Here is a 230,686-nt window from a genome sequence, read left to right as displayed (position 1 = left end):
CAACGTCTTTTTCAGCTGTTTTACTGTCTTCAGCATGCGCTTGGACTGAAGCTGTTGACGCTAAAATTGCAATAATTGCTGTCGATAATGTATTTTTTTTAAACATGTTATCTGTCTTCCCCAAATCATTTTTATTATTTATGGAAAGCAGACCTTGACCACTCAATGTTGCAACTAACTCCGTATCCTCAAGTAAAAGTTTAATGGCTTGTTCAATAGAATAATTGCCAGTTAACTTATTTGCCGTTATATCACTTACTTTATCAAGTGAGAAAATGAGCGTTAAGTCGGCTTGCTCTGCAAATTGAGTGAGCGATAGATCTGCTCTTTGCTGAGGAATATTGAACGAATAGGTATTACTTAATTCAGCACTTTGAACATATGGAGCACACGCTAAAGCGAGTGTTGCTGCTATGCTAGCTGAGTTAAATTTTCGTTGTTCAATAACCTCAACAGTAAGTTTTTCACTTACAAATATTAAAGACGATTGAACAAGTTTTTTCCGCCAGTGCATCGGTAACCTTTTGTTATTTTTAGTGCGTTAATGTAGCCAAACTTAAAATCATTCTGACAAAACTATATTATATTTACTAGTTAATAATCTATGTGCTGGATATAGATGATGAAAGCTAAATTATGGTCTGGTAATAAAAATAGGGCTATATAAACGAGTATATACTTGGTTAAATTTACACGTGTCAAACCACCCTGTTGTCAATTAATAGCTTACTAACCATAAACTTAATTATTAGTAGTCATGTTGATAATTCATATAAAGTCAGCTGTGAACAACAATATACTCTCATGAAAACATAGGTAGATAATCATAATGTGAGGTGATTTCTGCACGTAAACAATAATTAGTTAGATATACCTAAGCGGGGCTTGCCTTTCATCACATCCTGTATATACTACCAGTAATACTGTGTAAATTTACAGGCTAAAGCTATGATAGATTCAACTACCGAATTACGCCCACTGACTAAACGACAGCAACAGATTTATGATTTAATCAAAGCAAAGATTCAAGATACAGGCATGCCACCTACACGTGCTGAAATCGCTAATTTTTTTGGTTTCAAATCAGCTAATGCCGCCGAAGAACACTTAAAAGCTTTAGCAAAAAAAGGCTACATTGAAATGCTTGCAGGCACTTCTCGTGGCATTCGCTTGGTTGAAGAAATGCTTGAAGCAGAAGGTTTACCACTGATAGGGCGAGTTGCCGCCGGTGAACCTATTTTGGCGCAAGAGCATATTGAAGAACATTATAAAATGGATGGTAATTTATTCCATCCTGCTGCCGATTATCTCTTGCGTGTAAATGGCGAAAGCATGAAAGATATCGGTATTCTAGACGGCGACTTACTTGCTGTGCATCAAACTACTGAAGTACAGAATGGTCAAGTTGTTGTTGCCCGTGTTGAAAATGATGTCACCGTAAAACGTTTCAAACGTGAAGGAAATGTTGTCTATTTGCATGCAGAAAATGAAGACTTCTCTCCTATTAAAGTCGACTTAGCTAATCAAGAGTTTAATATTGAGGGTATCGCCGTCGGTATTATTCGAAGTGGACGTTGGATGTAATCCATCATAGCCACTGTTACAGCATTCGTCATATTTATTACCTAATTACTGCGTAATAAATATGGCGTTTTTATTTATCTTCAATATTTTCCTTTCTAAATTTCCACGTGATTTTCTGTAATTCTTAAATCCCTTTATTAGATTTAATCAAAGCTAGTCCCAGTAGAGCTCACACTCTCTTTAGAGCTATTACTCCATTGAATTAAATGGCTTTTTTATAATTCCTCAGTTATAAAATGTTTGACCTAGATCAATTTTTAGCGTAATTCTATAAATAGTAACGCATACAAAACGAACATAAAAAGAATAAAAAGACGTCTGTTTGCTAATCCTGTCACACTAGTTCACTAGTACTATGACTGATTACTCTTTTACGTCGATAATTAACTTGATCTCTAAATTATGTATATTCGTCATGAACCGTTCTATATAGCGCAACCGTGGCTAAACCGAGCTCTTGTTAGTTGATAAAAATAATAATAACAACAACAGATATTCAGTTCAGTGAGTTATGAAGTACATTGCTGCACATCTGTTCTCTATCATTGAAAAGAGGAGATGCCGTGTGGGGAAACATAAGCTAATTTGGCTAGTGTTGGTCAGCCTATTTGCCAATTCAGCCTGGGCAGAGACGCAGTTAAACCTAACTAAAGGGGTTACTGCCGTTAGTAGAGACGTATATGATTTACATATGCTAGTGCTCTATATTTGTACTGCTATCGGTATTTTAGTTTTTGGCGCTATGTTTTGGTCGATTGCTTTTCACAGAAAATCTAAAGGTGCAAAGCCTGCTGATTTTCATGAAAGTACTAAAGTAGAAATTTTATGGACAGCAATACCCATTGTTATTTTAATCGCCATGGCAGTGCCTGCTACACAAACACTGATAGCGATGGAAGACAATGAGAACTCTGATGTTACGATTCAAATCACGGGCTCGCAATGGAAATGGCATTACAAATACTTTGACCAAGATATTGAATATTATTCTGTGCTTTCCACCCCTCGCGAGCAATACCAAAACCAACAAGAAACTAGCGCCATCAAAGGTAAAAACTATTTACTTGAGGTTGATAAGCCGCTTGTTATTCCTGCTAATAAAAAAGTTAGATTTTTAATAACATCTGATGATGTTATCCATTCATGGTGGGTGCCTGCTTTTGCCGTTAAACAGGATGCTAATCCAGGATTCATCAATGAAGCCTGGACTAGAGTCGAAGAACCCGGTGTCTATCGCGGTCAATGTGCCGAGTTATGCGGAAAAGATCATGGCTTTATGCCCATAGTTGTTGAGGTAAAATCAGCTGAAGATTATGACATTTGGCTCAATGAACAACAACAACGTATCGCCGCTGCAGCAAGTGCCGAACAAGACTCATTAAACGCTTCTGTATCAAAAGAAGAACTTATGCAATTAGGTGAAACAACTTACACAGCCTACTGCTCAGCTTGTCATCAACCAACCGGTTTAGGTTTGCCGCCGGCCTTCCCTGCATTAAAAGGTAGCCCTATAGCTACAACGGGTACGATAGAAGAGCACCTCAATATTGTCTTTAACGGTAAAGCGGGCACAGGTATGCAAGCCTATGGCAAACAATTGAGTTTAAAAGAGATAGCCGCAGTCGTCACTTATGAGCGAAATGCTTGGGGCAATGATACTGGTGATATCGTGCAAGCCTCTGATGTAAAGTCTGCTGTTGATAACACATCACAAGATGCTAAAGGAGTCGTCACAATTGAAACTAACGTTGAAGATGCGGTAGAGACAATGACTGAAGAAGCACCCGTTGAGGATTTAGCTAAAGTGTATAGCCAAGATGAATTAATGGCTATGGGCGAAAAAGTTTATATGACAGCTTGTGTTGCTTGTCATCAACCAACAGGTGCAGGATTACCTCCAGCATTTCCTGCGCTTAAAGGCAGTTTGATTGCAATGGGGGATATCGCTATTCATTTAGATATGGTGCTTAACGGTAGTAAGAAAAATCCTGCCATGGCTGCTTTTGGTAGTCAATTAACCAAAACCGAAATAGCCGCTGTTGTGACTTATGAGCGTAATGCTTGGGGAAATAATACCGGTGATTTAGTACAACCTGCAGCTGTTGATGCTGCTAGTGCGAAGTAGGGGGATATAAAATGACCACAGACGTTATAGAACAAGATTCGCACGACGAACATTATGGTGACCATAAAATGACAGGCATAAAACGCTGGCTTTATACCACTAACCATAAGGACATCGGCACCCTGTATTTATGGTTTGCTTTTATTATGTTTTTAACTGGTGGCGCTTTAGCTATGGTGATCCGCGCTGAGTTATTTCAGCCAGGTCTGCAAATAGTTGAGCCGGACTTTTTTAACCAATTAACAACTGTCCACGGGTTAGTTATGGTGTTTGGTGCCATTATGCCTGCATTTACTGGCTTCGCTAACTGGATGCTTCCTATGATGTTAGGTGCCCCAGATATGGCGCTACCTCGTATGAATAACTGGAGCTTTTGGATTCTTCCCTTTGCCTTTGCTATTTTACTTGGCTCTTTCTTTATGGAAAGTGGCGCGCCTAATTTTGGTTGGACCTTCTACGCACCATTATCAACGACCTACTCTAATGGCAGTACTGCTTTCTTCGTTTTTGCTGTTCATATCATGGGGATTTCTTCCATCATGGGGGCGATTAATATCGTTGTCACCATAATGAATATGCGCGCTCCTGGCATGACATATATGAAAATGCCTTTATTTGTTTGGACCTTTTTTATCACGGCCTATTTATTGATTGCCGTCATGCCTGTGCTCGCAGGTGTAGTGACCATGTTACTTACCGATACTTATTTTGGTACCAGTTTCTTTGATGCTGCTGGTGGTGGCGACCCAGTTATGTTCCAGCATATTTTTTGGTTCTTTGGTCACCCTGAGGTTTATATCATGATTTTGCCAGCCTTTGGCATTGTCTCTACCACTATTCCGGCGTTCTCACGTAAACGACTATTTGGTTATAGCTCAATGGTTTATGCCACATCGTCCATTGCTTTGTTGTCATTTATCGTATGGGCACATCACATGTTCACCACCGGTATGCCGCTATTTGGTGAGTTATTCTTTATGTATTGCACTATGCTAATTGCCGTACCTACTGGGGTGAAAGTATTTAACTGGGTCGCTACTATGTGGCGCGGTTCATTAACTTTTGAAACACCAATGCTGTTTTCAATCGCCTTTGTTATTTTATTCACCATCGGTGGTTTCTCAGGATTGATGTTGGCGATGACACCGGTCGACTTCCAATATCACGACACCTATTTTGTTGTCGCTCACTTTCATTATGTGTTGGTTACTGGCTCATTATTCTCTCTCTATGCAGGTGCTTATTTCTGGCTACCAAAATGGACCGGTCACATGTACAACGATACGTTGAGCAAGTGGCACTTTTGGTGTTCATTAATCTCTGTGAACTTACTGTTTTTCCCTATGCACTTTTTAGGTTTAGCAGGCATGCCTCGCAGAATTCCAGATTATGCACTGCAGTTTGCTGACTTTAATAAGTGGGTCAGCATTGGTGGTTTTGCATTTGGTTTATCGCAACTTATTTTCTTAGCGGTGGTAATAAAATGTATTCGCGGCGGCGAGAAAGCACCAGCAAAACCTTGGGATGGAGCAATCGGTTTAGAGTGGACGGTAGCAAGCCCTGCCCCATATCATACCTTTAGTACACCACCATCGCAGCAAGACATTGATAATGCTGACCAACACGAGCACTAACTTGTATGAGCACTGATGATGACAAAGCCAACATAAATACCCGTACAGGTATTAGTAATAACAATAAAACAGTAAGAAAATTACTGCTTGTCGTTGTTGCTATGTTTGGCTTTGGTTTTGCTCTGGTACCTTTATATGATGTGTTTTGTGATATTACTGGCCTAAATGGTAAAACAAATGATACTGCGGCGACTTATGAAGCTGGCGGCATAGATAAACTACGTACCGTTAAGGTGCAGTTTATCACCCGAAATGCTAAAGGTATTCCATGGGAATTTGAGCCGGTCATTAATGAAATTAGTGTCCACCCCGGTGAAATGAAATTAGTCTCATTTTATGCAAAAAACAATGCTTCTCATGACATTATCGGTCAAGCAGTACCGTCAGTGTCACCGGGTTTGGCAGCCAACTATTTTCATAAAATTGAATGTTTTTGCTTTACTCAACAACCGCTAGCTGCGGGAAAAGATGTTGAGATGAGTTTGCAGTTTTATGTCGATTTAGAACTGCCTGCAGATATAAATACTTTAACTTTATCTTATACCTTGTATGACATAACCGAGAAATCGTCATAGGGTTCTACTCGAAAAAAGGGATAGAAAATGACTAACAAAGAATACGAAAGTTATTACGTACCCAGCCAAAGCCACTGGCCAATTGTCGGCGCAATAGCACTATTTATGATTGCCTTTGGTGCGGCTAACTACGTCACCGACTTAGCAAATGAAAAAAGTGGTTACGGTGGATATTTGCTTTTGGCTGGTATTGCACTTGTGGTCTATATGCTTGTGGGTTGGTTTAGTGATGTAATTAGTGAGTCGCTAACGGGTAAGTACTCGCATCAGATGGATAATTCATTCCGCCAAGGCATGAGTTGGTTTATCTTTTCTGAAGTGATGTTCTTTGCCGCTTTTTTTGGCGCTTTACTCTATTTACGAGTATTTTCTGTGCCTTGGTTAGGCGGTGCAGGTAACAACGTATCAACAGGCGCCGTACTTTGGCCTGACTTTGTTGCCCAATGGCCTTTATTAACAACCCCCGACGGCACTACTACCACAGCCATGGGTTGGTATGGTCTCCCCTTAATTAATACCGTTTTATTATTAACGTCTTCAATTACCGCTCACTTTGCTCATAGTGCATTAATTAAAAATAATCGTGGACCACTTAAAGCATGGCTTGGTCTAACGATAGTACTTGGCTTAGCGTTTATGTTCTTTCAAGTAGAAGAATACGCGCATGGTTACTCTGAAGAAATGCGACTATTTCTAGATAGTGGCGTCTATGGTAATACTTTTTATTTACTGACTGGCTTTCACGGCATGCATGTTACTTTGGGTTGTATCATGTTGATAGTCATGTGGTTTAGAGTATTAAAAGGTCATTTCACCCCAGAAAATCATTTTGCCTTTCAAGCGGCAAGTTGGTATTGGCATTTTGTCGATGTTGTTTGGGTCATGCTTTTTGTTTTTGTCTATATTTTATAAGGCCTTATTTTTGCAGACTATCAATAAGCGGAAAAAAATATTTACCCAATCATTGATAAGAAGTGCCCTTTGGTTAGGGCTAACGATTATAGTGTTTGCTGGTTTAGTTAAATTATCTTTTTGGCAGTATAACCGCGGCTTCGAGAAAGAAAAACGTGCTATCCGTATTACCCAACTTAATCAGCAATCACCATTAACCCTAAGTGAAATAGTCAAATTATCGCAGGATAAGCAATTTACCGGTAAAGAAAGTATTAATGATTTTCCGGTCACTATTACAGGTCAATTTAATGATGATTTTGTATTTTTACTCGATAATCAGGTCGAAAATAACTCTTTAGGTTACCGTGTATTTCAAGTTGTTCAAACGCCGACTAATTCCGTATTAATCAATTTAGGTTGGGTACAAGGCTCAATTGATCGAAGCATACTTCCTGATGTTACTCCTCTAAATGGACAGCATAATTTTCGTGGTCATGTACGTATTATTGAGCAAGGAATAATGCTTACAGCACAAGATTTTACTCAGCCAAGTTGGCCATTGCGGGTACAACAAATTGAACTCGATAAATTTTCTGCGCTAATATCTCCGTTAATAGATAAGCCACTACTCCCATTTGTTATCTATGTAGACCCAGAAGACAACCTTGGTTATAAAAAAAATTGGCACCCTATGGTGATGCCCGCCGAAAAACATTTCGGCTACGCCTTTCAATGGGCTGCTTTAGCTACTGCGTGGTTGATATTAATGATTTGCTTGCGGATTAAAACACAAAAATCTGCTCGTGTTTCTTCCAAAAATGCACCTGATGCTTTACAGAATATTTAAGCGAAAACATTAACAATAATAATAGAAAAATAAGGCGTTAACATATGGCTAGGTCAATAAATACAGATGATTCAAGTAATAGCAGTACTTTAACCAGTACCAATAAATTAGACCATACTTCCAACCACGCCTCACAAAAGAGAAGTCGTCGTAGTTTACTCTTGTTAATTACGGTATTTATATTGCCAATATTATTAGCCAAATTAGCCTTAGACAATCAGTGGCTAAACCTAGGCGTAACAAATCAAGGTAAGTTATTAGCGCAGCCATTGACACTAAAAGAGTTGGGTATAGATGAGTCAGAACTTGCCAAACAATGGCTTATTATTTACCGACTACCTAATACATGTCCTGAGATGTGCTTACATAGCATTGAGACTGTACATAATAGCTATGTCGCCCTAGGAAAAGATATGCCGAGGGTGTCTGCAGTGTTACTCAAGGGGAACATTTTTTCTGCCCAGGAAAGCAAACAACTGGCCAAGAGTCAGTGGAAAATACTTGCTTTAACCCCACAAATGAACAATTTACTGCATGGGCCACAAGTACTTATCGCCGATCCTTTAGGTAACGTTATTCTAAGACATCAACTACCCGAACAAGAACAACTTCAACCGGCTTTTGGTAAAGCTATTGTCGCCGATATGAAGAAACTATTGAAATATTCTAAGGTGGGTTAACTCAATGACAGAACACAGTAAAAACACACAGACACTGCGACGTTTAGTGCTGACTAGTTTACTGTTAGCCGTTGTTGTTATTGGCTTAGGTGCTTATACACGTTTAACTCATGCGGGTCTCGGCTGTCCTGATTGGCCAACATGTTATGGTTTAATCGATGTACCTGAAACGAGTATACAAATCGCTGCTGCTGAGCAAGCTTTTCCTGAACGACCTGTTGAACCAGCTAAAGCATGGAATGAGATGATTCATCGCTACTTCGCTGGCAGTCTTGGTTTGCTTATCGCTGTAATAGCGATTTTTTCAATAAAATTACGCTTTTCAAAAAGCTCAAAAGTTAGATATCCGATATTTCTACCGCTATGTATTTTATGTATTGTTACCTTCCAAGCGGCATTAGGTATGTGGACAGTAACACTGAAATTAATGCCAATAGTGGTAATGGGACATTTACTCGGCGGTTTTACCACGCTTTGTTTACTATTCTTATTATATTTACGCATTAATGCTAGAAGCAAAAAAACTCAGGGAGAAAATTTAACTGAGTCACAACTTAAAAAGTACAGTGGCTATGCGTTAATCGGCATTATTATTTTAACTGCACAAATTGCCTTAGGCGGTTGGACCTCCTCAAATTATGCAGCAATGAGCTGTGTAGAGTTACCAATTTGTCAGGGTGATTGGCTATCCGATTTAAGTTTTGAGCAGTCCTTTGATTTGATTCCCCCAAAGCAAGAGAGCTATGAATTTGGACACTTGGCACATAATGAAAGAGTCACTATTCATGTTAGCCATCGTTTTGGTGCCATCATTACCGGCGTATTTCTCGCTTGGTTAGCCATCACTATTTATCTCAAAACCAAAACGCCATCTATAAAGAGTACTGCCACTATTTTATTAAGCTTATTAATCATTCAAATAAGTTTAGGGGTTAGCAATATCTGGTTTTCGTTACCACTTAAAGTGGCTGTCGCGCATAACTTAGTTGCCGCCTGTTTAATGCTGAGTTTAATTACTTTAGCTTATAAATTAAGACAAAATTCCAAGGAGTCTCTATGAGTAAAGTAATTAATAAAACCATAACACCTATGCCATCGGTGATTAATACCGGACACCATCACTTTTCCATTAGTAACATATTTGCTAATTGGCGTGCTTATTACGACATTACCAAACCTAAAGTTGTTGCCTTATTGGTACTAACGGCATTGGTTGGCATGAGTTTATCTGTTCCTGGGGCCTTACCGTGGCAACGGCTAATACCTGCGATGCTTGGTATCGGATTATTATCTTCTGCGGCAGCCGCTATAAACCATATTGTCGATGAAAAAATTGATACTGTTATGGGTAGAACCCATAACAGACCTCTGCCTGCAGGTAAAATTAGTGTTACCAATGCCATTGTATTTGCCACCAGCATAGCCTTGCTCGGCTTTATTATTCTTTATGCTTTAGTGAATCCACTGACTGCTTTTTTAACCTTAGCTGGCTTGGTTGGCTATAGTTTTGTTTATACCATGTATTTAAAGCGTGCTACGCCACAAAATATCACTATCGGCGGTTTAGCTGGTGCTATCCCGCCATTATTGGGTTGGACAGCTATGACCAATGAAGTGGTACCTAACGCTTTGTTATTAGTTTTAATTATTTTCACTTGGACACCACCACACTTCTGGGCATTAGCTATTCACCGTAAAAATGATTATGCCAAAGTAAATATTCCTATGTTACCGGTAACCCACGGTGTGAGTTTCACTAAAACACAAATACTGCTCTATACCGTCTTACTCTTTGTAGTTTGTTTATTACCTTATTTAGTTGGCATGAGTAATTGGTTGTATTTAATCGGGGCGTGTAGTTTGAATTTGATCTTTTTTGGCTATGCTTGGCAGCTCAAGTTTAATGCAAAAGAAGGAACCGCTATGGCAACATTTAAATTTTCCATCATTCATTTAATGTTACTTTTCATTATTTTACTGCTCGATCATTATTGGCTACCAATGGGCTAGATTTGACAATCAAGTCTCAGCATCACCAACGACTTAATATCTGTAACGTCTAACAATGGCATTAAACATAGGATTTCGATGAATAAACATATTTATACTATTATTGCTTTACTCTCAATCTGTGCCGGCGCGGCTGGTTTTTATCTTATTAATAAAACAAAGCAACTATCTCTACCTGAATATGCTTTGCATTATCAGCAGGCTCGGCCAATATCAGCCTTTACCTTAACGGATGAGTTAGGACAGCCTTTTAATAATGCGCAGTTACAAGACAAATGGTCACTGGTTTTTTTCGGTTATACCTCTTGTCCTGATGTATGCCCAACCACCCTACAAAACCTCAATTTCATTTATGAGGACTTAACTAACATTGCCAGCAATAGCCAAGTGTTATTAGTTTCTGTTGATCCCAAAAGAGACAGTAGAGAAAAGCTTGAGCAATACATTGGATATTTTAACCCTAACTTTAAAGCACTTCGCGCAGAGCACGATGTACTTTTCCCCTTTTCTCGAAATTTAGGCTTGATGTACGCCATCACTAGTAAAGAGGCAAGTAAAGGCGAAGTTGAAGTACCCGCAGGAGATGAAGACTATTGGGTTGATCACAGCGCTTCACTAGTCTTAATCAATCCCGCAGGGAAGATAGCGGCAATATTTAGGCCTGAGCAAGCTGTAGGTGAAGTACCTAGTATTGATAATGAGAAGTTATTAAGCGACTATCAAAAAATAGTCGCGCTCTATAAATAATTTAGGATAAAGCGTTTACTTTTTTATAAATGGTACCAGCTGCCATCATCTTTTAAGATAAACCATGGCTTAGAATACCAATAATAGCGACCTGGCTTACTAATGCTTGCAGCCGTGCAGTTAGCTCGAACTCTCCCAATTGGCAGGTCTTTGCTAAAATTTATACTGAAACTTTTATCATCATTCCACGTGATTTTTTGCTTACCTAAACCTGAAATATAGCAATTGAGGGCTGATTTATAAAAGTCCCCCGTTTCAATAACAAAATTAATGCTTTTAGCTTCTTTGTGTTTAAAGATTGTTTCAGCTTGTTCACCCTCTAAACGAATATTAAACGCCAATGAATTTAACTTATCACGTAAACCAGAAATTTTGTCATAAGGCTTTGAAGCAGGAAAACGGGGCACGCTGGTTAAGTCTGTCGACAAATCAATCGCGCCTGATTGTTGAGAAAAAGCAACAAAGTCATTTTCTTTAGCCCATGCTTGTATCGCTACATCATATTCACCATAAGGATAAGCATAATATCGCCAGCTTTGGCCGGTATTTTCTTTAATCACCGCTTCAGCTTTTAATAATAGTTCTGTTTGTTTACTCAGCCATTGTGTTTGCGTTAACCCCTCAGTAATTCGCGCCATAGAATCATGTTCATAACCATGGTTAGCAATAATCACACCTTCATCTGAAAGCGCTTTGAGCTGGATCCATGATAAATAATGGGAAGCATCATTTTTTTCGTTACGAGCGATAATGCCTGGATTGACATAAATGGTATACGGAAATGCGAACTTATCTAAGATGGGCTTAGCTTGCGTTAACACATCAATATAAGCATCATCAAAGGTAATAGCGACACTTTTATCGGGTAAAGCTTGTTGGTTTTTAATGCCTTCAATTAACTCAGATAAAGGCACCACTTTAAAATTATTATCTTTAAGATATTGTAAGTGCACTTCAAATTGCTTTGGGGAAATACTGGTGCTTGCTGGGGTGCTATCGCTAACATGATGGTACTGTAAAACTACTGCTGCATGACTGCTGAGCGCAACGCTCAATAATAATGAAACTGAAACTAGTGTCCGCAACATATACTTCATGGTATATACCTATAAAAATCAGATGAGATAAAATAACGTTTTTTACTTTAAAGCACTAGAACTTTAGGCGTTATTTTGGATTAAAACTAGCCGTACGATCAACTTAAGCACCTATTTTATCTGTCTTCTCGTTGATCCTATCAAATATTACTATACCACTGTACGGCTTAGTTGATACCGCCGCAATAAGACAGCTTGAATATGCATAATCGTTGAGTGGCATTAGCATTGGCGCCATACTCATCGCTACAAAAGAAAGTGCTTGATATCATTTTTTATCATCAAGTTCTTTCGGGGTAGGCTTTAAGTTTGGAATACTCGTACTACCCATCGCTTGACAGACAACACCAACAGCTACACAAAAAAAGGTAGTTGCGCCAAGCGCGGCTTTAATATCGGCTTCAACATCATTGCCATAAATAATTGTTACCACTGCGCCAATAGCAGCCAAGCCAAAACTTCCTTTTGCGATGATTGACGATATTTTCTGCCATAATCGCTTTGGTGGATGTGCTACCGGAAGGTGATGCGCAGGAGTTTCTTTCGACATAAGGTAATTGGCTTAATGAGGTAACAGTAGAGGAATACTAACATGCCAAGAGGTATCAAGCTTGATGCCGGTCAACTATTAATTCATCGTCTGTATGTGTTGTGTAATCAAGTGTTACTTAGTGTTACTCACAGTGAAATACTCAATGATCTTAGCGAACATAATGCCACACGCCAAACCTGCAACATTCGCAGCCATATCAAGCCATTCGCCATACCGATTAACATAAGGCTGAATCAATTCAATAGCACCACTAAAGCCAGCAAAGCCTAACGTAATCCATAACCAGTATTTAGGTTTTCGTAATGCTACTGGGAACATTAATGCGCCATAAGAGATGAAATGATGCGTTTTATCACTACCCGGGACTTGAGGTAAATATTCAGCAGGCCATAAAGACAAAGTAGCGATAGCAGTAAGTAAGAAAACAGTTAAGTGAAGCCAATATTGTTTTATAAAATCAGTTATTAAGATCATTTAATGGGAATTTTTTTCGGTTGGACGTTTATTAGCGGGTCGAGTTCGATAAAGAATATTTAACCAACGATTGGCAAAAATACCCAGATATCCCCATGCGGCCAATAAGCAAGCGATAGCCAGTGTTATGATGCCAACAATTTGCCAAAGGTGGTGATAAAAGTATCCCAACGCAACAAAGAGTAAACCAATAACAAAAAGGCCAAGTCCACGTAAAAACAGCGTTAAACTGTATTGTGGATTTTGGCCTATTTTTTCTAATATTTTATTCATACAAACTAAATTTTAGTAATACGAATGGTCACCGCGTTCATGCTCTGTAGCATCTTTAACGCCTTTAATTTCGCCAGCCATTAATTCAATTAATTGCTTTTCAATACCATCTTTTACCGTAACATCAATTTGTGCACAGCCATTACAGCCACCACCAAATTGCAATACAGCATAACCATCGTCGGTAATTTCGACTAAAGTACACTCGCCGCCATGACCTGCTAACTGAGGGTTAACTTCTGCTTGTAAGAAATAATGCACGCGTTCAAATAGTGGAGCATCATCAGCAACTTTACGTAATTTAGCGTTTGGCGCTTTCAAAGTAAGCTGTGAGCCCATTTGATCCGTGGTAAAATCAATTTCTGCGTCTTCTAAAAAACCTTTGCTGTCAGCATCAACCATCGCTGAAAAACCTTCAAATGGCAGTTGAATATCATCGGCTTCAACCGCGTCAGGTGGACAATATGAAACGCCACATTCAGCTTTCGCTGTGCCAGGATTTACAACAAAAACTCGAATATGGGTACCTTCAGCTTGTTGCGAAAGTAATTTAATAAAATGCTGTTGAGCATTTTCTGAAATAGTGATCATGGTGTTAGCTCTCTTTCTCTCGGATACTTTTATTACTTTAAAATTACTTTAAAGTAATCAGTTGAAAAAATACCTGACTGTTTTACTCAAGTATGACCATTTTACGCTGCTATTTAGTTATGTGCTAATGATTTTTACGCTTTTGTTTGATACTTTATATAAGTCAAATACCGAGGTCATCTAGATGTTACTTTTACGAATTCTGATTTTATCCATTACGCTGCTCTGTTCTAACTGTATTATTGCCATGCCCGCGCAAGATTACTTACCGGCAGGTAGCAAATTTAATAGCAAAATATCCTTACCAAGTAGCAACTTAGGATTTGAAATTGGCCAACGCCATGTTAGACATGATCAACTAAAAAGCTATTTTTATCAGTTGGCGAAGGACTCTGAGCGGGTAAATATTACCTCTATGGGAAAAACATCTCAGCAACGAGAACAGTTACTCGTTACCATTTCTAGCTCTGAAAACTTAGCAAATCTATCGAGTATTCTCAGTGAACGTAACCTGTTTTCTCAAAAGAAAGGTCAGCTAGATAATCAAAAATCCGACAAAGCCCCCTTAGTTATTTGGTTAGGTTATAGCGTGCACGGTGATGAAATAAGTGGTGCGAATGCAGCCATGATAGTTGCTTATTATTTAGCAGCCAGTACCGATGCAAAGTTGGTTGAATTACTTGCCAATACTGTGATCGTATTAGAGCCTAGTATTAACCCTGACGGAATGGATAGGTTTGTTAATTGGGTTAGTACTTATCGCAATTCTACTGACAATAGCGATGCCAACCATATAGAACACCATCAAGGCTGGGTTACAGGGCGAACCAATCATTTCTGGTTTGACTTGAACCGCGACTGGTTATTACTCTCTCAACAAGAAAGCCAACATCGATTAGAATATTTCCACCAATACCAACCCCACGTTGTTGGTGATTTTCATGAAATGGGTCATAACAGCAGTTATTTTTTTCAGCCTGGCATCCAGAGTCGTACCCACCCACTGACACCGAAAAGAAATGTTGAACTTACTACCACGCTAGCAAAATTTCATGCTTCAGCATTAGATAAACAAAAACGTCTTTATTATAGCGAAGAGAATTTCGATGATTTTTACTACGGTAAGGGCTCAACCTATCCTGATATTAATGGCAGCATAGGTATATTGTTCGAGCAAGCTAGTGCTAGAGGAATGCAGCAAGAAACAATCAATGGCTTACTGACGTTAGAGTTTAGTATAGAAAACCATGTGACCACCTCCCTCTCTACCATCAATGGTGCTTGGGAAAATAGAAAGCAATTAAAGCAATACCGCAGTGAGTTTTATCAACAAAGTAATAAACTAGCAAAAAAAGAAGATTTTACCGGCTATTTACTGCACGAAGGTAGCGATAAATTTCGCCTCAATACTTTGTTGTCAAAACTCGCGCAGCATAAAATTAAGGTTTATCCGCTGATCGCTGACTTTGAATTTGAAGATACTGAATACCAGAAAGATAACAGTTATTACGTACCTCTTGCACAACCTCAGTTTCGACTAATTCAAGCTTTGTTTAATCAACAAACTAACTTTAAAGATAATACTTTTTATGATGTTTCGGGTTGGACAATGCCGTTAGCTATGAATATTGAATCTATCCCAGTAAACCGTACTCGTAGACTAAAGTTGGCGAAACAAGCGTGGGCCATGCCTTCAACGACCAAACCAAACAATAAAAGCATATCAGCGTACGGCTACATTTTTGAATGGCATCACTTTTTAGCGCCTAAGTTACTCAATAAGCTTCTAAATAATAATATCAAAGCAAAAGTAGCAACTAAGCCTTTCACAAGTTTAATCAATGGTGAAACCAAGCAGTTTGAAGCGGGTAGCATAGTGATTCCTGCTGGCATTCAACAGATCGAAAATTGGCAAGAGACATTAATTTCCGCCAGTAATAGTGCTGGTATTAAGTTGAGCAGTATTAGTACCGGTTTGACCATGAAAGGGGTTGATATTGGTAGCAGTTCATTAAAGCCAATTAGTAAGGCTAAAACACTTTTATTAGGGGGTGCTGGCATATCTCAATACGAAGCAGGTGAAGTCCGCTTCTATCTCGATGAAACACTTAATATCCCACTATCTATTATCGACCATAATCAGTTAAGACAAGTCGACTTATCGAGCTATAGCCATATCATTCTCGTTGATGGTGATTACCAGCACGTTACTGATGATACTGCGAAAAAAATCAAAGCATGGGTTAAACAAGGCGGGGTGATAATCAGTCAAAAGCGTGCGTCTCTTTGGTTAGCCAAACAAGAAATATTACGTGCTAGGTTTGTTACTAAAGAACAGATAAATCAATTGTTTGATGATGAAAAACTCAACTATCAAGATAAAGAAAGCCTCGCTAGTCGTAAACGCATTGCGGGCGCTATTTTCCAAGTACAGTTAGATACTAGCCATCCGCTCGCTTATGGCTATCAACAAAGCTTATTGCCTTTATTCCGTAATAGTAATTTGATAATGGAACATCCCCAACAGCCATTTATAACCTTAGCAAAATATACGCCAGCACCTTTACTCAGTGGTTATACTGACAAAAACTTGGTTAATCGATTAGCACATAATGCCGCGATTGTTGCTCACAATGTCGGCAAAGGCCGAGTAATAGCAACAACAGAGGTACTAGCATTTAGAGGTTATTGGCATGGGAGTGCAAAATTACTCGCTAACAGTTTATTTTTTAGTAAAGCTTTTTCTGCGCCATATAAATAATTTGATAAAAGATTAACTAATCACGGGTCCATTATTCTTCGCATTAGGCACTGTTAAACAAACCGTTACTAAGGTAACGGTTTCAACGCCAGCTTGTTTTAACAGTTTGCTTATCTCACTGACTGTGGTGCCAGTTGTGACCACATCATCAACAATCAAAACATGTTTTATATGGCTTCCTAACTTTCTTTGTAAAGCAAAGGCGTTGGCTAAATTTTTTCGTCGTTGACTGCCCGTTTTTCCCATTTGGCTATCATTGTTTTTTACTCTCAGCACTAAGTTGGCGTCATAGGGTAATGATAATGTCTCGGCAAAAGTCTTTGCAATGAGATGCGCTTGGTTATAACCACGAACCTGCCATTTCTTAATATGTAGAGGTACTGCTAGCACTAAATTAATGGGGGTAATGGTTTGATTCATTATCATTGCTTGCCACTGAGCACAAAGTAATACACTAAATAAACTTGCTAACTCGAAACGCCCTAAGTATTTCATTTGAGCTAACCATTTATTAAAGGGGTAAATATAAGGTGATAACGCAAATAACTGTTCAAAGTGAATATTGGGTAACGCACGGTGAACCGCAGGCCAACGTAGTAAATTACCTGCGATTAGACTTTGATTGAAATAGGGCAAATCATTTACACAGGACTGACAGAGTAGTGCTTGTGATAACGAATAACCAAGTAGATAGCTATCACTGACGTTTGCGCCGCACAAATCACAGCAGCTTATACTCTTGAGTGTATCGATGTAATACCGCTTAAATATATTTGAATCTAGCTTCCATGCCATATTGCTTACCTTTTGCCTTATGATATAAACTAATACCATGATAATTATAGTGCAGTAATAAGCATGGCAAAAAGCTTAACATTTTCCACATTTCCTCCTAATAACACACTAAAAAAAAATGTAATTCCTATTGTTCTTCTTCATGGTTGGGGGTTAAATTCAGGTGTTTGGCAGCCACTGTTAGAGTTATTCCATAGAAACGATGAGAGTATCTATCAGCTCATAACCATTGATCTACCAGGCTTTGGTATCAATAGCGCTGTTGATATAAAACCTTACTCTTTAGCAAATATTTGCCATCATATCGAACAAGTAATTGACCAACCGGCTATTTACCTTGGTTGGTCATTAGGCGGCTTAATAGCGACGGAAATGTCACTTAAGTACCCAGAAAAAGTATTAGCATCAATTACTGTTGCCAGTAGCCCATATTTTGTCGAACAACCGACAGATAACTGGCCAGGTATAAAAGAAAATGTATTAGAGAGCTTTCATAAACAATTAGCACAAGATACTGCGAAAACAATTAGTGGTTTTTTAAAGATTCAAGCAATGGGCAGCCCTCATATCCGACAAGACTTAAAACTAATTACCCAGTTAGTTATGGCACATACTCTCCCTAGTCAGCAAACTTTAGCTGACTCACTCGCGTTATTAAGTAACAGTGATTTTCGCCTACATTTATCAAAAATCAAACAACCACTTCTACGGTTATACGGACATAACGATAGCTTAGTGCCCAAAGAAGTAATGGAAAAAATCAGTTATTTAGCACCAAATAGTGACCAACACTTATTTGCTGATGCTTCTCATGCACCATTTATTTCTCACCTTGATGATTTTTATCAGGTATTAGTCGTTTGGCTTGATTCACACTTTAACTAACAGCATAAAGGATAGTTACCCTCTCTAGGGTAATTTCACCTTTACTTTTTCGTTGTTTAGATTAATAATTAACCAATGTAGCTTATTGACAATAAAGGCTTACCTGTGGAAATACCATCTGCAATGAATTCAGGTTTACAAGGTTTACAAAATGCGAGAGCAACAGGTGATCAAGCTGCTGAGGATATTGTCGCCAGTACTACTTTGAGTAATGAAACACAAAAGAATCCTGCTAATAACGGTGAGGTTAATACTGAGCTAAGCAATCCAAGTCGCAATAATGAATTGCCTGATTTAAACCAAGCGATAGTCAATTTGAAAGTGGCTGAGTATCAAACTAAAGCTTCAACAGAAGTGATTAAAAGTGCTGATGATTCACTAGGCACCCTCCTTGATGTAACCGCCTAAGCTTACTTAGCAATTAATTTTACTTATGAATATAACCCCGCATACAGCAAACTTACCCTTAGCCACCGTAGTCAATCCGCCTACGGAAGGCTTGCGTCGAGAGAATCATCAACGAGAAATTATCACCAAAGTTGCTGCTACCAATCCATCCGCTGCTGATAAAGGTGTCGCTTCAGATAAAGATCGAGCTCGTACACCTGCTCAAGCAAACGAACAAGTCGATTTTGCTAATTTAAGAAAGCAAGCAGAGCATGCTGCCAGTTCTATTTCTGAGCAAGAAAATCAACAAGACAATCAACAAGATGATCAACAAGGTAAGTCTCAGCAAGACGAGCAGAATTCTAAGCAAAACCAAGAAGACCAACATTCGAGCACTAACAGCAGCACTTCAGAGAACGATAGAGCTGAAACAAACAGTAACCAAGTGCGTGCTGACGAAAAAATTATTACTCAGTTGCAACAAAGAGATAAAGAAGTCAGATCGCATGAGTTAGCTCACGCAACGGCAGGCGGTGCTGCCACAGGCTCACCTTCATATACTTTTGAAATAGGGCCTGACGGGAAAAAATATGTAACGGATGGGGAAGTTGCAGTAGATTTAAGTAACGTAGCAGGTGACCCACAAGCCACTATAGTTAAGATGCAAAAAATACACGCTGCAGCAATGGCACCAACGAATCCATCAGCACAAGATACTCGAGTAGCAGCTAGCGCAGCACAAAATATTCTCGCGGCACAATCAGAGTTATTAGCACTCAAAGGTAATGAAGCAACTCAATCAGATTCAGCAGATAAAAGTCTGAATACACAGATAAATGCTACTTCAGCTTATGAAAACAATCATGATAAAAGAAATGAATTTGATGCATTAATTAATCAAACATTATCCGCACAAGATGCTGTAATCTCTGACTCATCGAATCAAAAGCTAGCCTCAAATCTAGGTGTAAAGTCTGTACAGACAAGTGACGTTCAACAGCGAGCACAACGAATTGAAAGCTTTTACTTCACTGTCAGTCAAGGTTATGAAAAACCTGATAACTTTCAATTCAAAATAACAGCATAACTAGAATTAAGCTGTTTCTGCCTCTTCACGATATCTTTGCTGGTACACATCGCGAGCGTGATTAAGTTCACTAATTGCATGTGCTTTAGTATACGGACGTAGGATAACTAATATTTTAAGTACCCCCTGGTAGAATACTGAATCATTCACTTCATTCACTATGGTCTGAGTTTGATGAAAACTAACCCAAAAGGTATTAATCAGACGTAAAATACTGACAATATCAGCCAACTCATCATCATTAAAGTCAATATAATCAGCAGCTCTTAATGAAATAAGAAGTTGACTAACGCGTTCTGAAATGGACTGTTGCACTTCAACATATTTTTCTCGCAAAATCGGATTTTTATCCAATAGCACAGGTAGATTGCTATAGAAGAAACGAAATTTCATTGTCGTTTGAAAAACAGAATCCATATACAAAATAAGTGAATCTAATGGTTTTACTTCTGAAGAGACCTTTGGCAAAGTCTCTAATAGCAAGCTACGTGCGTACTCTTCGTAAATAGATAAAATAATGTCTTCTTTATTACGGAAATGATAATACAGATTACCAGGGCTAATGGCTAAGTGAGCAGCGATATGGTTAGTGGTAACATTACGCTCTCCTTGCTCATTAAATAATTCAATACTGGCTTGGATTATTTTATCTCGGGTTTTCATGTAGCTACTTCTTAATTTGATTTGATTAAAACTAGCTCAATAATACTATCAAAATTCAGTATATATAAAGCGTTTTGAGTAAATACTTTAGGTTTATTTGCTTTTTTTTGTGATTATTTATTCAATTTTGTTGATTATCGATGACTTAGCAGAAAAATTGAAAACATAAATACTTGTCAGTACGTTACTTATCCCATTACAATGACACCTAACAACCGTTAAAAAATACAATAAATAATTATGATAAGAGCTATATATCCGGGTACTTTTGATCCAGTAACTAATGGCCATAGTGACCTAATTGTTCGTGCCAGTAAGTTATTTAGTGAGGTAATTATTGGTGTAGCTTCAAGCCCCAGTAAACAGCCTCGTTTTGATTTAGAACAACGAGTTGCCATGCTTGAGCAGGTTACCCAGGACCTAACAAATGTAACTGTTGTTGGCTTTAGTGGTTTATTAGTTGATTTTGCTAAGCAATATCAAGCTAAGGTACTTATTCGTGGCTTACGAGCCGTCTCTGACTTTGAGTATGAATTTCAACTGGCCAACATGAATCGTCGCTTATCCTCAGAACTTGAGAGTGTATTTCTAACACCAGCAGAAGAGAATTCATTTATTTCTTCAACCTTGGTAAAAGAAGTCGCCCTTCACAAAGGTGACGTTGGCCAATTTGTTCACCCTGTAGTAAAAGCGGCGCTCGATAAAATCTAACGATTAATCCTGTTGACAGCTAGGACAAAAAACAGAGCTACGATTAGACTGTCTAATTTCTTGTAATTTTGTTTTGCAAGTCACACAGGCTTCTCCTGCTCGGCCATATACCATAAGTGATTGAGCAAAATAACCAGGTCGACCATCGGCTTGGGTAAAATCCTTAAGCGTAGTGCCGCCCTGTGCAATCGCAGCACTCAACACTTTTTTTATAATAGTCGTTAAACTGTTCATCCGGTGTTCATCAATATCTTTTGCTTTCGCTGTCGGTAAAATTCCCGCTTGAAACAGTGCTTCATTAGCATAAATATTACCGACTCCTACCACGACATGGTTATTCATTAAAAAAGTCTTGATAGGTACTTTGCGATTTTTTGCTTTACTAAACAAATAACCCTCAGCAAAGTCATCACTTAATGGCTCTGGCCCGAGTTTCGCTAATAAGCCGAGTTCATCTTCATCATTAGCTAGCCATAACACTGCACCAAAACGGCGAGGGTCATTCAGTCGCAAGCTTTTGCCATGCTTAAAAACTAGATCAAAGTGGTCATGTTTCGCTACAGGAGTATCTTGTTCAATTACTCTAATGGTACCGGACATGCCTAAATGCAATAATAAAGTCCCCGTTGAAAAACGCAATAATAGATATTTTGCACGTCGCTCAACCTTGAGCACAGGTAAACCAACAACAGAACAGACTTCATCTGGAATAGGCCATCGTAAGCGCTTATTACGAATAATGACCTCACTGACCTCCTGAGCTATAACATGAGGGCTTATACCTAAGCGGCACACTTCTACTTCGGGTAATTCTGGCATAATCTCTCCTCGTGAATATAATTGTAGGCGTTATCTAGTGAATCTAATCTTTACAAACTAACAGGTAATAGTTGTTGGGCTAAGGTTGCAGGTAGTGCTAACCAGACATTATCTCGTTGCTGATAAACTAATAATTGATCGTCTAATGGGTATAATATAAAAGTTCTTACCTGTGATTCACCAGCTAAAGCAATTTTTACTGCAACACCTTGAGCACTATCAATCATAATTTCAGCTGCCTGTACTAAGCCACTACTCTGTTGCCATGCAAACATCATCTGCTCAATCTGCTGTTCCGATTTTTCCAGCGTTATACCCTTAGCGGTTAATTGCCAACTACGACCCACGCGTTCTAATAACACACGTTGGCTTTCTGAAAAATCAATCGCTAACGTTAAAATAACACCATGCTGTGGCAAAATTAATCGCTCACCATTGTGAGCACTCTCTTCATTAGGAAAGAGCTTATCGTTAGTCGCATTGATTAATAAAATTATAGTCATAACTGAAAAAATAATGACATTGTTCCAGCCGGTCCGAGATAATTTCATACAAATTATTCCAATAAATCTAGTAAATATATCATACTGAAGTCTTCACTGAATAGCGTGAATAACTACTGCACAACTCAAAGATATATACTTAATGCTATTTTTCAGGCATAAAAAAACCCGGTAAAACCGGGTTTTTTATAAAAACAAAAATTAATTACTTAATTTTAGCTTCTTTATAGATTACGTGCTTACGAATGGTTGGATCAAACTTTTTGATTTCCATTTTTTCAGGCATAGTCTTTTTATTCTTATCTGTAGTATAAAAATGACCAGTACCAGCACTAGAAACTAAACGAATTTTATCGCGCATAATAATTTCCTTAAAATAAAGTTATTAAACTTTTTCGCCACGGGCACGGATGTCAGTTAATACAACATCAATACCTTTTTTATCGATAATACGCATTCCTTTCGGAGTTAAACGTAATTTAACGAAACGATTTTCACTCTCAACCCAAAAACGGTGAGATTGAAGGTTAGGTAAAAAACGACGACGAGTCGCGTTTCTTGCGTGAGAACGGTTGTTTCCAACCATTGGCACTTTGCCTGTTACTTGGCAAATTTTAGACATGTGAGTACTCCAATATTAATTTCAGCTCGAGCTATTTGTTCCCCAAGACCGTCGTCTCGGGATCCTGAAAAAGGTGGCATATTATAGAGAAACTGAATAACGAATACTAGTCTTAATAAAAAAATACTAAAAAAACAGTATTTATCAAATTTTTTCATATAGTTAAGTAGGCAATACAAAGATGAAACTCACTTGAATTGTGAGCTTTCGACTAAATCTTGTCTCTTTCAAGTGTAAAAATCCAACAAAAGTTAAACAATCAACCGATTCCAGATTGTAGTAATTTCTTCAATTGTTCGTTTTGTTCTTTATTACACAATTCATCAATCAGAATACGCAATATATGTGATTTAGCTAAATCTGAACCTTCAGATAAGCCTTGTAACTGTTCTATTGCTTCTTCACTTAGCGTAAATGTTGCTCGCCTAAAAGGTTTAACAACTCTAGCTCTAACACCTGCTTTGACTTCTACCGCCTGCTGATGTTCTATTTCAGTCATTTCAACATAACGCCTAGCTTCGCTAATCGCTTGTTTAAGGCTCAGCTTATGACTCGCCTGTTCATTATTTGTTAATTCACTAACAATTTTAGGCGTACCTTTCGCGTAGTTTTCAGCATCCGAAATAAATTCATCAATGGTGAATTTTTTCTTTTTTTCTTTGCTATCCTTGCCTTTCTTTAAATCAGTTAAACTCATGTAAATTATCCGGTTCCATCGCCAATAATTCTTCGGCAATAGTCATCATCTCATGGGCAGCTTTACCTGTAGGGTCTATTTCAATAACAGAAGAGCCCTGCTCTTCACTATCATCATAAATATTTCGATTATAGGTTATAGCATCTAAAACATTAATACCATAGGATCTGCATACCTCTTTTGCCTCAAGTATCCTACCCATCTGGTTTGGTAATGCAGGACATTGAGTTATCACAAAAGAAGCCATCATTTTCGGATTCACCATTTTGCAAGTACTGAGCATGTCTTCCATATGGGGCACTGTTTTTAAATCTCGTCTTTTGGGTCTTAAGGGAATAATTACATGGTCAGCAACTGACATAGCAGCGCGCAAAGCGAGGTTATCTTGGCCACCACAATCAACAATAACATAATCATAGTGTTGTACTAGACTCAGTAAATCATTACGAATTTTTCCATACAATTGAATACAGTTAATTGCGGGTAGTGATGGGTCACTATTTCTTGCTTGGATCCAATCAGAAGTTGTTCTTTGGGGATCGCAATCAACCATTAGGACAATTGCTTTTTTATTTCCGGCGAAATATACTGCGAGATTCTGTGCCAAACAACTCTTACCACTGCCACCTTTTTCACCACCCACTAAAATCATCATACCCTTTTATCCTTTACTACTATCAAATTAACATGCTGCAGTATTATAACTGCAATCTACGGCTTACAAAGTTAAGTGCAGCTCAATCTCAATGAACTATTATTTCACTTTATATACGTACAAGTTCTGTTGGTAACACTAGTCATTGCTATCTAATGTCAACGCAACTTCATACCAACCATTTTCTTGCTTAATACATCGCAACACCTTGCCATAAAGTTTTTGACTGTTAGTACTAGCAGATTTAAACTCGATTGTGACGGGGGTTTGCAAAGGTAAAAACTGATCACAATCAATCTTTAATCCGCCACGAGAGAAATCAAGACAAGCTATTTTCTTACTCCGCTCTTTACCTTGTCCATCTAACCAAATAATATCAACTAACTCTTTTTCCATATCTAAACGGAATGATTGGCGACGATCCATCTCATCACTACTCTCTGTCATCAGATAACCCTTATTTTTCTTAGTTATTACTTTTAATATTATTAACTTACTCTATTAACAATAATTGCCTTTAAGCTTTTTAGCAACTTCTCTACCTGTTTTTATACTTATCAGAAAAAATTATACAAGTTCTCCATGCTCAGCAAATGAATAACATTGATTACCTGCCACAATAATATGGTCCAATACTCGTACATCAATCAATTGTAGCGCTTGAATTAGTTTGTCTGTTATTTGCTTGTCGGCAAGACTGGCCTCAGCAACACCAGAAGGATGATTGTGGGTTAAAATGACTGCTGCCGCATGATGATTTAGGGCTTGTTCTACCACAACTCGAGGGTAAACCGACACTAATGCACAATATTTATTGAGAACACTATGAAAGTGCTGCATACAAAGACTTTCTAATAGATCAGGAAAAATAGTTTTTTTGCATAAATAAGATGAGAATATGCGATTAAGTTCTCAACATTAATGTTAATATATGCAAGTCAATAATGAAGCATACTTGGATTAGAGTAACTCGGTTATATAGAGTCATTAACAATACTCAATTTAAAGATCACTTTGTGCCATTAGTTAGCTTTTCCATCGCAATCAGTTGTGTATGGAATAGGCGATTAATTGGCATCAAGGATATTTATTATTACCAGATGCTGACCGATTTACATCGACTTTTCAACACATTGTTCTCGCTTTGCTGCAAGCTAGTTATTTTCTTCGCTCTAGCGCATTCCCAAGTATCTACGGGGTACATTTTATCCCAAGCAGTCATTAGTTGGCGTTGTGTTTTACTCATGGTATATCGCTTGTAAGCACCATCCATGTATAGGTACGTGCGAGCTATTCTGCCTCTAGCACTGACGGGCGGTTCAGCTTTACGGTTATCTATCTTCATGGCACAACTACCAAAGTCACTTGTAGCACTAGGTAGCATAGTGAAGTTGTAATTACTTCTAAGCGCGTTCACAGCACCTATAGCAGGATAAAGGTTAAACATGTCAGCTTGCATATAGCGATATTCAGTGTTTACTTTCTCAGCACACTTACGGCCTTTAAATGCTTTACCTTGACTACTGATGCATTGCTTATCTCCATCACGCCACTCGCTAAAAGTACGACCGAAATTCTCAGCTGGCACAACATGTTCCCACTCGATCTTTTTAGCGCGCTTAACATACTTAGTTGTAGTGAAGCCTGAAGGTGGCGTTACATTTTTCTTAGCGTCAAAAGTAGCACCGCAATAAAGTGTTGTTCGGTGATTGTTGTAAACCTGCTTTTCTAAGATCTTCTTAGCTTTGCTAAATGATTGTACCTCTTGGTTGGCTGCTAAAGCTGGTGTGGTGATCAAAGTTGCTATTAATAAGCTTATTATTGTTTTCATTATCGTACTTTAGACTGAATTATTGAGTGAATATGCCAGTAATTGCGAACTAGTACAATGCATTAACTTGTTGTCTGCTAATAAAGAAGTGTTAATAGCTCCACAGAGCCACTCTGACAGAAAGGATGGAGGTTCTATACATACATGAAGGGGTGCTGTTAGTGGCATCTCGTTAAGCCAACTTGGCTAGTATCTATTGTCAACTTGTGCGCTAAACGGAATAAAAGTAGTCAAAATATCAACTGTCAGCTTTCTGATCATACAGCGGACATCAATTTATAAGTTCTATGGCACTAAGGGGCACAAAGCGCCGTATAGTATATTTTCATTTTTAAGTAAAAAATCCTCTGTTCCGAAAAATAGTTAAACCACGCCAGTAATGGTTTTAGTTTCTACTCTCGTATTCTCTTGGTGGTTAACTTCTTTTCTAAATTTTCTATTGAACAATGTTGCCATAATTGAGTATTCTATATTTCAGGAACAGGTTTTAACTTATTGTTGAATGTTATTTTCATAAGAAACAAAGAACGTACCTTTAGCTAGCGGACCTTGTCTGTTTTCAAAGCGGTGGGGTGTAGACGCCTTAAATTTTATTGCCTGCCCAGCTTTTACCTCAATTTTTTTAGAAGAAAGAAAAAGGGTCAATTCTCCTTGTTCAACCCATATGTATTTCACGGTATCAGATACAGGATTTGCAGAGAATGATGTTTTACCATGACTAGTAAAATAAAATTGATAAAAATCCGCAGGAGAAGAGTTAGATCTAGTCGTTAGTTGATGACAAACAAATACACTACCTTTCTTACTCACAATATTATCTTGTGATGGCATTAATATTTTTATGTCATTTAACCCCGTCGGCGCTTTAACAAAATCTTCAAGGCTAATACTCATCGCATTGGCCAGTTTAGCTAGTATCACAATAGTCGGGCTTTTTTGTCCGCTTTCTATTTGAGCGATCATTGATCGGCTAACACCTGAACGATCAGCTAGGCATTGTAAGCTTTCGTTATTTGCCAGCCTAAAACTTCGAATAAATGAACCAATATAATCAAAATTCATACAGCATCCTCTATAGTGGATTTTAATCACTATAGGGTATTAATCTGAAAATATAAAGCCTAACATGCCTCCATCTTAAATTTATCGTGAATTAGACAGTAAAGTGAAAAATTGTGTAGTAGACATAAAAGATGAGAGCTCTGATATAAATTTTACTATTTTGGCGCTATTCAAATAAGTTGGTTGTAAGTTTACAATTTTTTCGCAATCTATAGAACAAACTTAATTAAGGAAATTAATATGAAATTACTAGAAAATAAATGTGGAATGATTGTTGGTGCAACGTCTGGTATCGGCAGAGCCGCAGCCTTACTTTTCGCTAAAGAAGGAGCAAAAATTGCTGTTATTGGAAGAAGAACTGATCTCTTAAAATCTTTATGTGCAGAAATAACACAGGCAGGTGGACACATCATTATGATTACCGCTGATGTCACTAAAGCAGAGGATGTCGTCCGTATGGTTCGTGAAACTGTATCTGCCTTTGGCAACCTTGATTTTGCCTTTAACAATGCAGGGACAATAGGAAACTTTGTTTCTATGTTAGACCAATCGGAGCAAGACTGGGATAACACCATTGATACCAACCTTAAATCTGTGTGGATGTCTATTCGTGAACAGGCTAAAGCGATGAAAGATAATGGCGGTGCTATTGTCAATACTTCTTCTTGGTTAGCTATTGGTGCTTTAGTTGGCTCTACATCTTATTCAGCCAGTAAAGCGGGGATAGATGGATTATTACGTCCAGCAGCACTAGAACTCGCTGATATGGGGATACGTATCAATAATATAAATCCAGGAGGTGTAGATACAGAGATGACCCGTGAAGCTTTTCAACATGATGAAGCTACTCTGGATGCCTTTGGAAAATCACACCCAATAGGTCGGATGGGCTCACCAAAAGAAATTGCCGATTTAGCTGCGTTTCTTCTATCTGATAGATCTTCAAACATCACAGGCCAAGCTATTGTAATTGATGGTGGTTATGCTATTCCAGGCCAGAGATTTTAAGATTTGTAGTGGTTAAATGCATCAGAGTAAGTTCGCTATTAAATACAATCAATTATTCAATATTCAGTTAATCTTCAGCGGGAAAGTACATGAGAAATAAACTATTAACGTCAGCTTTAGTTATGATATTTAGTTGGCAGGTAACTTCAGTTAATGCTGAAAAAACACTATGGTCACAGCCTATTTTCGATCAGCCTGAGTCTGCATTACTAAATTCAATGAGCAATGAAATCCTCATTAGTAATATCAATGGTGGTGCCTTAGAGCTTAATGGAAAAGGATACATTAGTCGTGTATCTACTTCAGGGGAGCTACTACAAAAACATTGGGTAAAAGAACTCGATGCGCCAAAAGGAATGGGGCTATTTGGCCAAAAGCTTTATATTGCTGATATGCAAAAATTACATGTAGTTGATACAACGACAGGAAAGATTATCACTAGCTACTTTGCAGGCAACAGCAAAATGCTTAATGATGTAAGCATTGATGAGGGAGGTAATGTTTATGTATCAGACATACTTGGGGGTTCTATCTATCGATTAAAGGGAGGTAAGTTTGAAAAGTGGTTTAGCACACCATTGATAGAACATCCAAACGGATTATTAGTGGATAAAGGGAGCCTTTATGTGGCCAATTGGGGCCAGGGGTTACATGAAGATTTTAGCACTGATGAGCTAGGAAAAATTTATCGTTTGTCACTATTAAACCCATATTCTCAAATTGAAGTAATAAGTGGTGCACTAGGAAACTTGGACGGTCTAGTGAGTCATAAGGGGCAATTTATAGTCAATGATTGGGTAAGTGGAAATGTATTTCGTATTCATAATGGTCAATCAGAGCTGTTATTCAACGCAGGTAAAGGTGTAGCAGATATAGGTATATATCAAGGTGAATTATTATTACCTATGATGTTCGATAATCGCATAGATAGCTACAAGTTGGACTAAACGATAAACATGTTTAGTCACAAAACTCAACTTTGGTTGAATTTTGTGACGGACCATATTCTATCAACCTTAACATATCCCTTTAAATCTATCGTGAATTAGGAACAAAAATGACAAATCGTGTAGTAGCAATTACCGGTGGAAGCTCTGGTATTGGCTTAGCTATCTCAGAACTTTTTTTAAAAAACGGTTACAAAGTAGCTATTTTTTCTCAGTCTTTAAAGAGAATGAAAAGATTTAAACAGAAATCACCTAATAATATATTTATATTTTCTGGAGATGTCAGTGTAAATGAGGACTTAGAAAAATTTTATTTACGTTGTAATGAATTATGGGGAGGAATTGATACTGTTATCGCCAATGCGGGAATCGCATTACCTGAAAATGTTACAGACGTAACTGAGGATAGCTTTAATAAGAGTATTGATATTAACTTTAAGGGAGTGTTTTTTACTGTTCAAAAATCAGTAGCATATCTTAATAATAGATCTTCTATTATTTTGCTTTCATCTATTCAAGCACAGCGCGGGGCTGGTATCTGGTCGGTATACGGAGCAACTAAAGCCGCTGTACGTTCGTTAACTCGTTCTTTTGCACAAGAACTAGCCGGAAAAGGTATTAGAGTTAATAGCCTATCTCCTGGTGTAATTGATACGCCTATTTTGGAAAAGTTCGGCTTTGACGAAGGTAACCTAACCGAAATGCTTACGCAAGTCTCTGTGAAGACTCCACTGGGTCGCATTGGTAAACCTAACGAAATAGCAGAGTCTGCGTTATTTTTAGCCTCAGGTGCGGCTTCATTTATTACTGGGGCTGACTTACAAGTCGATGGCGGTTTAGCACAAATTTAAATAAGGGATTAAACATGCAATTTCTAGAAAATATATGTGGAATGATTGTTGGCGATTATGCTACTTCAGAGCAGCGAGGATAAAGAGTAATGAAAGTTAATCGAATGGTTACGGTGAAAAATGCTTTAATTTTAGTGGGGATATTAGTCACGTCTTCTTTGTTGATGATAACTAATGTAGCAGTAAGCAAACCAGTAACTGTTTCTCCAAAATCTGAGCGAATAACATTATCCCAAGGTATTCGTTATCCTAATGGCATTACACATGACAAAAATGGTGCGTTATATATCGGCTCCGTCGTTAGCGGTAATATTCTAAAAAAAATGGAAAATGGTAAACAAGAAATTATTTTTAAAGAAACAGACGATGTCTTCGCCGGTACCAGCTTACGTTATGACCCACTGACTGATATTCTTTGGGTTGCTTCTCCAGATTTTTTAGGTGTTACAGATGAGGAGGGTAATGTGACACGCCGTCCTCATCGCATAGCGGCTATCGATCTGTCTAGCCGCCAATTAATCAAAATTTGGTTAATACCGGACGGAGGATTTGGTAATGATATAGCCTTAGACGCTACGGGTGGTATCTATGTCACTGATAGCATTAAAGATCGCGTATATCACTTAAGTTCTAAGTCATCTGAATTTAGGGTACTATTGGAAAGTAAGCTCTTCACACCTGGACGTCTAGGACCTGCGGGAATTGCAGTACTCCCAAACGATGATTTAATTATTGGTTTGTACTCCGATGGAGGCTTAGTACAAGTTACTCAGAGCAAGAATGGTAGTTCGCCTGAAATACATCGGTTAAAATTAAAACGGCCTCTTGAGAACCCTGATGGTTTACATTCCTTGCCAGACGGTCGCCTACTCGTACTTGAGGGGGCTTCTAAGAGTGGCGACGGTAGACTGAGCCTAATTGATTTAAATACACAGCCCCCTTATTCAGTGAAAACTCTAGTTAATGACATTGAATCACCGTTAAATCTAACGCTAAAAGGGAATAAGCTCTTTATAACCGAAAGTCGATTGCGTCATATTTTGTTAAATGACGCTAAGATGGCTGTGCCACAAGAGTTTTTCCTTAGAAAAATAGATATTAATAGCAAAGTTTATGAAGGCATTTATGTAGAATAGATAATGAATACAAAGTAAGCTTCACATTATGTAAAGGTTGTCATGAAATGTTTTATAGCTTCTATCTCACTTTGGGGGCGATAGCGCCATAGAGTATATATGCTAATGTCAGCTATCCTTGAAGATAGCTGACATAAAAGTGGAGTTTTTTACTCTAATTATTTAGACCGCTTTGTGGTAGCTAGTGAAGTTAGATGAATGAACACTGGTAGTTTTCCCTCACCAAAAGCTAACGTCAAAAAAGTGCCTTCGAGACATTATCCTAAAAATTTTATCAATACTTTTTCTAATACGTTATCATCTATCTTTTAATAAAATGTAACCTTACAAGGTAGCTAGCCTTGCACGGTAAACATAATAAGCTGTTAGGCGATAAGTATGGATGCAGAGTTAATCGAAAGCTTTCTTAAAAATAATCCGAAAGCCCGAAGAGCAAAAGAAGGGGTTATTATAGATACAGATAATGGATTCCTTCACTTGAGGGGGGCTATTAAAACAAGTGATTATGAAGGGCTAGGTGAAGACGCTACATTTTTTGCGCCCTTTTGTTCAGTAGCAGATATTAAGAAAATAAACTCTCCTAAAACAGCCTCAGACTTCTTATTACAGTTACGGGCAGAATCAATTGTAGACAACCCAAGGCTTAACCGAGTCTTTTTAGCTAGAAAAGGCAATAAGACAAATTGGTCACTTGAAAAGTATTATTTAGATCGTAAGCGCGAAGAAACGTATCTTTCTAATTTATCAAAAGGTAACTACGAAAAGCTTAAAAGTATTCCTTCCGGTAGCGTATATCTTGACGGCGCAAATGCAATTTGTACAAAAACTAAAGCTGGGAACATTATTGCAATATCAGAACCCTTAGAATATTTCCTTTATTTTATGAATATATTTTTCTATGGAGAAGACTTTGGAATAAAGGATGAAGATACTCAGGCATCTTTTAGAATAGCTCAAAGAATAATGGCTGGTCATGAATCTTTTGATTTTGATATAGATCCTAGAGGAACTCTACCTGAACATATTCATGGATGGATGAAATCTATTACTGACTTACAATACCAATTTATATTAGGCCATGAGTACTCTCATCACTTGCTTGGTCATGTCAAAGATTCTAACTTACGCACTGATTCACTTTCTTCCTTTATGGCAATGCATGAAGGAAAACATACGATTCAACACTACAAATACTCTCATAAACTTGAATATGATGCTGATTGGTATTCAATAAAAAATATAAAAGGTAACTCAAAATTTAAGGATGATTTATCAAAGGCCGCTTTCTTAACACTAATGTACCTAGAGACTAGTAGAATTGTTCTCGATTATACAAACCCAAGGCGAACTAATCAGGTTAGTTCTCATCCTGATCCTTCTAGCAGGATTTATAAAATACGAAAAAAACTAAATAACAAATATGGTTTTAGCAAAGACCAACTAGAAAATAATTTAGGTTATTTGAAAGACTACACAGAACAGTTTATTTCTAAATATTTAGTTTTTAACTTTGATAGTTTTGAGGAATATGGTTCACATTATTTACCAAGTTATAAAACTAGATTATTAAATGATAGGGTTGATTACTAGTCGCCTAAGAAACTGCTTAAACGGACAAAAAACAGTTGGCTTTTGCTCGTTCCTCGCTAATTTCAGCCAACAATTTTATTGCCGCTTAGCAAGGCGTTATCAATACATAATCTAATCCGAAACGTTGTTTGGCGCTTGTTAGCTAATGTCTCCAATGTGGTAAAAGTGATCCTTAGCCTTTAACCGATGAATGGTGAAAAATAGTTCATCGTTAATGACTTCTTGGTGCGCATTGCGGACATTACAGCTAAAAATATTGCCATACATTTTCTGATGAATTAACTAGTAGTGTAAACGATGTAATTTCCTTTCTATGGAAGTCTGTATGATTTTTCATGGTGTGTTACTAAGACGTCTTAGTAACACACCATTTATTATAATAAATACCCTATAAAGTCACTTAACCACCTGAATTTATGATGTTTTGTTTGCTTTGTGCTTAAGGCGTGTTACTGAGACGTCTTAGTAACACGCCTTAATACACATGTGATTTAACATTACTAGTTTCTAATGCTTTGAAAATATGGGATATTAATGTAAATTAAATGTTATTTATGGTGCGTGTGTTACTAAGACGTATACATAATAAGCTGTTAGATATGTCAGGGAGACTTCGGTGTCATTTCCAAAGTATACAAAAAGTAATCTAATCGGTGATAATGGGGTCAACATTGTTTCTCGCTTAGTAAATAATCAGTTTCAATGGATATTTAGAGTCAATCATAATGAACATGACTTTGGCATTGATGGATACATTGACATCGTTACTGATGATGGCGGAGTTACTGGACAAACTTTGGCGGTTCAGATTAAAACTGGTGAGTCCTTTTTCTCTAGAGAAGAATCTGACGGTTACGTTTTTAGAGGTGAAAATAAACACCTAAACTATTACATCAACAGTTCTTGTCCTGTGCTAATTATCCTATGTCACCCGAAAACAGAAGAATGTTATTGGACTGCTTTTGATCCGAATATCATTGATGGCACATCAAATGGCTGGAAAATGGTCATAAAAAAATCCCAATCATTACGCATTAATCAAAAAGAAAGTTTATTAGCTTTAGTCGGCGACCCTATTGATGCAACAGAAGAATTGAAAGCACAATGGGAACTCAATAAGAGCATTAAGGAAGCAAGCTTTGTTTATTATGTTATTGCTAGAGAAGATATTGAACATAATGAATTTCAATTTTTAATCGATTTTTTCAAAAGGCTCCAACTAAATGATGATATGTGTAAAAAATCACAGGGTCACGTTGAATTAATGATCCACGGCTATGACCATTTAGATACCGAGCTTTGGGAAATTCCTGAGGTTAGAGAATGGTTAAAACAAGTTGAACCTAAAATAAAGTATTGGTTCTATTTTATTAAAACAGAAATGCCGTGTTATTGGCTTCAAGTGATGATGATGGCAGCTTGTGACGCAAAATGGATAAATCGTCCTTACCCTTATAAAGTAAAAAATCTTGGACAGGTTACTTTTGATACTGAGAAGTTCACACCTTTTATGGATAGAAACTTTTGCTGGTTGGATGAAATGACTGACAGAATGAACATGACGATTGATGATCGCAAACGGATTGCTAATGAAGTGGAAATAGCATTGAGGCTTAAAGCTTGACATATCTAACAAGGCAATTAAACGGAAAATTAACAGTTGGCTGTTTTCCGCTTCGCTACAAACTTTAGCCAACTATTAATTTCCGCTTATTACGGCGTTATATTTATATCGAAGAATGGAGTCTTTAATAATGTTTCCCAAATGTTTTAACTGTTCAAATAATATACCTTTGAGTTGGTTTCTTGGTGCCTTTATGTGGACGAAACATCGATGTGTTGCATGTGGTGAACTACATGAATTTACTAATTCACGTAGACTTTATAGTGGTCTAGTTGGTGCTGGAGTTGTACTTATTCCATCCTTACTTGACGGGATTATTTCATCTCAAGGAGTACGTTTTTTACTCATTGGCTTAATACTATTTCTCGTATTATCAATTATTCCAGGACAGCATCGATTAATCCCAAACAAAAGTGTTGATGTAAAATAAATATAACAAGTCGTTAAAGCAGGACAAATAACAGTTGGCTTTTGCTCCTTCGTCGCTTATTTTAGCCAACAATATTTTGCCTCTTAACGAGGCGTTATAAGGAACGGAAGCCTTGCGTAAAACTCTAGGTTTATTGCTCGTAATCAATTTAACTTCTTTTTCCTCATTAAGTGAGGAGGTTGCTGATTGCTCTTTGCCTTTAGGTAATAGAACACTACCATCTGATAATGACATTATAGGTGTTTGGCATCATCAATTATCAATTATCAAGTGAGAAGTCTAAGAAGTCGAAAGCTTGTAACTTTAAAGCAGATCATTCATATTCTTGCTATGTGTCTGAACTCTTTCCTATTGAAAAGACTAATTACTTTTCAAAACATGATTATTATATCGCAAGTGGTAACTGGAGCATCGATAAGAGTACCTTTGTTATTTGGGCTCCTTTCACATTCGTTTCCTTTTCGGAAAATTCATTTCAAATTCAAAACAAAGAAGGATTCACAGAAATATTTTTTAAAAATAATACTTGTGTAAGTTCCTTATAACAAGGCAATCAAACGGACACGTACAGTTGGCTCGGTTCCGCTTCGCTTCACATTTTAGCCAACAATTACTTAGCCGCTTATTGTGGCGTTATCGATATAAAATCTAATCTAAACGTATCAATTCAAGCTCCTGCATAATGTCGGCTTTGTGGCAATAGTGACGCTTAAAGAAACCCTCTCAAACATCGTAGTTTTTAGCACCAATAAATATTGGTACTAATGTTCCCTTGGTGGCATTAGTTAACCTTAGATAATATTCAAAGCGCATTATCATTTAGCTTATTTTCATTTGATTTCGTATTGATATCATATCTTTTATTGCTATTATTTTTCCTAAAAAATTATAACTTTTATCTCTAGCTGCTTGGTGTTTTTCTTTTAAAATCAGATTGATTTCAGGAAATTGGTTTGATAAACGGATATATTCTTCTGACTCCCCGATAGCAGACAACATACCTACTTTGTATTCTTTCAATATATTTTCAAGTTTGTATAAAGAAGGCTGTTCGATTTTTACATAATGTGCTTTCTCAATTGAATTTATTGATGAAAATTCAGCTTTATCAAAAGTACTACTTGGAATATAAATTGCCTTTTGAGAATATTTATCTCCAACCTTAATTAGAATGCCTAAATGAATTAATTTCAAAATCTGTCTATATATATATTTTCTAGTCTCTTTTGAACACTTAGGATTAATAGAGCGCTTTAAATATTCATCTCTGATGCTTATTATTGCAAACCCATTAGATAAATTTTCTTTTATTAACATTAACAATAAAGAATCTATTTTTATTTTTTTATATTTCATCATTTTTACCACATAAAACAAATTGCTCCGTTAACAGAGCAATTTTAGGTTTTTTCTTTGTGACAATCAAGCTCTGTTATCGGAGCAATAGATGTTATGAATATTATTGGTAGAAATGTAAAAGCCGCTCGAGAGAAAAATGAGTGGACTCAAGAACAATTAGCTGCAAAATGTAATTTGCTGGGATGGAATATTAGCCGTAGCACTTTGGCAAAAATAGAATCAAGAGTTAGGAGGATAACCGATATTGAAGTGAAAACTTTATCGTTAGCTTTGAATACAGGCATTGAACTTTTATTTAAGGACTAACTATCGATGTAAAAATATTTAATTGAAAGTGAAATCTAATATAGCAAAAATAGAATTTAAACTAACGTTTAAACTGTGTAACAACAATTTCATTATTCAACTGGTTTTCTTGTAGCTCATAGACTCTATAAGCTAACTTCGACAGTTGTGCTTCTAATAACTTCCTAGCTTTAATAGCATTATCACGTTCAAGGCGATACTTCTCTTTCAATTTTCTCTCTCTTATCAGTGCTGCTTTTAACCCATCCATTTCAGATAGTGGTGTTCCAACATCCAAACCTGTCACAATCGACTTATCACGATTTAGATTGTATTCATCTATCAATGGTTTCGCCTGAGCCAAAAACTTAGGGAATTTATGAATATAGCTATTACCTAGCTTCGCCTCGTTATTAACCTTGTTTAGTGTGAGTTTGCCGGTAGCTTTTACATAACGCGGCTGCCCTTTAAGTAAACGTTCTAGTGCCTCATTTAAACGTGATTCAGTAAGGATTAAGCTTCTAGTCATGTAGCACCTCAACTTTGTCTCTAAATTGCTCAAACTCCACTTGATGCAATTTCAATGTGTTTTCAATGTAGAGTATTTTTTCTTTGTAACCCGCTAAAATACGTGTGTAAACAATATCATCCATACGCTTAATATCACGAAATGCCTTTATTAATCGGTTTCGTTGCTTCGCCATAATCTTTGCCATTTTCTGTGTAATTACTTGATGGTCACAGGGCTTACTTTCAGCAACAAAAGACTCAATAGCACAAAGGCGTTCACAGTCTGTATTTGTACAATATCCACCTGTTGGCAAAATAACGATAGATAGTGAATTGTTTTTGACTAAAGTGCTGATTTCATCTCGACTCATGATAATTTTTTCACCACGTGCAAGCGCGTCCTCTTTCTCGCTTTTTATAAGCTCACCAGCACCGCCAGATAGGGTTATACTCTGATTATAAATATCATCAAATGCATCAATCGCAAGTTCTTGAAGCTCATTTTCAACCATAAAAAATAGACTTTCATCCATCAATATACCCTCCATTTGTGCAACTTCTGCATAATTTGCATACCATCCTGACATATTGATATTTTTATGCTTATATTGGTATTTTAATGTTTGAAGGTTGCCAAGCTTGTTTCGTACCATAAATACAGCAAAAGACCGTCGTAGATCGTGTAAAGATAGCTTAGGTAATTTTCCTCCAACTTTAAGTTGGTTGTCCCAACTCGGATTTAGAAGGTTAAATTCTCGAATATCCTCTTCTTCAACTACAAGATTAACACTTGCTAACGTCAAGCCTTTATCAGATGAAATATTATAATTTTGGAGTACTTTATTATAAGTACGCAACCTCATATCAACGCTAATGAAAGACGATTCAAGCACTTTAAGACTAACTTGGTATTTATCTTGAGTAAGTAGATTATTATCTAAGGCTGATACTAAGGTAATCCCATGGATATCTCTTGCATACTGTGTCATATCAAACGCCAACTCTAGAGCCTTTTTCGCTAATGGGTGTGAAACCCAACTTGCCGTAATAGGTACACCTTCATTGCCTTTGGAGGTTTTACCTTGTAATACAGGTACGCCCTTAATTAATTGATAACTAAAAGAATTCATCGAAAGTAATTCGGATTTTCTTGCACCTGAAAATAAGCCTACAGCTATTAAACAGTCAATTAATATGTTATTCACCCACTTTCCACTAAGCTTAACCTCAAAGTTAGTGATGGTATGACTGATCTTTTTGGCTCTTCTTCTAAATCGTTTTCCAAATAATCTTTCTTCATGCTCACTAAATCTATCAACACCAAGGCGAATCAGCTCGCTAGATCTATAATTATCTCGTAATTTAATCGCATGCGTCATAGCATTAGAAATATCATAACGCTGTGGATAATAGGTATCTATTGTCTTTATCACCCTCTCCAAGAGTTGCGCATGAATAGATGGAGGCAGTGCGATATGCTGTTTTTCTTCCCATTCACTTGCGAGATTGTTAAAGTCTTTATGTTCAACATATCGATCGACTAATCCTGCTTCATAAAGTGCATTCACAGTATTTGCAGTAATTGAAAGCGTTGCTTTTGAATACTTTCCTCTTAAGCCATCTGTAACATCTCTCCATTCTTTGCCATTTGATAATAATTCAAAGTTGGACTGCCCCCATGCTTTACATAATCGATGAAGTACAGTCACCCACCTCTCAATCTGACTCACAGCAACATGGTTCGCGTTATTGCTAATTTTTTTATAATTTAAAAGAGCATAAGTGTAACTCTGGACATTACTTCGATGCTGTGCAGGAATTGCCATGAAATGTACCAATTTAGTATTTTCCTTTTGAGCAGTAAAATCCCAAAATTGATCATATACTCTCGAGACACCACTCCCCTTACTATCAAAGGAAATGTGTGGGTTATCTTTCAAGTAAAATGCTACATTATTATTCACGTTAGACATTAAAAACCTCTAAGGCGTCTGTTAACCCTCGGAGATTAATAAATAAAGGGTGCGGTCCATTAGACTCAAACCTAGTCTCTGCTTTTTCATATGAGTCAGGTGCTTTTTCTTTTAATCGTGCCAGAGTACGGTTAAGTATTTCTTCTATTTCATATAACTTTGATTTTGGTATAGAATTCTGAGAAGGAATTATTTTCATATCAAATACTTGTTCACGAAATGACAACATTATCCAAATATCAAGTTCCGATGCTATAAGAACATGATTATCGCAATCAAAGCAGGATAAAAAACTGGTGCATTTTATTTCGTTTTTAGGGACGTCAATATCAAGGTTTTTAATTTTTCTTTTAACTTGCAACATCACATTTTCATCTCCCATACAACGTACACCACTTGGTGTAATGGTACTTGCTGTCATCTTATTACGCTTTAACCTTTCTCTATAATCATAATCAAACAAAATATCTGAATTTAAAATTTTAGCCTTTTTGATTGCCTCATCAACCTTCATTCCTTTAGCTATATTGAATTGAGCTTGCATGGAAACAGTTAAGCTACGGTCATGGTCACTCTTAACTCCTGCAGAGTAAGACGCTTTTACTACGTCTATTGTGTTATTCAATCCTTGTGATACAAGGTACATACTTTCGGTTGTGCGCATTAAAACATCAGACTTGGTCTTACGAAATCGCGTAGCGTTAAGGTAAACAGGTAAAAGTTTACCTATTAAATTATTGATTGCACCTGACTCTGATTTTTTATGTGTAAAATCGCAAAGCTTTAAGTTAGTATCAATATAATACAAAAAGGGCATATCATCGACATTATCTATACCTAGGAAGCTATACACGATTTTAGAAGCTTCTAGCCACTCTTCTATAAGAACCTTTGTGTACTTTGAAAACCCTAAGCTATTATCCACTTCCTTATTTCTCGCGCGTGCTTTCATACTTTTAAAAATATATTTTCCCGTACCTATACTTTTGAAAGCTACATCTCTTCGCTTCATGCTTTGTATTACTTCTGCATTCATACCTGTCATCATGAAAAATAAATGGAGTGCACAGCGAGACGTCTGATTGAATAAAACGATGCGTTTTAACTCATCAATCCCTAGTAATGACTTTTCACGAGCTAATACAGAAGGCTGCATAGCTAGCTTAAACGCTCGTTTTTTAGCGCCTAGAGTCTGCCCATCCCATCTATTAGTCTCTGCCATTTTTCTTAAAAGATTTTCATCAAAAAACGGATGTACAATAGGAAGCGTATTTCCTTTTATATGCGCAATAAGAGCTTTATAACCTCGAATTAGTATCTTAGAGATAGGTTTTAGTTCAGTTTCAATATGAAACGCTATTTGATTTCCACTAGGCTCATTCCTTGTCACCGATGTTAGCTTTAAAGCGTGTTGTGTTCGCCCCATTAATTTAAGAAAGTAAACCAATGCACTTCGAACCTTGCTAGCGTTACTTGGTGTTACCCCTTCAAGCTTTAACTTGTTGAAATGCTTGATGCAACCATTCATTGAGTCATTGTTAAATGGAATAAGATTCGTTTTATATTCATCAAGATATTTAAAATAAGTTACGATGCCCGTACGTAGATTTTGAAAGGCTGTACTATCACATAAACTACCAGAATGGGGCATTAACCTATAAAGCTCTCGAACTACACTTTCTCGATGGGCTTTCACTAGATTGTTAGAATCTTTAAAATAATTTTTTCCCCTACCGCTACAGATAAGGGTTGGAACGCCACGATACTTAAGGCGCTTCATATGAAACCTACAGCCCTCTCGATTGGTGAGTACCATATTTTCAATAGATAAAGGTTCCACTTTAGCGTGGTTTTGAGTTCTCACGACTTTAGAAACTTTACGTTTACGCCCAACCAAATTAAAGTTCCTCTGCTAAAGTTTGCACTATATTTTTAATATCATCAAAAACACCGAGATAGTCTAATGCATCCTCATAGATTTCATCAGCGTTTGGGACATCTTCCGCTATTTTCAAATATTCTAAAGTGGTCTTGTAATTTTCATGACCAAGTAAAGATGAAACAATTGATAATGCCTCATCGCAAGACATTTTTTGTAATAATATTCTAAACATATTAACAGCGAAAGTAGATCGTAAGTTGTGGATAGAGCCAACCATATTATGTGTCAATTTTCCACTTTTGTTAACCGTATTACGGACTTCAACCCAACGTCCTGTAAAATCAGAAGGTCGGCTCATAAGCGGCACACCATTTAGAGAAATAAAAAGGTACTTCTTATCAGGATTAATTGCATCGTCACCTTCGAATACAGCTTCATTACCCAATTCAATTTGCTTCGCGCAGTACGCTTTAAATTTTGCTAAACGTTTTTTATAACGTTCTGATTGCGTATACTCATAAAGTTGATTCATGAGCACTGATGGAATTACTGTTTGACGCGACTTATTTCCAACTCCTTTTGTTTTAGTCAATGAGCCATATTGACCTCCAATACCAATACGGAGCACAGGTTTAACAAATTGTTCTTTACCATCGCGTATTACTGATTGAGGTTTTACAATTTGATCTAAATGTAAACTTGCCATTTCTTCCCTACGCATACCAGTGTAACGACAAATCATAAACCCGAGACAATATTCATTTGCAATTGACTGCATTTTCATTTCACTGTGTACGTTCCTAATGACTCGTTTAGTCTTAGTCAGTATATTTTGAACAAGTAACCACTCCTGGTCTAAAAATGGCTTTAAATCTCTACGATAGCAGTTTAAAGCGATACCTTCATTGCGAGAAGATTTAGAGAAATTAAGACGTAGGTCTGTCGTGTGAATATCTTTTCTCATATAAGCATTCATGTTCGCTCCACCAGCTTTGAAATGTAGGGTAACAACTTCATGCTCAAATGGTGGATTGTTAAATTGAAAACCTTGGCGCAGATGAAACTTATAAAAATTAACTACACCTGACATATAGGCTTTAGCCGTTGATCTAGCCATACGGTCAGATTCATCTTCTTGATTAAGAACTAGATCTTTTAATGATTCACGATATTGGTAGGTGAGCTTGTCTATCTTACGTTTCGGGAAAGAGTTCCACTGTGGCCGAGGTTCGTCATACAGCTCATTAAACGTATCTTCATCATATTCATCATCCCAAGCTTCTTGATGTGCAATGATGAAAGTAAAATAATGTCCTAATGCCCGAGATAATTGTCCTGATTCCAACTTGAAATTATCTAAATGATGTGAGAGTAGAAATTTATTAACACAACCTAAAGGTTCAATACTTATTAGTTCACCTTTATTGTCATACCCAACCAGATTAAGTAGTGTCACTTTCTTAATCACAGTTCCTTTTTCATTACCTTTATTAGTTATTTGAATCTCACCATTGCTATCAACAGAGCAAAGTGGCCGTTTATAGGTATAAGGACTTATAGTTGATAGTTCAACCTTAAATTTAACCATTATGAAAACACACTTTATTGATAAATTAGCTCGTATTTAATGATAACTAATATTCTCAACTTTTAAAGTTGATTTTTATTTATTCTTATATTTTATGCACTAGTACACTGCTGCGGCATTAAGGGTACCAAAAAATAATCGCTCAAATGTTAATACCCGATGCTGATTATCTAAAAAAAGCACAGCAAATATTTCTCGAGTTTCTAAGCGCAACTCACTGAGTAAGTAATCACGTGTCGCTTGTGAAGAAGTTAATGAACAATCTATGTCTTTAATATTCTCTGCTAAATAACGTTTAGACATTTCTAAACAGGCTTGTAATTGCACATACTTTGCCATTCCGAGTCCATGCCTTGCACAGAAATCTTCTTGGCTTGCCGCAAATATTGCACCAAGACTACCGAAGCTCTTCAATAGTTGCCTAGCAAGATCAACCACATTGCAACCTCTAACTCCTGTGCGAAGAAATATAGCCAACAACTCAGCATCACTTAAGCTTGATGAACCTAAACTGACTAGTTTCTCTCGTGGCCTTTCCATTTCAGGCCAATTTTTTAAGGCGTTTTGATTTAAAGGCGATTCATTTAACGCTGATTCCTTGAACCTTGATTCTTTTAACATAAGTGCATCCTTGCTTTACATTTTTGTATTTATTCTCACTTGTAAATCTTGATTATTTAACAACTCTTATTTCTAACTAAAGGCAATAAATGTTATCTTATTAACCATATTGTTTACTTTAATATTAGCAGCTTATGCAAATTCTTCAGGACAAAAAAATAGTACTGGGTATTACAGGTGGTATCGCTGCCTACAAAACACCAGAATTAGTGCGTCGACTTAAAGATCATGGTGCGGATATACGCGTGGTTATGACCGAAGGTGCTAAAGCCTTTATTACGCCATTAACGCTTCAAGCAGTGTCGGGCAACCATGTTTCTGATAGCTTATTAGATAGCCAAGCCGAACTCGCCATGGGCCATATTGAGTTGGCTAAATGGGCTGATTTAATTATTATCGCTCCAGCCACTGCGGATATTATTGCTCGTATTACCGCAGGTATGGCTAATGATTTACTCTCAACATTATGCTTAGCAACCAGTGCGCCAATTGCTATTGCCCCGGCAATGAATCAGCAAATGTGGCATGCCAAAGCAACACAAGTTAACATCAGCACATTAAAGCAGTGGGGATTCCATCTTTGGGGCCCTGGTGCTGGCGAACAGGCTTGTGGTGATATAGGTTTAGGCCGCATGTTAGATGTTAATGAATTAGTTACTCTTAGCAGCGATTTTTTTGTCGACAAGTATTTGCAAGACCAACATTGGGTGATTACCGCTGGACCAACACGTGAGGCGATAGATCCGGTGCGTTATATATCGAATCATAGCTCAGGAAAAATGGGCTATGCCATTGCTCATGCCGCATTACGTGCTGGCGCTCAGGTGACGTTAATTTCTGGTCCCGTAAATATACCTGCTCCCGCAGGTTGTGAGCTGATCCAAGTGACTAGTGCCGAACAAATGCATCAACAAGCGCTAATTTATGTTCCGCAAGCTACTACCTTTGTCGCCTGCGCAGCAGTAGCTGATTATCGAGTTGCTGATATTGCCGATGAGAAAATCAAAAAAGATAGCGAACACATGCAAATTTCGCTCATCAAGAACCATGATATTGTTGCTGATGTAGCAAATTTAGCCAATAAACCTTTTATCGTTGGCTTTGCGGCAGAAACACAAAACGTTGAACACTATGCACGCGGCAAACTAATGCGTAAAAACTTAGATTTAATCGCTGCGAATGATGTTGCTAAAGCAGGACAAGGTTTTAATAGTGATGATAATGCTTTAACCCTCTATAGTGCTATTGATAAAATTGAAATTCCTCTAGCTAATAAGCAGATCGTTGCTAAACAGCTAGTTTCATTAATCAATCAACATTATTTAGCCAAAAACGCCAAGAAATAAGGTAATTAAATTTACCTTTAGAACAAGTTGATACATAAGCTTGATGGATAGAACAATCACAGTAGAGAATATTTTTATATGGTCGCCACACAAAATAAGAACCTGAAGCCAAACCGTAAACACCAAATATTAGAATCCTTAGCGTTAATGTTACAAAACTGTCCTGGGCAGCGTATCACTACCGCAAAGTTAGCTGCTGAAGTTGGTTTTTCAGAAGCGGCTCTGTATCGTCATTTCCCATCAAAAGCACGTATGTTTGAAGGCTTAATCGACTTTATCGAAGAGTCTATTTTTTCACGAATCAATTTGATTCTTGCGGACCATAAAGAAGCGTTAGTACGTTGCCATCACATATTGCATGTTTTAGTCGTTTTTGCTGAGCGCAACCCTGGAATGTGCCGAATATTAGCAGGTGATGCACTAATGGGAGAGAATGAGCGGTTACGCGGCAGAGTTCATCAGTTTTTTGAAAAACTAGAGTCTCAATTTAAGCAAGTATTAAGAGAACGAAAACTACGTGAAGGTAAAACATTTACCATTAATGAAGCAGCTTTAGCTAGCCTATTAGTCTCGTTCGCTGAAGGTAAAATCAGTCAATACGTTCGATCCGGCTACAGTAAAAAGCCAAGTACTGACTTTAATGAGCAATGGCAATTTTTAATGGCCAACAAGTAATAATACCAATTTGATTAAATTTATTCCCTACTCAGAGATACATTAGCGAGCTTAGAACAAGAAAAATTTGTTGAACATAGTTATTCTATATTCAATTAATTTTACGCCGTTATCAGTTTGCTAATGAGCTTCCAAAGGACGAGTTTAAAAAGGCTTATATGTTGCGTTATTGGTTTTGACAAGGACGCTGCATGGATGCAGTTTATTAGAGAATGCAGGAGCATATTCTCCTGAATTACCATTATCTTCAATCAATGCCTTACTTTTCAGCCTTTTAATTCTCGCTGAGTGGGAAATAACTTAATCAACTTGGTATAACACTGTCATCAGCTAACGATCGGCAGCGATCATTTACAAAGTGCCTCCAATTGAACTAGCTCAAACACTCTGACATATGCATCTTGATTAGTAACAGGTATATACTGTTGATAGTAACAAAAACTACAATTTCTTGAGGAAACCTATGAGTACTCTCTCACAGTTAAAACCTGCCAGCTTATGGCAATTATTTGAAAAAATTTGCAGTATTCCACACCCGTCTAAACATGAGCAAAAGATATCCTTGTGGATCCAAGATTGGGCGAAAGAACTGGGCCTAGCCATTAAAGAAGATGCTGTTGGCAATTTATTTATTAAAAAACCAGCAACCGCTGGCATGGAAGACCGTAAGGGCATTATTTTACAAGCACATATGGATATGGTGCCACAGAAAAACAATGACACTGACCATGACTTTATAACCGACCCAATTAAACCTTATGTCATTGGTTCTGGGGATTGGGTAACGGCTGAAGGAACGACATTAGGTGCAGATAATGGTGTTGGCTTAGCCTCCGCATTAGCAATTTTAGCCAGTGATGATATTCCACATGGACCGTTAGAAGTACTAGTAACTATTGATGAAGAAGCCGGAATGACTGGCGCTTTTGGCCTAGAAGCTGGCTGGCTTGATGGTGATATCTTAATCAACACCGATTCAGAACAAGAAGGTGAGGTTTACATGGGCTGTGCTGGTGGTATTGATGGTAATGCTACTTTCGCACTAACATTAGAAGATGTTCCTAGTAATTACCAAGCTTTTAACTTATCTATCTCTGGCCTAAAAGGTGGGCATTCTGGTGTCGATATTCATACTGGGCGTGCAAACGCTAACAAGTTATTAGTACGATTTTTATTAAGTGCTAGCATTGATTTTGATATCAGCCTTACTGAGCTAAATGGTGGCAGTTTACGTAATGCTATCCCTAGAGAAGCTAATGCTAGTTTTGTTGTTGCAAAAGATAAAGTCGAGGCGTTAAAGGTCGCCTTAGCAGATTACCTCTCAACTATTAGTGCTAATTTAGGTGCAATTGAAACTGATATCGATATGTTATTAATTTCACCTGAAGACTTTGAGCACTGTTGGACAAAAGCCACACAAGCTTCAATTCTACGTGCGCTGAATGCTTGTCCTAATGGCGTCATTCGAATGAGTGATGATATTGAAGGCATTGTAGAAACATCACTAAACCTAGGCGTAATTCATACTCGTGGCAGCAAGCTTAATGCCATGGTATTAATACGCAGCTTGCATGACGATGGCCGCTTGGAAACTCAACGAATGGTGCAATCTGTTTTTGAACTTGCCGGTGCTAATGTTGTTTTCTCAGGCGCTTATCCTGGTTGGAAACCTAATACAGATTCAGCCATCATGCAGACTGTTAGAGATACATACGAAAGCATATTTAATAAAGTGCCTGCGGTAATGGTAATTCATGCAGGCTTAGAATGTGGCTTATTCAAAACAGCGTATCCACATTGGGATATGGTTTCTATTGGACCAACGATTAAGTTCCCCCATTCGCCAGACGAAAAAATTGAAATTGCGACTGTTGAGCAATATTGGCAATTATTAGTGGCTGTATTAGCTAATATCCCAAAAAAATAAAATACCACTAAATTAGAAACTTTTAGTTTAGGCTATCAGTTTCTAATGTTGAGGCGACCCTCTTATTTTCTAGTTAATTTGGCTTAACGAAGCAATTTACGGGCTCTTTTTAGCACTATATTTTACTTAGCATTAATCAATAACTCTCACAAAAATACTGTTACTGTTCTCCCCATATCAAAATATCATTCCAAGCGTGCTAGTACAGCTCTAATATCCTCATTTCGCTTCATTAAGCATATTAAAATAATTTTTTGATACCTTTATGTATTTCAAAAAAATACTGCCCTATAAGCTCATTTAGAATGATTTTACTATTTCAACATGGAGTAACTACGTAGTAAGAAGTAGCAAGTATTCGGCCGATACTATGCTCCTAATAATGCTGCTTTAAATTGAATAAATTTTAAGACTTAAAGATCAACAATTCTAAGCGTTATTAACGGTACAGAAGTTAATAAGAAGTATTACCCTATTATCCTTTAGCACCCTATACTAACTATTCACAACTATGCTTTGTTATTAAAATTATTTCCGTTAGAATGGATTAATCACTCCTTAGGATACTTGTTATGATTCAGCCAGAAAAAATAATAATAGCTGACGATCATCCCTTATTTAGACAAGCTTTATTAGGGACATTAAAAGCTAAGCTAACTTATACGGTGTGGCTTGAAGCGCAAACAATTGAAGAGCTTGAGCAACAACTTACTAACAATAATGATAGTGACTTGCTGTTACTAGATTTAAATATTCCTGGCGCCCATGGCTTTAATACCCTAATCCATGTACGTAATCATTTTCCTCAAATTCCTGTTGTTATCGTATCCGCTCATGAAGATCATGACACCATAAGCAAAGCAATGTCTTATGGTGCTGCTGGTTTTGTACCAAAATCAACGCCTGTTGATGACATTTATTCAGCTATTGTTGCGGTGTTATCAGGAGATACCTGGTTACCTGCTTCTTTTGAGCAAAAACAAAGAGATAATAGTGATGGGGACATTGCTGAACGTGTTGCCAGTTTAACTCAGCAGCAATATCGTATATTAATGATGTTCGCTCAAGGCATGTTAAACAAACAAATTGCTTATGATTTAAATGTATCTGAGGCAACAATTAAAGCACATGCTACCGCTATTTTTAGAAAATTAGACGTTCGTAATCGCACGCAAGCCGTTATTGCGATCGCCCAACTTAGTTTAACTGAAACTGGGTTTAAACAGGGTTAATAGATTTAATAGATTTACGTAATTTATTTCATAAGAGTTACTCTTACAAATATTATAATTTAGATATAAAAAAAGCACGACAATGACAACTCATTGACGTGCTTTTTTATTGAATTTTTCTGTTAAATGAAAGCAAATGCATCTGCATACATATGCTCTAACAATGCGCCATGCTCAACGAAGTCACTACGAATAGCACCGACCATATCAAAACGCCCTGCTAAATAAATATCATAGGGTTCAAAACCGACAATATCATGCATAGCGGCTTGATGAACTAAGCCTGTTTTGCCTTGCCAAGGATTTTCGTTACTCTCTTTAATATTCTCAATAACTGGAATAAAATTGGCATGAGGAAGTTTGGCAATAGTAGCAATAGTTTTTTCAAGCTCATACACAGCGCTTTCTTCACGTAATCCCCAATAAACCATGATGTGACGCTGCGACTTTTGCTCTGCTAAATACTCAAACATCGATTTGATATAAGAAAATCCAGTACCACCCGCAAGTAGTAATAACGGTCGTTCACTCTCAGTGCGTAATTGCGCATGACCTAAAGGAATTTCAATTGTTACCTTCTCACCACTCGCATGGCTAGCCTTAATACACTCAATCACCTGCATAGGATAACTATCGGCAGCAAAAGCACCTATTTGCAATTCAATTAACTCACTATTTGGTGAGCTAGCAATTGAAAACGGACGTTTATCCTCATCACTCATAATAAAGTTCAAATATTGACCAGCAATAAAATCAATCTTTTCATCAGGTTTTAATAGTACTTTATACACATGAGGCGTTAACGATGATAACGACTGTATTTGACAACTAACTGTTTTCATTTTTTAACCTTTTCTACTTTATTGGTGATTTCTCGTCAGCAAACTAATTTATTGTGCCAAGAGGTAATAAGCTAAAATTGCTAGTGTAATTAATTATATACCTGTTACCAAACAAAATGCAGGATTTCAGTGATATTTGAGATAGCTCGATCACTCTAAAACTGTATTTTGATGATGACAGGTATCATCAGCAATCTTTATATTAGAGCTATAAAATATCTAATTCATCCCAAAGTTCATCAACTTGGTTTTTTATTTCCTGCGTCATCTCAATGGGTTCGCCCCACTCACGATTTGTTTCACCAGGCCATTTGTTGGTTGCATCCATGCCCATTTTAGAACCTAAACCAGACACAGGTGATGCAAAATCAAGATAATCAATTGGGGTGTTTTCTATCAAAACAGTATCACGACTCGGATCCATGCGTGTGGTCATTGCCCATATCACATCTTCCCAGTCTCTGGCATTTATATCATCGTCACATACTATCACAAACTTGGTGTACATGAATTGTCGTAAAAACGACCATACGCCCATCATTACGCGCTTGGCATGACCCGCATATTGCTTTTTAATCGTCACGACAGCTAGACGATAAGAGCAACCTTCTGGCGGTAAATAGAAGTCTTGAATTTCAGGAAATTGCTTTTGTAGAATAGGAACAAATACTTCATTAAGGGCAACACCTAAAATTGCTGGTTCATCAGGCGGTCTGCCGGTATAGGTGCTGTGATAAATAGCATCCTTTCGCATAGTGATATGAGTTACTGTCATAACAGGAAAGTTATCTACTTCATTGTAATAACCAGTATGATCACCATAAGGTCCCTCTGGTGCCATTTCTTCAGGATCTAAATACCCTTCCAAAATAATCTCTGCTGTGGCAGGAACTTCTAAGTCATTACTTATTGATTTAGCCACTTCAGTTTTGGCTCCACGTAATAAACCCGCAAAAGCATATTCAGAAAGCGTATCTGGTACCGGTGTTACTGCGCCTAAAATAGTGGCAGGATCTGCACCTAAAGCAACGGAAACAGGGTATTTTTCACCTGGATTTTCTTTTTTAAATTCTTGAAAATCAAGGGCACCGCCACGATGTGATAACCAACGCATAATGACTTTATTTTTACTAAGCACTTGTTGACGATAAATACCGAGATTTTGGCGCTCTTTATGTGGACCTCTCGTAACAGTCAGTCCCCAAGTTATTAGCGGCGCTACATCGCCAGGCCAACAACTTTGTATCGGCATTTTGGTCAAATCGACGTCATCACCTGAAAGCACAATTTGCTGACATAACGGTTTTTTAATCACTTTCACCGGCATATTCAATACTTGCTTATACACAGGTATTTTACCTAAAGCATCACGAAAACCTTTTGGTGGTTCAGGCTCTTTTAACATAGCTAATAACTTGCCAACATCACGTAAAGCACCAACATCCTTTTGCCCCATAGCTAAAGCAACTCTGTCAGGGGTACCAAAAAGGTTGGTTAGGACTGGCATATCGTATGGTTCGCCACTTTCACTGACTGCATTTTCAAAAAGTAATGCCGGTCCTTTTGCTCTCAGTGTTCTGTCACTGATCTCTGTCATTGCTAAATGAGTAGATATAGGCTGAGTAATTCGTTTAAGTTGGCCTATTTTTTCAAGCTGACTAATAAAGTCTCTTAAATCACTATATTTCATGTAAGTTACCAATTGGAGGTAAGATTAAATAAAAAAACCAGTCATTAGACTGGTTTTCATCAATTAAAGTTATGCAATTAATGTCGCGATTATTTACGCTTCATTGAATCAAAAAACTCATCATTGGTTTTGGTCATTGCAAGTTTGTCGATTAGGAATTCAATCGCACCTATTTCATCCATTTCATGAACGATTTTACGTAAGATCCACATTTTTTGTAATTCATCTGGCTTAGTAATAAGCTCTTCACGACGTGTACCACTACGATTAATGTTAATAGCTGGGAAAACACGCTTTTCAGAAATTTTACGAGACAGGTGTAATTCCATATTACCTGTACCTTTAAATTCTTCGTAGATAACTTCATCCATTTTAGAACCAGTTTCTACAAGTGCTGTTGCGATAATAGTTAAACTACCACCTTCTTCAATGTTACGTGCAGCACCAAAGAAACGCTTTGGACGATGCAGAGCATTAGCATCAACACCACCAGTCAAGATTTTACCTGACGATGGGATTACCGTGTTATAAGCACGTGCTAAACGGGTAATTGAATCAAGTAAAATAACTACGTCTTTTTTGTGTTCAACTAAACGTTTTGCTTTTTCGATTACCATTTCAGCCACTTGTACATGACGACTTGCTGGTTCATCGAACGTTGAAGCAATAACTTCACCTTTCACAAGGCGTTGCATTTCTGTAACTTCTTCTGGACGTTCATCGATCAACAATACCATTAACTCTGCGTCAGGATTATTGTGCGCAATACTTTGAGCAATGTTTTGTAATAATAAAGTTTTACCGGCTTTTGGTGGCGCAACGATTAAACCACGTTGCCCTTTACCAATTGGTGAGGCTAAATCTAAAATACGTGCGGTAATATCTTCTGTTGAACCATTACCACGCGCCAATGAAAAACGATCGGTTGGATGAATAGGCGTTAAGTTTTCAAATAAAATCTTATTACGTGTGTTTTCAGGTCGGTCAAAGTTAACTTCAGTCACTTTTAATAGGGCAAAGTAACGTTCACCTTTTTTAGGAGAGCGAATTTTACCTTGGATGGTGTCACCCGTTCGCATACTAAAACGACGAATTTGGCTTGGTGATACATAAATATCATCAGGGCCAGCTAAGTATGAGGAATCTGCCGAGCGTAAGAAACCAAAACCATCTTGTAAAATCTCTAAAACACCGCCGCCGAAAATATCATTATCGCCTTCCGCATGTGCTTTTAAAATAGCAAAAATTATGTCTTGTTTACGTGTTCTAGCAAGGTTTTCAAGCTTCATTGTCGCAGCAAGGTCAACCAATTCATTAATGGATTTTTCTTTCAGTTCGGTAAGGTTCATAGGGGGTTTCTTAAACAATTTTAAGGGATGGTGCCTTGGGGATTGCCGACACTAGTGTGTTTTCAATATTTTTTATAATGAGAATAGAGATAAAGCGATGTTATTTTGTACTCAGGTGGTAAATTTAGCACTAAAATTTGATTAGGTAAAGCCAGAATAAAAATGTAAGTAAATATTTTATCTGCGAAAACAAAAAGCCTGATAACTTAGTTATCAGTTATCAGGCTTTTATTTATACATTTACAAGTTTTTATCTAAAAACTCTTTTAATTGAGTTTTCGATAGTGCGCCCACTTTAGTGTCAGCAATTTCACCATCTTTAAAAAGTAATAATGTTGGAATACCACGTACACCATATTTAGGTGGTGTCGCTGAGTTTTGATCTATGTTTAATTTACCAACAGTCACTTTGCCATCGTATTCTGTGGCAATATCATCAAGTACTGGGGCAATCATTTTACAAGGACCACACCATTCAGCCCAAAAATCAACTAATACTAAACCCGATGCTTTTAATACATCTGCTTCAAAACTATCATCAGTTAGCTGAACAATTTTATCGCTCATCATATTCTCCGTTTGTTATGGCGAAAACGCCTTTGTGGTAATTATACCGTGATTCACTGCTTTTCCAATACTGTTTTATGTAACATTGGTATTAATTAAGCAGTAATACCCATTCTAATAAGTTAGTTTCCAGCGCAGAGCTATGTCAGGGAAGTTAGAACAAATAAAGTTTGTGTAGATCTAATTATTCTAAATCAAACAAACACATGCCGTTATCTTCAATCAAAGCCTTGCCTCTAAGCCTTTTAATTCTCACTGAGTGTGAAATAACTTAATAGACTTGGTATAAATCTAATTAATTATTTATTAAGCAACTATTTTGCTAACAAAACTGTTAAGCTAGCGCCATGAAAAAAACACACTTAACTGAAACTAAATTCGCTGACCTAAATCTTGCTCCGCAAGTAGTGACCGGATTAGAAGCCATGGGCTTCGATTATTGTACGTCTATTCAGGCGAAATCTTTACCCGTTCTTTTGCAAGGCACTGATTTAGCTGGCCAAGCACAAACTGGTGAAGGTAAAACCATTGCCTTTTTAGCCGCTACTTTTCATCATTTGCTTCAAAAAGAAGCTCCTACTCATAATCAACCACGTGCCTTGATCATGGCTCCTACACGTGAATTAGCAATACAAATTCACCGTGATGCAACTGAAATGGCGAAAAGTACCGGATTACGCCTTGGTGTTGTATATGGGGGCGAAGGTTATGAAAGTCAACGTTTAGAACTAGAAGCTGGTGTTGATATTCTTATCGGTACTTGTGGTCGTTTAATTGATTACATGAAGCAAGGTATTTACAACTTAAAAAATATCGAAGTTATTGTACTTGACGAAGCTGACAGAATGTTTGATTTAGGTTTTATTAAAGATATACGTTATATGTTTGATAAAATGCCTCCTGCAACAGAACGTTTAAGCATGTTGTTCTCTGCAACTTTATCATTCCGTGTTAAAGAGCTTGCCTTTGACCACATGAACGATCCAACCAGCGTAGAAGTAGAACCAGAGCAAAAAACAAATAGCCGTATCAGTGAAGAACTATTTTATCCATCAAACGAAGATAAAATGACTTTACTACAAACACTAATTGAAGAAGATTGGCCAGAAAAGGCAATTGTCTTTGCAAATACTAAACATGTTTGTGAAAAGGTTTTTGATCATCTAAATGCCGATAAAATTCGTGTTGGTTTGTTAACTGGCGATGTGCCACAAAAGAAACGTCTAAAAATATTAGAAGAATTTACTGATGGTACAGTAGATATTCTTGTGGCAACTGATGTTGCTGCACGTGGTTTACACATTCCTAGCGTAACGCATGTTTTTAACTATGATTTACCTGATGACTGCCAAGATTATGTTCACCGTATAGGTCGTACAGGTCGTGCTGGTGAAACTGGTCATGCGATAAGCTTAGCTTGTGAACAATATGTTTTTAATTTACCAGAAATTGAAACCTATATTGGCCATGATCTACCAGTAACAAAGTATGACCATGATGCTTTATTGACTGACCTTCCAAGACCTAAACCTCGTCAACGCCGCCCTAGAACAGGCGCTAACAGACAAGGCGGTCGTGCAAGCCCTAGACAAGGAAACCGTGGTAGTACTCCTAATCGCGGCACTCGTAGCTAACTAGTTAGCTGCACCCTTGGATAAAGTACATTGACTGATATTTTGAGCCAAAATCAAGCCTTACCAAAGACAATACCACAGTATGATGAAAGTCATTATGCTGTGGTCGATTTAGGCTCTAATAGTTTCCACCTCCTTATTACCCAATTAATAACATCACCAACGGGTAAGTCTATAAAAACCGTTAACAAAGTTAAGCAAAAAGTTCGCTTGGCGGCAGGTTTAACTAGTCATAACCTACTCACTGATGAAGCTATAACACGCGGCCTTGATTGCCTTAAAAACTTTGCTTTATACCTCAACAGTATTCCGGTAAATAATACTCTTATTGTCGCAACAGCGGCATTACGCATTGCTAAGAATAATCAGGTGTTTTTTGATGCCGCTAAGAAAATCTTACCCAAAGAAATAAAGTTACTCAGTGGGGAGCAAGAAGCCAAAACAATTTATGCTGGTGTCGCCCATACCTCTATATCAAATATCCAGCAATCTGCTACTAAGCAATTAGTACTCGACATTGGCGGTGCTAGTACCGAGATTATCGTTGGTTTAGGTTGTACTGCGAAAAAAGTGGTTAGTTTAGATATTGGTTGCGTTAGTTTTATTGGCAAGTACTTTACGAATGATCTGCTAAATAAAGAAAACTTCAATCAATGTATTGCTGGTGCTGCAGATATTATTAACACAGTGAAAGCAGAGTTTATTCAACTGGGTTGGCAATCTGCGGTTGGAAGCTCTGGTACTATGCAAGCCATGGCTGAGATACTGATTCAACGTCAGCAAACACCAATTATCACCTTAGAGTTTCTTTATGAAATTCAGCAAACTCTGATCAAGTGTAAAACTATAGATAGTATTGAGATAGCAGGACTAAGAGCTGATCGAAAAGCGATATTAGCTAGCGGTTTAAGCATTTTAATCGCTTTGTTTCAATGTCTGCATATTGAAGCATTATGCCTTTCAAGTGGTGCACTGCGTGAAGGTTTACTCTTTGAATTAGTCCCTGATGCTAAAATTATCTAACAGTAACCCCCTATTACCTTTCGTTATTTCTTTTTATTCACCTTTACTTATCAGCGTTACCTTTAATGAGTGAAGCTCTGAAATACCACAGTGCAATTGGTATTTCAATAACACTGTAACTTAACAAGGTAAACCAAAACCAGTTTAATTCAAACTGTAAGAAATTAAATTCAGCGCCTGTTCCCCAATATTTATTTGCCACAATAAGCACTGCTAAACCAGAGGTTACACAGTCAAATATCGCCACCTTATTACTATTTTTACCTGCTAATTTGGGATACACCCAGACATAAGCAATAACGATAATCACTGCGTTTAGTAGTATTATGCTCCATTCAGCTGACATTAACGCCCTCTTCTGTTGATAATGAAGTAACCCCAGCTTTACAAGCAGCTAAGAGTTCATTGCTAAAGTTTTTATCATCTAAAGCTCTAGATAGAGCCAAGCCGCCAATCATCAATACTGCGCTTTGCAGTGCTTTTTCACGACTGACGGTTAAAGATTGAGCTTGCGCTATAAAAGCTTTCAGCGTCTTGGTATAAGTTTCTTTAACTTGTTTATTTTGTTGGTTAATATCTGAAACCAAAAAAGCTAATGGACATGCTTGTTCATAGTTATTATCTCTATGTTCAGTACTTAAATAGTATTTAGCAAAATCTTTCATATTCTGCGGACAATTTTCAGGTTTACGTTTCGAAGCAACTTTTGCGCCTTTACTTATCGCTTGTGCGTACAAGTCACTTTTCGAATTAAAGTGACTATAAAATGCGCCTCTGGTGAGTTCAGCATTTTTCATCACTTGATTGATCGATATTTTTTCAAAACCATAATGTGTAAAAAGCATTGCAGCACTTTTTAAGATTCTATCTTTTGATTGCTCTTTATGAGTTTCATGCCACGCCATCGAAAGCCTCACTTACCTATTTAATCATAAAAACAGTATTTCATACTTTTAAAATATGTTCTTGAACATATTGTCAATATAGTTAGATTATTAACTAATAGTGTCAATTAGATAATTAAAAGGAAATATATATGACAGTAGATCCAGTACATATTTACGGACCTCGCTTTTCAAATTTTGTTCGTTCCGTCATGCTCGTATGCGAAGAAAAAGAAATTGCTTATACTGTTGGCTTTGAAGTTGATGGTAGCAATATTGCTTTTAAAGGTGAACAGCATCTAAAGTGGCATCCTTTTGGCAAAATACCTGTGTTACTAGAAGGTAAGTTAGCGTTACCTGAAACAGCCAGTATTTGTCGTTACCTTGATGAAGATAAGCAATTACAACCACACCAAAATAGCCAAGTACATGCACAACACGATGCACTTTGCGCGCTTATTTCGATAGACATAGATAAAATATTAGTACGGGATTACTTATTAGAATTTGCTTTTCCCAAAGGAGAAAATAATAGTATCCGCTTTGACGTCGTGAAAGAAGTACAGCCAAAGGCAGCTGCCATTTTTGCTATCATTGAACAAGTGTTACAACAAGAGACAGCGTTAACGTCTAAGGACTTTACTATCGCAGATGCCTTATTAGCACCAATGTTGCATTATATTTCATGCTTACCTACTGGCTTTGATCTGATAACGGACTATCCCAAAGTAGAGCAATATTTAGCTAATGTAATGGCAAGACCATCGTGTCAAAAAGTATTAACCGCTAAGGAATTTTAACGATAAATAATACCTATCGGACTCATTGAGTAATTCAACTGGTATAACCTAAGTATGTGAAAAGGTGAGTTCAAAATTTGCCCATAAAAAAGCGCGATTAAATCGCGCTTTTTTATTCTATTCTTGCGATATAATAAATCGACTAACTACCGATTATTTATCGTGTAAAGTACTTAAGCGTCTTCTTTCAACCAACGCGCAACTTGCTTAGCAAAATAAGTCAAAATTCCATCGGCTCCAGCACGTTTAAATGCTAATAATCCTTCCATTACACATGGTTTCTCAGCTAACCAACCATTTTGTATTGCCGCCATATGCATGGCATATTCACCGCTGACTTGATAAGCGTAGGTCGGTACTTGAAAAGTATCCTTAACACGACGCACTATATCTAAATAAGGCATGCCTGGCTTAACCATGACCATGTCGGCACCTTCAGCGATATCTTGGGCAACTTCATGCATAGCTTCATTACTATTTGCAGGATCCATTTGATAAGTATGCTTATTACCACCTTTAATATTACCAGAAGACCCGACAGCATCACGAAATGGCCCATAGTAATTAGAAGCGTACTTCGCAGAGTAGGCTAATATTTTAGTATTAACAAAGCCATTTTCTTCTAATCCTTCTCTGATAGCACCGACACGTCCATCCATCATATCTGAAGGTGCCACAATATCGGCTCCTGCTTCAGCATGTGATAAAGCCTGCTTTACCAAAATATCTTTAGTGACTTCGTTAACAACATAGCCTGTTTTCCCTGCTTTGTTATCATCACTCTCACTTAAAATACCGTCTTGACCATGTGTGGTAAACGGGTCAAGAGCAACATCAGTGATCACAGCAAGCTGTGGGAATTTAGCTTTAAGTGCACGTACTGCACGTTGCGCTAATCCATCAGGGTTATAAGCTTCTTCCGCCATAAGCGACTTTTTATCACTTGGTGTCACAGGGAAAAGTGCAATAGCCGGAATACCTAAATCAACCAATTCCTGTGCTTCTTCCAAAAGCAGATCAATACTTTTACGTTCGACACCAGGCATTGAAGCTATCGCTTCTCGCTGATTATCGCCTTCAAGCACAAAAACTGGGTATATTAAATCATTGACCGTTAACTGAGATTCAGCCATTAAACGACGAGTATGATCGTCAACGCGCATCCGGCGCATGCGACGAGCAGGATATTGACCAAATGCTGAATTACCATTGTGGGACATAAAAATTCCTAATTATTCTGTGAAAATGTGTTGTTTGGTTTGATTTCGGCCATTGTGCTTAGCTTGATATAAAGCGTTGTCGGCACCTGAAAATATTTGCTCGGGACCAATATCAACTTGTTGTTGATATGTTGAGATACCACAACTGATTGTCAGTGGAATTTCGACATCTCTAAATTGAAAAGCTTGAGCATCTACCTGTACGCGTAATTGTTCAGCAAAGAGTAACGCCCCTTCAGCATCAGTATTAGGTAAGATTAAGCAGAACTCTTCTCCACCGTAACGAAATGCTCTATCAGTACTTCGCTTCAAACTTTTTTTTATATGGCTGGCCAACCAAATTAGGCACTGATCACCCGCTAGGTGCCCATGAGTATCGTTAACTGCTTTGAAAAGGTCGACATCAATTAGCACTAAACTTAACGCGGTAAGATTACGACGGCTACGACGGTATTCAGCTACTATTTTTTGATCATAAAATCGACGATTATGTAAGCCCGTTAGTTCATCTAAAACATTTTTACGTTCAAGTTCTTGATTAGCACTTTCCAACTCTTGCAAAGCTATATTCAGTTCTAATGTACGCTCCTGCACTCTTTCTTCTAGCAGGTCTTGACTGTCTTGTTGCTCATTAGCCAAGGTTTTCATTGTTTGCTCAGCGATGGTAACATTGCTTTTTGCAAGCTTAAGCTGTTGTAACATTTTTAGGTATTTTCTTCGGTAATGTCGATTCAAATATAAACCTAACAAGAGGGTAATTAAACTCCCTAAGAAAATTCCCATGCCAAAACATAGGTGCTCGGCATTTTGTTCAGTCATAGCACTACTTGCAGGCGAATATGTCATCAGCAAAGAAGTAAAACCTGCTATTTCTGCTCTAACCAATGACTTCATTTATATCATTTCTTTCTTTGATGGAAAATCAAATACCTTTGCGGCATTACGGCTAGTTTGCCAAGCTATCTCTTCTTGGTCAAGACCTGTAATACTGGCAATTTCTTTGACTATAAATGGTAAGTAACACGGCTCATTACGGCTACTTTTAGGTTTTGGTCGAATTGTTCGAGGTGTTAGATACGGAGCATCAGTCTCAATGAGTAATCGATTTAAAGGAATTAGACTTACAATATCCCGTAAACTTTGACCTCTACGCTCATCACATAACCAACCTGTGATACCTATATACATATCCGCGGCTATACACTGAGTGAGCTCAGATTTTGTGCCAGTAAAACAATGCGCAACCATAGCCGGAACTTTAGAAAAATAGGGTGATAACGTAGTAATCCATGGTTCAAAAGCATCTCTTTGATGTAAAAATAGTGGCATTTGCAGTTCTGAAGCTAAAGCAACTTGTTCACTAAATACTTTTTGCTGTTGTGCTGGTGCTGAAAAATTTCGATTGAAATCTAAACCACACTCACCAATGGCCTTAACTTGCTCTTGTTTCGCTAATAACTTGAGTTGCTCTAAGTAGTCAGCAGTCACATGATCAGCATCATGGGGATGCACACCTGCAGTGCTAAATAAAAAGTCAGGGAAACTTGTTTGATAATGCTGACACAAAGCTAACGCTTTCTGGCTTTCTGCAACACTAGTACCGGTAATCAACAAACCATCTAATTGAGCCTTTTGAGCTCGTCGAATAACATCTTCGCGATCTTTCTCAAAGCGTTTATTGGTTAAGTTAACGCCTATATCTATCAAAGTGCTTTTATTCAAATTAATCTCGATCTATTTAAGCCTTTTTACTTTAATACGTTTATTAGTATTTTCTTTTTGCAAAAACACAGAGGTAATCGCCCCTTTGGTTAACACCACGCGTTGGCCTGTTTTTAGACTAAGTTTATAGCTATCTTTTTGTTGCCACTTTTGACCATTCTCAAAGGTAATTTTCCATTGCCCGTAAGGTGTTTTACTTAATTTACTAATCGTTAGGGTAATAGAATTTATTTCGTTATCTAATTCTTCAGTTGTTTTTTTCACCTGTCCTTTAGAAAAAGCATCAACTTGTTCGGCGGTCAAGTCAGTTATTTCTGGTTCCACAATTACAGCACTGCGTTTACTTGTCAGTTGGTCAAAACAAGTAAGTCTTTCAGTATCTTGAGTTATTTTTACACAATCTTGAACTCGATCCGCAAGGTTTTCTTCTTTAGCTAACACTGTCGGAGATAATAATAAGCTAGTAATCACGGTAAAATATGTGAGTTTTATACTCTTTGTCATTTGTCATTTTCCTTTATATTATTCGATTCGTCTTCATCTTCTTCTTTATGATAAAACGAAGCAATAATAATACCGACTTCAAATAAAATCAGCATTGGCACGGCCAACATAGTTTGTGAAATAATATCAGGTGGTGTCAATAACATACCAATGACAAATGCACCTACTACAACATAAGGTCGCTTTTCTCTTAAGCTATCAGGTGTCGTCATACCTGTCCAACACATTAAGATAATGGCAATAGGAATTTCAAATGCGGCACCAAAAGCAAAAAACAGTTTTAAGATGAAATCTAGATAACTACTGATATCAGTCGCAATAACAACGCCTTCTGGTGCTACTGAAGTAAAAAAGGCAAATACTACCGGAAATACAAGAAAATAGGCAAAGGCAATACCACTATAAAACAGCAACGTTGAACCGAACATTAACGGGGCAATCATGCGCTTTTCATTACTGTACAAACCAGGCGCAACAAATGACCACACTTGATATAAGACAAATGGCATAGCAATAAATAGGGATAAAACCAAAGTTAACTTAAAAGGTGCAAAAAATGGTGACGCGACATCGGTCGCTATCATTTGTGACCCTTCTGGCATGGTCGCTAATAATGGCTGAGCCACGTATTGATATATATCTTGTGCGAAATAAACTAAGCAACAAAAAACTATCAATACTCCAAGAATTGATCGCAATAAACGATTACGTAGTTCTAAAAGATGATCAAAAAGGCTGGCGACTGGTGTTGAGGAAGTACTCATGGCTGAAGTTTATCACTTTCTGGATTAACTAGCTTATCTGGTTTTTTTACATTTTCTATCGGAGCACTTGAAATTTTTGGCTCTTCACTATCTTGAACCATCTCCGGCTCTACTTTAGCTTGCGGAGCTGAAGCTAAGGAAGAAGCTATCATTGATTCTAGTGGTTGTCTGTCGACCTTTTTGAAAGGCTCAGCCACAGAGTCGGCTGCTTCTTGCAACGATTTCAATGACGCAGCAACCTCAGGACTTAAATTTTCTAAGTTACTTTCTTCTGCTTTTTTTAAATTTGCATGTAATTCGTGTATGCGTAATTCTTCTGTAAGCTCAGATTTAACAGTATCACTAAATTTTCGAGCACCAGATATCCAGCCACGAAGAGTACGAATTGCAACCGGTAAGCGTTCAGGGCCTAAAATAACTAAGCCCATAATTGCTATGAGGATTAATTCCCAAAAGCCAACGTCAAACATACATTAAGCCTGATCTGATTCTTTAGTCTTACTTTCTGTTGTTTTGACCACTTCTTCTGTAGTGCTCTTTGAGCTATCAGCTAAAGTATCTGATGTTTTTTCTGCACTATTTTTTTGTTCTTTATCTTCACCGATAGCACTTTTAAAACCTTTAATCGCTGAACCTAAATCACCACCTATATTACGTAGTTTTTTAGTTCCAAATAATAACACTACAATCACAGCAACAATAACTAGTTGCCAAATTCCGATTCCACCCATAATAATTAACTCCTGATATTTGATGCTCGCATGACGAACCTATATGTTAGCCCATGCTTTATGTACCAACATTATATACCTAAATAATGCAGGGAAACGAGCAAAAGCAGTAAATGAATTGGTAAATTATGAGCTAAAACAATATTTATACCATGGGTAAACATCTCCCAATCAAATTACAGCGATCCAAAAAGGCGACTAAGAAGTCGCCTTTTGTTTGAGGTGCTTTAATTATCGACAATAAAATTCGTAATTATTGCTTACTAAAACTTATATGACGTATTAACAAAGAAGGTACGGCCAACAACATCGTAGATATTTGGCACTGTATTCATATCATTACCATCTGGTACTTCTTCAGGTTCAGTATCAAATAAATTTTTAATACCACCTGTTACTTGCCACGCATCATTAATATGATAAGCCGCTGAAACGTTATGATAAATCACATCATCAGTAGTGTAGCCATCGCCGTCCATACCTTGAATATAGTTAGCTGTATAAAGTAAATTTACGTCTTCTGTTAAATCGGCGCTAACGGTTAAATTAGATTTTAGCTGTGAGTACCCCCCCATATTGCCGCCAATAGTACCTTCATAGCTAATACCGTCTTCTTCAAATTCAAGTAAATAAGTCGTATCAAACATGACTTTGAACATGCCAGCAGTGTAGCTAACATTCCAATCAATACCTGAAGTATTCTGCTGACCAATATTGGTTAACGTAGAGGTCATTTCCGATAAGTCTCCACCCGGTGTAATTCCGATAGTATCACAAGCAACGAGATCATCTCCGAAACACTTATTCATTTCATTTTGCACGTTCACACGGCTAATAGCGTTAGTAATATCAAACTGCCAATAATCCATAGTAGTAGATAGGCCTTCAGTAATTTCCCACACAACACCCGCAGTAAATGATTCACTTTCTTCCGGCTTTAAATCCGCATCACTGGTGTAATTTACTAAGATTTGTGAATCTTGTTCGTTGTCCCAAGGGTCAGTTAAATAATCAAAAGAACCTGAGTTACCACCGTATAGCTCACTCACACTTGGTGCTCTAAAGCCCGTTGCAGCCACCGCTCTAAACATTAAACCATCAGTAATACTGTAAGTTGCACCTAACTTCCAAGTAGCTGCACCACCAAAGGTTGAATAGTTATCATAACGAGTCGCGGCTTCTACCGTGAAAGAGTCGGTTACTGGTACAGATATTTCACCATAGATAGACTGTACAGAATAATTACCTTCTGTGGGATCTTGCTGTGCCGCGGTACTTTCACCAGCCTGAGTAATTAAATCAGGTGTGTAATATCCACTTTCAAAACGACTTTCAACTCCAACGGCATAACCTATATCGTGCTCATTAACGCCACTATAACCTGCGGCTAAAATGAATTGTTCATTGCCACCTTCATTTTGCTCGGTGTACATAACGCCTTCACTGGCTAAGAAGTCGTTACTCATGGGATCACCGCTGAACCAATCGTCTTGATGATTGTAGATACTTTTTTCCATGTTCCCTGCGTGAATCGAGTTACCAACACTATCTTTTGAGTCATTACGACCATAAGTTGCCGACATATCCCACTGTGAATCATTACTTAAGTAACCAGTCAAACCAACAGAAGCACGATAGGTATCTGTTTCTTGACCGTAAATACGTGGACCGGCATCTGTCATGCGACGTCTATATTCTAGTTCTTCTGGCAGAACGCCATTTTCATCTTTGAATTGATCGGTATAGTTATCATCTAACAAACTTGTATCTAAGTCGATTGAAGCTGGTTGCGGTGCCATTTGTTGATTTGACTCACGGCGGGTATACATAAATTCAACGCTTAATTCAGTATCATCCGCTATTTCAGAGTTAAAGTTAGTGAATAAGCTTAATAATTCATTGGGTGTTTGTGCATAACTATCGTCGGTATAATCGTAAGACTCTTCACGTGGAACAAAGCCACCTTCACCATCTGGTACCATTCCGCCTAAAGAACCTCCTGGTACAAATGAAGATTCACCTGCAGGGACAAAATCACGATCCGATTGGATAATTTCACCACGGTTTGAATATTGGGCGCCAACAACTAAGTTACCACCAGCAAAGTCACGACCATGTAAAAGACTAAAACCCCCACTTTCGCCATCACCTTTGTCGGTAATACTGCCATCAGCAGTTATTTCAGTGCCTTGAAAGTCTTTCTTAGTGATGATGTTAACAACACCAGCAATGGCATCTGAGCCATAAACTGCTGAAGCACCGTCTTTCAAGATTTCAATGGTCTGAATCATTGAAACAGGGATAGTATTTAAATCTACTGAAGAGTCAGCACCAGTACTTGATGCAACCATACGTCGACCATTTAATAGCACTAACGTACGTTGCACTCCCATACCACGTAAGTTAACAGTTGCCGAACCACCTGAACCGTTATTAGACGTTGAACCTAAGCTCATACCTGCAGCAGCGGGTTGCATTGATAATATTTCTTGTACTGAGGTGAAACCACTCTTGGTGATAAAGTCTGAAGATATTACCGTTACTGGGCTGGCGCTTTCAATATCGGTTCTGTTAATGCGAGAGCCTGTTACGGCAATACGCTCTACTTCTTCAGCGCCTTCTTCGGCAACTGCTTGTACTGAGGTCACTGATGTTGCGGCAAGGGCAATCATCACTGCTCGATTTACTATATTCTTTCTGGCTGTTCTTAGGCTCATTACTTCTACCTTTTTATCGTTAGTTTGTTGGTAACTGATGTTTATCAATTGCCATCAATACTGCTGGATTTAATAGAAGAAGTTCGTTTTCAAGTGTTGTAACTTAGTTAAACCTGTAACGATGTGGTTACTTTTGCATACAAACATGTGACCAACTGTAAGTGAATTGGCTGTTTTATCGTCAGATGAGGTGAATGATTTTGCAGACATAAAAAAACCGACATAAAGTCGGTTTATTTAAACAATATATATTACTGAACGTTAATCAAAAACCATGGTGTTTTTAAGTTTAGATAAAGCATTTTTTTCTAACTGCCTTACACGTTCGGCTGATATTTGGTATTTATTAGCTAGCTCTTGTAACGTTGTTTTATCTTCGGTTAACCAGCGCGTCTTTATAATATCTTGACTACGTTCATCAAGCGTTACTAATGCTGTTGATAAACGTTTATTCGCATGGTTGTCCCAATTATCATTTTCAACTTCAACCGCTAAATCTGATTGTTTGTCTTGAAGGTATTGAGCAGGTGAAAAGCTACTGGAGCCAAGATTATCATCATCATCTTTTGATAATTCAAATGCTTGATCATGGCTACTCATACGAGATTCCATTTCCATAACATCTTTCGTTGTTACACCAAGGTTTTCCGCTACCGTATTTACTTCTTCAGTGCTGAACCAGCCTAAACGTTTTTTATTTTTACGTAGATTAAAAAATAACTTACGCTGCGCTTTGGTGGTAGCAACTTTTACAATGCGCCAATTTTTAAGCACAAATTCATGAATTTCTGCTTTGATCCAATGCACAGCAAAAGAAACTAAACGTACGCCTACTTCAGGATTAAAACGTTTAACGGCTTTCATTAAACCCACGTTGCCTTCTTGCACTAAATCGGCATGTGGTAAACCATAACCAGAATAGCCTTTAGCAACATGAATAACAAAACGTAAGTGCGACATAATTAGCTCTTGCGCCGCTTGTAAATCATTTTCATTGTAGAGGCGAGTAGCCAAATCATGCTCTTTCTCCGCAGTTAGCATAGGAATGCTGTACGCAGATTGCATGTATGCTTCGATACTACCACTCTTTGGTAAGGTAAGTTGCATTGCTTCACTCATAAAAAACCCTCTCCTTCTCTCTTTAATTCGCCCGCGATAATAACATATATCGACACTATTTGCGATAGCGGGGACATGAACATTAGCTTAATAGATAGGGTGGCACAAGGCGATCTTTCAAATTTATTGTGAATTAAATGTGACGATTTGTAAGCTTAATGAATTATCAAGAATAAACAGTTGGTTATACATGTTAAATTTCGAGAAGAAAGTTCAGGAATATTGTGTAATTTCACAGTTAAGTACACCAATAAAGCTAACTATTCCCTTAAAAATGGGTGTAAAACCAAGTGATATTATTCTGTACTCTCTTTTAGATGAGTCTTAAATGGCTTTAATCTGCATTAGGTTCTATCGCTTTAATATGCTGGCTTACCGAGATATAACTTCCAACTAAGGCAAGCACAATGGCAAAGCCAATCAACATTAGTGCTTCACTGCCGGATAATCCCTGCAATTGAAAGTTACTTTGATAAAGCTCACTTAAGTCACTAATAGCATAACCTAAATACCAAGCCAGAAGAGTCACAGCGATACAAGAAAGTATGCCGCCAAAAATACCGTACCAAATACCTGAATACAAAAACGGTCTCTGGATAAAGCTATCTGTCGCGCCAACCAATTTCATAATAGCGATAGCATCTTTTTCATTTAAAATAGCTAATCGAATGGTATTGCCCACAATAAGTACCACAGATAAACATAATAACAAGGCTACACCGAGTACAATATCTTCAAGTAAACGGGCCATCGCTTCTAATCGCGTTAACCATTCTAAATCAAGTTTTCCTTGTTCAACTTCTCGTTCTTTGCTCAATTTTGCCAACAAAGCATTAGCCGCTTGTGCTTGGCTAGCTCTTTGCGTTGGTGTTACCAATAACGTTGCTGGCAATGGGTTTTTATCAAGATATTCAAGTGACTGACCAAAACCAGATAAAATTTTAAATTCTTTCAATGCTTGTTTAGCTGAGATGTAGCGCACCTCTGCTACATCATTATAAAGACTAATGCGCTTTATTAAATTTTGTGCACTCTTCTCACTGGTTGATAATTTTAAAAATAAAGTGATTTGCGAGGCACTATCCCACTGCTCACTTACTTGTTCGGCGTTCTTAACAAAAAGATGCAAGGTTGCTGGCAATGCTAGACTGATACCTAAAACAAAAATTGTCATCGCTGTGGTAAAAGGCGTTCGCCATAGATTACCTAAACTACCTACCGCTTGCTGAAAATGTCGAATAGGTAGCGTTAAAAGCCGAGCCAATAAACTTGAACGCGCTTTTAAACCGCTACTATGAATATTGCTCATCAGACGTCCCCTGTGCTTGTAGGCCATCAACAATACCATCATTAATCATGGTGCCCTCTTTCAACGTCAGTGTTCGGTATTTCATACGCGCAATTAAACCTAGATCATGAGTAGCAATAAGTACGGTTACACCAGCGGCATTAAATTCTTCAAATAAACGAATAATATCTAACGATAATTTGGGATCTAAATTTCCGGTAGGCTCATCGGCAAGAAGAATAGGCGGCTTATTAACAATCGCACGAGCAATACCAACACGTTGTTGTTCACCACCCGAGAGCATATGAGGATAACACTTCAACTTAGCGCTTAAATGCACTTTCTCTAATGCAGTCGCCACACGCTTTTTAATTTCACTGTGACTAACACCCTCAATAATTAGCGGTAAGGCAACATTATCAAAAACAGTACGATCTTTAAGTAAGTTATGACTTTGAAAGATCATCCCGATACCGCGGCGTACATAAGGCACTTGCTTATATTGAATATCGGAAAGTTCGGTGTGATTTACTTGGATACTACCAGAGCTGGGTTTTTCCATTAATGAGATTAATTTTAATAAGGTACTTTTACCTGCTCCTGAATGGCCAGTTAAAAATGCCATTTCACCGCTTTCTAGGCTAAAACTCACTTGTTTTAATGCTAGAAAACCGCCTGGATAGGTTTTATTTACCTTATTGAAATTAATCATATTACTTTAATACTTTGTACGAATAAGTGGGCTAACTTAGCACAATTAGCCTGTGATACCAATCGGACTAATTGATTGTCCACTTAGTAGGGGGTTAAAAGGCTAGAGGCAAGACATTGGTTGAAGAAAATGGTTATTTAGAAGAATACTGTCCTGTGCTCAGAACGACTGAGTTATTAATGATTACGGCGCATCTTTTATTAAGGCAAAACCATTAATAAAAAGATGCTGCAACAAGTAGGGCTTACAAAAAACGTCCCAAACGAGACGCTTAGAAGCGGAGTAAAAATTTATTCATAGCTACTTACTAAAAAGCGCGTCAATGAAATCATCACTATTAAAAGGTCTTAAATCATCGATACCTTCACCGACACCTAAATATCGAATAGGAATACTATGCTTATCTGCAACAGCAAAAATAACACCACCTTTAGCGGTACCATCTAATTTAGTAATAGTTAAACCTGTTAAACCAACCGCTTCGTCGAACAATTTGGTCTGACTTAAAGCATTTTGACCTGTGCCAGCATCAAGCGTTAGCATCACCTCATGAGGCGCATTAACATCTAACTTTTTCATTACCCGCACAACTTTTTTCAATTCTTCCATCAAGTGAGCTTTGTTTTGCAAACGTCCAGCAGTATCCGCAATGATAATATCAACTTTACGTGCTTTTGCCGCACTGATTGCATCAAAAATAACCGAAGCACTATCAGCACCGGTATGCTGAGCAATAACAGGAATATTATTGCGCTCACCCCACACTTGTAATTGCTCTACAGCCGCGGCTCTAAAAGTATCGCCCGCCGCTAGCATTACTGATTTACCTTGCGCTTGAAATTGCTTAGCTAGTTTACCAATAGTTGTGGTTTTACCGACACCGTTAACACCGACCATCAAGATAACAAAAGGTCCATCGTCTTCAGGGATAACTAACGGCTGACTAACATCTTCAATAACTTTCTTTAATTCTATTTTAAGCAAGTCATACAAAGCAGACGCGTCTTTTAACTGCTTGCGATTAGCACTTTGTGTTAATGACTCTATAATTTTCATTGTAGTTTCAACACCAACATCCGCTAAGAGCAAATGAGTTTCTAACTCTTCAAATAAGTCATCGTCAATTTGTTTGCCGCGAAACAAATCAATTAAGCCGCCACCTAAATTTTGTCTGGTTTTACTTAAGCCTTGTTTTAAGCGGGCAAAGAAACCAAGCTTACTTTCAGCTTTTTCATCAACAATTTCTTCAACTTTAGGTTCAGAGTCTGCAGCTGTATCGGCTTGTGTTTTCGATACATCTTCAAGGGTTTCCTCTACAGCCTCAACATCATCGATTGATTCAACCTGCTGCTCAACAGCTTCCATTTCAGCTAATAATTTAGCTTCAGGTAGCTCTTCACTAGTCAATTCTGTTTCAACAACCTGAGCATTTTCTTCGCTTACTGAATCTTCCGTTACGGAGTCAACAGTTACCGCTGCAATCGCTACTGCTTCTGTAGTCTCAGCTGCAGAGTCCTCGAGCACATTAACATCATCGTTAACAACGTCGGCAGTAGCTTCTTGCTCTACTGCGTGTTCTGTTATTGATTTTTCTGCTTCATTGACAACTGACTCAACCATTTTCTCATCAAGTTGTTCAACCGATTCAGCGACAGAGAGAGCTTCATTGTTATTTTCTTCAGTGCTCGGTTGCTTTTCTTTTTTGCCAAAGCCTAACCAAGACAACATACCTTTTTTCTTCGACACGTTTTGCTACCTAAATATATTTCAGTATGAATTTGTTTGGTCGTTATACCAAACAAAGATAAATATGTTTGGTATAACGACCAAACAAGGATAAAATTGGCGCTATATTAGCACTTAATAGCAAAATTGTCAGTGATATGAATCAAGCAAAAAAACAACTAAGTAAAAAGCTCCTTTCTGGGAGAGGACAGGGTAAGTCTGCCGGTAAAATCCGTATTATTGCCGGTAAATACAAAGGTAGAAAATTACCGGTATTAATGGCAGAGGGATTACGCCCAACAACCGATAGAGTTAAAGAGACTGTATTTAATTGGCTCATGCCCTATATTGCTCAAGCCAATTGCTTAGACTGTTTTGCTGGCTCTGGTAGTTTAGGTTTTGAAGCGTTATCTCGTGGTGCCGATGAAGTAACCTTGGTGGAATTAAATAGAGCCGCAGCGAACCAATTACTTGAGAATAAAGACTTACTCAAGGCTGATAACATTAATGTTATTAATGATAATGCGCTTGTTTTTCTTAAAAAAGATCCTCTTAAAGTAGGGTTAACCGCAAAGTCAGACAAACCCTTTGATTTAGTTTTTCTCGATCCTCCTTTTAGAAAACAATTGGTCGAACAAACCGCACAATTACTAAATCACTTTGGTTTGGCCGATCAGGCACTCATTTATGTAGAGATGGAAGCAGATAGCACACAAGTTATCCCAGCTAACTGGCAATTAATTAAAGAGAAAATTTCTGGCCAAGTTGTTTATCAACTGTATCAATATCAGGGATAATTTCATGCTGTGTATTTTAGGAGACCATTAATATGTTTATTGATTATCTCGACACGCCATTGGGCTTGTTTGAATTTATGGCAACCGAGCAAGGTATTTGCCAAGCCATATTTTGTGGTGACCAAAGTTATGATGATAAAAAAGGTGAACGCAAAGCCAATGACATCACTGCTCTTTGTAAACAGCAATTAATAGAATACTTTGCCGGCCAGCGTCATATTTTTACCGTACCATTAGACCCTCAAGGTACTGAATTTCAACAATCCGTATGGGGTTGTTTAGCAAAGATTCCATTTGGTACTGTGAAATCCTACGGCGAAATAGCCAAGATGCTCGATAAACCAAAAGCCTCACAGGCTGTTGGTGGCGCTAATGGTAGAAATCCCATTACGTTGATTGTACCTTGTCATCGCGTTATTGGTGGTGATGGTTCATTAACAGGTTATGCTGGTGGTATTGAGCGTAAATTATGGTTATTAAATCATGAAGGGGTTGAGGTAAAGCAAACCAATAACAATGCCAAGTTAGATATCAAGAATGTTATTAATAAGCGACAAGCAAAAACACAATTCCTACGCTAAGGCTTTGCGAATTATCTACACAACGCCAACATTGAAAAAAAAAGGAGTACCTATAGGTACTCCTTTTTATCTATCAAAATTAGCAATTAGTTTTTCGGCACTAATTTTAAGTCATGAAAATCAAAACTAAAGTCAGTCGCCCTTGATACTGCTTTCATGGTGGCGTAATTAATTCCACCATCTTCATTTAAATTAAAGTTAACAAATGCATCAGCCTTAAGCGTTTTATCATGCCAGCGAACAATAAAGGTATTATGTTGGTAGTGCTCTAAGGTGCCCTTTAATTCTGGGGTGTTACCAAATTGCATATGTAGCTTATTATTTTTAAATGTTATATGAATTTCGCCATACCAATCATCAACATAAGTCTGCGCATATTCACGTAATACTAATGAATGTGCTGAGTTTTTATGAACTGAATCTGCCGCTTTTGCTAGGCGCTTTTGTTCTTTAGCAGTCTTCGTTGTCTGTTTTGTATGATAATAAGCAATCCAATCTTTTTTAGGTAATTCAAGGTACTCATTTAAAATTTGATGATAAATTGCATTAACAGCGAAGCTCGACTGTTGATTAGTTAGAATCACCATAGCAAGCTCTTCTTCTGGCACCAAGACCACTTTAGAGACCATACCTAAAATACCACCACCGTGATGAAGTAGCTTCACCCCATGATAATCTTTCATAAACCAGCCTAAGCCATAAGCAGCAAAGTGCGTTTTATCTTGTTGAGTTGCTTCTGCTGTAACGGGCAATATAGTACGCGCTTGCCACATAAAGCGACTTTGTTCAGCTGAAAATAGACGAGGTGACTTTTCATCCTGTTTGATAGCATAAGCACCTTTATTTAACTGAGTCTGTAACCACAAGCTCATATCATTAGCGCTAGATGCTACTGAAGCTGCTGCACCAAATCTTTCTATAAAGTTGCCACCTACAACATTTAATTTTCCTTTAAGTGGCACATGCGCTCTGGCAACATTTTTATTACTTTCATCAATCAGTGAAAAAGCTGCACGAGTATTTTTCATACCAAGCGGAGTAAAAATACTCGCTTGCACCACCTCATTCCAAGTTTGTCCCGTAATACGAGCAATCACCTCTCCACCAACAATATAGAGCAAATTATCGTAAGCAAATTCACTACGAAAGCTTGAGGCTTCAGGTAAATATTTTATCCCTTTAATAACATCAGCATTAGTTAACGTAGTATGTGGCCAAATCATTAGATCACCTGCACCTTTACCTAAGCCAGAATTATGAGCTAGCAAGTCGGTAATGGTAAATTCACGGGTAACATAGGCATCAGGCATTTGAAATTCAGGAATAATATCAATAACCTTCGTTTGCCAAGTCAACTTGCCTTCATCCACTAGGTTGGCCAACAAAGCAGCGGTCATTGCTTTAGTATTTGAAGCAATACCAAATAGTGTGTCAGAGGTAACTTGAGCTGATTTACCATGCTCAACAACACCAAAACCTTTGCTCATTACCACCTTATTATCTTTGATGATAGCTACAGCTGCGCCGGGCACTTGAAAGGTACTCATGGCTTGAGTGATAGCTTGTTCAATCTTAATGTTTTTATCAACAACACTGCTTGCTTGAACTGGAGTAATTACAGACAAGATCAAGGTGACGGCAAACAATGCACAACTGATTAACTTCATATTCGCTTCCTGTATTAAGGGGATTATTTTATTTGAGCGTTAGGCTAGGCTTTGAATTCATTTAGCGACTATCAACGACTAAATAATCTCTATGCCTAAATTAGATAAACCTTCAGATAGGCTCATCTGCTTAGCTAGCTTACAAGTACGCTTATCGGCCGCAGCAAATTTAAGGAAATCGAACAGCTCATTTTGCGTGTCCTTTTCCCATTGCATGAGTGGATGTTCATCCATTTGCTCGGTAGTGATCGTGAGTTCTTCATCGGCGGACTCTTCAACTTCTTCAAGTAAAAGCAGCTCGACATAATAACTGACACTGTTATGGGATAGGCGACTGATGCTTTGGATATCGTCAATATCAATTTCCGATATTTTTTGTTTCTTCGATGGCTTAACTTGCATTAATTGCCACAAAGCCGAAAACGCCATACACGCATCAAGAGCAGGAAATACACCAAAGGAATCAAAGGCTTCAGGATCTGGGGTTTCAGCTTCTAATTTGAGTAATTGCGCCTCGCTATTAATTTTTACCGTACTACTGTTATCAAGCCATTGCCAAATAATATCGAGTTGATTACGTAATACTTTAGCATTACCGAAATCAGCGGCTTCACTAAACATTTGGTAATTGGGTAACATACGCTCAAGTAACGCTGCAGAGAAAGCAATTTGATGCCAATGACTTAACTTGGCAAAAGGAAGATGAATGGTCACTTAGATATATACTCAGTTGAGATAATTAGCTGGATTATACCCAAGCCTATTCAAAATGCGAATAAGCTTGGTTTTATCAAGGCTGTATTGTATACCCAAACTACCTGAAGATGTAGGTTTCAGCTGGAATTAGAAATGCCTTTAGGCAAGGCATTGATTGAAGAGAATAGTTATTCTATTGTCGAAATCAATAACGCAGCATAAAGCGTTTCTAAACCAGCCCTGCGGGGACGTGTGGGCAACCATGCTCTTCGTTGCCTCCTTTTTTAAGAGAATAACCCTTAATAAAAAGAGGCGCCTTGATCATGAATCGCTCAAGCATCCTGAAACACGCATCTTCAAGTGGTTTGGGTATATAGATATCGAAACAACTAACTGGTTAATTGCTTTTGAGCATACTCAAATTTCAATCGATATTCGGTCAACTTATGCTCCAACTCACTTGTTTGATCGTTAAACTGAGCCTTTTGCTCACCGTTATCACTGATTAACTGATGATTCTCATCGCGTAAGAATTTAATAGTTTCTCGCACCTTATTATTTTCTATTTCTTGTTTATCACGATTCTTATTAAAGCGTTGCAAGATATTTTCTTGCCCTTCTTGAGCAACCTTCACTTGCTCATTAAGTACTGTCACTTCTTGCTGATATAATTTTATATCATTTTGTTCAGTTGCTAATTTATGACTAAGTTGCTCGTTAGTTTTTTCTAATTCTATAATGTTTTGCTGCGCTGATGCTTGTAATTGTCTCGTTTGTTCAGCGCCCTCATGAATTGCTTTTATCTCATCAAGGTGTTGCTGTTTCACTTGTTCAGCGCCCTCATGAATTGCTTTTATCTCATCAAGGTGTTGCTGTTTTACTTGTTCAGCGCCCTCATGAATTGCTTTTATCTCATCAAGGTGGCGCTGTTTTACTTGTTCAGCGCCCTCATGAATTGCTTTTATCTCATCAAGGTGGCGCTGTTTTACTTGTTCCGCACCTTCATTAACTGCTTTTTTCTCATCAAGGTGTTGTTGTTTAATTTTTTCTGAACCTTCATTGATAGACTTTATTTCATCAAGAAGTTTTTGTTTATCAATGGCTGCTTGCTTAGTTAGCTTAATAATTTGTGCTTGAAAGTCTTGGCTTTTTTGTTCAGTTTGTTTATTTTTATCTTGCTCTGTATCAATTGATTTTTGTTGTGCTGATAACTGTTGTTGTAATTCAGCTTTGCCGTTTTGTTCCTGTTGAGCTTGTTCTGCTAACTGAGATATCTTCTGCTCTAAGTCTTTTACTTTACTGTCACTACTTTGCATTGCTTCCGCTTGCATACGAGAACTATCATCCTCGAGTTTCCGAAGTTTCTCTGTTAACACATCAATTTGTTGTTTGGCCGTCGCTTCAGTTTGGTTTTTAATCGTTATTACCGCTTCGCTTTGCTGCTTTTCATTTAACTGTAGTTTTTCAGTTAACGCATCAATTTTTTGTTTGGCTGTCGCTTCGGTTTGGTTTTTAATTGTTGTTAGTGCCTCACTGTGCTGCTTTTCATTTAACTGTAGTTTTTCAGTTAACGCATCAATTTTTTGTTTGGCTGTCGCTTCGGCTTGGTTTTTAACTGTTGTTAGTGCTTCGTTGTGTTGCTTTTCGTTCAGCTGAATTTTTTCTTTAGCAACAGTAAGCTGTGACATTAAACTTTGCTCTTGCTCAGTTAATACCATAATGCGGCCATTTAAACCGTCAATTTCTTGATTTTTATCATTAAGTGTTTGTTCTGTTTCCAGTAATTTTTCATCTAACTTATTATTACTGCTTTGCTTTTTATCTTGTTGCTGTGTTTTTTGCTGTTTTAAGTTAACAATTTCTTTTTCCAAAGATTCTATGGTCTCACTGTAATTAATAGTATTTTGAGTGAGTTCTACCTGGAAATTTTGCTTATTAGTTGCCTCATCAGCCTCTTTTTCAGCTAATGCTTGTTTAAGCTGGGTAACTTCTTTGAGTTGTGACTGTTGTTTTTCAGTAAAGTTTTTTTGTAATGATTGTTCTTTTTCTGATAGATATTGGTTTTGTTGATCAGTATTTTTACTCGTTTCCGTCTTAATTGCAGATGCTATTAAGTGAGTTAATTTATCTTCCACTTGAATGTAAATGTCACTAGCCAAACTTTGAATTTGTTCTTCGACATCCTTAGAAAATTTACTTTTATCGACCATATTATTCTCATTATTATAAATCGCTACTGCTTCTAAATTATCACAGCTGCATCTGCACAGGAATATGAAAAGTAATTTTTTTTAACAAAAAAGCAACAAAAAAGGGGCAAAAGCCCCTTTTAATATAATTTATAATTTTTTACGGTCAAAACGACAGGTGAATTAACTCTCTGCAACGCCTTCTTTTACTTCTTCTTTAGCTAGTGGTGCAATTTGGATGTTTGAAATTTGAGCCTTACCCGTTAGGTTTCGCAGTTGAACTAAACGATTCATTTGCCCTAAAGAACCTAACATCGCATAAATTGGCACAAATAAGCCACGTTTATGAAAATCTAAAACCTTATCATCGGCTAATGCTTTCACTTTATCTTCATTAACAGTAAAAATACCGGTAAGTTTTTTCTTTTCGCCACTACTCAAATCAATGTTCAATTCAAGCTCTTGTAATAAATCATTTTCTTCAAGTTCTTTAATAAAGTTTTCAGTCATTTTTTCATTTTCATATAAACGACCTAGTGAGTTTTGCACATTAGCTAATAACTCTGATTCTTTGCCGTCTGCTTCAAATAATGCAAGCTCTTTATCTTCAGCCACTAAAGCGCTATCAATATCAACACAAGCAGTTAAGGTATTTTCTTTGTCAGGATCTAAACCTAAAGCAAATGGTGCCATACCAATACTTTGTGGTAATGATAAACCACTCCATTTATCATCTTTATAATATAAGTTCTCACCTGCTTCTAAACCTAACATCGCAACACTTCGGTAACGTGGTGATTCAGGATTTTTAACTAATAACACAGGAAAACTTGCTGATGCTTGCGCATATTCAGCAGCGGTTAATGAAACAATGTGCTGACCAGCAGCATGTGCAAGATCGCGCTTGCTAGCAAGTTTAAGATTTTGGTGTTGTTCTTTTCTAACAGGGACGAAATTAGCCATGACTTTATCTCTTGTAAATGCTTTTATGGAGCATATTTTTTAATATTATAATTGAATTGCAATAACTAGAATGAATTACTGCGTTGTTATAAGTTATGGAGACACTTCATTAGCTTTCAATGCTAAACTGCACATTATTTTCTAAATGATACAAAAAATACGAAGATGGCTATGAAGGTATTTGCTTTAATCACTGCATTATTATTCTCTGTTAGTGCGTTAGCTATGCCTAAAATAACAGTAAAACATCAACGTAATGCCCTAGGTTTTGCGCAAGTTCAAGTAAGCAACGACACGATGGAAAATTTAATTTGTCATGTTGCCATTGATGGTAATAAAGTCTTGTTTCGTCTCCAAGCAATGGGATATTCAAGATGGTTTACCGCGACAGATATCCGTTATAACCATACTAACTTCAGTGTTTGGTGTGATTATTTGAGATTACATCCTAAATACCAAAAAAAGTAAAATTCTAAACATCAGTGTTAAAAGAAGCTATTTCCATCGGTAAAGTGATGAAAGTCATTGTTCAATAGCCCAAGCTTTAACGAAAAATTTCTTGTACACTAGCGCCGTTTTTAATCATATCTACGGACGCTTTATGTTGCATACGCTTTCTCAACTTCGCTCTGGCGAACTCGCCGGCATTAGCCAATTAAAATTATCTGAAAATCTAAACACATTCCCATTAGAAATTTTAACGTTAGCAGACAGCTTAGAAATCCTAGATTTATCTAATAATGCCTTATCATCACTACCTGATGAGTTAGCACAATTGACAAAATTAAAGATTATTTTCGCTTCACAGAATCAATTTGAACACTTGCCAGAAGTCTTAGGACAGTTACCAAACCTTGAGATGGTTGGCTTTAAATCGAACCAAATAAAACAAGTGGCGGAGCATTCATTACCTGCTCAATTACGTTGGTTAATTTTAACGGATAACTTAATTGAAACATTACCAAATAGTTTAGGTGAGCGACCAAGGTTACAAAAATTAGCCTTGGCGGGTAACCAATTAACGCATTTACCGCAAACATTAGCGCAAGCCCATAATTTGGAACTCGTACGTATTTCTGCAAATAAACTAACAGAATGCCCTGAACAATTATTGAACCTGCCGAATTTGGCCTGGTTTGCCTTTGCTGGTAACCCTTTTACCGCAGTTGAGCCTACAACTCACAGTGAGTCTTACACCAAAGTTAAGTCCGTTCCTGAACTATCATCAACAAGCTACACCTTAGAAAATGTATTAGGTCAGGGTGCCTCGGGTGTTATTTCAAAGGCACACTGGAATAGCCCGCAATCACAATTTCCTGAAGATATTGCAGTAAAAGTATTTAAAGGTGAAATTACCAGTGATGGTTACCCACAAGATGAATTACAAGCTTGTTTGCAAGTAGGCTATCACCCAAATTTAGTAGAATCATTAGCGCAAGTGAATGAAGACAACTATCTTGCGTTAATCATGACGCTGATCCCTGAAAATTATCAAAACCTAGGTTTACCTCCTTGCTTTAACAGCTGCACCCGAGATACCTTTTCACAGGGTTTCAGTTTACCTATTACGCTTATTAGTAACATTGTTAGTCAGATGCAAGATGTGTTCGCACACTTGCATAAAAATCAAGTATGTCATGGTGATTTATACGCGCATAACACTTTATTTGATAGCCAAGGTAATATCATTTTCGGCGATTTTGGTGCTGCCACTAGCTATCAAATGCTAACGCCTGCACAACAAGAGAAAGTTAAAAATATTGAGAGCAAGGCGTTAAACCATTTTATCGATGACTTACTGAGTATTTGTGCTGAGCAAGATAAAACAACTAAAGCATTCGACACGCTAAAAGCGCATATAAGTGCTTAATAGCTGATTTACTTCATAACTAATTGCTGCAAGCTGAAACAAGGAAGTTACTATGCGTTTAACAGGAAAACTCATTAGATGGAACACCGATAAAGCCTTTGGTTTTATAACACCAAATGGCGGTGGTGATACTATTTTTATACACAAAACGGCTTTGAAAAACCGAAATAGAACACCCAAAATCAACGATATTATTAGCTTCTCAGTAATACAAGATAACCAGGGGAGATATTGCGCAGATCAGGCGACATTTTCTGGTGAAAAATCACCTAAGAAAAAATTCAAAAACGTAAGTACATTCTCGATTTATCTATCCCTAATATTCACTACTTTGGTAGCCGTTGCTTATTTTCTTGGTTACTTGCCCCAGAAAATATTACTGGTTTACTTAGGCGTTAGTCTTATGACTTTTATAGCCTATGCCCTTGATAAGTCAAAAGCACAGCGGGGAAAATGGCGCACACAAGAAAGCACTTTGCACTTATTAGCACTACTTGGCGGTTGGCCTGGCGCTGCTCTTGCACAACAATTGCTTAGACATAAATCTAAAAAGAAGGAGTTTAGGGTAACCTTTTGGTTTACCGTAGTTATTAATACCGCAACGCTAGTTTGGTTGATGACGGCTCAAGGGAGGCCATTTTTAAGTTATTTTTCTTAGCCCTGTCAGTGACCTAATAATCACCAATCATTATTTATTTAAAGTTATACCAATTCGATTAAATTTATTCCCACCTCCGAGCTATGTCAGAAGAGCTATAACAAATAAAATTTGTGCTGATATAGTCATTCGATATCTAATAAATTTGTGCAGTTATTGCTGTTCTGACAAGCTCCCAAGGGCGAGTACCTAATAAAAAGTAAAGGCTTACATACAGTGTTATTGATTTTGATAAGGACGCTGCATGGATGCAGCTTATTAGAGAATGCAGGAGCATATTCTCCTGAATAACCATTCTCTTCAATCAATGCCTAGTCTCTAAGCCTTTTAATTCTCGCTGAGTGGGAAATAACTTAATGGACTTGGTATTAGATCTATCAACTTCATTTGCACTTTGAAAGATCTCCTCCCACATAGCATCACGCTTACAAAATCTGACATTTTTCAACACAAACATGACATTTTTTAAAAACTAATGCCATAGATAGAAGGTCAGTCCATCAATAGAATAATTCCAAGTTTATTAAAAAACCAAAAAATGAAGGAAATATTCAATGGTACCAACCAATAGAACACTTATTGCCTCTGCAATAATAGCGACAAGTCTATTAGCTGCATGTGGCGACTCTAGCTCAAAGAGTAATGTAACAACAGATAAAGCTGTTACCACGCCAGTTAACTCATTCAAGACTGTAGCATGTAAGAGTATGCTGCCTTCCGCTAAAGTAGCCCTTTTGACTGAGGGTGCGAGTTGTGGCTATCTGACCGTGCCAGAAAAACATGCTCTATATGGTCAGACCGCTTCAGATAAAAAGATTGAAATAGCAGTACTCAAGCTAGCTTCTACTTCAACAAATAAACAAGCCGACCCTGTTGTTTATCTTCAAGGTGGCCCTGGAGGCAGTGCCAGTTCAAGTATTGCTCAAGTGATAAAGACAGCTACTTTTATCAATGACAGAGACGTATATTTAGTCGACCAACGCGGTACTGGTTATTCAAAGCCCGCACTACTTTGCACTGAGTTTGATGAAGCAGGTACACCTGACCAAGTACAGGCGTGTAAAGCAAGATTAGAAAATTCTGGAGTGGATTTAAATGCTTATCATAGCGTACATAATGCCATGGACATTATTCAGCTCAGAACCGCATTAAAAATATCACAATGGAATTTGTACGGTATTTCTTATGGCACACGATTAGCCACAACTATCATGCGAGAAAAATAGCGAAGGCATTCGCAGTGTCATCTTAGATGGTATGTTTCCGATAGAAGTTAACGGTATCTCTGATACGCCATGGGCGAACTATGAATCACTGAATCAAATAATTAAAAACTGTGAGAATACCGACGATTGCCCTCCTGAAGAAGTAAAAGCGGTTATCGAAGATATTATTGCCCGTATGCATAATGAAGGCATGGTAAAAGAGAGTCGAGAATTTATCCAAACCTTGCTTAACATGTCCTCTGAATCAGTTATCCTTGACTACTTGTTAGCGGTTAATAAAGATATCAGTAAGTATGCATCTGCCTTAGATACAATCACTGAAGAGCAGAATGAAGGTGATGAACAAGGCGAGGAAGAGCTTTTTTATAATGCGATGGGATTATCTACTGTTTGTGCAGAAGAATATCCATTTCTTAATATAACCGCTTTAGTTGATGATAATAGTCAAGGTTGGTCGGCAAGTACCCAACTAGCGGTGAATGGCATGTTTCATATGGGCTTTGATGCCGCATCTTGTAAAGCTTGGGATGTAGCCTCAGCAAATGATATTGAGACACAAGCCGTTACCAGTGATCTTCCTGTATTAATTCTCAATGGTCTGCAGGATCCGCAGACACCTGCTGCTTGGGGAACGTTAGTCGCGAAAAACATGCCTAATGCACAAAGTGTGACTAACCCACAAGGCGGTCATGGGCAATTGTTTTCAGGCTTAAGTTGTTTTGACACTATGGCCGCTAATTTTTTAGCTAATCCAAATAAAACGCTTGAGACTAGTTGTGTTTCAGATATTGCGGAACTAAGTTACGAAGCCAGTGATCAAGAAGAATCTGCGAACTTTACTTTTAAAGGTGATGATAGCAGTGCAGATACCGTTTACATGAATGGAGTTATCGGCTCAGACACCTTAAAAGTCATGCAAAAACTGTTTAGCGATTATCCTCAGGTCAAAACTATTGTCATGCAAAATGTACCTGGTTCTATGGATGATGAGATTAATTTGTTAGCATCAACGGAACTAAGAAATCACGGTATTAACACACATATTCCTGCTGACGGCATGGTAGCCTCAGGCGGTACCGATATGTTTTTAGCTGGTGTTAAACGTACCGTTGAAGCTGGAGCTAGATTAGGGGTTCATTCGTGGAGTGACGGCAGTGGTACGGCTGCTCTTGATTACCCAAGAGATCATCAAGAGCATGTTAAATACCTAGATTATTATAGAGTCATGGGAATTCCTGCTGACTTTTATTGGTATACCCTTGAGGCTGCATCTGCTGAAAATATACATTGGATGACAACACAAGAAATTACTCAATACGGCATATTAGCAGAGTAAGTATTATCTCTTATCGGGCTATTTTATCGCACTTATATAGCAATAAAATAGCCGTTTAAGTTGACTCTATAACCCTGGATGAGGCGAGTAGTAAGGAAAGCCAAAGTGATTTAGTTTGTTTTTTGAAATCGTGAGTATCAATTACTCAATGTATTTTCAATCTGCAGAGCAACGAAAAGGTCAACAAGCACATTGAGATAAAGAGAGAAATGGCTAACTGTCCTTGCAACTTACACAATGGACGCTTCTAGTATACTAGCGCCTGCTTCGTTTCAATATTTTTAAACCATGAATACATAGGTTTTGTTCCGGCGTTATCTAGATTAGGAGCTTGGCGCATGGTATTTAAATCTTCTACGCTGATAGTTCGCATTTCTACACTAAAGCGTGTCTCACTAGACGTATTTGGTACACTGGCATGTAACTGTGCACTAGCAAAATTTAAAACGTCACCTGGCTGTATTATCAACTTTACGACTCCATCCTCGTTAACTTTTTCAATTGGTGATGGGGCACTGGGATAGTCGAAAATACGCTCCCTTTGCGCTTCATTTCGTTTTTCTAACAAGGTATCAAAACACCACGTTGCGGTTGTATTAGCTAGTGGTTTTCCCCAATAATCCGGATAGATAGCAATAGTACGTTCAGTTGTTAAATCAAAAATAGGGGCCCACCAGTTTTGTTGGCAATTAATATTGCTACCCCAAGTATCTCTATGATAACCAATCGCAGCACGGTCTGCCCCTTTGTGTTGTTCTGCGAACGGTACAACTCTCAACGGGAAATGGTCGTAATAGCAAACCTTTGGGTCTATACCGCATTCATTGAGTACGTGAAAAAATAACTGCCGTGCTTTTTCACTGCATCGAAATTGGGTCTGTGCAGCACCCGTTGCTTTTAAAAAATCTTGCTTATTCAGTTGATGCTGGGCATGAGTTGGATCTAATTCGCCCAAGTGTTCCTTTAATAAAGCTTTTGTGAATTCAATTAGCTCAATCATGGATTCACGTTGGGTATAAACTAATAAATGGCCAGTAAATAGCAATTCAGCTCTTTCTTGATCATCGATTGGATGATTTAGGTGTATAACTTTCATACGATCTTTCCCAAAATTTTTTTGACTAAACCAGCCCATTTTCAATTTTTTATAAAATATCTACAAATGTTAACTCATGAAAAAGATATTCCAATAAATTCATCTACTAAAGCCAATTTATGTAGCGACAATAAAGTTTGTCCATAGCAGGCATTTTTTCCCTTAAAGTTTGTCCACAATTCAAATTTAGGAAATATGAATCTGTATATATTTAGCACTTATTGCTAAGCCCTGTTAATGTAATAATTAACTTTTTTTATATAGAAAATAGGCTACTAACCTCTTCAAGAAACAATACGATATTAACTTATAACCCTATTGGCAGACTTAATACATTAACTTCTGGAGGCAATACAAAGAAGTTTATCTATGATAGGAATGCACTTATTGTAGAATATAGTGGCAATTAATAATTAATCGATTTATTCACGGTCAAGGGGTTGATAACCCACTAATATCCTATAACGGTAGCAGCGTCAGTTCAACTAATCGCCAGTTTTTACACAGTAACCATCAAGGTTCAATTATAAATTAATAAAGAAAAATTAGCAGTGACACAAAAGATCGGGACTCCTATACTTTACTGTGATTAAAAAAAGCAATAAATAGCAGGCCCCCCACTTAAACAAAGGGGTCAGGTAAACTTAAAGTGACAGGTTTTCGTTGTGTCAAAAGTTATTTGAATCCAAAGCCTCGCTAGTCGGGGCTTTTTGTTGGCTCCGAATTGAATTCAATCACATGATAGGATTCTTGCGTGAAATCAAACTTATATTTATTAGATAATAGTCTATTTATATTTAAACTTATTAGTATGTTAGTCTTTAACTCTAAGGGATTACTTCGCTCCATGGATTGGCACTATTTTATGATTATTTCCAATCAGTAATTTCAAGTCGTAATTAACTATATTTACAAATAAATAGCGACAGCTACTCATTTGGATCAGAACAATGAAATTTTAAAATTGATCTTCTTTATTACAACTTGAATCAAAGTCTCGTTAGTTGGACTGTATACAGCAAAAAAATAACTGTATTTTTATACAGGTGCGCTATAATAATTTATGTAGCCGCATAATGAAAAATAATAAAAAGGAAAATATTGTGGCAATTAATCACGTAATCATTCACGAAGTAAAACGAGATGAAGATGGTGGTCGAGTTGATGAAAATTTGCGTGCAGAAAGAAATAATGCAGCAGGACTTGCTGGATCTTTAACAGATGATTTGATCTCACTTTTTACACATTCAACTTTAAACATAGGAGAGTTTGCTGTTGACGGTGATTGTGAGTTAATTCCGCCATTTGAACAAACTCTTCAAGCTCATTATGAACACTTAACTTGTGATGACTTTGTGGCGATGACGCAAAACATGGCAAGACGTTACGCTAGAGTTATGCGTAGACCAAATCTTCAATCTGTTAAAGGTGGCCTGTTAGTTTTTTATGAGTATGAAAATCGAGGTAAAGCTTGGCTAGCTTTAGCTGTTTTGCAAAGAGCTGATGGTTACAATACCTCTGCTGACCTTGATTTAGAACCTTCTCAAATTATTGACATTAATAAGCTTCATTTGGGGGCAGCAATTAATTTGACTGATTGGGAAGAGAATTTATCAACTAGATATATTAAATTTAAAACAGGTCTTGCTGCTGAAGTTCGTGACTATTTTGAAGAATATATTGGTTGTCAAAGAGATAAGCAAGCGGCAATTTTAGAAACTAAAAATCTTAAAAAAGCTGTTCAAGATTACGCTCAAAATTCACTTAATTTAAGCGAAGACAATACACAGCAAAAAATCGACGATGCTCATGGCTTTATTAAAGAGAAACAAAAATCTGGTGAGGAAGTAAAGCTTTCCGATGTGGCTAATAGAGTATTTCCCGAAAGTCCTGATGACTTTTTAGATGTAGCCAGAAATACTTATGACGTAGGTGAAGAAATTGCTATTAGTAATGCTGAACTAAAAAAATACCTGAGGATTTCCGGTAAATCTGGCGGTGTATCGATAAGCTTTGATAGGAACTTGTTGGGTAGTCAGGTTATTTATAGTGGCGATGGAAAACTTACATTCAACGAAATACCTGCGGCATTAGAAACTGAGATCACCGAAGAGTTAAACAACAGAAGACAAAATAACTAATGGATCTACAAACCCTTAATACATATAGCGATATAAGAAAAGTGATGGAAGCTTGTGAATATTCACAAGGCCATCTTGTGTCTGGGTTTGTAGAGTTAACAAAAGAAAACATAGATAAGCTAGCAGAACTTGTTGGTTGTGAGTTGTGCTCAGCAGGAATTGAACTGTATAGCGATGGAGATTTAAAAGTTCATAAGGAGCTACCAGCTTTTCAATTTGAAGACAAATTTGTCAATTTCAAAGTGAAGGTTGAACTCGTTACTTTAAAAATACACGATCAATACTTTATTGGTGACAACTGGGGCAAGTTGCTATCTTATTCAAACTACGTTTTAAATCCTGTCGAGTTTGTATTTGTTGCTAACGAAATGACTGTTCATAGTGAGCTAACACGGTCTGAAAAATTTACTCGTTATAAAAATGCAGCTAAAGTTTGCCAATTGATTAAGCAAGTGGCGAATGACGTAACAGCATCAGAAGATTACCTTATTATTTTTGGTCAAAGCTTATCCGTTAATTTTGCTATTGATGAGACTGCACTAACTCATGATATTGACCCTGAATCATTGGAAGAACTACTTTCAAGAGATCCGCATAAAGAGGCAAAAACAGGACTAGTTAGAGAAGCGCTAGTCACCTTTTTGAAAAATATAGATAAGGCCAAAAGGTTTACTTATTTATTGACTCACTTTAATGCTTTTGCAACTCAGCTTCTTGCAAGTTACGAGCAATATGTTAACAACTACTCTTTTGACAAAGTAAGGCGTGAGCATCAAGAAAAGAAAACAGAATATATATGCAAAATTAATAAAGTATTCGATGATGTAGCTACTAAAACATTTGCTATCCCAGCAGGTGTTTGGCTTGCTGCAAGCAAGATAGAAGAAGGTGGTTTCGGGTCATTAATATTTTATAAAAATATAGTTTTTGTATTAATAGTCTTTGTTTTAGCCGTTATCGTTTGTCTCAATTTACTAGGGCAATTTAGTAGTTTATCTGCAATTAAGAATGAATACACACCACTATTCGAGAGGCTAAAAAAAGAAAAAGGTATTGATGAGGCTGAAGTCACCATATACCTTAATGATTTAAAAGATAGAGACGGTATCGTTTGGTGGAAACTATCCGCTTCAATGTTTGTAGCAATTATTATGTTTATAATTGTTATAGCTTTAGTTTGTGGTGCAACGAGTTAAGGTTCATCTTTAACTTTGCTCTCAAGGTTAGCGAAATTGTTTTGTTATCTTTGCCACCAAGGTTTAATTAGTTGATTCTTTCAAAAGTGTTTTTACTAGATCTTCTGACTTAATCGCAGAGTCTTCTATGGCTTTAATGAACTTTCTTTGCTGTAACAACATCATCAAATTTATCACTAGGATTTGTTTTAGATTTTAAACATACGTTATAGTCCGCCATTTCAATTTCAACTCAAATGTTTTTTAATAAATGGAAATGCAGATAATAATATTGACAGCAATGCAAAGGACCAAGCAAACGGAGGGGCATCCCACCATAAAGTCTTCAACGATTCTTCCCAAAAATTAAGCCATGATATTTTTGAACTCATAATAACTTCTAAATTAGATGGCGAGCATACCGATTGACAGAAAGTATCAAAATGATAGCCTCCAGTATCATCTACGCCCTTTTCAAAGGCTGCTTTAATCGCAGCTGCATCAAATTTCAGGTCTTCTATATAATGTTTTGCTAAATTATCGAATAGCGGTATAAAACAAAGTAGCGAAAATACATTTCCTAACACTGATTGTAAAAACTTAGGTACCATCTTTAAAAATGGTAAAAAATCACCAACAGCTACAAACAAAAGCAACAAATTTAAAGCTGCAAAAATCATGTATATTTTGACTTCAAGAGAACCAAAAAAAGTAACAATAAATGCTATGGTAATAAAGTGAAGTGTAAAATCTATTTTTGAACCGAACATTGCTTATTTCTTACCAAGTTAGGCATTTTTCTAAATGATTATTATGTGGGTGAACATTAAAAACATAAGTGAAATGCTCAAACTTATCTTGATGTGGAAAAACAAGTTGATTCAACACTATTTCCATTGCGTTTTTACTTTGGCGCTTGGCACTAACAAATACTTCTCTACTAACCGCTGTTCTAATTGCCGAACCATCATCAGTTACTAAAATCGCTAAATCAGTGTGCTGCTTAATCATCTATATTCCTTAATTAAAGTGCTGTTCTGCTTTTTCTAAAGCATCTTTTGCATCTGTAGTAATAAACCGAGAAGTTACTTTCATTTCAGAACTCCTAATCCTATTCCGTTCTTGTTTAGCTAATTCTGGGTCTTCAAATGAATCTCTTACACAAACTCGGCCATCTGGTTCACAACGATATCCGTACCACCAAAGCATACTTTATTCCTCAGTTAATAATTTCGTAAATTGCTTCACTGTATAAATACATTTGTTATTGTTCTTGTAAAAATTAACAGCACCATTTTTACTAAATTCAACCTCAGAAAAGCCTTTTAAATAAGCTAGAAGCTTGAGCTCCTTTATCGTTGGATTTTTAATAGAGACTACTCCTTCTTAAAGTTAATTCGTTTATCTATATTATTGCGCCAGCTAATTTAGGTAACTGTCGAATCATCAAGATAACCTTTGTTCAACGGGTGACAAGTTTCTATTAGAAGATATGTGTACTTTTACAAAGAAGTGTTTATTTAAAACAAAAGTATTGTTTTATGAAGAAGCAGTCCTTTGCAAATGTACCTATTTAGTCCTATTTGCATTATCCGAGGATATATTTACCAAAAGTAGTCAATGTTGCACCTACTGCTAACCAAACAAAAATCCAAGCCTTTTCTTTAGTTAGAGGTTTGTTTTCATTAATTGTTTTGTCCCATTCAAATAATGCCAATGCACCTTTTGGAGTTATGGAGAATTCATTCTTTGAATTAATAAAACCGTCACCATCAATAAAAATCAACTCTTCATTTTGAAGGTTTTTTAATAAGGGAATGATTTTTAAATCAATATCGCCTTCAAAATATGGCTGCTCCCCCTTTGCAACCAAGCTTAGTAACTCAAAGTAATTCTTTAACATTTTTTATTCCTTGTTTAGCCCATTTTTAGGGCTGCTAATTAACTGTTCGCCAAAATCAGGCAATACAATACCTGAGAATGATTTATCAAAAGCTTTTTGAATGCGATCAAAGTTCACATCAATGTACTCTAAAGTCATTTCGGGATCAGAATACCCCAATATGCCTTGAATGATCTCTAGATCTATATCTAAATTATCTAGCCATGTCGCTAATGATCTACGGCCAGAATGTGTTGAACCACCAAATAAACCTGAGTTCTTAAATATATTACTAATAAGGTTCTGCATTGAACTACACACTTCTGTTGTTAGTTCGTTGCCGTCCTTGTCTTTATATCTCTTAGTTTGGAAGTTTAAAGATTTCCACGTTTTCCCTCTACGAGTAGGGAATACAGGCTTGTCTTTATTCAAGCCCCTATATTCAGTGTTCCCAGCACACCAAGCGTTACCCTCAACCATTTCATCTATCCACGCTTCAAGTGCTGCTCTGTGCGTTTTGGCTAATATAAAAGCTATTCGTGATTTATTGGTTTTCGTATGTTTTTCTGGAATAGTAAAGGTGCTTTTAAGCTCTCCATTAGAGTACAGTAAATCACTAACTTTAAGCTTTATCGCCTCAGTGATACGACAAGCAGAGCCAAAAAGCATCCAAATAATCGCTACATTACGCGTACCAAGGCTTCCTCTCGATGCTTGCCACAAGATGTTTTTAAACTGCTTTTTTGTTGGCACTTGTGCCTTACCTTTTCCAGTAACTTGCGGCCTAATCAATCTGTTTGTAGGTCTGCGTCTAACCAATTTAATAATTACTTATATGCCATATTCCAATACAATAAACTTAACTGTTATTAGATCCAGCGTCAACTTGAAATGGTGACACATTCCAATGTAGTTATCTTTTAGTGGTATTAAAAACTCAAACCCTTTAAAAATGGGCTTTCATTGGAATGTTCTGTTTTACTGCTATGCTATAAAAAACAACAAAAGGACTAGTGATGAATTTCTATCAACGCGCCAACCTAACATTTGGCCTTGCTGTGATTATTGGGTTTGAATTCACTGTTACTAACAGCTCTCTTATCACCCCTAGTGGATTAGAACTTGATTGGCAGGCGTGTATTTGGATTGTTTTTCAATTTATGTTCCGAGCTAAAATAACAATTGACGATCATTCTTTTTTTGCTGATAAAAACATAGCAAATTTTAAAGACAAGCGAATGTTAGTAGATTTTCTATTATTCTCAGGGGCAAATTTATTCTTTGTTTTGGCCGCTGTCACAAGCCTTAACCCACCAGTCAGTTATTGTGCATTTCTATTAGCTTTGTTTTTTGCAACTATTTGGGCTTATTTTCATTCTAGAAAGCAAACTGATGAAATCTATCCAGTTTGGCAATGGATAGGTATTAATATTGTATATGCGATTTTTCTCTTATGGCGACTTTATGGAGATATTGATCTTATTTTACCTTCAATAGCGCTGTGGATGGCCATGTTTATATTTCTCTTTCTGGATTTCTGGGTGTCAAAAACATCAGAGCGAATGCCTAATGGAGCATCAAAACCTTTGAATTGCCCTCACTGTAAAAAATCCTTTTGAGGTACAATTTAGATTATGCAGACGGCAGAAAGCTGACATTTAAACGCATTCCATACAGCAGTATTTTATACGGCTTTTTTGTGCCAAGTTATAAGGGAATTTTTACCAGTGATATTTGGAAAAAAAATACGATCATAAGTGTTTAATCTACAATAATTCAACTTATTATTAAGCATAAGGGAGGTTCCTCTTTTGGACACATATTCAAGTCCCATAAGGGTTGAGTGCTTTCTTATTTACCGGTTTCCCTGAAGCTAAAGGCTTACATGACTTTTACTTTTTTCAATAACTTAGCAGTCGCCCGGCTTTTGTGAGTTTTTCTTTTAGGCATACGTTTAGTAATACGAGGGGGGAAAATCCTTTTCATTATTCAGTTTGACCGTGAGCATAAATGGAGTAGAAATAAACTTTTACTTATTTTTTGCGTAAATCATTTTCTTGGTAAATACTTGGTCAATACGCTAACAAGAAATGTTAATCATGGAAAAGTAACAGTTAGAACGTTTAAATTACTTATCTGATAAACCTCTCCTAAACAGCGCTACAAACGATGAGTTAACAGAATTTAATTATCTTCATAAGTTATGGGCTTCATCTCATGGATTTAATCTTATTAGTGATTATAGAGATGAAAATTTAGAGTGCGTAACTCATATCTCTTAATACTAAGCTTTGTTAGAGAATCAAAATATCATATCGAGGAGGGTTAAATGAAGTTTCCTATTATATTGTTTTTATTTCTTACCTTATCTGGCTGTTCAGGAACAATTTATACTGTTCAAAACCCTCAATTTGTAGAAGGGAAGACAGAGGGAGTTCTTTTTTACGGGTATAAGCTTGTTGAAAAAAAAATACTATTTGATCGTATCAGGCATCCTAAAACTGGGGATATTAGTCATTCTATGTATGAGTTGCCAAATAGCATTAAGTACTGTGCACCAAACGTAATTTCGAAGAAAGTAATTCAAGCAGATTATGAAACAATGTACGCAATAAAATACAAACCAGGGTGGTTTGAAACAAATAAATTTTCTGTGGAGCTCGATAAAGGCACTTTAAAATCTGTTAATTCTGAATCGACTCCTGGGGTAAAAACTGCAGTTGAATCACTTCAAGGTATTGCTTCTTTGCGAGAAGATATTCTTGATGGTTTCACAAAAGCTTCCAATGAAAGTGCAGAAGAAACGATGAAAGTTCTAAGTGGGGGCGCTCACAGAGCAACACCAATGAAATGTACAACAAATGAGTAAGTTATGAAAGCAAATCTATTGAAGGCGTTTATTCTAGTTTTTCTCACGACTTCTATGTTCAAAGTACTCGCTAATCCATTTGTAATTGAAATCAATAGGACTTCGCATAACACCTCCTCGTTAACAGGGGAAATGTACATTAATGGGGAGTTTATGATGCATACATTGGAGTTACCATGGAATAATAATAGAAGCTTTATCAGTTCTATACCGCCTGATACATACGAAGCACTTCTACGCTATGATAAAAATGATAAGTGGAGGCTTGAGTTGAAAGGAGTTCCAAATCGTTCAGGAATACAAATTCATATCGGTAATTGGCCCAGTCAAATCGAGGGATGTGTATTAGTTGGAAATAAAGTTAAAAATATTTCGAATGAACTTGAAGGTAGCACAGTTGCATATAAAGACTTAAAAAGTATGTTTTATGATTCGTCCACCCCTAACATGAGTCCTGACTTAACTGTAAAAGTAAAGATTTCTTACTCTCCAGCGAGAACATCGTTTTCTGGAAATGACTTAAAACTGCATTATCAAGATAAAGGGCGATGGAAGCTCTCCTTCGAAGGTGATTATTATAGTTTCACAGAAAAATACAGAGACAAAAAGTATATCTATTTGTATAGCAAAGTCGATGATATCTATCTGAGGGTTCCATTATTTGGTGCCGAGAAGTTAGCGGAGGGAGACTCTATTAATGGCAATTGGGATGTTGAGGATTTGCCTGTAGTAACTCGTTTAAACTAACGCGAACAAAGAGCTCTAACACTTAACTTTCGCCGTAATTTAATTATGTGCTGTTTTCTATAGCTATTAAGGGGATTATTGAGGAGTAAATTGTCTTGTAATCAGTTCTGATAATAAATCTAAGGCTCTAACAGCACAAGTCATTTTCCCATAATTGGTATTAATAATTTCGATCATTACATAAGCCCAATTAATGTAATAATTGGCTCTTTTTATAAAGCCATAAGAAAGTGTGCATACGTATTCATGTACTATTTTATGTCAGTCCTGTGTATGTTTCTATTTGAAATTTATATCCTTTTTTAAAGCCTAATAATTGAGATTTAATCAAGGAAGCTATAATTTAATTTGAAATGGAATTTAAATGAAACTACATTTGTGCTTGTTAGTGTGTCTAACATTAATATCGTGTTCACCTTCTGAGCAGCAAGAAGAAGTCATTTCAAAGCAAAATACTTATTCGCTTTCTGTAAAAAGCACAAGTAATTCTAACTCTATAAAACAATCACAGCAAAGCCATAATTGGTGGGACTCAACCAGTATTTATCAAATATGGATTCGTTCATTTTACGACTCAAACAATGATGGTAATGGTGATATAAAAGGAATTACGGAAAAGTTAACATATATAAAATCTCTTGGTGTTGAAGCAATCTTACTTAGCCCGATATTTGAAACGCCGTCATATCATGGCTACGATGTAATTGACTATTTTGAAGTTAACTCTGATTTTGGTACTACCACTAATTTAAAAGAACTGCTTGATAAAGCAGAACTAAATAATATCAAAATTATTTTAGATTTACCTATCAACCATACGTCTGATCAACATCCGTGGTTTCTGCAAACTCAAAAATATCCTGAATATTATGCGTGGAGTCAAGACCTCCCTCAAGAGCAAGGCTTACCTTGGAGTGATGTCGCAGCACCTCAAAAGGTTTGGCATTCAAAGGAAAATAAAGTTGGTTGGTACTATGGCGTATTTGGTTATTCAAACCCTGATTTGAATTATCATAACCCCATTGTTAAAAAAGAACTAAAGAAGGTTCTAAAACATTGGATAGGCCAAGGTGTTGATGGCTTTCGTATTGATGCAGCTAGGTATTTGGTTGAAGAACCTGGTACAACAGGGCAAGCCGATACTATTGCCAATCACTCTTGGATTGTAGAGTTTATTCAATTTGCGAAACAATTAAACCCAGAGGTGTTTTTTGTTGGAGAAACTTATGCTGATATTAATACTTCAAAAGCATACTTAACCGAGGCTGGAGGTTTTGATGCGATATTTAACTTCGAATTTTCGGGTAATATTCTTGGGCTTTATGAAAATGTTAGTGAGCAACAATTTTCTCATTATGACCACGTAAGTGTTATTAAACACGGCATTAACCAGTTATATGAACTCATTATAAATAATACTCCAAAAAATAAACAAAATATTATTTTCCTAAGTAACCATGATGTAAACCGATTTATATCACCAACGCCAAATAGCCACTTAACCAACAAAATACTTGCCACATTAACAATACTCAGCCCCTTCAATACCGTGACATATTACGGAGAAGAAGTTGGTGTAGAGCAGAAATTATTTAATGACGACGTTTACCGCAGAAGCTTGATGCATTGGGGGAATGGCCTTAATGGAAAATTTAACAATGGTGCCCGTCCTTGGGTAGATGACAGTGCTTGGTTTCCATGGCTAGTTGATTTTGAACCATGGAATTCATCGATGGCAAAATACGTCCTTAACAACAATGTAGAAGAGCAGCAACATAAGTCATCTCTACTTCAGCATTATAAAAACTTACTTCATTTAAAGCAAAATGACATTGTATTTTCATCTAATAATAAAATATTCACATCCTCTGTGGCTATTGATAACGCGTTTGTTGGTCACTTTAAAAGTGGTGAAATTAGCCGAATGGTATTTGTAAACCTTAACCCATTCGAAGATGTAATTGTAACCATTCCTGACAATCTTAAGGGGTCGTATCAAGAGTTACTTTCTCAATCCAATATTGAACTTTCTGAAACTTTGCAGTTGAGTGCAGGTGAATCAATTGTTTTAGCACGACAACTCAATATCAAGAACTAATAATATATTAATAGTACATACACATAGTGAATATTACATGGAAGCAATTATGAAATTTCTGACCAATTCTAAATTTAGTATTTTAGGTAAGTATCTTACTCTAGCTTTAGTGCTGTTTATGGCTGAAAGCTCTGCAGTTGTATTAGTGAATGGTGAACCACACCATTTGACTACTAATGGTGACGTTACAATTAGTTGGACTTCATCAGCTGTTGGAGATTTATGGGGTTCTAGAGCGGCCTATAAAGTCGAGGAGTACCTATGGGGGAGTTTAATTAATACGCATTCTATTAGTAGCCGTTACACAAAAACTCTGAGCTTAACTCGAACACAAAAATATGGATATTATTATTATAAGGTTTTTTATTGGCGCCGTATGGGGAGTGGGGGCTCTTACCTTCTTGATGGCTCTGCTAGTTTTGCAGTTATGCAGGGGACACCTGAAATTACCTACAAATATGATGCTTTAGGGCGTTTAATTAAAGTAACTGACAGCATGAATGGAGACAGGGATTATGATTTCGACCCTGCAGGTAATAGAAAAGAAGTGGGGAATAATTAGACCATGAAAAATAATAACTTAAAAACTATAATCTTGACTAGCGCACTCGCTTTTCAAACAGCTACTTCTGTATGTTATGCAGAAGAAAACTTTTCACTTGCTCCCCCCCCAGCAGTATCTGTACAAGACACTGCAGATGTGAATTTACTTAGTGCACTTCCTACTTTTACGCAAACAGATTTAAAAATTGGCACTGGTGTGAGTCAAATAAGTCATTCTATTGCAACTTATGACAGCATTTTTTGGGGATTTGTTGATAACTATGATTTCAAAGTTTGGCCTGCTCGTTGGGGCCGAATAAATGTACATATAGGGTTAATAACTCAAGTTTTTGCGCCTAATACTTTTGGTGACCCAGATGACGGTTTTTCACCTTTGAATGAAGATGGTTCTTTGCTTGAAAAAATAAGCATGAATGGCAGCATGACACAACAATATAGATTCACTGATAGAAACGGTGTCGTATATGACTTTGAAGGAATTACATACCCCAATGGCGTTAAAATAACTAAACATGCATATGGTATTACGACCAATACAGGGTTCCAGTTTAAGTATCAATATACTAACCCAAATCCAAGTACTTATACTGGAAATACCTATGAAGCAAACAACAGTTCAGATTTATTAATTGCGCAGTCTTACCCTGAATCAATAATTGCTATAAATAAGGCTCACGAGTATTGCGATTCAGAAATAAAGAATTGTTCTATCACTGGAAATTGGCCAAAGGTTACTTATGATTGGCCTTATGCTGCTGATATATTAGGTAGATATGGCGCAGGTGTCCAAGTTGGAAATGGTTTATTCACCGTTACAGATGCTGAAAACCGTAAAACGACATACAAACACGAGTTAATTAAAGATGAAAATGCTTGTGAACGAGATTTTGGGATGAGCGCTGTAAGTTTTAACCCTGTGTACAGAACTCGAATCACTGAAGTACGAAGTGATGACCTTACAATTGGAACTCGTGATTATACGTATGACCATCATGCCCAGTTAACTCCTGTAGATAATCACTCGTCAAGCACGGCTAGGAAGTGTAATGTTCGTTTTAGCTTAATTGATACTGTTGATATTAACGGTATCAAGTGGTCATACAACCATAATCAACCAGATACAATATATGTCCAATCAGGGCGAAGCAGTAATTATCAAGGCCGCTTTGATGTTGTTATGCGCAGGTTTGGGACTGATTACATAAAGGGTCAAGTAACAACACCTCGATTATCTGCAGAATATTCTCAGAACCAAGCAAACAGAGTAAAATCAATAACTGTTAATGGTTTAACAACAGAGTACGAATATGATACGCGGGGGAATTTAACTAAAGTGAAAAAATTCACTGTTAACCGCAGCACCTTTATTACGAAAACGGCTAACTTTGATGCTACCTGTAGCAATATAAGAAAATGTAATAAGCCGAACTGGACTACTGATGGAAAAGGTAATACGACAAACTATACATACCATGCGGCATCAGGCCAAATTCTATCAATAACAAAACCTGCCAATAAGAAAGGGATACGCCCGCAAACTCGGTATGCTTATCAACAACAATTTGCCACCCACAAAATTAATCAAGATACACCTGAACAATCTCCTGATGGTGTTTGGTTAAAGGCAACGAAAAGTTCTTGTATTAATTCAACTTATAGCGGTAGCTCTTGTGCTGGTAATGATGAAATAACTACCAGTTATGAATATGAACCTGGCAACTTTTTTCTTGTAGGTGTAGCTATAACTGCTAATGGTAAAACTTTGCGCACTTGTTATAGCTATGACCATTATGGAAACCAAATTGGTGAAACTAGCCCTAAAGCTGGTTTAACAACCTGTATTAAATAGGAAAGGATTCTAAATAATGAAAAAGAAATTAACTAGTTTGATAAGAGCAACCACAGTTAGAGTTCTATTAAGTATTTATTTTTTAATGAGCTTTAATGCTTTAGCGCTACAAGGTCCTGCTGATTACTTGACAGCCACACGTTACAACTTAAATGGTCAGGTTACCGGCGTTATCCAGCCAAGCACTAATCGTGGAGCAAGTTATCTAGCAACAAGAAATACATATAATAATAGGGGTCTATTAACAAAAATAGAAACTGGTTACTTATCTTCATGGCAAAACGAAAATATTAAGCCTAGTTCTTGGAATGGTTTAATAATTTCTGGCAAGCAAAGCTTTACTTATAATGATTATGGTAGGAAAGAAACACAAACAAATGAGTCGAGGAATGGAACTGATTACGCCTTAACTCAATACAGTTACGATGTTTACGGCAGAGTAGAGTGCATCACTGTACGTATGAACAAAAGTAGATATAGCAGCTTACCAGCAAGTGCCTGTTCAATAGGGGCTTCAGGCAGTGATGGTACAGATAGAATAACGAAATTTACTTATAATAATAAAGATCAAGTGCTTACCGAAAAACGCGCCGTTGGGACGAGTCTAGAACAAACATATGTAACTAATGTTTATGATATTTATAACAGACGTACTGATGTGACAGACGCTAACGGTAACCTTGCTCATATGACATATGATGGTCATAGTCGTTTGGAGTATTGGTATTTTCCCGATAAAAATACCATTGGTGGTGGTGGTTATAATACGACAGATTACGAAAAATTTAGCTACGATGATAATGGCAATCGAAAGTCATTTAGAAAGCGAGATGCCCGTACTATTCATTATCTATACGATAATTTAAATCAAGTGATTAAAAAAGATTGGCCAAGCACTACGGCTCAAGATGTCTATTATAACTATGACCTGCGAGGTTTAGAGTTACATGCAAAATATGGCTCGGATTCAGGGCTGGGGGTCACACGTATTTTTGATGGCTTTGGCAACCTTAAAAACGAAAGCAATAATACCAACGGAACTAATTATACAATTAAGCATCAGTATGATGATAATGGTAATAGAGAGCGTATTATTCATCCGGATAATAAATATTTCCAATATGGTTATAATGAAAATGACCAATTAACGACCATACAGGAAAATAGCACGACATTACCAGCAATTATTACTCATGTTTATGATGGTTTTGCACGTTTAAAACAGTTAAAACGAAGTAATTCCGCTAGCACCACATTAGGTTATGACGAAGTATCGCGCTTAGATAGTTTAATGCATAACTTAAACGGTACAAGTAACGATAATACATATACTTACGGGTATAACCCTGCAAGTCAGTTAAACCTTTTGACACTCACTAATAATAATTACCACCATGAGGACTCTGTCGTAGGTGCGACTGGTAGTTATGTAGTAAATGGTTTAAATCAATATACTAAAGTTAACGGCAAAACAGTTACTAATGATGATAATGGTAATTTAACTAGCGATGGTAATTTCTCTTATACTTATGATATAGAAAACAGACTATTAACCTCTTCAAGAAACAATACGATATTAACTTATGACCCACTTGGCAGACTAAATACATTCACTTCTGGAGGCAGTACCAAGAAGTTTATCTATGATAGGGATGCTCTTATTGCAGAATATAGTGGTAGTTCAATAGTTAATCGATATATTCATGGCCAGGGGGTTGATAACCCACTAATTACCTATAACGGTAGCAGCGTCAGTTCAACTAATCGCCAGTTTTTACACAGTAACCATCAAGGTTCAATTATGGTCGCATCAAACAGTAGCGGGATTACGAACCATATTAATACCTATGATAGTCATGGCGTACCAAGTGAAGGAAATCAAGGTAGATTTGGTTATACTGGGCAGTTATATTTATCAGAAATAGGGCTAAACTATTACAAAGCACGGATTTATCATCCCAAGTTAGGTCGTTTTCTTCAGACTGACCCAGTGGGTTATGAAGATCAGATGAATCTTTATGCTTATGTGGGGAATGATCCTGTTAATAATTTAGATCCAACAGGTAAAACTACGACTGCCGTAGGGGCTGCGATAGGTTGTGCAGTCTCAGGTCCTGCTTGCCCAGTTGGTGCAGTTATCGGTGCTGTAGCAGGAACAGTCATAGGTGTTGTTGGTGTATTAGCTTATAATGAAATGTCTGATGATTCTCCTGATACACCAGACCCTGATTCGGGTAATGACCCCGATTCAGCCGATAAGAGTGGCAAACTTACTAAATCAGGTAGAGCATTACAAAAGCACGGTTCTCGCCCCGGTTCAGCTTTCCCTCCAGCAACAGGAAATGCGGATGACAAAAATAAGCAGGGCCAAGGCCAATTAGAAGGTATTATGAATGACCCTGACTCTACTTCATCAGAAGGAAATCGATTTGGTGGTACAGACGTAACTTCTTCCGATGGAAGAGGGGCTAGATATGACGACAAAGGCAAATTTAGAGGTTTCTTGGAGCCAAAGAAAAAATGAAAAATAAACAAAAAGTAGATATTCAAATATGTAGTGATGTTGATTATGAGTGCTTAATTGCAGAAATAACTATTGATGGGACGTTTTTCGGGTTAGTTACAAATGAACCTTCAAAAGGCATTTGTTTTGAGGCACCTGAAGGACAAGTTTCTGATGAGCCAATAGATTTAGAAACTTATATCAGAGCACTTAAAGAAGCTAAAAGTGAGTTATTAAAATAAACTTTTGAATCCAAAGCCTCGCTAGTCGGGGCTTTTTATTGTATTAAGTCAAAGTAACTAATGTTAGATTGTGTATTGATTTACATGCATTTCTTCAACGGATAATTTTAGAACCTACTAGGGATATGTTGTTAGGTTAATACTCTACCAACCTATCTGACAATTTATTAAATGTAAGGGAATCTGAACGAAGTTAATAATAAATTTCTTCTGCTCTTGTTCAGTCATGATTATTCTCCATTTTAATATCTACTCATTATCGGAAAGCTGGGAAATTAGACAAATAAAGATAATTTGATTATTCTGGGTTTAAGATTTAAACGTAAACCACATTTAGGAGTAACTTATGGTAGGCCCAAAACTAGATTAATAACTTGTTTATGATTATTTTAGCTCATATTATTGTTCCTGAAATGCACGGATACAAGTCCGGAGCTAGAGAACAGCAATTTTGGTAACCTATAGAAGTAAGATATTTATATCTATTGTATGGCACAGTCAATGTTAGAGCTATCCAGTGTGGGACTCCATCCTATTAGTGCTATAGGGTTTCACTCCAAATAGCCTACCTGTTTTTATTTGCTAACTATAGAATTTAACCAAGTTACGACTGAACCAGCTGATGTTCAATAATCTGGAACTATAGATAAGGCACCAATGATCTCTTTACCATTTGCTAGTAATAAGCCAAAAATATCGTCTTGATCTACACCTCCTTGGTTACATTGAATTTCTTTTAACCAGCCCTCACTCGCTAGGTTCGAAAAAAAAGGCGGTAATTCATTAAACTCATAAGGTGTCGCAGTTAATGGAAAATGAAAGCCAATAGGCGAGCCCGCCCCCTTAAGATAATCAATCACGTATTGAAAGACAAAGGTACTTACTTTTTCATTTATGCACTCTTCCAAAGTACCGGCTAAAACGCCATTAACAAATATTTTAGCTTTACGATTGACGTGCGACATAACTATCCTCTAAATAAGTTCACAACAGCATTAAACTTAGCCTTTTTTGAACCTTTAGGTGGTTCGCTAGGAGCTTCCGCATAATAAAATAATGAGTCTAAAGTGGCATGTGCCATAATTCAATAATAGCATTTACTATTGTTCTAGGCCAAAGCCCTGAACTTGAATAACTCGTTTATTGTGCTCTCTTTCTTGTGCAGAAATAGGAACTTGGTAATCCCATTGATTGAATAATTTAAGCTGGCTTTTTGAATAAGATATTCCGTATTTTTCACTCATATAAAAAGCAACCCTAGCATTATTAATCGAGCTATCACATCTAATCAAACAATTAGGTACCGGATCAATAGGTTTCCATTACCACTTACTCACCACATTTCATTCGATAATTAATAACAGATCAACTTTCTATTATAGAGTATAAACAGCCTTCTTTAATATCTTCATATAATTTTCTTTCCCCCCTAGTCTTTTGTATTCATACGACATTTTAATTTCTCTTCGTACTTGTGCTTCTCCTTGCCTTATTCCAAGCTTATTTTGATGCCTTTGAATATCAAATTCTAATTTATGGTCTTTATAATCAAATGATTCTTTATATCCATTCTTAGACTCATAAATAGTTTTAGGGTTATAAAGCAATGTGTTTTTTGAACATGTTTTATAATTGTCGTATGAAAACTTCTGGCATGCTTGGCAACTTTTATATTTATTTTTAAGAATAACTTTGTGATCACTGATTATTCCTTTATCTCTAAATTGAGCAAAATCAAAAACCATATGCTTTTGGATATAATCGGTCAAATCTTTATGAGCGTATTCTGTTATCTGTTGATAAAACCTATCCCAGTCCGATTCTATTTCGTATCGATACCTTTTTGAATTAAATGCTTTTTTAGCAATGGGGTTTAACAATCCATAGTCGCATATATCAGTATATCCTTGAGGGTAATACTTTGAATTTTTAAGAATCCAATATATAAGTTGTTTTTTTGCACAAGGGGCGAACTTTACAGATCGGTCAAAAGCCGTCATGAAATGCGGCTGATTATATTTAGGAATAAAAGTGAAACTATCATCAACTTCACATTTTAATATTTTATCAATATTTATTATCATTAAGCTCATATTAGATGGTTTTAATGCTAACAGTTTTTCAGAATGTTTAAGGCAGTAAAGTTGGTTGTTCCAATCATTTTTAAAATATGAATAACCGTATTGATACATTTGCGCTTTCATGCAAAGAGGGCAAAAGTGGATATTCATGCCTTTTCCAGCTGATTTCGTAGTTTTTTGTGGCGCGAAAGTTTTATCGAAAAGCTGAACATAGTCAAAATGATTGACGAAGTCAGACTCTTCTTTTGATATAAGTGTATTTTTCTCTAGTAACTTTAATAACTGAGATTTACTCACTCCAATTAATATGTCTTTAGCTTCAAAAGAGATAGAGGGCCTACTTCCCCACCCAGAATATGGAACAAGTATGCTGGAATAGTTAATATAACCATTAACTTTCAAAATTCTGAATAAAAAGCTTTGTAAAGACTCATCCTGTGGGAAATGAAAACTACATTTATTATTCTTCATTACATGGTTAATCAACATTAGTGACTATAAAATTAGCTAAAATAAAAAGCCAGCGGCCACAAAAGTGACGGCTGGCTTTTCTGCCCACCCTATCCCGTATCACATGTTATGTTTCGGCTAATCAGCAGTACCTTTGGCCTAGCTTATTCAAAGCAATAACAATGTGCTCCTAAAATTGTTTGAATAGCGCTGTGGTAGCGAACTGGCTAGTCACAGGGCTTACCAAATTGGTGCTTCAAACAGTTGTGGTAACCCACATGTTTTGGCGTTGAGGTGCCAACTTCCTATTTGGGGTTTCTTAAACTTACCAAACAGCAGGGACTTCAACAACCCCTTCAATATTAAAGCCATGATTTAGCAAAGCTTGTCTTGCTATGAATGGTAATGTGATTGCTTCATTAGGATAACTTTTCAAGTCTTCTTTTGAGTAGTGATCTATAAGCTCTAGAAGTTCTGCTAAGTCAACTTGCTTAGTGATTACTGAGTTCCATACAGAATCATCTACTGCTGATTCTAACTCATGACCTGTTGAAAGTTTCAATCGAGTTTGCACTACAATTCTGAACTTACTCGTGCCCTGATGATGGATGACTAACTTTTTCGTCGGTATTTGAATATATTTCTTATATGTTTGCACTTTCTTATAACAGGATGCTTGGTTAAGAATTACCTTACCCTCAAGCTTGTAGTAGGACGTTTTTTTAGTTTCAGAGTCAGTGTTCCAATATACTTTAAAGGTGTTTCGTCGTAATTTATGACCAAACTGTTCGAGTAAGGGCTTCAGTTGTTGCTCTGTGGCTTGTTTTGTTCCTTTACTCCATGCACTCACAACAGACTGTTGAGTCCTACAAGCATCAGCAATTTCAGCCTGTGACCACCCATCATTAACTGCCAATCTCACTAACTGTTTGGTCTGTTTGAATTTCCGCTTACTCTTTTTGGGATTTGCTGTTGCTTCCATAATTATCCTTAAAATGAAGCAGGTGAATAATCACCTGCCTCTCCATTACCAATTATTTTTTCTGGTTTGGATTCATTTGCTTACCTTTATTACCTTGTACTTTAGCATTAGCAGGGTTGGTTCCTGAAGTGCCTTTATTAGTATTTCCCTGATTACCTTTATGGTTATTGGTTTGATTAGACATTATTTTCTCCTAGTTGATTGATTGTCTGTGATAATCTTATGCCTGTGATGTAAAAATAGAATTGATATATTCATGATATAAAAAGATATTTGATGATATTTGCTATTGAGTAAGATATTCAAGGAAAGAAAATGCAACAAAACTCAGATTTAATACATTTTTCAAGAGCAGGTGATATTTTTCACTACAGGTGGGCTGTTAAACGAAGCTTAAAGTTATTAGATTTCAATACAGACTTATCTCATATAACAATTGAAGGTTCGTTAGAGCCTAGCCTTGCAGGAGAATGTGTTGTTGATGTAGCGGAATACAGTATATCTACGAGTGGTAAGAAATCAGTTGAATATTTTCAGCTTAAGCACTCAACTGTTCAAGTTGATAAACACTTCACGCTAAGTTTACTTGAAGATACGATTAAAGGGTTGTCAAAACGGTTTAAGGAACTCGATGGCAAGAGTCATGGCTACATAAGAAAAAAATTTACCGTTATAACGAATCGGTTAATATCGCCTAATTTCAAAAAAAACATCGAGAAAATTGCAAAGGGGATTGAAGCAGGAAAGACATTTACTCAAACTATAAAAAGTTATACAAAACTCAACGACTCAGAGCTTAAACAGTTTTGTAAGAACCTAAGTCTTTGTGACTCAGAGGGTAACTATGATGAGCAAAAGCATGATATTCATAAAGAATTATCAAAGTTAACTGTATCAAAGAATATATCTGATAGAGAGAAACTGTTAGTTGCAAAAATTTGGGAGAAAATAGAACCTGGTAAAAGTAATGTTCTCAAACAAGAGGATATTTTAGAAGCCTTTGACGTAACTGACATCAATGATTTCTTTCCTGCATCGCCTTTATTTGAACCTATTCCAGACTATGTTCCTAGAGATAAACAAACAAGCATCGTAAAATCAATAGAATCTGCTATTACTCACACCATAATCACGGCTAGTGGAGGTGTTGGTAAATCTATTTTAAGTAGTAATTTAACAAATGAATTTAATGAACCATCAATAGTTGTCGCATATGACTGTTTTGGTAACGGCAGCTATCGAAGACCAAGTACAAAAAGGCATGGAGCAAAAGATGCTCTTGTACAATTGATTAATACTTTTGCCAAAGATGGGTTATGCGATCAAATAATTCCTGCTAGAAATGAACCTTATGAATACTGGATAAAAGCATTTTTATCTAGGATTGAAGAAATATGTACAGATTTATTAAAACAAGATAAAAATGCACTATTAGTCATTATATTTGATGCCGCAGATAATGCTGAAATGGCTGCTGAAGAGTTTGGAGAACCGTGCTTTGTTAAGCTGTTATTAAAAGAAGTTGTTCCTAAAAACTGTAGGTTAGTTTTCACTTGTAGACCAGAAAGGCTGCACTTATTAGAACCCCCAAATAAAATAAAACCAATCTCACTATCTCCTTTTTCGAATAAAGAAGCTCTACTTTACTTACAGCGAAACTATCCAAAGGCTAGCATAGAACAAGCTATTGAGTTCAACCGCTTAACCGGAGGGAATCCCCGAGTTCAATCTAGCGCCTTAGCTTTAAAATCAAAATCACTAGATGAACTGCTATTTTCATTTGGTTCAACTCCTGTGACTGTTGAAGATTTGATCGAGAGGCAGTTGGAGGAATCGATAGAAAGAATTAAAGATGATTTTCCACTAAATTATAGGAAAAGCATTGATGATATCTGCACCGGCCTTGCAACATTACCCCCCTTTGTTCCATTAAATGTATTAGCAAAAGTTGCAAATGTAGCCGAAGAATCGGTAAGAAGCTTCATAGCTGACTTAGGACGTCCCCTCTGGCTGATAGATGACTCAGCTCAGTTCAGAGATGAACCAACAGAAACTTGGTTCCAAGAGAAATATTCAGCATCTGTTGACCAAGTTTCAAAATATGTTGATGCCATTAAGCCTCTATCAAACGAGCAATCCTATATTGCTGAAAACTTACCACTACTTCTTTTAAAGGCAGAACGCTTTGATGAACTTGTTCAGTTGGCATTATCCGATGATTACTTACCTAAAGGCAGTCCGTTTGACGCAAGAAAAGTCAAAATTTATCGATTACAGTATGCTTTTAAAGCTGCGCTTAAGGAAGATAGGATATATGAAGCGAGTAAACTTGCGCTTAGAGCTGGTGAGGAAATTGCCGGTAATGAGCGCCAGGTAGAGGTCTTATCGAATAATTTAGATCTAACTACTCAGTTTCTGTCATCAGGTCGTATACAAGAACTCGCACATAGAAAAGAGTTTTTTGGAAATTGGGATGGTTCAGAAACTGTTTACTCAGCTTCAATGCTATCAACTTTATCAAGTAACAAAGGCGAAGCTAACAGTTACCTTAGATCAGCAAATCATTGGCTTCATAGGTATTTTGACAAGCGCGATGAAGCAAAAGAAGAACAAGATCGTCTTAATGAAAAACTAGAAGATATCGAAATTATCGAATTAGCTACAGCAGAGTTTCATATAAATGGCTGGAAAAAATGTGTGGACTTTTTACTATCTTGGAGTCCGGCAGAGTGTATATTTAGAGTCACTTCTAGGTTAATGGAACGCTTTGTTGATGCTGGTCGCTTTGACATAATTGAATTAATGGCAAACTTTGGTAAACACAATCCTAGTTTTGTTTTAGCTATCACTTCAGAGCTGATGAAAGTTGGTAGAACTCCACCTAGGCAATGCTTAACTCGTTGCTTAAATCAAATAATTAAACCTTCCTCAAAATTGGAAAAAGTCTCAGATTATTTTAACAAAACAGGATATTCATTAGACGCATATTTATCATTTTTTGAATCATGTCTAATTCATAAGTTACCGCTAAAAAACATTAAAAGAGGTGTAAATTACTATTATTCTTTTCCTAGACTTTATAGGGTTGCTGATGAACATCAATATGATGGTGCGAGAGAGCTTTTTTTACGTTACCTAGCGATTCAAGCCGCGGTTAATAACGACTTTAATTCAGATGTTGAAACCATTATTCCAAAGGACTGGAAAGATGAAAATGCTTCGCATGATCATTCTAGGGAGCTAAGCAGATCAAAAGAATTAATTGGTAAACTATTACCTTGGTATATGGTAAAAGCCCGAATATTAACAGGGCAACAGCTTGACCTAGGGGAAAAACATGATCTTGCTGAGAAATTATCTTCAACAGTCTCTAATAGTTCATATCGAGAATATGAACCTGCCCCTTATGAAATAGCTAAAGTTAAATTTCAAAATATTTTATTTTATACTTTTGATTGTTCTGAAGCTATTTACTCTTTTACTAAGGAGCATGAGAACAAGAAACTAAAAACTTCACTAACTAGTGATTTTTACTACCTTAGAGCTAGTTGTAGAAATGAAAAACTTCATGAATTAAGTGAAAAAATTGAAAAATCCTGTTGCCAAACATTAAAAACATTTGATATTGAAGAGTCACCAGAAACATACTCTGAAAGCTATATTACTTTAGCTAGAGCAGTACTAAATATAGGAAAGGATGATGCCGCATCTTATTTTGATGACGCGTTAAATAAAGCTTCTAATTTTGGTCAAGAAGCCGTAGCTCGCTGGGAAGCTTTAACTGCTATCACGAAACGTAGTGCTGAAGATAACAATAATAATCCAGAACTTGCTCATAGGTATATGAGGTGTGCTGAAATGATCGGTAACTCCGTGGAAAGAGAAAAATATTGGGATCGCAATGACGCTCTGGCTACCTGTTTTCAACTCTCTCCAGAGTCAGCTTTTGCAATATTTAACCGCTGGAAAGAGAGAAATGTTGGCTGGAGCGATAGGCAAATGTATACGTTAGCGCACAATGCAATAGATTCGAAATCGACAACACCTTCATCTTTATCGGTTCTATCTGCTTTTTCTTGGGAATTTAGCCAAGAAGACTTTTGTGAAAAGTGCATAGATCAAGAAACATCTAAATTTAAACAACAGCTAATATTGGATCAGTTAATACGAGATCTTAGAATAAAAGGAACTGTAGGAGATATTTGGCTAAAAGTCTCTGACATTGCAAAAAAATATGATTTAAAAAATGATGAATTAAAAAACCTTAGCTACCTCATTAGCCCAAAAAAATCGAAAAGTACGACATCATTTCCTAGCGAAAAAAGTATTAAAAAAGACCAAGAAGTAGAAAATAACTGGAAAAAAACTTACGGTCACTTTGACCTATTAACGGCGAATGGATTTAGAGAAGCCTATAGAATCTATGATAGCCAAAGAAGACCTGGTGCTCCAGAAGAGTTTTGGGGCGGTTGTTATCGTACAGTAACATCTAGGAGGTTGATGTCATTTCTTAAAGTTGTATGTGAATCAGATTTTTTAGAGTTCTATGATCTTCACAGTGTTTTTAAAAAAATACCGACAGATTGGAAAGAAAAAGCATCAGTAAAAAAATCTTGGAACAATGTAGTTAGCTATATTGCTTCTAGGTTTCCAAATCGCTTTACTGAAATTTATGAAAGAAATTATTTTATAGAATGCTTTATTCTTGATGAGAGTACAACTATTGCAATTCAAAAGGGGATAATCAAGGGGCTTGCAGATTCCGTAGATATTGAATCCCCTAGAGCATTATTTAGTTTTGCACACTATAGCTCAAGTAAGTTAACTATTGAACAAGCTCATCAGTTAGTTAATTTTGGGCTTGCTAGATTTGAAGAGTTCATCGATGAAGATTATGCCGACGGTAATTGGAAAGCTGACCTCAATCTACCACAAGGTATTCCTTGCACTATAAGTAGTTATATATATGCAAACTTAGGCTCACCTTATGCTGACGATCGTTGGAGAGCAGTTCATTCAGTTATCAGATTATATAAACTATCTTGTCAAACTGAAGTCAATTTATTAATTTCTCATCTAAGTTTGGGGTTATCTCCAGCCTATACCCCCACTAAGTACCCATTTTACGAGTTGCACGCAAAGTTATACCTTCTAATAGCTTTAACTCGCTGTGTTGACGAAGGCTCAGATTTATTACATGGGGAAAGACAGGTTTTTGCTGACATTGCCTTAAAAAGTAAGCAAGGCATATTATTTCAATATTACGCAAAACAGATATGTTTAACAATTGAAGATGATAAACCTGCTAGTTTTGATAAATCAACGATAGATAAAATCTCATATAGATGTGTAAGCCCATTACCACCTTTAAATGAAAATAAATATCGATATCGTACAGAATCTCCTTGGCATAAAGCTAAGGTGTTGAATGCGTTACCTGAAGTTTGGTTTGCACACGACTTTGATAGATATTGGTTTGAGCCTTTAGGCCGCGTATTTGGCATATCTCGTAATCAAGTAGAGGACCTCGCAAAAGACGTACTTACGAACCAATGGACTATGACGTTCAATACTGCGCATATTAAAGACCCTAGAAGCGCTCTATGGAAAAACCGAAGAGATCGGTATGACGTTCATAACGATAGATCGAGCTACCCTAGAATTGACAATTATTCATTCTATATTTCTTATCATTTAATGCTAGAAGTTGCCTCAAAACTGCTAGAGTCTATGCCAATAATTCAAGAAGATGATGAGGAATATTCAAGTTGGGATTCTTGGTTGCAAAGGCATTTAGTTCTATACAATAGCAAACTGCTATTGTCTGAACTTAGGGACCCAATGCCAATTAAAAGGAGAAACTGGGTTAAGGATGATTATGATGAAGATTGGAGATGGCAAATTACTGGCAACGACTTTATCGACCTATTAGTTAATAATGATAATCATCTTTTGTCACTCAATGTCAGCGGCGAGTGGAATGAATATAAAGATAGTAGAAATGAAAGAATTTCATTTTCTAGTATTCTAGTTCCCAAAAAGCTCAGTCAATCATTACTAGTAACAACGATAAATTTTGAAAACCATATGCATGAATGCTATTTACACGATTTTTGTGAATCAAGGTATGACGATAAATCTAACCATCAATTCTTAGGGCAAGAATGGCTTAGCCGTGATGGAGAAAATAGTGAGATTGAATCAAACGATCCATTCGCTGGTGAAATATATGCGCAACCCTTTAAATTATCTGATGATGTTATAAAAGCAATTGAAGTAGACTGTAGTAAAGACAAAAAAACTTATTATTTTTTCGGCGATAAGACTATTTGCCTACAAAGCAAGTTCTGGAGTGAAGACAAACCTAGTGACCGAGATACATATATAAGAACAGGAAGCCCAGCAATTGCCTCTTTAGATTTTTTAATGCTCATATGCAACAAAATGAACGTTGAGATCGCACTCCAAGTGAACATTGAACGCTCATTTACAGGCTCGTCCCGAAATAGGAATAATGATGATGAACTTAGATATATCCCCAAAAGCAGTAAAACCTTTATCTTATCTGGAGATGGACGACTTAGAGACACAAGAAAAAGTTATAAGTTTAGGTAAGAAACTTGTTTCTAGTCTTCAACAAAAGGATCCTGACCAAGTAACAACGTGGATGATTAATTACCTGTCAGAGCAAATCGAGCGGGCCAAGGATGGTGCTTGTGAACAAGCAAAGAAAGATTGTTTTGAAACGATATTACAACTTTGGGAAAGCCATTCTACATTTCCCAATGGTACAAGACCTTTTGAAAGCTTTGAATCAATATCCAAGGCTTTAGATTCATTGAATCCAGAAAGTCATATTCCTCGCTATTACCACCAAAGGGATTCAAATGAACCTAAAAACCTAGATGAATCAGACAATTGGGTGGAAATAGCCAAACGAATAGATGGTACAGCAAGAACTTTAATTACATTCATGTTTGAGCAAGCGGTTTTAGTTTCCAGCTCAGAAGAAACTAAAGAATGGATTAACACTTTAGCAGGAACAATAAAATCAAACGAAGTTAATTTCATTCTAAGATTTCATGCCGAAAAAGAGCCTGATGAAATTGAGAATCGAGTTAAGAATTTAACAAAGAGAATTAATAACTTAGAAGCTTTTGAAAGGTTAAGCAAATCAATTCGGCATAGCCTAAATGAAGAGTTACGTAATTTGAAATAAAAACTTATAAATATCAATGAATTCATAAAGTTGAAAAATGATGATTAAAATGCTACCCTTCACCCACACTAACAAGGAACGAGTTAGTGTGGGTGAACCCCAAAAAGCACCTATCAACAATGAGACCCTCAACTGGTCGGACCACTAAACACAATAAGGTGTTGTATACTTACCTTGTTAACTTATAAACAGGACTTGAAAGAGTGAGTTAATGTCGCCTTTAACGAGGTTACCGCCCAAGAGCGTGATATTGAAAGACCCTGATTAAGTACTTAAGCACCTCACGAGGTGCTTTTTTGCTATCTGCGAGGTGGACTTATTTTTTTTCCTATCAATGTGTTGTACGCTATTATCGCAAACCTTATCTTTCCAGCTTTTGGCGTATGCCCTCTAGTTCTCAAATAAGCTGATTGAATATATATTTGTAAATCAACCCCTTGAGTCCTAGTTACAGTAAAAAACACTTCGTATTCTTTCGCTGTACCTTGATCTATCCTTAAAAAATTCTGTCTTCCTGTATGGTAAACATAGCCGGCTTCTAGAGTCTTAATTATCTCAGGCAGCATTTTAGAATCTTCATATCGGGTAAAACAAAAGCTTCTAGTCTCTCTATTATCAGAGTAAGGCAGCTTTGTACCTCCCTTAACAGTAAAGCAATGCAGGGAGTAAATGATCCTTATTTTGTATACCTTCTCTGGCTTGTCACCTTTTGCAGCTTGTGTAAATTCCCATATTTCGGGGTGCAAATGCTTAAGAGGGTAAGTTATCCCATCACAAACAAAATCATTCCAATAAATCATTGTATCTCCTTTGTGAGTATTTTATAGGAAATATTATATACTTACAAAGAGATACCATACTTACTATTTATATTAAGCTCAGTATCAAACAATGAATTAAATAGAGTTTTTCAAATCGAAAGTGATTAAATCATACTCGAATAGTCTTCAGTATTTTACTCAAAAAATTTGCACTAGGTACAAAAGCTTATCCCACCAAGAAGCTGAGCTGTTTAATGTTCTTAGACTCATGAAGAACAGCCATTGTAATAGGCAATTTATGCTGCATATGTATAAGCCATCCATGACCACCAATTGCTTTATCTAGTTTAGTACTAGATATAGCACAATTGATGTTATGCATAATGGTGCTAACTTTAGGGGCTAATTCAATGTCTCTTTTTTCCCAGTTAATTTTTGACCGAACTATGGGTTTTGTGGCGGAAGGCAAGGTCGAGTTTAGCCAAACCTTTTCGTGAGCATAAAGCCAATGAAAAGCCGCATAGCAAGACGCTTTTATTTCTTGCTTTATTGCTGAGGGCTTTTGTTGCAAGGCTCTTAATATTTGAGTCTTGTACCTCCGCCTTTTGGATTCAAACTTATACCGCCTTCTTCTTTGAACCAGCCCAGATTCAGATGAGATTACTTGCTCTACGCTTCCGGTAGAAATATGAAAACGTTTTGCAATGGCTTTACGATGAAATCCTTTGTAGCCCAAAGCAAGAATTATATTTATCACTTTATCGGTAATAATTCTGGGCTTGATTATAATTGGTATGTTCTCTTTCATTGCAAGGGCCTTTAAGTAGCATCTGCTTTTACCCGTTAAGCGACTAATTTCGGCTAATGATTTCTCTTGTTTCAATAATTTTATACAACTCGACTTTATCTTTTGTTGAGCAACAGATGGTTCACCATGACTAATTTCATTTATAGGGTTAGGGATATTTTTGCAGGTGTTGTTCAGCCAAAAATCAACTAAGAGATATTTAAATGGGTGCTGAGATACTTGTCCTGACAGCAAATATGATAAATACCTATAGTCGGCTTCAGAGTAGGGTAATAAATTTGGATCGCTGTGTTTTAATTCTTTTATGAAATTGAATAAATCTGATGTTAACTCTATCCTTTTAAATCTTTGTTTTCCATGCGTATAGCCACATTCGCGAATTTTTGTTATTAAATGATTTTGGTCAAATGATTCATTAGTTACCGCAATTCTTCTTAAAAAAGCACTAGCGAACTTAGCAATTTCATAACTAAGCTCAGAGCAAGTTTGTGCCTCTCCAGAAGTTGTCGGTAATAGATGTAATTTGACATGTGGTCTTTCAGGTAACACTTGATGAGTAAGCCAAACTTTATGTGACGGGCAAGCTTCAACACCTGGTACTTGATGAATGAGGTGCCAATATGAGACACCGTAACATCTCATGTCTTCTTTGGCACACACAGGGCAATATTTAAGAGATAGCACCTCTGATTCTTTGAAGCTAACCAACTGACAAGCTCTAATTACTGCATTGCCATCGTCTGATAGTAAAGCCTTATAAATATCTGTTGCTCGATGAGGTAAGAAGTAAGAAAAAAGCCTTCCTAAAGTTTGTTGTGCATAGATTTCTGATGCACTCTCTGCAGACATTTGGGATGCCTTTGTTATTCCAATGGTTAAATATGGGTGAATGCTGGCTCGCGGCCTTTTGAATAGAAGTTTTAGGTAATTTTTTTCTTTCATGCCCAAAATAGTCATATGCCGGACATATCGACTGAAAAGGGTTTCATCAGGGTATGTGGTAGGGAGTTGCATTTCAGCACCAATAATTAAATATTCTACTTACATTTTAGACTATCCTATTTGAACTGCTCCAAAGGGTCATCACACAACAGATTATTGTCTTTGAAGTATTTAAGTGGATTCTTCACCTCTACAGCCCTTCGTAGTAAATCTGGATCGACAATACGTACTGGTAAATCAATGGCATTTTGAAGTTCTCGTAGTTGATATTCAAATTCAGGATGCTGTGGTCTAGTGATATCACCGATAATTTTCTTATCTACTTTTGTTTGATCTATTTTAACAGATGAATTTGGCGTATCAGCTTTCTGATTTCTTCTGGGTAGTGTGTTTTCTTTACGAAGCTTTCTAACTTCTTCAGTTTTTGATGAAAGTCCACAAGATGAAATATGGGCTTGTTCTAGCACAGCGGTTGTGATCCGTTCATCACCAGAACCAATCACCAATCTTTGGGCATCTCGATAAATTCGGTGGGCCATATCAAGATTCCCAACAGACAGCTCAAACAACTTATCGTTTAGTTCATCACTCAATTCAGTAGAAACATTAGTCCAATGTAAGTCCCATAATTCATTTATAAAGTACTCCCATGATTGGCTACCTCTACGTAAAGCTTCCATTTCAAAGTAACCTGCGCTTTCTGCTCTTCGGGCTGCTTTTAGTGTTCTTGATAGGGTTTGGTTGAAAGGAGGATTTGCGCAAAAAAATATGGGTACGCCTAATTTATTCATTAAACTATGTAGAAAATTAAGTAAGTTATTTTCTCCGCCAGTTCTTCTGAAAACCAATCGTTGCATTTCGTCTATAACTAAAAGACCTAAAAAACTCGACTTGATTTTTTGTTCTATTTGCCTAGTTAACTTTCCAATAGTACCTTCTGGTTTTGTTTTTTCATTACTAAGAGTTAAATCGAGTGAAGCAAGTATCTCTTCACAAAGATCTCTTACACTTGAATTGTTAGGACAATCAACCTTGATCCACACCACCTGATGACGGTGTTCCATCGCTTGACCTTGGTATGAATCATGTTCAATAATATTAGGGAAATAATTAAGAACTTGTTCTAACATGCAGGACTTACCAACACCGCTTTCACCAACAAGTGTAATTCCATCACCTTTCGGCTCAAAATAACCTGTATGTGGTTCAATTTCAGGTCTATCGGCAACTGTATAATGTAAGTACTGCGCAGTTGTTGGACTAAGTGGGTTTTTCGCGGAATAACCTGTTTTGATAGCAACTTCAATAGCTCTAAAACAATCATAATAAAGAGGCAACGGTTGCCGTAATGCTTTTAGTCTAACCGTATACTCTTCTCTTACTAGTGGGTCTAGATGTTTTCTAATTTCTTCATCTAGCTCAGGATAATGACCAAAAGATTCCATTACTTTAACTTTACTTGCTTTAGGGGTGAGAGCTTCAATAAGTGGGTTACCTTGATGCTCTGGTAATATAGCTTTATTGTATTTGGCTTTTTCTTTACGCATATTCTAATTACCTTTCTTAGGCCGTCTGCGAGGTAGATAAAAAACCTCGCTTGATTTAGCTTCAGCCTGCTTAGGATTATTTTCTTGTTGTGCTAAGTCAGATGTATTATTCACAGGACTTGCCGTAGTGTTTATTTCATTCTCACGATGTTCACGGGTATTTCTGACTTTCTCTGTAAATGATAGATCATCTTTTTTAGCTCTTGATTTTACCTTTTTTTCGATTTCCTTACGTTTATCTCGAGCATCAATGGATTCTACACTTATTGGCGTTTCTTCTTTTTTTATATCTAGCCAGTCTTGAATAAATTCAGACTCATGCATTGGTTGATTTTTTAACATCCTACTTTTAGGAAGTAAGTTACATTTGATAAAACCTTCGTTTTTATCAAATTTCACATAAATATAATTGGTTGTATTTTCATTGATGCGCCCATCTAATTGCCATTGACCTTGTGCCCTAGCTATTGATGCCAAATTATCTTTCATAACTCGTTCACAAGAGTAATACATGCCGTTATATTCAATTCCATCACGCGTCATGCTAACTTTTACAGGAGGGTACAACCGACTAATAACATCATTACTATCTGCAACATTTAAAGCATGTTTATGTTCAGATAAGTGAATTTTCCAGAAGTTTAAAGGGGTTGGTGCTAAATTTCGTTGAATTAAAAGTGCACTCGATCTTGCTAAGCTAGTGCGTGTGGTTCTATTCAATTCTAATACGGCCTCAATAAGCAATCCTGTAAACTCCTGAAGTGTATACACAGCATCTTTTCTCGGGTCTTTATCTCCACGAATAACTTTTCCACCTCGTGTTGTACCTAAAAGTTGATGTATGATTTCTTTATTTAAAAGACCAAAAGAACGCTCAACCATCGCTTTAAAATCAGGGCGATACGGTGGAGATAATTGCAACTCAGTTAGAGGGACTACTAACTTTTGAGGCTGTAAACCAATCATTTCGCCATTATCACACATGAGTCTTAAAGGGATATGTGCAACAGGCCAATCTGACTCCTGAATATCTATGCCGAATTCTTTACAATAGGACGATTTTGGTAAAAAAGCATTTGCCATTGTCTGTCTCGCTGCCCTCCATGATGCGTGATAAAGAGATACGTTTAACCCGACTACTAACCCACTAGCCCTATCTACTATTGAATAGATCGTTGGCCGCCCTAGGACATACTGTTTGCCAAAACCTGACACAAGATGAACGTCTGCAACCGTTGCATCAATTTCAAAACAACTACCAGGCACAGTCCAACTATCTTTTGAACTTCCCAATAAACCTCTTTTATTTAATAAATAATCTCGCTCTGTTGTAGAGGATTTAATAATATTTTCAGGCTGAAATAGCTTTTTTTTCCATGAGGTTAGTTGTTTGTAACTAGGAACGTATGGTGCTTTACCTAGTGCATTCGCTATTTTCACTTCATCAAAATAATAAGTCCTTAATAGTTCCTTATAAGTTTCTCTAAGGTTTTTTCCATGGGGTTTTAGATGATGTTTTTTAAGAGATTTTCGAAAATTATTCTTATCTATATCTTCTAATTTATATGTTTTGGAGCGCTCTACCGCTAAAGTTCTTGGAACCTTTGGTGCCCCCAAGGCCTTACCTGTCGCTTTTCTTTCTTTACCAATACCACCACTATTTTGATAAGCAGGTAGAAAAGCATTCTTATCTTGTCCGTAGCGCCAATAGAGATTTAATAGTCGTGCTATATTCTTATGATATGTACTTTTTTCTTTGGCATAAGACGCTAACGTAGGGACTCTTTTTTTTGTTGCGTAATCAAATAAAAAATCCAGATCATAAACAATACCCTCAATTAGCTTAAAGTTAACATTTCTTTTTCTGATATGTTCTTCACTTAATTCTTCTTCACTAACAAGCATATGAGGCGGTAAAATGAATTCACTTTCAAGAATTGAATGACTCGCTATTTCAGATTGGAATAAGTTAAAATCTATTACCAAAGGGCGATATAAAGATTTGCTTTCTTTAATTGGGAATAATGCAATACATGAAAGATCATCAAAAATATGAATAACTCGATATAAACCAGAATCGATACCATCAAATTCTTCAATTTGCCAAAGGCTATTTTTAAGAATTTCCAATAGCTAAATCCTCTTGATTAAAGTTTGTTGTTAATATATTGATAAAATCAGCATTTTCTAATGAATATGAAATATCAACGCTAATATACTTTTTCGCAATTAAGATTCTTAGTAGATTCAAGGATTCGTCATGTACTACATCTGCTCTTTCAACAAAGTCATTACAGATATCACGAATAAATTGTTTACCTGGTGTAATTAGATGTATCGCTAACTCTAATTGATGTTGAGTGAATGGTTGTGTTCCTTCTCTTAAAGGGTGAGTTGCCCAATTAATATTATTACTTTGTATTTTTGTACTTTCAGAACCTACAAAGTAAGAAAAATTAATACCTAGAAGCTCCCACCACACACGTTCAATTTCAAGCTTTTCCAAGACTCTTTGGTTATCAGATTCGGTTTCAGGCTTAACAGAAATAGCTTCAAAAACTATTTGGCCGTTAATACTTCTTGTCAGCAGGAAATCTGTCGTGATTATTATTGGGACATTAGTTTTAGGATGAGTTGGATGTTTAACCCCTAAGGATTCTGCAATTTTAATAGATAAGTTAATTGGAAAAAGGGGAAATTGCTCTCTGATATCAATTACAGAATCACAATGCTCTGCAAGATAGAAGAACTCTGTTTCGATTAAAGAAAGGGTATGATGAACTCTGTGCGTTTTGAGACCAAGTATTTGAGAGCGAACTCCCTTTGATTTAACATCCTGAACTCGAAGCCAAGGTTTATATAATTTGCCTTCGCCTACACCATACTTATTTTTTAAAGACCTCTTAAAATCTTCAAATGTTTCTAACCTTCGGCCTGCCATTTATAAAGTCCACTGATAATTATTACCACTAATAATAGTAATAAATCAGCTTATGGACAAACTTTAAGGGAAATAATTATCCTTATGGACAATCTTTAACGGCTATGGACAAACTTTATTGTCGCTACACACAATTAAACCGCTTGACCGCAAGCATATCCACTAGCCCAGCAAAATTGGAAATTATAGCCTCCCAACCAACCAGTGACATCAATCACTTCACCAATAAAGAACAGCCCTTGCTGTTTTTTACTTTCAAAGGTTTTACTTGATAGCTCATCAGTGTCAACACCACCTAACGTAACTTCGGCTGTTCGGTAACCTTCAGTACCATTCGGCTTAATCTGCCACGCATGTAAATATTCACTTAGTGCAGTAATTTCAGGGTGATTAAGTTGTTTGATTGGTTTATCTGCAATAATTCCGTCTTTAACTAGTACTTCAACAAAGCGTTTCGGTAATAAGGTCGCCAGTAAGTTTTTCACTGACTTTTGTCCTTGTTCGTTTTGCCATTGAATTAAGGTTTCGCTCAGGTTACATTCTGGCAATAAATTTATAGTTACCGCCTGCCCTGCGCGCCAAAAAGACGATATTTGTAAAATTGCTGGCCCTGATAAACCCCGATGGGTAAACAAAATATTTTCTTTAAAGCTTGTACCATCTTCACTGGTGACTTCAGTCAATAAGCTAATACCAGATAAACCATCAAAACGTTGTTTGTCGTGCTCGTGCAAGGTGAACGGCACTAATGCTGCTAGGGTTTCCAGTACGTTTAAATCAAATTGCTCAGCAATCTTATAACCTATGGGTGTTGCGCCCAATTTAGGCATGGTTAAACCGCCAGAGGCGACAACTAAGGATTTGCATTGATAGCTTTTGTCATTGGTTGTTACGCTATAACCGTCGTCAATTTTGGTGACCGACAGCACTTCACTGCGCAGATTAACTTCAACACCTGCCCACTCACATTCGGTCATCAATATATCAACCAGATCTTGCGCGCTATCATCACAGAACAGCTGGCCAAGTGTTTTATGGTGATACTTCAAACCATGACGATCCACCAAATCAATGAAATCTTGCGCGCTATAACGACTTAAAGCAGATTTGGCAAAGTGTGGGTTTTGACAAAGATAATTTTCAGGCGTGGTATTTTCATTGGTGAAATTACAACGACCACCACCACTGATCAACACTTTACGAGCAGGTTTTTTACCCATATCAACCACAACAACGCTTTTACCACGATAGCCTGCTTGTGCTGCACACATTAAGCCTGCGGCACCGGCACCAATTATTAATACGTCTGTTGTGATCACTGTTACACCTTAAGAATAAAAGCCTTATGAGTACGCTTATGGACGTTCTTACGCAGAGGGCTTTGAAAATTTCGCCGCTATTATAATCTTTATGCAAATAGGGCGTATACAAAAAGGTTGATGAAAAGGCTTTATTCCCAATAAAGCGCGTAAATACCTCGTATTACTATTTCTAAAATAAAGAAAAGTAAAGATTGTGTAAAGGTAGGAACTCTTCCCTAAAGTGGCTATCTATTGCTGCATAACATTCGCCAACAAATTGTTGCAACTTTACATTATGGAAAACAGATGATGACACTTAAAACCCTACAAGCCTTAAAGAGCTGCCTTGCTGCTGGCATCTTACTATTTATCTTACTGGGCTGTGATTCTAGTGACGATGGTAGCGGAGAGGGCTACGTTAAACTCTATAATTTATCAAAAGATTCACCCAGCATTTATTTAACCCTAGATGAAGATCTTACTGAAGATAACGACGATGATGATCATTTTGAACAAACATTTTCGGCTATTTCCTATGGCAATGCCCATAGTAATATCAGCTTAACAAGCCAAGATTATTACTATCAATTAGCTTGGCAAGATGATGACAGCTCTGCGACCGATGATCTGTCAGTTATTTATGAAAATAGCATAGCGTTAACTGAAGATACTATTCATATGATAGTACTGAGCGATAGCATTTTATCTCCACAAGTTATGGTGCACAGTATTCCTGTCATTGATGATGACGATGATACGATCGACGATCTATTTAATCTTAGGGTGCTAAATATGCACTCAAACCAGCAAGCCGTTGATTTTTATCTTTCTAAGGATGATGGAAGTTTTAATGAAGCAGTGTTAGTTGGTCAATATACTTACCAGCAGTTATCAGATAATCAAAAACTTGATCAAGATGATTATATTTTTTATATCACTAAAGCAGGTAACGAAGAGGTGTTGTTCACTTCAAGTAGCATCCCTTTTGCCTATAGCTCTCAAAATATTATGATTGTCAGAGAAAACAACGGCGCGGGCACATCACCTTATGTGTTAGATATCATGTCGGACTCTACGGTAATTAACTATGTTGACGATAAATCTGAGGCACAATTTAGCGCTTATAATGCCGTTGCTAATCATGAGCTGTTAAGTAATTACCAAGAAGCTTTTGCGCTGCATATCAACGGTGTTGACGATACCCCCGTAATCGCTTTTTTACCCTACGGTGAAATGAGTAATGCACTAATCTTAGCAAGTGGTGACTACAGCGTAGATCTCACCACTACTGAGAACAATACCCCGTTACTAAGTAATCATTTATTATCTTTAGTTGAAAACACCAATAAAACCCTGTTTTTCTATGCTGAGCAAGAGTATATCGATACCGATAACGACGGTAACATTGATGAAAATGGTGATGGCATCATTGATGAAATTGAAGTTAACCTATTCTCTTTGATGGTTGAAAATAGTTCACTGACCAGTATTTACGAACATGAAATTGAAATAATTAACTTAATTCAATCTGATGATTTTTCTCAAGTAACAGTATTCTTTGTCAGACAAGATGAAACCATCAACTCTGCTACTTATTACCGTGAGACAAATTACAAAAATACCAGTTCAATCCTCTTAAAAAATAACAGCTATCAAGTTTTTGTTGTTGCTAAGGATAATGGTAGTTCAATTATATTGAATTCATTTGAATTGATACTCAATGAACAATCCATAGAGCAATTTTTAATACTCGAAAGCAGTGACAGTTCAGCTACCGGTTATAAAACAACAATGTTTACGCAAACCTCTGCTCAAGAATCAGAATAAGCAGCATGTTAACAGCAGAAGAGCATCTAACCCCTAACAAACTGGTTATTGCCCAAGTCGAATTAAATTTTTTAAATCGTTCTGTGCGGTTTCTAGGAGAGTCGGTTACGACAACGGGATTAGAGTTTAATTTACTGGCTGTACTTATGATCGATGCAGGTTCGTTGATTTCAAGAGAGATTATTGCTCAGCGCATTTTTCAACGTAAGCTGGACAGTTGTGATAAAAGTATTAATAGTCATATAGCCAATTTAAGAAAGAAGCTGCTGGCGATTTCTTCGCGTCCAGTGATTAAAACAGTTAAGGGACAGGGCTATATATTCTTAACGTCTTCTTGTGTTTAAAATATTAATACCAAAAAAAATGTCCCTTCAAAGGTGTTTTGCACTATTGAGGGGACATTTAATTAGATAATAATTTAAAGCGGGGTAGTTAAACGCTTATGCGCTTGCTTCTGTCATTATACTGCTACTGCCAGTTTTGGCTAGTTCTGCTAAATCTTTATCCACGAAGAATAAAGCGTGACCATCATTACCTACTAAATTGATTTTATCTAAAATACCTTTGAATAACGTCTCTTCTTCATGTTGCTCAGCAACATACCATTGTAGGAAGTTAAACGTAGAGTAGTCTTGATTAGTAAATGCTTCATGAGCCAATGAGTTAATGCGCTCAGTGATTAAACACTCATGCTCATAAGTTAGTTCAAATAACTGACCTAAGCTTTCAAATTCATGTGGTGGCGCATCTATAGCACCAATGATAGGTAAAGCACCAGTTTCACTCACGTAAGTAAACAAACGATTCATATGCTGAATTTCTTCATTAGCATGTTTACGTAGAAACTCTGCACCACCGGCAAAACCTTTTTCTTCACACCATGCACTCATTTGTAAGTACAAGTTTGAAGAGTAAAATTCTAAATTAAGTTGTTGATTTAACTTTTCTACCATTTCAGCTTTTAACATGATTTTGCCTTAAAGATTTAAATTGGGTGAATTCTGCCTTTTTATCAGTATTGATTCAAGTAATAAATCGTATCACTTCAATTTTACAAACATAAAAAAACCTTATTAACCAAGTGGTTAATAAGGTGCATTATTCTTATTCGTGTTCTTAAACTGATTGCTTTTAGTATCAGCTTTAATGAACGATTTTAATACGTTAACCGTTCTTTAGAAGTTAAAGCTGATCGAGAATAACTTCAGCTTTACTGACTTCAAACGATTTAGGCTCCTCTACATGCAAGCTAATGACTTCACCATTATCTATAATCATGGCGTAACGTTGAGAGCGCACACCACCAAAAGTGGCCGTGTCCATACTTAAACCTAATGCTTTGGTATAGCTACCATCACCATCGGCTAACATCATAATATTTTCAGCGTTTTGCGACTCTCCCCAAGCATTCATAACAAAAGCGTCGTTTACTGATAAACAAATTATCGCGTCTACACCTTTAGCTTTTAATTCATCTGCCGAAACTACATATCCAGGTAAGTGTGCCGCAGAGCACGTTGGTGTGAAAGCACCAGGAACAGCAAATAATACTACCTTTTTAGCCGCAAAAAGTTCCGCGGTATTATGCGTGGTCATCTCACCGTTTTTTAATTCTTGCAGATCGCCTACTGGCATTAGTTGGTTCAATTCGATCATGAAAACACCTCTGTGAGTTTGTGAGAAATTTGTATAAATCGTTGAGTGATTTACGCAGGTAAAAATTAATTAGACCTAGCTTAACAAACTTGGACTTATTAAGACGCTTTTTTAAGTGTAAGACCGATATCATTTACCTGATTACTGACATCAACAGAAATCACATTCGATAATTGCTGCGAGTCGCTGACTTCTTTATCGACATTGGCCATGGCTTGCTCAAAGGCGATAAAGTGTGTGCGTTGCAAGGTGATTTGCTCCAGAGTATCTTGAGCAACCGTTGCAGAAACTTGCGCCTGCCCTGTTACCGCTAACGCGGTTTCTTGCAATTCATCAGCAATAATACGTTGATTATTCGATGCTTTTTCTATGTCGTTAATAATACCTTCAATAGAATTACTCGCACTTTGTAATTGAGTTAAGCGTGCTGAAATTTGTTTGAGCGATTGCTGCGTTTTACCCGCAAGTTGGCGGACTTCATCGGCAACGACAGAGAAGCCGCGGCCATGTTCACCTGCCCTTGCCGCTTCAATGGCAGCATTAAGCGCCAACAAATTAGTTTGATCCGCAATAGCGCTAATCACATCAACGATAGAGGTAACCGATTCAACCGAATGAAATAGTGAAGTAATGGCACCTTTGCTTTCCTTTGCTGCCAAATTAGTAGATTCGCTTGCTGCCAGCACTTGTGACACATGATGCTGACTTACTTCCATTGCTTGTTTGGTTGCCTGAGCATTGTTAACGACTTGCCCTGATAGGGTATTCACTGTTTCGGTTGCCTCACCTAAGGCCTCCATAATTTTTCTCGCTCCTTGAACATGCTCGCTGGTGGTATGCGATGACTGATAAATGCTTTTGACTTGGCTTTCCATGGTGGTTAAGGCTTTGGCGACTAAGTCCAATTGCTGTGCTTTGTCTTTATCATCTTGCGCTAGCTTATTAACCATGTGATTGAAACTAGTAGATATTTCACCAAATTCTGTTCTGTTATCAATATTAGTAATGTTGTCTACTTTGCCCTGCTCCACCAATTGTACAAAGCTATCACGTAAGTTACGTAACGGTTGCAGAATAACACTGCGCTGCAACCAGTAATTTGCTAATAAAAATACCACCAAAAAGATAAGTAGTCCGATGACAATAATATAAAGCTGCTCATTTATTTTTTCTTGCTGTTGTGAAATTTCTGCTTCACCTTGCATGATGGCTTTTTCAATATTGCCCACTTGTTTAGCCAACAGCGCAAAACCCATTTTTCGTTGTTGCTGCTGAGCTAAAGTATTTTCTAATTCTCGTTGATAACGATTAAATAATGACTGTAATTCATTAATAGCTTCAAGGCTTAGATCTTGCTTTTCCTCATCATCACCGAGTAAATTTTCACTGTCATCAAACAAGTCGTCATCACTCTCTTCATAAATAGCTAACGCTTTTTGCAGTGACAAAAAACTACCTAGGCCTTTTAACTCTTTTAAAAGAGGATTTACCGATTGAATATTTGGCTGTGCCTGGGTAAAAATAGCTTCTCTAGCACTGACTAAATCGGCAAGTAACTTCCCTATGGTCTGTATTGTCACGAGGTAGTTAAACTGCTCTTTTACTGACAGTACTTGAGTATTTTGTACATGGTTTGATAAATCATTATTAAGCGCGATCATTTCTTGTTCGCCGTTACGTAACAGCACTAAAGGGTCACCACTGAGTTTACCCATGGCGCGAAATTTGGTATCAATATTATTGGCGAGTGCCTGTGCTTGCGAGTCTATTTGCTTAGAGAGTTTATCGATATTTAAGCTATACGTTTTTTTAACAATACCCGTAAGTTGTTTTTGCGCCTTGTTTAGCAAAGCCGCATCACCAGTTTGTAAATACTCAACAATAGTTCGATTAAACTCAACCGTTGTTAAGGAAATAAGTGCTTGATAGCCCTTATATTGTGCCCTACTTTCACTTAACGACTCACCCACGTGATACATGGTTGCCATAAAAATAGCGGTAAAAATACTGATTGCCGTTACAGACAAACGAGAAAAGCTAGAAACGCGCATAGCATGAATGCCTTTGAAGTAAATAAAGGCAATAATCACTCATCTTTATGACAGTAAGGTTACATAATTGTGACGTATTTATGTAAGGTTTTAAATGACTATGCTAAGTAATAGGTTTTGGGATTGCCTGTTTAACATAAACATCAAAGCGATTTTTTTTCATATTGATGCTCATCGATGGTTTTTTATTTGCCAGTGGCGGCGCATAACTTGGACGTTTTACCACAACACGGTATTTTGCTAACGCTAATGCAGGTTCAAGTAAATCATCTGCATCAAGGTCTTCACCTACCAGCGATTGGAATATTCGCATTTCTTTTTTAACCGCAGCTGATTTTTCACGGTGCGGATACATAGGGTCTAAATACACAACATCGGGTTCAATAGCTAAGTCGACTTCCTCTAGCGATGAACCGTGAATTAATTGCATGTTATTGGCAATATCGGCAACTTCATGATTTAGTTTTGCACGCTCAATCCCATCATCTAACAGTGCAGCTACCACAGGCATGCGCTCTAATAATGTGAGCTTACAGCCAAGGCTTGCTAATACAAATGCGTCTCTGCCAAGTCCTGCGGTAGCATCTAAAACATGTGGTTTAAAGCCATGTTTTAAGCCAACGGCTTTGGCAATATCTTGACCTCGACCGCCACCAAATTTACGTCGATGTGCGACTGCACCTTCAACGAAGTCTACCTTGATAGCACCCAGTTTAGGTTCATCTAACTTGCAAAGCTCTAAGGCGTGATGATGCATTTGTAACATAAATTCAAGTTTTGGCTGTTTACTGGCAGCGGCAACATGACCTAAGTAGTTAAACTGCCATTTTTTGGCAAGGCGTTTAGCGTATTCACTATCAACACTATCTACGTAACCAAGGGCGATGTTGCTTAAGTGTTCGCTGGCAATAATCGGGCTCATTAGTTTCCTATATCTTTGTCTAAGACAGACAAGTTTTTTTAGTTTAATTCTACAATATTGTCTTCATTATAAAGCTTTGTCTTTCACTAACCACACAAATGGCTAGTTAATTGCTTCTTAAGTAGCTTTTAATGCAATTTATCATCAATTTTTCCTCGCCGCCTATTAACAATGCCACTGAATTTATATTAAAATAAAACAACTTGCTCTTTATTCACACAAATAGATAATAAGTGACTGAATAATTGGTTTACTTTAATATCGCAGGAAAGCTTTTGTCATTATCGGATGCTGTAAATAAACACCCAAAAAGCCCAAACCCACAGCTTTGTGCCGTGACCTTATTAGGTAATTTAGTCGCAACTCCTGATATTCGTTATCGTGCTAATCCTGCAACCGCAGTGACTGAAATTGTGTTAGCTACATCCAGTAAATGGCTAGATAAAATAACTAATAAGTATAAAGAGTGGACTAGCTACCATCATGTAAAAGTAGAAGGTGAGTTGGTCGAATTGGCATTACTAAATGCCAATAAAGGTGACATAATTTTACTGCATGGATATTTAAGTAATATTAAGCCAAAATCGACAGATAAAAGCACTAATCACTTAGGTATTGTACACGCAAACTTTGTACAAAAATTTGAAAAAGGTTATACACAAGCAATCAACCAAATTCATTGTAGTGCTCAATTAACGTCAAAGCCAAAACTGATGTTAACCGAACAAAATAAGAATATTACCCAAGCAAATATTGTCATTAACCAGCATATCTATAATACCGATAAACAAGCGTGGCAGACAATTTCAGTAGAACGCGCCATTCATGTTTGGGGAAAACAAGCACAATATCTAGCAGAACATGGTGATATTGGTGATGAACTGATGTTAGAAGGTAAATTAAGTTACACCAGCGGCGTTAGCAAAGATCAATTTATTGAAGTAAAAAATGTGCATTTATTTAAAGGCACTTAAAGAAAAAGATAAAAATTCGTTAACAAAATACTGAACTATGGATGACTCAATTTAATGCTTATCGCAAAGCGCGCGACCTTTTTTATTTTTTCCCTCTGTCTGTTTTTCGTCAGTGGTGCTAATGGTGCCAGTAAAGAAAAGCAATATTTATTACAAAAAATAGCGCAAGCCCCGCAATTAGAAACAGCGGATGACCAGTGGTTATTACTACTGGAACAGCCAGGAAACAGTCAGTTCTATTACCTTGCAAATAAGCGAGGTAAAATTTATCAGTTGGAACAAGATAGTCCTGATAACACGACTTTATTATTAGATTTACAGCATTTTTCGACTAAAGAGTCCGCGCTTCAACTAACCGCTTTTACCTTACATCCTAACTTCTCATTACGTGATCAAGCAGGTTATGGCACTTTCTATACTGCCCATGTTGAAAAAGTTATTAACAACAGAAAAAGAAAGCGTCTAAAAGATCCTGCTGTTACCACACCACTTTCTTATGATGCCATCGTGACCGAATGGCAATTAAATGTAACCAAGCAAGTCGATGAATCAAGCCAACGTGAAGTTTTAAGAATAGCCGTTCCCACTTTAGAAAGCGGCATTAGGCAATTAAACTTTAATTCTTACAGTAAATCATGGCATGAGGACTTTGCTCAGCTTTATATTTCACTGTCACACAACTTAGAACTACAGCAACATCCACTTTATTCAGGTGCCATCTTACGCATTCATCCACAACGAAAAGGTATCAAAAGTTATAGCGTACCTCACGACAACCCATATTACGCGAATGAAAAATTTGAAAAGGCACTGTATTTATTCGGTGCAGGCAATATAAATCAATTTATTTGGCCAGATAGGTATGCCACTAAATTGCTGATATCACATCAATACAGCGTTAATGGCATAGTAAGACATTGGATATCTTATAGTGATGGTGGGGAAGATTGGCGCAAACAAGCACCTAGAAATTTTTTATATCAAAATCAAAATACGTTAGCTGCCAATAGTTTATTAGTATACCGAGGTCAAAATGCACCAACCTTGCGCAACAAACTATTATTGTTAACTAAAAATAAAAAAGAATGGCAACTCAACTCATTATCCCATGAAATTTCACCCGAGATAGCACTTGAGAACAATCAATCCAGTAATCAGCAAAAAGCACTTTCCGCTCCCACAATAGAGTGGCTTTTGAAACAACAAGCCTTGCAAGCAAATCACTTAACTCTCTACCGTGATAATCGCGGAGAACTGCTGTTTTTCAATGAAGATACTGGTGCTATATACCAATTATTCCAACAAGACATAAGTTTAGCCGTAAAAGAAAGTCAACAAAGTGGATTCAGTGGCCTGACTTTCTTGTTTATTCTCATGCTACTTTTGCTTCTCGGCTATATTTTGTATCAGATGAAGACTCAACAGAAATCGGCTAAGGCCTTCGTTCGTAGAGAGTTTTCTAACCTAGTTCTAACTGAAGATAAATTATCAATAAAACTATTTAAACGTCATGAGAAGAAAGCAGAAAAGGTAATAGCATTAGCTGATATTAATCAGTGCCAAGTATTACTTGGAGATTTGGTTATTGCGACCATTAATACCACCATGGGACACGGCTTTGACGAAGAACATGAACAGGCATTACGCGATATATTCCATATTGAGCAAATTGCAAAAATGACCGACGGCAAAGTTCGTCGTATTAACTTAGCGCTTCATACCGAATCAAAAAAGAGACACATCATTTGTTTATATTTACGCAAAGGCAGCGATAGAATAACCAAAAAAGGTTACTTTACCGTGGTTGATGAGGCCATTGATTGGTGCTGGCTCATTGCCAAGAATATCAATAGTGAGCAAACAGGTACACGTTCTTTCAAACCAAAATTCACTGCTGATATAGCGCGCACTGAGCATAAGACTCATGATGATACTCCGCTACACACTCAAGCATCGATTATCCGTCCTGCAACTCGTCTTCATTCAGTTGTAGATGATATAGAACCTGAAAAAGTGGCGGAAGTAACTATCTCAGAAAAAAGTAATGATGAAATCACTTTAGTTGATAAACATGATGCTACCGCAATAGAGTTAGCCAGAGTAGAAACCGACTTGGTTAACGCCTTAGAAAAGTTAGTTAAACTGCAACAACAGGGGTTTTTAACTATTGATGAATTTGAGCAAGCGAAAGCCAAGTTATATCATTTTAAATAAGTTTTTATCTTGAAAGTGAGCTGAAAAAATCAAAGCTAATAATCAGAGTAAGTCATTGAGCCATTCGCTATAATACCAATCAAGCGCCTTGCTCTTAACAATTAACTCTCATTACTTATGTTGTACTGAAGTTGAACCATTAATTTAATTAGTATAACCATGCTTTCCAAGTTTCTCTTATTTTCCGCCCGTTTATCGACCACTAAAATACTGGCGAGCCTCATCATCATAATGATTCTCGCGACCGGTTTATATCAATGGCTGATACATACGCCCGCATTTTCGCCGCAGGTAAGCGCAGTATCGACCACAACAGAAAATGATTTCAGTTTAACTGACTGGACAATAAACTTAGTTGACAAACTAAACTGGCAACAAGGCGGCAGTTCAACGTTTTTCAATGCAGGGTTACTGTTTGTTTTTTTATCGTTGGCAACCAGTGTTGGTTTACCCAGACAAATTGCTGCATTAGTTGCGGGCATTAACTTAGGTGCTTTCATCGGCATCATTGTTGCCACTTTGGCAGCTACACTCGGTTGCTTCATCACTTTTAGTGTCGCTCGTTATTTGTTAAGCGACTGCATTACACGTAAATATCCCAGTAAACTTGCTCAATTATCGGCGTTTCTTGGTGAGCAAACCTTTTTGAAAGCAATTGTGATTCGTATATTACCTTTAGGCAGTAATTTTATAACCAATATTATTGCAGGCGTTAGCAAGGTATCAATGCCCGCTTATGTTAGTGGCTCTTTTGTCGGCTTTATCCCGCAAATGGTTATATTCTCACTTGCCGGCAGCGGTATACGTTTAGGGGCACAAAATGAATTAATTGCTAGCGCAACATTATTTGTTATTGCCCTTATATTAACGACTTATCTCGTGAAAAAGCATAAAGCAAAAACTAAAAACTAAAAAAGATACTCTGACATGATTTAGTGCTTCAATTACTTAGCCTACAACAGAAGGCTGTGTTCAATTTTATGATGAATATCCGCTGCTTCAACTAGCGATTTTGCGGTTAACTTCTCCACACTGTAAACTTCAGTAGATACACCATATTTTTCGCGTACTTTTCGTAGTAACAAATCAAAGTCGCCATCTCCTGAGAGTAAAATCACAGTATCTACCTCAGCTGCAGCTTCCATAATATCGATAGTAATACCGACATCCCAATCGCCTTTAGCCGAACCGTCACTGCGTTGAATATAAGGTTTTAGCTTAACGTCAAAACCAATATGTTTAAGCGCTTTTTGGAATTTGTGCTGTTGATCATCACTACGTTGAATAGCATAAGCATTAGCGATAGTAATCTCGCCTTGTGCCATTAATTCTTGCCATAATAAGCGGTAGTTGAATTGTTTCGCATAGGTATCTCGGGTGGTGTAATAAATATTCTGTACATCGACAAACACGGCAATTTTTTTCAATATGAACTCCTGAAATTGAAGGCATTTATACCCAAGTAATTTGAAGATACAGGATTCAGCTGGAATTAAAAACGTATTTAGGCAAGGCTTTGATTTAAGAGAATGGTCATTCAGGAGAATATGCTCCTGCATTCTCTAATAAGCTGCATCCATGCAGCGTCCTTGTCGAAATCAATAACGCGGTATAAAGAAGTGCACACTTAGAGAGGTATGAGCAACATTAGACCAAGAAAAATAAACACTTTCTGATGCGGGTTGCTATTCTCCACAAACCAAGACAATTTTGACTAATGATGTTAAAATCCAATTTTTATAGCTGTTAATGACTAAACCGAGCGATACAACATGTTGGCCTTACGTTCTTTTTTCTACTTATTATTAAAATTTCCTCTTAAGTTACTGGTTCGTTGTAAAATTATCACGGACAGTCAAAATATTACAGATCAGCCAAACCAACCCATTTTTTACATTGTTCGTCATCAATCGGCATCCGACCTTTTAGCGTTGCAAAGTGCCTGTAAAAAACAAAATCTTCCGGATCCCCTTGGCAAAGTAACAATAAACGGCGAAAGCTTTAATCGCACTTTATGCTTGGCAAAATCGACACCTCTTTGCTCATGGCGTAAAAGCAGTAAGACAACGGCAACAGCACAAGGTTTAGCGTTATTAAATCAACATGTTATTGATGAAAATATCGATGCAAAATTAATTCCAGCCAATTTAATTTGGGGAAGAACGCCGACTAAAGAACGAAAAAACCTCAATATAGGTACTTTGCTAGCCGATCAAGAATCACCTAATTGGTTACGAAAATTCTTCATCGTGCTATTTTTAGGTCGTGATACCTTAGTCCGATTTAGCGAAGCTTTTTCTTTACGTAATATCTCTGATAACCATGGTAGTGATGAAGCCGCTGCTCATAAGTTTTTGCGTGTAGCTCGCTTCCATTTCCATCGTCAAACCATTGCTGCTAAAGGCCCTAGGTTAATGCATCGTAAGCAAATGTTCACCGCGTTATTTGCTAACCCATCAGTCAAACGTATTATTAGCGATGAAGCAAAAAACAAAAAAGTTTCTGAAGCTGAGATTAAGAAAAAAGCGTTAGTCATGATGAATGAAATCGCTGGTGACTATAGTGTTTCATGGTTACGTTTTGGTGAAATCATTTTGCATTGGTTATGGAAACGCCTATACAGCGCTATTAAGGTAAGCAACGCCAAAGTATTGCGTAAATTGGCTCAAGATGGCCATGAAATTATTTATGTCCCTTGTCATCGCAGCCACATGGATTATTTATTACTTTCTTATGTCATTTTACAAGAAGGTCTAGTCATGCCAAGGATTGCCGCGGGTATTAACTTAAACTTCTGGCCTGCTGGTACCATTTTTAGAAAGGGTGGTGCATTTTTCATCCGCCGTAGTTTTGGTGGTAACCGTTTATATTCCACTATTTTCCGTGAATATTTAGGCCTTTTATTTGAACGTGGCTATGGTGTTAAATATTATACTGAAGGTGGCCGTAGCCGAACGGGTAGAGTACTAGCACCTAAAACAGGCATGTTAGCCATGACCATTCAAAGCTTACTACGAGGTATTGATAGACCACTGACCTTAGTACCTGTCTATTTAGGTTATGAGCATGTTATGGAAGTGGGCACTTACCATAAAGAATTAAGTGGTAGCGAGAAAAAGGGTGAGTCGATGTTTGGTGTATTAAAAGCCATTAAGAGTTTACGCAACTATGGAAATGGTTATGTAAATTTTGGTGAACCAATGAACATTAACGAATTTTTAAATAAACAAGTGCCTGATTGGAAAGACTCTATCGACCCAATTGACCCGCAGAAACCTTCTTGGTTGACACCTACGGTCAATGTACTTGCTGACCAAGTAATGGAGAACATCAATAAGAGTGCTGCTTTAAATGGTGTTGCTTTAATTGCCTTGATCTTACATGCCAGCAAAAATAAAGCACTGTCAAAATTGGAATTAGAAACACAGCTTGATTTTTTCTTAAATATACAGCGCCAAGCCCCTTTTAGTGAACAACTTACTATTCCAGAAGAAACCGGTGCAGAGTTACTCACTCACGTTATTTCTCTTAATAAAGTAACGATTACTGAAGATAGTTTTGGCAGCTTGGTTTCACTCTCTGAAACTGCTAATACCGAGATGCGTTATTACCGTAATAATATTTTGCATACTTACGTAGTACCAGCCTTGGTTTGTCGTTTGCTTGATAAGCACAGCAAGATCAATCAAGACGAATTAGTCATAAAAGTACAGAACGTAACTGCGTTACTCAAAGAAGACTTATACCTTTATCAAGACAGCACGCACGTTGAACAGCAAACCTTGCGGGTTCTTACGGTACTAAAAGAGATGGAAATAGCTAAGCAAACTAAAGCTGGTTTTTGGTCACTTAGCGATGACGTTGGGCTACTTAGTCAAGTACATGCTATGGCTGAGTGCATCGATGAGAGTTTACAACGCCTCGCGATAATTACTTCACTTACAAGTCGTTTAGCACCGTTAAGTAAACGTGATTTAGAAACTAAGGTTGTGGCGATTGCTAAACGTTTATCGGTATTAAACAATATCAATGCACCTGAATTTATCGACAAACGTGCTCAATCTACCTTAATTGCCACTATTCGTGAGCAAGGCTATATTGACCTCGATGACGACGGTTTACTCATTGCTAGTTCAACCATGCCTGAGATCAAAGCAACGGTTATCAACTTGGTTGATATTGAAGTATTACAAAGTATTGCTCGTTAAACGCTTTATACCAAGTTGATTAAGTTATTTCCCACTCAGCGAGAGTTAAAAGGCTTAAAGGTAAGGCATTGATTGAAGAGAATAGTTATTCTATTGTCAAAATCAATAACGCAGCATGTGAGCCTTTTAAACTCGCCCTTTGGGAGCTCATTAGCAAACTAATAACATCACAGAATTAATGAAATATAGAATAACTATGTTCAAGGAATTTTGCTTGTTCTAAGCTCGCTAATGTAGCTCTGAGTAGGGAATAAATTTAATCAAATTGGTATTACTACATTTACTGCCCAAAAAGCACCACAGTGTATTGAACCAGTGGTGTTTTTTTTGGTCTATAATATTATTCATTATAATTATAAGAACTGAATAGACTGTGTTAAAAGGACCTTACACTGCCATTATTATATCGGTACTACTGCATTTATTACTCTTGCTTGCCTTAATCTACGGTGCGACACAACAACCTAAGATTATCAAACAAGATAAACCAAAGATCACCTCAATCAAAAGTTTTTTATACTCGGCACCTAAAAAAACAGTTAGTGAGCCGGCTATTACACCAAAAAGTGTAGAGGAAAGAAAAACGCCACAAAAGGTTGAGCAAAAACAAGCTGCCCCTAAAAAAACTGTTCGTACTGAACCATCAAAAACAGCCGTAAAAACACCTCCGAATACACCAGTAAATAAGCCAGTAACGAAGACACCTTCTACACAGGTTACGAATGCGGTTAAAAGTGAAACGGTGACAACTAAAAATAAGGTTTTAGGAGCAAGCAGGGGCAGTTTTTCTAGTTATGATCGTTTATCACGCTTAAGACAAAAACTAGATGACCAACAACGTGAACAAGCGTTTTCTGAACTCACTCAACCGCGATCTACTTCAGAGATGGATGGAGAGCCCTTTCCAGTGCCAAAAACTATAGTGCCACTTACGGTCGAACAGCGACAGAAACTTAATACTAGCAGCTCGCATGTTGGCTCTATTACCAAAAATGACAACGGCACTTGTACCATTTATCGTGAACAAGTATTAGGTAGCCCTGTGCATGCAACAACAGCATATTTTGCTTGTGGTGAAAGTAAGTTTGATAAAAGCTTTAGAGAGCATATGGAGAAGGTACAGGCTAAATTTAAAGTGCCAAATAAATAAATGTTTTATACCGACACAGTGTCGGCATAAAACATTATTGTAATAGTAGATGTCTTAGCTAAGTAATAATTAAGTGTTCCGGAAAAAACACCACTAAGAGCAACACGGCTATTTGCATTAAAATAAAGGGGATCACGCCTTTATATATCGTGGTAGTTTTAAGGTATTTCGGCGCCACGCCTTTGAGATAAAATAAACTAAAACCAAAGGGTGGTGTTAAAAACGACGTTTGTAAGTTCATAGAAATTAAAATAGCAAACCACACTAAATTAATATCTAACGCTATGGCAACAGGCAGTAAAATGGGTACCACTAAAAAAGCAATTTCAATGAAATCAATAAAGAAGCCTAGTATCAAAATAGCGAGCATAGCCAAGGCAATAAATGTCCACTTGCCACCAGGAAGCTCCATAAAAAACTCTTCAATTAGATACTCGCTGCCCGAATAACTAAACACCATAGAAAATGCTGTGGCGCCAATTAATACCGCAAAAACCATTGAGGTAACTTTTACTGTTTCTTTGGATATTTCATGCATTTTGCCGAATGAAAAGCTGCCATATAATATCGATAAGATAACTGCACCAACTGCACCAATGGCTGCAGATTCCGTTGGTGTGGCTATACCAGCAAAAATAGAACCTAGTACAGTTAAAATAAGTACTAAGGGCGGTACAATATCTTTAAGTGCCTGTACTAGTAGTTCACGTTTGTTTTCAGTGACAACTAACGGTGGTACAAATTCAGGCTTAAATTTGCCTAAAATTAAAATATAAATGACATAAGTAACAACCAGTAGCATTCCTGGCAGAATGGCCGCTCGGAATAAATCGCCAACGGGCACCCCCATAACATCGCCTAAAATAATTAAGATAATCGAAGGCGGAATAATTTGTCCTAAGGTACCAGACGCGCAAATAACACCCGTTGCCGTAGGTTGATGATAATTGTTTTTCAACATTACGGGTAAGGAAATAACCCCCATAGCAACAACGCTCGCCCCAACTACTCCTGTTGATGCCGCTAATAAAGCACCAACAATGATAGTAGAAATTGCAACGCCTCCGGCAATACCGCCAAAGAGTTTAGCCGCAGACTCCAGTAACCGCTCCGCTAGTCCTGTTTTTTGTAATACTATCCCCATAAAAATAAACATGGGCACAGCCATTAAAATAGTGTTTTCCATAATGCTCATAATGCGATAAGGCATAAACGCGAATAAGTCCGCCCCTAAAACAATAGCGCCAACAATGAGTGAAACACCTGCAAAGGTGAATGCGACCGAATAGCCAAGAAATAAACACACTAGAGCAATAGCAAAAAGTACAATACCTGTCATTATTGCTCCCCTGTTTCAGGTTGAGTAGGTGCTGTGAAAGTTTTTAACTGAGTCACCACCACATGGAAAATAGCTAGAATCAAAAATAGTGAAGAAAGAGGAATAACGCTTCGTACTATCCAACGATGTGGCAACCCACCAGGGTCCCCACTACCCTCGCCCATTTGATAGGCTTCAAAGGTATAGTCCCAGCTGTAATAAAGCGTAAGTATAGTGATAGGTAATGCTAAAACCAACGAGCCAAAAATATTGATTAAGGCTTGGTTTTTCGCTGTCATGGTCTCATAAAAAATATCGACTCGCACATGACCATCTTCTTTTAAGGTGTATGCAATACCAAACATAAACATAGCAGCGAATAGGTGCCATTCCAGCTCTTGCATACCAATACTGACATCATTAAAAAAGTAGCGCATGATCACGTCATAAAAAACGTTTATGATCATTAAAATCATAAGCAAACTACAAAAATTACCTAGAACATCGATAATTTTTCCTGAAATTTTTAACACTTTATCCATTTAATTTCTCAGTTAGTAATACTACTTTAGCAATGCAATGCAGATACACCAATTAGTAACAAAAATAAGTGGGTTAAACTAACCCACTTATTTTGTTATTTAGACAATTTTTATCCTAACAACAAAAATTACTTGCCATCAAAATTATCCAGATAAGCTCTATCTGATAAATTAGTCCAAGCACGTATTTGGTGCTTATAATCATTTAGTGACTTAAGAATTTCTGCCGTCATCGGATCTTTAGCAGCAAACTCTTCTAATAACTCATCATTTGCTTGCACAATCGCTTCCATTACCGGTTTAGGGAATGAGCGCATTTGCACATTTGGGTAATCTTTTTTCAGTGATGCTAAGTTCACACCACTAGCGTGCATCGATTGCGAATACATATCATAAGCTGCAGCTTTCATAGCAACCGTTAATATTTTTTGTAAATCTTTTGGTAGGGAATTGTAGGCTTTTTGATTGACCATAAATTGCAACTCAGTACCTGGCTCATGCCAACCTGTGTAGTAATAAGGCGCTATTTTATGAAAACCCATACGTAAATCTAAAGAAGGACCTACCCACTCTAATGCATCAATAGTGTTACGTTCCAATGCCGTATAAAGCTCACCTGATGGAATGTTTGTCGGCTTCGCACCTAGTTTTGCTAATACTTCACCAGCAAAACCTGGTATGCGCATTTTCAAACCTTTCAGATCTTCAACGCTATTAATTTCTTTTTTGAACCAACCGCCCATTTGGTTACCAGTATTACCACCAGGGAATGACATGATGCCATATTGATCATAAACCTTTTTCATTAACTCCATGCCACCACCGTAGTAGAACCAAGCATGTTGTTCAGAGGCTATCATGCCAAAAGGTACGGTAGTAAAAAACATGGTGTTGAAGTTTTTACCTTTCCAATAATAAGACGCAGAATGACCCATTTGATATTGGCCACTTTTTACAAAGTCAAAAATACCTAATGCAGATTTATGCTTATTCGAAGAATCAATGCGTATGGTCAACCGACCATTCGACATTTCTTTTACCATTTTGGCCATATTTTTAGTGGCATCACCAAAAATAGGAAAATTAGGTCCCCAAGTTTCAGCTAATTTCCAACGATATTTTTTATCATCGTCAGCATGGGCTAAAGCTGAAAGCCCCAGCGAGGATAATCCAAGCGACACGACCAGTGCAGCTTTTACGAAAATTGATTTTTTCATCTGTGCTTCCCTTTAACTTATTGTCATTAATTATTTTTATATGAGAACGTCTTTTTATCTTAGAACTTAAGCTTGTACCGTACTTTGATTAAACAACGTAACTAAATATATAGTAGTTACATCATCCATTGTCTAGCCTAACGACTATTAACGAATAAACAAGCACCTAGAGATAATTACACTAATTAACACTAGTTTTCTATAAATAACTTAGGCATTATGCCAAGGGTAGTAAAACAATAATAATAAAAAAACCAAGAGATACAATAAGATGGCAACTGAGTTATTCACTTGGCATACACTAAGCGATACTTTAAGTGATTTCAAAAGCGGTTTAAGTCTCGCCCAAAATAGTGGCGTTGAAAGCTTATTGGTACTTACGTGCAGCCAAAACAATTACCCTGAAGAAGAACTCAACGCTCTATTTCATGCGTGCCCACTAAAGCTCTTTGGTGGTATTTACCCAATGCTGACTCTAAAAGGTGACTTAATTAAACAAGGCGCGTTGATCATTGGCTTTAAAGAAGCCGTTGATGTAACTCTGTTCGCTCAACTTAATCAGGTCACGAATGAAAGTTGCTTAGAGGAACTCATTACCTCAACACTAAAAGAAAAGAATAACTTCTGTGGTCAGGATGATTTTCTGATGTTCTATGATGCGCTAATCAGCAACATTGAAGGTTTTATTGATTGTCTTTTTGAGCATTTAGACCACGGGATCAATATCGCTGGTGGTGGTGCCGGCAATTTAGACTTTATCCAACGCCATTGCATATTTACCAACTCAGGTGTTCATAGCGATGCTATTCTATTAGTCGCACTACCAAGAACACTTAACACCAGTGTGGCGCATGGTTGGGAGACATTTGATGAGCCCTTTTTGGTATCAGAAGCACAAGGGCAAACGGTTCAAAGCTTAAATTACCAACCTGCTTATGAAGTTTATTGCCAAACGATTGAAAGTGCCACCGAATACACCTTCAATAATACTGACTTTTTTGATATTGCTAAGAATTTTCCATTAGGTATTAAGGATATCAATAATAATATAATTGTTCGGGATCCTATTTTAGCGAAAAATAATCACTTACAATGTTTTGGCAATATCCCGATTAATTCAATGGTGTATTTACTTGAAAGCAATATAGATAGCTTAGTGGCCTCGACAGAAAAAGCAGCGATCGCCCTACTGTCTAAACTGAACAAGACAACAATTACAACAACTATGATCTTCGATTGCATTAGCAGGGCCTTATTTATGGAAGATGAGTTTGAAAAGGAACTCAATGTCATCGCTGAACATTGCCATTTAGGTGCATTATTCGGGGTACTTTCATTAGGGGAAATAGCCAATAGTCAAAGTGGTGCTATTCGTCTTCTCAACAAATCAATTGTAATAAGCTCTTGGTAGCAACTAGGCAGGTATGAATAAAGCACTGTTTCTTATTTCACTACAACATGAGCTTGCCATGGCTATTGGCAATAAGCTTGACTTAAAGGCCATGTTGAAAATTTTTTTAAAAGTCTGTTTTAACCGCCTCGATTTAACAAGTGCACATATCTATGTCTATTGTGACCAGTCTGGTATGCCTAGCAAGTTGCTTCCACTTAAAGGCACGAGTTATCAATATTTTTTAAGCATTCCAAAAAATAAGCGCGGTCAATCATGGTCGAAAAGCTCCATACTTACAAACTTTGCACGTCAGCTTAATAGCAGCCAAAAAACCCTTTCTTTTCAATGTGAAAATGGACAATATTTATTTGGCTTTATTATTCCAGACTATGGCTTACTCACTTTTGAAACTCACTATGCTATAGCTGATGAAGTGCAAAAAGCACTACAGCCAATTTTACAAAAGCTAGCAACGAGTTGTTACACCTCGATAGTACATGACTCCCTCGTTAAAGAAGTTCTCTCTAGGCAACTTATTGAAGAAAAGGTTGCCTTCCAAGCACAGCACGATGGATTAACCCATTTATTTAATCGCCAGCATATAAATCATCTACTGGGCAATGCTATAGAAGATGCTCGTATTAACAACAAAATTGGTAGTGTTCTTTTTATCGATCTAAACCGCTTCAAACCAATAAATGATGCTATGGGTCATACTGTCGGCGATAAAATATTACTGACGTTAGCCCATAGGCTACATTCATTAAGCAGTGAACATATAGATATTGGCCGCTTTGGCGGGGATCAATTTACTATTCTATTAAAGAATCTCAAAGATGATTACCAAGAAACAATTAACCTACTCATAGCTCAAATTAATCAATTACTTACGGCACCTTTTGTTATCGACACTAATTCGTACAAACTCACTTGCAGTATCGGCTATTCGCTTTTTCCTCTGCAAAGCAGTACCGTCAATAATCTTATTAAATTTGCCGATATTGCTATGTACGAAGCCAAACGAGCCAAAACTCAGCAAGGTAAGCAATATCAAAGAGTCATGTCTGAAAAAATAAAAAGACGCTTAGCTTATGTTGATGATATGAAGCAAGGGTTAGAACAAGGCGATTTTAAATTATACTATCAGGCGCAATATAACCATCATGGTGACATTATTGGCGCTGAAGCATTATTGCGCTGGCAACACCCTGTTCATGGTAAGGAGTCACCTGCGGTCTATATCCCTATCGCAGAAGAAAGCGATCTCATTCTCGCTATTGGTCAATGGGTCTTAGAGCAAGCCTGTCGTGACATCAAAAAACTAGAACAATTATCACTACCAGAAAGTTTTAATAAAATAGCGATTAATATCAGCGCTAAGCAATTAATTCAGCATGATTTTCAAGAAATTGTCCTGAACGCTGTGAAGCAGAATGATATCCCTGCTAAACGGTTAGCGTTAGAGTTAACCGAAAATCTTCTGGTAGAAAATATTGAAGATTCAATCAAGTTAATTGCCTCATTAAAAGAAAACGCTATTGATTGCGCTATTGATGATTTTGGTACGGGTTATTCTTCTCTAACCTACTTAAAACGCATTCCTGCGAGCGTATTAAAAATAGATCGTTCTTTTGTGACTAACATAGCGCAAAGTAGTGAGAGTGCAGCCATTGCCAGCATGATAATCAGTTTAGGAAAAACCCTGAATATGGACATACTGGCAGAAGGTGTTGAAACACAGGAAGAATTAAACTGTTTGAAAGAACTTAGTTGTTTCCATTACCAAGGTTTCTATTTTAGTGGTCCCCTTCCCTTTGATGAGTTTGCTAAACTATTAAACTAATGTAATTGAACGTTATAGATACTCAATTGCAATACCAACAAAGACAACTAAACCAACCCAGTGATTATGCAAAAAGGCTTGAAAACAAGCGTCTCGTTCTCTATTAACAATCAATAACTGTTGATAGCTAAACAAACCTGCAGCCGCAATGAGGCATAGTTGATACGGCCAACCAAAGGCTAAAATATCACCGACTGTCCATAATAAGGCCAAAGTCATCAACTGTAAAAAGCCGATAACACGCTTATCATTTTCAGCAAATAAAATAGCGGTAGATTTCACCCCAATTTTAACATCGTCATCTCTATCAACCATGGCGTACATTGTATCGTAAGCAATGGTCCAGCATAGGTTAGCCGTAAACAGCAACCAAGCCACCAAAGGTATTTCACCTTGAGCTTCTGAGAATGCCATTATCATGCCCCAACTAAAAGCAGCACCTAAAAATAGTTGTGGCAGTTGGGTATGACGTTTCATAAAGGGGTAAATTGCCGCTAGTAATACCGCAACAACAGAGAGGTAAATAGTGGACCAGCTGAGCATTAGCACCAAACCAAATGCCATGCCAATTAACACGCCAAACAAGTTAATGGCTTCGCCAGAGGTCATCATGCCATTAACAAGTGGTCTGTTTTTTGTGCGTTCAACTTCACCATCTATTTTTCTATCCGCGTAATCATTTATTACACAACCAGCACTACGCATGATGAAAACACCTAAACTAAAAACCAACAATAGTTGCAGGTTAGGCCAACCATCGCTCGCAATCCATAACGCCCAATACGTTGGCCATAACAAGAGGTAAGTACCAATAGGTTTATCCATACGAGTAATTAACTTAATCGCTAACCATTTTTGTTGAATTCTTTTCAGCATTTATATGTTTCTTTTAAGTATTTATTTATTGCATTGATTATTGATAGGCAAAGGCATCAGGTAAAAAAACCTCAGCCACCATCAAGGGTTTATTCTCCAACATGAATATAGAGCGACGGCCCCAAAGTTCTTGTTTGGGTATTACTGATGTTTTTACGAGTGGGCTATTACTTGCGTGTTGAGCCGTTAATTTAGCAGCTAACGCTACAACACTAGAATCATTTACAAAAGGAGATAACTCTAACCGTAAACGTTGCAATGACGGGTTATTAAACAATACCTGCCCAAGTGGTTGCTCCCCTAAATTAGCAAGAATTTGTTCTTCACCCGTTAAGCTAGCTATGGGTAATAAGCTTCTGGCAAAGACTTGAGGTACATCATCACAATATAAAATGACTTCACGCACCAAAACGGGTTCACCAACTTTAATCAGATCACAAGACTCCGCAGCTGAGCAGGGCTGTTGTTGCTCTCCAATGACTTTAACTTGAAAGTTATCACAATGTTTTTTTAAGCGAGCCGTAAGTGAGCCTTCATCAAGCAACCAATCTTTAAGTGGCGTAGATAATGATGAGAAACTCACTGAACTAGGTGACTGCCATTGGCCCGACAAGGTTATTGGAAAGGTAATAGGAAAGTTCACTATTTGCTGCTTCATAAAACTACTTCAAAGAATAATAGGGTGTAAAATCGTCGCTATAATAGCAGACCTAAACAGTAAACTCATTTATCTCAATCAGGCGAATAGAAAAATTTTAATTTTATAAAAAATAATCAAGCAAATGCTTTAAATCGGGTTATGATAAGGATAAGTTTAATCATCCCCTATCGACTATTATTTTTATGTTTAAAAACCTATTTCTCTTTTCCCTTTTACTTACGTTAAGTGCAAGTGTTGCTCAAGCAAAAGCGAGTGATTATGCTTACTTTGGCTTTGAGCCTGATATTGTCACCAATTATGTCGCAGTAAAAAAGAAGATGGGTTATGTGCGTTTAACTGTTGAATTGATGGTTGAAGGCGACAATTTAACCATAGTTGAGCATCACTCGCCTTTATTACGTGACGCCATTATTAATATCATTGGCCAGCAATCGGAAGCCAAAGTAAAATCGATCAAAGGGCGTGCGGAAATTCAGTTAGCGTGTGAAGAGCAAGTAAAAGAGCTATTAATCAAAGAAACGGGCGAACCTCTCATCAAAAAGCTACTTTTTACTCAGTGGTTAGATAACTAACAAGCAACTGATATTAAAGACCTGTTATTTGCTGTCTTTCTTAATGTTATTTTTACTATTTACGCCAATCACCTTTACAGTGAACACTGCAAGAAAACATCCCGAGAGCAAGCCGAGTAAATGTGCGGTATTGGCTACATTGACTGGCAGTAAATCAGCAAAACCCAGTACTAGCCAAAACAGTAAAAACCCAACTAATGGTTTCGCAAGGAATAAACCTCTGTCTGGGGCTAAGTAACCAAACCACCAAACAAAACCAACCAGCGCATATACCACACCGGATAAACCACCAAAATTTGAACCTGACACTAAATATTGCCCTACGTTGGAAACAATAGCAGAGAGTAAAAGTAGGTTAATGAGTGTTGATTTACCTAATATTTTTTCAATACTACCTCCCAATTGCCACCACCACATCGTGTTAAAGACAATATGCAGCCAAGAGAAGTGAAAAAATGCAGGGCCAATCAAACGTACTGGATCTGCTAATAAAGCTTCAATAGATAGTTGTGGATAGAACTGTAAGGCATAAAAAATCTGTTGTGCCCAACCCAATTCACTGAAGATAAAAACTAACCAGCAAAGGGCAAACACCAGTAAAGTAACAATGCCTGCATGAGCTATAAAGCTATCTTTAAAGCTGCTCAATAAGCTGAAATCACCTGAATTTAAGGTGACTGTTTCGCCTCTATCCCATGCCGCTTGCTGATATTTATCGTCATAGGGTTTTAAAATAAACGCATCAAACTCTACTTTTGCTTGTGCTATTTTATCTTCAGGGCAGAAAATTACATGGCCGTCTTCTTGGCTTGATTTGAGTTGTGCTTGAATACCTAAAGATTGTAAATAGTTACTGAATAATAAAGCAATATTATGATCTTTAAGTTGAACCAGTGGCTGTAGCGTATCCATATTCTCAGCAGACTCACTTGTCATCAGTAATTATCGCTCTATATTGTCAGGGAATTGTGTTTGCCATTGGGTAAAGCCACCGTCAAGAGAGTAGACCTCGGTAAAATCTTGGCTTATTAAAAATTCCGCCGCTTGTTGGCTAGAAATTCCGTGATAACAACAAACAACTACGGGTGCATCCAGATCGGCTTCACGTAAAAAATCAGGTAATGACTCATTAGTTAAATGAATTGATTCTGCAATTCGACCATTTGCAAAAGAATTAGCATCGCGAATATCTACCACAACATGTGATTTATTTGCCATCACTTCTTGTAAGTCACTTACTGACATATGCTTAAAACTATTCTCTGACACTATGTATTCCTCATTTGATTACTGCCTTGCGGGCAGTAAATTCGTTATATTTCAGGCTTTAATGAACACGTAATCTATCAACTACTATCTACATGGGTATATAACGTTAGTAGATAGCCTCAATAGATCACGTTTCTCAACCGCTAGTATAACGAATTTAAGTCCAATCTAAAATGACCTTGCCAGATTGACCAGAACGCATCATATCAAAGCCTTGCTGAAAGTCATCGATATTGTAGTGATGGGTAATAATCGGGGTGAGATCTAAACCAGATTGAATCAAACTTGCCATCTTATACCAAGTTTCGAACATTTCACGACCATAAATACCTTTAATGGTAAGCCCTTTAAAAATAACTTGGCTCCAATCAATAGCCATATCGCTACCAGGAATACCCAGCATGGCAATTTTACCACCATTATTCATGCTTTCTAACATGCTAGTGAATGCCATTGGAACACCTGACATTTCCATACCAACATCAAAACCCTCGGTCATGCCCAAATCTGTCATGACATCTTTTAAGCTTTCTTTACTCACATCAACAGCACGAGTAGCGCCCATTTTTCTTGCAAGGTCAAGACGATATTCGTTAATATCGGTAATAACGACATGACGAGCACCTACATGTTTAGCAACGGCTGCAGCCATAATACCAATAGGGCCAGCACCGGTGATTAATACATCCTCACCCACTAAATCAAATGACAATGCGGTATGAACTGCATTACCAAAGGGGTCAAAAATTGACGCTAAATCATCAGAAATTTCGTCAGGTAATTTAAAGGCATTGTATGCAGGTATCACTAGATACTCTGCAAATGACCCCGCACGATTGACCCCAACACCAACGGTATTACGACATAAATGAGTTCTGCCACCACGACAATTACGGCAATGACCACAAGTAATATGGCCTTCACCAGAAACCCGGTCACCTAAAGTAAAGCCTTTAACTTCTTGGCCGATACCAACCACTTCACCTGCGTACTCATGTCCAACAACCATAGGCGTAGGCACTGTTTTTTGTGCCCATTCATCCCAATTATAAATGTGGATATCTGTACCACAAATGGCCGTTTTTTTAATTTTGATTAGCAGATCATTATGACCTAGTTTTGGTTTTTCGGTTCGCGTTAACCAAATGCCCGGTTCTGCTTTTAATTTAGCTAAAGATTTCATTGTCGCTCTCTGTCTTATTAATTTTCAACGGTTAGATCACAGCCATTTCTTTACCAATACGGATAAAGGCTGCAATTGCGTGGTCTAACTGCGCTTTAGTATGCGCCGCAGAAATTTGTGTACGTATACGTGCTTGACCTTTAGGTACAACAGGGAAAGAGAAACCAATAACATAAATACCTTCCGCTAATAAACGGTCAGCCATAGCACTAGCAACTTTAGCGTCACCTAGCATTACTGGCACAATCGCGTGATCTGCGCCCGCACAAGTAAAACCTGCGGCTTCCATACTGTTACGGAAATAAGCGGCATTATCTTTTAAGATTTTACGTAAAGCATCGCCTTGAGCTAATAACTCAAGCACTTTCAAAGACGCATTAACGATTGCTGGTGCTAATGAATTTGAAAATAAGTAAGGACGTGAACGTTGACGTAACCATTCAACCACTTCTTTTTTCGCTGAGGTAAAACCACCTGAAGCGCCGCCCATTGCTTTACCTAAGGTGCCAGTGATAATGTCTACACGGCCCATAACTTCACAGTATTCATGGCTACCACGGCCTTGCTCACCAACAAACCCTACCGCATGAGAATCATCAACCATTACCATAGCATCGTATTTATCAGCTAAATCACAAACACCTTTTAAGTTAGCGATAACGCCGTCCATTGAGAAAACACCATCAGTAGCAATTAACTTGAAACGTGCGCCAGCAGCATCAGCTTCAATTAAACTTTGCTCTAACGCAGCCATATCATTATTGGCATAACGGAAACGTTTAGCTTTACATAAACGTACACCATCAATAATAGACGCATGATTTAGTGCATCACTAATAATAGCGTCATCTGGTCCTAATAAGGTTTCAAATAAACCAGCATTAGCATCAAAACAAGAAGAGTACAAAATGGTATCTTCCATGCCTAAAAACTTACTGATGCCCTGCTCTAACGTCTTATGAATATCTTGCGTACCACAGATAAAACGTACTGATGCCATACCAAAACCATGCTCATCTAAGCCAGTTTTTGCCGCAGCAATTAGTTCAGGATGATTTGCTAAACCTAAGTAATTGTTGGCACAAAAATTTACCACTTCTTCACCAGTATTAACGGCTATTTGTGGCTGTTGAGCAGTCGTAATAATACGCTCAGCTTTGTACAAGCCATCTTCTTTTACTTGCTCTATTTGTGCAGTTAAATGCGTGTAAAAACCTTTGGTAGATACAGAACCAGTCATGTGAATTCCTTAAATAATTAGTGTTCTTCAATAGTCATATTATCAACTCAGACCGCACTGCAATAAAAGTGACACTACTTGGTGATATGACCTTTTTTATAGTCAAATTGACATATAAAGCTGTCAAAATGAAAGTTAGTAGCTATAATTTGAATACATGCAGTAAAGGGAGTGTAGTTTGTTAACTGAAAAAGATGAAGAATTGCTGTCAATATTACGGCTAAATGCCAGAGCAAGTGTTTCAGATATCGCCAGAGCGACTGGCGTTTCTAGAACAGCAATACAAAACCGACTCAATAAACTTGAAAATAATAATGTCATTAAGGCATACAGCGTTGTACTCGACAGCGCTTATACCAGTGGCTTAATCTCTTCTAATGTCTCGTTAAAAGTAAAACCCAACTTACGACAAACTATTTGTATCGCCTTAAGAAAAGTTCACCAAATCAGTCATATCCATTCGATAAGTGGCGAATATGATTTATTGGTTACCATACAAGCCAGCACATTAGAAAAACTCAGTGAGGTACTCAATATGGTCTGTTCTACTGAAGGCGTGGAGAGAACCAACTCTGCCATTATTCTTGATACCATCTTTGAGCGTTAGTTATACTCGTCCCCTAATTAATTTATAGCAACTTGATTCGCAAGAATTAATTCGTTTGGTATACTAGTCAGCATAGATAGTTGATGTGGAGTCAATTTTAGTGCGATATGTTTTAGCTTTATTTTTTTACCGTGTATTCCTTTTATTGCTCACCCCAATAGTTTTACTTGTGCTATTAATCCGCTCATTTAATCACCCTGAATACCGCCAACGTTTATTTGAACGCTTAGGCTTTTTTCCTAAGCCCTATAAGCAAGGTGGTATTGTTGTGCATGCTGCCAGTGTCGGTGAAGTCATCGCACTAAAAAGTTTTATCGAAAAATTATTAGTAAACTATCCAGATTTACCCATCACCATCACTTCATTTACCCCGACTGGCTCTGCGCAAATAACCAAACTCTTTGGTGGACGTGTTCAGCATGGTTATTTACCGTTAGATATATTTCCCTGCACAACATTATTTCTACATCGGCTTAAACCTAAAATGATAATTTTCATGGAAACCGAGTTATGGCCTAACTTAATTGCTCAATGCGACCAACACCAGATTAAATTATTGCTAATTAACGGCCGCTTATCTAAAAAATCCTTAACCAGTTATCAAAAACTTAGTGCGCTTATGGCGCCCTGCTTAAATCGCTTTGATATGATCCTCACGCAAAGCCAAGAAAATTTAACTCACTTTTTGCAGCTCGGTGCGCATCAAAGCCGCTGTGTGAATAGTGGAAATTTAAAATTCGATATCAGTGTCAATGAACAAGTTATCAATAAAAAGGCCGAGTTAGCCAAGTTACTTTTTGCTGATGATAGTCAGGCCAAAAGAACAATCTGGTTAGTTGCCAGTACACACGAGGGCGATGAAGCCATTACCTTAACCGCCTTTAAAGAATTATTATCTCAATATCCATCATTGTTATTAGTGCTAGTACCGCGCCATCCAGAACGTTTTGAGCAAGTCGCCAATCTTTGCCTTGCACAACAATTATCACTGGCTAAACGCAGTGAAAATACGATAATTAATAATGAGCAAGTGTGGTTGCTAGATAGCCTTGGCGAGTTAATGGCTGCCTTTGCTTTAAGTGATATTGTCACTATGGGTGGTAGTTTCAGTGAAGTGGGTGGTCATAACCCGTTAGAACCAGCATTATTTAATAAGCCTGTTATCGTTGGTCACAACATGAGCAACTTCAACGAAATAATGCAGCAACTAAGACAAGAAAATGCCATTATTGAACTTACTAACAATACACCGACTAATGAATCTAGCGCACAACTTGTCAATGAAGTTAGCGCATTATTGCAACAACCAACTCGGCAGAAAACGCTTGGCGAAAATGCGCTTAAAGTGGTAATACAAAACCAAGGAGCCAGTGAAAAAACGTTGGCTCAAGTAGTAAACCTTCTGCCCACTAGGGTTAATATTACCAGCACTACGCCATTAGGAGATAACTCGTGAGTCAAACAATAACCAGCGCACAATTTTCTAAGTTCGAACAAGGTAACGTTACTTGTGTTTACAACCAAACACTGATCACTAATTTCAATGCAGAAATGCTTAGTCCGAGTTATTGGCAACAAAGTAACGCCGTAACGGGCTCAGCACAAGGGCGTGGCACCACTTGGTTTGTCGAATACAATGATAACAGCAATACTCCGCATGATTGGGTATTACGCCATTATTACCGCGGTGGGTTGATCGGTAAAATTATTAAAGATTCCTATTGGTTTAGCGGCGTAGAAAAAACTCGCGCTGCATGTGAGTTTGCTTTATTACGTCATATGAATACGCTACAACTTCCTACTCCTGAGCCAATCGCTTATCGCGTTATGCAACATGGCTTTCACTATCAAGCAGACTTGCTTTCCAGTCGAATTGAACATGCGCAAGACTTAGTGGCAATATTAAGTGAAAAGGCGTTAACTGATGATATTTGGCACAACATAGGTGCCACAATTAAACGCTTTCACCAGCACGGTATTTATCACCATGATTTGAATAGCCATAATATTTTGCTGAATGACAAGAAACAGGTGTTTTTGATCGACTTTGACCGTGGTGAATTACGCACTAACCCTGTTGAGACTAACTGGAAGCAAGCCAACATGGCGCGTTTACAACGTTCTTTTTTAAAGGAATTAAATAAACTGGAGCAGTTCAATTTTACCGAACAAAACTGGCAAGCGTTGAAGGATGGCTATCAGGATGCCGATGTTGAAAGGCAGAACTAATAATGAATTATATCATCGCGATATTAACTCTTACCCTCACATTAGTTTCATTTAGCTCGGACGCAAAAAATAGAGCCTCGGGGGATATTAGCCATTTAATTTCTCAAGAAGTATTTGCCAGCTATCTCGATGTCGCGGACTTTATTGAACAATCCCCAAAAGTAACCATTACCGTCTTGCCATCAAAAGCAGATATCGATGAATATGGTCAACAAGTTGCTAAATCATTGACCGGCTCTGATTGTGATAGAGATGGTGTTATGGATGATAATAAAACCTGCAATGCTGTTTTTTATAAACTTTGGTTAAAGTATGCGCGTTAATATTTCTTAAAATAAAATCGATGCCCATCCAGTAAATGACATTATCAACCATTAGATCGTCATCCTCGAAGTCTCTGGTCGAGGATCCAGTTTCCAATCATTGAGCTTTAAACAGCGTGGATTCCCGACAAGTAAACTCGGGCATGACGTTATAAACTATTTAGTCGCTTTTAAAAACGTTGTCATCGCTTCCAGCATTTCTTGATAATACGGATTGTAAGTCAATCGTTGCATTGGCAAATCACGCGTAAGGTTCATTGCGGTAACTTCTCCCTTAATAACCTGTTTATTATGTTTACATGCTTTATAACGCGGAGCATCTGTAACATAGTGACCACAATTTCTATATTGGCCATTAACACCATAATGTGGGTTATCCGGAGAATTCGTTGTTGCAATGTGAGCAACATCAAAAATTTCATTACATAAGCTCTCAGCTGAACATTCAGGCACAATCACTTCCATCACATCAACTAATTTTTTCGGCAGCTTGTTGTTATCACCATAATAAATCAACACACTTTTTTTCATCTGCTCTTGCGGTGATGCTAACTGCCACTGCTGAACTAGCTGTAAGGTATGTGCAGTATCTATGGTTTGGTCATGTTCACTCGCCACAACAAACAATGGAATATCATGCATTTGTCGACTTGCGTTTGCTCCTTCTCCCACAACAAGATTCATTAAGGCGTGAACCTGTGCACCTGCGTTATAGGGGAATGACTCATATTTAGCAAAATCAATATCAGCATCTAAATCAATCCAGTCAACAAAAGGGATACCATCAATATATTGAGCTAACCAAGCTAAGTCACTTTTTGCCTTGGTGGCAGGCGACCACATAAAGAGGCCTTTAATTTTTTCATCAACCTGTTTTTGCTGCATCAAGTAATTGAAAATAAGTGCTCCGCCAGTAGACAAGCCGCCAAGGTACACTTGCTGATAATCATTTAACGTTTGATCAATGGCGAATGTTGCCGCTTGCTGCCACGCTTGGTAATCAGTATTAAGTAATTCTGAAGGTGCGACGCCATGGCCAGGCAATAACAAAGTACGTACCGTAAAACCCTGTTGATAGAAAAACTGGCTAAGGTCATGAAAAGAAAAGGGTGAATCAGTTAAGCCATGAATAAGTAAAATGGCTTTATCGTTATTATTTTGAGTTAATTCAAATGGAGCAACCAACTGGCTTATCTTTGGTGTTTTTGACCATAGATTTTTTTTCGCTAATTGTTGGTAGGTCTCAGTAACAATCGGACAAGGCATATTTGCTCGAGGATTTTTATTAACGACAACCTGGTAAGCATTCGTCAGATACTCTTGGTAACTAGATAGCTTTTTAAAATCAATGTTTGCTAAAAGCTCACCTTCCACCTCATTTGCGAAGCGATACTTGCCTGATTCAATGAGAGAAACATAATCATCTTGAATACTCAGGCAATCTTGCTGTCCTTGGGCAAACGACAAGGTACTTACCAACCACAGTAGTAATATCGTGTACTTATTGGCAATTTTCATCATGAATTCCTGTTTATGGTTTCTGTTTCACGTATCTATTTATTATTAGTACTTTGAAATAATACCAATGAGATTAATTAAGACTACAGAATTCAATGAGAATAAATTTTCAAAAACAAGACGCTTGATTGAGCAATAGCTGGCTATTTCGATTGAAAGCAACGATGTTATTGGATATTTAGGCCATTTGAAAATGAAAACTTAGTTAGTCTTATTGGTATAATATACTACGCAAAAAAATAACGCCTTTGAAACTTTATGCTTCAAAGGCGTTATTTTTTAAAGGTAAGTAACTAAACACTACTCACTAACTATTAGATACCATAATTTAAACGATATTTTTTAATGCTTGCTAAGTTTTCTGCTAATTCAGGTTGGTTTGCTACTTTTCCTTCTAGCTTTTCTTCTAGATAGGTCACTACATCACCTAAGGTAACAATTGCCGCCACTTGTGTACCAAAATCGCGTTCAACTTCTTGAATTGCTGAAAGTTGACCTTGGCCTTTTTCTTGACGATCTAGGGCAATTAATACACCAGAAAGCTGGGCACCATGTGCTTTAATAATTTCCATTGATTCACGAATGGCAGTACCTGCAGTGATAACATCATCAACTAACATGATTTTACCTTCAAGCTCTGCGCCCACCAATGAACCACCTTCACCATGAGTTTTTGCTTCTTTACGGTTAAAGCAATAAGGCACATCTACATTGTGGTGATCGTACAGCGCAACGGTCGTCGTAGTCGCAATTGGAATGCCTTTATAAGCAGGACCAAATACTAAATCAAAATCAATTTTTGCATCCATTAACGTAGCCGCATAAAAACGACCTAAACGCGCTAAATCACCGCCGGTTTTGAACATACCCGCATTAAAAAAGTAAGGGCTAACTCGGCCAGACTTTAAGGTGAACTCACCAAAGCGTAATACCTGTTTTTCTATCGCAAATTCAATAAACTCGCGTTGATAATCTTTCATAGTTATTTTCCTGTTTACTGAGCGTAGTTTAGCTTAATGCTGCTTTTTGTAGGTCGAATAATTCGTTGATACCATTTTTAGCCAACTCAAGCATCGCTTGCATTTCTTCAAAGCTAAACGGTTCTTCTTCAGCCGTACCTTGTACTTCAATAAGCTTACCGGTATCTGTCATAACAACATTCATATCGGTATCAGCAGCTGAATCTTCTGGGTAATCTAAATCTGCTACGGGTTCGCCTTTATAAATACCAACAGATACTGCAGCAATCATATGCTTAAGTGGATTCGTTTTAATAATATCTTTAGCACGCATATAGTTAAGTGCATCAACTAGCGCAACACAAGCACCGGTAATAGCAGCGGTACGTGTACCACCATCAGCTTGAATAACATCACAATCAACTGAAATGGTATTTTCGCCTAAGGCTTTTAAATCAACTGCTGCACGTAATGCACGAGCAATTAAGCGAGAAATCTCTAACGTACGACCACTTTGCTTGCCAGAAGCAGCTTCGCGACGCATACGTGTATGTGTAGAGCGAGGTAACATACCGTATTCAGCAGTAACCCAACCTTTACCTTGGCCTTTTAAGAAACGTGGTACGCCAACTTCAACGGTCGCAGTACAAATTACTTTAGTATCGCCAAACTCAATAAGTACTGAGCCTTCTGCATGAGTAGTAAATTGACGAGTAATAGTTACGGGGCGAATTTGCCCTAATGTTCTGCCGCTTGGACGCATGGAGTGTTCCTTTATAGTAAATATAAGAGTTAAGACTGATAAATTAATTCCGGCTATTATAATGCTTATACCCAAGCCACTTCAAGATGTGAGTTTCAGGACACCTGAATGAATCATGATCAAGGCGCATCTTTTTATTAAGGGTTGGTCCCTTAAAAACAGATGTAACGATGGGCATGGTTTGATCTGGCGTCCCCCAAATGGCTAGTTTATAAACGTTCTAGCCACACCATTGATTTTGACAAGGACACTGCATGGATGCAGGTTTAAGAGTACACTCAAATCCTATATTTTGAAGTAATATGGGCATATCAGACATTTTTGAAATATAGTTCAACAAAGCAAGGTCATGTTAATTGTCCGAGCAATAAATATTATCAGAGAGCTTCATGAGAATTTTCACCACATTTGTTATCAGTTTAAGTCTACTATTGAGTAGTATTGCCACGGCAAATACTTCTGCTCCTGTTATAACGCCAAACTTACCCGCTTACAGCAAAATATATGATGATCAACGTGACCCCTTTAAGGATGCAGCCGCGGCACTTACTTTAGCGCAAGAAACCAATCGCCAAGTATTGATTGAAATAGGCGGTAACTGGTGTAGCTGGTGCCATAAAATGGATGCCTTTCTTGCTAAAAACCCTGATGTCTATGAAGCATTACATAGCCAATATGTTTTACTCAAAATAAGTGTCAGTGACAGTAATGAAAATAATGATTTTATGAAATCACTGCCCCCAGTACTGGGTTACCCACATATGTACGTATCAACGGCACAAGGAAAAATGATTTTATCTAAAGATACCGCAGAGTTGTTGACTGGAAATAACTATTCAAAATCACAATGGTTAAGTTTTTTAAGTGACTGGTCTGTTAGTACAACCAAAGCGCAAGCACAGTTAGCAACAACAGCGTCTGTAGAATAATTGATCATTAAGATTCTAAGATTAAACCTACCCAGGTTATAGGAGCATATTCGTGACTAATGAAGATAAATGTACATCTTTTTTTGACAAAAATCACCAAACGCCTGAGTTCATCGAAAACAAAAAGCGACAAGCGCAGCAAGGTCGACGTCGTTTCCTTAAGTCGGCCGCAGGTATGGGCGCATTAGCCAGCTTGCCAGCATTAAGTGTTAGTGCTAAAGCGCAAACATCTCTGAATGAGTTACTTAAGACCCTAGTTAAAACTGATCCTTGGTTAACACTTGATGCAACTTTGAATCAATTATTACCAAGCTCACCAACAGGTCCTAGCGCGAGTGAAATCAGAGCAACTGCTTATTTGTACCAAGTAATGACGGTACAACCAACAGAACAAGACGAAAAAGACTTTATCCTAAAAGGTGTAGGTTGGTTAAATGGGTATGCTAACAGTGAAAAGTCAGCCAATTTTGCACAGTTAAGCTTTGCCGACAAAGAGCAGTTACTTCGAGGGATAAGCAATTCTACAGCGGGACAAAACTGGTTAAACACCTTACTCGGCTATATTTTTCAAGCCATGCTTTCGCCTGCAAGTTACGGCGGTAATCCTGATGGTATTGGTTGGGCATGGTTAGAACATCAAGCGGGCTTCCCAATGCCTGAAAAAGGCCAACGTTATTTTGAATTGCCTACCAGAGCCCGTATTGATCTGATCAGCCGAGTAAACTACGACGCAAAACGCTTAGCATCGAGCCGTAATCAAACGCACCAAGGAACTAAAAAATCATGAGTTATGACATTTGCATCATTGGTAGCGGCGCTGGTGCCTCCCCTATTGCCCATCAGTTATCAAAAGCGGGAGCTAAAGTATTAGTCCTTGAAAAAGGCCCTTGGTTAACTGAAAAAGAGTTCTTCAAAGATGAACTGACCATTAGTATTCATGACGCTTACAACCCAAAGCTAACTGATGAGCAACATGTCATTGAAGAAGAATATTTCGATGAAAATGATAAACCTTTCTGGCAAGGTGAAAAAACCAGTGATTCTGGCTGGAGTTGGTGGAATGGCAACGTTGTCGGTGGTTCTTCAAACTTCATGAGTGGTTACTTTCATCGCTTAAAACCCATTGATTTTCGCTTAAAATCTGAGTTTGGTGCTATTAGTGGTGCCAACGTCGAAGATTGGCCGATTAGTTACGACGAACTCGAACCTTACTATGCCAAAGTAGAGCGTGAAGTGGGTGTCTCGGGTCGTGTGGTGGAACATCCACATCAAGAGCCACGCTCAACAGACTTCCCCTACCCGCCTATTGCCGAATTACCGATGTCTTCTTGGATAGATAAAGCAGCTAAAAAAATTGGCTATCATGCCATTCCTGTACCCAGAGCAATTTTATCAAAACCCGCCATGGGCAGACGCAGTTGTGAATATTCTGGTTACTGTAGCAGTTATGGCTGTGCTTCAGGTGCTAAAGGTAGTGGCCGAGCAGCATTATTAAATAACGCAGTGGCATCAGGTAATTGCACCATTCAAGCCAATGCAAAAGTCTATAAAATTGCCACTGATAAACAAGGTGAAATTACTGGCGTGCACTATTACGATAAAATAGGCCGTAAAAAATCAGTAACCGCCAAAATATATGTGGTGGCTTGCCAAGCAGTAGAGACTTCTCGTTTATTACTGGCCTCAACAGGTGAGAAATTTCCACAAGGTCTCGCCAACAATAACGGCCAAGTTGGTAAAAACTTGCTCTTTAGTGGCGGTGGCACCGGACAAGGTGACTTTAATTATGCTGATTTATCAGACAAACAAGTCGGTGAATTAAAACAAGTAGGTCCTTTTATTAATCGCGCCTTGCAAGATTGGTATCAAATAGCGGATAAAAGCTTTACTGGTACCAATGCTAAAGGACAAGCTAAAGGCGGCACTATCGACTTTTTGTTCCACCAAAACCCCATCGCTAGAGCACGCGGAACGCAGTGGGGCTCAGATCAAAATGGTGATGATAAACTGCTGTGGGGCGAAGATTTAAAACAAAGTTTGAAAACAGAGTTTACCAGTTATAAAACGCTGCGCTTTGAAGTGTTTAATGATTGGCTGCCAACTGACGATTGTTTTGTTAGCTTAGATAACGAAGTAACAGATCAATGGGGCGATCCGGTAGCCAAAGTCCGCATTGGCTATCATGATCATGACCTTGAGGTGGGCGAATACTTATCTAAAAAAGCAGAAAAGCTACTCGAAGCCTTAGGTGCAAAAAATGTCTCTTCTTCAGTGAGTGGCTATCCTTCAACAAACTTAATGGCTGGTGGTTGTCGCTTCGGCAATGATCCTAAAACCTCAGTGCTTAATAAAAACTGCCAAGCCCATGAAGTTGATAATTTATATGTTACTGATGGCTCCTTTATGCCAACGGGTGGCAGCGTACCCTACACTTTTACTATTTATGCTAACGCCTTTCGGGTTGCTGATAAAATAAAAGCACATTGGTTAACCCTGAAAAGCTAATAAAAAACATGGCTGTGATACTTTTGTGAATATATGTTGTCACTATAAGGTCATCGTAAAGACCAAAACCACTTGAAGATGCGTGTTTCAGGACGCTTGAGCGATTCATGATCAAGGCGCCTCTTTTTATTAAGGGTTATTCCCTTAAAAAAGGAGGCAACGAAGAGCATGGTTTGCTCATACGTCCCCGCAAGGCTGGTTTAGAAACACTTTAAGCAGCGTTATTGATTTCGACAATAGAATAACTATTCTCTTCAGTAAATGCCTTGCCTAAAGCACTTCTAATTCCAGCTGAAACCTACACCTTCAGGTAGTTTGGGTATCTAACTTATTATTACTGGTGACCTTATATGGCTTATAAATTACTAATATCTAGCGCGTTAGTTCTGTGTTTAACCGCTTGTGGCTCTGATAGTAGCACCAGTGAAGCGCCCATAACGCCAGAGCCTGCACTTCCTGAAGTATCAACCTATACCGGTCAATTTTTTGATTCCGCAGTTGCTGGACTCAATTATAAAACGGCCAGTCAAAGTGGACAAACCAACCAACTTGGTGAGTTTCAATTTCAAGGTAAGGAAAGCATTATCTTCTCTATTGGAGGTATTGAACTTCCTAGTACTGTTGCCAACCTCTATTTAACACCGTTAGATATATATCAAACCCAAGATACCAATCAAATAGAAGTGGTTAACTTATTGCGACTTTTGCAAAGCCTTGATGCTGACGGCGATGCCAGTAATGGCATCGAAATAGAAGAGTCGGTTCACCAATTAGCCGCCAATCTGACTATTGATTTTTCTGCCAGTGATTTTGAACAACAAGTCGCGGATTTGGTAAGTAAAAGTGGCGCTGTTAACCAAGCACTCATTTCTGCAACAATGGCTATAGACCACTTTAAATTAACCCTCAATGAAATAGGTCAAAATAACCTTTCTAGTTGCACTAAAGAACACGAAAAAATTGGCCACACGGGTTTCTTCAGTACTTTTGCCCATAATGTCTCGGGTAAGGCAACAATTATTGATGACTGCACCATAGAGATTAGCCAATTCAGCTATGATGGTGGCGGACCAGATGTCTATTTTTATGGCGCTATTGACCATGAATATACCAGTGTTGATGCTTTTCCTATGGGGCAAAAACTTAATGGTAAAATCTACAATAACGCTAGGATATTTATTAAGTTGCCACAAAATAAAAGCTTGGATGATCTTAATGGGCTAAGTGTTTGGTGTACAGAATTTGAGGCTAACTTTGGCCAAGTGGAATTTACCCCATAACGATAACTTAACAACTTCATGAGGGTGCCCATTTAACACTGAATTTCTGGATAGATGGATCAAGCTCAGGCATAATTCAAATAATTAAGTGACATTATTATTAGGATTTAACATGATCTACAGCATGACCGCATTCTCTCGCATTGAAATTAAAGGCGATTGGGGCAACGCCGTTTGGGAAATTCGCTCAGTTAATCAAAGGTTTCTTGAAACCTATTTTCGTTTGCCAGAACAATTTCGTGGCATAGAGCCTGTTTTACGTGAGCGTTTCCGTAAACAACTTAATCGCGGAAAAGTAGAATGTAACTTACGTTTTAATGCCAACCCTGCAAATAAAAGCGAATTAGCGCTTAATGAAAATTTGGCGCTGCAACTCATTCAGCATGCTAATTGGATTAATGAGCAAACACTAAACAGCAAAGTAAATCCTTTAGAAGTAATGCGCTGGCCTGGTGTGATGGAAGCACCCGAAAGCGATATGTCTGCCATTCAAGCTGAATTACTTGCCGCTTTTGACCAAGCGCTAAAAGACTTTATTGCCGCTCGCGCCAGCGAAGGTGAAAATCTTAAGGCAATGATTGAACAACGCCTTGATGCAATAGCTAGCGAAGCTGATAAAGTAGCAGCGCATATGCCAGACGTCATTGCTTGGCAGCGTAATCGCATTATCGAAAAATTCACCGATGCTAAAATCGATTTAGACTCAGGCCGTGTTGAGCAAGAGTTAGTGTTATTAGCACAAAAAATGGATGTTGCCGAAGAGCTTGACCGTTTAAACAGCCATGTCACTGAAACGAAGAAAATATTGAAAAAAGGCGGCGCACAAGGCCGTCGTTTAGATTTCATGATGCAAGAGTTTAACCGCGAAGCCAATACCTTAGGCTCAAAATCGATTAATACCGATATCACGGCAAGTGCTGTTGAGTTAAAAGTACTAATCGAACAGATGCGTGAGCAGATCGCGAATATAGAATAACTTCTGAGAAAACCTGAATAACGCTTAGGCCCTTTACTTTTAAAGGGTTTTTTTATATCTTTAATCTGAGAGAGTATGAAACAACCTAACCATTTCTGGTGGGTATTGGTGGGTAATTTGGTGAGTGATATCGAATAACTTAAGTGATAAGTACTTTTACCCACCACTTTGAGAGGCGACATGGGCAAATTAACAGTTAAAAAAATCGAAGCGATGATAAAAGGTAAACCTGGTAGGTTTGCTGATGGTGATGGCTTGTACTTTGTTATTCCTAAATCGGGCAAGCCATATTGGATGTTGCGATATACCGATAATAATAAGCGTAAAGAAATGACCTTAAGCAAATATGAGGATTTATCTTTAGCTGATGCTCGAGCAAAAGCCGCTGAAAATAGCCAACAGCAGCGTAATGGCTTAGATCCATTACTTGCCCGAAAACGTGAAAGCCAAGTTACAATAAAAACAGTTGATGATTTATTTACTGACTGGCATCAAACGCTAATCAAAAGATTAAAGTTCCCCAATATACCAGAACGAATTTACCGTAAAGATATTGCGCCTCATATTGGGCAAGCATCACTTAAACAAGTCTCTGCTCGAGATGTTAGGACTGTATTACAAGCAATTTCAAAAAGTAACCGCCCCACTATTGCCAATGACGCATTAGGTTACTGTAAGCAGTTATTCAACCATGGTATTAAACTAGATGTTATAGATAATAATCCCGCCAGTGCTTTTTCTGTTACTGACGCAGGAGGGGTGGAAAAAAGTAAAGATCGCGCTCTATCAATGGATGAATTAGAAAAAACCTTTAAGGTCATTAGTGAGAACCATGACAGCTTTAGCCGCGAAAATCATTTAGCATGTGCTTTATTGGTAACTTTAGGTGTAAGAAAAAGCGAACTAATAGAGGCACCATGGCAAGAGTTTGATTTAGACACTGCGACATGGCAGTTACCAAAAGAAAGAAGTAAGTCAGGTGTTGAAATAACTATCCCACTTCCTCTTGCTACGATCAAATGGTTGAAAGAACTGCAAGTAAGAGCATTTTCTTCACCCTATGTATTTCCTAATCGCAGAAGTAGCAAACGGCCATACATGGGCGCCGACACTCTAAACCGTGCTATTACTAAACTGTTTGGCCATGAAGCAGGCAAAAAGAAACAGCCACCGAATAAAATGGGTGATATGGCACACTTCACAGTTCATGATCTTCGCAGAACATGCCGTAGCTTATTAGCTTCTAATGGTGTTGCTGGTCACATAGCTGAACGTTGCTTAAACCACAAATTAAAAGGCATTGAAGGAGTTTATAATCAATATGATTACTTTGATGAAAGACGAGAGGCATTAAGTATGTTGGCAACAAAAGTATCCCCTTTAGTTGACTAACATAGATAAGTGCGGCATTTGTATAAGTTGGTTATATCCTTGTCACCAAGCACCACAATTGATTGAGAATTGACATTTTATGTCTGAGGAAGTACTTTAGTAAAATCAGTTGTAGTTTCAACTTCACCAACAATTAAAGGGTTTATGGCATAACAGCATATTCCCGTGCCATAAATATTATTTTTATGGCTATGAAAAAAGATTGGTATCCACTTAAAGAACTTGCTGAAATTTGGAAATGTACGGTTAATGACCTACTTTACCTTGGCTCTACTGATCAGCTCAAATTGTCTTTTGACTGGACATTGTTGCATGCTCCCAACCTTACAATAGAGGTTGCTCAACCTTTTAAACTTACCTTCATGTGTATAGCAGACACATATTTTTGCGAATATCACAAACAAATACAACACATACGCTGCCCAAGCTCCCCCCCTAATTACACAAAAGATATTACATCACGATTGGCATATTTATCTAGTCGTGATGTCGCCATACTTATCAAGTTTAAAGAGGTAAGCATTGTTAGTGGTGAATTATCAAGCAGTGAATATTTTGATGTTGATTATGATGAAGATATAAATAACCCTATTTATCCACAAATCAACATTGATGATATTGTTATCACAGCTAAATCAATGCATGAATATAAGCAGAAGATAAGCTCAAAACCTACTGATTTAGAAGAGGATAGTACTACGAACTCTCCATCAAAGACTCGGCTAATAAATAATTTATACAGAATAATAGGTCTTTTAGCTAAAGCTTTAATGGTTAAGGATGAACAAAAAATTAAGCCAGGAAATAAACCGAATATTGCAGGTATTGCAAAGCATATTATTCGTTTTTTACCCTCGGATCCATTTGGTCAAGTTGAGTCTCAGGGGCTAAGTGACAGGTCATTAAGAGACCAAATCACAAAAGGTTTAGATTCGCTTAATAATAATTAATTGGCAACTGCCAACTTATTTTAGGCAACTACCACACCGCTATATCAAGTTATTTTATCTTTGCATCGTATCCAACAAACACTAAAAGGAAGCGATATGATGCAAACAAACTACCAATCAGGTACTGTTTTATTACTTAGAATAAATGACGTAATGTCCAGAACTGGCCTACCTAGATCGTCTGTATACGAGAAAATAAAAAACAAAGAGATAACCCCCCCTGTAGCCATTGGGCTGAGAAAAGTTGCCTGGCCTTCATACGAAATAGATGAAATAAATAGAGCACTTATTTCTGGCGCTAACAATATTCAAATAAAAGCTTTGGTAACTCGCTTAACCTCTGATCGTGAACAGTCACTAGGAGGAGACGATAATGAGTAACACCTTCACCGTTGACGCCCTAGTTGATCAATTAACACTGCACAAACGCATGCTAAATTTCATTCAAGAACAAGGCTTAATCATTGATGGGATAATTTTTGATGATTGCATCCATAGAGTCAAAACCATTAATAAACCAAAAAGTAATAATGGTTGGTATTCAACTTTCGCAAATGGCAAAGGTATTGTCGCTGGTGATTGGCAAACAGGCTTAGTTAATAGTTGGCACTCTAACTCCAACTTGAATACTGAGCAACATAAAAGCCAATTACGGGAAACCATACAGCAACAAAAAACCAAAAAAAATCAAGAGCAGCAGTTAACAGCAATTGATGCCGACAAAAAGTACAACAAGTGTAAGGCTGCTCTACAGCACCCTTACCTATCATTAAAGAATATCCCACCTGTAAAGGGGCTAAGAATATTTAGAAATAGCCTAATTCTACCCCTAAGGAATATTGAGACAAATAATAACCAAATCATGAACACCCAGTCAATTCTAGGCAATGGAGCTAAACGCTTTATGAAAAGAGGGAGAATCAATGGCTTATGCTTTCCTGTTGGTGGATTAAGGAGAACACCAGAAGTAGTTTATATCACTGAAGGGGTAGCAACAGCCATTTCAGTTTACATAAACACAAACTGTTTAGTGTTAGCAGCAATGAATGCTGGAAATTTAAAGCCCGTAGCTTTAACTGCTCGGTATAGATGGCCAGAGGCTAAAATCATTATTGCTGGTGATGATGACTGGGTTACACAACAGAAAACTAATATCAATCCTGGAGTTGAGAAGGCAACTGAAGCAGCTATCGCTGTAGGTGGTTACACTTCCTTCCCCCCATTTACTAAAGAGCAACGTGAAAATAACCTTACCGACTGGAATGATTTTTTGCATGGTCATGTAAGAGTGAGCGTGTAATGGAAAACATAATCACCTCCAATACAGTATCACCGACCAGAACAATTCCACTACCAAGTGGTAAACCCGCTGTAATGCCTTTCGATTATAGCTTGTTACCGCCTCAAATAGCTGATTTTGTGCATGATACTGTTCAAAGGCAGCAATGCCCCCCTGACTTTGTGGCTGTGTCAGCTTTAAGTGCCTTGGCAGCAGTATTGGGTAATAAGGTATGGATTTACCCTAAGCAATTCGATAACTGGAAGATAATCCCCAACGTTTGGGCAATTCTTGTTGCGCCACCTAGCTCAATGAAAACACCATCAATTAAAGCGGCATTAGAACCATTACAAGCTATTGAAAAGGGGTTTAAAGAGGCTTATGAAGAAGAGTGTATTCAATATAAAACTGACACCATATTTGCCAAGGTTTCACTACAGGCAGCAGAAAATGAAGCCAAAAGAATACTTAAAGACAAAAAAGAACCTAATAAAGAAAACAAAGCTAAAGAAGCAATAGCAAGCGCCAACGCTGATGAGGTTGACCTTCCAATACTCAACCGCATCATAGTCAATGACACAACAGTTGAAAAATTCGGTGATTTGCTTGCTCAAAATAAAAATGGACTCTTTTTAGTTAGAGATGAAGTTTCTGGTTGGCTTGCCAAACTGGCAAAAGAAGAATACCAAGCTGATCGTGCTTTTTACTTAGAGTGTTTTGATGGTGATGCTACCTTTAAAGTAGATAGAATAATGCGCGGTACTATTATCATTGAGCATTGCACCCTTAGCTTGCTCGGCGGTATCCAACCATCAAAGCTTGCACCTTTAGTTCAGAGTGCTGTTAACGGTAAAAATGATGATGGCTTAATTCAACGGTTACAATTAGCGGTTTGGCCAGATACAAAAAAAGCTTGGAAATGGGTCGACCAAGCTCCCAATCCAATTGCTTCGCAAAATTACACTGATCAATTTATTAAGCTACACAACTATAAACCTGAAAACAAGGCTCATCGCTTTGACAATAATGCACAACAATTATTCATTGCTTGGATGGAGGAAATTCAGTTAAAAGCACGTGATATTGATACACCTGGCATTATGTCTAGTTACCTACTTAAATTACCCAAAACGATTACTGCAATAGCTTTGATATTTCACATTATTTTAAATGACACGGGAGAAGGTTCATCTAAAAATATTAATACAATTGGGGAAGAAGCTACTGCAATGGCACTTGATTGGGCTGACTATTTAATTAGTCATTTTAATCGCATTTGCTCTTGGGCTAACAATTCATATATTGAAGCTGCCAAGCTCATTGTAAGGCGCAGAAAAAAATTACCTATACCATTTAAAGCTCGTGATATTACCAATACGGGTTGGGCTGGTATGGGAAGCACTAACGATATATATAATTCCCTAGAACTGCTTGTTGACCATAACTACTTAATTGAACAACAAAGTGTTGTTGGAAGCACAGGGGGTCGACCTTCAAGGGCATTTTATTGGAGTTCTGCTGTAGAGGATACTTAATGGGAAGATGGCAAAATAAACTTATAAAAGCTTATTTGCCATCACCACAGAACCTACTAAACATGGATATAGATAGTTCTGTAGGTTCTGTGGCTACTCCTGATGAGCATTCGCTAAATTTTTTGAATAACGGTAATCGCACAGAACACGACTACTTGGTAGATAGTAACGGCCTACCACTACACCATTGTAGTGACGAACCTTATGGTGATACTGCTTGGATACAACACCGATTAAAAAGGGTTGCGCAACATAGGCGTATGAAACTAGCCGATGAGTACTCCTGCCACTATATGTTTGCCTATGCCCAGGAAACTAATGACATTAAAAAAGAAAATAAAGCGAGAAAAGCCGCCAACCTTTGGTTGTTGCGAGTAACAAAACACGTAAGTAACAAAAGAGGTACACCATGCAAGAACTAACCACCAAGCAACAACGTTTTATTGAAGAATATGTCATCGATTTTAATGCGACTAAGGCAGCCATTAACGCTGGTTATTCCGAAAAGACGGCTCGTTCTATCAGTTGTGAGCTATTGACGAAACCTAACATCCGTAGCGCCATTAAACACCAACTAGAACAACTATCGGCAGACACCTATGTTAGCCGAGAAGTAATACTGACGGGGTTGCTTAAAGAGGCTATGGGAACGGGCGAAAATAGTACACCAGCTTCACGGGTAAATGCTTGGTCTCAATTGGGGAAACTATCAGGTCTTTATACCGATACTAAGCCTCAGACAAACGTTGACGACATCATACGTGATATAACTGCTCGCAATGCTGCCAGTCGTGCCGTAAAAGGCCTTTTGCCTAAGAATCATATCAACTTTGATGACCATCCAGCTCTAAATGAAGATGGTTCTGTTATCGGGTAATCGTTAACTGGTTTACAAAAAGAGGTTATTACCCCCCCCCATGGACCATGATGTCAGGATTGGCGGGGGCATTTATATAGATACATAGGTTGTTAGTTGTATGTGCTGATTGGTAAACATTGTGCGCTGAGTAGAAGTTAACCTAATAAATTTTTTACATATATTTTCTAATGAATCATTCCTGTCATGTTACTGAAAAATATCCATAATATACTGTTGAACAAAATCGCTTCGCAGAGAGTATCATCTTGCGTGTGTCAAAAATAGTTAGCGAAAACTCACTGACTGGTCTAAATTAAAGTAATCGATAATGGACTGTTCAAGTTAGAAATAAATCTGGAAATTGTTAAAGGAAATAACGGCTACAAGTTAAAGCGTCCCTGAAAAAAAACACCCATAATAGCTAATGCCAACTTGAAAATTTAGCACTGGAATCGGCTCAGTCCAACACCACATATATCTCTCATGCTTCGACAAGAGATAAATGCTTAATAGTTAGGTATGACAAGGAGGTTCTGTGGATATATTCATTCAATACTCTAGTGGAATTGTCATTTTAGTAACTATATTAAAAGCGACTTATGACTTTCTCTTTAGTTCACAACTATATAAGTCAGATAGAGAAACTGGTCTGGATATATTGGATGCATTAGACAAAAAAAATAAAAGAGACAATACAGCTTCTTGGTTGGCACTAGTATTTATAACTGCAATTTCATTATACGTATTAAAGGAAAATATTATGAATGGTAATCCATCTAGAGAAGAATTTAATAACTTAATTGAACGTATTGAGAAGCTTGAAAACCCATTAGATCCGACAGGTGGAGGACCTAACAATGGACTTCAGGAACAATTAGATGAACTAAAAGGTATGATCTCGACTTTGACAAGCAACAGTGTCACAAAACAGGAACTTGATGATGTAGTTGAAAGAGTCGCTGAAATCAAAGAAAAAATCAATATGGAAAAAATTGCTTTACCTAGTGGTATACAACTTGAAGCTGGTCAGTAAAACCTAATAATTGATTTAAACGGTGTTAGTGCCCTCAGGAGCCAACATGGGAAGAAAGGCAAAGCATCACTACATTCCGAAATGCTATTTAAAAGGGTTTACAAACGAAGGTGAAAACTCATCACAATTTTGGGCTGTACCAACAAACAATAATTCCCCATTTACTACAAGCCCAAATGACTCATGTGCTGAGCGAGACTACTATAGTGTTGACCATACAAATTCATTAATTATCGAAGATTTCTACGCTGAACAAATAGAGCCAAAAATAATCAAAGCAATTAGACACATTGAATCTCACGCATGCCTACCCCCTAAAGAGGAAATGAGGCATCTGATTTTATTATTGGCAACACTGTATATACGTGTGCCTTCGCATAGAAAAACCTTGGAAATCCCTTTGAAGAGAACAAAAGAAATCGTAGCGAGCATGAGCCAAGAAATCAACGTTTCAAATAAAGACGAATTTGAATACTCCAAGACTGATCTAGTTACATCAGAATTAAGGCTAATTGATACCGTACAAGAGTGCTTGTCAAACAAGTATTACCAGCTGCATATTATTGAAGACGATGAGCTTAACGTAGTAACTTCAGACAACCCTTTTATCTTAAGCCACCCTAAAGGTGGAAGTGGTTTCGACTTTGGGCTTAACACTTCTAATATTGAGATCTGTGTACCAATTACAAGTAAGGCAATTTTAATTGCCACAAATGAGGAAATGAAAGAGGGTTCCTTTGTAGCAAGTAAGGAACTGATTGGGTTAACCAATACAAAGCTCATATTATCCACTAGGCGATTCTTTTACTCTAAAACAGAAGAGATACTTTTAGTTGATGATGATATTTCCGTATACAAGCACAACATCAGCACTCACAAGTCAAACCACTTGAACAGAGTAAATGCTGTTGGTATTTGAGACGTAATCGATACAAAACCTTATCTAACTAGTCTAGTTAGCAGTAATAACTAATGTCTTTTTAGTGGTAAAATAAGTCATATCTCCAATATTTTATCTACTATCATTCTATTACCGTACTAGATCAGTTTAGCTTCTGCTTCAGAATACTTGCTTTTGGTTAAACGGATTCTGCTCAACGTACATGTAGGCTAACTCGATAGAGCCAAAATAATAACAAAGTGTATACGAACGCTCGATAACAATGTCATTAGGTATATTTTTACTGTGAATTACATTAAGCCAGTAGCTACTAGTGCTGGTGGTGGGAGTTGTTGACCCATTTCATTCAATCCTTGAAAGTCATTAGCTACAAATAAACCATAGTCAACAACTGATGAAATTCAAGGCTATAATAAGGTATTCAAACGGACAAAATACAGTTAACTTTGTTTGTTCATCACAATTATAACCAATTTTTTTAATCGCTTAATATAGCGTTAACCATTTCAGGTAAATTATGAAATTTTCTAAACTATTTAAGTTTTCTGACTGGCCGAATAAAGACATACCGAGTGTGGCAGCAGGTATTTATGCTATTTGGAATGATGACGAGTTATTTTATTGCGGAATGTCTGGGCGCGAAATTGAGAAAAATCAGCACAAGAAAAAGTATGGGTTAGTTACAAGACTAGACAGTCATGCTATAGGCCGTTTAAGTGGTGACCAGTTTTGCGTCTATGTCGCCAATAGACTGGTTATACCAACACTTAAGCAAAGTGACTTACCCTTATTTGCCAATGGTCAATTAAAGTTAGATACACTTACCAAACGATACATTCATGAGCATTTAGAGTATCAATATGTTCTTGTCGATAGTAGCGCTGAAGCATACTCGGTTGAAACAGAGGCGAGAAGCGGGAAGTTGTTTGGTCAAAAGCCGATGCTTAATCCAATCAACCTTTAACTAAAATCAATAACGTTAAGTTGTGCAGCTACTTTACCAGTCAATGATTTCACTCTATTTATCTATACCCGCGCCTATAGAAGAGTCGTCAATGGTTGATAGATTAAGTTTAATGTCGTAACCACAACGTCCAGAATCCATGATATGAGACACTGGCAACTGTTGACCTACCAATGTAACGCTGTAATGGCCTGCATTACCTCAAGCGGTTTAATTTTAGCACTACTATTCAGTAGTGCTAATGTTCCCTTGGTGCGCATTGCGGACATGAATTAGAACTTATTTGCCATATATTTTCTAATGAATTAACTACTAGCGTAAACAATGAAATACCATTTTAAATGGAAGTCTGCATGATTTTTCAACGTGTTTTACTAAGACGTCTTAGTAACACACTATTCATTATAATAAACATTCAATAAAACAACTTAACCATTTGAATTTAATGTATTTTATTTTGTTTTTGGTAGGAGCGTGTTACTGAGAGGTCTTAGTAACACACCTTAATATACATGTGATTTAGCATTACAGGTTTCTAATGCTTTGAAAGTATGGGATATTAATGTAAATAAAATGTTATTTATGGTGTGTGTGTTACTGAGGCGTATACATAATAAGTTGTTATCTTTCTAATGGAGAGTCGCGTGGTTTTGGATTTTGGAAAAATTCCTGTAAAAGTTTTTTTGTTCTTGTTTTCTTTATTATTTGTTTTGTTATCTACCTTAGTAGCAGTGAATATATATAAAGACAAGCCTTTTTATTTTAACGATAAGAGATTTGGTTTTGGGGAATCTTCAAACGAAGAAGTATTGAAAAAAAAATCAGAATATGAAGAACAGCTTAAAGAAAAAAAATTAAGAATCAAAAAGCTTACTGATGAAATAGCATCTTTAAAGAAAGTGAAATGCGTTCCTGAAATTAAAAAGGAGAATCCGACAACTCTATATTCAAGAATCAAAGAAGTTTATCTTGAGGAACAATTTTCAGATTCAAAAGCTGGTGTAAAAATCTATATTGTTTCATTACAAGAGTTTGAAGGGGAATGGTTGTTCCATGCAGCTATATCCATTCCAGAGTCGGGAGATTTTCGACGACAGATTAACTTATCGGATAAATGGGAGTTTTTTAATAACAACAAAAAATACAGCCTCTCTTTTATTAAATTTGATCACGAAAAACCATCAATTACTCTGAGAATTTTAGAAATATAACAAGAATTTAAAGCGGGACTAATAGTGCAAGAATTCAAAAGCTACCTCGAAATCGCATACTTCATTTCTGGAATCATAGTTGCAATCGCTGCGATTGCTGCTTTGTATCAAATTAAAGTTGCTAAAGACACATTAAAAATACAATCCCAACGAGAGGCTCTTTCTTTAACGGCTAATCAATGCCAATACTATTCAGACAAAATTATTAAATTATCGAATTGTGTTTACGATAGAAGAGAGAAGCTGAATTGTGATTATTTTGAGCCTGAAAATTGGAAAGTAGATACTGATGGCTTAGACATAAAACTGGAGTGTAAAATCGAAAAACCAGTTAATCTCGAAGTGTGGGCTCAAGCTAGTGAGTTGTTAAATGCTTTAGATGGTTTTGCCATATTCTTTGTTTCAGGAATTGCTGATGAATCCGTTGCATATAAAGCAATCTCGAGCAGTTACATTAGTATTTCTGAGCGCTATATGTCTTTAGCTATAAAGGCTAAAGAGCATGACGGCTATTATGCTGCTCATCTAGAACTTTATGTTTTATGGAAAAATAGAAAGAAACAAGAGCAGCTTAAGTTGAAAGTTAGCGACCTAAATAAAGAAATAAACAAAAATGTAGTAAATAAAAAGAACGTTATTGGTGTGTAGTTATATACAAGTTGCTTAAACGGACAAAACTGTTGGCTGTGCTAGTCCCTCGCTAAATTTTAGCCAACGTTTTTTAGCCGCTTAGCAAGTAAGGAGAGTTCAGTGTCAAATTCGAATCAAGAGTTTTTATCAATGGCTCTTGCTTATATTGAAATAGGTAAAATGTCTGCTGGAACTGATTCAGAACTGAAAAACACCTCAGAGTATGAGAATGCTATCGCATATCAGCTTTACCATTCAGTTGAACTTTTTTATAAGTACATGTTATTAAACAAAGGTGTAACTAAAAAAGTTCATGATCTAGAAACTCTCGAAATAGAATATCGCAATCACTTTTCTGAAGAGAGATATCAACTTGAACATCCTTTTGATTTTTCAAATTATAAGGCTAGTGATTTGAATCCAGATGAAGCAGAAATGGCAGAAGCCCATCTGCAAAAATTCAAACCTAAATTCATGGATCAACATTTGAGGTATCCGAGCAATCATAATACTGGAGGTTACTCGTATAAATTTGATCCTTGTTATTTTGATAGCATCAAAGAACAAATGTTGAGAATTAGTGCTATTGCTTGCTAACAAGAATTTAAAGCGGGACTGCTAACAGTTTGCTCGGTTTCGCTTCGCTACACATTTAGCAAACAATTATCAGCCCCTTAAATGGGCGTTAGGCATCATGGATACTCACCTCAAGTATAAAAAGCAAGTTGATGACCTCTACCAACTAACTCAAATAGGTTTGAAGTTGTCAAAGTCAGTTAATGGAAGACAAACAACTGAATGGAGCCATGAGTATGCATCCCACATTTACGTCAAAATACTATTACATATAATATCTATTCAACGCTTATTACCAGATTCTAATTACTTTGAAAGAAATGCGCCTGAAAGAGTTTGGGATATAGCATCTATTTCGTCCTTAACTCGAAGCGTCATAGATGCTTATTTAACAATGTTTTATTTAACTTTTGATGCTATTCCTGAAATAGAGCATGAGTTTAGAAAACTGTTATGGGACTACCACGGAGAGAAAAAAAGAATACAGCAACTGGAATGTATTGGCTCTAAAGCAGATGGGCTTAGTGATGTTAAAATATTGGCAGCGCAGTTACTCGAAAAAATTAAAGTAAATCAATTTTATTCTACTCTCGATTCAAGCGTTAAAAAAGATATAAGACAAGGGAAGAAAGGGATTTATCTAACTAACACCGCTATTTGTAAAAAATCTGAAATAAGTGAAAAATATTTCAAATCCTTATTTACCTATCTTTCGAGCTACGTTCATACATACCCTTTTTCTTTGTCACAAATAAGCGCACTAACAAAAGATAATTCAGGCGCTACACAACTTGTTAGCACTGTCTTGGATTATTTAATTGGATTCTTTTGCCAAATACTGAAAAGGTATTCGAGTATATTCCCTGATACCGAAGCGATTATAGAAGAACAAAAAGAAAAAATTGATTTATGGTTGTGGGTACATAAAGAGTTTGATGTAATTAATGCCTAACAAGTCGTTAAAGCAGGACAAAACCTGATCCTAAACGCTGTTCGACGCTCATTACCTAATCCCAGCAGATAGACAGCGGCTTTTGACAATCTTATTCTCGCTTTGTTGTAGGCTAGTTATTTTCTTCGCTCTCGTACACTCCCAAGCATCTACGGGGTACATCTTATCCCAAGCGTTCATTAGCTGGCGCTGTGATTTACTCATGTTATATCGCTTGTAGGCGTCATCCATATACAGATATGTGCGAGCTATTTGACCTCTAGCTGCTTTTGGCGGTTCTACTTTACGATTATCTATTTTCATTGCACAACTACCAAAGCCACTTTTGGCAGCAGGTAATATTGTGAAGTTATAGTTACTTCTTAGTGCGTTCACCGCGCCAATAGCAGGGTAAAGGTTAAACATTTCCGCTTGCATGTAACGATATTAAATGTTCACTTTCTCAGCACATTTACGGCCTTTAAATGCCTTGTTTTTGCTATTAACACACTGCTAATGACCATCACGCCATTCGCTAAATGTACGCCCGAAGTTCTCTGCTGGCACAACATGTTCCCACTCTATCTTTTTTGCTCGCTTAACATATTTAGTCATAATGAAGCCTTGGGGTGGTGTTACTTTTTTCTTAGCGTCAAAAGTCGCACCGCAATAAAGTGTCGTGCGGTTCTTGTTGTAAACTTGCTTTTCTAAGATCTTTTTAGCTTTATTAAATGATTGTATTTCTTGGTTGGCAGCTAAGGCTGGCGTCGTAATTGAAATTACCACTAACAATGTTGTTATTGTTTTCATTATCGTACTTAAAGCTTAATTGTTGAGTGAATAGCCAGCAATGCTTCGTGAGTACAATGCTTGAATAGGATGTTTGAGCTTGTTATCTGCTATTAAACAAGTGTTAACGACCGCCAAGATCCAAACAAGAAAAAGGTGGGGGGCTTTATATAGATACATGAGTAGTTAGGTGTATAGGTTAACTTGGTGCTCTTAGCAGACGCTTAACCTAACTCGTCTTTGCCCTGTTTCAAATTAGCTCAACGAGGTAGCAATTACTATTACCATAACTGAAATTTAGGATAAGCAAGATACAAAAGTTGGATCGTTCTGCCTCACAGTTTTTTTAAACTTCACAACTTGGCACTAAAACAAGTTGCACACACTTAACGTAAGGTGTATTGTTTACGTAACCACACAAGTTCACGTAAAGAGGTATTATTATGGAGTTCAGATATCCCGCAGCAGTCGCTGAAAAAAATGCAAGAGCTTTAAACTATCTAACCAAAGGGTTAAAAAACATTGAAGCAGGCAAAGAAATATTTAATAAAATTTTGGATGAGTTAGGTAACGCTATTGACGGTTATCCTTATTGGCATCCTATTTTGACAGCACCGCCACATCAGGATGGAGTGCCATCATTATCTGACATAGAAGCTTATGGAGGGATCGATCATACAAAACAATTTGTAAAAGGCTTTGTGACGTGCCCTTACAGTGAAGAGACAGCTATTAATCTAGTGAGTAAAGTTGATAAAATTAAAGGACTTCACGCTTATCGCCTGCATGGCTCTTTATATCACGAGACTGCTTATCCAGTGGTAGTAAAAGCATTAGATATTGAGCTCGAAGCTGATGGTACGATCCGCAGCCGTGATGCTCTCGCGTGGTGTGTACAAGACTTAGTTAAAAACGCTCGGAACGCTCAGGTTGCAGAAACTTGGTGGAATATTAGATCATGCATTCTTGGAGAACCACATGGCTCACGATCGTCATTGTTGGTAAACCAGTATACTGGTGGCCACATGCGAAAAATTCTAGAAGCATTAAACAATAGTGGCATGTATGGACCGATTAAAGAATCATCATTAGAAATGTTTTCAGAGAAAAAGAGAAAAACAATTAGTGAAACTCTAATTCGAGCTGCGATTAAGAGTCATAATAACACTGATAATAAGTTTGAGTTTGAATTGAGAGGAGAAGTATGTACGGCTGAGATTCGTGATACGTGGAATGATGGCGATGAGCTTTCTATTCGAGTTATGATCGGGGATTTTGACTTGTGCGCAACAGGCTTCTATTATCCTAAAAAAGACCTACTGGAACCTGGTTTTAGCCCTACAGGCAAGCGTGCATTGGCTGAAAAATTTCTGTAACACTCCTGCTTATTAGCTCAGACAAAATACGAGAAAGCGATGATAGTAATAGTTACCAATCAAACATAGTTCATGACTGATAATATTCAAGGTCGCGAGCTATGCTGTCTTAACTGCTCATCATGTGTATCAACTAGCCTGAACTGTCATAACATTATGACGCTATACGCACAGAATACATTAGCCATTGCTAAGGCATAATAGATCCAACATTTTAATAAGAGAATAATTTCTTTAAGCAAAACAAACAGCAAATACTTGTCACAAGCTCCCAGCTACGGCAGAATAATTACACAGCTATAAAAAGTAATTGCTTCACTACTTACAAATGGCCATGTTTAAGTTCGCTTTAAACACAAAAAAGCCACCTTGATAGAGTGGCTTTTCGTGGGTATTAACTTAATTAGAGTTAATACCGTCTTACATACTTTCGTGAGTACAGGTCAATATTAGTACCTGTAAATATGGATTACAAGTACATTGTGTCTTAATACAGCACAAGAACGGCATTGTTCAGAATGATTTTACCGGGCTAATTTCCCGTTAAATAAGTAGTTAGGGTGAAGCCGTGTGGCTAAACATTGATATATACCTAACCTTTATTAACCGTGTTTGAACTCTTACATACTTTCGTGAGTAATGTGAGCCGATGAAAAGATGAATAGTCGGTGGAGTTCTTACTGTCCAATTAAGGATTGTTATGGTGACGTTTAAAAAATTCGTTATTGTAGTATCTGTGTATTGTGTTGTTGAGTATGCTCTGGGGATTTCGATACCGCCTGAGTTCTACTTATTAATACCAAAACCAGAAGAAGAAAAAAACAAGTAAAGTTATTGAAATAGCAGGGGGATTAAACCCTCTGCTATTTCAAATGTCCGCCCTGGAACGCATTTAATTCATACCTCAAGAATAACTATCATAACTTAGCTACAAACCAAGTGGTGGGCTAATCGGTGGGCAAGACATAGAAGCCCTCACAAAATAACACCTTATATATTGATTTATATAGTATTATTAAGATTACCCCACAAGCAGATCGCGAATATCGAATAACCCTCAAGCAAATTTGAATCATTAAAAAGCCATAGTTAAGTAATGCCTTAACTATGGCTTTTTTGTGAGCAATCAAACACATCAACATAGTAATGAAGCATATAGCTTGCTATAACATCAGTAGCTATTTTATAAAGGTACCTTCAAGATGATTACACTTTCCGCAGAACAATGCCGCATTATTGGCGTAATGCTTGAAAAAGAAACCACCACGCCTGAGCAATATCCTCTTTCTTTAAATGGTATTACAACTGGCTGTAATCAAAAGAGTAATCGTGATCCGGTGATGTCACTATCAGAAAGTGACGTGCAAAACCTAGTTGATGAACTCGTGCAAATGAATCAATTAATGGTTGACCAAAAAGCATCGACTCGCGTTAATAAATATTTTCATCGTTTTTGTGATACCGAATTTGGTAATTTGAAATTTACGCCTCAACAACGCGCCGTTATTTGTGTTCTATTTTTAAGAGGCCCGCAAACGCCTGGTGAATTGAGAACGCGTACTAATAGATTGGCTGACTTTGCTGACGTGAGTGAGGTTGATAACACCTTAACTCAGTTGCAGGACTTAAATGGCCTGACCTTGGTCAGAAAACTAGAACGTGAACCCGGTAAAAGAGAATCTCGTTACGTACATTTGCTTTCAGATGTTGATGAAAGCAGTTTCACCCAAGCTGTCACGACTCAAACTGAAGTAGTGCCTTCAGAAGAACAAACATCACTCACGCAGAGAGTAACCGAGTTAGAGCAACAAGTTGCTTCATTAACAGAGCAAATCAATTGCATAACTGAATTGTTGAATGATGATTAAAGATAAATTTAAGCCTTATTCAGCGCACTAATTTGGTGTAAGTACTAGATCTGTGCGGATTGAGACAGAACAGTATAAAATAAACAAGTAACCACACATATTATGGAAAATATCCTTTATGGGTAACTATCTATCGTTAATCAGTTTTTTATTTTGCTCTTTGTTTACCTTGTCCGCACAAGGTGCTGAGCAAAAACTCACCACTGAACCAGCGGAGTCTTTGAAAAAAATCAGCACAGCGCCTGAGTCAAACAACGAATCAGCCATCATACTCTCAGAGCAACAGCAAAATCAGTGCGCGCAATACTGCAGCGAAGCCAAAACTAATGAGAGTTATAAACAACAAGTAAGTGACAGACAAAACCCTATCTCAAGTGTTGGTTATGAATTAGTAATACCTGAAGCCTTACCTCCAAGAAATCGCTGGTCTGATTTCCTTCCCTTTTTAGGTAAAGAAGCCCGTGAAGCTGGCTATTTATTACCCTTACCTTTTGGCATTTCATTGGTTGGTTTAACACAAGAGCAACCTTTCACTGTGTCTGAAATTGGCTTAGAAATTGATGGGCAGCAAAGCGAGCTCATTAATGACTTTATTGATAATTCAATTAGCGCTAAAAACCTTAAAGTATCTGACACGACTTATAATTTACGTTTTGACGCCTGGATCCTGCCCTTTTGGAATGTTTACGGCTTAGTCGGTAAAACAAAGGGCAAAGCAGAGCTTGAACTAGATGTAGACCTCGAACTCCCCACATTACTATTAGCGGCAGCAGGTATTGGTAGTGGCCTTAATGATAAACGTTGCACCAGTATTAACTTACCTTTTCAAGGGCCTGCACCAGGTCATTGCTTAGTGAGCGCTGAAGGTATTCCAACAACCTTAAACTTTCATGGCACAGTGTTGGGCTACGGTACAACGATCGCAGGTGGCTACGGTGATTTTTTTGGTATGTTTGATGTAAACTACACCGAAGCCGACATTAATATCGCCATTGAAAAATCAAAACAAACGGTGTATTCCACACGTTTAGGCTGGAATGGTAGTATTGGCGCCTTCCAAGGACAAATTTGGCTTGGTGCCATGAAGCAAGATATTAAACAACAATTGGCGGTCTCTACACCAGGTAATAAAGTCGCGGTACTGATTGACCAGCATGCCAGTTCACCGTGGAATTATCTTATTGGTGCACAATGGAACATTACCGAAGAATGGGCGATTATTGCCGAAACCAACTTAGCCTTTAGTGACAGACAACAGTTTATGATGCAGCTAGGATATCGTTTCTAACGATTCCAGCACCGAATTAAACACTTAGTTATATTTCAATGGAAATTATTATGACAGACCCAAAAACCGACAAGACTGAAACCCTAACCAACACCATTACCGATACAGCGCAGCAAGCCGTCGATCTGCCTGCTGAGTTATTACGTCATGAAATTGAACAAGCGTCAGCAATTTATAAAATAGTTATCGACTTCTTTACCAACTATAGCTTCCAACTGATTGGTGCCTTACTGATATTTTTATTGGGGTTCTATGTTGCCGGTAAAATAGCTAAAACAGTATTACGTCTTTGTGAAAAACATAAACTCGATGTTACCTTAAGCCGCTTTATCGCCAGCACCACCAAAATGGTCGTGATGGTAATGATAAGTATCATGGCGCTGAGTAAAATAGGGATCAGTGTTACGCCATTTATTGCCGCGCTAGGTGCCATTTCATTAGGTGCAGGTTTAGCATTGCAAGGCTTATTAGCCAATTACGCGGCAGGCTTTAATATCATCATTATTCGCCCTTTCGTGGTTGGAGATACCATTGAAGTGCAAGGAGTTACGGGTATAGTTAAAGAAGTACAATTAGCTTATACCATCATCCAAAATGAAGATTCCGCTGAGATCACCATTCCCAACAAACATATTGTCGGTGAAGTGGTACTTAACTCAAGAAAAGATACCTTATTGAAACTCTCTGTTGGTATTTCGTACCAAGACAACCCTATCGAGATTGTAGCGCTTGTTGAACGTACTTTAGCGAAGCTTGATATATATACAGATGAAGTACGTATGCAGGTAGGTATTGATGCTTTTGCTGACAGCGCTATTAACATTGGTATTAGACTTTGGATACCCACTACCAACTTATACGCTGCCAAATATAGCGCCTATAAAGCGATTTATTTAGCGTTTGAAGAAGAGAAAATTACGATTCCATTCCCACAACAAGATATTCATCTTATTGAGCCAAAAAGCCTTAAGCAAGCTTAATATTCAAGCTTGTTTAAGAAGTCTCGTTTAAATAAAAAAGGGCAAGCCACTACTTGCCCTTTAAACTAATTAACGACCAGTTTTCACCCCTGTCCAAACGCGGGTCATAGCACGCTGCGCTTTCAATGGACGAACTTCTTGGATATACAAATTATTAATTACATCGTCAGAAGGATAAATGGCAGGGTTTTCACGAACTTCTTTATCGATTAATTTCGTCGATGCCACGTTACCGTTTGCATAGGCAACATAGTTAGTTATGCCTGCAATGACGTCCGGTCGTAGTAGGTAATTAACAAACTTATGAGCATTTTCTTTGTTCGGCGCATCTTTAGGGATGGCTAACATATCAAACCAAAGATTCGCTCCTTCTTTAGGAATTTTATACTCAATGATGTGACCATTTCCAGCTTCTTCTGCACGTGCTTTAGCTTGGAATACATCACCAGAGAATCCATAAGCAACACAGATATCGCCATTGGCTAAATCTGTAATGTAACGTGAAGAATGGAAGTAAGTAATATGAGGACGTATTTCAGCTAACAATTTACCCGCCTCTTTATAGTCACTTGCCTTGTGGCTATTTGGATTGAGTCCTAAATAGAGCAGTGCCTGTGGAATCATTTCATCTGGCGAATCAAGAACGGCTAGACCACACTTCCCCAATTTTTCAGCATATTTAGGGTTAAAAATAAGCTCTAGAGAATCAGTCGGTGCGTCATCGCCTAATGCAGCTTTAACTTGAGCAACATTATAACCAATACCATTGGTGCCCCATAAGTAAGGAACCGCATGTTGATTGCCTGGATCGGCTGTTTGCAACTTGCTCATTAATTCAGGATCTAGGTTACTATGGTTAGTTAACTGATCACGGTTTAGTTTACTATACACACCCGCTTTAATTTGTTTGGTCAAGAAGCTGTTTGACGGCACCACAATATCATAGCCAGAGCGACCTGAAAGTAGTTTAGCTTCTAGTACCTCATTACTGTCGAATACGTCGTAAATAACCCGAATTCCGGTTTCTTTTCTAAAATTTTCCAATGTATCTTCGGCAACATAATCGGACCAGTTATACATTTTGACTACTTGTTCTTCATTAGCACTAACGCTACCCACAAATATTCCGGCACTTATCAATGCCATTGCTGTTACTGTTGCTTTTTTAAAAAGTCTCATTATTTATCCTTTCGTTGCATCACAGATTAACTAAACCAGCGAAATAAAAAAATCAAACGTTCTGATATGCCAAGTTTGTTTTTTATACGCTGCATCGAGAGGGAATCGAGTCGTGCTGTGCTTAGACCATATTTAACTTGGCTATTTCCAGTTGACTCAATATTTACCCCCTTTGATAGAGTATTGCCTCCCTTAAAACTTTAATAAATACCATTTTTTTTAACGTTAGTTATACCATTGGTTACTTATCAGCCATTATTGAGTAAAATAAAATACACTCTAGTTCGTAACTTGGCGCTCATAAAATTCAGAGAGTTTGCTTTTGCTAGTTTTGCATTAAACGCGATTGCGGTACTACTGGTATTAACAGCTAGGTGAAATTTTGAAACTAATTATTATTCACGATTGATAAACCAAGATTAACGCTGACTAGGCTGTTTTTTGTAATTCTTCTAAATAAGCTTCAGTAATTAAATTGGGGCGAGCGCCCTTTCGAGTGATAGCTGAAAAATTGGTGTAGAAGTTACGTTTGTGAGGTTCAATGGCACGCAACAAATCTTGTACCACCCAACGTTCGGCAAAATGAGTGGGTAAGAAACCTATAAAACGCCCCGTAAGAATGAGAAATGCAATGCCTTCTCTATCAGTAGAGGTTGCCGAGCCCTTAAATCTTTTTTGTTGTTGTTTAATGTCAGCTGGCTGTGGATAGCAGGGTAATACCGCGTCATATTTTTCAAGGGCGTAATCACTAATCGTATTGAGATCTTGGTTGAATAGTGGATGCTGAGAACTGCAATACAATAAGGACTTTTCTTTGTATAAGGGAAGGTAGTTTAAGCCAGATAACGCACGTAAATCGGGGACCACGCCAATATGTAGTTGTCCTTCTAATACTGCATTTTCAATGTCGTAAGGTGGCATCATCTGAATATTAAAGATGACTTCAGGTGCACGATGTTTGAAAGTACTAAGCGATCTGGTAATACGCATTTGTGGGTTAGTAACCAAATTATCGGTAATACCTATATTTAGATCTCCAACTAGCTTGGTATTGATGGCATTAATTTGCGACTTGAAAGTATCTAAGCTGCCTAATAGCTGCAAGGTCGCGTTATAAACATGTTCGCCTTGCTCGGTAATAGAAAATCCCGTTCTACCGCGATGGCACAGCCGCATGTTCAATAGCGATTCTAATTCAGACATTGCGTTACTAATAGCAGGACGACTGATATTAAGTTCGGCCTCTGCAGCAGCAAACCCTCCAGATTCGATAACGGCTTTAAAAATGCGCAAGATCCGAATATGAGAATCACCAAGTCGGTGAGGTAAGATGTTTTTTATATTATTCATTAAGCCCCAATAAGTAACCAATCACATAACTATTGTTAAAAAAAGATGTATTTAAGAATTTAACAGGATGGTGATAATAGAGTCAACTTAATTCTAACCTTAGATATGTTGAGGTCAACTATGAACAATAACCAAACAAAACACGGTATCACTCAGGCACAACTTGATGCGCACTGGATGGCGTTTACCGGCAACCGTGAGTTTAAAAAAGACCCACGCATCATCGTTTCTGCCCAAGGCAATTACTACACCGATGCCGACGGCCGAAAAATCTTTGATGGTTTATCTGGTCTGTGGTGCTGCGGCGCGGGTCATAGTCGTCCGGAAATTACCGAAGCGGTGAGTAAACAATTAAAACAATTGGATTATGCGCCCGCCTTTCAATTTGGTCACCCTAAAGCCTTTCAGCTGGCCGAGAAAATTGTTGAGTTTATGCCCAAAGGGATAAACCGCGTTTTTTATACTGGCTCTGGCTCAGAGGCCGCTGAAACCTCACTGAAAATGGCACGTGCCTATTGGCGCAAAAAAGGTTTGGCCAGTAAAACCAAATTAATCGGTCGCGGTTTGGGTTATCACGGCGTTAATTTTGGCGGTATTTCAGTTGGCGGTATCGGTGCTAACCGCTCGTTATTTGGTCCTGCCGTCGATGCCGACCATTTACGCCATACCATGTTAGATGAAAATAAATTTGTTAAAGGTCAACCCCAAACAGGCGTTGAGCTAGCGAATGAATTACTCGATTTAGTGGCGCTGCACGACGCTTCAAATATTGCGGCTGTGATTGTTGAGCCGATGGCGGGCTCTGCTGGTGTGATACCACCGCCAGTAGGTTACTTAAACCGTTTACGTGAGATTTGTGACCAGCACAATATTCTCTTGATTTTTGACGAAGTGATTTGTGCTTTTGGTCGCATGGGTGCCAATACTGGGGCAGAAGCCTTCGGCGTTACCCCAGATATTATTAACATCGCTAAACAGATGACCAATGGCACCATTCCGATGGGCGCAGTGATTGCTAAGCAAGAAATCTACGATACCTTCATGGAGCAAGGTGGCCCTGAATACATGGTGGAATTTCCGCACGGTTATACCTATTCCGCTCACCCTGTTGCTTGTGCAGCCGGACTGGCCGCCTTAGAGATTTTGCAAACAGACAAACTCATTGAGCGTGTTAAAGACCATAGTCCGTATTTTGAAGAGTCCGTTCATAACCTTAAAGGCTGTAAACACGTGACTGACATTCGCAGCTATGGTTTTGCCGCTGGTTTTACTATCGACCCTGTACCCGGTGAGCCTGCATTACGCCCTTATCAAATAGCGATGAAAATGTGGCAAAAAGGATTTTATGTTCGCTACGGCGGCGCCACTATCCAGCTTGGTCTGCCCTTTACCAGTGAACGCGAAGAAATAGATTCATTGCTCAGTGCTCTGGGCGAAACCTTTAACGAAATAGCGTAAACAATTTAACAATGGGCTTTTATCCATCGGATTGGCAGCCCACCTCGGAGAATTTTATGAATGAAGTAAATGTAATAGGCCATTTAATCAATGGTGAAATGGTTAATGATGATGTGCGCACGCAAGCAGTCTTTAATCCGGCTACCGGCGATGCAGAAAAGAAAGTCGCTTTAGCGTCAAAGCAAACGGTTGAACAGGCCATTTCAGCGGCTCAGACAGCCTTCCCCGCATGGCGTAATACCCCGGCAATAAAACGTGCACGGGTGATGTTTCGTTTCAAAGAATTATTAGAACAACATGCCGATACTATCTGCAGGCTCATTGGTGAAGAGCACGGAAAAATATCACACGATGCTGCCGGTGAATTGCAACGCGGTATTGAAAACGTTGAGTACGCTTGTGGTGCACCTGAGTTACTCAAAGGTGAGCACAGCAAAAACGTCGGCCCAAACATTGATTGTTGGAGTGAGTTTCAACCGTTAGGTGTTGTTGCCGGTATTACGCCGTTTAACTTCCCTGCCATGGTTCCTATGTGGATGTTCCCACTGGCAATCGTGTGCGGTAATTGTTTTATCTTAAAACCTTCAGAGCGCGACCCAAGTTCAACCTTGTACATTGCTCAGCTATTAAAAGAAGCTGGCTTACCTGATGGCGTAATGAACGTCGTGAACGGTGATAAAGAAGCGGTCGATGTGTTATTAAGTGATGAGCGCATTAAAGCAGTGAGTTTTGTTGGCTCAACACCCATTGCTGAATACATCTACGCCACCGCTAATGCCAATGGCAAACGTTGTCAGGCACTGGGCGGCGCAAAAAATCACGCCATCATTATGCCCGACGCCGACATGGACAATGCAGTCAATCAACTACTTGGTGCTGCCTTTGGCTCATCAGGAGAGCGCTGCATGGCGTTATCTGTTGCGGTTGCCGTCGGTGATGAAGCGGCTGATGCCTTAGTAGAGAAAATGACAGAAGCGATGAAAAACTTAAGTGTTGGCGCTCATGACAAGGCCAGTAATGATTTTGGTCCGGTCATTACGCAAGCACATAAAGACAAAGTCGAAGGCTATATCACCAGCGCCCAAAATCAAGGCGCAACCATTGTTGTCGATGGTCGCCAACCACACGTTGAAGGTTATGAAAATGGCTTCTTCGTTGGCGCCACCTTAATTGACGGTGTCACGGCGGAAATGGACAGTTACGTTGCTGAAATCTTTGGGCCGGTATTACAAGTGATGCGCGTTAAAACCATGCAAGAGGCAATGCAGTTAATTAACGACCATGAATACGGCAATGGTACCTGTATCTTTACTCGTGATGGAGAAGCGGCGCGTTATTTCTCAGATAATATTCAGGTAGGTATGGTTGGCATTAATGTGCCACTGCCTGTGCCCGTTGCTTATCATAGTTTCGGTGGCTGGAAGCGCTCATTATTTGGTGATTTACATGCCTACGGCCCAGATGGCGTTCGTTTTTATACCAAACGTAAAACCATCACGCAACGCTGGCCTTCAGGTGGCGTGCGTGAAGGTGCAAGTTTTGCGTTTGCTTAGTTAATTTGGCAAAAGAAACTTGGCTCAAACACTATAAAAAAAAGAGCGGCGCAATATTTCAGCGCCGCCCTTCAAAATACATAAACATGAGAACACAAACTATGTCGAACAAAAAAATTATTAGATTAAGTCCTAATCCTCAAGATTTTGGTCATGATTGTGATGACTTAGATCCCCAACTGTTCGCATCAGAATTGCCAGTTCAGCATACTCATGTTTACTATGAAGACGACAATCTAGGTCTTTATATTGGTGTGTGGGATACCTCAACAATGGTCGAAGCCGCTGCTCCTTCGCCTTGCGACGAATTTATGTATTTACTTGTGGGTGAAGTAGAGATAAAGAATAGTAAAACGGGTACGATGGAAAAAGTGCAAGCAGGCGAAGCTTTTGTTATTCCTAAAGGTTACGATTGTCAGTGGCATCAAACAGGTTATCTGCGCAAATTTTTCGTTATTTCAGAGCACCCAAAAGAAGACATTCCCACAACACCGGTTGTTGAGGGCATCATTAAGCTTAAAGTTAATAACTCAAGCCAGATGGCCATTGAAGATAGTACTGGGGTGGAGATCGAACCAACGAACACACCTTTTGTCATCAAAGGAAAAGAGCCTGCGCAAAAATATCTGCCTTCTTATAAAGATCATACTGGCAAGTTCATTGTCGGTACCTGGCACAGTGAAGCGTTCAATAGTGAAATGCAGCCCTTCCCTCGCAATGAGTTCATTTATTTGCAATCTGGTTCACTCGTCATTACTGAACAAGAAGGTGATGAGCAGGTGTTTACCGCCGGCGATGCTTTTTTTGTCCCGCAGGGAGCTTTATGTAGCTGGAGATCAATAGGTGACGTGCATACATTTTATGCTATTTTGCAATCAAGCTAATACCAACCGGACTGATCACATATTTAAAATATTTAGCCATCAAGGTGTATATCAACAATGAATAATAAACATTATATCAATGGAACATGGGTTTCACCGGCTACGAGTGAAACATTTTCGGTGATTAACCCTGCCACTGAAGCAGTTATTGCTGAAATTCCAGCAGGTAACAGCGTTGATATTGATGCCGCTGTGAAAGCGGCTCGAACAGCATTCGATCAAGGACCATGGCCTCGTTTAAGTGGCGCTGAACGCGCAGTATATTTGAGAAAAATTGCGGCTATTATTATCAGACGTTTAGATGAGTTAGCAAAGCTGGAAGTACTCGATAATGGCAAACCCTATCCTGAAGCCAAATGGGATATTGAGGATACTGCCGCTACCTTTGAATTTTATGCCGGTTTAGCCGAACAACTTGATAATACATCGGAGCAAGTCATTGAATTACCAGAGCTGGGCTTTAGTTCAAAAGCAATAAAAGAGCCGCTTGGCGTAGCGGGAGCTATCATTCCTTGGAATTTCCCCATGCTGATGGCTGCATGGAAAGTTGCTCCAGCATTGGCGGCAGGTTGTTCCATCATCCTAAAACCCTCAGAAATAACGCCGCTCACAGCGTTAGCGCTGGCAGAGATTGCTGATGAAGCAAAGCTACCTGCTGGTGTGTTAAACATAGTGACTGGTTTAGGTAAAGATGCCGGGCAGGCTTTAGTAGAACATCCTGACGTTGATAAGTTAGCCTTTACTGGTTCGATACCTACAGGGTCAAAAATTATGGCTACGGCCGCCAGAGATATCAAAAATATCAGCCTCGAGCTTGGTGGAAAGTCGCCTTTTGTTATTTTTGAAGATAGTGATATTGAAAAAGCCGTAGAATGGATCATGTTCGGTATTTTCTGGAACCAGGGTCAAGTCTGTTCAGCTACCTCGCGTGTTTTAGTCGCAGAAGAAATATACCCCGCTTTACTTGAACGTTTGGTTGAAGAAACTAAAAAAATCACTATCGGCCCAGGAGATCAAGATGGAGTGTTATTGGGACCACTTGTTAATAGCGATCAATACAAAAAGGTACTAGCTGCAATTGAGCGTGGCGTTAGCGATGGAGCCACAATAGCGACTGGCGGTCAGCGACCACCAGGGTTAGATGTCGGCTATTATCTTGAACCAACAATATTGACCGATATTGATGAAAATAGCTGGGTCTGGAACGAAGAAATCTTTGGACCAGTTGTCTGTATCAAGCCATTTCAGTCTGAAAGCGAAGCTATCCGTTTAGCCAATGATTCACGTTTTGGACTCGCAGCAGCAGTAATGTCTAAAGATGAAGATCGTTGTGACCGCGTTTCTAGAGCCTTTCGTGCCGGAATTGTTTGGGTTAACTGTTCACAACCTACCTTTGTTGAAGCGCCATGGGGTGGCTATAAACAATCAGGTATAGGTAGAGAGCTCGGTCAATGGGGATTAAACAACTACCTTGAAACCAAACAAATTACCCGCTTTGACAGTAGTGAGCCTTGGGGCTGGTATATCAAATAATACCAAATAATGTGAAGTACAGACTCTAAAATATAACAAAATTCTTATGAGAGTGAATGATGAAACAGCACCTTGATGCATTAAAAGATTCGAAATATTGTCCCCTTTGGCATGATCAGGATATCCGACCAGAAACTTTGCCCGCCTTGTCAGCAGATACGAGCTGCGAGCTATTAATTGTTGGTGGTGGTTTTACTGGTTTATGGGGCGCCCTTCAAGCAAAAGAGCGCCAGCCCGATGCCGACATTATCTTGATCGAGAAAACGACAATATCTGACGGTGCTTCAGGGCGAAACGGTGGTTTTTTAAGTTCAAGTTTAGCGCATGGAGAAACCAATACCGATCATCAATTTCCTGGCGAGGCAGATAAACTGCATCAATTGGGACAACAAAATCTAAAAGAATTTATTGAGACACTTGAACACTATAATATTGATGCCCGTTATGAAAAAGTTGGTGAAACGTCTGTCGCAACTGACCAAGCATCAGTAGATGCACTGCGTGCTACCTACGAGTCTGAAAAAGCCCAAGGCGAAGATGTTGTCTGGTTTAACCAAGAAGAAATGCAGGCGCAGGTCAATTCACCTACCTATTTAGCGGGTTTATGGTATCGCGGAGGACAAGATGGCGTAGTCGACCCTGCCCGTTTGTGTTGGGGATTAAAGCGCGTAATTCTGGAGCTTGGCGTACGTATTTATGAAGAAACACCACTGACAAGCCTTAAAAAACTGGGCCAAGATAAAATGGAAGTCACCTGCTCTGACGTCAAGATTATCAGCGATAAAGTATTGATGGCAACCAATGCCTACCGTAACCCCATAGGTCAAGCACGCCGGTCAATTATTCCGGTATGGGATTACCAAATAGCAACTCAACCATTAAGCCAAGAACAGTTAGATTCAATTGGCTGGCATAAGTCACGTCATGCGCTCTCTAATCATGCCAACATGTTCCACTATTATCGTTTCACTAAAGATAATCGTATTACTTGGGGCGGCGGCGGCGCTGTGCGTTATTACTTTAACAACGGCATAGATCAGAGTTATGCCGACATTCCTGAACGCTTTGCGCAATTGTCTGAAGAATTCTTTGAAACATTTCCTCAACTTAAAGGGATTAAATTCACCCATCGCTGGAGCGGTATTATTGCAACTTCTACTCGTTTTTGTGTGGTGCCAGGCGTTGCTTATGATGGACGCGTTGCATGGGCTATCGGTTACACCGGTTTGGGGGTTGGCGCTTCTCGATTTGGTGCCAGAATAGGTATCGAACTATTGGGCTATAAGCCAAGTGAAATTCTCGACATGCAATTTGTAAAGAAAAAACCAATACCATGGGCACCAGAGCCACTTCGTTGGATTGGCGTATATCTGACTCATAAGGCGCTAGAAAAAGCTGATGCTAATGGCGGGAAACGTGGGTTATGGCTTAAACTTTTAGATATGCTTAACCTAGGCTTTACTTGTTAAGTAGCTATTTTTGTTTAATATACGGTCCTCAATTTATCTGCTCCTAAATAAGGAGCAAAAAGAGCTTATCTATGACAGTTACCTCACCTCGCATTGCAACTATCTTGCTACTTATCGTCTGCTTTATTTGGGGGGTAGAGTTTGTCCCAATTGATCTTGCGATTGAAGTGATGCCAACGAATACTTTCAATGCTATTCGCTTTGCTGTGGCGACACTGTCGATGTTACCTCTGCTTTGGTTTGTGCAAAAGAAAAACAAAGGTAACTCTAAGCCTATCGATTATGTCCTCTTAATAAGGTCAGGTATGTTACTGGGCTTTTTCCTCTTTATTGGTTTTTATACTCAGACTGAAGGAATGCGTTTTACCACAGTGACTAATGCTGGTTTTATTACCGGTCTGTGTGTGCCTCTTGTTCCTGTATTAGGTTTTTTAATCTTTCGAAATGTTGTTCCTAAGTCAGTATGGATAGGCGTTGTTACCGCAACAGCGGGTCTCTATATGTTAACCATAGGAGACAAGTTAGTATTTAATAAAGGTGATATTCTGGTGTTGATCTGCGCCTTTGGTTTTGCTGGCCATATCATTATGACTGACCGCTTCGTCGATAACTTACCCATCATCCCATTAAGTATTGTACAAATTTTTGCAGTCTCTATTTACAGTACAATAGCTATATTCATTGGTCCTGACCCTGTTTTTTATTATCAGGATGCCGAGCCCGTTAGTTGGCATCAACAACTGTTTACCCCTTTGATGGTATTTGCCATTTTAGTATCAGGGATCTTGGGAACCGCTTATGCTTTCTGGGCTCAATCAGTAAGTCAGACATTACTAAAACCTCATAAAGTAGCGCTTATCTTTGCTGCAGAGCCTGTCTTCGCTTGCATTGCCGCTTGGGTATTTTTGGACGAAGTGCTTGGTGAAAAAGGCATGATCGGTGCTGGATTAATTCTTGCTGGAATGCTTGTTTCAGAGTTAGGAGATCGGAAAAAACAGCCAGAACTCAGACCGCTTGATCAGACAGCTGCACTGAAATAGAAAAATCTACAATCAGAAAATGGGTACTGAAATCACTATTATTCATGCCCATTCACTCGCTCGGCACTACCATTCTCCACATCAACCACTATATATTGATCTACAGTTAAAAATAAGCACTACATATTGTGCTTAAATATTTATTACCACAAGTTATTGTGATCTAAATCAACAAAGCCCCACCCTAAAATACTATATATTGTGCTTATTAAAAAAATAACATCTATATATAGGTTAAGCATGAATTTTAACTGTATTACTCCGAGTGTTGTCTTCCAAGAAGTGCCTAATGAAATTAGTCTGTGCTTTAGTATTACCGGCTGTAAGGTCGGCTGCAAAGGCTGCCACAGTACTGAGTTATGGCATGAAGACAATGGTATACCTCTGAGCAATACAAGCTTCACCCAATGGCTTAAGAAGTATCAAGGCTTAATTAGCTGTGTGGTGTTTTTTGGTGGTGAATGGCAGCCTAACGCTTTAATCGAAAAGTTATTAATCGCTAAAAACCATGGCCTTAAAACTTGCCTCTATTCGGGCGAAAAACATATTAATATCATTATTTCTCAGCACCTTAACTTTTTAAAAACCGGTGCTTGGCATGAAACCTTAGGTGGCCTGGATAGCCCGACAACCAATCAAGTTTTTCGTGATGTCATTTCAGGTAAAAAGTTAAACCATTTATTTAACAAAGCTATCGATGTGAATACCTTCAAGGTTAATACCGTCGATGCTAGTCATTCCCAAACTACTATTTTAGAAACTAACTCTTTTAAGACTAATTCTCTCGAGATTAGTGCTTTTAAGGTTAGTACTTTCGAACCTTATCAATTTACTCAAGGAGCTAACAATGTTGCGGCTTAACGAAGAACAAATCACCAATAAAAAAGATTTTATCAAACAATATTTTTCAGCAAAAAATGCAGCAGACGGCTCAAAAATGGATGCCAATGCCAACGTCAGTCATAAAAACATTGCGACGTTAGAAGCTGAGTTATTAAAAGATTGTTTTGTGCAAATTAATCGCGCGTTAGTGCATGACAAAATACGTGATACTTTTGATGCTGACTTGGCCAAAGAGTATTTGCGCCAAATTGAAGATCATGAAATTTACGTGCACGATGAGACTAGTTTAAAGCCATATTGCACCTCAATTAGCATGTACCCCTTTTTATTAGACGGTTTAACTAAGCTAGGCGGTGAGTCTAAAGCACCTAAGCATTTAGAATCTTTCTGTGGCTCTTTTGTGAACCTTATTTTTGCTATTTCAGCACAATTTGCTGGTGCGGTTGCGACTGTTGAGTTTCTCACCTATTTTGATTACTTTGCTCGCCTTGAATACGGTAATGATTATCTAAGTACGCATAAATCTGAGATAGAAAATCACTTACAACATGTGGTTTATGCTATCAATCAACCAGCGGCGGCTCGTGGATACCAGAGTGTATTTTGGAACATTTCATTATTTGATCAACATTACTTTGCTTCAATGTTTGGCGAATTTGTTTTCCCTGATTTTAGTAAACCTAATTGGCAGACCGTTGACCAGCTACAACAGTTTTTCCTCGGCTGGATCAATAAGGAGCGTGAACAAGCAGTACTTACCTTCCCTGTAGTTACCGCGGCAATGCTCACTGAAAATGGCCAGTGTAAAGACCTAGATTTTGCTCGTAAACTCGCTCAACAAAAAGCTGAGGGCAATTCCTTTTTTATCTACTTATCTGACAGTGCCGATTCACTAGCCTCATGCTGTCGATTACGTAATGAAATTTCTGACAATACTTTTTCTTATACCTTAGGTGCTGGTGGTGTCGCCACAGGCTCAATTAATGTAATTACTGTTAACATGAATCGTTTAGTGCAAGACGGTCGAGACTTAAAAATAGAAATAGAAAAAATACAAAAATACCAAGTTGCGTATCGAAAATTGATGGAAGAGTATCAAGCGCAAGGCGCATTATCCGTTTACGACGCTGGGTTTATTTCACTTGATAAGCAATTTCTTACCATAGGTATTAATGGTATGGCTGAAGCGGCTGAGTTTGCCCAAATTAAAGTCGGCAATAATGAAGAATATAAGCAATTTGTTAGTACACACTTAAAAGTAATTTACCAAGCGAACCAAGCCGCTAAGAAAGAATTTGGCTATATGTTTAATACCGAGTTCGTGCCTGCTGAAAACCTCGGTATTAAAAATGCTAAATGGGATAAGAAAGATGGCTACCAAGTAAGCCGCGAGTGTTATAACTCTTATTTTTATGTCGTTGAAGACGAAGAAACTAACCATATCGATAAGTTTGTGATGCACGGTCAAGAAATGACGCAATACCTTGATGGAGGTTCGGCTCTGCATTTAAATTTAGATGAGTCGCTTTCTACTGATGCTTACCTGAAACTCTTCAATGTAGCGGCTGCTACCGGGTGTAATTATTTCTGCATCAATGTGAAGATTACGATTTGTAATGAGTGTGACAAAATAGATAAGCGCACTTTACATCTCTGTTCAAGTTGCGGAAGTGAAAACATCGATCACGGAACGCGTGTTATTGGCTATTTAAAGCGTGTTACTGCCTTTAGTCAGGGACGCCAAAAAGAACATGCCCTACGTCACTATCATACTGAAAGTGCTTAATAAGCAGAGTTTTTTAAGTACGAAATAATACCAATTACACTAATAAATTGATCAACTTAGAGTTATATTAGTGAGCTTAGAACAAGCAAAATTACTTAAACATAGTTATTCTATATTTCTTTAATTTTGAGCAGTTATTGGCTCGCTAACAAACTCCCAAAGGGCGAGTTTAAAAGGCTTATATGTGTCGTTATTAATATCGACAAGGACGCTGCATGGATGCAGTTTATTAGAGAATGCAGGAGCATATTCTCCTGAATAACCATTATCTTCAATCAATGCTTTGCCTCTAAGCCTTTTAATTCTCGCTAAGTGGTCAATTAATTAATGTACTTGGTATAACTCCCATTATTTCGTACTTTTGACAAATTCATTGAATTTACGGCGACAAGGTTTATTGCTACTAAACAGGTATGACTTTATAAGCGCAACGCCTTGCTCCATCAATAATATGCTCTTCTCGACTCACTACGGCAATATCATTCATTAGCGTTTGAAACATTTGCAATTCTGAACGACAAAAACTCAAACATTTACTTGCTGCAGCACAAATTGGGCAATGATTTTCCATTAACCAAAAAATGCCATCATGCTCTTCAACGCTTGCCATATAACCTTCATCGCTACGTAATTTTGCTAAGGTTTGCAGTTTTTCTTGCACACCATAACGATCGGCTAACGCTAAGGTATAATTTGTCATCGCCGTTTCTTCTCGGTGACTGATTAACTTTTCCATACCGTCATCACCAAAGAGTGTAATAACTGAATCAAGTAACTGCACAGTTAATTCATCATGACGATCAGCAAAGCGGCTGTTGCCTTTATCAGTTAATGACCAATATCTGGTAGGTCTGCCTCGAGCAGCTTTTTCATCCTTAAAAACCACATCACCCGAATCTTCCAGTCCTTGTACATGTTGACGGATCCCCATAGTAGTGAGACCCAATTCACTTGCCAGTATTTTTGCTGTTAAAGGCCCTTGGGTCTTTAATAACTGAATTATTTTTTCATGTGTTTTCATTAGATCTCCGGCAGGAAGAAGGGATATACCCATTACCAATCAAAGTGCAGGATTTCAGTGGGAATTAAAACAACTTTTGATAAGGCAAATAATTTAAGCATAGTCATTCTATGATTTTATTATTTAACGCCGTATAAAGTGATTTTAAACCCATCAAAGAAGTGCTTGAGCAACATCACTACATCGTTGCTGTGACTTATAATGGAACAACCATTATTTCACCACAGCGTCTTGAATTGAGATTGGTCAAGAACTCTGAAACCTGCATCTTGAACGATAACGGGTATATATCATTATTATTAAGCATTTTTACCATAGTTTCATCGCTTAGCACAATATTTAGTAAAGTTTTTTGTTTATATTTAACTTGACCTTATTAAGTAAAGCGTTTACTTTACTTAATAAATAAAACGCTTTACTAAAGAAAACGACGAGAATTATTATGAATTTACTTATTATCAGTGCCAGTCAACGAATCGAATCACAAAGTGCAAAGGTCGCTAAATACCTGACTAACAGCAGTAATAAATTTCGTAAAACGAGCCATATTGAATTGTGTAAACAGCGATTACCCCTATGGGACGGCGAAGAGAGTAGCAAGCAAAATGATAATAGTGACTGGTTAGCCATCAATACTCAATTGCAAACAATGGATGCATTAATTCTTATTACTCCAGAATGGGGCGGAACCGCTTCGCCATTATTGAAAAATTTATTAATGATGTCTGACGCTGCAGATATTGGTCACAAACCCGTGTTGTTGGTCTCTGTCGTTAATGGAATTAGCGGTGCTTATCCCATTGCAGAATTAAGAATGAATGCTTTTTCAAATAACAAATTAGTCGCTATACCCGACCACCTTATTATTCGAAATGTTGAAGAGATTCTAAATACAGTCAATGAGACCAACCTTCAGCAAAGTATTGCTATAGCTCGTCGTGATAAACGTATTCGTCATCGTATTGGTTATAGTTTGCATACCTTATTGCATTACAGCCAAGCGATGAAATCTTTACGTGAAACCCTGCAAGTCAGCACGTATGACAATGAACACTTATATCAATACGGCATGTAAGCTCACCAACAAAATGAATTGAACTAGATTGCACAGAACAAGATCAAATTAACGAGGAGATATTATGAATTTAAATCAAGTCACCCTTACCGTTCTTAATATGGACGAAAGTACTGAATTTTACCGTCGTTTAGGTTTTTTACACATTGTAGATACACCCCATTATGCACGGTTCGCATGCCCAGATGAGGGCGCTACTTTTTCATTAAGCTTAGCTGAGACAGACTCATTAAGTAATACACAAAATAAACTGAGCTCTGGCACAACCATCTATTTTGAGCATGAAAAATTGGATGAATGGGTAGCAACGGTCCAAAGCCGTGGTATTGAATTTGAACAATTGCCCATTTCGCAATCTTACTTATGGCGTGAAGCGATATTAACGGACCCTAGCGGCAACAAAATAAAACTCTATTGGGCTGGAGAGAATCGCTTAAATCCCCCTTGGCGAGTTGAGAAAAAATACCAAGAGTAAAAAAGACTACACTACTAATGATAGATACGTTGTTAAAACGTACAGGAGAGCACTTATGATTACTTTAGAACACATTAATTTAGTCGTTAAAGACATAGAAAAAAGCTTACAATTTTACCGTGCGGCTTTTCCACACTGGCATGTACGCGGCGGCGATAAAGGTGAATGGTCTGGAAAACCAAGAAACTGGTTACATTTTGGTGATGATTATCAATATATAGCCTTTGCTGATAATGGCGTCGGTGACAATAGAGATTTAGCGGGTCATCAAGTAGGTTTAGCGCATTTTGCTTATGTTACCAGCGATCTAAAAGGCACTATAGCGCGTATAGAAAAAGCAGGCTTTGCAATTCATAAAGACGGTACGCCTGACAAATATAGAGAGAATATCTATTTTCTTGATGCTGATGGTTACGAAGTGGAGTTTGTTCAATACCATACCGACTTGCCTGAGCTAAGAAATCGATATTAGGGGCTGTTGATCTTTCATTTTAGCCTCTGCTATAGGCTAATTTTTAAGTTAACAAGGCGAAAAGAGTGCTATGTAGTCACTCTACTTTAATGATTTTCAACACTGTTAGGTTGAAAATTAGCCATAGCCCTCCGGGTTGCCTTGAAAAAGTGTCCCTCTTTGTTGCTTCATTCGCATTTGGAACAACCAAATATTGAATGAAGCGCCTCGATTGCCATCTTTTTCAAGTGCAACAGAGTTACAAACTTAAAGATCAACAGACCCTAATGAACAACGATAAATCGCTTCAATGTTGACGAATACTGGCTGAGATAACTTTACAGTATTCATCAACATAGCTTAAACTTAGCGGGCTATCTCCCAATTTAAGGACTCTCATGGTTAAGTTTCAATGGCTATTTATTTTTCTATTTCTCTCGGGCTGTGCCACTTTAGGGGTTATGGAATTCGACAAGCTTTATGGTCCAAGCAATGTTGAAAATAGATTAGTTCAAGTTAAAGCGACTACAGCAGAAGCCATTCATTTTAATAGACAGATACAACCAATTATTGAAAACCGCTGTGTTGTTTGTCACGGCTGTTACGATGCCCCTTGCCAGTTGAAAATGGAAAGTCGCGCAGGTATTGAGCGTGGTGCTAATAAAGCAATGGTTTATAATGGTGAGCGCTTACTTACTGCAAATATTAGTGCAAGCATTACAAAATTAACTGAACTGAAACGAGATAACTTAGAGCCACTTCGCCAACAAGGCTATTTCCCAGTACTTAATGAGCGCCAGCAAACAGAGCAAGCCAATACTCAGTCCAGCTTGTTCTATCAAATGTTACAACTCAAAAAGCAACATCCTTTACCCAGTGAGCCAATACTTAATGAGAGTTTTGATGTCGCACTCGATAGAAGTCAACAATGCCCAACAATAGAAGAGTTTGCGCAATATAAGGATAAGTACCCTCTTGGTGGTATGCCTTATGCGCTACCGGCACTCTCAACAACTGAGCATGATCAATTAACTGATTGGATAGCCCGTGGTGCGATCATGCCAGATTCGGTGCCTCCCAATACTAAAGAACAACAAATGATCAACCGCTGGGAAAAGTTACTTAATGGCAGCTCTGCTAAAGAACAGTTGATTGCCCGTTATTTATTTGAACACTTATATTTAGCCAATTTATACTTCGATAAAGCACAATCTAGTTACTTTAAACTTGTTCGTTCAAGCAGCCCTAGTGGTGAAAAAGTAGCGGTGATTACTACTCGTCGTCCCTTTGACTCCCCTTATGCTGATGGCAGCACTGATGCCATTGTCGATAAACCGCAAGTGTTCTATCGATTAATTAAGCACAACGACACCATTATTGCCAAGCGCCATATGCCCTACCCGTTTGGTGAAACTAAATTGGCGCGTATTTCAGAACTTTTCTATCAAGCTGATTACCCAGTAACTACCTTGCCTGATTACCAATTAGCAAACGCCTCTAATCCCTTTAAAACCTTTCAGGCGATCCCAGATAAAGCACGCTATCAGTTTTTATTAGACCAAGCGCAGTTCTCTATTATGAACTTTATCAAAGGCCCTGTTTGTCGTGGTCAAATTGCGCTAAATGTGATTGAAGATAACTTTTGGGTATTTTTCCTCAGTCCTGATAATTTTGATCATTACCCTAGCGAACAATTCATTAAAGCCAATACAGAGTTATTACAATTACCGGCTGGCACCAGTGATAAATCCCTATCATTACTTTACTGGCGACAATATGCTAAAAGCCAGCAAGAATACGTAAAAAACAAATTAGCTTATGTTGAAGGGCTTAACTTACAGCCTAATCAGCTAAACCTTGATTTGATTTGGTCAGGCAAAGGAAACCCCAACGCCAGCCTAACCGTCTTCAGACACTTTGACAGTGCTTCTGTATTACAGGGTTTTGTCGGTCCTACGCCTAAAACAGCTTGGCTAATTAGCTACCCTTTATTAGAACGAATTCATTATTTACTAGTGGCTGGTTTTGATGTTTATGGCAATGTTAGTCATCAATTAAAAACACGTTTATATATGGATTTTTTACGGATGGAAGCAGAAAGTAATTTCATTAGTTTTTTACCTAAAGATGAACGTAAGGCAATACATGAGTATTGGTACCGTGAGACCAGTGACGACATTAAAGATTATATTTTCTCAGACGGCTTTTATCAGTTACCAGAAACAGGTATTAACTATCAAAGCAATAAGCATCAAGAAGAGCTATTTCAATTGGTTGGACAGCACACCAAAAATACCAATGTTAGCCAGTTTAACCTTTCTTCATTAGCACAAAGCAGTGCCGACAAAATCATAGCTAACTTAAGTCAGTTACCTAATGAGAGCGTTGCTCTGTTACCACAAGTGAGTTATGTGATGGTATCAAATGGCGATGACAACCAAGTCTATAGTTTGATCAATAACTCCGCACACAGTAATGTTGCCCATTTGTTTTCTGAAGAGAATCGTCGCCTACCTAAAGAAGATAATTTAGCCATTTTACGTGGTGTCGTAGGCACTTATCCCAATGCCTTTTTCAAAGTAGAACAAGCGCAGCTCAGTGAGTTTGTTAGTAACTTAAACGCGATAAAAACCGAACAAGATTACCGTAAACTTAAAGACCAATTTGCCATTCGCCGCACAAATCCTAAGTTCTGGACCTTTGCCGATGAATTACACGCTTGGTATAAAACCAATCAACCCAAATCGGCGGGTTTACTTGATTTTAATCGCTTGGAAAATCGTTAACTTGTGGTCTAAAACCCATTAGTAATACCATTTGAATTAATTTAGTAGTCAAAATTCAATGAGGATAAATTTTCAAGTTCAAGGCGCGTGATTGAGCAATAGCTGGCTATTGGGATTGAACGCAACGCGGAAATTGTAGATTGAGACCATTTGAAGATGAGAAGTCAATTAGTACAATTGGTATATACCCTGTAACAAAATACTGCCGCTTACCTCAATACTCAATGAGGTAAGCCATAGTCTTGCTAAACCCTCTTCTGATACACTGCAGAACGATTTGTAAAATAAATGTGAATTCTTAGTAACATTCCATATGAATTCACTAACATAATAGTCACTTCAACAAGCGAGACTCAAATGAAGAAACAAAGCCTTTTCTTGACCAGTATCTTGGTCACTAGCGTATTAGCCGGTTGTACTGGTAACAGTGTTGAGCAAACATCAGATAAAGTTGCTGCGGCACAAAAACAGACACAAAAAATCAGTTATCCTGTGACAAAAAAAGGTGACGTGGTTGATACCTTTTTTGGTACTGATGTTGCAGACCCATACCGATGGTTAGAAGATGATCGCAGTGAAGAAACAGGCGCTTGGGTTAAGGCAGAAAACAAAGTGACATTCGATTACTTGTCACAAATTCCATACCGTGGACAACTTAAGTCTCGTTTAGCTGAATTATGGAACTACGAAAAAATAGGCGCACCTTTTAAAAAGGGTGATTATTCCTATTTTTACAAAAATGATGGTCTGCAAAACCAATATGTCGTTTATCGTCAAAAAGAGGGCGGCACTGCTGAATTGTTTTTAGATCCAAACACCTTTAGTGAAGATGGCACCACCTCAATGGGACAGTTAAGCTTCTCAAAAGATGGCTCTATTGCCGCTTATGCTATTTCTGAAGGTGGAAGTGATTGGCGTAAAATCATCATTATTGATGTAGAAACCAAAAAAGTACTAGAGACTCCTCTGATTGATGTTAAATTCTCAGATATTTCTTGGTTTAAAAATGAAGGGTTTTATTACTCAAGTTATGACAAACCAGAAGGTAGTGAATTGTCGGCTAAGACTGACCAACATAAACTTTATTACCATGTATTAGGTCAGCCACAAAAAGAAGATAAAGTTATTTTTGGTAATACCGCTGAACAAAAGCGTCGTTATGTTGGTGGTACCGTTACCGATGATAATCGCTTCTTACTTATTTCAGGTGCAATTTCAACGTCAGGTAACGATCTTTACCTGAAAGATTTAACCAAACCAAATAGCCCATTACTCACCATTACTGATAACTTTGATGCTGATACCTACGTCATTGAAAATGAAGGCGATAAATTATTTTTAGTCACTAACTTAGGTGCACCAAATAAGAAAATAGTCACGGTAAATGCTAAAGCACCAGCCAGTAAAAACTGGACTGATTTTATTGCTGAAACAGATTATGTTTTAAGCGCTTCAACGGGTGGTGGTTTCTTCTTTACTGAGTATATGGTTGATGCCATTTCTAAAGTTTATCAATATGATTATCAAGGTAAGCAAGTACGTGAAATCAACTTGCCAGGTGTTGGTAGTGCTTCTGCCTTAGAAGGCGATAAAGACGAAAGTACTTTATATTACTCATTTAGCAACTACAAAACGCCAGGTACTATCTATAGCTACAACATAGATAAAGGTAATAGTGACGTTTACCGTAAATCTGGCGCTAAATTCGATAGCGATGCTTATGAATCAAAGCAAGTATTCTATCCTTCAAAAGATGGCACAAAAGTACCTATGATCATTACCTATAAAAAGGGTATTGAGCTTAATGGTAAAAATCCAACTATTTTGTATGGTTACGGCGGCTTCAATATTAGCTTAACCCCACGATTTAGTGTTTCACGTGCAGTATGGCTAGAACAAGGCGGTATTTATGCTGTTGCTAACTTACGTGGTGGCGGTGAATACGGTAAAACATGGCACAAAGCCGGCACTCAATTAGATAAACAAAATGTTTTTGATGACTTTATTGCTGCCGGTGAATACTTAATTAAGCAAGATTATACTTCTAGCGACTACTTGGCGATTAATGGCGGTTCTAACGGTGGTTTATTAGTAGGTGCTGTTATGACTCAGCGTCCTGATCTTATGCAAGTTGCCTTACCCGCTGTTGGTGTATTAGATATGCTTAGATACCATACCTTCACTGCTGGTGCAGGCTGGGCGTACGACTACGGTACGGCTGAGCAAAGTGAAGAAATGTTCACTTACTTAAAAGGTTATTCACCTGTTCATAATGTTAAAGCCGGTGTAAGTTATCCTGCGACTATGGTCACTACCGGTGATCATGATGACCGTGTTGTGCCAGCACATTCATTTAAGTTTGCTGCTGAATTACAAGCTAAACAAGCAGGTAACGCGCCTACATTAATTCGTATTGAAACCAATGCAGGTCACGGCGCAGGTACGCCTGTTTCTAAAACTATTGAACAGTACGCTGACATCTATGCCTTTACCTTGTTTAACATGGGTTTTACTGCATTACCGAAGTAAAATAGCGAAATAACGCGCTAGTTATTTTGGATGTTATTGGAAAAAGCTGATCTCGATCAAGTACTTGAGTAAATTACTCAGGTACTATTTCAACAAGTTCTAATGAATTCTATTTACATTTTTTAACTATCTGGAGTAATTTATGGGTTGTTGTGGTGGTTGTGGTGGCGAAGGTCACGATGAGAAAAAAGAGCAAGAACAAGCTCAAGATAAATCAACTGAACAAACTGAAGCTGCTGAAAAAGAGTAATTCACTCTCTATCATCTGTCGTTTGTAGAAATGCCGGTCAACTATCCTAGTTAGTTAATCGGCATTTTTTTGTGCAAATCTATATTAATTACTTATACCCGTCACCATTCAAAGAGCAGGATTTCAGTGGGAATTAAAATTACTTTAGGTAAGGAAGATAATTTAAGCATAGTTATTCTATGCTTTGATTATTTGACGCAGTATAAAGTCATTTAAAGCCCATCGAAGAAGCGCTTGAGCAAGATCACTTCATCGTTGCTGTGATTTATAAGGGAATAACCATTATTTCATCACAGCGCCTTGAATTGAAATTGCTCAAGCACTCTGAAACATGCATCTTGATTGGTAACGGGTATATACCAAACGAACTAATTACTTATGCTCTTTGATTAACGCGAGAAAGGGTTGTCCGTAACGGGATAACTTCACGTCTCCGATACCACTAATGCTGAGCATTTCACGCGATGTTTTTGGCTTTATACGTGCCAGTTCAGACAAGGTAGCATCATTAAAGACAATAAAAGGTGCGATATCTTCGCCATCAGCAATGGCTTTACGAAGTTCGCGTAATTTTGCAAATAACACACGGTCATAACTTTTTTGTGGGCTTTTTTCTTGCCAGTAACTGGCTTTTTGCAGACGCGGGCTTGCTAACATCAAAGGCTCTTGCGCTTTTAATACCACGCCCGACGCTTGTGTTAAGCATAAAATAGATTGTTGTTCGATATCTTGCTGTAAATAACCTAAGTGAATTAGTTGGCCAATAATTGAGAACCAGTAACCCACCGTTTTTCCTTTACCGATGCCAAAAGTAGAGACTTTATCATGCGCTAGCTGCTTAATTTTTTCAGTGAGCTCACCGCGCAAGACTGCAATAACATGATTAATATCACCTTGTTGCTCCACACGGTACACGCATGACAGTACTTTTTGTGCTTCTATGGTGCCATCAAACTGACTTGGTGGGTCTAAGCAAATATCGCAATTTCCACAGCCTTTTTCGGTATATTCGGCAAAGTAATTCAGTACCACCTGCCGACGACACGTTTGTGCATCAATAAAGGCATCCATGGCAGCAAAACGTTGCATTTCAACATTCACTCGCTGCGGATTATCGCCTTCACTAATACGTTTTTTAATACGCGCGACATCTTTCTCATCAACCAAAAATAGCGCTTCTGCATTTAAACCGTCACGACCCGCACGGCCAATCTCTTGATAATAAGACTCTAAAGTACGAGGTGGCTCAAAATGTATCACATAACGCACATTAGGTTTATTGATACCTAAACCAAAAGCAACGGTAGCGATCACTATTTGAATATTATCTTTGGTGAACCCTTCTTGTACTAGAGAACGAATTTCGTTTTCTAGTCCTGCATGGTAAGCAGCGCAGTTTATGCCACTGGCAGCTAAATACTTAGCTAGTTTTTCTACTTGCCAGCGGCTGTTACAATAAATAATACCGCTATCTTCACCCTTCTTTTTGATATAACCCAACAACTGTTTTTCGCCATTATATTTAGGCGCTAGCGTAAAACGAATATTGGGCCGGTCAAAACTATCAAGATGAATATAAGGATTTGGCAGCGCAAGTTGGTTCAAAATATCTTTACGCGTAGTCACATCTGCCGTTGCAGTTAACGCCATAACGGGCACGGTGGGAAAATTTTGTTTTAAGCACTGTAGCTTGGTGTACGCGGGTCTGAAATCATGACCCCATTGAGAAATACAGTGTGCTTCATCAATAGCAAATAAGCTCAATGGCAGTTGGTTCAAACTTTGTAAGAAGTAATAATTAGTGAGGCGCTCAGGGGCAACATACAGTAATTTAATTTCACCTCGTCCCAATCGAGCGAAAATATCACTAATTTCGCTTTGTTCCAAACTTGAATTAATAAAGGCAGCGGAGATCCCTTGCCTAGTTAAGCCATCTACTTGGTCTTTCATTAAGGCAATCAGCGGCGATACAACAACAGTAACACCGGGTAACAGTACCGCGGGTAGCTGATAGCATAAAGATTTACCACCACCGGTAGGCATTAAGACTAAGGAGTCCTGCCCTTGCAACAAGCTATTGATAATTTTAGCTTGTCCCTCACGAAAGCTCTCATAGCCAAAATAATGCTTTAAGGTATCGAGTAATAAGGCATTATTTTCTGCACTCAGTTCTGTACTGATTTCTGCACTGGTTTGGGCATTGGCAACGGAGGAATTCAAGAAGGTGTCGACTAATTTTCTTATGAGTAATGCCGCTATTTTAACTCAGCGTAGCCATGAAAACCTAGTACAGAAATTTTTTTTTATAACCCGAGTAAAATCATCGTGTTAATCAAATGAAACTGGGGGAGTACTGACAAGTTTACGCGGTGAAAAATCACCACTTAGCTTTAAATACTTGAACCGCTTCATGTCGTGTTATTATCCTCGCTCTTTTTATACCTTATAACTATGAACAAATACTCATGAGCGCATCAGCCATAAATCAACTTGAAGAAAACAGCAACCGCAATGGTGCACTAAGTGCGCTAAGTGCCTATCTGCTCTGGGGTTTTGCACCAATATATTTTAAATTACTCACCGCAATTGAGCCCGGTGAGATAATGATGCACAGAGTGATTTGGTCAACAGTCTTTTTGTTAGTGATGATTATTGTGATGAAAAAATGGTCACAGCTAGTGGCTATTTTCCAGCAGCCTAAAATATTATTGCAATTATCTTTATCGGCTAGCTTTCTTGCAGTGAATTGGTTTCTGTTCATTTGGGCAGTAAACAACAATCATTTGCTGGATGCTAGCTTAGGTTATTACATTAACCCCCTGTTTAATGTCATTCTCGGCATGATATTTTTTCATGAACGTTTGCGTCGAAACCAATTAATAGCAGTTGGTTTAGCGCTTGTTGGAGTATTGGTACAACTCATTGCTTTAGGTACTTTACCAATTATCTCACTTGCTTTAGCAAGTACCTTTGCAATTTATGGATTAATTAGAAAGAAACTCCCGATTAATTCCTTCATCGGGTTATTCATTGAATCATTGATGATGCTACCTATAGCTCTTATTTATTGGTTTTTCTTTGTCGAAAGCAGCACCAGTAATATGGCAATAAATGCCGCCAGTTTAAACTTTACCTTGATAATGGCGGGCATAGTGACAACGGCACCTCTATTGTTTTTTACTATCGCGGCTAAAAGATTAGCACTGTCGACCTTAGGTTTTTTTCAATACTTGGGGCCAAGTATTATGTTTTTGTTGGCGACGTTTTATTATCAAGAAACCATGAAAAGTGCTGAGTTAATCACCTTTGTTTTTATTTGGGCAGCGTTAGCGCTTTATAGCCTAGACTCATTTAAAAAGCGTACTTAAGCCGAAATTTATACCCATGAGACTTAGAGTATGCGAGTTTGAGGATACCTGAGTGATTCATAGGTATATGAGATTGAAAAAAAATAGCGCTTGAAAAAGCACTATTTTTTATTCACTGACTTTATAATATTCTTTGTATTAATCGGCCGAGACTATCTAATCGTCTAGTTCAGCACCAAAGACGACGATCTGATTGCGACCATTTTCTTTTGCTGCGTATAACGCATTATCGGCTTCATTCATTTGCTTAGAGAGCTCATCTTCGCTATCAAAAACCACCCCTAAACTTAACGTAATAGATATTGACGTATCGCCCGCTGGAATAGAAGACACCGCAATTTCTCGTCTAAAGTCATCTAATTTATCATGTAAATAATCAGCATCTAAGCCATGTAACAGTACGGCAAACTCTTCACCGCCCAAACGAGCGGTAAGTCCGGCGCCAAAATGTTTACGCATATAAAGTGCAATGACTTTTAATACCTGATCACCACTATCATGGCCATAGGTATCATTTACCTTCTTAAAAAAGTCGACATCTATCATAGCTAAGCAATAAGGTACTTTTTTATTGATATATTCTTTGATGCGAGACTCAGCACTACGGAAAAAAGCGCGGCGATTAGCGAGGTCGGTTAAATAATCGGTGTTAGCTGCATGCTGAATTTTAGCAATGTTATTTAAACTCTCGATATTTTGAGTAATGCGACAATAGAATTCTTCAGGGCAAAAAGGTTTACGTAAAAAGTCATCGGCGCCATTTTTTATAAAGCGCGCTGAATGAATACCATTACTCGCGCCTGAAATACCGATTACCGCTAATTGCTCACGGGTATAGACACGACGAATTTCATTGGTCAGCTCAATACCGTCCATTGCCGGCATCTCTAAATCAGTGATGACCATTTTAATATTTTTATGCTGAGCAAGTTTTTCTAAAGCCTGCACACCATTATTAGCGGTAATGACATTAAAATTACGGCGTTTTAATAACTCTACAATATGGTTTCGCGCAGAAGATGAGTCATCGACCACCAAAATGGTGTTTTTATTATTGGTTTGTTGCCAGTGTAAAACACGCTTTAAATAGAGGAAGGCTTGACTATTTTCTTTTGGAATATAATCAATAACTGGCTGTGATAATATTTTCTGGCGAGTTTCATCATCCATTTTCCCTGTCATAACGATGCTAGGAATACCATGGGATAAGACACAAGCTATCGCCTCACCATCTAGCGCATCAGGTAAGGCATAATCAATAGTCGCTGCAAAAAAATCAGTATCTGTTGATAAGATGTTTTCTACCTGCGCTAAATCAGTAGCAATGACCACCTCAAACTTTAACGAACGCGCTATCTGTTTGATAACAGTCGCTATAGGTTTACTGTCTTCTACTATTAATAATCTTTGAGACATCACGCTACCTTCTGATTTTAAGTTATACCAATCGAGCTAGTTTTTGGCTGATAGGCCCACTATGCAACAAGTCCCCAAATAAACGAGGACTCTCTCTACAGTTAAACCGCTTGTAAATTAGCGTATTCCACCACCAGCCACTTGCTACCAACATCAGCGAAATTCACTTGAATACGTGATTGAGCACCACTGCCTTCATAGTTAAGGACCACACCTTCACCAAACTTAGCATGCTTAACCTGCTGCCCCAACTTAAAACCAGTATTTTCAAAGGTTTCAAGTGTAAAGGTATTTGAAAATTTACCTACTTTACTAGGGCGCTTTACCTGAGACTGCATGCGAATTTCTTCGATACAATCTTCAGGTAATTCTCGTAAAAATCGGCTCGCTTTATGGAATTTTTCTTGTCCATATAAACGGCGACTCTCGGCGTGGCATAAATAGAGTTTGCTCATCGCTCTGGTCATGCCGACATAACACAAGCGACGTTCTTCCTCTAAACGGCCAATTTCTTCAACCGACTGTTGCGAAGGGAACATACCTTCTTCAAGACCCGCAATAAAGACCAAAGGAAACTCTAAGCCTTTAGCTGAGTGCATTGTCATCAACTGTACTGCGGCTTCAAATTCGTCTGCTTGAGATTCACCAGATTCTAATGCCGCATGGGTTAAAAATGCCGTTAATGGTGTTTGCTCTTCCACTAACTCAGGATCACTTTCAAAGGTTTGACATGCGGTGACTAGCTCATTTAAGTTTTCAATACGCTGTGCGGCACGTTCACCTTTTTCAGCCTGATACATGGCCTTTAAACCACTGTGATTGATAATAAAGTTCGCCTGCTGATCTAAATCTAAGTTAGTAGTATCATCTTCTAATTGTTCGATAAGTTGAATAAAGGCAGTGATCGTTTTAGCGCCTCTGCCCTTTAATTGCTCTGCTTTTAACATTTGCTGGCAAGCTTGCCACATTGTTACTTCCAAACCCCGTGCTGCGTCTCTCACTAATGACAAGGTTTGATTACCAATACCACGCGTAGGCGTATTGATAACACGCTCAAAGGCCGCATCATCATCACGATTATTAATAAGACGCATGTAAGCAAGCGCATCTTTTATTTCTTGTCGTTCGAAGAATCGTTGACCACCGTAAATTCGATAAGGCAATTGTCCTTGCAATAACGCTTCTTCAAGTAAGCGTGATTGTGCATTTGAGCGATACAATATGGCTATTTCATCAAGTTTACCGCCATCGTCACGCCATTGCTTTATACGGCCAGCGATAAAGCGCGCTTCATCAATTTCATTAAAAGCAGTATAAATTGAGATTTTTTCGCCCGCTTCTCCATCAGTCCACAACTCTTTACCCATGCGATTGTTGTTATTGCAGATTAATTGGTTAGCTGATTTCAAAATGTTAGCGGTTGAACGATAATTTTGCTCAAGACGAATAGTTTTCGCGTCATCATATTCTTGTAAAAAACGTTCGATATTCTCAATCTTAGCGCCACGCCAGCCATAGATTGATTGATCGTCATCACCAACAATCATCACCTTACTGCGAGCTTTGCCCAGCATAGTAAGCCAAGCATATTGAATGGCGTTGGTATCTTGAAATTCGTCGACTAGAATATGACCAAAACGTTGCTGATAATGATCTAATAGTGCTGGGTTTTTCAACCATAATTCATGGGCACGTAATAACAGCTCGGCAAAATCAACTAAACCGGCTCTGTCACAGGTTTCTTGATAGGCTTTATAAACTTTAACAAACAATTCTTCGGTAGGATCGAACTGGGCATCAATATGTTGAGGGCGCAAACCTTCATCTTTCTTACCATTGATATACCAAACAAATTGTTTAGGTGGCCATTTTTTCTCATCTAACTCTAATGAACGAACAATACGTTTAATCAAACGCAGTTGATCATCACTATCTAATACTTGAAAACTTTGCGGTAAATTAGCTTCTTGGAAATGCATTCTTAATAAACGATGCGCCAAGCCATGAAAGGTACCTATCCACATGCCGTGAGTATTACCATTGGTCACTTGTTCTACACGAGCACGCATTTCTGCCGCTGCTTTGTTGGTAAAAGTTACCGCCAAAATGCTATGCGATGAGATCCCCTCAACTTGCATTAACCAGGCGATACGTTGCACTAATACTCGAGTTTTACCACTGCCAGCGCCAGCCAAAATAAGCATATTTTGCTTTGGGGCTGCAACAACATCACGTTGCTTATCATTGAGAGAGTCGAGTAATTCTGAAACGTCCATAGGAATAACCTTTATTTAGGTGGCGAAGTTGAGGTGACGTAATTTATTGAAGTAGATATCAGTACATAAAAAGCAAAAGTATATCACCATTTAAGAGCAGGAGTGCATTTTACTGTTTATTATTACAGTACCCGCTCAATTTGGTAATCTATCAAATACTTAAGCTTTTCGAATTAGTTGTGACAGGTCGCTTACTAGGCTTAATTCAATATGAGGTATTTGCTGTAGGCTTTTACCCACACCGTATTGCGGTAACCAAGCAGTTTGGCAACCGGCATTTAATGCACCATGAATATCGGCAAAACCACAATCTCCGACATGTAATAACTGTTCAGGTAAAATATCGAGTTGCTGACAAACTAAGGAAAACATATCGGTTTCAGGTTTTTGTTTTAGCAAATGTTCACTTTCATCATGACAATTGCCTGTTTGAAAACCGGCATGATAAATATGTTGAAAATAATGATCAATGCCCAGGGCTCTGGTGTCTACATTACCATTACTGATTGAGACCAACGGAAACACTTTGCTTAAACTCGCTAAGAGTTCATGGCTTTCTTTGGGTACGGTAAAATCACTTCGTAAGTTAATGAAATAATCTAAGCCCGCTTGTGCTTCTTTTCTCGCTGCTTCTGCAGAGAGATTATGCGCCAGCAAACCTAAACGATAACTTTCAAAACGCAGTCTTACCACATCGTGAGAAATATCCTGATGTGCTTTTATCGCTTGTTGTCGATACGGTGCCCAAAAACGTCGATTAAAGACCTGCTTTGGTTCAACGAGTAGCTCAGGTAATAAAATGGCAAACTTTTCAGTAAAGTAATGCGCCATTTGCTGTTCAACCGACTGCATTATTGGTCGGTTATTATACAAGGTGTCATCTAAATCAAAACTAATGGCTTTAATCGCGGTTAAACGTCGGTAAAATTGCATAGTCTCACATAATCCTTAGAATTCTTACATTGATAACTGTTGGTGTAATAACTTGGCAACTAAGCGTTTGAACTGATTAAGTAATAAGGTATCCATACGCGGGTCGAAGTGATGAGCGTCTTCACTACCAATCGCTAAAAATCCAACGGCTTGTTCATCATGAGTTAGTTTAATCAATACTACTGAGCCTAAGCATGGCTTAGAGAAAATCAGGGTTTGTTCACTTTCTTGCAAACGACCAAAATAGTACTCGTCGTTAGTTAAGCGGTTTTGCATAACGCCAGCACAATCATTAGTCGACAAACTATGGTGAGCCACCTCGGTGTTATTTCCTGAAACTAACCACAATTTAAACGAGGATAAAGATAACAATTCTGTTGTCGCTTGATGTAAACAATCGAGTAATTCTTCCGCTGATTGACAATCCAGTAAGCGTAAATATAGATCACTATAAAGCACAAATAACTGCTCATTATGGTTAGCTACTGACATTAACTGAGTAATCTCATCTTCTAATCCATAGACTTTTTGACGCAGTTGCTGTTGTTGACGTTCCACTAAAGAAACAGTCCCACGTTGCTCATCATTGAGCCTTAAGCCAGTCATTAAGCTGTTATTGCGATTAAAAAACTCAGGGTTATCTTGTAAGTAACTTACCACTAACTCATCCGTTAATGGGATATCATCGCTATTGATAGCTTGTTGTACATCATTCATCTTGCTAGGTTCTTCTTTCATTGGATACTATTACTAATAAGGGATTGGGAAAGTAGCGGATTATATCGATATTTGACCATCAAATACGTGTGTTGCCGGTCCAGACATTTTCACTGGATGACCCGGTCCTTGCCAAAATATTCGCAATTTTCCACCTGGCAGTTCTACGGTGACTTGTTTCGCTAGTTTTTTCTGCATATAACCAATAACAACGGCTGCACAAGCACCGCTACCACATGCTAACGTTTCTGCTGCTCCACGTTCATACACTCTTAATTTAATATAATTAGGGCTAACAATTTCCATAAAACCGACATTAGCATCTTCGGGGAAACGCTCATGTACAGATAATTCTTTCCCGAGTGATTCAACATCGGCTTCTGCAACACTATCGACAGTCACTACACAATGGGGGTTACCCATTGAGACAGCACCACATAATACCGTTTCACTTTCACTACGCAGAATGTAAGTACCTTCTGTTTTTTGTGCAGTAAAAGGGATTTTTTTTGGTTCAAATTGTGGCACCGGCATAGTGACTGAAATATTACCATCACGCTCTATATGTAAGTTCATTTTACCTGTGCTGGTAGAAACTTTTATCTTATGTTTATTGCATAAACCTTTCATACGGACAAACTTTGCGAAACAGCGAGCGCCATTTCCACACTGTCCTACTTCACTACCATCGGCATTATAAATACGGTAATGAAAATCTAAATCTGGATCATAAGGAGGCTCAACCACTAATAGTTGGTCAAAGCCGACACCGAAATTTCTGTTGGCAAACTTAGTGATTTGTTCTGGCGATAAAAAAACATTTTGTGTGACATTATCAAGCACTAAAAAGTCATTACCTAAACCATGCATTTTAGAAAAATTGACTAACATTATTGTTGCTCTTTAACTTTATCTGTTGACTGGTTAGTTACTTGTTCTATTTGCTCAATTGGCTGTTGAACGGCTTGTTTTTTTTGTGATTCATCAAGCGTAGTCACTGATTGCTCTTGCGACTCAACACTTTTACTTATACTTTTCTCTTGGCTTTCATCACTTTGCGCTACCGTTTCATTTTTTGAAGTAACCGCTTGCTCAGGTGTTTGGTACAAATCACCTTTAATGCCACACGCAGATAAAAAAGTGACCGCAACGAAGGTCAGTAAAATTGATTTAAGCTTTAATTTTTGATGTAGCTTTTGATGTAAGTAATGAAGTCTATTGGTACGCATGATGGTTTTTTGCCATGAAAGTCGTTTAAATCAAGCTTTTTAGCTTAACTTAACCGCTCTGTATCTATATTTATTTTGTCTGATTGCTATTATACTCACATGCTTATCAACAATTATACTCACTTAGACAAATAATGTATTTAAAGGATAAGCAATGAACGATAGCCAATACAACTTGATCGCCGAAGCACTTCTTCTCGCTATAGAAGAGGCGATTGAAGACTCTGGTGTCGACATAGATTACGAAGGGGTTGGCGGGTTATTAACGCTGACTTTTAAAAATAACAGCAAAGTGATAATAAACAAGCAAGCACCCTTGCATGAAATATGGGTAGCAACAAAATTCAATGGCCACCATTTTGTCCTGAATAATGATAGTTGGACAGACAAACGCAGCGGTGAAGAGTTTTGGCAGTTTTTATCAAATGCCGTAAGCACGCAAGCTGAAACTGAATTAACGCTTTCAGCACAGTAATAATTATATATTTGGATAAATCGAATGAATAACACTACAGTACGAATTGCCACGCGTAAAAGCGCCCTCGCCTTATGGCAAGCAGAATATGTTAAAGCGCAACTTGAGCATTTTCATGACGGTATTAATGTTGAATTAGTGCCTATGACAACGAAAGGCGATATCATTTTAGACACGCCTTTAGCCAAAGTCGGCGGTAAAGGTTTATTTGTTAAAGAACTTGAAGTAGCAATGCTTGAAGACCGTGCTGATATTGCTGTTCATTCAATGAAAGATGTTCCTGTCGATTTTCCAGAAGGCTTAGGATTAGAAGTCATTTGTCCTCGTGAAGATCCCCGTGATGCTTTTGTTTCTAATACCATCAAATCATTAAGTGATTTACCACAAGGCTCTATTGTTGGCACCTCAAGCTTACGCCGCCAATGTCAATTAAAAGCAAGCCGCCCTGATTTAGATATTCGTGATTTACGTGGCAATGTAAATACCCGCCTAAGAAAATTAGATGAAGGTCAGTACGACGCTATTATATTAGCCGCTGCAGGCCTAATTCGCTTAAAAATGAGCGAGCGTATTGCACAGTTTATCGAACCAGAAGAAATGCTTCCTGCAAATGGCCAAGGCGCTGTTGGCATTGAATGTCGTACAGATGATGAAAAACTTAAAGCCTTATTAGCGCCATTAGAATGTGCGACTACCCGTATTCGTGTTCTTGCAGAACGTGCAATGAATAGAGCATTACAAGGCGGTTGCCAGGTTCCTATCGGTAGCTATGGTGTTATTTCTGCTGATGGTAAAAATATCCACTTACGTGGCTTAGTTGGCGCTGTCGATGGTAGTGAAATGATAGAAAGTGAAATCACCGGCCCTGTTGAAGAAGGTGAGGCGCTCGGAAATAAACTCGCGCAAGAGTTACTAAGCCGAGGTGCAGATAAAATTTTACAGCAAGTTTATTCAGAAAATGATATCAAAAACAGCTAAATCTGCCAAAAAAATGTCTCAAGTGACCCCACTTGAGACACCTATAAATGAGCAGGTTTTACTTATGCCAGTAAAACCACTTAAGGTCCTAATTACTCGACCTAAAGCTAAAGCTCAGCAACTCGCCTTGTTACTCAATCAACAAGGCATAGTTAATACCAGCCAAACCCTATTTGATTATCAAAAGAATGCTAGCGCTCACGACATAGCTACCGCGCTAGAAAACGCAGATATACTGATCTTTGTTAGTGTTGCTGCCGTTGAATTTGCTCACGCCAGCTATCCTCTACCTAACAACTTATCTCAAACCATTTTTGCTGTCGGAAATGCCACCAAAAAAGCATTACAAGCCATAGGCATGACCACCATTTTATCACCACCTCCACAGCAAGAGCACAGTGAGGGTTTACTTAAACTGCCACAATTGTCTAAAGTTATAGGTAAAAGGATAATAATCTTTCGTGGCAATGGTGGACGAGAGCACATTGCTAACAGCTTAACGCTACGTGGTGCTGAGGTTCGATATATCGAAAGTTACCAACGTGTATGGCGAACATTACCAATAATTATTGCTGAGCAATGGCGAGCACAAAAAATTAACTGTATTGTCGTTACCAGTAACGATATATTATTAGCATTACTAAAGTACCTAGCCAGTACAACAAATAGCACAGATAATTATTGGCAATCTCAATGTTTGTGGGTTGTGGTCAGTGATCGCATTGAAAAAAATGCCAAAGCCTTAGGCTTAAAACGGGTCATTAATACCCATGGCGCCAGCTCTCAAATACTCTGTAATACGTTACAAGCACTCTCTTGTTCGTAAGCCTATTTATAAAGTAAATAACGATGGAATATAGAATTATGTCGGATAATGAAGTCCCTAAAAACACACTATCGGATAATAGCGATACCGAGAAAAAACAGGACGCTACACTCCCACCTAGCAGTACTGCCAATAAAACTTCAGCTACAGAGAATGATAACGCTGATACTAAAAAAGCTACGCTTTCAAAACCTGAGCCAAAAAAATCAACGGCCAGTGCCGGAGCAAGGAAACCTTCCCCATCAAATACGCAGGAGACAGCTGACAAGCCTTCTAATAAAACGGCGATTATTGCACTAGTGATTGCCTCAGTGAGTATTTTCGCATCTATTGGTCATTATGTTTGGCAACAGCAACAAAGTAGCGCGCAACTATTAACGCTGAATCAACAAAACCAGCAAGCAATACAACAAAGCCAAGCACAGTTGAAAAGTAGCTTAACGGCAGAATTTAGCCGACAGTTACAGCAACAACATAGAACGACCAGTCAATCACAAGAGAGTGCTAAAAAAGCACACCTTGATAGTGATACTCAACTACAACAACTAACGACTCAGATAAGGCAGTTAGAGCAGCAAGTGAGCCTGCGTCAACCTAACGATTGGCTAATACATGAAGCAGAATACCTAGTTCGTGTAGCGGCGCGCACCATGTGGTTAGAGCGAGACACTAAAGCGGCTATCAATTTACTGCGTGATGCAGATAATCGCCTTAAAGAATTAGATCAACCTAAATTTTTACCCGTACGCGCATTAATTAATGAAGATATTGAAAGCTTAGCCTTGATGCCTACATTGCAAAATCAAGAAGCTATTTTGACCTTGATGGCCCTTAACAAGCAGGTGCCAACTTTAATGCTAGCTGGCGTAAACTTGACTGAAGCACTCGATCAAACGACAGAAGATCTTGCCTTATCTGATAATATCGGTGATTGGCAAGAAAACTTAGCCAAAACCTGGCATAAATTCCTCAACGACTTCATCACTGTTCGCAGAAGAACAGGTATGGTTGAGCCACTAATGGCGCCGGATCAACAACAACACTTAAAGCAAAATTTAAGTCTAAAAATACAACTGGTGCAATGGGCGGCTAGTGAGCAAAAAGAAGAAATTTATCAACAAACTCTGCTTGATATTCAGCAATGGTTAAATGAATTCTTCGATATGAACTTGCCTGTAAACAAAAGGTTCTATCAATCGATAGAACAGCTCAAGCAACAGACTATTCATTATGACTACCCAAGTGATTTACGTTCATTAGTGGCAATAAAACGTTTGCTGCAAGATTCCAAGCAAGTAACGAAACCGCAAACGTCTAAGTCAAAAAGTGTAAAAGTTGAACAAACGGAAAAACAGGTTGTTGAACAACTTGCTGAACCCTCATCAGCACCAAAAGATAGCCCTAAACCTGAAAGTGAAAAAGCGAGTGGAGGTCAGTTATGATCCGCATTATCATTGCCTTAATCATCTTTTTCAGTGTGATGGCAATAAGCCCTTTTTTAATCGATGAAAAAGGTTACATTCTTATTGCTATGGGTAACACCACCATTGAGTTAACCGTATTATCAGCTGGTATTATGTTAACGCTACTCTTTATTGCGCTAGTTATTAGTTTAAAACTATTACGCGGTGGTTTAAATATTAGCTTTGGTACCTGGAATAAGCTTGCTTTTGCCGGACAACGTCGTGGCATTGCCAACTTCAATAAGGGTCTTGCCGCGTATATGTTAGAGGATTATAGCCAAGCAGAAGCGTTATTTGCTAAAAGTGCTATTCCATCTAAAAGAAAACAAAGCGCTTACCTACTTGCTGCCTCGGCATCTGCAAAGTTAGACTTAAATAGTAATACCAATCACTATTTAGCATTACTTGAAAAAGAAACCGTTAAACTCAAAGACGTTGGTTTAGAAAGTGTCATTGTTAATATTAAATTGTTAATGAACCAAGATAAAACTGAAACCTACGCTAAAGCCCGTGCGCTAATTGATGAAAACCACAAACAAATTGGCCATGACGCCCGCTTATTGGCACTTGAAATTGATTTATGCATCATAGAGCAACGCTTTGCACAAGCCGTGCAATACATAGCAGCGGCGCGTAAAGAAAAGACAATTCTGGATGAAACGGTTCAAACGTGGGAGCAACTCGCCTATTACGGTAGCTTTAATGAAAGCATCAAACAGCATGATAGCGAAGTACTGCACGATAATTGGAATGGTCTGAGCCGTAAGGTTAAACAACGAGAAGCTGTGTTATTTGCTTACTGTAAAGTATTAACCGAAAACGAAATCACCGAGCCGTTAAATAAGTTATTAGTACCGCTTTTTAAAAAATCACCCAGTGGCGACTTTTTAAAACAAATTCGTAATTTACCTATTAAGCGCGCCGATGAGTTAATTGCGATAGTTCAGAAGCAACTCCATAAGAATATCCATAGTGCTAAATGGTTGAGTTGTTTAGGTCATTTAGCCATGAAAAGTGAACAATATTCTATGGCAGAAAAAGCTTTTGGTAGCCTATTAAAACTAGAAGATACCGAATATGGTACGCAATATGACCGTCAGGATTTACAAGCGTTTGCACAAGTCCATAGTAAACAAGGGCAATTTCAAGCGGCTGATGCCCTGTGGTCAAAAGCAAACTCTCTATAAAAACTCAGGTGCTTGTTGAGCTATTGCTACCCCAGTAAATACTCAACAAGCACCTGACTGTACTTTACAGCTTATCCTTAGGCGCTGCTTCATCACACTTCTTACATTTTAAGAGATGGCCCAGCATACCTTGACGCCCCTTTAATGAAATGACCCAAGGCCGATTCGTAAAAGGAGGATTGTGTCTAACATGTTGGAAGTGCCCACAGGCAAGTTGCGCCACCCAATGGTGTTCTTCATCTTGATGATAACCACAAATGGCTTGTTTCATTATTTGTTCACTACATTAGTACCACTGGTTTGGTATTATCACATGGACTTACTGAGAAAAGAGCACTTTAAACTGCTTAGCTTTATCTTCACCATCAAGACGAGAGAACTTCATCAACAAATCGTCTTTACCATCGCCATTTAAATCTTCAACCATCACCAGATTGCCATCTTTTGGTATTTGAGTATCATAACTAACACTACGTTTTTTAAATGATTTTTTCTTCTTATTGGTTTTTATACCTAGGTATATTTTCAACTCATCGTCATCATCCGATAAAACAAGCTCTTTCAACCCATCCCCGTTTAAGTCTGCTAACTTAACAATAGCACTACCACTTTGCCCAGAGGTTAAGCTAAAGGTGAGTTCTACCCCTTTTTTAATCGCCGGCCGGGTTGGGAATTTATCTTCTTTATTCATTTTAAAGACGTAAACATCTTGGTCAATACCACCGGTAACTAAAGCACCAATAATTTGCGATAGGCCAATATCAAAGCCCGCGAGCAATACCTCAAGTTTGTCATCATTATTAATATCAACAAACTCTAGACCTGTTAATGTGCCTTCTGCGTGAATAACGCTGTCAGCCTCTTGTGCATAGCCCAACATTCCTTGATTTTTATTACCGAGGAAAATTTCATAATCGTTCACGCGATCAAGCACACCTGAAGTTTTGGTATAGCGCACGACCATATCAGTCATACCATCAGCATTAACATCTCGCAGTTCTTCAATCTTCCTATATTCCAAATCACTTTGGTCTAATTGTTCACCGCTTTCATCACGTTTATTCCACCATTCAGTGCCACTGATTGCTTTATTGATCGTTATACTTGTTGCTTCTTTAGTAAAGTAACTCGCTCCATATTGTGAATAAACAAGCATTTCACCATCACCCACCACTAAGATATCCGTTTTATCATCAAAGTTAACATCACTAAAATATAGCTTGGTCTCGGTGTAACTTGCTCCTGCAGATAAAACACGGACACTGGGCATTATTGGCAATGTTTGTTTAGCAAACGTGTTCAACCCTTGCCCTATAAAAACATGAGTTTTATTAAAATCAGCAATGACGACGTCATCAAAAGCATCATTGTTTAAGTCTTGAATGAAGTCGCCTCGGCTAATAAAGTCCGCCTGTTCTTGAATATAGAGTGACTCTATCTTTGCCAACCGCTTAAATTTATTTGTTTGATATTGGAATAAAGAATCAGTAGAAAGGAAATAAATACTTTGTTGTTTCTCGTCCGTTTGCTTACTTAAATCAAAGCGATAAAAGGCTTTAGGCACGATGATTTTTTCCGCAACAACATATTGATTAGCCGTATGGTCTAACTGATAAATGATTAACCAACGATTACTCTGTTCATCAATAGAAAAAGTAACGAGCTCTTTCCCCTTACTTGGCAGTACATCTGCTGCAATAATTTCTTGAGTAAGTTTAAACGGTGAATTAATAACAACTTCATTAAATTCGACGGCTTTTGATTTTTTTGCTAACGCTGGTGAAGACATCACGCAACTGAGGGTAACAAGTAGGGCAAACAAGGTTTTGTTGTTCAACAGTAAAGGTTTTTTCATTGTATAAGCTTCATTTTGTGAGTTCCATATCGTAAGTCATGACTATCTTCTAAGAAATACATATTCAATACCATTCAAGATGCATGTTTCATTGGTGTTTGAGCTATTTCAATACCAGGTATAACAACGTAGTGATGTGTTTAGAACATAAAAAACAAATAGAGTTCCTTAACTAAAGGTGTTTCTAATTTCGGTTTAATCTTGCATCCTAAATGGCGACTGCTATGTATAACATAACCGAGTGCAATGGTAATAAAAAAAGCTGTTACATAATATGTAGCAGCTTTTTTCGTCATGCTTACGTTAACTAAAATCTACACAATAATATTGTCTTACCGACTGTGCCAACCTAACTATAACCGACGTAATCTGCTTGTAGTTTCTTAGCAAGCATGGCACTCATCATCGCCCTTAACGCTGCTGGTTTCACTAATTTACGCATATATCCCACATCTAAACTTCTAGCTTTATCTTCAATCCCAGGCTCCGTTGTCGCCGTGATTAATATTGCGGGTAACGAATGATGACATTGGCTACGTAAATCACTAATTAAGGTTAAGCCATCAACTTGTTTGCCTTGTGGGTCATCAGTTTGATAACCCAATTGATAATCTACCAGTAATATATCAATTTCGTTACTGTGATTAGCAAACTCTTCCAAGGCTGTTTCTCTAGAATCTGCTGCGAGGATATTACATTGCCATGCTGAAAGTAGCTCAACCATGCCACTGAGTACATCCGGATCATTATCAATACATAAAACAGTTATGTCTTTTAAAGCGACAGTAAAACTTGGGATATTAATATTACTTTGTACCAGTGGCTCAGCTTGTTCTACTTGCACAGAAAATTTACAGCCTTGCATAGTTTTCGATTGTAAACTTAACGTGTGTCCCAATAACTGCGCCAAACTTTGCGTGATGTTAAGCCCTAAACCTAATCCTCTACCCGCGTGATTATTTGGGGTATTAAGTTGGGTAAATTGCTCGAACACCACGACCTGCTTCTCAACGGGAATACCTGGCCCATTATCTAAAATTTGTATGATTACTTGATTATTAAAGACTCGGGCACCCAATAATACTTTGCCTGGGCTCGCATACCTAAAGGCATTACCAACAAGGTTTTGAATGATACGTCTTAATAAGTGCCTATCTGACTTCACCCATACTTTACTCACCGCCAAACGAAACTCTACTGACTTCTCGATCGCAAGGGCCGAAAATTCTTGCGCTAAATCTTCAAATAATTCATTCAGTGCGAATGCTTGAATATTAGCTTTGATGTTGCCACTTTCTAATCGCGCAATTTCTGCTAAATCAGCTAATAAATCGTTCGCCGCTTTGAGAGAGCGATCGATATTTTCGACTTGCCTTTGCTGATCAGTCGTTAAATTATTTTGTTCTGACAATGCTGAAGTAAATAATCTCGCAGCTTCAAGCGGCTGCATTAAGTCATGGCTACAAGCGTTTAGGTATTGACTCTTTTTCAAATGCGCTTGTTCTGCTTTCTCATGTGCCTTCGCTAGCGCTTCATTCGTTTTAGCTAACGTTAGCGTACGTTCATAGACGCGGGTTTCAAGATCAAGGTTTGCTTCTTTGAGGACTTGCTCCGCTTGTCGATATGCCGTGATATCAGAAAATAGCATGACAAAACCGCCACCAGGAAGCGGATTACCTTCAATGCGAATAGTTTGGCCACTCACTTGTTGCCGCTCCGAGCTATGCGGGCTACCTTTACGTAAAAAATCTAAACGACGCTCTACCTGTGACTCTATATCACCAGAGCCGCACAAACCTCGTTTCACGTTATGACGAATAAGGGCGGATATTGGGCTGCCCATATAGACTAATTCAGGGGGGTATTCGAATAAGTCTAAGTATTTTTTATTCCAAGCCACTAAGCGTAACTCATCATCAACAATCGAAATGCCCTCACTCGCATTCTCAATGGCACTTTGTAGTAAATGTTGAGAAAATTCTTGCTGTTGACTCGATGCATCTTCAACAAGTACCGCCAGCTCTTCTAGGGCAATATCACGACCATCTAATGCGGAAGAAAGCACTAGTCGGGCCGAAGATGAGCCCATAACCGTTGCTAAGGTATTTTCGGTATGTTGGATCAATTGTTGATTATAAATGACATTGCCCAATTCCTTTTTATCATGCGATGATAAAAAGGAATTAAAGTTAGCTTGTGCTTTTTCCAAACCAACGAAACGCGAGGCTAATAGTTCTAATTCTTGTACATCAAGCTGCCTTTTTTTCTCAACTTTTAATAACTTAGGTGACTGCCACTCTAAAAACAATGACGCTTGAACTCTCTCTTGTACGCTTTGTCTGCTGATTTGAGACAAAGCCCACATTACAATAATGTTAGCGCCTAAACTAAATAAGGTCGCCGTGGTTTTAACAGGCAAAAAGCCTTCGGCAAAAGGCGAAGCATATAGACCAAACTGAGGTAAAAAGTTAAGAGTAAGCCACAGAATAAAACCCACTAAAATCCCTGCATAAACACCCATTAAACTAGCACGACGCCAATAAAAAGCAGCGATAAGGGCTGGTGTTAATTGCGCGAAAGCGCCAAAGGCCACTTCCCCTAATGAAGAGAGTGTATCTGGTGAAGCCATGATGAAAACACCATAACCTAACAAAATAACAAACAAAGCCAATAATTTTCTAATATTTAACAATCGCTTGCGAAAGTTATCATAGTCAGTCTGTGCTACTTTTTGACGACGATAAAGCAGAGGGAAGACAATTTCATTACTCAACATGGTACTCAAAGCAATAGAAGAGATAATGACCATAGAACTTGCTGCCGAGACTGCACCTAAAAAGGCAAATAAGGTCAACCATGTTTGTTGGGTAACGTCAGGAAGAAAGAGTACGTAAGTATCAGAAGGCACCGTATTACCAAGAAGCATTTGACCAGCTAACCCCAACGGCACAGCAAAAAAGGCAAAAATTAAAATATATATAGGGAAAACTCGACGACTTAGCCAAGTATCTCTTTGATCCTTAAGCTCAACCACCATGACTTGGAATTGCCTTGGCAAAGACAAGAAAGCCGCCATAACAATCACCAACATGGCAAACATTGACGTTACATTGTCTATGGTTAATTGCTGTTCTAATAATTCATCAGCATTGGCCTGCTGCCAAATATCTGCTGGCGAGTCATACAAGACAAAACAAACGAAGATACCTACCGCTAAAAAGGCCGCTAACTTCACTAAAGATTCAAAGGCAATGGCCAGCATCACACCTGGGTGTCGCTCAGTGACATCGATATGTCTAATACCAAATAAAACGGTAAACATAGCTAGAACTAAACTAACAACTAGACCGATGTGCCAGCTATTTAAGCTTTGGTCTATTTGAAGTTGCTGAAATGAATACACCATAGCTTTAAGCTGCAGCGCGATATAAGGCATGGTGCCAACGAGCGCAACAATTGTGACCATGATAGCGAGATTGTGAGACTTACCAAATCGAGCTGCCAATAGATCAGCAATTGAGGTTAAATGAAGTTTTAAACTAACGCGAATAATACGTTGGATAAATGGCCAAGCAAAAACGAATAATAGAATGGGCCCTAAATAAATAGGTAAGTGAGACAGTAAACTGGTCGATGCTTGTCCTGTTGTTCCTAAAAAACTCCAAGAGGTACAGTAAACCCCCAAGGTCAGTGCATAAATAATGCTCTGTCCCTTTCTAGCCAACTGGTGTCGGTATCGGTCACCTAAAAAAGCAATTAAAAATAATAGGCCAATATAAGCCAAACTTAACAGCACTAATTGCCAATTAGGAAACATAAACACTCACTACTTTTGATTTATACCAAGAGGACGATAAATGACTCCAATTAGCATTATAAGAAATTACCACAATGTGGATTCCCCAATATACCTAAGGTACCAAACAATAAAAAGATTATAGTGTATTTATTTGCTAGAATAGCGTTGAACCAAGGGGTGCGCTGTCATTTAATTATTTTTAACTGATTTGTCGCTGAGAAATATACTCTTTGAACCTGGGCAGAAAATTAGTTTACTTAATTTTTTGGCATAGGGATGGTGGATATCAAGTCCATTTATATATGACTTAGTCAGAGCTACGCTAGGGAAGTTAGAACAAATAGAATTTGTGAAAGTTTAGTCATTTCTAAATCAAATAAATTCGTGCCGTTATCGCTTTCCTAACGAGCTCCCAAAGGCGAGTACCTAATAAAAGGTAAAGGCTTATATGCAGCGTTATTGATTGCGACAAGGGAATAACCATTCTCTGCAATCAATGCCTTGCCTAATAAGCCTTTTAATTCTCGCTGAGTAGTTAATATATTAATGGACTTGGTATTGTAGATAAATCTAAAAAATTCATCAAAATTATCCTCCTTGCACACGCTCCTACTTTTTTTTGATGAGATTTTATGACGTTCTCCAAATCTGCTACCTGTTTAGCTATCACTGCAAGTCTATTTAACGTTACCGCTTCAGCTGAACAGCAAGCGAATAATGACACCAGCAATACCGGCAATCTTGAAACTATCACGGTCACCAGTGATTTTCGCCAGCAAAACTTACAAAATACTCCAGCTTCTTTATCGGTTTTAACCGATATTGAAATTAATCAACGAAATGCACGTCATCTCGAAGAATTAGTTGCTGTTAGCCCTAATGTTAACTTTGCCAGTGGCTCACAGCGAGCACGTTATTATCAAATTCGTGGCATTGGTGAACGTAGTCAATTTCAAGAGCCGATCAACCCCTCTGTAGGTATGATTATTGACGATATCGACTTTACTGGTATTGGCAGCATCGCTAATTTATTTGATGTGAAGCAAGCTGAAATTTTTCGAGGTCCTCAAGGCACACGTTTTGGTGCTAACGCAATTGCAGGCATGATCAATATTACCACCAATGAACCCACAGAAGATTTTGAAGGTGCTGTTCAACTGGGTGTTGGTAATTATAATTCTTACGATATGGGTGTTGCCTTATCTGGACCTGCAAGTGATACAGTGAATTATCGTCTAGCCGTCAACCAACATAACAGTGACGGTTTTACCGAAAATATCCATTTACAACGAGATGATACCAACAATCGTGATGAATTAAGCGTACGTGGCAAGTTAGCCATAGAAGCAAGTAATGATCTAACCATTGACCTTGCTGGATTCTATTTCGATTTTGATAATGGCTATGATGTATTTTCTTTAGATAACACCAGAGAAACCTATTCAGACCAACCTGGTTTTGACCAACAAGAAACAGCTGCCTTTTCAGCAAAATTTACCTATACAGGTTTTGAAAGCGCCACCCTATTAGCCATTGTCAGCCATTCAGATACAGATTTAGGCTATGGTTACGATGAAGATTGGGCCTTTGGCGAATATGAGTGGCGCAGTGATGACCCTGTTTATACTCCAGACCCATGCATTACCCCATCTGGCTGTTTAGCTGATTTTGATGGCTACTCATCTACTGACCATTATTACCGTGATAAAACCGTATTAACGACTGAGTTACGTGCGGTTTCTAACCAAGGCCAAGAAATTTTTAATGGCAGTACTGCTTGGGTTGCAGGTGTTTACTTTAAACAAGACGATGAAGACCTTTTACGCCAATACACTTATGCTAGCGGTGACTTTACTTCAATTAACGAAAGCACGAGTGTAGCGTTGTATGGTCAATTAGATACTCAAATTGCTGAAAAATGGTCGTTAATGTCAGGCTTACGCATTGAAAATCGCAGTGCTGACTATAACAATTCAGATTTATTTGATGACAGTATCGACGATACAATGGTGGGTGGTAAGTTAGTACTTAGTTACCAGCAAAATGAAGACAGTATGTGGTACGGATCAATTAACCGAGGCTATAAAGCGGGTGGGCATAATACCGATGGTACTTTACCTGAAGATTTACGTACTTTTGACCCTGAGTATTTATTGAATTATGAAATCGGCTACAAAGTTTCTTTACTCGAGAACAGTGCTTATGTTCGAACTTCGGTTTTCTATATGGATCGCGAAGACATGCAAGTTAAGAGTTCTAAAACCATAATACGTGAAGATGGTAGCTCTGAATTTATTAGCTATTTAGGTAACGCCGCTACGGGTAGTAACTATGGTGTTGAAATTGAAGGTGCTTGGTATATAAATGACTTAATAAACGTGTACGGGTCACTCGGTTTACTTGATACAGAGTTCAATGATTTTGTTAATGCTGATGGTGTTTCATTAAGCGGGCGTGAACAGGCCCATGCGCCAAATTATCAATTTAACGTCGGCATAAATGTTCAACCTACTGACCATTGGTTAATTAACTTGTCAGTTGATGGTAAAGATAGTTTTTACTTTTCCGATAGCCATGACGAGCAATCAGAAGCCGTTGCACTATTAAATGCCTCAGTCGCTTATATACAAGATAATTGGCAGATAAAGATTTGGGGTCGTAACTTAGCAAATGAAGACTACGCAAATCGTGGTTTTTACTTTGGTAATGACCCTCGTGATGGCTATACTGCAAAACAATACACGCAGCTTTCAGAGCCATTAGTCTTCGGCGCTACGCTAGATTATCAATTCTAATCACTACTGATATAAACTTGGAAGTGATTAACCTCACTTCCAAAAACTTGAGAGGTAACTTATGAAAATATCTATCGAACTGAGCTTATACCCACTAGCAGAAGAACAGTATAAAACAGAAATTTGGGCGTTTATAAAACGACTGAGAGGTGTTGAAGGTTTACAAGTGATAACCAACGGTATGAGTACGCAAGTATTTGGTGATTACGATCTTGCGGTGAACCATGTAATGGCTGAAATTAAGCACGTTCATAAAACCACAGGTGCTGCAGTTTTTGTCTGTAAATTTATTAATGGTGATCGCTCACAAGTTGAAGCAGAAAGTTAATGACGGAATTATTAAACAGTGTATCCGCCTATTTTCAACAGCTGCCATGGCTTGAGCTAGTTGCTATGGTGCTTTCAATAGCATACGTGATTCTAGCCGCTAAAGGCTCACGATGGTGTTGGCCAGCAGCCTTTATAAGTACAGCACTTTATACTGTTATCTTTTATGACGTTTTATTATTAATGGATAGCGCTTTGAACGCCTATTACCTGTTAATGGCGGTTTATGGTTATTGGCAATGGTCTAAACAATCTGATCAAAGTCAAAATGAAAGTAGCCAACTAACCATCGTTAGCTGGCAATTAAGTTGGCATATCAAGGTTTGTGCTGCCTTAGCACTACTGGCGATGGGGTTAGGTTATCTTATGGATAATTATTCTCCTGCACACTTTCCTTACTTAGATACCTTCACCACGGTTTATGCGGTATTTGCTACTTATTTAGTGGCTAACAAAGTGTTAGAAAACTGGCTTTATTGGATTGTTATTGATTTAGCTTCTATCTATTTATATCTTGAAAAAGGCTTAATTCCGACTACCGTTTTATTTATTGTTTTCGTTATTGTTGCTGGTTACGGCTATCATAAATGGTTGAAACTTTACCAAAAGTCTTCAACGAATTTACAACCTTCTGCTATAGCTAACACTAGATAGTTTAATGTCGCTTACCTCTTCACAACTTAACTCACTCAGATCCCTACCGTGTTTTGAAAAGGTAGTAGATATTTCATTGTTGATTGATGGCATGAGTCACACCTGCATTAAAGTGACGACTGCTTTACAGGTTTTTTTTGTAAAAAAATTAAATAGTGAAACCGCTGAAACAGAGGTTTTATCTAGCAAATATGCAGCTAAACATGGCCTAAGCCCAAGAATTATCTACCATGACAATACTTGGTTAGTCACTGACTATATTGTCGGTATAACACTGGATAAAACTGAACTTAGCAGTAGTCAGTGTATTGATACTGGCCTAACTCTCATGGCTAAATTACATCAGTTATTACCACAACCGAATGCTAAAGCTATTCCCTGTTTAGATACTTCTGAGTCAGTACGGCGCTTATTCACTAACCCCAACTCAAGACCATCACAACAAAAACTTTTCTTAGCAGACATCACTGAAACACTGACTTTAAAGATTGGTATCGAACAGAAGCGCTCTGATGTCACTAATATTATTTGCCATGGTGATATAAATTACAGCAATATTATTATTGATGAAACGCGACAATCTTGGTTAATAGATTTCGAATGTAGCCATTTAGCACCGGTAGATTTCGACTTATCAATGTTCATTGCTATTAATAACATTTCACCTCTCCACATAGATGAGATTGTTAATCGCTATATGTCCTTAGTACCAAGTTACAAGCCGAATAAAATATTATTAACTTACTACCTTCTTTATAGCTACTTTATAAATGGCTTATGGTATTTAGATAATACAAATGATGCAAAAATTAATAATCATTTGAGATCACTAGCTATTGAACAATGGTCAGCATTCGATAGTTTTGTGGTAAAACATCACTTAGATATACCAAAATTAATGCCATTAATAAGTTAATACTTTCCTAATCTAATTTTTCTTTCATGCAAAACATTCAACTTTACTGCAGGCACAAAAAAGCCACTTTACTAAAAGTAAAGTGGCTTTCAAAATCGGTATCTGTGTTTACTTCTACGCTTACTTTTAAGAGTAGAAGTCACTAAACCTGAGGGTATTTATCTAGTTACTAACAAAAGTAACCAAATATTAGCTATGCTTGCTAGTCGCTTGAATAACGCGTAATTGCGCTACTGCACGAGCTAATTCAGCAGCAACAGCAGCATAGTCAACATCGCCGCCATGGGCGTTCATGTTGTCTTCTGCACGTTGTTTAGCAGCAAGAGCCGCTTCTTCATCCAAGTCCGCAGCACGCGTAGCTACATCAGCTAACACGGTAACGTTATTTGGTTGAACTTCTAACATACCACCTGAAAGATAGATAACTTCTTCAGTGCCATCTGCTTTAGTGATAAGTGCCATACCAGGTTTTAGTGAGGTCAGTAAAGGTGCGTGACCAGGCATAATGCCTAATTCACCTTCACTACCTGTGATCTGTAATGATTTAATGCTACCAGAAAACAAGCTTTCTTCTGCACTTACTACATTAAGATTAACAGTTAATAATGCCATTTGACTCGACCTCTATTCATGTAATTCCCTACCGCTTTTGCTGTAGGGAATTACCAGATGATTACATCTTGTTCGCTTTCTCGATGGCTTCTTCAATACCACCAACCATGTAGAACGCTTGCTCAGGCATATCATCGTATTCACCAGCTAAAATGCCTTTAAAACCAGCAATGGTGTCTTTTAATGATACATATTTACCAGGAGAACCAGTAAATACTTCAGCAACGAAGAACGGCTGAGATAAGTAACGCTGAATCTTACGTGCACGAGATACAGTTTGCTTATCTTCTTCAGATAACTCATCCATACCTAAGATGGCGATGATATCTTTAAGTTCTTTGTAACGTTGTAATACTGTTTGAACGCCACGAGCAGTTTCATAATGTTCAGTACCAACTACTAATGGATCTAGTTGACGTGAAGATGAATCTAGTGGGTCAATCGCAGGATAAATACCTTGCGAAGCAATATCACGACTTAATACAACAGTTGCATCTAAGTGAGCAAAAGTAGTTGCAGGACTAGGGTCAGTTAAATCATCTGCTGGTACGTATACCGCTTGGATTGAAGTGATTGAACCTTTGTTAGTTGAAGTAATACGTTCTTGTAATACACCCATTTCTTCAGCAAGTGTTGGTTGATAACCAACCGCTGATGGCATACGTCCAAGAAGTGCAGAAACTTCAGTACCCGCAAGAGTATAACGATAGATATTATCAACAAAGAATAATACGTCACGACCTTCGTCACGGAATTTCTCAGCCATAGTTAAACCAGTAAAGGCAACACGTAAACGGTTTCCTGGAGGCTCGTTCATTTGGCCGTAAACTAATGATACTTTATCAAGTACATTAGAATCATTCATTTCGTGATAGAAATCGTTACCTTCACGTGTACGCTCACCAACACCAGCAAATACTGAGTAACCACTGTGCTCGATTGCGATGTTACGGATAAGTTCCATCATGTTTACTGTTTTACCAACACCAGCACCACCGAAAAGACCAACTTTACCACCCTTAGCGAATGGACAAACTAAATCGATTACTTTGATACCAGTTTCTAACAATTCGTTAGACATTGATTGTTCAGCATAAGCAGGTGCTTCACGGTGAATAGACCAACGGTCTTTTTCGCCGATAGGGCCAGCTTCATCAATTGGCTCACCCAGTACGTTCATGATGCGACCTAAAGTCTCAACACCAACTGGTACTTGGATTCCTTGACCTGTATTTACTACATTCAGACCACGACGCAAACCGTCAGATGTACCCATTGCGATAGTACGCACAACGCCGCCACCAAGCTGCTGTTGCACTTCAAGTACTAAACCTTCAAGGTCACCTTCAGTTATCTTTAATGCGTCATATACCTGAGGTACGGCATCTTGTGGAAATTCTACATCCACAACTGCGCCAATTATTTGGACGACTTTACCTGTACTCATGTTTATTCCTCTTAATTTAAGTTAGCCCAGCTTCGCTTAGGCTAACTTGTCGTTAAATTACGAAAATTGTTTCAGATTTATTCATTACTGAATTATCTGCTTACCCTACCGCAGCTGCACCAGCAACAATCTCACCCAATTCTTGAGTGATTGCCGCTTGACGCGCTTTGTTGTATACCAACTGTAGATCGTCGATTAAATCACCAGCATTATCTGTTGCGGCTTTCATCGCAACCATACGGGCAGCTTGCTCACAAGCTATGTTTTCAACAACACCTTGGTATACTTGAGATTCGATATAACGAACTAATAACTTATCTAACAATGAGTTAGCATCAGGTTCGTAGATATAATCCCAACGATGACTAATTTCTTCGTCATCTGATTTAGGTAGAGGTAACAATTGATCAATTGTCGCGTCTTGCGTCATAGTATTAACAAATTTGTTATACACAACGTATAGCTTATCAATTTCACCGTTATCATAAGCTTTAAGCATTACCGCAACACTACCAACTAAGTCAGTAAGTGAAGGGGAATCCCCTAAGCCAGATATTTGTGCAGATACTTTAGCGCCCATATTGTTGAAAAATGATGTAGCTTTTGAGCCTACAACACCAAATTCAACTTCAGCACCTGATGCTTGCTTTTCAGCAGCATCAGCAAGTACTTTCTTAAATAAGTTAATATTTAAGCCACCACACAAACCACGGTCGGTTGAGACGACAATATAGCCAACACGCTTAGTTTCACGTTCTTCCATATATGGATGACGATATTCTAAGTTACCAAGCGCAATATGACCGATCACATTTCGTATATTTGTCGCATATGGACGAGAGGCTGCCATGCCTTCCTGCGCTTTACGCATTTTACTGGCAGCTACCATTTCCATAGCGCTTGTGATCTTTTGAGTGTTTTTAACACTCGCAATCTTGGTTTTTATTTCTTTACCAACGGCCATGACTCTTCTCCGAAAAGGTTACTTAATTAAAGACTGATTACCAAGTTTGAGTAGACTTGAAATTTTCAAGTGCTGTTTTCAAACTAGCTTCGATATCTTTATTGTAATCACCCTTTTCGTTGATAGTAGCCATCAACGCAGCTTGCTCATTACTCATGTATGCATGTAGAGCTTCTTCAAAATCAACAACCTTGTTTATAGCAACGTCGTTTAAGAAACCTTTTTCAGCAGCAAATAATGATACCGCTGTTTCTGCAATTGATAATGGGCTGTACTGCTTCTGCTTCATTAATTCTGTTACGCGTTGTCCATGCTCTAATTGAGCACGAGTCGCGTCATCTAAATCAGATGCGAATTGAGCGAAAGCTGCTAATTCAGCGTATTGAGCCAATGCTAAACGAATACCACCACCAAGTTTCTTGATGATTTTAGTTTGCGCAGCACCACCAACACGAGATACTGAAATACCAGCATTAACAGCAGGACGTATGCCTGAGTTAAATAGATCTGATTGTAAGAAAATCTGACCATCGGTAATTGAGATTACGTTAGTTGGTACGAAAGCAGATACATCACCCGCTTGCGTTTCAATAATTGGTAAGGCAGTTAATGAACCTGTTTTACCTTTAACTTCACCGTTAGTGAATTTTTCAACGTATGCTTCGTTTACACGAGCAGCACGTTCTAATAAACGACTATGAAGATAGAAAACGTCACCTGGGTACGCTTCACGACCTGGCGGACGACGTAAAAGTAATGAAATTTGACGGTAAGCAACAGCTTGCTTAGACAAATCATCATATACGATTAGTGCATCTTCACCGCGATCACGGAAGTATTCACCCATTGAACAACCAGCATATGGAGCTAGGTATTGTAGTGCAGCAGCTTCAGAAGCTGAGGCAACAACAACAATAGTATTTGATAACGCGCCGTGCTCTTCTAAGCTACGTACAACGTTTGCAACGGTAGAAGCTTTCTGACCGATAGCAACATAAATACTTTTAATACCTGTGTTCTTTTGGTTGATGATAGCGTCAAGTGCAATCGCTGATTTACCGATTTGACGGTCACCAATGATTAATTCACGTTGTCCACGACCAATTGGAATCATAGCATCAATTGACTTGATACCAGTTTGAACTGGTTCGTCAACAGATTTACGATCGATAACACCTGGTGCAATAACTTCTACTGGAGAGAAGCCATCATTTTCAATTGGGCCTTTGCCATCAATTGGTTCACCTAAAGTGTTTACTACGCGGCCTAATAAACCACGACCTACTGGTACTTCTAAAATACGACCAGTACCTTTAACTTTTTGGCCTTCCGCTAAATCAGCGTAAGGGCCCATTACTACCGCACCTACCGAATCACGGTCTAGGTTTAACGCGATAGCAAAACGGCTACCAGGAAGTTCGATCATTTCACCTTGCATTACATCGGCAAGGCCATTGATACGAATGATACCATCTGTTACAGAAACGATAGTACCTTCGTTGCGAGCTTCGCTGACAACGTTAAACTGTTCAATTCTATTCTTGATCAGTTCAGCGATTTCAGTGGAATTCAGTTGCATGCTCTGTTCCCTTATCTAAGATTGTAATGTTGTTGCTAAGCGGTTCAGTTTACCTTTGATTGAACCATCTATTACCATGTCACCAGCTTTTATAACTAAACCGGAGACGATACTCGCATCAACAAAACAATTAAGCTTTACTTTACGTGCCAAGCGCTTTTCAAGCGCGGCGCTTAATGTTGTTTTTTGCTCTGCTGTTACTTCAACAGCAGAGGTTACATCCACAGAAACTTCTTGGTCAAAATCAGCTTTTAACGCTATAAATTGCTCAAGAACCTGTGGTAGCACCAACAAACGTTCGTTTATTGCCATTACTTTCAAAAAGTTTTGGCCTTGACTGTCTACTTGCTCACCACAAACATTTAAAAATAATGTTTGTGCTTGCTCTACTGAAGCACCACTAGATAAAAAACCTTTGATGGTTTCATCTTTAGCAACTTCAGCAGCAAAAGTTAACTGGACTAGCCAGCTATCTATTGCTTTAGCTTCAACAGCAAATTCGAACGCTGCTTTAGCGTAAGGACGAGCGACAGTTGTCAATTCAGACATAGCTCTTTCCTCTTAAAGTTCAGCGACGAGTTTATCTAAGATGTCGCTATGTGCAGCGGCATCAATTGAACGCTCAAGAATTTTCTCGGCACCGGCAATAGCAAGAACTGCAACTTCTTTGCGCAATTCTTCTTTAGCTCGGTTACGTTCAGTTTCAATTTCCGCATGACCGCTAGCTAAGATTCTTTCTTTCTCAACTTGTGCTTTACCTGCAGCTTCATCAACAATTTTAGCTTCATGTTTTTTAGCAGCATCAACAATAGACGCAGCTTGAACTTTAGCTTCTTTTAATTGAGCTGTAGCTTTCTCTTGAGCTAACTCAAGATCTTTAGCAGCACGGTCTGAAGCAGCAAGTCCGTCAGCAATAGTTGCTTGACGATCTTCTATAGCACCAATAATTGGTGGCCATACATACTTCATACAGAATATTACAAATACGACAAACGCAATTAATTGGCCAACTAGGGTCATATTAATATCCATTGTGCGTACCTCCTATCAATTATTCGTTTAAAAAAAAAGTGGTAAAATTAACCAATTTTAACGAATAAGATGTATAAACCAATAGCAACACCGATCATCGCGATAGCATCGATTAGACCCGCTACGATGAACATTTTAACTTGTAGTTGTGGTGCTAGTTCAGGTTGACGAGCAGCAGATTCTAAGAATTTACCACCTAAAAGACCAAAACCAATAGCAGTACCAAGAGCACCTAAACCAATTAGCAAAGCCGCTGCAATATACATTAAGCCAAAGTTTTCCATTTTTATCTCCGATTGTTTAAAGTTAAAGTTTTAAAAATTTCTGTTTTGATGAAGAAAGTTATTTACCCACTCGGGCCTGATAACCTTCTTCGACAAATTTAGTGATCTTCATGCGCTAAACTAAGATATACAATAGTTAGCATCATAAAAATAAACGCTTGTAATGGGATTACCAACAAGTGGAAAGCTGCCCATAAAAAGTGTACTGGCAATTGGAATACACCAATTGTTGCGATAAGTAAGAAAATCAACTCACCTGCATATAAGTTACCAAATAAACGTAAAGCTAGTGATAATGGTCGAGCTAGCATAGTTACCGTTTCAAGGATAAAGTTTACTGGGTATAAAGACCAGTGACCAAAAGGCTGTGTAGTAAGTTCTTTCATGAAACCACCTACGCCTTTTACTTTGATTGAATAGTAGATGATTAGGATAAATACACCTAACGCAAGACCAAAAGTAATGTTTGGATCAGCTGTTGGTACAGGTTTCATGTAGATATCACCTAAAGGCATACCTGTAACCCAATGGATTAAGTGTGGTAAAAGATCCACTGGAACCCAATCCATAGAGTTCATTAAGAGAATCCATACGAAAATGGTTAAGCTTAATGGTGCAATTAACGCGTTTTTGCCATGGAAAGTGCTTTTAACACTATCATCAACAAATCCAACAACCATTTCTACTGCACATTGCAGTTTGCCTGGTACGCCAGAAGTTGCTTTTTTAGCAACGGAACGAAAAATCGTTAAAAAGACCAAACCCAAGAATACAGACCATCCTAATGAATCCAAGTGAACAGCCCAGAAGCCCTCACCTACTTTCAAATTAGATAAATGGTGCGTAATATATTCTTGGCTGGTTAACACAGCGCCTGATGACATATTAATTTCCCAATAATTAAAGTTTAAAAAATAAAAAAGTAAATTACCGCTGCTGCTTAATAATAAACGGAGTTATTATTGGCAAAGCCATAACTAAACAAAACATGCTAAAAAATGGTAACGGGCTAATCACTACAAATTTGATTGTTAAACCAAGTAGTAACGCCATTAACGCCATTTTTTGCTTTACGCCACTAAAGAATGATTCTACAACCATCTTTGACGCTCTCGCACCAGCAAATCTAAATGCTTTGTATGCGAAAAATAAATTGGGCAGTATCCCAATTATGCCACCTAAGGCAGCTGACTTTGCGGATTCAAATCCCCAAATAAAATATGTTATCAGTGTAAAAATGAGTGTTATTAGGGTTATCAAAGCACTTTGTTGATAGGCAAATTTCCGGCCTGGCTTTGTAAGTTCATTTCTCATATTTTTTAAATTTTCTTATACGACGTTATTCGTATGACACACTGATTTTTTAAAGTAAAAACTTTAACTTTAAAAAGTTTGCGCAAGTATACTTAACTTGTCTTTTTTTGCAAGATATAAGGGCAATAGACGCACTATATTTGTGCGAATATCTCATATTCACCAAAGAAATACCGTTTTATATAATTATAATTTGAAACGATCAAGATAAGCCTCTTAATAGATGTATAAGGAAGTCAAAGTTAATTAATATAGACTATTGTATTGTTTATAATTTCTTGGCTTTAAAAGGCTATTACAATAAAGCAGGTGGCCATATCCAAAATCACATGTTCATAGCTTGTTTTCAAAAGATATCAATAATTCAAGAAACTAGCTCAAGTGAAGTGATTATCGTATTATATTTTTGGAATCGATCACTGTTTTCACAGTGAATATCTAACTTCTTACGTTAATAACTTTATGACCTAACAGTAATATTCCGTTCTCTGAATACTTAACTCCCGGAGAACAAGATCACATAGCCAGAGTTATGGCCTGTTTACAATAAAGTTTAACAATGTCTTATGCTCACAAGGACTTCATCTTTTAAATCCCAGACAGCAAAAAGCCCGACTCTTTCAAATCGGGCTTCTCTAAATATAATGTAGCAATGTCCTGCACTCACATGTGCTTAACGAACCTAAGTCACACTGCCCTCGGCGCAAGGATGTTTTACTTCTCTATTATTGGCATTATTCAAATGCCAGAAAGCAAAAAACCCGTAGCGTAAA

General features: G+C 37.9%; 212 protein-coding genes and 2 pseudogenes (1 of these 214 cut by a window edge). 110 read left to right on the top strand and 104 right to left on the bottom strand.

Features of this window, described 5'->3' with window-relative positions; translation table 11 throughout:
* A protein-coding gene (locus CXF79_RS06520; protein ID WP_101154465.1) for a TonB-dependent receptor crosses the window boundary here: on the bottom strand, positions 1 to 106 show its beginning. Its footprint begins 2,726 nt before the window's first position; 106 of the gene's 2,832 nt are visible here — the first part of the coding sequence; the start codon lies at positions 104 to 106; the stop codon falls past the left edge of the window.
* Between the two features lie 842 nt (positions 107 to 948).
* On the opposite strand from CXF79_RS06520, the gene lexA reads away from it, so the two are divergent.
* The 10 genes from lexA (at position 949) to CXF79_RS06470 (ending at position 11,096) form a co-directional block, all read left to right on the top strand.
* Positions 949 to 1,584 carry a transcriptional repressor LexA gene (gene lexA / locus CXF79_RS06515; protein WP_011041111.1) on the top strand — a complete coding sequence of 212 codons (636 nt, stop codon included), beginning with the start codon at positions 949 to 951 and terminating at the stop codon, positions 1,582 to 1,584.
* A gap of 565 nt (positions 1,585 to 2,149) precedes the next feature.
* Positions 2,150 to 3,709, top strand: a complete 1,560-nt coding sequence (gene coxB, locus CXF79_RS06510) for a cytochrome c oxidase subunit II (RefSeq protein ID WP_011041110.1) — start codon at positions 2,150 to 2,152, stop codon at positions 3,707 to 3,709.
* Positions 3,710 to 3,720: 11 nt separating this feature from the next.
* Complete coding sequence (gene ctaD / locus CXF79_RS06505; protein WP_011041109.1) at positions 3,721 to 5,343, top strand: cytochrome c oxidase subunit I; 1,623 nt, start codon at positions 3,721 to 3,723, stop codon at positions 5,341 to 5,343.
* A gap of 5 nt (positions 5,344 to 5,348) precedes the next feature.
* Complete coding sequence (locus tag CXF79_RS06500) at positions 5,349 to 5,918, top strand: cytochrome c oxidase assembly protein (protein ID WP_101154394.1); 570 nt, start codon at positions 5,349 to 5,351, stop codon at positions 5,916 to 5,918.
* Positions 5,919 to 5,945: 27 nt separating this feature from the next.
* Complete coding sequence (locus CXF79_RS06495; protein ID WP_011041107.1) at positions 5,946 to 6,830, top strand: cytochrome c oxidase subunit 3; 885 nt, start codon at positions 5,946 to 5,948, stop codon at positions 6,828 to 6,830.
* A gap of 10 nt (positions 6,831 to 6,840) precedes the next feature.
* A complete protein-coding gene (locus tag CXF79_RS06490) occupies positions 6,841 to 7,659 on the top strand; it encodes an SURF1 family protein (protein WP_101154464.1) in 819 nt (272 codons plus the stop codon).
* Positions 7,660 to 7,703: 44 nt separating this feature from the next.
* Positions 7,704 to 8,339 carry a hypothetical protein gene (locus tag CXF79_RS06485; RefSeq protein WP_101154393.1) on the top strand — a complete coding sequence of 212 codons (636 nt, stop codon included), beginning with the start codon at positions 7,704 to 7,706 and terminating at the stop codon, positions 8,337 to 8,339.
* 4 nt (positions 8,340 to 8,343) lie between these two features.
* Positions 8,344 to 9,399, top strand: coding sequence for a COX15/CtaA family protein (locus tag CXF79_RS06480; RefSeq protein WP_101154392.1), 1,056 nt, complete (start codon positions 8,344 to 8,346; stop codon positions 9,397 to 9,399).
* Positions 9,400 to 9,428: 29 nt separating this feature from the next.
* Positions 9,429 to 10,349, top strand: a complete 921-nt coding sequence (gene cyoE / locus CXF79_RS06475; protein WP_049757975.1) for a heme o synthase — start codon at positions 9,429 to 9,431, stop codon at positions 10,347 to 10,349.
* A gap of 78 nt (positions 10,350 to 10,427) precedes the next feature.
* On the top strand, positions 10,428 to 11,096 hold the full coding sequence (locus CXF79_RS06470) for an SCO family protein (RefSeq protein ID WP_101154391.1): 669 nt from the start codon (positions 10,428 to 10,430) through the stop codon (positions 11,094 to 11,096).
* Positions 11,097 to 11,119: 23 nt separating this feature from the next.
* Here the strand turns inward: CXF79_RS06470 and CXF79_RS06465 are convergent, their stop codons facing one another.
* The 5 genes from CXF79_RS06465 to nfuA form a co-directional block, all read right to left on the bottom strand.
* Entirely contained in the window at positions 11,120 to 12,193 is a 1,074-nt protein-coding gene (locus CXF79_RS06465) for a polysaccharide deacetylase family protein (RefSeq protein WP_101154390.1), read from the bottom strand.
* A gap of 268 nt (positions 12,194 to 12,461) precedes the next feature.
* Positions 12,462 to 12,743: a hypothetical protein gene (locus CXF79_RS06460; RefSeq protein ID WP_011041097.1), complete on the bottom strand. Its 282-nt coding sequence runs from the start codon at positions 12,741 to 12,743 to the stop codon at positions 12,462 to 12,464.
* Between the two features lie 114 nt (positions 12,744 to 12,857).
* The gene (locus tag CXF79_RS06455; protein WP_011041096.1) at positions 12,858 to 13,220 is read right to left on the bottom strand and encodes a VanZ family protein; all 363 of its coding nucleotides are present in this window, start codon (positions 13,218 to 13,220) and stop codon (positions 12,858 to 12,860) included.
* Positions 13,221 to 13,493: a hypothetical protein gene (locus CXF79_RS06450; protein ID WP_011041095.1), complete on the bottom strand. Its 273-nt coding sequence runs from the start codon at positions 13,491 to 13,493 to the stop codon at positions 13,221 to 13,223. It abuts the gene before it with no gap.
* A gap of 12 nt (positions 13,494 to 13,505) precedes the next feature.
* Complete coding sequence (gene nfuA, locus CXF79_RS06445; RefSeq protein WP_011041094.1) at positions 13,506 to 14,084, bottom strand: Fe-S biogenesis protein NfuA; 579 nt, start codon at positions 14,082 to 14,084, stop codon at positions 13,506 to 13,508.
* A 184-nt stretch (positions 14,085 to 14,268) separates the two neighbouring features.
* Between nfuA and CXF79_RS06440 the strand changes: the two genes are divergently transcribed.
* A complete protein-coding gene (locus CXF79_RS06440) occupies positions 14,269 to 16,845 on the top strand; it encodes a M14 family metallopeptidase (protein WP_101154389.1) in 2,577 nt (858 codons plus the stop codon).
* A 12-nt stretch (positions 16,846 to 16,857) separates the two neighbouring features.
* Here the strand turns inward: CXF79_RS06440 and CXF79_RS06435 are convergent, their stop codons facing one another.
* Positions 16,858 to 17,640 carry a ComF family protein gene (locus CXF79_RS06435; protein ID WP_232769096.1) on the bottom strand — a complete coding sequence of 261 codons (783 nt, stop codon included), beginning with the start codon at positions 17,638 to 17,640 and terminating at the stop codon, positions 16,858 to 16,860.
* Between the two features lie 63 nt (positions 17,641 to 17,703).
* On the opposite strand from CXF79_RS06435, the gene bioH reads away from it, so the two are divergent.
* The 3 genes from bioH (at position 17,704) to CXF79_RS06420 (ending at position 19,999) form a co-directional block, all read left to right on the top strand.
* Positions 17,704 to 18,525: a pimeloyl-ACP methyl ester esterase BioH gene (gene bioH / locus CXF79_RS06430; RefSeq protein ID WP_101154387.1), complete on the top strand. Its 822-nt coding sequence runs from the start codon at positions 17,704 to 17,706 to the stop codon at positions 18,523 to 18,525.
* Positions 18,526 to 18,630: 105 nt separating this feature from the next.
* Positions 18,631 to 18,933, top strand: a complete 303-nt coding sequence (locus tag CXF79_RS06425) for a hypothetical protein (RefSeq protein ID WP_101154386.1) — start codon at positions 18,631 to 18,633, stop codon at positions 18,931 to 18,933.
* A gap of 25 nt (positions 18,934 to 18,958) precedes the next feature.
* Positions 18,959 to 19,999 (top strand): putative metalloprotease CJM1_0395 family protein, encoded by a 1,041-nt coding sequence (locus tag CXF79_RS06420; protein WP_101154385.1) that lies wholly within the window; start codon positions 18,959 to 18,961, stop codon positions 19,997 to 19,999.
* A 6-nt stretch (positions 20,000 to 20,005) separates the two neighbouring features.
* Here the strand turns inward: CXF79_RS06420 and CXF79_RS06415 are convergent, their stop codons facing one another.
* Positions 20,006 to 20,662, bottom strand: coding sequence for a TetR/AcrR family transcriptional regulator (locus CXF79_RS06415; RefSeq protein ID WP_011041088.1), 657 nt, complete (start codon positions 20,660 to 20,662; stop codon positions 20,006 to 20,008).
* A gap of 237 nt (positions 20,663 to 20,899) precedes the next feature.
* Here CXF79_RS06415 and coaD point away from each other — a divergent pair, with 237 nt between their 5' ends.
* Positions 20,900 to 21,373, top strand: a complete 474-nt coding sequence (gene coaD, locus CXF79_RS06410) for a pantetheine-phosphate adenylyltransferase (protein ID WP_085961184.1) — start codon at positions 20,900 to 20,902, stop codon at positions 21,371 to 21,373.
* Between the two features lie 3 nt (positions 21,374 to 21,376).
* Here coaD and mutM read toward each other — a convergent pair whose 3' ends face one another.
* The 10 genes and pseudogenes from mutM to CXF79_RS06355 all read right to left on the bottom strand — a co-directional run bounded on the left by mutM (position 21,377) and on the right by CXF79_RS06355 (position 27,562).
* Positions 21,377 to 22,192 (bottom strand): bifunctional DNA-formamidopyrimidine glycosylase/DNA-(apurinic or apyrimidinic site) lyase, encoded by an 816-nt coding sequence (gene mutM / locus CXF79_RS06405; protein ID WP_101154384.1) that lies wholly within the window; start codon positions 22,190 to 22,192, stop codon positions 21,377 to 21,379.
* A gap of 50 nt (positions 22,193 to 22,242) precedes the next feature.
* Entirely contained in the window at positions 22,243 to 22,743 is a 501-nt protein-coding gene (locus tag CXF79_RS06400) for a hypothetical protein (RefSeq protein ID WP_011041085.1), read from the bottom strand.
* Between the two features lie 157 nt (positions 22,744 to 22,900).
* Entirely contained in the window at positions 22,901 to 23,056 is a 156-nt protein-coding gene (rpmG, locus tag CXF79_RS06395) for a 50S ribosomal protein L33 (protein ID WP_011041084.1), read from the bottom strand.
* A gap of 24 nt (positions 23,057 to 23,080) precedes the next feature.
* Positions 23,081 to 23,317: a 50S ribosomal protein L28 gene (gene rpmB, locus CXF79_RS06390; RefSeq protein WP_011041083.1), complete on the bottom strand. Its 237-nt coding sequence runs from the start codon at positions 23,315 to 23,317 to the stop codon at positions 23,081 to 23,083.
* A 259-nt stretch (positions 23,318 to 23,576) separates the two neighbouring features.
* A complete protein-coding gene (locus CXF79_RS06380) occupies positions 23,577 to 24,014 on the bottom strand; it encodes a hypothetical protein (RefSeq protein ID WP_101154382.1) in 438 nt (145 codons plus the stop codon).
* A complete protein-coding gene (locus CXF79_RS06375) occupies positions 24,001 to 24,669 on the bottom strand; it encodes an AAA family ATPase (protein WP_101154381.1) in 669 nt (222 codons plus the stop codon). The genes CXF79_RS06380 and CXF79_RS06375 overlap by 14 nt, the downstream gene beginning before the upstream one ends.
* Before the next feature lie 138 nt (positions 24,670 to 24,807).
* The gene (locus CXF79_RS06370) at positions 24,808 to 25,116 is read right to left on the bottom strand and encodes a PilZ domain-containing protein (RefSeq protein WP_101154380.1); all 309 of its coding nucleotides are present in this window, start codon (positions 25,114 to 25,116) and stop codon (positions 24,808 to 24,810) included.
* Between the two features lie 120 nt (positions 25,117 to 25,236).
* Positions 25,237 to 25,467: pseudogene (locus CXF79_RS06365) on the bottom strand (JAB domain-containing protein); the annotation flags it as partial.
* Between the two features lie 295 nt (positions 25,468 to 25,762).
* Complete coding sequence (locus CXF79_RS06360; RefSeq protein ID WP_101154378.1) at positions 25,763 to 26,500, bottom strand: endonuclease; 738 nt, start codon at positions 26,498 to 26,500, stop codon at positions 25,763 to 25,765.
* A gap of 492 nt (positions 26,501 to 26,992) precedes the next feature.
* A complete protein-coding gene (locus tag CXF79_RS06355) occupies positions 26,993 to 27,562 on the bottom strand; it encodes a helix-turn-helix domain-containing protein (RefSeq protein WP_232769095.1) in 570 nt (189 codons plus the stop codon).
* 240 nt (positions 27,563 to 27,802) lie between these two features.
* Here CXF79_RS06355 and CXF79_RS06350 point away from each other — a divergent pair, with 240 nt between their 5' ends.
* From CXF79_RS06350 to CXF79_RS23350, 8 genes are all read left to right on the top strand, one after another.
* Positions 27,803 to 28,570, top strand: coding sequence for an SDR family NAD(P)-dependent oxidoreductase (locus CXF79_RS06350; protein WP_101154376.1), 768 nt, complete (start codon positions 27,803 to 27,805; stop codon positions 28,568 to 28,570).
* Between the two features lie 89 nt (positions 28,571 to 28,659).
* Positions 28,660 to 29,517 carry a hypothetical protein gene (locus CXF79_RS06345; protein ID WP_101154375.1) on the top strand — a complete coding sequence of 286 codons (858 nt, stop codon included), beginning with the start codon at positions 28,660 to 28,662 and terminating at the stop codon, positions 29,515 to 29,517.
* 110 nt (positions 29,518 to 29,627) lie between these two features.
* Positions 29,628 to 30,368 (top strand): SDR family NAD(P)-dependent oxidoreductase, encoded by a 741-nt coding sequence (locus CXF79_RS06340; protein ID WP_101154374.1) that lies wholly within the window; start codon positions 29,628 to 29,630, stop codon positions 30,366 to 30,368.
* Between the two features lie 89 nt (positions 30,369 to 30,457).
* Complete coding sequence (locus CXF79_RS06335) at positions 30,458 to 31,504, top strand: gluconolaconase (RefSeq protein WP_101154373.1); 1,047 nt, start codon at positions 30,458 to 30,460, stop codon at positions 31,502 to 31,504.
* 378 nt (positions 31,505 to 31,882) lie between these two features.
* Complete coding sequence (locus tag CXF79_RS06330) at positions 31,883 to 33,094, top strand: hypothetical protein (RefSeq protein ID WP_101154372.1); 1,212 nt, start codon at positions 31,883 to 31,885, stop codon at positions 33,092 to 33,094.
* Positions 33,095 to 33,710: 616 nt separating this feature from the next.
* Entirely contained in the window at positions 33,711 to 34,718 is a 1,008-nt protein-coding gene (locus CXF79_RS06325; RefSeq protein WP_198560043.1) for a DUF4365 domain-containing protein, read from the top strand.
* Positions 34,719 to 34,911: 193 nt separating this feature from the next.
* A complete protein-coding gene (locus CXF79_RS06320) occupies positions 34,912 to 35,148 on the top strand; it encodes a hypothetical protein (protein WP_138140220.1) in 237 nt (78 codons plus the stop codon).
* A gap of 112 nt (positions 35,149 to 35,260) precedes the next feature.
* On the top strand, positions 35,261 to 35,422 hold the full coding sequence (locus CXF79_RS23350; RefSeq protein ID WP_157825853.1) for a hypothetical protein: 162 nt from the start codon (positions 35,261 to 35,263) through the stop codon (positions 35,420 to 35,422).
* Between the two features lie 545 nt (positions 35,423 to 35,967).
* Here CXF79_RS23350 and CXF79_RS06315 read toward each other — a convergent pair.
* Positions 35,968 to 36,507, bottom strand: a complete 540-nt coding sequence (locus tag CXF79_RS06315) for a hypothetical protein (protein WP_157825852.1) — start codon at positions 36,505 to 36,507, stop codon at positions 35,968 to 35,970.
* 93 nt (positions 36,508 to 36,600) lie between these two features.
* On the opposite strand from CXF79_RS06315, the gene CXF79_RS06310 reads away from it, so the two are divergent.
* Positions 36,601 to 36,813, top strand: a complete 213-nt coding sequence (locus CXF79_RS06310) for a helix-turn-helix domain-containing protein (protein WP_101154370.1) — start codon at positions 36,601 to 36,603, stop codon at positions 36,811 to 36,813.
* Positions 36,814 to 36,874: 61 nt separating this feature from the next.
* Here CXF79_RS06310 and CXF79_RS06305 read toward each other — a convergent pair whose 3' ends face one another.
* The 5 genes from CXF79_RS06305 to radC form a co-directional block, all read right to left on the bottom strand.
* The gene (locus tag CXF79_RS06305; protein WP_101154369.1) at positions 36,875 to 37,321 is read right to left on the bottom strand and encodes a hypothetical protein; all 447 of its coding nucleotides are present in this window, start codon (positions 37,319 to 37,321) and stop codon (positions 36,875 to 36,877) included.
* Positions 37,314 to 39,275 carry a hypothetical protein gene (locus CXF79_RS06300; protein ID WP_101154368.1) on the bottom strand — a complete coding sequence of 654 codons (1,962 nt, stop codon included), beginning with the start codon at positions 39,273 to 39,275 and terminating at the stop codon, positions 37,314 to 37,316. Before CXF79_RS06300 ends, CXF79_RS06305 begins: the two co-directional genes overlap by 8 nt.
* Positions 39,268 to 41,172, bottom strand: a complete 1,905-nt coding sequence (locus tag CXF79_RS06295; RefSeq protein ID WP_101154367.1) for a hypothetical protein — start codon at positions 41,170 to 41,172, stop codon at positions 39,268 to 39,270. Before CXF79_RS06295 ends, CXF79_RS06300 begins: the two co-directional genes overlap by 8 nt.
* 1 nt (position 41,173) lies before the next feature.
* On the bottom strand, positions 41,174 to 42,745 hold the full coding sequence (locus tag CXF79_RS06290; protein ID WP_101154366.1) for a site-specific integrase: 1,572 nt from the start codon (positions 42,743 to 42,745) through the stop codon (positions 41,174 to 41,176).
* 99 nt (positions 42,746 to 42,844) lie between these two features.
* Complete coding sequence (gene radC / locus CXF79_RS06285) at positions 42,845 to 43,366, bottom strand: RadC family protein (protein ID WP_232769094.1); 522 nt, start codon at positions 43,364 to 43,366, stop codon at positions 42,845 to 42,847.
* A 134-nt stretch (positions 43,367 to 43,500) separates the two neighbouring features.
* On the opposite strand from radC, the gene coaBC reads away from it, so the two are divergent.
* From coaBC to CXF79_RS06265, 4 genes are all read left to right on the top strand, one after another.
* The gene (gene coaBC / locus CXF79_RS06280; RefSeq protein WP_011041057.1) at positions 43,501 to 44,712 is read left to right on the top strand and encodes a bifunctional phosphopantothenoylcysteine decarboxylase/phosphopantothenate--cysteine ligase CoaBC; all 1,212 of its coding nucleotides are present in this window, start codon (positions 43,501 to 43,503) and stop codon (positions 44,710 to 44,712) included.
* A 78-nt stretch (positions 44,713 to 44,790) separates the two neighbouring features.
* The gene (gene slmA / locus CXF79_RS06275) at positions 44,791 to 45,387 is read left to right on the top strand and encodes a nucleoid occlusion factor SlmA (RefSeq protein ID WP_011041056.1); all 597 of its coding nucleotides are present in this window, start codon (positions 44,791 to 44,793) and stop codon (positions 45,385 to 45,387) included.
* Positions 45,388 to 45,850: 463 nt separating this feature from the next.
* The gene (locus CXF79_RS06270) at positions 45,851 to 47,314 is read left to right on the top strand and encodes an aminoacyl-histidine dipeptidase (RefSeq protein ID WP_101154365.1); all 1,464 of its coding nucleotides are present in this window, start codon (positions 45,851 to 45,853) and stop codon (positions 47,312 to 47,314) included.
* Between the two features lie 572 nt (positions 47,315 to 47,886).
* Positions 47,887 to 48,546: a response regulator transcription factor gene (locus CXF79_RS06265; protein ID WP_011041054.1), complete on the top strand. Its 660-nt coding sequence runs from the start codon at positions 47,887 to 47,889 to the stop codon at positions 48,544 to 48,546.
* A 122-nt stretch (positions 48,547 to 48,668) separates the two neighbouring features.
* On the opposite strand, the gene fre is transcribed toward CXF79_RS06265, so the two are convergent.
* From fre to trxA, 4 genes are all read right to left on the bottom strand, one after another.
* Positions 48,669 to 49,388 (bottom strand): NAD(P)H-flavin reductase, encoded by a 720-nt coding sequence (gene fre / locus CXF79_RS06260; protein ID WP_101154364.1) that lies wholly within the window; start codon positions 49,386 to 49,388, stop codon positions 48,669 to 48,671.
* Positions 49,389 to 49,596: 208 nt separating this feature from the next.
* The gene (ubiD, locus tag CXF79_RS06255; RefSeq protein WP_101154363.1) at positions 49,597 to 51,078 is read right to left on the bottom strand and encodes a 4-hydroxy-3-polyprenylbenzoate decarboxylase; all 1,482 of its coding nucleotides are present in this window, start codon (positions 51,076 to 51,078) and stop codon (positions 49,597 to 49,599) included.
* Between the two features lie 89 nt (positions 51,079 to 51,167).
* Positions 51,168 to 52,427: a transcription termination factor Rho gene (gene rho, locus CXF79_RS06250; RefSeq protein WP_011041051.1), complete on the bottom strand. Its 1,260-nt coding sequence runs from the start codon at positions 52,425 to 52,427 to the stop codon at positions 51,168 to 51,170.
* A 240-nt stretch (positions 52,428 to 52,667) separates the two neighbouring features.
* Positions 52,668 to 52,994, bottom strand: coding sequence for a thioredoxin TrxA (gene trxA / locus CXF79_RS06245; protein WP_011041050.1), 327 nt, complete (start codon positions 52,992 to 52,994; stop codon positions 52,668 to 52,670).
* Between the two features lie 347 nt (positions 52,995 to 53,341).
* On the opposite strand from trxA, the gene rhlB reads away from it, so the two are divergent.
* Both rhlB and CXF79_RS06235 read left to right on the top strand, forming a co-directional pair.
* The gene (gene rhlB, locus CXF79_RS06240; RefSeq protein ID WP_101154362.1) at positions 53,342 to 54,628 is read left to right on the top strand and encodes an ATP-dependent RNA helicase RhlB; all 1,287 of its coding nucleotides are present in this window, start codon (positions 53,342 to 53,344) and stop codon (positions 54,626 to 54,628) included.
* A gap of 30 nt (positions 54,629 to 54,658) precedes the next feature.
* Positions 54,659 to 55,651, top strand: a complete 993-nt coding sequence (locus CXF79_RS06235) for a Ppx/GppA phosphatase family protein (protein ID WP_011041048.1) — start codon at positions 54,659 to 54,661, stop codon at positions 55,649 to 55,651.
* 43 nt (positions 55,652 to 55,694) lie between these two features.
* Here CXF79_RS06235 and CXF79_RS06230 read toward each other — a convergent pair whose 3' ends face one another.
* Positions 55,695 to 55,997, bottom strand: a complete 303-nt coding sequence (locus CXF79_RS06230) for a hypothetical protein (protein ID WP_011041047.1) — start codon at positions 55,995 to 55,997, stop codon at positions 55,695 to 55,697.
* Entirely contained in the window at positions 55,987 to 56,556 is a 570-nt protein-coding gene (locus tag CXF79_RS06225) for a TetR/AcrR family transcriptional regulator (RefSeq protein WP_101154361.1), read from the bottom strand. Before CXF79_RS06225 ends, CXF79_RS06230 begins: the two co-directional genes overlap by 11 nt.
* Before the next feature lie 131 nt (positions 56,557 to 56,687).
* Between CXF79_RS06225 and CXF79_RS06220 the strand changes: the two genes are divergently transcribed.
* Positions 56,688 to 57,335: a glutathione S-transferase family protein gene (locus CXF79_RS06220; protein WP_101154360.1), complete on the top strand. Its 648-nt coding sequence runs from the start codon at positions 56,688 to 56,690 to the stop codon at positions 57,333 to 57,335.
* Positions 57,336 to 57,508: 173 nt separating this feature from the next.
* Here CXF79_RS06220 and hemB read toward each other — a convergent pair whose 3' ends face one another.
* The 12 genes from hemB to ftsY all read right to left on the bottom strand — a co-directional run bounded on the left by hemB (position 57,509) and on the right by ftsY (position 69,858).
* On the bottom strand, positions 57,509 to 58,555 hold the full coding sequence (hemB, locus tag CXF79_RS06215) for a porphobilinogen synthase (protein WP_011041044.1): 1,047 nt from the start codon (positions 58,553 to 58,555) through the stop codon (positions 57,509 to 57,511).
* Between the two features lie 12 nt (positions 58,556 to 58,567).
* Positions 58,568 to 59,449, bottom strand: coding sequence for a GGDEF domain-containing protein (locus CXF79_RS06210; protein ID WP_232769093.1), 882 nt, complete (start codon positions 59,447 to 59,449; stop codon positions 58,568 to 58,570).
* A complete protein-coding gene (locus CXF79_RS06205; protein WP_232769092.1) occupies positions 59,450 to 60,277 on the bottom strand; it encodes a TatD family hydrolase in 828 nt (275 codons plus the stop codon).
* 12 nt (positions 60,278 to 60,289) lie between these two features.
* On the bottom strand, positions 60,290 to 60,781 hold the full coding sequence (locus CXF79_RS06200; RefSeq protein WP_101154359.1) for a hypothetical protein: 492 nt from the start codon (positions 60,779 to 60,781) through the stop codon (positions 60,290 to 60,292).
* Positions 60,778 to 61,545: a twin-arginine translocase subunit TatC gene (gene tatC / locus CXF79_RS06195; protein ID WP_101154358.1), complete on the bottom strand. Its 768-nt coding sequence runs from the start codon at positions 61,543 to 61,545 to the stop codon at positions 60,778 to 60,780. The genes CXF79_RS06200 and tatC overlap by 4 nt, the downstream gene beginning before the upstream one ends.
* A complete protein-coding gene (tatB, locus tag CXF79_RS06190; RefSeq protein WP_101154357.1) occupies positions 61,542 to 62,015 on the bottom strand; it encodes a Sec-independent protein translocase protein TatB in 474 nt (157 codons plus the stop codon). Before tatB ends, tatC begins: the two co-directional genes overlap by 4 nt.
* A 3-nt stretch (positions 62,016 to 62,018) precedes the next feature.
* Positions 62,019 to 62,276, bottom strand: coding sequence for a twin-arginine translocase TatA/TatE family subunit (gene tatA, locus CXF79_RS06185; RefSeq protein ID WP_011041038.1), 258 nt, complete (start codon positions 62,274 to 62,276; stop codon positions 62,019 to 62,021).
* A 263-nt stretch (positions 62,277 to 62,539) separates the two neighbouring features.
* Entirely contained in the window at positions 62,540 to 64,993 is a 2,454-nt protein-coding gene (locus CXF79_RS06180) for a TonB-dependent receptor plug domain-containing protein (protein ID WP_101154356.1), read from the bottom strand.
* A 261-nt stretch (positions 64,994 to 65,254) separates the two neighbouring features.
* Positions 65,255 to 66,112: an RNA polymerase sigma factor RpoH gene (gene rpoH / locus CXF79_RS06175; RefSeq protein WP_011041036.1), complete on the bottom strand. Its 858-nt coding sequence runs from the start codon at positions 66,110 to 66,112 to the stop codon at positions 65,255 to 65,257.
* A gap of 334 nt (positions 66,113 to 66,446) precedes the next feature.
* Entirely contained in the window at positions 66,447 to 67,421 is a 975-nt protein-coding gene (gene ftsX / locus CXF79_RS06170) for a permease-like cell division protein FtsX (protein WP_011041035.1), read from the bottom strand.
* On the bottom strand, positions 67,405 to 68,112 hold the full coding sequence (gene ftsE / locus CXF79_RS06165) for a cell division ATP-binding protein FtsE (protein ID WP_101154355.1): 708 nt from the start codon (positions 68,110 to 68,112) through the stop codon (positions 67,405 to 67,407). The genes ftsX and ftsE overlap by 17 nt, the downstream gene beginning before the upstream one ends.
* A 300-nt stretch (positions 68,113 to 68,412) precedes the next feature.
* Positions 68,413 to 69,858: a signal recognition particle-docking protein FtsY gene (ftsY, locus tag CXF79_RS06160; protein ID WP_011041032.1), complete on the bottom strand. Its 1,446-nt coding sequence runs from the start codon at positions 69,856 to 69,858 to the stop codon at positions 68,413 to 68,415.
* 137 nt (positions 69,859 to 69,995) lie between these two features.
* On the opposite strand from ftsY, the gene rsmD reads away from it, so the two are divergent.
* On the top strand, positions 69,996 to 70,634 hold the full coding sequence (rsmD, locus tag CXF79_RS06155) for a 16S rRNA (guanine(966)-N(2))-methyltransferase RsmD (RefSeq protein WP_011041031.1): 639 nt from the start codon (positions 69,996 to 69,998) through the stop codon (positions 70,632 to 70,634).
* Between the two features lie 32 nt (positions 70,635 to 70,666).
* Complete coding sequence (locus CXF79_RS06150; protein ID WP_101154354.1) at positions 70,667 to 71,215, top strand: methylated-DNA--[protein]-cysteine S-methyltransferase; 549 nt, start codon at positions 70,667 to 70,669, stop codon at positions 71,213 to 71,215.
* 86 nt (positions 71,216 to 71,301) lie between these two features.
* On the opposite strand, the gene CXF79_RS06145 is transcribed toward CXF79_RS06150, so the two are convergent.
* From CXF79_RS06145 to CXF79_RS06130, 4 genes are all read right to left on the bottom strand, one after another.
* Positions 71,302 to 72,882: a serine hydrolase gene (locus tag CXF79_RS06145; protein ID WP_101154353.1), complete on the bottom strand. Its 1,581-nt coding sequence runs from the start codon at positions 72,880 to 72,882 to the stop codon at positions 71,302 to 71,304.
* Between the two features lie 78 nt (positions 72,883 to 72,960).
* Positions 72,961 to 73,596 (bottom strand): YjaG family protein, encoded by a 636-nt coding sequence (locus CXF79_RS06140; RefSeq protein ID WP_101154352.1) that lies wholly within the window; start codon positions 73,594 to 73,596, stop codon positions 72,961 to 72,963.
* A 371-nt stretch (positions 73,597 to 73,967) separates the two neighbouring features.
* A complete protein-coding gene (locus CXF79_RS06135) occupies positions 73,968 to 75,788 on the bottom strand; it encodes a hypothetical protein (protein ID WP_101154351.1) in 1,821 nt (606 codons plus the stop codon).
* Between the two features lie 162 nt (positions 75,789 to 75,950).
* A complete protein-coding gene (locus CXF79_RS06130; RefSeq protein ID WP_011041026.1) occupies positions 75,951 to 76,730 on the bottom strand; it encodes a SapC family protein in 780 nt (259 codons plus the stop codon).
* Between the two features lie 171 nt (positions 76,731 to 76,901).
* Here CXF79_RS06130 and CXF79_RS06125 point away from each other — a divergent pair, with 171 nt between their 5' ends.
* The 5 genes from CXF79_RS06125 to CXF79_RS23580 all read left to right on the top strand — a co-directional run bounded on the left by CXF79_RS06125 (position 76,902) and on the right by CXF79_RS23580 (position 81,820).
* On the top strand, positions 76,902 to 77,198 hold the full coding sequence (locus CXF79_RS06125; RefSeq protein ID WP_011041025.1) for a hypothetical protein: 297 nt from the start codon (positions 76,902 to 76,904) through the stop codon (positions 77,196 to 77,198).
* Positions 77,199 to 77,334: 136 nt separating this feature from the next.
* Complete coding sequence (locus CXF79_RS06120; protein WP_101154459.1) at positions 77,335 to 78,600, top strand: leucine-rich repeat-containing protein kinase family protein; 1,266 nt, start codon at positions 77,335 to 77,337, stop codon at positions 78,598 to 78,600.
* A gap of 52 nt (positions 78,601 to 78,652) precedes the next feature.
* Entirely contained in the window at positions 78,653 to 79,258 is a 606-nt protein-coding gene (locus CXF79_RS06115) for a DUF1294 domain-containing protein (RefSeq protein ID WP_101154349.1), read from the top strand.
* Positions 79,259 to 79,812: 554 nt separating this feature from the next.
* A complete protein-coding gene (locus CXF79_RS23585; protein WP_232769091.1) occupies positions 79,813 to 80,484 on the top strand; it encodes an alpha/beta fold hydrolase in 672 nt (223 codons plus the stop codon).
* 31 nt (positions 80,485 to 80,515) lie between these two features.
* Positions 80,516 to 81,820 carry an alpha/beta hydrolase gene (locus tag CXF79_RS23580; protein WP_232769090.1) on the top strand — a complete coding sequence of 435 codons (1,305 nt, stop codon included), beginning with the start codon at positions 80,516 to 80,518 and terminating at the stop codon, positions 81,818 to 81,820.
* A 247-nt stretch (positions 81,821 to 82,067) separates the two neighbouring features.
* On the opposite strand, the gene CXF79_RS06100 is transcribed toward CXF79_RS23580, so the two are convergent.
* Positions 82,068 to 82,916 carry a hypothetical protein gene (locus CXF79_RS06100; RefSeq protein WP_101154458.1) on the bottom strand — a complete coding sequence of 283 codons (849 nt, stop codon included), beginning with the start codon at positions 82,914 to 82,916 and terminating at the stop codon, positions 82,068 to 82,070.
* Positions 82,917 to 83,992: 1,076 nt separating this feature from the next.
* Here CXF79_RS06100 and CXF79_RS06095 point away from each other — a divergent pair.
* Together CXF79_RS06095 and CXF79_RS06090 are read left to right on the top strand one after the other, a co-directional pair.
* On the top strand, positions 83,993 to 85,057 hold the full coding sequence (locus CXF79_RS06095) for a nucleoid-associated protein (protein WP_232769089.1): 1,065 nt from the start codon (positions 83,993 to 83,995) through the stop codon (positions 85,055 to 85,057).
* 44 nt (positions 85,058 to 85,101) lie between these two features.
* A complete protein-coding gene (locus CXF79_RS06090) occupies positions 85,102 to 86,253 on the top strand; it encodes a hypothetical protein (protein ID WP_101154346.1) in 1,152 nt (383 codons plus the stop codon).
* A gap of 227 nt (positions 86,254 to 86,480) precedes the next feature.
* Here the strand turns inward: CXF79_RS06090 and CXF79_RS06085 are convergent, their stop codons facing one another.
* The 5 genes from CXF79_RS06085 to CXF79_RS06065 form a co-directional block, all read right to left on the bottom strand.
* Positions 86,481 to 87,002 carry a hypothetical protein gene (locus tag CXF79_RS06085; RefSeq protein WP_101154345.1) on the bottom strand — a complete coding sequence of 174 codons (522 nt, stop codon included), beginning with the start codon at positions 87,000 to 87,002 and terminating at the stop codon, positions 86,481 to 86,483.
* 10 nt (positions 87,003 to 87,012) lie between these two features.
* The gene (locus tag CXF79_RS06080) at positions 87,013 to 87,243 is read right to left on the bottom strand and encodes a hypothetical protein (RefSeq protein WP_101154344.1); all 231 of its coding nucleotides are present in this window, start codon (positions 87,241 to 87,243) and stop codon (positions 87,013 to 87,015) included.
* Between the two features lie 9 nt (positions 87,244 to 87,252).
* Positions 87,253 to 87,441 carry a hypothetical protein gene (locus tag CXF79_RS06075; protein WP_101154343.1) on the bottom strand — a complete coding sequence of 63 codons (189 nt, stop codon included), beginning with the start codon at positions 87,439 to 87,441 and terminating at the stop codon, positions 87,253 to 87,255.
* A gap of 379 nt (positions 87,442 to 87,820) precedes the next feature.
* Positions 87,821 to 88,135 carry a hypothetical protein gene (locus tag CXF79_RS06070; protein WP_101154342.1) on the bottom strand — a complete coding sequence of 105 codons (315 nt, stop codon included), beginning with the start codon at positions 88,133 to 88,135 and terminating at the stop codon, positions 87,821 to 87,823.
* A 3-nt stretch (positions 88,136 to 88,138) separates the two neighbouring features.
* The gene (locus CXF79_RS06065; protein WP_157825850.1) at positions 88,139 to 88,867 is read right to left on the bottom strand and encodes a tyrosine-type recombinase/integrase; all 729 of its coding nucleotides are present in this window, start codon (positions 88,865 to 88,867) and stop codon (positions 88,139 to 88,141) included.
* 263 nt (positions 88,868 to 89,130) lie between these two features.
* Here CXF79_RS06065 and CXF79_RS06060 point away from each other — a divergent pair, with 263 nt between their 5' ends.
* The 8 genes from CXF79_RS06060 to CXF79_RS06025 all read left to right on the top strand — a co-directional run bounded on the left by CXF79_RS06060 (position 89,131) and on the right by CXF79_RS06025 (position 98,986).
* Entirely contained in the window at positions 89,131 to 89,733 is a 603-nt protein-coding gene (locus CXF79_RS06060) for a hypothetical protein (RefSeq protein WP_101154340.1), read from the top strand.
* 710 nt (positions 89,734 to 90,443) lie between these two features.
* Positions 90,444 to 90,983: a hypothetical protein gene (locus tag CXF79_RS06055; protein WP_101154339.1), complete on the top strand. Its 540-nt coding sequence runs from the start codon at positions 90,444 to 90,446 to the stop codon at positions 90,981 to 90,983.
* Between the two features lie 3 nt (positions 90,984 to 90,986).
* Positions 90,987 to 91,730 carry a DUF5675 family protein gene (locus CXF79_RS06050; protein WP_101154338.1) on the top strand — a complete coding sequence of 248 codons (744 nt, stop codon included), beginning with the start codon at positions 90,987 to 90,989 and terminating at the stop codon, positions 91,728 to 91,730.
* Positions 91,731 to 92,094: 364 nt separating this feature from the next.
* A complete protein-coding gene (locus tag CXF79_RS06045) occupies positions 92,095 to 93,828 on the top strand; it encodes an alpha-amylase family glycosyl hydrolase (protein WP_101154337.1) in 1,734 nt (577 codons plus the stop codon).
* A 49-nt stretch (positions 93,829 to 93,877) separates the two neighbouring features.
* A complete protein-coding gene (locus CXF79_RS23495) occupies positions 93,878 to 94,390 on the top strand; it encodes an RHS repeat protein (RefSeq protein WP_198560042.1) in 513 nt (170 codons plus the stop codon).
* Between the two features lie 3 nt (positions 94,391 to 94,393).
* Entirely contained in the window at positions 94,394 to 96,241 is a 1,848-nt protein-coding gene (locus CXF79_RS06035) for a hypothetical protein (RefSeq protein WP_101154336.1), read from the top strand.
* Positions 96,242 to 96,257: 16 nt separating this feature from the next.
* Entirely contained in the window at positions 96,258 to 98,765 is a 2,508-nt protein-coding gene (locus CXF79_RS06030) for an RHS repeat-associated core domain-containing protein (protein ID WP_101154335.1), read from the top strand.
* On the top strand, positions 98,762 to 98,986 hold the full coding sequence (locus tag CXF79_RS06025; protein ID WP_101154334.1) for a hypothetical protein: 225 nt from the start codon (positions 98,762 to 98,764) through the stop codon (positions 98,984 to 98,986). Before CXF79_RS06030 ends, CXF79_RS06025 begins: the two co-directional genes overlap by 4 nt.
* A gap of 626 nt (positions 98,987 to 99,612) precedes the next feature.
* On the opposite strand, the gene CXF79_RS06020 is transcribed toward CXF79_RS06025, so the two are convergent.
* The 5 genes from CXF79_RS06020 to CXF79_RS23795 all read right to left on the bottom strand — a co-directional run bounded on the left by CXF79_RS06020 (position 99,613) and on the right by CXF79_RS23795 (position 102,683).
* Positions 99,613 to 99,951 (bottom strand): HipA N-terminal domain-containing protein, encoded by a 339-nt coding sequence (locus CXF79_RS06020; protein WP_101154333.1) that lies wholly within the window; start codon positions 99,949 to 99,951, stop codon positions 99,613 to 99,615.
* A gap of 135 nt (positions 99,952 to 100,086) precedes the next feature.
* Positions 100,087 to 100,278: an endonuclease gene (locus CXF79_RS23345; protein ID WP_269801447.1), complete on the bottom strand. Its 192-nt coding sequence runs from the start codon at positions 100,276 to 100,278 to the stop codon at positions 100,087 to 100,089.
* An 84-nt stretch (positions 100,279 to 100,362) separates the two neighbouring features.
* Positions 100,363 to 101,538: a hypothetical protein gene (locus tag CXF79_RS06015; protein ID WP_157825848.1), complete on the bottom strand. Its 1,176-nt coding sequence runs from the start codon at positions 101,536 to 101,538 to the stop codon at positions 100,363 to 100,365.
* A gap of 304 nt (positions 101,539 to 101,842) precedes the next feature.
* Positions 101,843 to 102,499 carry a helix-turn-helix transcriptional regulator gene (locus CXF79_RS06010; RefSeq protein WP_101154331.1) on the bottom strand — a complete coding sequence of 219 codons (657 nt, stop codon included), beginning with the start codon at positions 102,497 to 102,499 and terminating at the stop codon, positions 101,843 to 101,845.
* Positions 102,500 to 102,551: 52 nt separating this feature from the next.
* Complete coding sequence (locus CXF79_RS23795; RefSeq protein ID WP_101154330.1) at positions 102,552 to 102,683, bottom strand: alpha-amylase; 132 nt, start codon at positions 102,681 to 102,683, stop codon at positions 102,552 to 102,554.
* A gap of 131 nt (positions 102,684 to 102,814) precedes the next feature.
* Here CXF79_RS23795 and CXF79_RS06000 point away from each other — a divergent pair, with 131 nt between their 5' ends.
* Complete coding sequence (locus CXF79_RS06000) at positions 102,815 to 109,114, top strand: ATP-binding protein (protein WP_101154329.1); 6,300 nt, start codon at positions 102,815 to 102,817, stop codon at positions 109,112 to 109,114.
* On the top strand, positions 109,017 to 109,718 hold the full coding sequence (locus tag CXF79_RS05995; protein ID WP_101154328.1) for a hypothetical protein: 702 nt from the start codon (positions 109,017 to 109,019) through the stop codon (positions 109,716 to 109,718). Before CXF79_RS06000 ends, CXF79_RS05995 begins: the two co-directional genes overlap by 98 nt.
* Positions 109,719 to 110,017: 299 nt before the next feature.
* On the opposite strand, the gene CXF79_RS05990 is transcribed toward CXF79_RS05995, so the two are convergent.
* The 6 genes from CXF79_RS05990 to CXF79_RS05965 all read right to left on the bottom strand — a co-directional run bounded on the left by CXF79_RS05990 (position 110,018) and on the right by CXF79_RS05965 (position 118,036).
* Positions 110,018 to 110,518 (bottom strand): hypothetical protein, encoded by a 501-nt coding sequence (locus CXF79_RS05990; RefSeq protein ID WP_101154327.1) that lies wholly within the window; start codon positions 110,516 to 110,518, stop codon positions 110,018 to 110,020.
* A 187-nt stretch (positions 110,519 to 110,705) separates the two neighbouring features.
* Positions 110,706 to 112,301: a TnsD family Tn7-like transposition protein gene (locus tag CXF79_RS05985; RefSeq protein ID WP_101154326.1), complete on the bottom strand. Its 1,596-nt coding sequence runs from the start codon at positions 112,299 to 112,301 to the stop codon at positions 110,706 to 110,708.
* 44 nt (positions 112,302 to 112,345) lie between these two features.
* Entirely contained in the window at positions 112,346 to 113,776 is a 1,431-nt protein-coding gene (locus CXF79_RS05980; protein WP_101154325.1) for an ATP-binding protein, read from the bottom strand.
* A 3-nt stretch (positions 113,777 to 113,779) separates the two neighbouring features.
* Entirely contained in the window at positions 113,780 to 115,906 is a 2,127-nt protein-coding gene (locus tag CXF79_RS05975; protein WP_101154324.1) for a transposase, read from the bottom strand.
* Positions 115,893 to 116,717, bottom strand: a complete 825-nt coding sequence (locus CXF79_RS05970) for a TnsA endonuclease N-terminal domain-containing protein (protein WP_101154323.1) — start codon at positions 116,715 to 116,717, stop codon at positions 115,893 to 115,895. Before CXF79_RS05970 ends, CXF79_RS05975 begins: the two co-directional genes overlap by 14 nt.
* Before the next feature lie 134 nt (positions 116,718 to 116,851).
* Positions 116,852 to 118,036 (bottom strand): NAD(P)/FAD-dependent oxidoreductase, encoded by a 1,185-nt coding sequence (locus tag CXF79_RS05965; protein WP_011041020.1) that lies wholly within the window; start codon positions 118,034 to 118,036, stop codon positions 116,852 to 116,854.
* A gap of 288 nt (positions 118,037 to 118,324) precedes the next feature.
* Between CXF79_RS05965 and CXF79_RS05960 the strand changes: the two genes are divergently transcribed.
* On the top strand, positions 118,325 to 119,845 hold the full coding sequence (locus tag CXF79_RS05960; RefSeq protein ID WP_011041019.1) for a DUF4397 domain-containing protein: 1,521 nt from the start codon (positions 118,325 to 118,327) through the stop codon (positions 119,843 to 119,845).
* A 5-nt stretch (positions 119,846 to 119,850) separates the two neighbouring features.
* The gene (locus CXF79_RS05955) at positions 119,851 to 120,189 is read left to right on the top strand and encodes a winged helix-turn-helix domain-containing protein (protein ID WP_101154322.1); all 339 of its coding nucleotides are present in this window, start codon (positions 119,851 to 119,853) and stop codon (positions 120,187 to 120,189) included.
* 96 nt (positions 120,190 to 120,285) lie between these two features.
* Here the strand turns inward: CXF79_RS05955 and ftnA are convergent, their stop codons facing one another.
* The 4 genes from ftnA to CXF79_RS05935 all read right to left on the bottom strand — a co-directional run bounded on the left by ftnA (position 120,286) and on the right by CXF79_RS05935 (position 124,438).
* Entirely contained in the window at positions 120,286 to 120,813 is a 528-nt protein-coding gene (ftnA, locus tag CXF79_RS05950; RefSeq protein ID WP_011041017.1) for a non-heme ferritin, read from the bottom strand.
* Positions 120,814 to 121,027: 214 nt separating this feature from the next.
* Positions 121,028 to 121,480 (bottom strand): peroxiredoxin, encoded by a 453-nt coding sequence (locus CXF79_RS05945; protein ID WP_442871893.1) that lies wholly within the window; start codon positions 121,478 to 121,480, stop codon positions 121,028 to 121,030.
* Positions 121,481 to 121,599: 119 nt separating this feature from the next.
* Entirely contained in the window at positions 121,600 to 123,552 is a 1,953-nt protein-coding gene (locus CXF79_RS05940; protein ID WP_101154320.1) for a methyl-accepting chemotaxis protein, read from the bottom strand.
* A 103-nt stretch (positions 123,553 to 123,655) separates the two neighbouring features.
* Positions 123,656 to 124,438: a class I SAM-dependent methyltransferase gene (locus CXF79_RS05935; protein ID WP_420794791.1), complete on the bottom strand. Its 783-nt coding sequence runs from the start codon at positions 124,436 to 124,438 to the stop codon at positions 123,656 to 123,658.
* Between the two features lie 311 nt (positions 124,439 to 124,749).
* On the opposite strand from CXF79_RS05935, the gene CXF79_RS05930 reads away from it, so the two are divergent.
* The 3 genes from CXF79_RS05930 to CXF79_RS05920 all read left to right on the top strand — a co-directional run bounded on the left by CXF79_RS05930 (position 124,750) and on the right by CXF79_RS05920 (position 128,574).
* The gene (locus CXF79_RS05930) at positions 124,750 to 125,448 is read left to right on the top strand and encodes a single-stranded DNA-binding protein (protein ID WP_011041012.1); all 699 of its coding nucleotides are present in this window, start codon (positions 124,750 to 124,752) and stop codon (positions 125,446 to 125,448) included.
* 54 nt (positions 125,449 to 125,502) lie between these two features.
* Positions 125,503 to 127,662 (top strand): hypothetical protein, encoded by a 2,160-nt coding sequence (locus CXF79_RS05925; RefSeq protein WP_101154319.1) that lies wholly within the window; start codon positions 125,503 to 125,505, stop codon positions 127,660 to 127,662.
* A gap of 159 nt (positions 127,663 to 127,821) precedes the next feature.
* Entirely contained in the window at positions 127,822 to 128,574 is a 753-nt protein-coding gene (locus CXF79_RS05920; RefSeq protein ID WP_011041010.1) for a TVP38/TMEM64 family protein, read from the top strand.
* A 41-nt stretch (positions 128,575 to 128,615) separates the two neighbouring features.
* Here CXF79_RS05920 and CXF79_RS05915 read toward each other — a convergent pair whose 3' ends face one another.
* Entirely contained in the window at positions 128,616 to 129,089 is a 474-nt protein-coding gene (locus CXF79_RS05915; RefSeq protein WP_011041009.1) for an NYN domain-containing protein, read from the bottom strand.
* A 345-nt stretch (positions 129,090 to 129,434) separates the two neighbouring features.
* Here CXF79_RS05915 and plsB point away from each other — a divergent pair, with 345 nt between their 5' ends.
* A complete protein-coding gene (gene plsB / locus CXF79_RS05910) occupies positions 129,435 to 131,870 on the top strand; it encodes a glycerol-3-phosphate 1-O-acyltransferase PlsB (RefSeq protein ID WP_101154318.1) in 2,436 nt (811 codons plus the stop codon).
* A gap of 373 nt (positions 131,871 to 132,243) precedes the next feature.
* Positions 132,244 to 133,020, top strand: coding sequence for a hypothetical protein (locus CXF79_RS05905; RefSeq protein WP_101154317.1), 777 nt, complete (start codon positions 132,244 to 132,246; stop codon positions 133,018 to 133,020).
* A 58-nt stretch (positions 133,021 to 133,078) separates the two neighbouring features.
* Here CXF79_RS05905 and CXF79_RS05900 read toward each other — a convergent pair whose 3' ends face one another.
* The 3 genes from CXF79_RS05900 to CXF79_RS05890 form a co-directional block, all read right to left on the bottom strand.
* Positions 133,079 to 134,359 (bottom strand): TRAP transporter large permease, encoded by a 1,281-nt coding sequence (locus CXF79_RS05900; RefSeq protein ID WP_011041006.1) that lies wholly within the window; start codon positions 134,357 to 134,359, stop codon positions 133,079 to 133,081.
* On the bottom strand, positions 134,359 to 134,880 hold the full coding sequence (locus tag CXF79_RS05895; RefSeq protein ID WP_011041005.1) for a TRAP transporter small permease subunit: 522 nt from the start codon (positions 134,878 to 134,880) through the stop codon (positions 134,359 to 134,361). The genes CXF79_RS05900 and CXF79_RS05895 overlap by 1 nt, the downstream gene beginning before the upstream one ends.
* A 128-nt stretch (positions 134,881 to 135,008) precedes the next feature.
* Positions 135,009 to 136,097: a TRAP transporter substrate-binding protein gene (locus CXF79_RS05890; RefSeq protein WP_011041004.1), complete on the bottom strand. Its 1,089-nt coding sequence runs from the start codon at positions 136,095 to 136,097 to the stop codon at positions 135,009 to 135,011.
* A 271-nt stretch (positions 136,098 to 136,368) separates the two neighbouring features.
* On the opposite strand from CXF79_RS05890, the gene CXF79_RS05885 reads away from it, so the two are divergent.
* Both CXF79_RS05885 and CXF79_RS05880 read left to right on the top strand, forming a co-directional pair.
* Positions 136,369 to 137,508: an FIST signal transduction protein gene (locus CXF79_RS05885; protein ID WP_101154316.1), complete on the top strand. Its 1,140-nt coding sequence runs from the start codon at positions 136,369 to 136,371 to the stop codon at positions 137,506 to 137,508.
* 13 nt (positions 137,509 to 137,521) lie between these two features.
* Positions 137,522 to 139,333: a putative bifunctional diguanylate cyclase/phosphodiesterase gene (locus CXF79_RS05880; RefSeq protein WP_101154315.1), complete on the top strand. Its 1,812-nt coding sequence runs from the start codon at positions 137,522 to 137,524 to the stop codon at positions 139,331 to 139,333.
* 12 nt (positions 139,334 to 139,345) lie between these two features.
* Here the strand turns inward: CXF79_RS05880 and ubiA are convergent, their stop codons facing one another.
* On the bottom strand, positions 139,346 to 140,209 hold the full coding sequence (ubiA, locus tag CXF79_RS05875; RefSeq protein ID WP_101154314.1) for a 4-hydroxybenzoate octaprenyltransferase: 864 nt from the start codon (positions 140,207 to 140,209) through the stop codon (positions 139,346 to 139,348).
* Between the two features lie 37 nt (positions 140,210 to 140,246).
* Positions 140,247 to 140,867 (bottom strand): chorismate--pyruvate lyase family protein, encoded by a 621-nt coding sequence (locus CXF79_RS05870; RefSeq protein ID WP_101154313.1) that lies wholly within the window; start codon positions 140,865 to 140,867, stop codon positions 140,247 to 140,249.
* 185 nt (positions 140,868 to 141,052) lie between these two features.
* Here CXF79_RS05870 and CXF79_RS05865 point away from each other — a divergent pair, with 185 nt between their 5' ends.
* The gene (locus tag CXF79_RS05865; protein ID WP_011040999.1) at positions 141,053 to 141,442 is read left to right on the top strand and encodes a flagellar basal body-associated protein FliL; all 390 of its coding nucleotides are present in this window, start codon (positions 141,053 to 141,055) and stop codon (positions 141,440 to 141,442) included.
* 24 nt (positions 141,443 to 141,466) lie between these two features.
* Here the strand turns inward: CXF79_RS05865 and glpG are convergent, their stop codons facing one another.
* The 4 genes from glpG to CXF79_RS05845 form a co-directional block, all read right to left on the bottom strand.
* Positions 141,467 to 142,378, bottom strand: a complete 912-nt coding sequence (glpG, locus tag CXF79_RS05860; RefSeq protein WP_232769088.1) for a rhomboid family intramembrane serine protease GlpG — start codon at positions 142,376 to 142,378, stop codon at positions 141,467 to 141,469.
* A 6-nt stretch (positions 142,379 to 142,384) separates the two neighbouring features.
* Complete coding sequence (gene glpE, locus CXF79_RS05855; RefSeq protein WP_011040997.1) at positions 142,385 to 142,711, bottom strand: thiosulfate sulfurtransferase GlpE; 327 nt, start codon at positions 142,709 to 142,711, stop codon at positions 142,385 to 142,387.
* 157 nt (positions 142,712 to 142,868) lie between these two features.
* Positions 142,869 to 143,894, bottom strand: a complete 1,026-nt coding sequence (gene tdh / locus CXF79_RS05850) for an L-threonine 3-dehydrogenase (protein ID WP_011040996.1) — start codon at positions 143,892 to 143,894, stop codon at positions 142,869 to 142,871.
* 31 nt (positions 143,895 to 143,925) lie between these two features.
* Complete coding sequence (locus CXF79_RS05845; RefSeq protein WP_101154312.1) at positions 143,926 to 145,134, bottom strand: glycine C-acetyltransferase; 1,209 nt, start codon at positions 145,132 to 145,134, stop codon at positions 143,926 to 143,928.
* Between the two features lie 178 nt (positions 145,135 to 145,312).
* Between CXF79_RS05845 and CXF79_RS05840 the strand changes: the two genes are divergently transcribed.
* The 4 genes from CXF79_RS05840 to CXF79_RS05825 all read left to right on the top strand — a co-directional run bounded on the left by CXF79_RS05840 (position 145,313) and on the right by CXF79_RS05825 (position 148,293).
* Positions 145,313 to 145,741, top strand: coding sequence for an Lrp/AsnC family transcriptional regulator (locus tag CXF79_RS05840; protein ID WP_011040994.1), 429 nt, complete (start codon positions 145,313 to 145,315; stop codon positions 145,739 to 145,741).
* A 100-nt stretch (positions 145,742 to 145,841) separates the two neighbouring features.
* A complete protein-coding gene (gene waaA, locus CXF79_RS05835) occupies positions 145,842 to 147,197 on the top strand; it encodes a lipid IV(A) 3-deoxy-D-manno-octulosonic acid transferase (protein WP_101154311.1) in 1,356 nt (451 codons plus the stop codon).
* Positions 147,194 to 147,970 carry a 3-deoxy-D-manno-octulosonic acid kinase gene (locus CXF79_RS05830; RefSeq protein WP_101154310.1) on the top strand — a complete coding sequence of 259 codons (777 nt, stop codon included), beginning with the start codon at positions 147,194 to 147,196 and terminating at the stop codon, positions 147,968 to 147,970. The genes waaA and CXF79_RS05830 overlap by 4 nt, the downstream gene beginning before the upstream one ends.
* A 2-nt stretch (positions 147,971 to 147,972) precedes the next feature.
* On the top strand, positions 147,973 to 148,293 hold the full coding sequence (locus CXF79_RS05825) for a hypothetical protein (protein ID WP_101154309.1): 321 nt from the start codon (positions 147,973 to 147,975) through the stop codon (positions 148,291 to 148,293).
* Positions 148,294 to 148,449: 156 nt separating this feature from the next.
* Here the strand turns inward: CXF79_RS05825 and CXF79_RS05820 are convergent, their stop codons facing one another.
* The 3 genes from CXF79_RS05820 to rph all read right to left on the bottom strand — a co-directional run bounded on the left by CXF79_RS05820 (position 148,450) and on the right by rph (position 151,533).
* Positions 148,450 to 149,814: an alpha/beta hydrolase gene (locus CXF79_RS05820; protein WP_232769087.1), complete on the bottom strand. Its 1,365-nt coding sequence runs from the start codon at positions 149,812 to 149,814 to the stop codon at positions 148,450 to 148,452.
* 311 nt (positions 149,815 to 150,125) lie between these two features.
* On the bottom strand, positions 150,126 to 150,791 hold the full coding sequence (gene pyrE / locus CXF79_RS05815) for an orotate phosphoribosyltransferase (RefSeq protein WP_011040988.1): 666 nt from the start codon (positions 150,789 to 150,791) through the stop codon (positions 150,126 to 150,128).
* Between the two features lie 28 nt (positions 150,792 to 150,819).
* Positions 150,820 to 151,533 carry a ribonuclease PH gene (rph, locus tag CXF79_RS05810; RefSeq protein ID WP_011040987.1) on the bottom strand — a complete coding sequence of 238 codons (714 nt, stop codon included), beginning with the start codon at positions 151,531 to 151,533 and terminating at the stop codon, positions 150,820 to 150,822.
* Between the two features lie 389 nt (positions 151,534 to 151,922).
* Here rph and CXF79_RS05805 point away from each other — a divergent pair, with 389 nt between their 5' ends.
* From CXF79_RS05805 to CXF79_RS05715, 19 genes are all read left to right on the top strand, one after another.
* Positions 151,923 to 152,462, top strand: coding sequence for a thioredoxin family protein (locus CXF79_RS05805; RefSeq protein ID WP_011040986.1), 540 nt, complete (start codon positions 151,923 to 151,925; stop codon positions 152,460 to 152,462).
* A gap of 52 nt (positions 152,463 to 152,514) precedes the next feature.
* Positions 152,515 to 153,249 carry a gluconate 2-dehydrogenase subunit 3 family protein gene (locus tag CXF79_RS05800; RefSeq protein ID WP_101154307.1) on the top strand — a complete coding sequence of 245 codons (735 nt, stop codon included), beginning with the start codon at positions 152,515 to 152,517 and terminating at the stop codon, positions 153,247 to 153,249.
* Positions 153,246 to 154,967: a GMC family oxidoreductase gene (locus CXF79_RS05795; RefSeq protein ID WP_101154306.1), complete on the top strand. Its 1,722-nt coding sequence runs from the start codon at positions 153,246 to 153,248 to the stop codon at positions 154,965 to 154,967. The genes CXF79_RS05800 and CXF79_RS05795 overlap by 4 nt, the downstream gene beginning before the upstream one ends.
* Positions 154,968 to 155,317: 350 nt before the next feature.
* Entirely contained in the window at positions 155,318 to 156,247 is a 930-nt protein-coding gene (locus CXF79_RS05790; protein WP_101154305.1) for a DM13 domain-containing protein, read from the top strand.
* 112 nt (positions 156,248 to 156,359) lie between these two features.
* Positions 156,360 to 157,223 carry a YicC/YloC family endoribonuclease gene (locus CXF79_RS05785; RefSeq protein WP_011040982.1) on the top strand — a complete coding sequence of 288 codons (864 nt, stop codon included), beginning with the start codon at positions 156,360 to 156,362 and terminating at the stop codon, positions 157,221 to 157,223.
* Between the two features lie 180 nt (positions 157,224 to 157,403).
* A complete protein-coding gene (locus CXF79_RS05780; RefSeq protein ID WP_101154304.1) occupies positions 157,404 to 158,615 on the top strand; it encodes a tyrosine-type recombinase/integrase in 1,212 nt (403 codons plus the stop codon).
* A gap of 185 nt (positions 158,616 to 158,800) precedes the next feature.
* A complete protein-coding gene (locus CXF79_RS05775; RefSeq protein WP_101154303.1) occupies positions 158,801 to 159,565 on the top strand; it encodes a hypothetical protein in 765 nt (254 codons plus the stop codon).
* A 96-nt stretch (positions 159,566 to 159,661) separates the two neighbouring features.
* The gene (locus CXF79_RS05770; RefSeq protein WP_101154302.1) at positions 159,662 to 159,946 is read left to right on the top strand and encodes a helix-turn-helix transcriptional regulator; all 285 of its coding nucleotides are present in this window, start codon (positions 159,662 to 159,664) and stop codon (positions 159,944 to 159,946) included.
* Positions 159,939 to 160,865, top strand: a complete 927-nt coding sequence (locus CXF79_RS05765; RefSeq protein WP_101154301.1) for a toprim domain-containing protein — start codon at positions 159,939 to 159,941, stop codon at positions 160,863 to 160,865. Before CXF79_RS05770 ends, CXF79_RS05765 begins: the two co-directional genes overlap by 8 nt.
* A complete protein-coding gene (locus CXF79_RS05760) occupies positions 160,865 to 162,379 on the top strand; it encodes a YfjI family protein (protein WP_101154300.1) in 1,515 nt (504 codons plus the stop codon). Before CXF79_RS05765 ends, CXF79_RS05760 begins: the two co-directional genes overlap by 1 nt.
* Entirely contained in the window at positions 162,379 to 162,801 is a 423-nt protein-coding gene (locus tag CXF79_RS05755) for a hypothetical protein (RefSeq protein WP_101154299.1), read from the top strand. The genes CXF79_RS05760 and CXF79_RS05755 overlap by 1 nt, the downstream gene beginning before the upstream one ends.
* On the top strand, positions 162,789 to 163,256 hold the full coding sequence (locus tag CXF79_RS05750) for a terminase small subunit (RefSeq protein WP_101154298.1): 468 nt from the start codon (positions 162,789 to 162,791) through the stop codon (positions 163,254 to 163,256). Before CXF79_RS05755 ends, CXF79_RS05750 begins: the two co-directional genes overlap by 13 nt.
* A gap of 517 nt (positions 163,257 to 163,773) precedes the next feature.
* Positions 163,774 to 164,271 carry a hypothetical protein gene (locus tag CXF79_RS05745; RefSeq protein WP_101154297.1) on the top strand — a complete coding sequence of 166 codons (498 nt, stop codon included), beginning with the start codon at positions 163,774 to 163,776 and terminating at the stop codon, positions 164,269 to 164,271.
* 46 nt (positions 164,272 to 164,317) lie between these two features.
* Positions 164,318 to 165,190 (top strand): DUF4238 domain-containing protein, encoded by an 873-nt coding sequence (locus CXF79_RS05740; protein WP_101154296.1) that lies wholly within the window; start codon positions 164,318 to 164,320, stop codon positions 165,188 to 165,190.
* Between the two features lie 499 nt (positions 165,191 to 165,689).
* Positions 165,690 to 166,136, top strand: a complete 447-nt coding sequence (locus CXF79_RS05735) for a hypothetical protein (RefSeq protein ID WP_101154295.1) — start codon at positions 165,690 to 165,692, stop codon at positions 166,134 to 166,136.
* Positions 166,137 to 166,780: 644 nt separating this feature from the next.
* Positions 166,781 to 167,347: a hypothetical protein gene (locus tag CXF79_RS05730; RefSeq protein WP_101154294.1), complete on the top strand. Its 567-nt coding sequence runs from the start codon at positions 166,781 to 166,783 to the stop codon at positions 167,345 to 167,347.
* A 24-nt stretch (positions 167,348 to 167,371) separates the two neighbouring features.
* Positions 167,372 to 167,995: a hypothetical protein gene (locus CXF79_RS05725; protein WP_101154293.1), complete on the top strand. Its 624-nt coding sequence runs from the start codon at positions 167,372 to 167,374 to the stop codon at positions 167,993 to 167,995.
* A gap of 102 nt (positions 167,996 to 168,097) precedes the next feature.
* On the top strand, positions 168,098 to 168,574 hold the full coding sequence (locus tag CXF79_RS05720; RefSeq protein WP_101154292.1) for a hypothetical protein: 477 nt from the start codon (positions 168,098 to 168,100) through the stop codon (positions 168,572 to 168,574).
* A 97-nt stretch (positions 168,575 to 168,671) separates the two neighbouring features.
* Complete coding sequence (locus tag CXF79_RS05715) at positions 168,672 to 169,505, top strand: DUF5677 domain-containing protein (protein WP_101154291.1); 834 nt, start codon at positions 168,672 to 168,674, stop codon at positions 169,503 to 169,505.
* 51 nt (positions 169,506 to 169,556) lie between these two features.
* On the opposite strand, the pseudogene CXF79_RS05710 reads toward CXF79_RS05715, so the two are convergent.
* A pseudogene (locus CXF79_RS05710) lies at positions 169,557 to 170,294 on the bottom strand (endonuclease).
* 422 nt (positions 170,295 to 170,716) lie between these two features.
* On the opposite strand from CXF79_RS05710, the gene CXF79_RS05705 reads away from it, so the two are divergent.
* The 4 genes from CXF79_RS05705 to CXF79_RS05690 all read left to right on the top strand — a co-directional run bounded on the left by CXF79_RS05705 (position 170,717) and on the right by CXF79_RS05690 (position 175,785).
* Positions 170,717 to 171,649, top strand: coding sequence for a hypothetical protein (locus tag CXF79_RS05705; protein ID WP_101154290.1), 933 nt, complete (start codon positions 170,717 to 170,719; stop codon positions 171,647 to 171,649).
* Between the two features lie 1,202 nt (positions 171,650 to 172,851).
* Positions 172,852 to 173,517, top strand: coding sequence for a YceH family protein (locus tag CXF79_RS05700; RefSeq protein ID WP_101154289.1), 666 nt, complete (start codon positions 172,852 to 172,854; stop codon positions 173,515 to 173,517).
* Positions 173,518 to 173,635: 118 nt separating this feature from the next.
* Positions 173,636 to 174,805: a hypothetical protein gene (locus CXF79_RS05695; protein WP_011040980.1), complete on the top strand. Its 1,170-nt coding sequence runs from the start codon at positions 173,636 to 173,638 to the stop codon at positions 174,803 to 174,805.
* A 50-nt stretch (positions 174,806 to 174,855) separates the two neighbouring features.
* Positions 174,856 to 175,785, top strand: a complete 930-nt coding sequence (locus tag CXF79_RS05690; protein ID WP_011040979.1) for a mechanosensitive ion channel family protein — start codon at positions 174,856 to 174,858, stop codon at positions 175,783 to 175,785.
* 69 nt (positions 175,786 to 175,854) lie between these two features.
* Here the strand turns inward: CXF79_RS05690 and CXF79_RS05685 are convergent, their stop codons facing one another.
* A complete protein-coding gene (locus CXF79_RS05685; RefSeq protein WP_101154288.1) occupies positions 175,855 to 176,964 on the bottom strand; it encodes a polyamine ABC transporter substrate-binding protein in 1,110 nt (369 codons plus the stop codon).
* 429 nt (positions 176,965 to 177,393) lie between these two features.
* On the bottom strand, positions 177,394 to 178,314 hold the full coding sequence (locus CXF79_RS05680; protein WP_101154287.1) for a LysR family transcriptional regulator: 921 nt from the start codon (positions 178,312 to 178,314) through the stop codon (positions 177,394 to 177,396).
* A gap of 120 nt (positions 178,315 to 178,434) precedes the next feature.
* Here CXF79_RS05680 and CXF79_RS05675 point away from each other — a divergent pair, with 120 nt between their 5' ends.
* The 8 genes from CXF79_RS05675 to nrdD all read left to right on the top strand — a co-directional run bounded on the left by CXF79_RS05675 (position 178,435) and on the right by nrdD (position 188,880).
* The gene (locus CXF79_RS05675; RefSeq protein ID WP_101154286.1) at positions 178,435 to 179,772 is read left to right on the top strand and encodes an aspartate aminotransferase family protein; all 1,338 of its coding nucleotides are present in this window, start codon (positions 178,435 to 178,437) and stop codon (positions 179,770 to 179,772) included.
* A gap of 56 nt (positions 179,773 to 179,828) precedes the next feature.
* Positions 179,829 to 181,325, top strand: coding sequence for a CoA-acylating methylmalonate-semialdehyde dehydrogenase (locus CXF79_RS05670; RefSeq protein ID WP_101154285.1), 1,497 nt, complete (start codon positions 179,829 to 179,831; stop codon positions 181,323 to 181,325).
* Between the two features lie 101 nt (positions 181,326 to 181,426).
* Positions 181,427 to 182,209: a cupin domain-containing protein gene (locus CXF79_RS05665; RefSeq protein ID WP_101154455.1), complete on the top strand. Its 783-nt coding sequence runs from the start codon at positions 181,427 to 181,429 to the stop codon at positions 182,207 to 182,209.
* 57 nt (positions 182,210 to 182,266) lie between these two features.
* Positions 182,267 to 183,742, top strand: coding sequence for an aldehyde dehydrogenase family protein (locus CXF79_RS05660; protein ID WP_101154284.1), 1,476 nt, complete (start codon positions 182,267 to 182,269; stop codon positions 183,740 to 183,742).
* Between the two features lie 56 nt (positions 183,743 to 183,798).
* On the top strand, positions 183,799 to 185,211 hold the full coding sequence (locus CXF79_RS05655) for an NAD(P)/FAD-dependent oxidoreductase (RefSeq protein WP_011040970.1): 1,413 nt from the start codon (positions 183,799 to 183,801) through the stop codon (positions 185,209 to 185,211).
* Positions 185,212 to 185,282: 71 nt separating this feature from the next.
* A complete protein-coding gene (locus CXF79_RS05650; RefSeq protein WP_101154283.1) occupies positions 185,283 to 186,251 on the top strand; it encodes a DMT family transporter in 969 nt (322 codons plus the stop codon).
* Positions 186,252 to 186,491: 240 nt separating this feature from the next.
* Positions 186,492 to 187,112, top strand: a complete 621-nt coding sequence (gene nrdG / locus CXF79_RS05645; RefSeq protein ID WP_101154282.1) for an anaerobic ribonucleoside-triphosphate reductase activating protein — start codon at positions 186,492 to 186,494, stop codon at positions 187,110 to 187,112.
* The gene (gene nrdD / locus CXF79_RS05640) at positions 187,099 to 188,880 is read left to right on the top strand and encodes an anaerobic ribonucleoside-triphosphate reductase (RefSeq protein ID WP_101154281.1); all 1,782 of its coding nucleotides are present in this window, start codon (positions 187,099 to 187,101) and stop codon (positions 188,878 to 188,880) included. The genes nrdG and nrdD overlap by 14 nt, the downstream gene beginning before the upstream one ends.
* A gap of 120 nt (positions 188,881 to 189,000) precedes the next feature.
* Here nrdD and CXF79_RS23490 read toward each other — a convergent pair whose 3' ends face one another.
* Positions 189,001 to 189,159 (bottom strand): hypothetical protein, encoded by a 159-nt coding sequence (locus tag CXF79_RS23490; protein ID WP_198560041.1) that lies wholly within the window; start codon positions 189,157 to 189,159, stop codon positions 189,001 to 189,003.
* A 124-nt stretch (positions 189,160 to 189,283) separates the two neighbouring features.
* Positions 189,284 to 189,901, bottom strand: coding sequence for a helix-turn-helix transcriptional regulator (locus CXF79_RS05635; protein ID WP_011040966.1), 618 nt, complete (start codon positions 189,899 to 189,901; stop codon positions 189,284 to 189,286).
* A gap of 442 nt (positions 189,902 to 190,343) precedes the next feature.
* Here CXF79_RS05635 and CXF79_RS05630 point away from each other — a divergent pair, with 442 nt between their 5' ends.
* The 5 genes from CXF79_RS05630 (at position 190,344) to CXF79_RS05610 (ending at position 197,217) form a co-directional block, all read left to right on the top strand.
* Entirely contained in the window at positions 190,344 to 190,976 is a 633-nt protein-coding gene (locus CXF79_RS05630) for an NAD(P)H-dependent oxidoreductase (protein ID WP_101154280.1), read from the top strand.
* Between the two features lie 64 nt (positions 190,977 to 191,040).
* Complete coding sequence (locus CXF79_RS05625) at positions 191,041 to 191,451, top strand: VOC family protein (protein WP_011040964.1); 411 nt, start codon at positions 191,041 to 191,043, stop codon at positions 191,449 to 191,451.
* A gap of 55 nt (positions 191,452 to 191,506) precedes the next feature.
* Positions 191,507 to 191,923 carry a VOC family protein gene (locus tag CXF79_RS05620; protein WP_011040963.1) on the top strand — a complete coding sequence of 139 codons (417 nt, stop codon included), beginning with the start codon at positions 191,507 to 191,509 and terminating at the stop codon, positions 191,921 to 191,923.
* A 377-nt stretch (positions 191,924 to 192,300) separates the two neighbouring features.
* A complete protein-coding gene (locus CXF79_RS05615) occupies positions 192,301 to 194,688 on the top strand; it encodes a fatty acid cis/trans isomerase (RefSeq protein ID WP_101154279.1) in 2,388 nt (795 codons plus the stop codon).
* A gap of 357 nt (positions 194,689 to 195,045) precedes the next feature.
* The gene (locus CXF79_RS05610; RefSeq protein ID WP_101154278.1) at positions 195,046 to 197,217 is read left to right on the top strand and encodes a prolyl oligopeptidase family serine peptidase; all 2,172 of its coding nucleotides are present in this window, start codon (positions 195,046 to 195,048) and stop codon (positions 197,215 to 197,217) included.
* 622 nt (positions 197,218 to 197,839) lie between these two features.
* Here the strand turns inward: CXF79_RS05610 and recQ are convergent.
* The gene (gene recQ / locus CXF79_RS05605; protein ID WP_232769086.1) at positions 197,840 to 199,687 is read right to left on the bottom strand and encodes a DNA helicase RecQ; all 1,848 of its coding nucleotides are present in this window, start codon (positions 199,685 to 199,687) and stop codon (positions 197,840 to 197,842) included.
* Between the two features lie 245 nt (positions 199,688 to 199,932).
* On the opposite strand from recQ, the gene rarD reads away from it, so the two are divergent.
* Positions 199,933 to 200,835: an EamA family transporter RarD gene (gene rarD, locus CXF79_RS05600; protein ID WP_011040957.1), complete on the top strand. Its 903-nt coding sequence runs from the start codon at positions 199,933 to 199,935 to the stop codon at positions 200,833 to 200,835.
* A gap of 156 nt (positions 200,836 to 200,991) precedes the next feature.
* Here rarD and CXF79_RS05595 read toward each other — a convergent pair whose 3' ends face one another.
* From CXF79_RS05595 to lptM, 6 genes are all read right to left on the bottom strand, one after another.
* Complete coding sequence (locus tag CXF79_RS05595) at positions 200,992 to 202,251, bottom strand: diguanylate cyclase (RefSeq protein ID WP_101154277.1); 1,260 nt, start codon at positions 202,249 to 202,251, stop codon at positions 200,992 to 200,994.
* Between the two features lie 101 nt (positions 202,252 to 202,352).
* A complete protein-coding gene (gene uvrD / locus CXF79_RS05590) occupies positions 202,353 to 204,527 on the bottom strand; it encodes a DNA helicase II (RefSeq protein WP_101154276.1) in 2,175 nt (724 codons plus the stop codon).
* A gap of 159 nt (positions 204,528 to 204,686) precedes the next feature.
* Positions 204,687 to 205,460: an HAD-IA family hydrolase gene (locus tag CXF79_RS05585; protein WP_101154275.1), complete on the bottom strand. Its 774-nt coding sequence runs from the start codon at positions 205,458 to 205,460 to the stop codon at positions 204,687 to 204,689.
* A gap of 24 nt (positions 205,461 to 205,484) precedes the next feature.
* On the bottom strand, positions 205,485 to 206,198 hold the full coding sequence (locus CXF79_RS05580) for a DUF484 family protein (RefSeq protein WP_232769085.1): 714 nt from the start codon (positions 206,196 to 206,198) through the stop codon (positions 205,485 to 205,487).
* A 39-nt stretch (positions 206,199 to 206,237) separates the two neighbouring features.
* Complete coding sequence (dapF, locus tag CXF79_RS05575) at positions 206,238 to 207,068, bottom strand: diaminopimelate epimerase (protein WP_011040952.1); 831 nt, start codon at positions 207,066 to 207,068, stop codon at positions 206,238 to 206,240.
* On the bottom strand, positions 207,068 to 207,406 hold the full coding sequence (gene lptM / locus CXF79_RS05570; RefSeq protein WP_101154274.1) for an LPS translocon maturation chaperone LptM: 339 nt from the start codon (positions 207,404 to 207,406) through the stop codon (positions 207,068 to 207,070). Before lptM ends, dapF begins: the two co-directional genes overlap by 1 nt.
* Before the next feature lie 154 nt (positions 207,407 to 207,560).
* On the opposite strand from lptM, the gene cyaY reads away from it, so the two are divergent.
* Genes cyaY through CXF79_RS05545 form a run of 5 tightly spaced genes read left to right on the top strand, consistent with a single transcriptional unit; the run spans position 207,561 to position 212,335 of the window.
* Positions 207,561 to 207,881, top strand: coding sequence for an iron donor protein CyaY (cyaY, locus tag CXF79_RS05565; RefSeq protein ID WP_011040950.1), 321 nt, complete (start codon positions 207,561 to 207,563; stop codon positions 207,879 to 207,881).
* A gap of 24 nt (positions 207,882 to 207,905) precedes the next feature.
* Positions 207,906 to 208,859, top strand: coding sequence for a hydroxymethylbilane synthase (gene hemC / locus CXF79_RS05560; RefSeq protein ID WP_101154273.1), 954 nt, complete (start codon positions 207,906 to 207,908; stop codon positions 208,857 to 208,859).
* Positions 208,840 to 209,685 carry a uroporphyrinogen-III synthase gene (locus tag CXF79_RS05555; protein ID WP_232769084.1) on the top strand — a complete coding sequence of 282 codons (846 nt, stop codon included), beginning with the start codon at positions 208,840 to 208,842 and terminating at the stop codon, positions 209,683 to 209,685. The genes hemC and CXF79_RS05555 overlap by 20 nt, the downstream gene beginning before the upstream one ends.
* Positions 209,686 to 209,708: 23 nt before the next feature.
* A complete protein-coding gene (locus CXF79_RS05550; protein WP_101154272.1) occupies positions 209,709 to 211,127 on the top strand; it encodes a uroporphyrinogen-III C-methyltransferase in 1,419 nt (472 codons plus the stop codon).
* Positions 211,124 to 212,335 carry a heme biosynthesis protein HemY gene (locus CXF79_RS05545; protein ID WP_101154271.1) on the top strand — a complete coding sequence of 404 codons (1,212 nt, stop codon included), beginning with the start codon at positions 211,124 to 211,126 and terminating at the stop codon, positions 212,333 to 212,335. Before CXF79_RS05550 ends, CXF79_RS05545 begins: the two co-directional genes overlap by 4 nt.
* Before the next feature lie 64 nt (positions 212,336 to 212,399).
* Here the strand turns inward: CXF79_RS05545 and CXF79_RS05540 are convergent, their stop codons facing one another.
* From CXF79_RS05540 to CXF79_RS05530, 3 genes are all read right to left on the bottom strand, one after another.
* Positions 212,400 to 212,606, bottom strand: a complete 207-nt coding sequence (locus CXF79_RS05540; protein WP_011040945.1) for a DUF3565 domain-containing protein — start codon at positions 212,604 to 212,606, stop codon at positions 212,400 to 212,402.
* A gap of 48 nt (positions 212,607 to 212,654) precedes the next feature.
* A complete protein-coding gene (locus CXF79_RS05535) occupies positions 212,655 to 214,190 on the bottom strand; it encodes an FG-GAP repeat domain-containing protein (RefSeq protein WP_101154270.1) in 1,536 nt (511 codons plus the stop codon).
* Positions 214,191 to 214,539: 349 nt separating this feature from the next.
* Positions 214,540 to 218,007 (bottom strand): hybrid sensor histidine kinase/response regulator, encoded by a 3,468-nt coding sequence (locus tag CXF79_RS05530; RefSeq protein ID WP_101154269.1) that lies wholly within the window; start codon positions 218,005 to 218,007, stop codon positions 214,540 to 214,542.
* A gap of 614 nt (positions 218,008 to 218,621) precedes the next feature.
* Here CXF79_RS05530 and CXF79_RS05525 point away from each other — a divergent pair.
* The 4 genes from CXF79_RS05525 to CXF79_RS05510 all read left to right on the top strand — a co-directional run bounded on the left by CXF79_RS05525 (position 218,622) and on the right by CXF79_RS05510 (position 222,681).
* A complete protein-coding gene (locus CXF79_RS05525) occupies positions 218,622 to 220,784 on the top strand; it encodes a TonB-dependent receptor (RefSeq protein WP_101154268.1) in 2,163 nt (720 codons plus the stop codon).
* Between the two features lie 61 nt (positions 220,785 to 220,845).
* The gene (locus CXF79_RS05520; protein WP_011040941.1) at positions 220,846 to 221,112 is read left to right on the top strand and encodes a hypothetical protein; all 267 of its coding nucleotides are present in this window, start codon (positions 220,846 to 220,848) and stop codon (positions 221,110 to 221,112) included.
* Complete coding sequence (pnuC, locus tag CXF79_RS05515; RefSeq protein ID WP_101154267.1) at positions 221,112 to 221,765, top strand: nicotinamide riboside transporter PnuC; 654 nt, start codon at positions 221,112 to 221,114, stop codon at positions 221,763 to 221,765. The genes CXF79_RS05520 and pnuC overlap by 1 nt, the downstream gene beginning before the upstream one ends.
* 4 nt (positions 221,766 to 221,769) lie before the next feature.
* A complete protein-coding gene (locus tag CXF79_RS05510) occupies positions 221,770 to 222,681 on the top strand; it encodes a choline/ethanolamine kinase family protein (RefSeq protein WP_101154266.1) in 912 nt (303 codons plus the stop codon).
* Positions 222,682 to 222,870: 189 nt separating this feature from the next.
* Here the strand turns inward: CXF79_RS05510 and CXF79_RS05505 are convergent, their stop codons facing one another.
* From CXF79_RS05505 to CXF79_RS05465, 9 genes are all read right to left on the bottom strand, one after another.
* The gene (locus CXF79_RS05505) at positions 222,871 to 223,293 is read right to left on the bottom strand and encodes a F0F1 ATP synthase subunit epsilon (RefSeq protein WP_011040938.1); all 423 of its coding nucleotides are present in this window, start codon (positions 223,291 to 223,293) and stop codon (positions 222,871 to 222,873) included.
* Positions 223,294 to 223,354: 61 nt separating this feature from the next.
* Positions 223,355 to 224,740 (bottom strand): F0F1 ATP synthase subunit beta, encoded by a 1,386-nt coding sequence (atpD, locus tag CXF79_RS05500; protein WP_011040937.1) that lies wholly within the window; start codon positions 224,738 to 224,740, stop codon positions 223,355 to 223,357.
* Positions 224,741 to 224,840: 100 nt separating this feature from the next.
* Entirely contained in the window at positions 224,841 to 225,704 is an 864-nt protein-coding gene (gene atpG / locus CXF79_RS05495; RefSeq protein WP_011040936.1) for a F0F1 ATP synthase subunit gamma, read from the bottom strand.
* 37 nt (positions 225,705 to 225,741) lie between these two features.
* Complete coding sequence (gene atpA / locus CXF79_RS05490; protein ID WP_011040935.1) at positions 225,742 to 227,283, bottom strand: F0F1 ATP synthase subunit alpha; 1,542 nt, start codon at positions 227,281 to 227,283, stop codon at positions 225,742 to 225,744.
* Between the two features lie 15 nt (positions 227,284 to 227,298).
* Entirely contained in the window at positions 227,299 to 227,832 is a 534-nt protein-coding gene (atpH, locus tag CXF79_RS05485; protein WP_011040934.1) for a F0F1 ATP synthase subunit delta, read from the bottom strand.
* Positions 227,833 to 227,844: 12 nt separating this feature from the next.
* On the bottom strand, positions 227,845 to 228,315 hold the full coding sequence (gene atpF, locus CXF79_RS05480) for a F0F1 ATP synthase subunit B (protein ID WP_011040933.1): 471 nt from the start codon (positions 228,313 to 228,315) through the stop codon (positions 227,845 to 227,847).
* Between the two features lie 47 nt (positions 228,316 to 228,362).
* Positions 228,363 to 228,599 carry a F0F1 ATP synthase subunit C gene (gene atpE / locus CXF79_RS05475; protein WP_011040932.1) on the bottom strand — a complete coding sequence of 79 codons (237 nt, stop codon included), beginning with the start codon at positions 228,597 to 228,599 and terminating at the stop codon, positions 228,363 to 228,365.
* Between the two features lie 98 nt (positions 228,600 to 228,697).
* Positions 228,698 to 229,483 (bottom strand): F0F1 ATP synthase subunit A, encoded by a 786-nt coding sequence (gene atpB / locus CXF79_RS05470; RefSeq protein WP_011040931.1) that lies wholly within the window; start codon positions 229,481 to 229,483, stop codon positions 228,698 to 228,700.
* A 43-nt stretch (positions 229,484 to 229,526) separates the two neighbouring features.
* The gene (locus tag CXF79_RS05465) at positions 229,527 to 229,913 is read right to left on the bottom strand and encodes an ATP synthase subunit I (RefSeq protein WP_011040930.1); all 387 of its coding nucleotides are present in this window, start codon (positions 229,911 to 229,913) and stop codon (positions 229,527 to 229,529) included.
* Positions 229,914 to 230,686 lie beyond the last annotated feature (773 nt).

It is taken from the genome of Colwellia sp. Bg11-28 (assembly GCF_002836245.1).
GTDB lineage: Bacteria > Pseudomonadota > Gammaproteobacteria > Enterobacterales > Alteromonadaceae > Colwellia > Colwellia psychrerythraea_A.
This window is presented reverse-complemented; position numbering and strand designations above follow the sequence as displayed.

What these genes read in the sequence shown, in the direction of transcription:
- lexA (WP_011041111.1), top strand. Translation starts at nt 949, where the DNA reads ATGATAGATTCAACTACCGAATTACGCCCACTGACTAAACGACAGCAA.
- ctaD (WP_011041109.1), top strand. Translation starts at nt 3,721, where the DNA reads ATGACCACAGACGTTATAGAACAAGATTCGCACGACGAACATTATGGT.
- CXF79_RS06500 (WP_101154394.1), top strand. Translation starts at nt 5,349, where the DNA reads ATGAGCACTGATGATGACAAAGCCAACATAAATACCCGTACAGGTATT.
- CXF79_RS06495 (WP_011041107.1), top strand. Translation starts at nt 5,946, where the DNA reads ATGACTAACAAAGAATACGAAAGTTATTACGTACCCAGCCAAAGCCAC.
- CXF79_RS06485 (WP_101154393.1), top strand. Translation starts at nt 7,704, where the DNA reads ATGGCTAGGTCAATAAATACAGATGATTCAAGTAATAGCAGTACTTTA.
- CXF79_RS06480 (WP_101154392.1), top strand. Translation starts at nt 8,344, where the DNA reads ATGACAGAACACAGTAAAAACACACAGACACTGCGACGTTTAGTGCTG.
- cyoE (WP_049757975.1), top strand. Translation starts at nt 9,429, where the DNA reads ATGCCATCGGTGATTAATACCGGACACCATCACTTTTCCATTAGTAAC.
- CXF79_RS06470 (WP_101154391.1), top strand. Translation starts at nt 10,428, where the DNA reads ATGAATAAACATATTTATACTATTATTGCTTTACTCTCAATCTGTGCC.
- CXF79_RS06465 (WP_101154390.1), bottom strand. Translation starts at nt 12,193, where the DNA reads ATGAAGTATATGTTGCGGACACTAGTTTCAGTTTCATTATTATTGAGC.
- CXF79_RS06460 (WP_011041097.1), bottom strand. Translation starts at nt 12,743, where the DNA reads ATGTCGAAAGAAACTCCTGCGCATCACCTTCCGGTAGCACATCCACCA.
- CXF79_RS06455 (WP_011041096.1), bottom strand. Translation starts at nt 13,220, where the DNA reads ATGATCTTAATAACTGATTTTATAAAACAATATTGGCTTCACTTAACT.
- CXF79_RS06450 (WP_011041095.1), bottom strand. Translation starts at nt 13,493, where the DNA reads ATGAATAAAATATTAGAAAAAATAGGCCAAAATCCACAATACAGTTTA.
- nfuA (WP_011041094.1), bottom strand. Translation starts at nt 14,084, where the DNA reads ATGATCACTATTTCAGAAAATGCTCAACAGCATTTTATTAAATTACTT.
- CXF79_RS06440 (WP_101154389.1), top strand. Translation starts at nt 14,269, where the DNA reads ATGTTACTTTTACGAATTCTGATTTTATCCATTACGCTGCTCTGTTCT.
- CXF79_RS06435 (WP_232769096.1), bottom strand. Translation starts at nt 17,640, where the DNA reads ATGGCATGGAAGCTAGATTCAAATATATTTAAGCGGTATTACATCGAT.
- bioH (WP_101154387.1), top strand. Translation starts at nt 17,704, where the DNA reads ATGGCAAAAAGCTTAACATTTTCCACATTTCCTCCTAATAACACACTA.
- CXF79_RS06420 (WP_101154385.1), top strand. Translation starts at nt 18,959, where the DNA reads ATGAATATAACCCCGCATACAGCAAACTTACCCTTAGCCACCGTAGTC.
- CXF79_RS06415 (WP_011041088.1), bottom strand. Translation starts at nt 20,662, where the DNA reads ATGAAAACCCGAGATAAAATAATCCAAGCCAGTATTGAATTATTTAAT.
- mutM (WP_101154384.1), bottom strand. Translation starts at nt 22,192, where the DNA reads ATGCCAGAATTACCCGAAGTAGAAGTGTGCCGCTTAGGTATAAGCCCT.
- CXF79_RS06400 (WP_011041085.1), bottom strand. Translation starts at nt 22,743, where the DNA reads ATGAAATTATCTCGGACCGGCTGGAACAATGTCATTATTTTTTCAGTT.
- rpmG (WP_011041084.1), bottom strand. Translation starts at nt 23,056, where the DNA reads ATGCGCGATAAAATTCGTTTAGTTTCTAGTGCTGGTACTGGTCATTTT.
- rpmB (WP_011041083.1), bottom strand. Translation starts at nt 23,317, where the DNA reads ATGTCTAAAATTTGCCAAGTAACAGGCAAAGTGCCAATGGTTGGAAAC.
- CXF79_RS06380 (WP_101154382.1), bottom strand. Translation starts at nt 24,014, where the DNA reads ATGAGTTTAACTGATTTAAAGAAAGGCAAGGATAGCAAAGAAAAAAAG.
- CXF79_RS06375 (WP_101154381.1), bottom strand. Translation starts at nt 24,669, where the DNA reads ATGATGATTTTAGTGGGTGGTGAAAAAGGTGGCAGTGGTAAGAGTTGT.
- CXF79_RS06370 (WP_101154380.1), bottom strand. Translation starts at nt 25,116, where the DNA reads ATGACAGAGAGTAGTGATGAGATGGATCGTCGCCAATCATTCCGTTTA.
- CXF79_RS06360 (WP_101154378.1), bottom strand. Translation starts at nt 26,500, where the DNA reads ATGAAAACAATAATAAGCTTATTAATAGCAACTTTGATCACCACACCA.
- CXF79_RS06355 (WP_232769095.1), bottom strand. Translation starts at nt 27,562, where the DNA reads ATGAATTTTGATTATATTGGTTCATTTATTCGAAGTTTTAGGCTGGCA.
- CXF79_RS06350 (WP_101154376.1), top strand. Translation starts at nt 27,803, where the DNA reads ATGAAATTACTAGAAAATAAATGTGGAATGATTGTTGGTGCAACGTCT.
- CXF79_RS06345 (WP_101154375.1), top strand. Translation starts at nt 28,660, where the DNA reads ATGAGAAATAAACTATTAACGTCAGCTTTAGTTATGATATTTAGTTGG.
- CXF79_RS06340 (WP_101154374.1), top strand. Translation starts at nt 29,628, where the DNA reads ATGACAAATCGTGTAGTAGCAATTACCGGTGGAAGCTCTGGTATTGGC.
- CXF79_RS06335 (WP_101154373.1), top strand. Translation starts at nt 30,458, where the DNA reads ATGAAAGTTAATCGAATGGTTACGGTGAAAAATGCTTTAATTTTAGTG.
- CXF79_RS06330 (WP_101154372.1), top strand. Translation starts at nt 31,883, where the DNA reads ATGGATGCAGAGTTAATCGAAAGCTTTCTTAAAAATAATCCGAAAGCC.
- CXF79_RS06320 (WP_138140220.1), top strand. Translation starts at nt 34,912, where the DNA reads ATGTGGACGAAACATCGATGTGTTGCATGTGGTGAACTACATGAATTT.
- CXF79_RS06315 (WP_157825852.1), bottom strand. Translation starts at nt 36,507, where the DNA reads ATGATGAAATATAAAAAAATAAAAATAGATTCTTTATTGTTAATGTTA.
- CXF79_RS06310 (WP_101154370.1), top strand. Translation starts at nt 36,601, where the DNA reads ATGAATATTATTGGTAGAAATGTAAAAGCCGCTCGAGAGAAAAATGAG.
- CXF79_RS06305 (WP_101154369.1), bottom strand. Translation starts at nt 37,321, where the DNA reads ATGACTAGAAGCTTAATCCTTACTGAATCACGTTTAAATGAGGCACTA.
- CXF79_RS06300 (WP_101154368.1), bottom strand. Translation starts at nt 39,275, where the DNA reads ATGTCTAACGTGAATAATAATGTAGCATTTTACTTGAAAGATAACCCA.
- CXF79_RS06290 (WP_101154366.1), bottom strand. Translation starts at nt 42,745, where the DNA reads ATGGTTAAATTTAAGGTTGAACTATCAACTATAAGTCCTTATACCTAT.
- radC (WP_232769094.1), bottom strand. Translation starts at nt 43,366, where the DNA reads ATGTTAAAAGAATCAAGGTTCAAGGAATCAGCGTTAAATGAATCGCCT.
- coaBC (WP_011041057.1), top strand. Translation starts at nt 43,501, where the DNA reads ATGCAAATTCTTCAGGACAAAAAAATAGTACTGGGTATTACAGGTGGT.
- slmA (WP_011041056.1), top strand. Translation starts at nt 44,791, where the DNA reads ATGGTCGCCACACAAAATAAGAACCTGAAGCCAAACCGTAAACACCAA.
- CXF79_RS06270 (WP_101154365.1), top strand. Translation starts at nt 45,851, where the DNA reads ATGAGTACTCTCTCACAGTTAAAACCTGCCAGCTTATGGCAATTATTT.
- CXF79_RS06265 (WP_011041054.1), top strand. Translation starts at nt 47,887, where the DNA reads ATGATTCAGCCAGAAAAAATAATAATAGCTGACGATCATCCCTTATTT.
- fre (WP_101154364.1), bottom strand. Translation starts at nt 49,388, where the DNA reads ATGAAAACAGTTAGTTGTCAAATACAGTCGTTATCATCGTTAACGCCT.
- ubiD (WP_101154363.1), bottom strand. Translation starts at nt 51,078, where the DNA reads ATGAAATATAGTGATTTAAGAGACTTTATTAGTCAGCTTGAAAAAATA.
- rho (WP_011041051.1), bottom strand. Translation starts at nt 52,427, where the DNA reads ATGAACCTTACCGAACTGAAAGAAAAATCCATTAATGAATTGGTTGAC.
- trxA (WP_011041050.1), bottom strand. Translation starts at nt 52,994, where the DNA reads ATGAGCGATAAAATTGTTCAGCTAACTGATGATAGTTTTGAAGCAGAT.
- rhlB (WP_101154362.1), top strand. Translation starts at nt 53,342, where the DNA reads ATGAAAAAAACACACTTAACTGAAACTAAATTCGCTGACCTAAATCTT.
- CXF79_RS06230 (WP_011041047.1), bottom strand. Translation starts at nt 55,997, where the DNA reads ATGTCAGCTGAATGGAGCATAATACTACTAAACGCAGTGATTATCGTT.
- CXF79_RS06225 (WP_101154361.1), bottom strand. Translation starts at nt 56,556, where the DNA reads ATGGCGTGGCATGAAACTCATAAAGAGCAATCAAAAGATAGAATCTTA.
- CXF79_RS06220 (WP_101154360.1), top strand. Translation starts at nt 56,688, where the DNA reads ATGACAGTAGATCCAGTACATATTTACGGACCTCGCTTTTCAAATTTT.
- hemB (WP_011041044.1), bottom strand. Translation starts at nt 58,555, where the DNA reads ATGTCCCACAATGGTAATTCAGCATTTGGTCAATATCCTGCTCGTCGC.
- CXF79_RS06210 (WP_232769093.1), bottom strand. Translation starts at nt 59,449, where the DNA reads ATGAAGTCATTGGTTAGAGCAGAAATAGCAGGTTTTACTTCTTTGCTG.
- CXF79_RS06200 (WP_101154359.1), bottom strand. Translation starts at nt 60,781, where the DNA reads ATGACAAAGAGTATAAAACTCACATATTTTACCGTGATTACTAGCTTA.
- tatC (WP_101154358.1), bottom strand. Translation starts at nt 61,545, where the DNA reads ATGAGTACTTCCTCAACACCAGTCGCCAGCCTTTTTGATCATCTTTTA.
- tatB (WP_101154357.1), bottom strand. Translation starts at nt 62,015, where the DNA reads ATGTTTGACGTTGGCTTTTGGGAATTAATCCTCATAGCAATTATGGGC.
- tatA (WP_011041038.1), bottom strand. Translation starts at nt 62,276, where the DNA reads ATGGGTGGAATCGGAATTTGGCAACTAGTTATTGTTGCTGTGATTGTA.
- CXF79_RS06180 (WP_101154356.1), bottom strand. Translation starts at nt 64,993, where the DNA reads ATGAGCCTAAGAACAGCCAGAAAGAATATAGTAAATCGAGCAGTGATG.
- rpoH (WP_011041036.1), bottom strand. Translation starts at nt 66,112, where the DNA reads ATGAGTGAAGCAATGCAACTTACCTTACCAAAGAGTGGTAGTATCGAA.
- ftsX (WP_011041035.1), bottom strand. Translation starts at nt 67,421, where the DNA reads ATGAGCAATATTCATAGTAGCGGTTTAAAAGCGCGTTCAAGTTTATTG.
- ftsE (WP_101154355.1), bottom strand. Translation starts at nt 68,112, where the DNA reads ATGATTAATTTCAATAAGGTAAATAAAACCTATCCAGGCGGTTTTCTA.
- rsmD (WP_011041031.1), top strand. Translation starts at nt 69,996, where the DNA reads ATGAATCAAGCAAAAAAACAACTAAGTAAAAAGCTCCTTTCTGGGAGA.
- CXF79_RS06150 (WP_101154354.1), top strand. Translation starts at nt 70,667, where the DNA reads ATGTTTATTGATTATCTCGACACGCCATTGGGCTTGTTTGAATTTATG.
- CXF79_RS06145 (WP_101154353.1), bottom strand. Translation starts at nt 72,882, where the DNA reads ATGAAGTTAATCAGTTGTGCATTGTTTGCCGTCACCTTGATCTTGTCT.
- CXF79_RS06135 (WP_101154351.1), bottom strand. Translation starts at nt 75,788, where the DNA reads ATGGTCGATAAAAGTAAATTTTCTAAGGATGTCGAAGAACAAATTCAA.
- CXF79_RS06130 (WP_011041026.1), bottom strand. Translation starts at nt 76,730, where the DNA reads ATGGCTAATTTCGTCCCTGTTAGAAAAGAACAACACCAAAATCTTAAA.
- CXF79_RS06125 (WP_011041025.1), top strand. Translation starts at nt 76,902, where the DNA reads ATGAAGGTATTTGCTTTAATCACTGCATTATTATTCTCTGTTAGTGCG.
- CXF79_RS06115 (WP_101154349.1), top strand. Translation starts at nt 78,653, where the DNA reads ATGCGTTTAACAGGAAAACTCATTAGATGGAACACCGATAAAGCCTTT.
- CXF79_RS23585 (WP_232769091.1), top strand. Translation starts at nt 79,813, where the DNA reads ATGGTACCAACCAATAGAACACTTATTGCCTCTGCAATAATAGCGACA.
- CXF79_RS23580 (WP_232769090.1), top strand. Translation starts at nt 80,516, where the DNA reads ATGTTTCCGATAGAAGTTAACGGTATCTCTGATACGCCATGGGCGAAC.
- CXF79_RS06100 (WP_101154458.1), bottom strand. Translation starts at nt 82,916, where the DNA reads ATGAAAGTTATACACCTAAATCATCCAATCGATGATCAAGAAAGAGCT.
- CXF79_RS06095 (WP_232769089.1), top strand. Translation starts at nt 83,993, where the DNA reads ATGAAAAATAATAAAAAGGAAAATATTGTGGCAATTAATCACGTAATC.
- CXF79_RS06090 (WP_101154346.1), top strand. Translation starts at nt 85,102, where the DNA reads ATGGAAGCTTGTGAATATTCACAAGGCCATCTTGTGTCTGGGTTTGTA.
- CXF79_RS06085 (WP_101154345.1), bottom strand. Translation starts at nt 87,002, where the DNA reads ATGTTCGGTTCAAAAATAGATTTTACACTTCACTTTATTACCATAGCA.
- CXF79_RS06080 (WP_101154344.1), bottom strand. Translation starts at nt 87,243, where the DNA reads ATGATTAAGCAGCACACTGATTTAGCGATTTTAGTAACTGATGATGGT.
- CXF79_RS06075 (WP_101154343.1), bottom strand. Translation starts at nt 87,441, where the DNA reads ATGCTTTGGTGGTACGGATATCGTTGTGAACCAGATGGCCGAGTTTGT.
- CXF79_RS06070 (WP_101154342.1), bottom strand. Translation starts at nt 88,135, where the DNA reads ATGTTAAAGAATTACTTTGAGTTACTAAGCTTGGTTGCAAAGGGGGAG.
- CXF79_RS06060 (WP_101154340.1), top strand. Translation starts at nt 89,131, where the DNA reads ATGAATTTCTATCAACGCGCCAACCTAACATTTGGCCTTGCTGTGATT.
- CXF79_RS06055 (WP_101154339.1), top strand. Translation starts at nt 90,444, where the DNA reads ATGAAGTTTCCTATTATATTGTTTTTATTTCTTACCTTATCTGGCTGT.
- CXF79_RS06050 (WP_101154338.1), top strand. Translation starts at nt 90,987, where the DNA reads ATGAAAGCAAATCTATTGAAGGCGTTTATTCTAGTTTTTCTCACGACT.
- CXF79_RS06045 (WP_101154337.1), top strand. Translation starts at nt 92,095, where the DNA reads ATGAAACTACATTTGTGCTTGTTAGTGTGTCTAACATTAATATCGTGT.
- CXF79_RS23495 (WP_198560042.1), top strand. Translation starts at nt 93,878, where the DNA reads ATGAAATTTCTGACCAATTCTAAATTTAGTATTTTAGGTAAGTATCTT.
- CXF79_RS06035 (WP_101154336.1), top strand. Translation starts at nt 94,394, where the DNA reads ATGAAAAATAATAACTTAAAAACTATAATCTTGACTAGCGCACTCGCT.
- CXF79_RS06030 (WP_101154335.1), top strand. Translation starts at nt 96,258, where the DNA reads ATGAAAAAGAAATTAACTAGTTTGATAAGAGCAACCACAGTTAGAGTT.
- CXF79_RS06025 (WP_101154334.1), top strand. Translation starts at nt 98,762, where the DNA reads ATGAAAAATAAACAAAAAGTAGATATTCAAATATGTAGTGATGTTGAT.
- CXF79_RS06020 (WP_101154333.1), bottom strand. Translation starts at nt 99,951, where the DNA reads ATGTCGCACGTCAATCGTAAAGCTAAAATATTTGTTAATGGCGTTTTA.
- CXF79_RS06015 (WP_157825848.1), bottom strand. Translation starts at nt 101,538, where the DNA reads ATGAAGAATAATAAATGTAGTTTTCATTTCCCACAGGATGAGTCTTTA.
- CXF79_RS06010 (WP_101154331.1), bottom strand. Translation starts at nt 102,499, where the DNA reads ATGGAAGCAACAGCAAATCCCAAAAAGAGTAAGCGGAAATTCAAACAG.
- CXF79_RS23795 (WP_101154330.1), bottom strand. Translation starts at nt 102,683, where the DNA reads ATGTCTAATCAAACCAATAACCATAAAGGTAATCAGGGAAATACTAAT.
- CXF79_RS06000 (WP_101154329.1), top strand. Translation starts at nt 102,815, where the DNA reads ATGCAACAAAACTCAGATTTAATACATTTTTCAAGAGCAGGTGATATT.
- CXF79_RS05995 (WP_101154328.1), top strand. Translation starts at nt 109,017, where the DNA reads ATGATGAACTTAGATATATCCCCAAAAGCAGTAAAACCTTTATCTTAT.
- CXF79_RS05990 (WP_101154327.1), bottom strand. Translation starts at nt 110,518, where the DNA reads ATGATTTATTGGAATGATTTTGTTTGTGATGGGATAACTTACCCTCTT.
- CXF79_RS05985 (WP_101154326.1), bottom strand. Translation starts at nt 112,301, where the DNA reads ATGCAACTCCCTACCACATACCCTGATGAAACCCTTTTCAGTCGATAT.
- CXF79_RS05980 (WP_101154325.1), bottom strand. Translation starts at nt 113,776, where the DNA reads ATGCGTAAAGAAAAAGCCAAATACAATAAAGCTATATTACCAGAGCAT.
- CXF79_RS05970 (WP_101154323.1), bottom strand. Translation starts at nt 116,717, where the DNA reads ATGGCAGGCCGAAGGTTAGAAACATTTGAAGATTTTAAGAGGTCTTTA.
- CXF79_RS05960 (WP_011041019.1), top strand. Translation starts at nt 118,325, where the DNA reads ATGATGACACTTAAAACCCTACAAGCCTTAAAGAGCTGCCTTGCTGCT.
- CXF79_RS05955 (WP_101154322.1), top strand. Translation starts at nt 119,851, where the DNA reads ATGTTAACAGCAGAAGAGCATCTAACCCCTAACAAACTGGTTATTGCC.
- ftnA (WP_011041017.1), bottom strand. Translation starts at nt 120,813, where the DNA reads ATGTTAAAAGCTGAAATGGTAGAAAAGTTAAATCAACAACTTAATTTA.
- CXF79_RS05945 (WP_442871893.1), bottom strand. Translation starts at nt 121,480, where the DNA reads ATGCCAGTAGGCGATCTGCAAGAATTAAAAAACGGTGAGATGACCACG.
- CXF79_RS05940 (WP_101154320.1), bottom strand. Translation starts at nt 123,552, where the DNA reads ATGCGCGTTTCTAGCTTTTCTCGTTTGTCTGTAACGGCAATCAGTATT.
- CXF79_RS05925 (WP_101154319.1), top strand. Translation starts at nt 125,503, where the DNA reads ATGCTTATCGCAAAGCGCGCGACCTTTTTTATTTTTTCCCTCTGTCTG.
- CXF79_RS05920 (WP_011041010.1), top strand. Translation starts at nt 127,822, where the DNA reads ATGCTTTCCAAGTTTCTCTTATTTTCCGCCCGTTTATCGACCACTAAA.
- plsB (WP_101154318.1), top strand. Translation starts at nt 129,435, where the DNA reads ATGTTGGCCTTACGTTCTTTTTTCTACTTATTATTAAAATTTCCTCTT.
- CXF79_RS05900 (WP_011041006.1), bottom strand. Translation starts at nt 134,359, where the DNA reads ATGACAGGTATTGTACTTTTTGCTATTGCTCTAGTGTGTTTATTTCTT.
- CXF79_RS05895 (WP_011041005.1), bottom strand. Translation starts at nt 134,880, where the DNA reads ATGGATAAAGTGTTAAAAATTTCAGGAAAAATTATCGATGTTCTAGGT.
- CXF79_RS05890 (WP_011041004.1), bottom strand. Translation starts at nt 136,097, where the DNA reads ATGAAAAAATCAATTTTCGTAAAAGCTGCACTGGTCGTGTCGCTTGGA.
- CXF79_RS05885 (WP_101154316.1), top strand. Translation starts at nt 136,369, where the DNA reads ATGGCAACTGAGTTATTCACTTGGCATACACTAAGCGATACTTTAAGT.
- CXF79_RS05880 (WP_101154315.1), top strand. Translation starts at nt 137,522, where the DNA reads ATGAATAAAGCACTGTTTCTTATTTCACTACAACATGAGCTTGCCATG.
- ubiA (WP_101154314.1), bottom strand. Translation starts at nt 140,209, where the DNA reads ATGCTGAAAAGAATTCAACAAAAATGGTTAGCGATTAAGTTAATTACT.
- CXF79_RS05870 (WP_101154313.1), bottom strand. Translation starts at nt 140,867, where the DNA reads ATGAAGCAGCAAATAGTGAACTTTCCTATTACCTTTCCAATAACCTTG.
- CXF79_RS05865 (WP_011040999.1), top strand. Translation starts at nt 141,053, where the DNA reads ATGTTTAAAAACCTATTTCTCTTTTCCCTTTTACTTACGTTAAGTGCA.
- glpG (WP_232769088.1), bottom strand. Translation starts at nt 142,378, where the DNA reads ATGACAAGTGAGTCTGCTGAGAATATGGATACGCTACAGCCACTGGTT.
- tdh (WP_011040996.1), bottom strand. Translation starts at nt 143,894, where the DNA reads ATGAAATCTTTAGCTAAATTAAAAGCAGAACCGGGCATTTGGTTAACG.
- CXF79_RS05845 (WP_101154312.1), bottom strand. Translation starts at nt 145,134, where the DNA reads ATGACTGGTTCTGTATCTACCAAAGGTTTTTACACGCATTTAACTGCA.
- CXF79_RS05825 (WP_101154309.1), top strand. Translation starts at nt 147,973, where the DNA reads ATGAATTATATCATCGCGATATTAACTCTTACCCTCACATTAGTTTCA.
- CXF79_RS05820 (WP_232769087.1), bottom strand. Translation starts at nt 149,814, where the DNA reads ATGATGAAAATTGCCAATAAGTACACGATATTACTACTGTGGTTGGTA.
- pyrE (WP_011040988.1), bottom strand. Translation starts at nt 150,791, where the DNA reads ATGAAAGATTATCAACGCGAGTTTATTGAATTTGCGATAGAAAAACAG.
- rph (WP_011040987.1), bottom strand. Translation starts at nt 151,533, where the DNA reads ATGCGTCCAAGCGGCAGAACATTAGGGCAAATTCGCCCCGTAACTATT.
- CXF79_RS05805 (WP_011040986.1), top strand. Translation starts at nt 151,923, where the DNA reads ATGAGAATTTTCACCACATTTGTTATCAGTTTAAGTCTACTATTGAGT.
- CXF79_RS05795 (WP_101154306.1), top strand. Translation starts at nt 153,246, where the DNA reads ATGAGTTATGACATTTGCATCATTGGTAGCGGCGCTGGTGCCTCCCCT.
- CXF79_RS05790 (WP_101154305.1), top strand. Translation starts at nt 155,318, where the DNA reads ATGGCTTATAAATTACTAATATCTAGCGCGTTAGTTCTGTGTTTAACC.
- CXF79_RS05785 (WP_011040982.1), top strand. Translation starts at nt 156,360, where the DNA reads ATGATCTACAGCATGACCGCATTCTCTCGCATTGAAATTAAAGGCGAT.
- CXF79_RS05780 (WP_101154304.1), top strand. Translation starts at nt 157,404, where the DNA reads ATGGGCAAATTAACAGTTAAAAAAATCGAAGCGATGATAAAAGGTAAA.
- CXF79_RS05775 (WP_101154303.1), top strand. Translation starts at nt 158,801, where the DNA reads ATGGCTATGAAAAAAGATTGGTATCCACTTAAAGAACTTGCTGAAATT.
- CXF79_RS05770 (WP_101154302.1), top strand. Translation starts at nt 159,662, where the DNA reads ATGATGCAAACAAACTACCAATCAGGTACTGTTTTATTACTTAGAATA.
- CXF79_RS05765 (WP_101154301.1), top strand. Translation starts at nt 159,939, where the DNA reads ATGAGTAACACCTTCACCGTTGACGCCCTAGTTGATCAATTAACACTG.
- CXF79_RS05760 (WP_101154300.1), top strand. Translation starts at nt 160,865, where the DNA reads ATGGAAAACATAATCACCTCCAATACAGTATCACCGACCAGAACAATT.
- CXF79_RS05755 (WP_101154299.1), top strand. Translation starts at nt 162,379, where the DNA reads ATGGGAAGATGGCAAAATAAACTTATAAAAGCTTATTTGCCATCACCA.
- CXF79_RS05750 (WP_101154298.1), top strand. Translation starts at nt 162,789, where the DNA reads ATGCAAGAACTAACCACCAAGCAACAACGTTTTATTGAAGAATATGTC.
- CXF79_RS05740 (WP_101154296.1), top strand. Translation starts at nt 164,318, where the DNA reads ATGGGAAGAAAGGCAAAGCATCACTACATTCCGAAATGCTATTTAAAA.
- CXF79_RS05735 (WP_101154295.1), top strand. Translation starts at nt 165,690, where the DNA reads ATGAAATTTTCTAAACTATTTAAGTTTTCTGACTGGCCGAATAAAGAC.
- CXF79_RS05715 (WP_101154291.1), top strand. Translation starts at nt 168,672, where the DNA reads ATGGATACTCACCTCAAGTATAAAAAGCAAGTTGATGACCTCTACCAA.
- CXF79_RS05705 (WP_101154290.1), top strand. Translation starts at nt 170,717, where the DNA reads ATGGAGTTCAGATATCCCGCAGCAGTCGCTGAAAAAAATGCAAGAGCT.
- CXF79_RS05700 (WP_101154289.1), top strand. Translation starts at nt 172,852, where the DNA reads ATGATTACACTTTCCGCAGAACAATGCCGCATTATTGGCGTAATGCTT.
- CXF79_RS05695 (WP_011040980.1), top strand. Translation starts at nt 173,636, where the DNA reads ATGGGTAACTATCTATCGTTAATCAGTTTTTTATTTTGCTCTTTGTTT.
- CXF79_RS05690 (WP_011040979.1), top strand. Translation starts at nt 174,856, where the DNA reads ATGACAGACCCAAAAACCGACAAGACTGAAACCCTAACCAACACCATT.
- CXF79_RS05685 (WP_101154288.1), bottom strand. Translation starts at nt 176,964, where the DNA reads ATGAGACTTTTTAAAAAAGCAACAGTAACAGCAATGGCATTGATAAGT.
- CXF79_RS05680 (WP_101154287.1), bottom strand. Translation starts at nt 178,314, where the DNA reads ATGAATAATATAAAAAACATCTTACCTCACCGACTTGGTGATTCTCAT.
- CXF79_RS05675 (WP_101154286.1), top strand. Translation starts at nt 178,435, where the DNA reads ATGAACAATAACCAAACAAAACACGGTATCACTCAGGCACAACTTGAT.
- CXF79_RS05670 (WP_101154285.1), top strand. Translation starts at nt 179,829, where the DNA reads ATGAATGAAGTAAATGTAATAGGCCATTTAATCAATGGTGAAATGGTT.
- CXF79_RS05665 (WP_101154455.1), top strand. Translation starts at nt 181,427, where the DNA reads ATGTCGAACAAAAAAATTATTAGATTAAGTCCTAATCCTCAAGATTTT.
- CXF79_RS05660 (WP_101154284.1), top strand. Translation starts at nt 182,267, where the DNA reads ATGAATAATAAACATTATATCAATGGAACATGGGTTTCACCGGCTACG.
- CXF79_RS05655 (WP_011040970.1), top strand. Translation starts at nt 183,799, where the DNA reads ATGATGAAACAGCACCTTGATGCATTAAAAGATTCGAAATATTGTCCC.
- CXF79_RS05650 (WP_101154283.1), top strand. Translation starts at nt 185,283, where the DNA reads ATGACAGTTACCTCACCTCGCATTGCAACTATCTTGCTACTTATCGTC.
- nrdG (WP_101154282.1), top strand. Translation starts at nt 186,492, where the DNA reads ATGAATTTTAACTGTATTACTCCGAGTGTTGTCTTCCAAGAAGTGCCT.
- nrdD (WP_101154281.1), top strand. Translation starts at nt 187,099, where the DNA reads ATGTTGCGGCTTAACGAAGAACAAATCACCAATAAAAAAGATTTTATC.
- CXF79_RS05635 (WP_011040966.1), bottom strand. Translation starts at nt 189,901, where the DNA reads ATGAAAACACATGAAAAAATAATTCAGTTATTAAAGACCCAAGGGCCT.
- CXF79_RS05630 (WP_101154280.1), top strand. Translation starts at nt 190,344, where the DNA reads ATGAATTTACTTATTATCAGTGCCAGTCAACGAATCGAATCACAAAGT.
- CXF79_RS05625 (WP_011040964.1), top strand. Translation starts at nt 191,041, where the DNA reads ATGAATTTAAATCAAGTCACCCTTACCGTTCTTAATATGGACGAAAGT.
- CXF79_RS05620 (WP_011040963.1), top strand. Translation starts at nt 191,507, where the DNA reads ATGATTACTTTAGAACACATTAATTTAGTCGTTAAAGACATAGAAAAA.
- CXF79_RS05615 (WP_101154279.1), top strand. Translation starts at nt 192,301, where the DNA reads ATGGTTAAGTTTCAATGGCTATTTATTTTTCTATTTCTCTCGGGCTGT.
- CXF79_RS05610 (WP_101154278.1), top strand. Translation starts at nt 195,046, where the DNA reads ATGAAGAAACAAAGCCTTTTCTTGACCAGTATCTTGGTCACTAGCGTA.
- rarD (WP_011040957.1), top strand. Translation starts at nt 199,933, where the DNA reads ATGAGCGCATCAGCCATAAATCAACTTGAAGAAAACAGCAACCGCAAT.
- CXF79_RS05595 (WP_101154277.1), bottom strand. Translation starts at nt 202,251, where the DNA reads ATGTCTCAAAGATTATTAATAGTAGAAGACAGTAAACCTATAGCGACT.
- uvrD (WP_101154276.1), bottom strand. Translation starts at nt 204,527, where the DNA reads ATGGACGTTTCAGAATTACTCGACTCTCTCAATGATAAGCAACGTGAT.
- CXF79_RS05585 (WP_101154275.1), bottom strand. Translation starts at nt 205,460, where the DNA reads ATGCAATTTTACCGACGTTTAACCGCGATTAAAGCCATTAGTTTTGAT.
- CXF79_RS05580 (WP_232769085.1), bottom strand. Translation starts at nt 206,198, where the DNA reads ATGAAAGAAGAACCTAGCAAGATGAATGATGTACAACAAGCTATCAAT.
- dapF (WP_011040952.1), bottom strand. Translation starts at nt 207,068, where the DNA reads ATGTTAGTCAATTTTTCTAAAATGCATGGTTTAGGTAATGACTTTTTA.
- lptM (WP_101154274.1), bottom strand. Translation starts at nt 207,406, where the DNA reads ATGCGTACCAATAGACTTCATTACTTACATCAAAAGCTACATCAAAAA.
- cyaY (WP_011040950.1), top strand. Translation starts at nt 207,561, where the DNA reads ATGAACGATAGCCAATACAACTTGATCGCCGAAGCACTTCTTCTCGCT.
- hemC (WP_101154273.1), top strand. Translation starts at nt 207,906, where the DNA reads ATGAATAACACTACAGTACGAATTGCCACGCGTAAAAGCGCCCTCGCC.
- CXF79_RS05555 (WP_232769084.1), top strand. Translation starts at nt 208,840, where the DNA reads ATGATATCAAAAACAGCTAAATCTGCCAAAAAAATGTCTCAAGTGACC.
- CXF79_RS05550 (WP_101154272.1), top strand. Translation starts at nt 209,709, where the DNA reads ATGGAATATAGAATTATGTCGGATAATGAAGTCCCTAAAAACACACTA.
- CXF79_RS05545 (WP_101154271.1), top strand. Translation starts at nt 211,124, where the DNA reads ATGATCCGCATTATCATTGCCTTAATCATCTTTTTCAGTGTGATGGCA.
- CXF79_RS05540 (WP_011040945.1), bottom strand. Translation starts at nt 212,606, where the DNA reads ATGAAACAAGCCATTTGTGGTTATCATCAAGATGAAGAACACCATTGG.
- CXF79_RS05535 (WP_101154270.1), bottom strand. Translation starts at nt 214,190, where the DNA reads ATGAAAAAACCTTTACTGTTGAACAACAAAACCTTGTTTGCCCTACTT.
- CXF79_RS05530 (WP_101154269.1), bottom strand. Translation starts at nt 218,007, where the DNA reads ATGTTTCCTAATTGGCAATTAGTGCTGTTAAGTTTGGCTTATATTGGC.
- CXF79_RS05525 (WP_101154268.1), top strand. Translation starts at nt 218,622, where the DNA reads ATGACGTTCTCCAAATCTGCTACCTGTTTAGCTATCACTGCAAGTCTA.
- CXF79_RS05520 (WP_011040941.1), top strand. Translation starts at nt 220,846, where the DNA reads ATGAAAATATCTATCGAACTGAGCTTATACCCACTAGCAGAAGAACAG.
- pnuC (WP_101154267.1), top strand. Translation starts at nt 221,112, where the DNA reads ATGACGGAATTATTAAACAGTGTATCCGCCTATTTTCAACAGCTGCCA.
- CXF79_RS05510 (WP_101154266.1), top strand. Translation starts at nt 221,770, where the DNA reads ATGTCGCTTACCTCTTCACAACTTAACTCACTCAGATCCCTACCGTGT.
- CXF79_RS05505 (WP_011040938.1), bottom strand. Translation starts at nt 223,293, where the DNA reads ATGGCATTATTAACTGTTAATCTTAATGTAGTAAGTGCAGAAGAAAGC.
- atpD (WP_011040937.1), bottom strand. Translation starts at nt 224,740, where the DNA reads ATGAGTACAGGTAAAGTCGTCCAAATAATTGGCGCAGTTGTGGATGTA.
- atpG (WP_011040936.1), bottom strand. Translation starts at nt 225,704, where the DNA reads ATGGCCGTTGGTAAAGAAATAAAAACCAAGATTGCGAGTGTTAAAAAC.
- atpA (WP_011040935.1), bottom strand. Translation starts at nt 227,283, where the DNA reads ATGCAACTGAATTCCACTGAAATCGCTGAACTGATCAAGAATAGAATT.
- atpH (WP_011040934.1), bottom strand. Translation starts at nt 227,832, where the DNA reads ATGTCTGAATTGACAACTGTCGCTCGTCCTTACGCTAAAGCAGCGTTC.
- atpF (WP_011040933.1), bottom strand. Translation starts at nt 228,315, where the DNA reads ATGGATATTAATATGACCCTAGTTGGCCAATTAATTGCGTTTGTCGTA.
- atpE (WP_011040932.1), bottom strand. Translation starts at nt 228,599, where the DNA reads ATGGAAAACTTTGGCTTAATGTATATTGCAGCGGCTTTGCTAATTGGT.
- atpB (WP_011040931.1), bottom strand. Translation starts at nt 229,483, where the DNA reads ATGTCATCAGGCGCTGTGTTAACCAGCCAAGAATATATTACGCACCAT.
- CXF79_RS05465 (WP_011040930.1), bottom strand. Translation starts at nt 229,913, where the DNA reads ATGAGAAATGAACTTACAAAGCCAGGCCGGAAATTTGCCTATCAACAA.